Origin of the sequence: Ereboglobus sp. PH5-5 (genome assembly GCF_029504805.1) — a bacterium.
GTDB lineage: Bacteria > Verrucomicrobiota > Verrucomicrobiia > Opitutales > Opitutaceae > Ereboglobus.
This window is the reverse complement of sequence record NZ_JAQFIT010000002.1, coordinates 57,672-274,405: the sequence shown is the minus strand read 5'-3', so window position 1 is coordinate 274,405 and position 216,734 is coordinate 57,672. Positions and strand designations below refer to the sequence as shown.

At 59.6% G+C, this 216,734-nt stretch carries 156 protein-coding genes and 2 tRNA genes; 89 read left to right on the top strand and 69 right to left on the bottom strand.

The window, feature by feature from the left end; genetic code table 11:
* The first annotated feature begins 407 nt into the window (after nucleotides 1-407).
* Both M2103_RS02230 and scpA read left to right on the top strand, forming a co-directional pair.
* Complete coding sequence (locus M2103_RS02230; protein WP_277508470.1) at nucleotides 408-2,492, top strand: methylmalonyl-CoA mutase family protein; 2,085 nt, start codon at nucleotides 408-410, stop codon at nucleotides 2,490-2,492.
* Between the two features lie 90 nt (nucleotides 2,493-2,582).
* Entirely contained in the window at nucleotides 2,583-4,724 is a 2,142-nt protein-coding gene (scpA, locus tag M2103_RS02225; RefSeq protein WP_277508467.1) for a methylmalonyl-CoA mutase, read from the top strand.
* A 187-nt stretch (nucleotides 4,725-4,911) separates the two neighbouring features.
* Here scpA and M2103_RS02220 read toward each other — a convergent pair whose 3' ends face one another.
* From M2103_RS02220 to M2103_RS02200, 5 genes are all read right to left on the bottom strand, one after another.
* Nucleotides 4,912-5,733, bottom strand: coding sequence for an HNH endonuclease (locus tag M2103_RS02220; protein ID WP_277508466.1), 822 nt, complete (start codon nucleotides 5,731-5,733; stop codon nucleotides 4,912-4,914).
* Entirely contained in the window at nucleotides 5,720-7,489 is a 1,770-nt protein-coding gene (locus tag M2103_RS02215) for an AAA family ATPase (RefSeq protein WP_277508464.1), read from the bottom strand. The genes M2103_RS02220 and M2103_RS02215 overlap by 14 nt, the downstream gene beginning before the upstream one ends.
* A 5-nt stretch (nucleotides 7,490-7,494) precedes the next feature.
* Nucleotides 7,495-8,670: a DNA adenine methylase gene (locus M2103_RS02210; protein WP_277508463.1), complete on the bottom strand. Its 1,176-nt coding sequence runs from the start codon at nucleotides 8,668-8,670 to the stop codon at nucleotides 7,495-7,497.
* 245 nt (nucleotides 8,671-8,915) lie between these two features.
* Entirely contained in the window at nucleotides 8,916-9,587 is a 672-nt protein-coding gene (locus M2103_RS02205) for an ORF6N domain-containing protein (RefSeq protein WP_277508461.1), read from the bottom strand.
* Nucleotides 9,588-10,347: 760 nt separating this feature from the next.
* Nucleotides 10,348-14,106 (bottom strand): TonB-dependent receptor plug domain-containing protein, encoded by a 3,759-nt coding sequence (locus M2103_RS02200; protein WP_277508458.1) that lies wholly within the window; start codon nucleotides 14,104-14,106, stop codon nucleotides 10,348-10,350.
* A gap of 534 nt (nucleotides 14,107-14,640) precedes the next feature.
* On the opposite strand from M2103_RS02200, the gene M2103_RS02195 reads away from it, so the two are divergent.
* Entirely contained in the window at nucleotides 14,641-15,120 is a 480-nt protein-coding gene (locus M2103_RS02195) for an META domain-containing protein (protein WP_277508457.1), read from the top strand.
* Between the two features lie 162 nt (nucleotides 15,121-15,282).
* Here M2103_RS02195 and ribA read toward each other — a convergent pair whose 3' ends face one another.
* Nucleotides 15,283-16,818, bottom strand: coding sequence for a GTP cyclohydrolase II RibA (ribA, locus tag M2103_RS02190; RefSeq protein WP_277508455.1), 1,536 nt, complete (start codon nucleotides 16,816-16,818; stop codon nucleotides 15,283-15,285).
* Between the two features lie 13 nt (nucleotides 16,819-16,831).
* Nucleotides 16,832-18,211, bottom strand: coding sequence for an NCS2 family permease (locus tag M2103_RS02185; RefSeq protein ID WP_277508453.1), 1,380 nt, complete (start codon nucleotides 18,209-18,211; stop codon nucleotides 16,832-16,834).
* 112 nt (nucleotides 18,212-18,323) lie between these two features.
* On the opposite strand from M2103_RS02185, the gene gcvP reads away from it, so the two are divergent.
* Both gcvP and M2103_RS02175 read left to right on the top strand, forming a co-directional pair.
* The gene (gene gcvP, locus M2103_RS02180; RefSeq protein WP_277508452.1) at nucleotides 18,324-21,164 is read left to right on the top strand and encodes an aminomethyl-transferring glycine dehydrogenase; all 2,841 of its coding nucleotides are present in this window, start codon (nucleotides 18,324-18,326) and stop codon (nucleotides 21,162-21,164) included.
* Nucleotides 21,165-21,213: 49 nt separating this feature from the next.
* Entirely contained in the window at nucleotides 21,214-23,250 is a 2,037-nt protein-coding gene (locus tag M2103_RS02175; protein ID WP_277508451.1) for a beta-L-arabinofuranosidase domain-containing protein, read from the top strand.
* Between the two features lie 99 nt (nucleotides 23,251-23,349).
* Here M2103_RS02175 and M2103_RS02170 read toward each other — a convergent pair whose 3' ends face one another.
* From M2103_RS02170 to M2103_RS02125, 10 genes are all read right to left on the bottom strand, one after another.
* Nucleotides 23,350-23,820, bottom strand: a complete 471-nt coding sequence (locus tag M2103_RS02170; RefSeq protein WP_277508450.1) for a GNAT family N-acetyltransferase — start codon at nucleotides 23,818-23,820, stop codon at nucleotides 23,350-23,352.
* 29 nt (nucleotides 23,821-23,849) lie between these two features.
* Complete coding sequence (gene atpC, locus M2103_RS02165) at nucleotides 23,850-24,254, bottom strand: ATP synthase F1 subunit epsilon (protein ID WP_277508449.1); 405 nt, start codon at nucleotides 24,252-24,254, stop codon at nucleotides 23,850-23,852.
* A gap of 125 nt (nucleotides 24,255-24,379) precedes the next feature.
* On the bottom strand, nucleotides 24,380-25,795 hold the full coding sequence (atpD, locus tag M2103_RS02160) for a F0F1 ATP synthase subunit beta (RefSeq protein ID WP_277508448.1): 1,416 nt from the start codon (nucleotides 25,793-25,795) through the stop codon (nucleotides 24,380-24,382).
* An 88-nt stretch (nucleotides 25,796-25,883) separates the two neighbouring features.
* Nucleotides 25,884-26,774: an ATP synthase F1 subunit gamma gene (gene atpG, locus M2103_RS02155; RefSeq protein WP_277508447.1), complete on the bottom strand. Its 891-nt coding sequence runs from the start codon at nucleotides 26,772-26,774 to the stop codon at nucleotides 25,884-25,886.
* Nucleotides 26,775-26,964: 190 nt separating this feature from the next.
* Nucleotides 26,965-28,488: a F0F1 ATP synthase subunit alpha gene (gene atpA / locus M2103_RS02150; RefSeq protein ID WP_277508446.1), complete on the bottom strand. Its 1,524-nt coding sequence runs from the start codon at nucleotides 28,486-28,488 to the stop codon at nucleotides 26,965-26,967.
* A 62-nt stretch (nucleotides 28,489-28,550) separates the two neighbouring features.
* Entirely contained in the window at nucleotides 28,551-28,952 is a 402-nt protein-coding gene (locus M2103_RS02145; RefSeq protein WP_277508445.1) for a F0F1 ATP synthase subunit delta, read from the bottom strand.
* Nucleotides 28,953-28,976: 24 nt separating this feature from the next.
* Entirely contained in the window at nucleotides 28,977-29,537 is a 561-nt protein-coding gene (gene atpF, locus M2103_RS02140) for a F0F1 ATP synthase subunit B (protein ID WP_277508443.1), read from the bottom strand.
* A 95-nt stretch (nucleotides 29,538-29,632) separates the two neighbouring features.
* Nucleotides 29,633-29,854, bottom strand: coding sequence for an ATP synthase F0 subunit C (locus M2103_RS02135; RefSeq protein WP_277508442.1), 222 nt, complete (start codon nucleotides 29,852-29,854; stop codon nucleotides 29,633-29,635).
* A 73-nt stretch (nucleotides 29,855-29,927) separates the two neighbouring features.
* Complete coding sequence (locus M2103_RS02130) at nucleotides 29,928-30,833, bottom strand: F0F1 ATP synthase subunit A (RefSeq protein WP_277508441.1); 906 nt, start codon at nucleotides 30,831-30,833, stop codon at nucleotides 29,928-29,930.
* Nucleotides 30,834-31,080: 247 nt separating this feature from the next.
* The gene (locus M2103_RS02125) at nucleotides 31,081-31,695 is read right to left on the bottom strand and encodes an SAM-dependent methyltransferase (protein WP_277508440.1); all 615 of its coding nucleotides are present in this window, start codon (nucleotides 31,693-31,695) and stop codon (nucleotides 31,081-31,083) included.
* Nucleotides 31,696-31,806: 111 nt separating this feature from the next.
* Here M2103_RS02125 and M2103_RS02120 point away from each other — a divergent pair, with 111 nt between their 5' ends.
* Nucleotides 31,807-33,081: a hypothetical protein gene (locus M2103_RS02120; RefSeq protein WP_277508439.1), complete on the top strand. Its 1,275-nt coding sequence runs from the start codon at nucleotides 31,807-31,809 to the stop codon at nucleotides 33,079-33,081.
* A 129-nt stretch (nucleotides 33,082-33,210) separates the two neighbouring features.
* Here M2103_RS02120 and M2103_RS02115 read toward each other — a convergent pair whose 3' ends face one another.
* The 3 genes from M2103_RS02115 to M2103_RS02105 all read right to left on the bottom strand — a co-directional run bounded on the left by M2103_RS02115 (nucleotide 33,211) and on the right by M2103_RS02105 (nucleotide 36,067).
* Nucleotides 33,211-33,498 (bottom strand): acylphosphatase, encoded by a 288-nt coding sequence (locus M2103_RS02115; protein ID WP_277508438.1) that lies wholly within the window; start codon nucleotides 33,496-33,498, stop codon nucleotides 33,211-33,213.
* A 15-nt stretch (nucleotides 33,499-33,513) separates the two neighbouring features.
* Nucleotides 33,514-35,064, bottom strand: a complete 1,551-nt coding sequence (locus M2103_RS02110) for a YifB family Mg chelatase-like AAA ATPase (RefSeq protein ID WP_277508436.1) — start codon at nucleotides 35,062-35,064, stop codon at nucleotides 33,514-33,516.
* A gap of 157 nt (nucleotides 35,065-35,221) precedes the next feature.
* On the bottom strand, nucleotides 35,222-36,067 hold the full coding sequence (locus tag M2103_RS02105; protein WP_277508433.1) for a hypothetical protein: 846 nt from the start codon (nucleotides 36,065-36,067) through the stop codon (nucleotides 35,222-35,224).
* A gap of 120 nt (nucleotides 36,068-36,187) precedes the next feature.
* On the opposite strand from M2103_RS02105, the gene coaE reads away from it, so the two are divergent.
* The 6 genes from coaE (at nucleotide 36,188) to rnc (ending at nucleotide 42,464) form a co-directional block, all read left to right on the top strand.
* Nucleotides 36,188-36,775 (top strand): dephospho-CoA kinase, encoded by a 588-nt coding sequence (gene coaE / locus M2103_RS02100; RefSeq protein WP_277508432.1) that lies wholly within the window; start codon nucleotides 36,188-36,190, stop codon nucleotides 36,773-36,775.
* Between the two features lie 108 nt (nucleotides 36,776-36,883).
* Nucleotides 36,884-38,941: a transcription termination factor Rho gene (rho, locus tag M2103_RS02095; protein ID WP_277508431.1), complete on the top strand. Its 2,058-nt coding sequence runs from the start codon at nucleotides 36,884-36,886 to the stop codon at nucleotides 38,939-38,941.
* Between the two features lie 73 nt (nucleotides 38,942-39,014).
* A complete protein-coding gene (locus M2103_RS02090; protein WP_277508430.1) occupies nucleotides 39,015-39,827 on the top strand; it encodes a ParA family protein in 813 nt (270 codons plus the stop codon).
* Between the two features lie 106 nt (nucleotides 39,828-39,933).
* Complete coding sequence (locus tag M2103_RS02085; RefSeq protein ID WP_277508429.1) at nucleotides 39,934-40,755, top strand: ABC-2 family transporter protein; 822 nt, start codon at nucleotides 39,934-39,936, stop codon at nucleotides 40,753-40,755.
* Nucleotides 40,756-40,792: 37 nt separating this feature from the next.
* Entirely contained in the window at nucleotides 40,793-41,701 is a 909-nt protein-coding gene (locus tag M2103_RS02080) for an ABC-2 family transporter protein (RefSeq protein ID WP_277508428.1), read from the top strand.
* A 40-nt stretch (nucleotides 41,702-41,741) separates the two neighbouring features.
* On the top strand, nucleotides 41,742-42,464 hold the full coding sequence (gene rnc, locus M2103_RS02075) for a ribonuclease III (RefSeq protein ID WP_277508427.1): 723 nt from the start codon (nucleotides 41,742-41,744) through the stop codon (nucleotides 42,462-42,464).
* A gap of 33 nt (nucleotides 42,465-42,497) precedes the next feature.
* Here the strand turns inward: rnc and M2103_RS02070 are convergent, their stop codons facing one another.
* Nucleotides 42,498-43,556: an A/G-specific adenine glycosylase gene (locus tag M2103_RS02070; protein ID WP_277508426.1), complete on the bottom strand. Its 1,059-nt coding sequence runs from the start codon at nucleotides 43,554-43,556 to the stop codon at nucleotides 42,498-42,500.
* Between the two features lie 3 nt (nucleotides 43,557-43,559).
* Nucleotides 43,560-44,303 carry a hypothetical protein gene (locus M2103_RS02065; protein WP_277508425.1) on the bottom strand — a complete coding sequence of 248 codons (744 nt, stop codon included), beginning with the start codon at nucleotides 44,301-44,303 and terminating at the stop codon, nucleotides 43,560-43,562.
* Between the two features lie 168 nt (nucleotides 44,304-44,471).
* Here M2103_RS02065 and proB point away from each other — a divergent pair, with 168 nt between their 5' ends.
* A complete protein-coding gene (gene proB / locus M2103_RS02060) occupies nucleotides 44,472-45,575 on the top strand; it encodes a glutamate 5-kinase (RefSeq protein WP_277508424.1) in 1,104 nt (367 codons plus the stop codon).
* 74 nt (nucleotides 45,576-45,649) lie between these two features.
* Here proB and M2103_RS02055 read toward each other — a convergent pair.
* Nucleotides 45,650-45,726 (bottom strand) — tRNA-His (locus M2103_RS02055).
* 258 nt (nucleotides 45,727-45,984) lie between these two features.
* A complete protein-coding gene (locus M2103_RS02050) occupies nucleotides 45,985-46,080 on the bottom strand; it encodes an AURKAIP1/COX24 domain-containing protein (RefSeq protein WP_013044013.1) in 96 nt (31 codons plus the stop codon).
* Nucleotides 46,081-46,245: 165 nt separating this feature from the next.
* Between M2103_RS02050 and M2103_RS02045 the strand changes: the two genes are divergently transcribed.
* The 10 genes from M2103_RS02045 to M2103_RS02000 all read left to right on the top strand — a co-directional run bounded on the left by M2103_RS02045 (nucleotide 46,246) and on the right by M2103_RS02000 (nucleotide 57,347).
* Nucleotides 46,246-47,937 (top strand): peptidyl-prolyl cis-trans isomerase, encoded by a 1,692-nt coding sequence (locus tag M2103_RS02045; RefSeq protein ID WP_277508421.1) that lies wholly within the window; start codon nucleotides 46,246-46,248, stop codon nucleotides 47,935-47,937.
* Nucleotides 47,938-48,196: 259 nt separating this feature from the next.
* Nucleotides 48,197-49,702, top strand: a complete 1,506-nt coding sequence (locus M2103_RS02040) for a TolC family protein (protein ID WP_277508420.1) — start codon at nucleotides 48,197-48,199, stop codon at nucleotides 49,700-49,702.
* Between the two features lie 172 nt (nucleotides 49,703-49,874).
* Nucleotides 49,875-50,144 carry an exodeoxyribonuclease VII small subunit gene (gene xseB, locus M2103_RS02035; protein WP_236919106.1) on the top strand — a complete coding sequence of 90 codons (270 nt, stop codon included), beginning with the start codon at nucleotides 49,875-49,877 and terminating at the stop codon, nucleotides 50,142-50,144.
* Between the two features lie 3 nt (nucleotides 50,145-50,147).
* Nucleotides 50,148-52,121 carry a 1-deoxy-D-xylulose-5-phosphate synthase gene (dxs, locus tag M2103_RS02030; RefSeq protein ID WP_277508418.1) on the top strand — a complete coding sequence of 658 codons (1,974 nt, stop codon included), beginning with the start codon at nucleotides 50,148-50,150 and terminating at the stop codon, nucleotides 52,119-52,121.
* Nucleotides 52,122-52,133: 12 nt separating this feature from the next.
* The gene (locus M2103_RS02025; RefSeq protein ID WP_277508417.1) at nucleotides 52,134-53,369 is read left to right on the top strand and encodes a hypothetical protein; all 1,236 of its coding nucleotides are present in this window, start codon (nucleotides 52,134-52,136) and stop codon (nucleotides 53,367-53,369) included.
* A complete protein-coding gene (locus tag M2103_RS02020) occupies nucleotides 53,366-54,172 on the top strand; it encodes a class I SAM-dependent methyltransferase (protein ID WP_277508416.1) in 807 nt (268 codons plus the stop codon). The genes M2103_RS02025 and M2103_RS02020 overlap by 4 nt, the downstream gene beginning before the upstream one ends.
* A gap of 91 nt (nucleotides 54,173-54,263) precedes the next feature.
* Nucleotides 54,264-54,776, top strand: a complete 513-nt coding sequence (locus M2103_RS02015) for a tetratricopeptide repeat protein (protein ID WP_108824040.1) — start codon at nucleotides 54,264-54,266, stop codon at nucleotides 54,774-54,776.
* Nucleotides 54,776-55,204: a thioesterase family protein gene (locus M2103_RS02010; protein WP_277508415.1), complete on the top strand. Its 429-nt coding sequence runs from the start codon at nucleotides 54,776-54,778 to the stop codon at nucleotides 55,202-55,204. Before M2103_RS02015 ends, M2103_RS02010 begins: the two co-directional genes overlap by 1 nt.
* 23 nt (nucleotides 55,205-55,227) lie before the next feature.
* Nucleotides 55,228-55,893: a thiaminase II gene (gene tenA, locus M2103_RS02005; RefSeq protein ID WP_277508413.1), complete on the top strand. Its 666-nt coding sequence runs from the start codon at nucleotides 55,228-55,230 to the stop codon at nucleotides 55,891-55,893.
* 29 nt (nucleotides 55,894-55,922) lie between these two features.
* Entirely contained in the window at nucleotides 55,923-57,347 is a 1,425-nt protein-coding gene (locus M2103_RS02000) for a hypothetical protein (RefSeq protein WP_277508412.1), read from the top strand.
* 72 nt (nucleotides 57,348-57,419) lie between these two features.
* On the opposite strand, the gene M2103_RS01995 is transcribed toward M2103_RS02000, so the two are convergent.
* The 3 genes from M2103_RS01995 to M2103_RS01985 form a co-directional block, all read right to left on the bottom strand.
* Nucleotides 57,420-57,505 (bottom strand) — tRNA-Tyr (locus M2103_RS01995).
* Between the two features lie 75 nt (nucleotides 57,506-57,580).
* Nucleotides 57,581-58,174, bottom strand: coding sequence for a ribosome biogenesis GTP-binding protein YihA/YsxC (yihA, locus tag M2103_RS01990; protein WP_277508411.1), 594 nt, complete (start codon nucleotides 58,172-58,174; stop codon nucleotides 57,581-57,583).
* 82 nt (nucleotides 58,175-58,256) lie between these two features.
* Nucleotides 58,257-59,306 (bottom strand): TonB family protein, encoded by a 1,050-nt coding sequence (locus M2103_RS01985; RefSeq protein ID WP_277508410.1) that lies wholly within the window; start codon nucleotides 59,304-59,306, stop codon nucleotides 58,257-58,259.
* Between the two features lie 168 nt (nucleotides 59,307-59,474).
* On the opposite strand from M2103_RS01985, the gene M2103_RS01980 reads away from it, so the two are divergent.
* The gene (locus M2103_RS01980) at nucleotides 59,475-61,502 is read left to right on the top strand and encodes a M13 family metallopeptidase (protein ID WP_277508409.1); all 2,028 of its coding nucleotides are present in this window, start codon (nucleotides 59,475-59,477) and stop codon (nucleotides 61,500-61,502) included.
* 395 nt (nucleotides 61,503-61,897) lie between these two features.
* Here M2103_RS01980 and rpsA read toward each other — a convergent pair whose 3' ends face one another.
* From rpsA to M2103_RS01960, 4 genes are all read right to left on the bottom strand, one after another.
* Nucleotides 61,898-63,571, bottom strand: coding sequence for a 30S ribosomal protein S1 (gene rpsA / locus M2103_RS01975; protein ID WP_277508407.1), 1,674 nt, complete (start codon nucleotides 63,569-63,571; stop codon nucleotides 61,898-61,900).
* A gap of 306 nt (nucleotides 63,572-63,877) precedes the next feature.
* Nucleotides 63,878-64,495: an HNH endonuclease gene (locus M2103_RS01970; RefSeq protein WP_108824032.1), complete on the bottom strand. Its 618-nt coding sequence runs from the start codon at nucleotides 64,493-64,495 to the stop codon at nucleotides 63,878-63,880.
* 123 nt (nucleotides 64,496-64,618) lie between these two features.
* Nucleotides 64,619-65,911, bottom strand: a complete 1,293-nt coding sequence (locus M2103_RS01965; protein ID WP_277508405.1) for a Gfo/Idh/MocA family oxidoreductase — start codon at nucleotides 65,909-65,911, stop codon at nucleotides 64,619-64,621.
* 77 nt (nucleotides 65,912-65,988) lie between these two features.
* Nucleotides 65,989-66,711, bottom strand: coding sequence for a DUF1080 domain-containing protein (locus M2103_RS01960; protein WP_277508404.1), 723 nt, complete (start codon nucleotides 66,709-66,711; stop codon nucleotides 65,989-65,991).
* A 64-nt stretch (nucleotides 66,712-66,775) separates the two neighbouring features.
* On the opposite strand from M2103_RS01960, the gene ispE reads away from it, so the two are divergent.
* The 13 genes from ispE (at nucleotide 66,776) to lnt (ending at nucleotide 87,550) form a co-directional block, all read left to right on the top strand.
* Entirely contained in the window at nucleotides 66,776-67,786 is a 1,011-nt protein-coding gene (gene ispE / locus M2103_RS01955; protein WP_345783531.1) for a 4-(cytidine 5'-diphospho)-2-C-methyl-D-erythritol kinase, read from the top strand.
* Nucleotides 67,787-67,893: 107 nt separating this feature from the next.
* Nucleotides 67,894-71,265, top strand: a complete 3,372-nt coding sequence (carB, locus tag M2103_RS01950; RefSeq protein WP_277508402.1) for a carbamoyl-phosphate synthase large subunit — start codon at nucleotides 67,894-67,896, stop codon at nucleotides 71,263-71,265.
* Between the two features lie 431 nt (nucleotides 71,266-71,696).
* Nucleotides 71,697-72,722 (top strand): zinc-binding alcohol dehydrogenase, encoded by a 1,026-nt coding sequence (locus M2103_RS01945; protein WP_277508400.1) that lies wholly within the window; start codon nucleotides 71,697-71,699, stop codon nucleotides 72,720-72,722.
* Complete coding sequence (locus tag M2103_RS01940; RefSeq protein WP_277508399.1) at nucleotides 72,719-73,786, top strand: Gfo/Idh/MocA family oxidoreductase; 1,068 nt, start codon at nucleotides 72,719-72,721, stop codon at nucleotides 73,784-73,786. Before M2103_RS01945 ends, M2103_RS01940 begins: the two co-directional genes overlap by 4 nt.
* Nucleotides 73,783-74,871 carry a Gfo/Idh/MocA family oxidoreductase gene (locus M2103_RS01935; protein ID WP_277508397.1) on the top strand — a complete coding sequence of 363 codons (1,089 nt, stop codon included), beginning with the start codon at nucleotides 73,783-73,785 and terminating at the stop codon, nucleotides 74,869-74,871. Before M2103_RS01940 ends, M2103_RS01935 begins: the two co-directional genes overlap by 4 nt.
* A gap of 17 nt (nucleotides 74,872-74,888) precedes the next feature.
* Nucleotides 74,889-75,863 (top strand): NAD(P)H-quinone oxidoreductase, encoded by a 975-nt coding sequence (locus M2103_RS01930; protein WP_108826196.1) that lies wholly within the window; start codon nucleotides 74,889-74,891, stop codon nucleotides 75,861-75,863.
* A 54-nt stretch (nucleotides 75,864-75,917) separates the two neighbouring features.
* Nucleotides 75,918-78,185: a glycoside hydrolase family 76 protein gene (locus M2103_RS01925; RefSeq protein WP_277508394.1), complete on the top strand. Its 2,268-nt coding sequence runs from the start codon at nucleotides 75,918-75,920 to the stop codon at nucleotides 78,183-78,185.
* A 48-nt stretch (nucleotides 78,186-78,233) separates the two neighbouring features.
* Nucleotides 78,234-79,490, top strand: coding sequence for an MFS transporter (locus M2103_RS01920; RefSeq protein WP_277508393.1), 1,257 nt, complete (start codon nucleotides 78,234-78,236; stop codon nucleotides 79,488-79,490).
* A 10-nt stretch (nucleotides 79,491-79,500) separates the two neighbouring features.
* The gene (locus M2103_RS01915) at nucleotides 79,501-79,953 is read left to right on the top strand and encodes a hypothetical protein (protein ID WP_277508392.1); all 453 of its coding nucleotides are present in this window, start codon (nucleotides 79,501-79,503) and stop codon (nucleotides 79,951-79,953) included.
* 104 nt (nucleotides 79,954-80,057) lie between these two features.
* A complete protein-coding gene (locus tag M2103_RS01910; RefSeq protein ID WP_277508391.1) occupies nucleotides 80,058-82,100 on the top strand; it encodes a family 43 glycosylhydrolase in 2,043 nt (680 codons plus the stop codon).
* 114 nt (nucleotides 82,101-82,214) lie between these two features.
* On the top strand, nucleotides 82,215-84,368 hold the full coding sequence (locus tag M2103_RS01905) for a VIT domain-containing protein (RefSeq protein WP_277508389.1): 2,154 nt from the start codon (nucleotides 82,215-82,217) through the stop codon (nucleotides 84,366-84,368).
* On the top strand, nucleotides 84,365-85,756 hold the full coding sequence (locus M2103_RS01900; protein WP_277508388.1) for an archaeosortase/exosortase family protein: 1,392 nt from the start codon (nucleotides 84,365-84,367) through the stop codon (nucleotides 85,754-85,756). The genes M2103_RS01905 and M2103_RS01900 overlap by 4 nt, the downstream gene beginning before the upstream one ends.
* A 102-nt stretch (nucleotides 85,757-85,858) precedes the next feature.
* Nucleotides 85,859-87,550 carry an apolipoprotein N-acyltransferase gene (gene lnt, locus M2103_RS01895; protein ID WP_277508387.1) on the top strand — a complete coding sequence of 564 codons (1,692 nt, stop codon included), beginning with the start codon at nucleotides 85,859-85,861 and terminating at the stop codon, nucleotides 87,548-87,550.
* 9 nt (nucleotides 87,551-87,559) lie between these two features.
* Here the strand turns inward: lnt and rlmN are convergent, their stop codons facing one another.
* The 7 genes from rlmN to M2103_RS01860 all read right to left on the bottom strand — a co-directional run bounded on the left by rlmN (nucleotide 87,560) and on the right by M2103_RS01860 (nucleotide 94,867).
* Entirely contained in the window at nucleotides 87,560-88,609 is a 1,050-nt protein-coding gene (rlmN, locus tag M2103_RS01890; protein ID WP_277508386.1) for a 23S rRNA (adenine(2503)-C(2))-methyltransferase RlmN, read from the bottom strand.
* A gap of 42 nt (nucleotides 88,610-88,651) precedes the next feature.
* Nucleotides 88,652-90,628: a sugar-binding domain-containing protein gene (locus M2103_RS01885; protein ID WP_277508385.1), complete on the bottom strand. Its 1,977-nt coding sequence runs from the start codon at nucleotides 90,626-90,628 to the stop codon at nucleotides 88,652-88,654.
* Nucleotides 90,629-90,705: 77 nt separating this feature from the next.
* Nucleotides 90,706-91,461: an RsmE family RNA methyltransferase gene (locus tag M2103_RS01880; protein WP_277508384.1), complete on the bottom strand. Its 756-nt coding sequence runs from the start codon at nucleotides 91,459-91,461 to the stop codon at nucleotides 90,706-90,708.
* A 44-nt stretch (nucleotides 91,462-91,505) separates the two neighbouring features.
* Nucleotides 91,506-92,417 (bottom strand): serine O-acetyltransferase, encoded by a 912-nt coding sequence (locus M2103_RS01875; protein WP_277508383.1) that lies wholly within the window; start codon nucleotides 92,415-92,417, stop codon nucleotides 91,506-91,508.
* A gap of 147 nt (nucleotides 92,418-92,564) precedes the next feature.
* Complete coding sequence (gene truA / locus M2103_RS01870) at nucleotides 92,565-93,320, bottom strand: tRNA pseudouridine(38-40) synthase TruA (protein ID WP_277508382.1); 756 nt, start codon at nucleotides 93,318-93,320, stop codon at nucleotides 92,565-92,567.
* On the bottom strand, nucleotides 93,317-93,772 hold the full coding sequence (gene ruvX / locus M2103_RS01865; RefSeq protein WP_108825179.1) for a Holliday junction resolvase RuvX: 456 nt from the start codon (nucleotides 93,770-93,772) through the stop codon (nucleotides 93,317-93,319). The genes truA and ruvX overlap by 4 nt, the downstream gene beginning before the upstream one ends.
* Nucleotides 93,773-93,916: 144 nt before the next feature.
* Nucleotides 93,917-94,867, bottom strand: a complete 951-nt coding sequence (locus tag M2103_RS01860) for a sugar-binding domain-containing protein (RefSeq protein ID WP_108825180.1) — start codon at nucleotides 94,865-94,867, stop codon at nucleotides 93,917-93,919.
* Nucleotides 94,868-95,048: 181 nt separating this feature from the next.
* Here M2103_RS01860 and M2103_RS01855 point away from each other — a divergent pair, with 181 nt between their 5' ends.
* The 8 genes from M2103_RS01855 (at nucleotide 95,049) to M2103_RS01820 (ending at nucleotide 113,926) form a co-directional block, all read left to right on the top strand.
* A complete protein-coding gene (locus M2103_RS01855) occupies nucleotides 95,049-95,915 on the top strand; it encodes a glycerophosphodiester phosphodiesterase (RefSeq protein WP_277508380.1) in 867 nt (288 codons plus the stop codon).
* A gap of 61 nt (nucleotides 95,916-95,976) precedes the next feature.
* Entirely contained in the window at nucleotides 95,977-97,365 is a 1,389-nt protein-coding gene (locus M2103_RS01850) for an MFS transporter (protein ID WP_277508379.1), read from the top strand.
* A 60-nt stretch (nucleotides 97,366-97,425) separates the two neighbouring features.
* Nucleotides 97,426-98,202, top strand: coding sequence for a S1/P1 nuclease (locus tag M2103_RS01845; protein ID WP_277508378.1), 777 nt, complete (start codon nucleotides 97,426-97,428; stop codon nucleotides 98,200-98,202).
* Nucleotides 98,203-98,369: 167 nt separating this feature from the next.
* On the top strand, nucleotides 98,370-99,722 hold the full coding sequence (gene pgtP / locus M2103_RS01840; protein ID WP_277508377.1) for a phosphoglycerate transporter protein PgtP: 1,353 nt from the start codon (nucleotides 98,370-98,372) through the stop codon (nucleotides 99,720-99,722).
* Between the two features lie 556 nt (nucleotides 99,723-100,278).
* The gene (locus M2103_RS01835) at nucleotides 100,279-103,101 is read left to right on the top strand and encodes an autotransporter domain-containing protein (RefSeq protein WP_277508376.1); all 2,823 of its coding nucleotides are present in this window, start codon (nucleotides 100,279-100,281) and stop codon (nucleotides 103,099-103,101) included.
* 56 nt (nucleotides 103,102-103,157) lie between these two features.
* Nucleotides 103,158-106,511, top strand: a complete 3,354-nt coding sequence (locus tag M2103_RS01830; protein WP_277508375.1) for a TonB-dependent receptor — start codon at nucleotides 103,158-103,160, stop codon at nucleotides 106,509-106,511.
* Nucleotides 106,512-106,562: 51 nt separating this feature from the next.
* Nucleotides 106,563-110,096: an autotransporter outer membrane beta-barrel domain-containing protein gene (locus tag M2103_RS01825; RefSeq protein WP_277508374.1), complete on the top strand. Its 3,534-nt coding sequence runs from the start codon at nucleotides 106,563-106,565 to the stop codon at nucleotides 110,094-110,096.
* 38 nt (nucleotides 110,097-110,134) lie between these two features.
* Nucleotides 110,135-113,926 carry an autotransporter outer membrane beta-barrel domain-containing protein gene (locus M2103_RS01820; RefSeq protein WP_277508373.1) on the top strand — a complete coding sequence of 1,264 codons (3,792 nt, stop codon included), beginning with the start codon at nucleotides 110,135-110,137 and terminating at the stop codon, nucleotides 113,924-113,926.
* A 75-nt stretch (nucleotides 113,927-114,001) separates the two neighbouring features.
* Here M2103_RS01820 and M2103_RS01815 read toward each other — a convergent pair whose 3' ends face one another.
* Nucleotides 114,002-114,277 carry a hypothetical protein gene (locus tag M2103_RS01815; protein WP_277508372.1) on the bottom strand — a complete coding sequence of 92 codons (276 nt, stop codon included), beginning with the start codon at nucleotides 114,275-114,277 and terminating at the stop codon, nucleotides 114,002-114,004.
* A 91-nt stretch (nucleotides 114,278-114,368) separates the two neighbouring features.
* On the opposite strand from M2103_RS01815, the gene M2103_RS01810 reads away from it, so the two are divergent.
* The 27 genes from M2103_RS01810 to M2103_RS01680 all read left to right on the top strand — a co-directional run bounded on the left by M2103_RS01810 (nucleotide 114,369) and on the right by M2103_RS01680 (nucleotide 158,525).
* Nucleotides 114,369-116,528 (top strand): metallophosphoesterase, encoded by a 2,160-nt coding sequence (locus tag M2103_RS01810; RefSeq protein ID WP_277508370.1) that lies wholly within the window; start codon nucleotides 114,369-114,371, stop codon nucleotides 116,526-116,528.
* Nucleotides 116,529-116,631: 103 nt separating this feature from the next.
* Nucleotides 116,632-125,343, top strand: coding sequence for an autotransporter outer membrane beta-barrel domain-containing protein (locus M2103_RS01805; RefSeq protein WP_277508369.1), 8,712 nt, complete (start codon nucleotides 116,632-116,634; stop codon nucleotides 125,341-125,343).
* A gap of 108 nt (nucleotides 125,344-125,451) precedes the next feature.
* Entirely contained in the window at nucleotides 125,452-128,808 is a 3,357-nt protein-coding gene (locus M2103_RS01800; protein ID WP_277508368.1) for a glycoside hydrolase family 2 TIM barrel-domain containing protein, read from the top strand.
* A gap of 174 nt (nucleotides 128,809-128,982) precedes the next feature.
* The gene (locus tag M2103_RS01795; RefSeq protein WP_277508366.1) at nucleotides 128,983-130,107 is read left to right on the top strand and encodes a hypothetical protein; all 1,125 of its coding nucleotides are present in this window, start codon (nucleotides 128,983-128,985) and stop codon (nucleotides 130,105-130,107) included.
* Nucleotides 130,108-130,272: 165 nt separating this feature from the next.
* Nucleotides 130,273-132,123, top strand: a complete 1,851-nt coding sequence (locus M2103_RS01790; RefSeq protein WP_277508365.1) for a DNRLRE domain-containing protein — start codon at nucleotides 130,273-130,275, stop codon at nucleotides 132,121-132,123.
* Between the two features lie 206 nt (nucleotides 132,124-132,329).
* Complete coding sequence (locus tag M2103_RS01785; RefSeq protein ID WP_277508364.1) at nucleotides 132,330-134,357, top strand: metallophosphoesterase; 2,028 nt, start codon at nucleotides 132,330-132,332, stop codon at nucleotides 134,355-134,357.
* A gap of 77 nt (nucleotides 134,358-134,434) precedes the next feature.
* Nucleotides 134,435-134,788 carry a hypothetical protein gene (locus M2103_RS01780; RefSeq protein WP_277508363.1) on the top strand — a complete coding sequence of 118 codons (354 nt, stop codon included), beginning with the start codon at nucleotides 134,435-134,437 and terminating at the stop codon, nucleotides 134,786-134,788.
* 33 nt (nucleotides 134,789-134,821) lie between these two features.
* The gene (locus M2103_RS01775) at nucleotides 134,822-135,736 is read left to right on the top strand and encodes a hypothetical protein (RefSeq protein ID WP_277508362.1); all 915 of its coding nucleotides are present in this window, start codon (nucleotides 134,822-134,824) and stop codon (nucleotides 135,734-135,736) included.
* A 338-nt stretch (nucleotides 135,737-136,074) separates the two neighbouring features.
* Entirely contained in the window at nucleotides 136,075-136,968 is an 894-nt protein-coding gene (locus M2103_RS01770; protein WP_277508360.1) for a hypothetical protein, read from the top strand.
* 428 nt (nucleotides 136,969-137,396) lie between these two features.
* Complete coding sequence (locus tag M2103_RS01765) at nucleotides 137,397-138,488, top strand: MBL fold metallo-hydrolase (RefSeq protein ID WP_277508358.1); 1,092 nt, start codon at nucleotides 137,397-137,399, stop codon at nucleotides 138,486-138,488.
* A 64-nt stretch (nucleotides 138,489-138,552) separates the two neighbouring features.
* Complete coding sequence (locus M2103_RS01760) at nucleotides 138,553-139,485, top strand: glycerophosphodiester phosphodiesterase family protein (protein WP_277508357.1); 933 nt, start codon at nucleotides 138,553-138,555, stop codon at nucleotides 139,483-139,485.
* 212 nt (nucleotides 139,486-139,697) lie between these two features.
* Complete coding sequence (locus M2103_RS01755) at nucleotides 139,698-141,536, top strand: arylsulfatase (protein ID WP_277508355.1); 1,839 nt, start codon at nucleotides 139,698-139,700, stop codon at nucleotides 141,534-141,536.
* Between the two features lie 68 nt (nucleotides 141,537-141,604).
* Entirely contained in the window at nucleotides 141,605-143,224 is a 1,620-nt protein-coding gene (locus M2103_RS01750; RefSeq protein WP_277508354.1) for a hypothetical protein, read from the top strand.
* A gap of 185 nt (nucleotides 143,225-143,409) precedes the next feature.
* Nucleotides 143,410-145,215 carry an arylsulfatase gene (locus tag M2103_RS01745; RefSeq protein ID WP_277508353.1) on the top strand — a complete coding sequence of 602 codons (1,806 nt, stop codon included), beginning with the start codon at nucleotides 143,410-143,412 and terminating at the stop codon, nucleotides 145,213-145,215.
* An 89-nt stretch (nucleotides 145,216-145,304) separates the two neighbouring features.
* A complete protein-coding gene (locus tag M2103_RS01740; protein ID WP_277508352.1) occupies nucleotides 145,305-146,603 on the top strand; it encodes a Gfo/Idh/MocA family oxidoreductase in 1,299 nt (432 codons plus the stop codon).
* Between the two features lie 152 nt (nucleotides 146,604-146,755).
* A complete protein-coding gene (locus M2103_RS01735; protein WP_277508351.1) occupies nucleotides 146,756-147,679 on the top strand; it encodes a TIM barrel protein in 924 nt (307 codons plus the stop codon).
* An 88-nt stretch (nucleotides 147,680-147,767) separates the two neighbouring features.
* A complete protein-coding gene (locus tag M2103_RS01730; protein WP_277508349.1) occupies nucleotides 147,768-148,874 on the top strand; it encodes a hypothetical protein in 1,107 nt (368 codons plus the stop codon).
* A 118-nt stretch (nucleotides 148,875-148,992) separates the two neighbouring features.
* Nucleotides 148,993-149,886, top strand: a complete 894-nt coding sequence (locus M2103_RS01725; RefSeq protein ID WP_277508348.1) for an endonuclease/exonuclease/phosphatase family protein — start codon at nucleotides 148,993-148,995, stop codon at nucleotides 149,884-149,886.
* A gap of 360 nt (nucleotides 149,887-150,246) precedes the next feature.
* Nucleotides 150,247-150,732: a type II secretion system major pseudopilin GspG gene (gene gspG / locus M2103_RS01720; protein WP_277508347.1), complete on the top strand. Its 486-nt coding sequence runs from the start codon at nucleotides 150,247-150,249 to the stop codon at nucleotides 150,730-150,732.
* Between the two features lie 157 nt (nucleotides 150,733-150,889).
* Nucleotides 150,890-151,384, top strand: coding sequence for a hypothetical protein (locus tag M2103_RS01715; protein WP_277508345.1), 495 nt, complete (start codon nucleotides 150,890-150,892; stop codon nucleotides 151,382-151,384).
* Nucleotides 151,381-152,004 carry a prepilin-type N-terminal cleavage/methylation domain-containing protein gene (locus M2103_RS01710; RefSeq protein ID WP_277508344.1) on the top strand — a complete coding sequence of 208 codons (624 nt, stop codon included), beginning with the start codon at nucleotides 151,381-151,383 and terminating at the stop codon, nucleotides 152,002-152,004. The genes M2103_RS01715 and M2103_RS01710 overlap by 4 nt, the downstream gene beginning before the upstream one ends.
* Nucleotides 152,005-152,081: 77 nt before the next feature.
* Entirely contained in the window at nucleotides 152,082-152,783 is a 702-nt protein-coding gene (locus M2103_RS01705; RefSeq protein WP_277508343.1) for a prepilin-type N-terminal cleavage/methylation domain-containing protein, read from the top strand.
* 198 nt (nucleotides 152,784-152,981) lie between these two features.
* Nucleotides 152,982-154,187 carry a type II secretion system protein GspK gene (locus M2103_RS01700; RefSeq protein ID WP_277508342.1) on the top strand — a complete coding sequence of 402 codons (1,206 nt, stop codon included), beginning with the start codon at nucleotides 152,982-152,984 and terminating at the stop codon, nucleotides 154,185-154,187.
* Between the two features lie 100 nt (nucleotides 154,188-154,287).
* Nucleotides 154,288-155,880, top strand: coding sequence for a LysM peptidoglycan-binding domain-containing protein (locus M2103_RS01695; protein ID WP_277508341.1), 1,593 nt, complete (start codon nucleotides 154,288-154,290; stop codon nucleotides 155,878-155,880).
* Nucleotides 155,877-156,404, top strand: a complete 528-nt coding sequence (locus M2103_RS01690; RefSeq protein WP_277508340.1) for a hypothetical protein — start codon at nucleotides 155,877-155,879, stop codon at nucleotides 156,402-156,404. The genes M2103_RS01695 and M2103_RS01690 overlap by 4 nt, the downstream gene beginning before the upstream one ends.
* A gap of 90 nt (nucleotides 156,405-156,494) precedes the next feature.
* On the top strand, nucleotides 156,495-157,535 hold the full coding sequence (locus M2103_RS01685; RefSeq protein ID WP_277508338.1) for a DUF1080 domain-containing protein: 1,041 nt from the start codon (nucleotides 156,495-156,497) through the stop codon (nucleotides 157,533-157,535).
* 231 nt (nucleotides 157,536-157,766) lie between these two features.
* Nucleotides 157,767-158,525, top strand: coding sequence for a phosphatase PAP2 family protein (locus M2103_RS01680; protein ID WP_277508337.1), 759 nt, complete (start codon nucleotides 157,767-157,769; stop codon nucleotides 158,523-158,525).
* A gap of 45 nt (nucleotides 158,526-158,570) precedes the next feature.
* Here M2103_RS01680 and def read toward each other — a convergent pair whose 3' ends face one another.
* Entirely contained in the window at nucleotides 158,571-159,128 is a 558-nt protein-coding gene (gene def, locus M2103_RS01675; protein ID WP_277508335.1) for a peptide deformylase, read from the bottom strand.
* A gap of 72 nt (nucleotides 159,129-159,200) precedes the next feature.
* On the opposite strand from def, the gene M2103_RS01670 reads away from it, so the two are divergent.
* From M2103_RS01670 to ppdK, 4 genes are all read left to right on the top strand, one after another.
* Nucleotides 159,201-160,907 carry a hypothetical protein gene (locus M2103_RS01670; protein WP_277508334.1) on the top strand — a complete coding sequence of 569 codons (1,707 nt, stop codon included), beginning with the start codon at nucleotides 159,201-159,203 and terminating at the stop codon, nucleotides 160,905-160,907.
* A gap of 125 nt (nucleotides 160,908-161,032) precedes the next feature.
* A complete protein-coding gene (locus M2103_RS01665; protein WP_277508332.1) occupies nucleotides 161,033-162,457 on the top strand; it encodes a hypothetical protein in 1,425 nt (474 codons plus the stop codon).
* Nucleotides 162,458-162,739: 282 nt separating this feature from the next.
* Nucleotides 162,740-163,342, top strand: coding sequence for an OmpH family outer membrane protein (locus M2103_RS01660; protein ID WP_277508331.1), 603 nt, complete (start codon nucleotides 162,740-162,742; stop codon nucleotides 163,340-163,342).
* A 214-nt stretch (nucleotides 163,343-163,556) separates the two neighbouring features.
* Nucleotides 163,557-166,406 carry a pyruvate, phosphate dikinase gene (ppdK, locus tag M2103_RS01655; RefSeq protein ID WP_277508330.1) on the top strand — a complete coding sequence of 950 codons (2,850 nt, stop codon included), beginning with the start codon at nucleotides 163,557-163,559 and terminating at the stop codon, nucleotides 166,404-166,406.
* A 180-nt stretch (nucleotides 166,407-166,586) separates the two neighbouring features.
* On the opposite strand, the gene M2103_RS01650 is transcribed toward ppdK, so the two are convergent.
* From M2103_RS01650 to M2103_RS01620, 7 genes are all read right to left on the bottom strand, one after another.
* Nucleotides 166,587-168,005, bottom strand: coding sequence for a hypothetical protein (locus tag M2103_RS01650; RefSeq protein ID WP_277508329.1), 1,419 nt, complete (start codon nucleotides 168,003-168,005; stop codon nucleotides 166,587-166,589).
* A complete protein-coding gene (locus tag M2103_RS01645; protein ID WP_277508328.1) occupies nucleotides 168,002-168,721 on the bottom strand; it encodes an N-acetylmannosamine-6-phosphate 2-epimerase in 720 nt (239 codons plus the stop codon). The genes M2103_RS01650 and M2103_RS01645 overlap by 4 nt, the downstream gene beginning before the upstream one ends.
* The gene (locus M2103_RS01640) at nucleotides 168,721-169,578 is read right to left on the bottom strand and encodes an endonuclease/exonuclease/phosphatase family protein (RefSeq protein WP_277508327.1); all 858 of its coding nucleotides are present in this window, start codon (nucleotides 169,576-169,578) and stop codon (nucleotides 168,721-168,723) included. Before M2103_RS01640 ends, M2103_RS01645 begins: the two co-directional genes overlap by 1 nt.
* Before the next feature lie 335 nt (nucleotides 169,579-169,913).
* Nucleotides 169,914-171,185 carry an MFS transporter gene (locus M2103_RS01635; RefSeq protein WP_277508325.1) on the bottom strand — a complete coding sequence of 424 codons (1,272 nt, stop codon included), beginning with the start codon at nucleotides 171,183-171,185 and terminating at the stop codon, nucleotides 169,914-169,916.
* A gap of 25 nt (nucleotides 171,186-171,210) precedes the next feature.
* The gene (locus M2103_RS01630) at nucleotides 171,211-172,239 is read right to left on the bottom strand and encodes a hypothetical protein (RefSeq protein ID WP_277508324.1); all 1,029 of its coding nucleotides are present in this window, start codon (nucleotides 172,237-172,239) and stop codon (nucleotides 171,211-171,213) included.
* A 277-nt stretch (nucleotides 172,240-172,516) separates the two neighbouring features.
* A complete protein-coding gene (locus M2103_RS01625; protein ID WP_277508323.1) occupies nucleotides 172,517-174,712 on the bottom strand; it encodes an alpha-galactosidase in 2,196 nt (731 codons plus the stop codon).
* Nucleotides 174,713-174,854: 142 nt separating this feature from the next.
* Nucleotides 174,855-175,781: a UDP-glucuronic acid decarboxylase family protein gene (locus tag M2103_RS01620; protein ID WP_277508322.1), complete on the bottom strand. Its 927-nt coding sequence runs from the start codon at nucleotides 175,779-175,781 to the stop codon at nucleotides 174,855-174,857.
* Nucleotides 175,782-176,030: 249 nt separating this feature from the next.
* Here M2103_RS01620 and M2103_RS01615 point away from each other — a divergent pair, with 249 nt between their 5' ends.
* Both M2103_RS01615 and M2103_RS01610 read left to right on the top strand, forming a co-directional pair.
* On the top strand, nucleotides 176,031-176,495 hold the full coding sequence (locus tag M2103_RS01615; RefSeq protein WP_277508321.1) for a biopolymer transporter ExbD: 465 nt from the start codon (nucleotides 176,031-176,033) through the stop codon (nucleotides 176,493-176,495).
* A gap of 66 nt (nucleotides 176,496-176,561) precedes the next feature.
* Nucleotides 176,562-177,575, top strand: a complete 1,014-nt coding sequence (locus M2103_RS01610; protein ID WP_277508320.1) for a glycoside hydrolase family 43 protein — start codon at nucleotides 176,562-176,564, stop codon at nucleotides 177,573-177,575.
* A gap of 31 nt (nucleotides 177,576-177,606) precedes the next feature.
* Here M2103_RS01610 and M2103_RS01605 read toward each other — a convergent pair whose 3' ends face one another.
* From M2103_RS01605 to M2103_RS01590, 4 genes are all read right to left on the bottom strand, one after another.
* The gene (locus M2103_RS01605) at nucleotides 177,607-178,881 is read right to left on the bottom strand and encodes a hypothetical protein (protein WP_277508319.1); all 1,275 of its coding nucleotides are present in this window, start codon (nucleotides 178,879-178,881) and stop codon (nucleotides 177,607-177,609) included.
* A gap of 86 nt (nucleotides 178,882-178,967) precedes the next feature.
* Nucleotides 178,968-180,095, bottom strand: coding sequence for a uroporphyrinogen decarboxylase family protein (locus M2103_RS01600; protein ID WP_277508317.1), 1,128 nt, complete (start codon nucleotides 180,093-180,095; stop codon nucleotides 178,968-178,970).
* A gap of 506 nt (nucleotides 180,096-180,601) precedes the next feature.
* Nucleotides 180,602-181,789 carry a hypothetical protein gene (locus M2103_RS01595; protein ID WP_277508316.1) on the bottom strand — a complete coding sequence of 396 codons (1,188 nt, stop codon included), beginning with the start codon at nucleotides 181,787-181,789 and terminating at the stop codon, nucleotides 180,602-180,604.
* 38 nt (nucleotides 181,790-181,827) lie between these two features.
* Complete coding sequence (locus M2103_RS01590) at nucleotides 181,828-182,418, bottom strand: CbrC family protein (RefSeq protein WP_277508315.1); 591 nt, start codon at nucleotides 182,416-182,418, stop codon at nucleotides 181,828-181,830.
* Between M2103_RS01590 and M2103_RS01585 the strand changes: the two genes are divergently transcribed.
* Entirely contained in the window at nucleotides 182,395-182,703 is a 309-nt protein-coding gene (locus M2103_RS01585; protein WP_277508313.1) for a hypothetical protein, read from the top strand. The genes M2103_RS01590 and M2103_RS01585 overlap by 24 nt on opposite strands.
* A 110-nt stretch (nucleotides 182,704-182,813) precedes the next feature.
* Here the strand turns inward: M2103_RS01585 and M2103_RS01580 are convergent, their stop codons facing one another.
* The 13 genes from M2103_RS01580 to M2103_RS01520 all read right to left on the bottom strand — a co-directional run bounded on the left by M2103_RS01580 (nucleotide 182,814) and on the right by M2103_RS01520 (nucleotide 196,031).
* Nucleotides 182,814-183,245 carry a hypothetical protein gene (locus M2103_RS01580; RefSeq protein ID WP_277508312.1) on the bottom strand — a complete coding sequence of 144 codons (432 nt, stop codon included), beginning with the start codon at nucleotides 183,243-183,245 and terminating at the stop codon, nucleotides 182,814-182,816.
* Nucleotides 183,246-183,304: 59 nt separating this feature from the next.
* Nucleotides 183,305-183,931 carry a hypothetical protein gene (locus tag M2103_RS01575; RefSeq protein ID WP_277508309.1) on the bottom strand — a complete coding sequence of 209 codons (627 nt, stop codon included), beginning with the start codon at nucleotides 183,929-183,931 and terminating at the stop codon, nucleotides 183,305-183,307.
* Nucleotides 183,932-184,027: 96 nt separating this feature from the next.
* Entirely contained in the window at nucleotides 184,028-184,702 is a 675-nt protein-coding gene (locus tag M2103_RS01570) for a hypothetical protein (protein ID WP_277508308.1), read from the bottom strand.
* Nucleotides 184,703-184,711: 9 nt separating this feature from the next.
* A complete protein-coding gene (locus tag M2103_RS01565) occupies nucleotides 184,712-185,116 on the bottom strand; it encodes a hypothetical protein (protein ID WP_277508306.1) in 405 nt (134 codons plus the stop codon).
* Nucleotides 185,117-185,148: 32 nt separating this feature from the next.
* Entirely contained in the window at nucleotides 185,149-186,564 is a 1,416-nt protein-coding gene (locus tag M2103_RS01560) for a hypothetical protein (RefSeq protein ID WP_277508305.1), read from the bottom strand.
* 250 nt (nucleotides 186,565-186,814) lie between these two features.
* Nucleotides 186,815-188,854: a hypothetical protein gene (locus M2103_RS01555; protein ID WP_277508304.1), complete on the bottom strand. Its 2,040-nt coding sequence runs from the start codon at nucleotides 188,852-188,854 to the stop codon at nucleotides 186,815-186,817.
* 26 nt (nucleotides 188,855-188,880) lie between these two features.
* Complete coding sequence (locus M2103_RS01550; RefSeq protein WP_277508303.1) at nucleotides 188,881-189,870, bottom strand: hypothetical protein; 990 nt, start codon at nucleotides 189,868-189,870, stop codon at nucleotides 188,881-188,883.
* Nucleotides 189,871-189,924: 54 nt separating this feature from the next.
* Nucleotides 189,925-190,374 (bottom strand): hypothetical protein, encoded by a 450-nt coding sequence (locus M2103_RS01545; RefSeq protein WP_277508300.1) that lies wholly within the window; start codon nucleotides 190,372-190,374, stop codon nucleotides 189,925-189,927.
* Nucleotides 190,375-190,407: 33 nt separating this feature from the next.
* On the bottom strand, nucleotides 190,408-191,259 hold the full coding sequence (locus M2103_RS01540) for a DUF4304 domain-containing protein (protein WP_277508299.1): 852 nt from the start codon (nucleotides 191,257-191,259) through the stop codon (nucleotides 190,408-190,410).
* Between the two features lie 29 nt (nucleotides 191,260-191,288).
* On the bottom strand, nucleotides 191,289-192,869 hold the full coding sequence (locus M2103_RS01535) for a hypothetical protein (RefSeq protein ID WP_277508298.1): 1,581 nt from the start codon (nucleotides 192,867-192,869) through the stop codon (nucleotides 191,289-191,291).
* Between the two features lie 63 nt (nucleotides 192,870-192,932).
* Nucleotides 192,933-193,745, bottom strand: a complete 813-nt coding sequence (locus M2103_RS01530) for an ankyrin repeat domain-containing protein (RefSeq protein ID WP_277508297.1) — start codon at nucleotides 193,743-193,745, stop codon at nucleotides 192,933-192,935.
* Nucleotides 193,746-193,844: 99 nt separating this feature from the next.
* Nucleotides 193,845-195,065 (bottom strand): hypothetical protein, encoded by a 1,221-nt coding sequence (locus M2103_RS01525; protein WP_277508295.1) that lies wholly within the window; start codon nucleotides 195,063-195,065, stop codon nucleotides 193,845-193,847.
* A 96-nt stretch (nucleotides 195,066-195,161) separates the two neighbouring features.
* Nucleotides 195,162-196,031 carry an SEL1-like repeat protein gene (locus M2103_RS01520; protein WP_277508294.1) on the bottom strand — a complete coding sequence of 290 codons (870 nt, stop codon included), beginning with the start codon at nucleotides 196,029-196,031 and terminating at the stop codon, nucleotides 195,162-195,164.
* A gap of 421 nt (nucleotides 196,032-196,452) precedes the next feature.
* Between M2103_RS01520 and M2103_RS01515 the strand changes: the two genes are divergently transcribed.
* From M2103_RS01515 to mdoH, 9 genes are all read left to right on the top strand, one after another.
* Nucleotides 196,453-196,794 (top strand): hypothetical protein, encoded by a 342-nt coding sequence (locus M2103_RS01515; protein ID WP_277508293.1) that lies wholly within the window; start codon nucleotides 196,453-196,455, stop codon nucleotides 196,792-196,794.
* Nucleotides 196,727-198,712 carry an FAD-dependent oxidoreductase gene (locus M2103_RS01510; RefSeq protein ID WP_277508292.1) on the top strand — a complete coding sequence of 662 codons (1,986 nt, stop codon included), beginning with the start codon at nucleotides 196,727-196,729 and terminating at the stop codon, nucleotides 198,710-198,712. Before M2103_RS01515 ends, M2103_RS01510 begins: the two co-directional genes overlap by 68 nt.
* A gap of 424 nt (nucleotides 198,713-199,136) precedes the next feature.
* Entirely contained in the window at nucleotides 199,137-200,012 is an 876-nt protein-coding gene (locus M2103_RS01505) for a glycerophosphodiester phosphodiesterase family protein (protein WP_277508291.1), read from the top strand.
* 238 nt (nucleotides 200,013-200,250) lie between these two features.
* A complete protein-coding gene (locus M2103_RS01500) occupies nucleotides 200,251-201,699 on the top strand; it encodes an FAD-dependent oxidoreductase (RefSeq protein ID WP_277508290.1) in 1,449 nt (482 codons plus the stop codon).
* Nucleotides 201,700-201,952: 253 nt separating this feature from the next.
* Nucleotides 201,953-202,564, top strand: coding sequence for a riboflavin synthase (locus M2103_RS01495; RefSeq protein WP_108826518.1), 612 nt, complete (start codon nucleotides 201,953-201,955; stop codon nucleotides 202,562-202,564).
* 25 nt (nucleotides 202,565-202,589) lie between these two features.
* A complete protein-coding gene (locus M2103_RS01490; RefSeq protein ID WP_277508288.1) occupies nucleotides 202,590-203,495 on the top strand; it encodes a uracil-DNA glycosylase in 906 nt (301 codons plus the stop codon).
* Nucleotides 203,496-203,812: 317 nt separating this feature from the next.
* A complete protein-coding gene (locus M2103_RS01485) occupies nucleotides 203,813-205,327 on the top strand; it encodes a glucan biosynthesis protein (RefSeq protein ID WP_277508287.1) in 1,515 nt (504 codons plus the stop codon).
* Nucleotides 205,294-205,905 carry a hypothetical protein gene (locus M2103_RS01480; protein WP_277508286.1) on the top strand — a complete coding sequence of 204 codons (612 nt, stop codon included), beginning with the start codon at nucleotides 205,294-205,296 and terminating at the stop codon, nucleotides 205,903-205,905. Before M2103_RS01485 ends, M2103_RS01480 begins: the two co-directional genes overlap by 34 nt.
* Before the next feature lie 16 nt (nucleotides 205,906-205,921).
* Nucleotides 205,922-208,096, top strand: a complete 2,175-nt coding sequence (mdoH, locus tag M2103_RS01475) for a glucans biosynthesis glucosyltransferase MdoH (protein ID WP_277508285.1) — start codon at nucleotides 205,922-205,924, stop codon at nucleotides 208,094-208,096.
* Nucleotides 208,097-208,129: 33 nt separating this feature from the next.
* Here the strand turns inward: mdoH and aroC are convergent, their stop codons facing one another.
* Nucleotides 208,130-209,230 carry a chorismate synthase gene (gene aroC, locus M2103_RS01470; protein WP_277508283.1) on the bottom strand — a complete coding sequence of 367 codons (1,101 nt, stop codon included), beginning with the start codon at nucleotides 209,228-209,230 and terminating at the stop codon, nucleotides 208,130-208,132.
* Nucleotides 209,231-209,533: 303 nt separating this feature from the next.
* On the opposite strand from aroC, the gene M2103_RS01465 reads away from it, so the two are divergent.
* The gene (locus tag M2103_RS01465) at nucleotides 209,534-211,714 is read left to right on the top strand and encodes a glutamine synthetase III (RefSeq protein ID WP_277508282.1); all 2,181 of its coding nucleotides are present in this window, start codon (nucleotides 209,534-209,536) and stop codon (nucleotides 211,712-211,714) included.
* A 131-nt stretch (nucleotides 211,715-211,845) separates the two neighbouring features.
* Here M2103_RS01465 and M2103_RS01460 read toward each other — a convergent pair whose 3' ends face one another.
* The 4 genes from M2103_RS01460 to M2103_RS01445 all read right to left on the bottom strand — a co-directional run bounded on the left by M2103_RS01460 (nucleotide 211,846) and on the right by M2103_RS01445 (nucleotide 216,632).
* The gene (locus M2103_RS01460) at nucleotides 211,846-213,384 is read right to left on the bottom strand and encodes a family 16 glycoside hydrolase (RefSeq protein ID WP_277508280.1); all 1,539 of its coding nucleotides are present in this window, start codon (nucleotides 213,382-213,384) and stop codon (nucleotides 211,846-211,848) included.
* A 92-nt stretch (nucleotides 213,385-213,476) separates the two neighbouring features.
* Nucleotides 213,477-214,913, bottom strand: a complete 1,437-nt coding sequence (locus tag M2103_RS01455; RefSeq protein ID WP_277508279.1) for a Gfo/Idh/MocA family oxidoreductase — start codon at nucleotides 214,911-214,913, stop codon at nucleotides 213,477-213,479.
* Between the two features lie 24 nt (nucleotides 214,914-214,937).
* Complete coding sequence (locus M2103_RS01450; RefSeq protein WP_277508278.1) at nucleotides 214,938-215,780, bottom strand: DUF1080 domain-containing protein; 843 nt, start codon at nucleotides 215,778-215,780, stop codon at nucleotides 214,938-214,940.
* 75 nt (nucleotides 215,781-215,855) lie between these two features.
* On the bottom strand, nucleotides 215,856-216,632 hold the full coding sequence (locus tag M2103_RS01445; protein WP_277508277.1) for an RsmE family RNA methyltransferase: 777 nt from the start codon (nucleotides 216,630-216,632) through the stop codon (nucleotides 215,856-215,858).
* Nucleotides 216,633-216,734: the final 102 nt, after the last annotated feature.

Genomic DNA, 216,734 nt, shown 5'->3' with positions numbered 1-216,734 from the left:
ATCCGTCCCCTCAAATCCTGGCTGTATGATTTCATGCACCATCACTTCTCTTATTTTCACTCCATTTGCGACTAATTAATTAGGAATTGCTCTAGATAGTCGATGCGCCTATAGGCGCGCGGGCGATATCCCTTCGGGTGACGCCCCTTTGCGCCTTTTTGTGGCTAAATTTCATGCAAAAATCACACCTTGTGGCGTGTCGTGTTTTGGGAGGCGACCAGCCGCGTGCTCAACATCGGCTTCGGCCGCGCATCCGATGCCATTTTCCGGCGACTTTTCAGCGGCACAGGGCATTTATTTTTAGCTGTTATTTATCTGATTTTTTAATAACTTCCTCCCTTTTCTTCCGGCCATTGCAACTCTCAACATCTGTAACGGCCGCCCATTCACCCGTCACTTTTCCACACATGAGCAGCACAACCAACGAAACCAATACTCCCGAATCCCTCGACGGCCTGCGCGCCGCCTACGCCGAATGGCGCAAGACCGTCGAAACCGAACTCAAGGGCGTGCCCTTCGAGAAAAAACTCGTCACCAAGACGCCCGAAGGCATTGCGCTCCAGCCGCTTTACACGCGCCTCGACACCGCGGTGCTCCCCGCGCAGGACGCCTCCGCCGCGCGCGGCTCGCTCGACAAGGGCTACTTCAAGACGCCTTGGGAATTCGCCCAGGAAATCGCCCTCGCCGCCCCCGCCGATTTTAACGCCGCACTCCTCGCCGACCTGAACCGCGGCCAGAACGCCGTCTCCATCTCGCTCGACTGCGCCACCCGCGCCGCCAAGGACGCCGACGCCGCGCCCGCCGCCGAAGTCGGTTGCTGCGGCCTCTCCGTGAGCGACCTCTCCGACCTCGCCGCCGCGCTCAACAACGTCGAGCTCACCGCCGTCCCCGTGCACATCAACGCCGGCGCGACCGCGCTCCCCGTCGCCTCGCTCCTCCTCGCCCTCGCGAAACAGCGCGGCATCGACGCCTCCAAAATCAACGGCTCCGTCACCGCCGATCCCCTCGCCGAACTCGCCTCGCGCGGCGCGCTTCCCGACACCCTCGACTCGCTCCAAAACGACCTCGCCCAATGGACGCTCTGGGCCTCGAAAAACGCCCCCGGCCTCTCGACCGTCGGCGTGGACGCATCCCTCTGGCTCAACGCCGGCGGCAACGCCGTGCAGGACCTCGCCCACACCATCGCCGCCACGGTTGAATACATCCGCGAGCTCGGCAAACGCGGCCTCACCGCCGAACAAATCGCCGCGCACCTCCGCGTCAACTTCGCCATCGGCCCGCAATTCTTCATGGAAATCGCGAAGTTCCGCGCCTTCCGCCTCCTCTGGGCGCGCGTCGCCGCCGCCTATGCGATCAAAGCCTCGCCGAAAATCCACGCCCGCACCGGCCGCTGGAACAAGACCAAGCTCGACATCAACGTGAACATGCTTCGCGTCACCACCGAGGCGCTCTCCGCGGTGCTCGGCGGCGTCGATTCGCTCCACATCGCCCCCTACGACGAAGTCATGGGCTCGCCCGACGATTTCTCGCGCCGTATCTCGCGCAACATCCACACGCTCCTCGCCGAGGAGTTCCACGTCACCGCCCCCAACGACCCCTCCGGCGGCTCCTTCTACATCGAAAAACTCACCGACGAACTCGCCCGCAAAGCTTGGGCCGCGTTCCAGGACATCGAGAAACAAGGAGGCTTCACCGCCGCCCTCCGCGCCGGCTCGCTCCAAACCGCCGTCGCCGCCACCGCGAAGGCAAAATCCGACTCCCTCGACAAGCGCCGCATGGGCCTCGTCGGCACCAACCTCTTCCCCAATCTCAAGGAAAAGGACCCCGTCGCCCGTCCGCTCGCCACGCCCGAGTTCGTCGCCGCCCGCGCCGCCGACGTCAAGAAACGCCGCCCGGCCGCCGCTCCCGCGATTTCCAAGGACGACCTCGCCACAAGCATTCAGGCCGCCGCCCAAGGCGCGACCATCGGCCAGCTCTTCGCCGCCACCCACCCGGATGCGAAACCCGAAACCGGCGTCATACCCGTCGCGATCGTTCGCGGCTCCGAAGGTTACGAATCCCTCCGTGCCGCCGCCGACGCCTACGCTAAGAAAAACGGCGCCCGCCCGAAAATCTTCGTCGCGAAAATGGGCCCCGTTCTCCAGCACAAGGCCCGCGCCGACTTCACCGCCGGCTTCTTCAGCACGGGCGGCTTCGAAATGATCGCCAAGGACGCCTACGAAACCGCCGAGGACGCCGCCAAGGCCGCGGTCGCCTCCGGCGCTCCCGTCGCGGTCCTCTGCTCGACCGACGCCACCTATCCCGAGCTCGCCCCCGCCTTTGCCAAGGCGCTCAAGGCCGCCAAGCCGGAAATCCAAGTCATCCTCGCCGGACGCCCCGCCGATGAAACCCTCTCCGCCGCCTACAAAACCGCCGGCTTCGACGATTTCATCTACATGGGCGCCAACGTCCGCGGCCTGCTCGCCAACATCCAAAAAACAATCGGCGCGTAATTACACAAAAGCATCGGGCCTATCGGTCATATCCGGCCAATGGGTCTTATTGTTTCACACTTCACCTTTCACATTTCACCTTTTCATAAAATGAGCACCACTCCCGACTTCACCAAACTCGCTTACGACGACATCAAGCTCGACACGGCGAACGGCGCGCCCGCCACCGAAACCGTCGAACTCACCGACGAGCAAATCCCCGTCAAGGCCAACTACACCGCCGCCGACCTCGCCGGCTGCTCCACCCTCGACACCATGCCCGGCCACGCGCCCTTCACGCGCGGGCCCTACTCGACCATGTATGTCGCGCGCCCCTGGACCGTGCGCCAATACGCCGGCTTCTCCACCGCCGAGGAATCCAACGCCTTCTACCGCCGCAACATCGCCGCCGGCCAGCAAGGCCTCTCCGTCGCCTTCGACCTCGCCACCCACCGCGGCTACGACTCCGATCACCCCCGCGTTGTCGGTGACGTCGGCAAGGCCGGCGTCGCCATCGATTCCGTCCTCGACATGCAGACCCTCTTTGGCGGCATCCCGCTCGACAAAGTCTCCGTCTCCATGACCATGAACGGCGCCGTCCTCCCCGTGATGGCCTTCTACATCTGCGCCGCCCTCGAGCAAGGCGTCAAACTTGAGCAACTCTCCGGCACCATCCAGAACGACATCCTCAAGGAATTCATGGTGCGCAACACCTACATCTACCCGCCCACGCCCTCGATGAAGATCATTGCGGACATCTTCGAATACACCTCGAGGAACATGCCCAAGTTCAACTCCATCTCCATCTCCGGCTACCACATGCAGGAGGCCGGCGCCACCAACGACCTCGAGCTCGCCTACACCCTCGCCGACGGACTCGAATACATCCGCACCGGCGTCAAGGCAGGCATCCCCGTGGACGCCTTCGCGCCCCGCCTTTCCTTCTTCTGGGCCATTGGCAAAAACTTCTTCATGGAAATCGCCAAAATGCGCGCCGCCCGCACCCTCTGGGATCGCATCACCTCGCAATTTGGCCCCAAGAACAACAAGTCCCGCGCCCTGCGCACCCACTCGCAAACCTCCGGCTGGTCGCTCACCGAGCAGGACCCCTTCAACAACGTCGCCCGCACCTGCCTGGAAGCCCTCGCCTCCACGCTCGGCCACACGCAATCCCTCCACACCAACGCGCTCGACGAGGCCATCGCTCTCCCGACCGACTTCTCCGCGCGCATCGCCCGCAACACCCAGCTCTTCCTCCAAAACGAGTCCGGCATCTGCAACGTCGTTGATCCCTTCGCCGGCTCCTACTACGTCGAGGCGCTCACCCGCGAAATCACCGAAAAAGCCTGGAAGCACATCGAGGAAGTCGAGTCCATGGGCGGCATGACCAAGGCCATCGAAGCAGGCCTGCCCAAGCTCCGCATCGAGGAAGCCGCCGCCCGCCGCCAGGCCAAGATCGACTCCGGCAAGGAAACCATCGTCGGCCTCAACAAATACCGCATGGAAAAAGAGGACGCCCTCGAAATCCTCGAAGTGGACAACACCGCAGTCCGCGAGTCGCAAATCAAGCGCCTCAACGAACTCAAGGCCGCCCGCGACAACGCCAAGACCCAAGCCACCCTCGACGCCCTCACCGAGTGCGCCGCCACCGGCAAAGGCAACCTCCTCGAACTCGCGGTCGAGGCCGCCAAGGCCCGCGCCACACTTGGAGAAATCAGTTCCGCGCTCGAATCGAAATTCGGACGCTACCAAGCCACAATCCGCAGCATATCAGGAGTTTATCGCATGGCCTACGGAGACGAACCCATCATCAACGAAGTCCGCACACTCGTCAAAAAATTCGAGGAAAAGGAAGGCCGCCGCCCCCGCATCCTCGTCGCCAAACTCGGCCAGGACGGTCACGACCGCGGCGCCAAGGTTGTCGCCACCGCAATGGCCGACCTCGGCTTCGACGTCGACATCGGCGCGCTCTTCCAAACCCCGGCGGAGACCGCCCAGCAAGCCGTCGAAAACGACGTCCACGTCGTTGCGATGAGCAGCTTGGCCGCAGGCCACAAAACCCTCCTCCCGCAACTCGTAGCCGAGCTCAAAAAACGAGGCCGCGAAGACATCCTGGTCATCTGCGGCGGTGTTATTCCAGCGCAAGACTACGACTTCCTCCTGAAAAACGGCGCCAGCGCCATCTTCGGCCCCGGCACAGTCATCCCGAAGAGCACGAAGAAGATACTGGAGTTGCTCTTGGAGCGTTTGTAAGCAGGTTCGACCTGCACCTTTCCTCAAACACTTAAAAACACGGCTCTCAAGTCCGTGTTTTTTTAGAACATCAACTATCAGTTTATCGCTCTGTAGATCGCATCATACCGCAGTTTATATTTGTATAGAGAAAAGCTACACTGTTAATATATACATAACCAAGAGAACGAGTTGTAGTGCCTTATTTTTATGGAGTTATATTATTAGAAATAAGCTCATTCACAATGGCATTTAACCACTTTTTTTCAATAGAATATCGACGAAAGGCAATATACTCATTTTCCAAATTTTGAGCCTCACGTGCAAAATCTCGAACCAAAACACCAATAGCATTGCGCTGCGCTTGTTCATCTTTAGCATAAATCAACTCTGAACGGATTTTATTTCTAAATGAATTTAAAAGCTTACGCCTATTATCCATTAAATATTTCCTGTTCAATTTACATGTTTTAATTGTGTAATCAAAGCATTCATCTGTTGAACTAATTTCGCCGTTTTCTGAAAAATCAATATTGCCACGAGGATCTTGAGTCTCTGGGTTAACCATTTTCGGTAATTCTATAGAATCATGTAAAGCTGACAACGCGTTTATCTTTGCAATATGATATTTATTCACCTTAAAGACATACGGTGTCCCCCTTAATTCGAATTGTCGCCCTTTGTGCTCATTACACTTAGGGCAAGCAAGGACAAGATTGTCCCAGCTATAGGCTAACCAATAGTATGTCTGTTTGGGGCGAAAATGCTCCGCATGCAGTTGCTCTACTTTTTGCTCACAGAACGCACATTTTTTATGATAAATGAGTTTTAATTTTTCAATAATATCAGAATATTTATATCTACTATTGTATTTATCGTCGTCTATATATTTTCCGCCTCTTATTAGCTCGATTCTCCGGGAATGTGTTGTTTTGCATGGTCGTGGAAAAGAAGCAGTTGGGAAGTAGATTCTATAGGGCGGAGTCAGGGAAGTTGGCACAGCCCAGATATCTTTATCAATCTTTATCATTAGATAATTCCTCGTTAATTATACTATTTATGGCATCATCGATTTCTTGATTATTTATAAAAGTTTTCCCATGCAGTTTCTGCTCTTTCAGGCGCGACTTCAGCTGTTCGTTGATTCTATACAAAAGAAAACTATCATCCGTGACTGAATCATCATTATCTTCATCCAAACGGGAATCTTCCAGTCCAAATAGTGGTGATGTTATCAGTGTATTGACCATCAGATGATTTAAATCACTTCTTAAGTAAGGGTCGCTAGCCTTTGTTTCACCTTTATCTCGGTATATTTTATAAATTATCGCATCATTAGAGGCACCTTGAATAATAGCTGGACTATGAGTTGTGAAAAAAAACTGTATATTTGGAAAAAGAGAGCGAAGTCTCTTTATAATTATTCGTTGCCACTTAGGGTGCAAATGCAGATCTATCTCATCGACTAGGACTACACCCTTCATTAATCTTATATCCTGTTCCCTTTTATTACTGAGACTAAATCTGTATAGCAAATCGCAAACAAAAATTATAATACTCCGATAACCCTCAGACAGTTGTTCAAGTGTCAACGGATATTCTTTTTCAATGAATTTTACATCAGTCCCTTGAATTTCTACTTTGACATTTCGTTCTAGTAATTCAAAAAATATCTTCTCAAGCTCATCGACTGCCATTAGATATTTTTTATTAACAGCATCAACTCCACTATTTATACTTTCTAGCTCCAATAATCTTTGATTTTTCAGCCATGCTACTGGATCATTCAAGGTTACATTAAAATCAAAAAGAGACATAAATCCATATTTTTCAGGAGTGTCTGAAGAATACCGCCCCCGGTGAGTTCCATACGCATATATATTTTCTAGGTAGTTTGCTTGCTGGAGAGTATACGTTTCATCGAGCTCATCAAATCCATCGAGCAGAATATTCTGCGATCTTAAAATATCGACAGCTTGTGCTGTTTCTTTATATTCCGTCTTTGTTGCGATATAGTTTCCTTTAAATGCCAAATATAAGGCCATTAATAGCAACGATTTTCCGTCCCCGTTTTCTCCAACAAAATAAACTTCCTTCGATTTTTTGAAATTCAAATTTAATTTCTTAATAGAAAAAAACTTTTCTATTAAGATGCCATTTATGTAATGAGTATCAAATGTTCCACCCTCTAGCCAATTTTTAAATTGTGTTTTGTTTACACCAAGCGCTTTATGAAAATTATTTAAGAAGCATTCTTCGTAAAACTCATCATTAGATAATTCGTTTTGGATCAGTCGAAAAAAACGTTCTTTTAAAACATTTTTGAATAATTTTCCGACTTCTGGATTATAGAAAACAATGGACATATCATATGGCACCTCTTTTTTGCGTCGGTAACTAGGATCGGCAGATCCAGATTCTACTAGTGCACTTCTAATATTTGTATACTGTTTTCCATCTTCTAGGTGAAACACTCCTTTCATGTTCCCTGTAGAATATTTCAGTGCGAATTCTTCCACAATACCTCCATGTGTGAAAATAAGAGCAAGTAATGAGAAGATAGATTTCTCGGCTGGATATTTTTGAATTTCAAACCAATATTGGGGGATTGCGTCATTCAGAGTATTCATTCCCAAAAAAGAGCGTAAGATAGGCTCATCAATGGCAGCCTCCTTGCGAACAAATTTTTGAATTGTATCAATACTGTGAATAACATCAAAAGTTTGAACAATATCATATTTCGTCCAAGATGTTTTTAGTTTCTTGAAATCTATATGTGTTTTCATATAAATTAGTTTCTTTTAAAAGATATCAACAGTTCATTTACTTCCATGTTGTGTTCATCTGATCTTCCCATTTTACTATGTTTGTGTCCTTTTTTAAAAATCTTACTTGAGTAGGATCGACCAAGGGTGTCTTTCCCTATTCTTAATATGTCCTTTGGGGGAATCATTCCATTGTCGCTGTAACTTAATATGATGTGGGATTTTCTTAATTTGATATTTTCAAATAGAAGCTTAAAGGCGCTAGCAACCTCGGTTTTCTTGCTGAATGGAGATTGGTGTCTATCCTCTCGATATCTCCCTTTATATTTTACATGTGGATAGTCGTATCTTACTAAAGTTTCTATTGCATGATAAAATCTTGAATAATGCACTGAGCTATATGGCGGGTCGGCATATACGATACTATTTTCTTCAATAATTCTTAAGCAATCAAGATAATCTAAAGATGTTATTCTAAATTTCCTGCGCACTTTTATGGTTAAGACGTTAATAAGTTCATTGAATTTTTTTTCGAATAAAGGCCAGATATCCCTGCATCTATAGATCAGGATATCTGACATATTTTCCTTATTTACATCTCTAAATTGAGCAAAATGGCCTGTTCCTTGAGAAGTGTAGGACATAGCATAAATTAACGAAGAAAGTATAATATAAAATTCAGGAGTTCCATGGCATTCTTCAGCTATTGCTCTAATTGAATCAATCCAAACGCATTGATCAAAAGACCAATATGTCCCAGAATAATATTTAGTAAAAAGATGGAATCCTACATCAAATTCCTTATTTATCAAATTTTGTTGCTTCTTTTCAATTTTAGAAAGTTTGTCGAAACTGATTTTAGTGAAATATGGGAATTTCAGTTCTGGATATTTCGAATAAAATTCAGCAACTAATGATTTTGCATGGGCTTCAATTTCATTAATTCTTTCAGCGGTGAAGCCTTTCCCCAGATTCATCAGGTAGGTATTGGCAAAAACTGATGAATATGTCTGAATGTCATTAATCTGGAGATTATATTTATCTCTTAGTGAACATCCTACGACGGCCGTCCCAGCAAATAAATCACAAAACCATTCTGATTTGATATTTAAATCTTTAACGGAGCTTAGTATAAACTCTAAGATCTCGCGTTTGGATCCCATATACTTCATCAAGTGTGGTATTTTTTGAGGATCGATCATTATAAAATAGCGTGGAATTAACGAGTTGTGAGAAACTAATTGAATGACGGTTTGATCAGGTTGATGTTTGTTACGGCCTAGATCAAGCCTGACGGATGCAATGGACGCCAGAAAAAACCTCTGGTCTTAATGGTAGGGGACGGAAAACCGGAAAAACATTTAGAAAGTGATGTAAGGTGGAAGGGGCAATCCGAGACTTGTTAACAAAATTTTGAGCGAGTAGATCAATGTTTGTTGATTTTGTTTCAACCGTCAGTGCGGACAAACCCAATTTTCCGCTTATGCAAAGGGCCATCCGGCATTGTGAGATTACGAATGGCTTCAACCAGCGAGGCGATTTGCTCGTCATGTTCGCCCAAGCGGGCATCCAGTTCGGCCAGTTTTGCCGTGAGAGCCTTGTGATTCACCATCATTTGCCGGAGTTGTATGAACGCCCGGACAACCATCACGCCCATTTCCTCGGCGGTGGCAGAGTTTATCACATTGGCCGTCTGAATCGCCCCATGCTCGGTGAAGGCATAAGGCAATGTATTGCTAAATCGCAAGTTGCCAAGGTGGTCGCATTTCGCGACCACCTCTGAGCATTCCTCTCGCGCAAGTTGAAAACGAAAATCCGCGGGAAACCGCCGTTGATAGCGATTCACCCGTTGATTCCCACGCGCGAACAAATTGACACCAATGTAGGGGCGTCGCTTGCGACGCCCGTGGTTGGTCTGACAATCGAACCGGGCTTCGCAAGCGAAGCCCCTACGTGAGTGCTGGTTGCGTCGTTTTGAACGAGCGTTAGAATGATTCAGCCGCTTGGTGGTCACGCCGTAAAGCCGGGCCGAATCCCTGTCGATTATGACCCGTTGACCGCGCAGCACGAGGATTCGCGATTGGACATGCTCCACGGGAATGAGGTCGAGAGGGGACATGGTAACATCTTGTCAGGCTTACTGTTCTTGGGATTGCCTCAGAACAATGCGCCTCCTTGTTTTGAACACAAGAATTTTGCTTCACCGAAAAATACATAATCGCGGAAACGCGGAAGAGCGGAAGTTCGGAAAGCTGAGTCAAATTTCCATGATTACAAACCGGCAGACTTGGCTGTCCGCGCTACGAAAGCTATTCGATTGAGACAGCGCTTCCTCAATCAATTCTTTTGCGCCTCTTGTGCCTTTTGGTGGCTATTCCATTCGACTAATCGCGGAAACGCGAAAAGGCGGAAGCGCGGAAAAGCTGAGTCAAATTTCCATGATTCCAATCCGGCAGACTTGGCCGTCCGCGTTGCGAAGACTATTCGGCTCTATTCGATTGAGACAGAGCTTCTTAACTGATTCCGACTTTCTGCCCTTCCGCGCTTCCGCGATCAATTCTTTTTGTGTCTCTTGTGCCTTTTTGTGGCTATTCCATTTGGCTAATCGCGAAAACGCGGAAGGGCGAAAGTGCGGAAAAGCTGAGTCAAATTTTCATGATTCCAATCCGGCGGACTTTGCGGTCCGCGCTGCGAAGACTATTCGGCTCTATTCGATTGAGACATAGCTTCTTAATTGATTCCGACTTTCCGTCCTTCCGCGCTTCCGCGATCAAATCTTTTTGCGCCTTTCTATTTTCGAAAATGCCTCGATAAAAAAGGCATCCCCTTTTTGGGGGATGCCTTTGTCCGGACCGGCCGGTCAAAACCCATGAACCGGCTTAGAAATCGAAGGTGGCTGTCAGGATGAACTTGCGCGGGTCCATGATGCGATACGAGACGGGGGAGCCGTCGTAGTTTCTCGCGACCACTTGCAACTCTCCGTCTTGGAAGACATCGGTCACATTGAGTTGGATTTTCATGCGCGCCTTGTTGTTGAAGACCTTGCATGTGTAGGCGACCCAGAGGTCGGTATACCACTTGGCGCTGTCATACATCGGGCGCGAGGTGTCCGCCAGGTCGATTTTCTCGGGCGTGAGGGGGTTGCTGGCTTTGCCGTAATAACCGATGATGGCCTTGTCCTCCCAGCGCTGGGCGCCGCCAACGGAGAAACCTTTCAGGGGACCATGGGTGAAGACATAATTGGTAACAAAGGAGGCGCGATACTTCCGTTGTCCCGGCGCAACTTGTCCTTGCAGAATCTTGGCCAATAGTTCCTCGGGCGTCACCACGCCTTCGTAATAGTCGCGGGCGACTCTGTAACCATAGGCATTGTTGGGGCCGTATTCGGCTATGTAACCCGAACTCTGCCAGAACTCATCCAAAATGACCGGCGTGGTCGAATTGAACGGTGTGTAGGTGGCGTATTGCTGCTTGTCCGCGTTGAGGAAGTCGGCGGCGCGCGCATTTTCCATGAATTGGTTTCGGTGATTATACCACGCGTCGAATTCCTTCAGCACGTTGTTATAAACAGTTCTTTGTTTTCCCGCGGTGAGCCGCATGGTCCAGTTGGGGGTGGGATTGTAGTTCATCATGACTTCGACACCCTTGGCCTCAAGGGTCTGTGTGCCGTAGGGGGTTCCGGGCAGGTTCGCGTAGTAGTCATAATCCTGTCCCCATATCCTTGATATTTCGGTCTTGAGCGCGTCCTCGTTGACCGACGCCCGTGCGAGGTTCACCCAGTCGGCGGTGTCGGTGGGCGATCCCACGACGTTCATGTTGGTGAGGTTGAGCAGGGCGATTCGTTCCGCCCAGCCGCGAAATGAGTTGGTGTCGATGAGCGTGGTCAGGCGCGAGCCGGCGGAGCTGGGGTTGATATAGTTGTTCTCGCTGGTCGCCTTGAACCAGGAGATGCGTGTGAAGAGTTTGTTTTGGAACAGCGAGAATTGCACGCCGTAGTCCTTGCCGTTTCCGACCGGCTTGGGCAGGGCGTTGCCGAAGTAATCGACGTAGGATGCGGGAGGGGCGTCGAAATTGTCGGATTTGTTGTAGCTGATGCCAAAGTCGCGCACGAATTCCCAAAACAGGTTGCCGTCCGCGGCCCGTTTTTCAATCGCCTCCCAGTTCAGGAAGGGTTTCAGGACGAAGCCAACGGTCTTTGTGGTGCCGTTGAGCTCGTTCCATTTGGTCCTGAATGAATTCACGTATTCAGTCTGGTAATATCCGTCCACGAATTTTTGCGCGTTGGTTGTGGCGCCCTTGTCGGTGGTGCGGGTTTTGTTTTCATCGCGGCGGATGCCGAATGTCGTGATGAGCCTGTCTTTCCACAGGTAGCTGGTGATGGCCGTGCTGTAGGAGAGGAGCTTGCGTTCCTGCCTGTCGGTGCCGGCGCTGTGGGTGGAAAGCCCCATGGTCATGTTGTAGGGTTCCCATTGGTTGGTGTTGTAATTGTATCCCAGAATATCGCCGGTGTAGGAGGTCGCGCCGGACCATGCGCCGGAGGCGTGCGTGACCACGCCGCCGGGGTCGCCGGGAGAGGAGAGGTAATACATGCGATAGGCGGCCCGTCCGTCCTCGCTGCGGCCAACCCGGGAGCCGTGCCCGTATGTGTATGACCATGTGCTGCCCCGCGTCGGATCGGGCAGGTATCGCAAGGCGCTCGCCTCGCTGCCCGCGCCCACGAACATGAGGCGTTTCCGATAGGTCTTGGTCTCCGTTTCATGATGGGAGACGAGGCCGAGAATGTTGTGGCGCCCCAGCCAGCGGGTCCATCCCTTGTTTTTGGTGAAGTCCGGGGTAAAGGCCAGCATGGCGCGGTATTGGTCGGTGTTGATGCTGGTTTCCCATGTGTCCGCGTCCGTGTCCTCCAGATAAACCTGCCCGAAGTATTTGTTTTCCGTCCCGTCCGGGAGATACAGGTTGGTGTCCACATACAGGGTCGCGGCGTCGAGTTGGGCGACGGTGTAGTTTTGCACCGCCCTGTAGTCCTGCCTGAACCAGCCGGCGCTGAAGTGCAGCAAGCCGGGGAGTATTTCCTGCTCGAACTCAACATTGTAGTTGGTGTTGCGGGCCTCGGCGAAATTCATCTGGTTGGTGTTGATGTCGGTCCAATCATAAATCGCCGAGTTGGAAACGCCCGGGTCCTTGTAGCTGGGCATGGTCGCGGCGTATTTCGCGGCGTTCCCGTAGGAGCGCGTATAGGATGCGTTATAGGCGTTATACCAGGTGGGGTTTGCCCAGATGTCCGCCTCGGCTGGCGTGACGGTGGTGGTTCCCCAGGCTGCGAGCACCCGGTCGGCGGCGGTCTCATAAAATCCGACGCTGTTTCCGCTGTCGAGCATCTGGAAGGGTCTCGACGCGTGGATTGCGATGCCGGGAATGCGCATGGGGGATTTTATGTTGGTGATGATGTCCGCCGTGAAAACATTCACGCCGTCGTAGGTGGCGCCCGTGAGCCGTCCGTCGGTTCTTTTTTCGGTATATTTGGCGGTTACAAAGTTGGGCAGTCCCTTGAGGTAGTTCACCATGTTTTCAGCAAGCGGGGAGTTCGCGTTTGTGACATAGGGCACCACGGATCCGTCCTCGAGGACAAACGTGCCGCTTCGCGGATCGTAGCCGGGTTTGCCCGCGTTGACCCAGCTGGTCACATAATCCTTTGGCGTCATAAAGTTGGGGCGGCGGCCGTCGTTTTTGTAGCCTTCGATGCTGGCGGTGATCTTGGTTCTCTTGAACGGCTGGTAGGTGACGGTGGCATACTGCCTGCGAGTGATGTCGTAGGAGGGCTTCCGTTCGAATTGCTCGTCATTATACAAAAGCGCGCCATAGACGGCCAGTTTGTCCTTGATGAGCGTTTTGTTAAAATTGAACGAGGCGCGGTTTGAGCCGCGGTCATCGATGCGCACCATCACTTGCGCCGTGTTTTTGTTTATCAACGCTTGCGCCATGCTCATGTTGACGATGCCGGCGGGATTGCCCATGCCGAAGAGCAGCGAGTTCGGGCCGCGGTTGATTTCGACGGAGGCGGCGTTGTAGGAATCGAACGGAATCTGGGAGAGCGCCGAATAGTAATTCAACGCCATGCTGGGCGCGCCCATGCCGCGCAGCCGGTTGGCGCCCGAGTTGGTTCTGATTTCACCGCCGCCCGTGCTGTTGCCGCTGATGTTGTCCGCATATCCCGTCGCGGCGCGTCCGGGGGCGCTGATTGGCGTATAGGTTGATGAACCCTCGGCGTTGATTTCATACCTGAACACGTCGTTGATATCCAACGATGCGGTGTCCTCCATCTGCTGTTTTGTGACCACCGAGATCGCCGCGCCCAAGTCGGAGATATTTGTTCGCATGCGGCTGCCGGCGAGGGTGTTCTCGGCATAATAACCTTTGTCCCTTGTCGCATCCACTTGGAAGGGTGACAGCATGATGATCTCGTCATCAATCGGAGCCGGGGTGGCGGCCCGTGTGGTGACGGGGATCGGCGGGGTGTCGGAGGTCGGGGTGGTGTCGGGCCTGACAGCCTGCGCCATTGCCAGCGTGCCGGACAAAACAAGTCCGCCGACGGCCATGGACGCAAAGCGCAAACGTGATATCTGTATATTGGTGTTCATGGGTTCTTCAGTTTCTGGGTTCTCTGTGCGCGTTCCTCGGGTCTCGCACGGGGAGCAAGGCGAAAAATGACAGTGGGTGGGTCATCGTTCTTTTGCGGAGGGTGAGGGGATCCGAGGGTTAAGCTTTGCCCGCAGATTGCGCGGGGCGGGTTGCGCGCGCCAGCTTGCCCAAAAATTACAGTAAGACTCTGAGCTCTCGTGAAAAACACGAATGGCGGGCGTTCAGGAATTGCAACTCACCGCGTGGATGGGCGCTTTTATACTTCCGTGAAAATGGTGAAAATCGCGGAAACGCGGAAACGCGGAAGGGCGGAGGGGCGGAAAAACTGAGTCGGATTTCCATGGTTCCAAACCGGCATGACGGTCCGCGCCACGAAGGCCATTCGGTTGCGGCGGAGCTTCTAGCATGGCTCCGCTTTTCCGCCCTTCCGCGCTTCCGCGATTCAAGTGTAAGTTTATTTTGAAAACAACGGACGGGGTTGCATTGTTGCGGTTTTCGGAACCATTTATGGGCGAACTGTTCAATTCAACATCATGACTAAACATACACGGACAATCGTTTCTCTCACTTTCATTGCGGCGCTGTCGCTTTTCGTATCGGCGTGCGCGGACAAATCGGCGAAGCCGGCGGTGGCCGCCGCGGCCACGATCACGCAAACCGACCCGGCGGTGCTGGTGTCGAAATCCTGGAGGCTGGAAAGCCTCGGCGGGGTTGTGCTGAACGCGTCCGACTACAGGGGGCTGCCCACCTTGCAGTTCGACGCGACGAACACCCGCGCGGCAGGCAAGTCGCCGGTCAACAATTACAGCGGCCTGTATAAACTGGATGGCGCGAATCTTTCGTTTGGCATGATGGTTTCGACGCGCATGGCGGGACCGCAGCCCGACATGGAGCTTGAGCACAAATACAACCGAATCTTCCCCTCGGTGACGGGCTGGCGCATTGTTAACGGAAAGCTCGATCTTCTTGGCGGCGAAACCGTGCTGGCGACATTCATCGAAAAAGTGGAGTGATTCCGGTTGCGAGCGCGTTTTAGACCTTAACGGGTGGGGCGCGCTCGCCGAGAATTACGAGCGGCAAACGCGACGGTTGTAATACTGTCGCTGCCGCTCGGAACATCGAAACCGCCCTGCCTAAAAACGCGGCATAACAAGGCGCGCATGCGTCAACGCCGCTCACTCATACACCGGATGCTCGTCCAAGAATATCCAGCGGTCCACGTCGATGGCGTGCGCTTTTAATGCGGCGATGTATTCGTTTTTCTTCACGAGGCTGTCGGGGTTGTTCATCACCATCTGGATTTTTTCATTTGGGATGTGCTGCCTCAAAAGGAGCATCGCGGCGTCGTAGTCGCGGCTGTCGTAACTGATGCCGAGCTTGCGGTAGGACTCGTCGGTGGTGCGGGCCTGGCCGGTTTGCGTCATCATGAGGTCGGTGGCGTAGGCCCCGAAGCCGGCGCCTCGTCCGTCGTTGTAGATGAGCAGGAGCGCGCCGCAGCCGTAGGTGATGATGTGCTTCACGGACTGCTTCATTTTGTCGCGGTTGGCGGCGGTGCGGAGCGGGAAGCGGTTGAAGAGCGCCTCGCTGTGAAGGCGCACCACGGGGATGTCGCCGGCGCGCGGCTGGCCGTGCGTGAGGACGACGTGTTCCTGGCAGGTGACGATGTCGTAATAAACGTGCGTGCGGAACCAGTAGGGCGCGGCGAGAAGGTCGGTGACGGTGTCGCCGGGGTTGGCCTTGCGGTGCGCGGCGAGGGCGGCGGGGGAGATTTTTACGAGGTGGCGGTTGTCGCGAAGCGGCGTGTGCTCGAGGATGAGCGCGCGGTGGGCGTCGGTTATTTTTTGGTATTGTTCGCCGGTTAGCAGCGCGCAGTCGTCGACTTGTTTTATGGGGAGAAAATAGCTGGCGGCGTAGATGAAGCGGCGTGCGTTGGCGAGGGCGTGCGGGCGAAAGGCGTCGACGGGCTCGGGCGGCGCGGCGCGGCGGACCTTGCTGACGGTGGGGCGCTTGAGGTTGTGGCCGCCGCAGGTGGCCTTCGAGGTGAGGTAGGCGAGGTTGAAGGGCGAGGGCTCGACTTCGAGCGGCTCGGTGGCGGCGATGGGGATGCCTTGCGCGCGGAGGGCGGCGACTTTGTCGGGGTTGTTCGTGAGGACGTTGAAAGGCGCGCGGATGCCGAGGAGGTGGCAGATTTGCGAGATGTTGTCGTAGTGGCGGTGGTCTTTTTTGAGCCCCATCGCGGCGTAGGCGTCGAAGGTGGTGAGGCGGTCGCCGGAGGCTTGCACGATCATGCGGTCGCGCGCCTTGGCGGCGTAGCCGACTCCGCGGCCCTCCTGCATGAGGTAGAAGAGGATGCCGCGGCGCTTTTTGGCGATGAGCTCGAGCGCGCTTTCGAGTTGCTCGACGCAATCGCAATCGCAGCCGCGCAGGGTTTCGCTCGTCACGCACGAGGAGTGCATGCGGATGTGGAGCGGTTCGGCGCTGGTGATGTCGCCGTGCGCGAGCGCGATGAGGTAGTGCTTGTCGATGATGTCCTGAAAAATGTGCGCGCGGAAATTGCCGAAGCGCATTTCGAGTTCGCAACTGGCGAGGTAGAGCGTCTGGCCGTGCAGCGGGCGGTCCTCGGGCGAGAGCGGCGCGAGGGCGCTTCCCTCGGCGTGGTGAAACTGGCGGATGAGCGCTTCGAAGTCGGGAGTGTTTTTAAGCGTGGTCAAGGCGGCGGTGTGTTTAGCCCGCGTGGTTGAACGGGAAGAGTTGGAAAAATTTCAGGAAAAAGATGACGGCGATTATGTAACCGATGACTGTGATGGATCGCGCCCTGCCGGTAAAGAGCGCAAGCATCACCGACGCGAGAATCCCGATGCCGATGCCGTTTGCGATGCTAAAGGTGAGCGGGATCGCCATGATCGTGAGCACGGCGGGCGCGGCGGTGGTGAAGTCGTCCATTTTGATCTCAACGACGGACTGCATCATAAAAACGCCGACGATGATGAGCGCGGGCGCGATGGCGGCGTTGGGGATGCACAGGATGACGGGGGTCAAAAACAGCGCGAGCAGCATGAGCACCGCGACGGTGACGCCGGTCAATCCGGTGCGCCCGCCCGCCTCGACGCCCGACGCGGACTCGGCGTAACTGACGACGGTCGATGTGCCGAACAGCGCGCTGCACGCGGCGGCGACCGAGTCGGCTACGAAGACGCGCCCGATGCGCGGCAGCGAGCCGTCGTCGCGCAGCAGCCCGGCGCGCTTGGCGACGCCGATGAGCGTGCCGATGCTGTCGAACATCGAGATCAGCAACAGCACGAGGATGACGGGGACCGCCTTGATAAACGCGTCCCAACTGGAGAGAAAACCGAAGGTGAGCTTGAAAAAATGCGGCTCCGGCGAGGCGGGCAGCCAGCGCGCGGTGGCGAGGTCGAGGTGCGTGATCGCGCGGCCGTTTGCGCCGGTGATGAACGCGCCCGCGATTGTCGTTGCGATGATGCCGATGATGATCGCGCCGGGCACGCGGCGCGTGACCAGAATCATCGTGAAAATGATTCCGCCGAGGCAGAGCGCGACCTCGGGGGTGGCGAAGTTGCTCGCCGCGAGAAGCGTGTCGCGGTCGGCGACGACAATGCCGCCCTTTTGCAACCCGAGAAACGCGATGAAAAGCCCGATGCCGCAAGTGATGGCGATCTTGAGCGAGTAGGGCAGCGAATCGACGATGCGCGCGCGCACGTTGGTCACGGACAGGATGAAAAACAGGATGCCGTTGATGAAAACCATGCCGAGCGCGTCGGACCAGCCCGTGCCCATGTCGCGACAGATTGTGTAGGTGAAGATCGCGTTGATGCCCATGCTCGGCGCCATCGCGAGCGGATAGTTTGCGAGCAGCGCCATGAGGATGGTGGCGACCGCGCCGCTGAGCGCGGTGATGGTGACGAGCGCGGCCTTGTCCATGCCCGCGTCGGCCAGGATGCCGGGATTGACGGTGAGCGCGTAGGCCATCGCGGCAAACGTCGTCAGCCCGGCCAGGATTTCGCGCGAAACCGTGGTGCGATTTTCCTCAAGCTTGAAGATTCTCTGGAGCGTGCCTTTCACCTTTTTGATTGATGTGGGAAGCATGTCGAAGCGGACGGCGGGCGGGCGAGCTTGTTTTGCGGCGCGTCCAATCCAAATGCGCTTTTTGGGGTTAAATCTGTTGCCAGCGGCGCGGCGCGATTCCTAGCGTTACGGCATGACAAATCCCACGCCCGCGGAGACCGTCTCCGATGTTTTTGCCCCGCGTCATAACTCGCCGACCGAGGCCGATGTTGCGAAGATGCTCGAAACGCTCGGGCAGCCGTCGCTCGACGCGCTCATCGACGCAACCGTGCCCGCGGGCATCCGGCTCGGGCGCGAGCTGAAACTTCCCGCCGCCGCGGGCGAGAGCGACGCGCTGGCGGAATTGCTGGCGGTCGCGCGCCAAAACGAAATGCGCCGCTCGTTCATCGGCCGCGGTTACTACGGCACGCGCACGCCGTCGGTCATTCGCCGCGCCATTCTCGAAAACCCCGGCTGGTATACGGCCTACACGCCCTACCAGGCGGAGATTTCGCAGGGCCGCCTCGAGGCGCTTCTCAACTTCCAAACGCTCGTCACCGACCTCACCGCGCTCGACATCGCCAACGCCTCGCTGCTCGACGAGGCCACCGCCGCGGCGGAGGCCATGACGCTTTGCCATCGCGTCGCGAACAACACCACGCGAAACACGTTCTTCGTTTCCGACGCGTGCCATCCGCAAACCATCGACCTCATCCGCACGCGCGCCGAGCCGCTCGGCATCAACGTCGTCACGGGCGATTACACGAAGGCCGCGCCCGACGCCACCTGGTGCGGCGTGCTCGTGCAGTATCCCGACACGCGCGGAAACATTTGCGACTACGCCGACTTCTTCGCCCGCGCGCACGAGGCGGGCGCGCTCTGCGTGGTGGCGGCGGATTTGCTCGCGCTCACGCTGTTGCGCGCGCCGGGCGAGTTCGGCGCCGATGTCGCCGTGGGCAGCGCGCAACGCCTCGGCGTGCCGATGGGTTTTGGCGGGCCGCACGCCGGCTACATGGCGACCAGGGACGCCTGCAAACGCCAGATGCCCGGACGGCTCGTCGGCGTGTCGAGGGACGCGCAGGGCGACCCCGCGCTCCGCCTCGCGCTCGGCACGCGCGAGCAGCACATCCGCCGCGACAAGGCCACGTCGAACATTTGCACCGCGCAAGTGCTCCTCGCCGTGATGGCGTCGATGTATGCCGTGTATCACGGGCCGGAGGGATTGCGCAAAATCGCCCGCCGCGCGCACGCGCACACGCTGCGCCTCCAGTCCGCGCTTCAGGCCGCGGGCATCGCCACGAACGATGCGCCGGTTTTCGACACGCTCTGTATCCAAAATGTGGATGCGTCCGTCATTCACGCCCGCGCCTCCGCGAAGCAAATCAACCTCCGCGCAATCGACGCGAGCACCGTCGGCGTGTCGCTCGACGAGACGACAACCGACGCCGATGTCGGGGATCTCATTCAAATCATCGCCGGGAGCGCGCCCGCGGCGCGAATTTCAGATTTCAAATCTCAGATTCCAGAAAAGCTGGCCCGCACCAGCGCGTTTCTTACGCATCCGGTTTTCAACAGCTATCACACCGAGCACGAAATGCTGCGCTACATCAAGCGGCTCGAGGCGCGCGACCTGTCGCTCTGCCACTCGATGATCTCGCTCGGCTCGTGCACGATGAAACTCAACGCCGCCAGCGAAATGCTTCCGATCACCTGGCCGGAGTTTGCGGCGCCGCATCCGTTTGCGCCGGCGGAGCAGGCGCGCGGTTACGCGAAGTTGTTTTCCGACCTCGAAACCTGGCTCGCGGAAATCACCGGCTTCGCCGCGGTTTCGCTCCAGCCGAACTCCGGCGCGAACGGCGAATACGCGGGCATCCTCACGATCCGCCGCTACCTCATCGCGCAAGGGCAGGGGCACCGCAACATCTGCCTCATCCCGGTCAGCGCACACGGCACGAATCCCGCGACGGCGGTGATGGCGGGCATGAAAGTGGTCGTCGTGGCATGCGACGCGGCGGGCAACATCGACGTCGCCGACCTCCGCGCCAAGGCCGCCGAGCACGCGGACAACCTCGCCGCGATCATGGTCACCTATCCCTCGACGCACGGTGTGTTCGAGGCGCCGATTCGCGAGATTTGCGACATCGTGCACTCGCACGGCGGGCAGGTCTACATGGACGGCGCGAACATGAACGCGCAAGTCGGCCTCACCTCGCCGGGCCACATCGGCGCGGACGTCTGCCACCTCAACCTGCACAAAACCTTCGCAATTCCGCACGGCGGCGGCGGCCCCGGCGTCGGCCCGATCGGCGTGGCAAAACACCTCGCGCCGTTCCTGCCCGGGCACTCGCAATACAACACGCCCGGCGCGGTCAGCGCGGCGCCGCACGGCAGCGCGAGCGTGCAGCCGATCACCTGGATGTATATTCGCATGATGGGCGCGGCGGGGCTCACGCAGGCGACGAAGCTCGCGATCCTCAACGCCAACTACATCGCGCGCCAGCTCGACGCGCACTACCCGGTTCTCTACAAGGGCGCGACGGGCCATGTCGCGCACGAGTGCATCATCGACTGCCGCCAGTTCAAGAAGCACGGCATCGAGGTGGACGACATCGCGAAGCGCCTGCAGGATTACAACTACCACGCGCCGACGATGAGTTTCCCCGTGCCCGGCACGCTCATGATCGAGCCGACGGAAAGCGAATCGCTCGTCGAGCTTGACCGTTTCTGCGACGCGCTCATCGCCATCGCGAAGGAAATCGCGGACGTGGTCGAGGGCCGTGCGGACAAGGTGAACAACGTCCTGAAAAACGCGCCGCACACGGCGAAGGTCGTCTGCGCGGACACATGGGACCGTCCCTATTCGCGCGAGCAGGCGGCGTTCCCGACCGCGTGGGTGCGCGAGCACAAGTTCTGGCCGTCGGTTGGCCGCGTGGACAATGTTTACGGCGACCGAAATCTCGTTTGCAGCTGCCCGCCGCTCCCGGCTGACGCCTGAGGGGCGAGGAATATTTTTTCAGAATCCCAACAATTCACAAATCATCCCCATGAAAACAGCCCAAGCCCCGTTGTTGCTGGTGCTCGCGCTCGCCCTGTGCCTGGGCGGCGCGCGCGCGTCGGCGGAATACAATTATCCGAACAATCGTTTTCCGCTGGCGCGGAAACCCTACGTCGAGCTTCCGCTCGGGAGCATCAAGGCGAAGGGCTGGTTGCACGAGATGCTGAAACGCCAGAAAACCGGCGCGACGGGACAAATGGACACGCTGTATCCGCAGGTGATGGGCTCGCGCAACGGCTGGCTCGGCGGCGACGGCGATCAATGGGAGCGCGGCCCCTACTGGATCGACGGTTTGCTGCCGCTCGCGCACATTTTGGACGACGGGGCGCTGAAGGAAAAGGCGCGCCCCTGGGTTGAGTGGGCGCTTGCGAGCCAGCGCGAGGACGGTTTTTTCGGCCCCGCCAAAAACTACGGACGCGAGCCGGGGTTGCAGCGCACGAACGCCGAGGATTGGTGGCCGCGCATGGTGGTCCTGAAAATCCTGCAACAGCACCACTCGGCGACGGGCGACGAGCGCGTGATCGGTTTCATGACGCGGTATTTTCAATACCAACTAAAAACGCTTCCCGCGAAACCGTTGGGCAATTGGACATTTTGGGCGCGGTTCCGCGTGTGCGACAATATTCAAGTTGTGTATTGGTTGTATAATATAACGGGCGACGGATTTTTGCTGGAGCTTGCCGACCTGCTCCACAAGCAGGGGCATGACTTCACGGGGATGTTTCTTAAGGGCGAGGATCTTGCGCGCTTCGCGAGCATTCACTGCGTCAACCTCGCGCAAGGCATCAAGGAGCCCGCGGTGTATTATCAGCAGCATCCCGAGAAAAAATACCTCGACGCCGTGCGCAAGGGATTCGCCGACCTGCGCAAGTTCAACGGGCACGCGCAGGGCATGTATGGCGGCGACGAGGCGCTGCACGGCAGCAATCCCACGCAAGGCTCCGAGCTGTGCTCGGCGGTGGAGCTGATGTATTCGCTCGAGACAATACTCGGCATCACCGGGGACACGGCCTTCGCCGACCACTTGGAGCGGGTGGCGTTCAACGCGCTGCCCACGCAGATCACGGACGACTTCATGTATAAGCAATATTTTCAGCAGGCGAACCAAGTGATGGTGACGCGCCACATCCGCAACTTCGATGTTCTCCAGCACGGCACCAATCTCGTTTACGGACTGCTCTCGGGTTACCCCTGTTGTGCCTCGAACATGCACCAGGGCTGGCCCAAGTTCACACAAAACCTCTGGCATGCGACGCCCGACAACGGGCTCGCCGCGCTGGTTTATTCACCGTCGGAAGTCACCGCCAAGGTGGCCGACGGACGTCGCGTGAAAATCACCGAGGACACGTATTATCCGATGGACGACCGCATCCGCTTTACCGTGCAAATCGAGGACAAGGGTGTTTCCGAAATCAACTTTCCGCTGCATCTTCGCATTCCAGGCTGGTGCAAAAAAGCGGAGGTCAGCGTGAACGGAAAACCGGAGCGTAGCGCCGCCGCCGGCGAAATTGCCGTGATCCGTCGCGCGTGGAAAAGCGGGGATGTTCTCGAACTGAGCCTGCCGATGCAGGTAAGCACGAGCACATGGTATGAAAACTCAATCGCGGTGGAACGCGGCCCGCTGGTGTATGCGCTGCGGATGGAGGAGCAATGGACGAAAAAGAAGTTCCCTGACGAGGACGTGACGCGCTACGGCGAGCATTATTACGAAGTCACCTCGTCCGACAACTGGAACTACGGCATAGTCAACTTCAACAGGAAGAAAACGGCGGAGCACTTCAAGGTCACGGTCGATCCGTCGAGGCAGAAGGCGAAGTATTTTTGGAATTTGGAAAACGCGCCCGTGCAAATAAAGGTGAAGGCGAAGCGGATTCCCCATTGGAAATTATACAATGAAATGACCGGCCCGATTCCCTTCACACGGCTCAAACCGGGCGACGATTACGGGCAGCCCGAGGAGGAAATCACCCTGATTCCCTACGGCTGCACCACGCTGCGAATATCGCAATTCCCCGTCGTGAAGTGATCGCCTCGCAACGGCGCCGGGGCAGGGCGGTTTCGCCGTTCCGGGCGTCCGCGAGATTCCGACCGCCGCCGCGTTTATCCTTGGATGACTCCCCGCGCGTTACGTTGATTTACCATAATCGAAAGTCAGGCGAAGCATGTCCCTGAGTTGTATTCCATTTTCGAAAATCGGGACTTGGTAGTTTTTGATGAAAAAATCCCGGTCGATGGATGAAACACGAAAACCCTGTCGTTGATAAAAACTCAGTTGGTAGCCAAAGCTGCCGGTGCCGACGGTCAGTTGGTTCGCGCCCAGCTTTCCGATTGCCGCGATGACGTGCCGGAGCAACTGCGCGCCGACGCCTTTTTGCCGGTGGGCCGGCGCAACGGAAATGCACATCAGTTCGTAAATTTCTTCGTCGGTGGGAATGACCGCGCAGGCGCCAACCAGCACGCCGTCGGACCACGCGGCAAAGCAGGTTGAGAGGGGCAGGTAGCCCTTGAGTTTTTCCTCGGATGGGTCCGCCTGCAAAAGCAGTTCCATCGGGATTTCCTTGGGCGAGACCCCGGTGATTTCGACTGTCGCGGACATCGAGCCGTTACGGGAAGCGAAGCCCCGTGTTATTTCTTCATGAGCTTGTGCGCGAGTTGCGCCATCGAGAAGCGCATGGCGGCTTCGACACGATCGAGCTCCTCGGGCGTCATGCTGTCGCGGTTTTTCAGCGCGGCCTCGGCCCGCTTGACCGCGGCCTCGGCGGCGTTGGTGTCGATCTCCTCGTCGTTGATCGCGTTTTCGGCGAGGATGGAAACGCGGTCGCACTCGATCTCCGCAAAGCCGTCGCCAATGATGATGTAATCCTCCACGCCGTCTTTCGTCACGCGCAACTCGCCGGCGCGCACTTGCGTGAGCAGCGGCAGGTGGCCGGGCAGAATCCCGATCTCACCGGTCGTCGTGGGAACGACCACCGTTTCTATCGTTTCTGAATAAACGCAGGCTGCGGGTGTGACGATTTCGAGTGTTAACATGGGAGGAAGGTTCTGAAGACCTGTTTCGAGCGAAGCGACAGTCTGCCAAGCCTGAAGGCTGAAGGCCGGAGCTTCTGTGGTGTGAAATTTGAGTGAGTGAATGTATTTTTTCAGCCTTCAGGCTTTTATTTTTTGGCGAGAGCCAAAATCTCGTCGATGCTGCCCTTCATGAAGAAGTCGGCCTCGGCGGCCTCGTCGAGTTCGCCGTTGAGAATCATCTTGAAGCCGCGGATTGTCTCGGCGACGGGCACGTATTTGCCGGGGAAGCCGTTGAAGACCTCGGCCACCGAGAAGGGTTGCGAGAGGAAGCGTTGCAGTTTGCGCGCGCGATACACGGTCAGCTTGTCCTCGTCGGAAAGCTCGTCCATGCCGAGGATGGCGATGATGTCCTGAAGGTCCTTGTAGCGCTGGAGCACGCGCTGGACTTCGCGGGCGGTGTTGTAGTGTTCCTCGCCGACGATGGCGGGATCAAGCGCCTTGGAGGTGGAGGCGAGGGGGTCGACGGCGGGATAGATGCCGAGCTCGGCGACGGAGCGCTCCAAAACGATGGTGGAGTCGAGGTGGGCAAAGGTGTTCGCGGGCGCCGGGTCGGTGGGATCGTCGGCGGGCACGTAAACGGCCTGCACCGAGGTGATGGAACCGTTTTTGGTCGAGGTGATGCGCTCCTGCAGGATGCCCATTTCATTGGCGAGCGTGGGCTGGTAACCGACGGCGGAGGGCGAGCGGCCGAGCAGCGCGGAGACCTCGGAGCCGGCTTGCGAAAAGCGGAAGATGTTGTCGATGAAGAGCAGCACGTCCTGGTGCTTTTCGTCGCGGAAATACTCGGTCATCGAGAGGGCGGAGAGGGCGACGCGCATGCGGGCGCCGGGCGGTTCGTTCATCTGGCCGTAAACGAGCGCGACTTTTGACTTGGAAAGGTCGTCCTGGTTGATGACCCCGGCCTCGGACATTTCGTGATAGAGGTCGTTGCCCTCGCGGGAGCGTTCGCCAACGCCCGCAAAGACCGAGTAGCCGCCGTGCGCCTTGGCGATGTTGTTGATGAGCTCGAGAATGACGACGGTTTTGCCGACGCCCGCGCCGCCGAAGATGCCCGCCTTGCCGCCTTTGAGGAACGGGCAAATGAGGTCGAAGACCTTGATGCCGGTCTCGAGGATTTCGGCCTTGGTGTCCTGCTCGACGAGGGCGGGCGGATCGCGGTGGATGGGATAGCGTTTTTCTGCGGTGACGGGGCCGCGGTCGTCAACGGTGTCGCCGGTGACGTTGAAGATGCGTCCGAGCACGCCTTCGCCGACGGGCACGGTGATCGGGGCGCCGGTGTCGATGACATCCATGCCGCGCACGAGCCCCTCGGAGGAGGACATGGCGATGGTGCGCGCTACGCCGTCGCCGAGGTGCTGCTGGACTTCGAGCGTGAGTTTCTCGGCCTTGCCCGCGGCGGTGAACTCGACCGTGAGCGCCTGGTTGATGGGAGGGATTGCGTTTTCGGCGAATTGCACGTCAACGACAGCGCCGAGGACTTGGGTGATTTTTCCGGTATTCATGAAAAGTGTGAGCGGTGGCTGGTGTTTTTCGGATTCGGCTTAAACCGGCGCGAGTCGTCGCAAATCGATTTAAGCAGAGGTGTTATTTTTATGATTGCTGGGCGAAGCTGGCCGCGGCGATTTCGATGATTTCGTTGGTGATCGCGGTCTGGCGGGCCTTGTTGAATTTGAGCGTGAGGTTGTCGAGGAGCTTGGAGGCGTTGTCCTTCGCGGTCTTCATGGCGACCATGCGAGCGCTGTGCTCGGAGGCTTTCGCGCCGAGGAAATACTGGTGGATGACGCGGTTCACGTAGAATGGGAGCAGCGCGTCGAGCACGGCCTTCGGACCGGGTTCGTAAATGAACTCGCGCGTGTCGCATTTATGCTCGGCGCCACTTTGCTTGCGAAGGTCCTCAACCGCCTGGGCGAGGTTAGCCAGCGGGAGCACGGGGCGGAGCTGGGGCACTTGCACGAGCGTGTTTTTGAAGGTGGCGTAGAGGACTTCGATGGTGTCGATCTCGCCTTCGAGATATTTTTTCACCATGAACTGAACGACGTTGCGGGTTTCCGCAAATGTCACGCGGTCGCTGACGGGGAAGTCGGCGATCATGTCGCGTTTCATGCGGGCGAGGTATTGGGTGCCCTTGCGTCCGATGGAGACAAACTTCACGGGCGTGGTGCGCGGGAGGTTGTCGGAAATGAGCTTGAAGAGGTTGGTGTTGAGGGGGCCGCAGAGGCCCTTGTCTGTCGTGATGAGAAGGATGCCGCGTGTCTTGATTTCGCGCTTGTCGATGAAGGAGTGAATGCTCTCGCTCTCGTCGAAATGCGGGGCGATGTTGGCGATCATCGACACGAGGAGGCTGGCGTAGGGCCGGCCCGAGATCGCGGCTTGCTGCGCCTTCTTCATTTTCGAGGAGGCGACAAGCTCCATCGCCCGCGTGATCTGGCGGGTGTTTTTGACGGATTTAATCCGCCTGCGTATGTCTCTGGTTGATGGCATCGGGTTGGTGTCGGCGGATTAAATCCTAATGAATAATGGATAATGTGGAATGGATAATGGGGCGCGACTGCGTCGCGTCCGGCGGCGGGATGCCGCCGCTCCTTGCACAGGCATGTTTTCGCGCGCGGGCGTGGTCGTGTGTGCCTTTGGTTTCATTATACATTTTACATTCTTCATTAGCAAAAAGCCGTCAGGCTTTTTGCGTGAGCTGCCACTCGTCGGTCGCCGCCTTGATCTTGGCTTCGAGGTCCTTGTCGAGCGCGGCCTTGGTGCGGATTTCGGTGAGGAGCTCCGCCTTGCGCGTGGCGAAGAATTCGCGGAGCGATTTGGCGGTGGCGATGATGTCCTTGATTTCGAGCGCGTCGTAGTAGCCGTTTTGCATGGCCCAGAGGGTCACGACTTGCTGCTCGATCGGAATGGGCGCGCCGGCGGGTTGCTTGAAGAGTTCGACGATGCGACTGCCGCGGTCGAGCTGCTTCTTGGTGCGTTCGTCGAGGTCGGAGCCGAATTGCGCGAAGGCGGCAAGTTCGCGGAACTGGGCGAGCTCGCCCTTGAGTTTTCCGCCGACTTGTTTCGTCGCCTTGATTTGCGCCGAGGAGCCGACGCGGGAAACCGAGAGGCCCACGGAAACCGCCGGGCGCGTGCCTTGGTTGAAGAGGTCGGTTTCGAGGAAGATTTGTCCGTCGGTGATGGAGATGATGTTTGTCGGAATGTATGCGGAGATGTCGCCCGCGAGTGTTTCGACGATGGGGAGCGCGGTGAGCGAGCCCTTGCCGTCGAGGCGGGCGGCGCGTTCGAGGAGGCGCGAGTGGAGATAGAAGACGTCGCCGGGATACGCTTCGCGTCCGGAGGGGCGCTTGAGGATGAGCGAGATCTGGCGGTAGGCGACGGCGTGCTTGGAGAGGTCGTCGTAGATGATGAGCGCGTCCATGTCGTTTTCCATGAACCATTCGCCGATGGCGGCCCCGGCGAAGGGCGCGATGTATTGGTTGGCGACGTTGTCGGCGGCGGGCGCGGCGACGATGACAGTGTATTCGAGCGCGCCGGCGGCCTCGAGGGTCGCGATGGTGCGGACGATGTTGGAATTCTTCTGTCCGACGGCGACGTAGATCGAGTAGATGGGGCGGAAGTTCGAGTCGCCCGAGGCGAGGCCGATTTTGTTGATCTTGGCCTGGTTGATGATGGTGTCGATGGCGATGGTGGTCTTGCCGGTGGCACGGTCGCCGATGATGAGTTCGCGCTGGCCGCGACCGATGGGGATCATCGAGTCGATGGCGGTGATGCCGGTGAAGACGGGCTGCGAAACGGATTTGCGGGCGATGATGCCGGGCGCGATGCGTTCGACGGGATAGGTTTCCTTGGCGTCGATGGGGCCCTTGCCGTCCACGGGATTTCCGAGCGCGTCAACGACGCGGCCGAGCAGCGCCTTGCCGACGGGCACGGAGAGGAGTTTGCCGGTGGTCCGCACTTCGTCGCCTTCCTTGAGCGCGGCGATGTCGCCGAGGATGATGCAGCCGACTTCGTCCTGCCCGAGGTTGAGCGCGATGCCGATGGCATTCCCGGGGAACTGCACCATTTCGTTATACATGACGTCGGAAAGCCCGTCGATCTGCGCGACGCCGTCGGCGAGGGCGCGAATCGTCCCTGTGTTACGCTTGGTGGTGCGAGTGGTGAGTTGTGCTATTTGTGCTTCGACTTGTTCGAGGACGGTCATGGTGAATAAAAGAGTGAAGAGTGAAAGATGAAGTGTGAAAATGCAGGCGCGGCGCGGATGGTTCAGGAGGCGACGCTGGCGGAGAGTTGTTCGAGCGAACCGGCAACTGAAGCGTCATAGACGTCGTCGCCGACGCGGACGCGGAGGCCGGCGAGGAGTTCGGGCGCGGGTTTCGGCGCGGGCGCGACGGGGCGCGCGTAGTGTTTTGTCATGGCGGCGGCGATTTGCGCGATGATCGCGTCGCTGACCGGGCCGGCGTGCTCGATGAGCGCCTGCGTGCGCGCGACTTCGATTGCGAGAAAATGCCGGTAGGCTTTGAGGAGCGCGATCGCGCCGGAGGGTTTCATCTTTTCAACGCAAACGAGCACGGCGGCGACGCGTTCGGACGAGGGGCGTCCGTCGGCGCCGAGACTCAACTTCACAAGCTGGCGGGCGAACTGGGTTGTTTTTTTGCCGGGCTTCATCGGATGCGTGAAAAGTGGTCGGGCTTAGACGTTGGTGAGTTCCTGCGCCGCGGTTTCGTTGTAGGAGGCGCGGTCGGCGTCGGAGAGTTTTTTTGCGAGCACGCGCTCGGTGGTGGCGACGACGAGGCGGGCGATTTCGCCGCGGGCGTCGGCGAGCATTTTCTTGTGCTCGAGCTCGACGGCCTGCTGCGCCTTGGCGACGATGTCGGCGGCGCGCGCGACGGCTTCCTGCTGTTGTTTGTCGGCGTATTCCTTGGCGGATTTTTGCGTGTCGGCGATGATTTGTTGCGCCTTGGTTTGCGCCTCGCGGAGGATCGCCTCCTGCTTTTGCTGCGCGGCGGCGAGCTCGGCCTTCATTTGCCCGGCGTATTTGATGCCCTCGTCGATTTTTTTCTGGCGCGCACCCATCGTGGCGATGACGGGCTTGATGCCGAACCAATACAGCACTCCAAAAAGAATAAGGAAGCTGATGAGCTGGACGATGATGGCCTTGGGCTCGACACCGAGTCTTTCAACAATACCGGGCGAATGTGCTTCGGCTGTTTGTTGAGCGGTGGCTACTGCGAGATAAAGTGTGTTCAGCATGAGTTTTTGGAGGCGTGCTGTTTCCTAACGTGAACGAACCTGTGAGTCGGCTTCGGGCGCGCGATATGCGGCCCGAAACGTGTTTTCAAAATAGTTTACGCCAGAATCAGCGAAAGAATACCGAGGCCTTCTGCGAGGGCCATGGCGATAATGGCTTGGACCAGAATTTTGCCGGAAGCCCCCGGGTTGCGTCCGACGGCTTCGGCAGCCTTGTTGCCGATGAGTCCGACGCCGATGGCGGCACCGAGCAGACCGAGAGCGCTGGTGATGTTACCTGTGATGCCACTTGTCGTGACTTGAGCGATGATGTCGTGCATATGATTTTGTTTTTTTATGGTGGTTGGAGTTGCCGCCGTGCGCGCTCATGGCACGCTCCCGACGGAAAAGTGATTATTGTGTTGCGGGAGGAGGCGGCGTTACGACGGGGTGATGCTTTTCGCTGTCATCATTATGTTCACCGTCATCGTGGTTGCATATGAGGCCGATATATGTGGCGCTTAGGAGTGTGAACACGAGGGCCTGGATCAACCCCACAAGCAGTTCCAGAAAGTAAAATATGAAAAAATATCCCGTGCCATGAAGCAGGCTTTCGCCGCCAAAAATATTGCCAAAGAGACGCACGGAGAGAGTTATCGGACGTATTGCCACGGAAAAAACCTCGATGAATCCGACAAGCAGAAAAACAATCGAGAGCATGTAATAAAGCATGCGGGGAGTTTCCTTTTTGTCCGCCTTGTTGCCGAACCAATCGTAAAATACCGCCTTGGCTCCCGCGTATTTGAAAATGATGATGAGGAACGCCACGAACGAAACGATTGCAAGTGCGGCGGCACCGTTGAAATCGGCGGTAAATGGCCGGACAAGCGGTGTGGTCAGATGAAAGTGCCCGTCAACGTCATGTCCGAAACCCATCGTTCCGACGCCGGGCAAAAGCCCCATCCAGTTTTGCAGCAGGATAAAAACGAACAGAGTGATTAGCAGGGGAAAGACGGCAGGGAATGCTTTTTTGCCCACAATGGGTTCAAACAAACCACGCAACGACTCAATCAGGGTTTCAAAGACCGCCTGCATTTTTGACGGAAAAATTTGCGGACGGCGCAGGGCAAAAATAACCACGCAAATAATCGCAAGCGATACAAGCCAGCCCGTGGCCATGCTGTTGGAAATTGTCCAACCATTTCCAAAATCAATCAGAATAGCTGCCTTTGCGGAAACGTCTTCTGCTCCTGATGCAAAAGCCGCCGTCGCGAATGCGAAAACTGAAAGGGCCAGGGTTGTTATTTTGCCACGAGACATGATTGTTTTGGAATACCGAAGAGCTGTCAGGGTTATGGTTATTTGGACACTAAAGAATGTCGAATAATCGAAACGAACAGGTTGCGTCAACGGCGGAAAATTTTATTCCGAAGATGCCGGCGCGGCTTGCGATGCGCTAAGAAAAAGACGCAAACGGTCGATTTTGACATACGAGCGGGCTACTTTCGGCGGCAAGTGGATGCAACTCCGCCTCATGCACTTGATGTCATTGCGGGGCGTCGCATATTTATGCGCGCAATGTCACAAGCGATTGGTGCGCGTCGGCCTTTTGTTGAAACACGGTGGCGTGCTCAAACGGCCATGTCGCGGCGGGATCGTCCTTGTCCGGCAGCCGCCAGCGCGGGTGTTCTCCGACGACTTCACTCGCCGCGGCGAAATAGTCGCGGTCGTCCGTCCGGAAGCAAAGTCGCGCGCCCGGCTCCGCGCGTTCAGCGAGCCGGTCGAGGATTTCGGAGCGCATGATCCGGTGCTTGTGATGCCGGCGCTTCGGCCACGGATCGGGAAACAGGATGAAAATATCCGCCAGCGCGACATGCTCCGGGAGCACCGACAAAAACTCCACCGCCTCCGCCTGGACAAACGCCAGCCTGCCGCCAAGCGCGGCGCGCTCGCATTTGCGATTCGCGCGGCGGACGCGGTCGCCGATCAAGTCGAGCCCCGCGCAAAACGGCGCTTGCGGATGCGCCTCCGCGTAGGCCGTGAGGAAATGCCCGTGCCCGCAACCGATTTCCAGCGTGATGCGCGACTGCTCGCGCAAAAGCGCGCCGAGTGTTTCGCGAAGCGCGGCGATGCGCGCGTCGCGTTCGGCGAGGAAGTTGGCGGTGCGAACGGGATTTTCCACGAGCGCGACACGATGCGGGCAGCGCGCCGCGATGCAAGGATTGTGTGTTTGCGTAACCGCGCTTCGCGCGCCGCCGTCTCGAAAGGCTTGCGCCAATCCAATTTCGCAAAAATGAAAAAATACCTCCCCCTCCTGCTCGCGCTTTCGCTTGTTGCCAACGCCGCCCTCGTCATCACGCATTTCCGCGGCGCGCCCGCGAAAACTCCCGCCATTCGCATCTCCGCGGACAAAAAAGCGGGGCGCGACGCCGCCAACGCCGCGGCAGCCGCCGTGATGTCCGCCGCCCCGGACGAAACGGAGCTTGTCGCGCTCCATGAAAAGCTCGTCGCCTCCGGCATACCTCCCGAAGTCGCGCGCGACGTCACGAGGGCCTTGCTCTGGAAACCATTGCAAGACCGCCAGCGCGCGATGATCGAGGCCAAAAACGCGGGCAAACCCTACTGGCAGCAAACGCGCGCCGGCAAACAACAACTCACCGCCGCCGAGCGCGCCGAGCTCCGCGCGATTTCCGAGCAAATCGAGGCTCGCGCCGCCAGCCTGTTTCCGGGCGAATACAACAGCCGCGCCACGACGCGTTACGGTTTCCTGCCCGCCGACAAAGCCGCCGCGATTTACCAGCTTCAGCGCGATTACGCCAACATGACCGAAGGCGTTGCCGAGGAAACCTCGCTCTTCCGCGTCCCCTCCGACAACGCCAGCCGTAAACTCCTTCGCGAGGAGCAGCGCCGCGACCTCGAGGCCATCCTCTCGCCCGCCGAGCTCGCTGAATACGACCTGCGCCATTCGCCCGCCGCCGCCGAACTGCGCAAGCGTTTCGCCGCGCTCCCCGATTCCACCGAGGCCGAATACAAAACCGCCTACGCCATTGCGCAAAGCCTCAACGAATCCAAAAACGATCCCGCCGCCCAAAAACTCGCCGCGCAGCAGCTTCGCGATCTGTTCGGCCCGGAGCGCTACACCGAGTTCCTCCGAGCCAACGACAGCGACTACGCCGCGCTCCAGGGTGCCGCCGCCCGCTTCGACCTCCCCGCAGCCACCGTTGAGAAGGTTTACGGCCTGCGCGACCAGGCGGTTTCCCTCTCGCAACAAATCGCCGCCGACAAATCGCTCTCGCAGAGGGAAAAACAACAGGCGCTCAGAACCCTTGCCAGCCAGATGCGCGCCGACGTGCGCAACAACCTCGGAGATGAAATCGGCAACGCCTATCTCAACAAAAACATGACATGGCTGGAAAGCCTTTCCAAGGGCAACGTCCTGAATTCCAGCGCCACCGGAAAAATCTCAAGCAAACCCGTCCCCGCCGCAAAAAAAACCGGAAGTGGAAACAAGCAACAAAAGGGCGCCAACAAATCCGCCAAGGGCAAGACCGGAAAAACGAGGAAATAAACCGAACGCGACGGTTGTCGGAATGTCGCCGACGCCCGGAACGGAGAAACCGCCCTGCCCAAAAACGATTGTTTTTGGAGTTGCGACGGGGGTGTTTCAACTGGGCGCGACTTTGGCGCGTCGCGGTGTTCAGCGAATCGCGAATCCGCTGAACTCCGGCGGGCGACGGGACGGGGTGCGCTCGGTTTTGCGGATGTGGCCGTGCATGCGCTCCTCGAGCGCGGTGATGAAGCCCTTGACCTCGGCCTCGCGGCCCTCGGCCTCGATATGCACGCGTCCGTCGAGAAGATTGGTCACGTAACCGGCGACTTCGAATTCGCGGGCGACTTGCATCGTGGTGTAGCGAAACCCCACGCCTTGCACATGGCCGGCGAAATAAACGGTTTCGTGATAGGTGGTGTTGGCGGGCGCGGTCATGATTTGGAGGTTGTTTCAATAAAACACATTCCGGTCGAGACTGCGGTATTGGATGGCTTCGAGGAGGTGTGGCGACTCGATTTTTTCGGAGCCGGCGAGGTCGGCGATGGTGCGCGAGACTTTCAGGATGCGGTCGTAGGCGCGCGCGGAGAGCGAGAGTTGCTCCATGGCGTGCTGGAGGAGGTCGCCGAGCGTGCTGTCGATGGCGCAGTGTTTGCGGATTTGCGCGTGGGTCATGCGCGCGTTCGCGGTGGCGGCGGTGCCTTGGAATCGGGCGAGCTGGCGGTTGCGCGCGGCTTGCACGCGGTCGCGGATGGCGGAGGAGGATTCGCCGGGGGCTTCGTTGCGGAGTTCCGTAATGGAGAGCGCGGGGGCCTCGATGTGGATGTCGATGCGGTCGAGGAGCGGGCCGCTGATGCGCGAGCGGTAGCGCTGGATTTGCGCGGACGCGCAACGGCATTCGTGTTTCGGATCGCCGAGGTAACCGCAGGGGCATGGGTTCATCGCGGCGACGAGGACAAAGGCGCACGGGAGCGTGACTTTGCCGGCGCTGCGCGAGATGGTGACCGAGCCGTCCTCGAGGGGCTGGCGCATGACTTCGAGCGCGGAGCGTTTGAACTCGGGCAGTTCGTCGAGAAAGAGGATGCCGTGGTGCGCGAGCGAGATTTCGCCGGGGCCTGGGATTGCGCCGCCGCCGAGCAGGCCGACGTCGGAGATGGTGTGGTGCGGGGAGCGCACGGGGCGGCGGCCGAGTTGCACGGGGCCGGAGATGGTTTGCCCGGCGGCGGAGTGGATGCCGAGGATTTCGAGCGATTCGTCGAGCGTGGGCGCGGGCATGATCGTGGGGATGCGTTTTGCGATCATGGATTTGCCGGAGCCGGGCGGGCCGATCATCAGGAGATTGTGGCCGCCGGCGATGGCGACTTCGACGGCGCGGCGCAGGGCGTGCTGGCCCTTGATTTCGGAGAAGTCGCCGATGGCGTCGTCGTGTTGCGGGTTTCTGTCGGGCGGGGGCGCGGGCGGCAGGGAAATGTCGCCGTTAAGGAAGCGGAATGCGCGGTCGAGCGAATCGACGGCGTGGACATTGATGCCGTCAACAAGCGCGGCCTCGGGGGCGTTTTGGAGGGGCAGGAGCACGCCGCGTTTGCCGAGGCGTTTGGCGAGGCGGGCGATGGCGAGCGCGCCGCGAATGGGGCGCGTGGCGCCGGAGAGCGAGAGTTCGCCGGCGATAAGGTAGTCGTCGAGAGGCGCGTCGGGGCGGAGGGTTTTGGCGCTGCCGTCGGCGCGTGTTGCGGCGAGGATGCCGAGGGCGATGGGCAGGTCGTAGAGCGGGCCTTCCTTGCGCAGGTCGCCGGGTGCGAGGTTGATTGTGGTGCGCGAGAAGGGTTTTTTGAAGCCGCTGTTGCCGAGCGCGGAAAAGACGCGGTCGGTGGATTCCTTCACAGCGGTGTCGGGCAGGCCGACGACGATGAGCTTGAGTTCGCCGGCCTCGCCGGTGTTGACCTCAACGTGGACGAGCTCGGCGTCGATGCCTTGGAGCGTGGCGGAGTTGAGGGTGGCGAGCATGGGCGGGGAGGAAAGGGCTGAAGGACTGAAAAACTGAAAGACTGAAAGACTGAAAGAGTTGACGGACTGAATGACCGAACGGGCTGGTGCGCAAGGTTGTTTCAGCGATTCAGCCTTGGCGGACTGTCGCTTGCGCTCGAAACAGTCTTTCAGCCTTTCAGTCCTTCAGTCTTTTCTCTATCCGCTCGATGTTGGCGTTGGCGGCGTCGATGTAGGCGTTGGGGCCGTCGGGGTAGGGGCGGGCGAGGAAGCGATAGACGCCGAGAAGTTCTTTTTCGAGGCGCGGCTGGACATATTTGCACCAGAAGACGGGGGTGTCGGTTACAAGTTCGTCCAGTGTTTTGAAGCGGCGTTCGGCGGGGGGGGTGTTGGCGTAGTCGTCGGATTCCTTGAGTTCGGAAAAAAGCAGGGGGAGCGATTCGGGGTAATCGGGCGCGGCTATTTGCCCGAGGTAGTCGGCGGTGGCGACCGCGCAGCCCACGATGCCGTCGATTGGTTCCTGGAAGCGAAAATGGCGGGAGCCTTGCGTGAAGGCCGTGCAACCAATCATCGCGAGGATGCTATCGATCTCGGCGAGCGTGATGCCGTGCCGCGGAAGATAGGACGCGGCAAACGAGCAGCTTCGGAGGACATGCGTGAATGTGTATTTGGCGCCCGTGCCCTGCGTGTCGGCGCGCAGTTTCAGGTATCCGGTGTCGTGAAAGAGCACGGCGCAAGCGCCGAGTTCATATTGGCGCGGGGTGAGGCGCGGTTCGGTGCCGGACATGTGCCAGCCCTCCATGATGCCGTTGTAGCACAGAAGGACTTGCATGGTGTGTTGCAAATTGTGGTAGGGGGTGTCGCTGGCTTGGTAATCGGGATGGCGGCCTTCAAACATTGCCTGCACGTGGTCGAAAACTTCGGGCACAAGGTGGATCGTTGTGTCCGGAAACATCCGCCGGAAGCTGGTGGTCAGAATGGCCTCCAGTTGGTCAACGGTTATGAGATGCGAGCCGTTGTTCATGTTTTTTTAACAATGTTTGCAATAACGGTGTTATTAATTTTGATCATGAATGCAATTAAGTAATTGCAGTTGTGTTCATTTAGCTGATTTTTTTGTGCAGATAACGTATTGTTAATACCGATGATTTTAGGAATCACAGGCGGCATGGGTTGCGGCAAATCGACTGCAACACGCATTTTCGAGGAGATGGGCTTCCGGCGCATTGATTCGGATGCGCTCGTGCGCGACCGGATTCTCACCGCTCCCGAATGTGTGGCGGAAGCGGAACGGCGTTTTGGCGCGGGGGTGATCGTCACCGATGCGGCGGGCTGCGGGCAAATCGACCGCGCGGCGCTGGCGCGGGTGCTTTTTGCGGACGAGGCGAAGCTGCGCGCGTGGGAGGATTTTGTCTTGCCGCGGTTGTATGTGTTGTGGCGGGAGCAACTTGAGGGTGATCGGGCGGCCAATTGGGTGGTGGAGGCGCCGCTGCTTTACGAAAAAGGTTTGGAAAATTGGTTTGATTTCGTCGTTTGCGTGGCCTCTTCTGGCGCAACTCAGTTTGCGCGGTTGGCAGGGCGCGGTGTTTCCCACACGCTCGCCGCGCAACGAATTTCCAAGCAATTGCCCTTGGCCCAAAAAATTGAAAAAGCCGACTTCGTGTTGTCCAACGATGGCAGCACGGATTTTCTCCGAGACCAGATCAAACACTTGGCCGCCCGCCTTGTTTGAACTGCAAACGGAGGCGCGCCTGCTTTCCGCGCCCGTGCCCCGATTCCCCCGATTCTCACCTTAATCCGTAACATTAAACTAAAATTTTAACCTTAACCTATTTCCAACATGGCAAGATCCAAGAAAGTCACCGACGGCGAGGCGCCCGCGCCCAAACGCAAACCGGGCCGTCCGCCGCGCGCCAAAAAAGCCGCCGAAACCGCCGCCGCCGAGCCCGCAATCACTGAAATCGAAACCGCGCCCGCGCCCGAAACCGAACCCGCCCCGAAAAAGACGCGCGCCCCCCGCAAGCGCACGAAAAAAGCCGCCGCCACTGAAAACGTGGACGAGCTTCCCCTCGGCCAAACCGAAGACGAACCCGCGAACGATGCCGCTCCCAAGCCGGAAAAACAGGAGCGCGAAACCTTCAAGCCCAAACCCGCCGCGGAGACCGAATCGGCGTCCATGACCGACGCCGACATCTCCGACGCATCCGATGCGAACCGCGCGGTCGCGCACGACGCCGACGAATCCGTTTCGCGCACCGATTCCGTTTCCGACGTGGCAGCCGGCGACACAAGCGTCGCGCCTGCTGATTCGCAACAAACCTCCGACGCCCCCGCTCCCGCCGAGGGCTCCCAGCCCGCCCAGCAAAACCAGCAGCAAGGCGGCGACAACGGCGGCGGCCAGCAGCAGCCATACGAATCCTATTGGAAACGCATCAAGCGCGAGAAAAAGGAAAAGAAGGCGCGCAAGTGGGCCGAGCAGCAATCCAAGCACGGACAGCACGCCAGCAAGCATCCGCAGCAACCGCCCCCGCCGAGCCTCAACCCCGTCTTCGGCGACCTGCCCGCGCCCGACCGCTTCGCCGATGTCGCCGCGCTCGACACGCTTGCCGCCGAAATCGCGGACAGCGCCTCCGGGCACGAACCGATTTACCTCGAAAAACTCTACGCGCTCACGCTCGCCGAACTCACCGCCGAGGCGCGCAACCGCAACGCCGCCTTCGAGGGCGCGCCCAACCGCAAGCAACTCATCGCCGCCATCTTCAAGGTCGCCGCGGAACAAAAAATTCCCCTCCTCGACAACGGCTACATCGACCTCACCGACCGCGGCTACGGCTTCATCGTGCACGAATCGGTGAACTACCGCCTGTATCCGGAAAACGCCTACCTGCCCGAAAGCCTCGTCAAACGCTACGGCCTCAAGCGCGGCCACCGCGTGCAAGTGCTCGTGCAAGTTCCCCGCGAGGGCGAACGCTGCCCGTCGGTCGTCAAGGTCAACAGCGTCATGGACATGCCGCCCGAGGAAATCTCGAAAACCGTGCCCTTCGAGGAGCTCATCCCCTACTATCCGCTCAAGCGCATTCTCCTCGAGGCGCCCGGCGTGCACAAGGACGTCTCCATGCGCGCCGTCGATATCCTCACGCCAATCGGTTTCGGCCAGCGCGGCCTCATCGTCGCCCCGCCGCGCACCGGCAAGACGATCCTCCTGCAAAACATGGCCAACTCCATCTCGGAAAATTTTCCCGACGTGAAGTTGATCCTCCTGCTCGTTGACGAACGCCCCGAGGAAGTCACCGATTTCAAGCGCCACACAAAAGGCGAAGTCGTCGCGTCCACCTTTGACGAGGCTCCCGAAAGCCACGTGCACGCCGCCGAGATGGTCGGCGAAAAAGCGCGCCGCCTCGTCGAGCAAGGCCGGCACGTCGTGATCCTCCTCGACTCGATCACGCGCCTCGCCCGCGCCTACAACGCCCTCGCGTCCAATTCCGGCAAAATCATGTCCGGCGGCATGGAGGCCACCGCGCTCCAAAAACCGAAACGCTTCTTCGGCGCCGCGCGCAACATCGAGGGCGGCGGCTCGCTCACCATCATGGGCACCGCGCTCGTCGACACCGGCAGCCGCATGGACGAAGTCATCTTCGAGGAGTTCAAGGGCACCGGCAACATGGAGCTGCACCTCGACCGCGGCCTCGTTGACAAGCGCATCTTCCCCGCGATCAACATGGACCGCTCCGGCACGCGCAAGGAGGAGCTCATCTACCATCCCGACGAAATGCTGCGCATCTACGGCCTGCGCCGCGCCATGCAAGGCATCCCGCCCATCGACGCCATGGAGATGTTCCTCCAGCGCCTCAAGAAAACCAAAACCAACGCCGAATTCCTCATGGCGCTGAACCAATAAAAAAATCGACTTAAATCGACTTGAGTCGACTCAAGTCGATTTAAGTCGAACTTCCCCAGCACAACCACACCACATGCGCACCACCGTATTCACCATCGCGAACCAAAAAGGAGGCGTCGGCAAAACCACGACGGCCGTCAACCTCGCCGCCGCGCTTGCCGCGAGAAAAATCCCGACGCTCCTCGTCGACCTCGACCCGCAGGCCAACGCCACCAGCGCCATCGGCGTCGAGAAACAGCAGGGCAAAAGCCTCTACGACCCGCTCCTCGGCGAAGGCGCCGCCACCGACATGATCGTCGAAACGCCGGTGAAAAACCTCTGGCTCATCCCGAGCGAGGAGGACATGGCCGCCGCGGAAATCGAACTCGCGCAAACCGAAAACTACCTCGCGCGCCTGCGCGGCGTGCTCCAGCCGCTCAAGGACACCGGCCGCTTCCGCGTCATCATCCTCGACTGCCCCCCCGCGCTCGGCATGCTCTCGATGAACGGCCTCGGCGCCGCCGACCACCTCCTCATCGCGCTCCAATGCGAATACATGGCGCTCGAAGGCCTCGGCCAAATCCTGCGCAACGTCAATCGCATCAAGGACGCCGGCATCAACGACGCACTCGACCTCGGCGGCATCGTGATGACCATGTATGACGTGCGCACAAACCTCTCCCGCCAGGTCGTCGAGGAAGTGCGCAAGCATCTTCCCGAAAAAGTGTTCGACACCGTGATCCCGCGCACCGTGCGCCTGAGCGAGGCGCCGAGCTTCGGCAAAACGATCTTCGACTACGACCCGCTCTCCCCCGGCGCCACCGCCTACAAAAATCTCGCGAAGGAATTGATCGCCCGCTTCGAACTGATCGAGCCGAAGGAGCCAAAGGAAATGCCTGCCCCGTAGGGGCGCACCTTGCGTGCGCCCTCGTCCACGCACGCCCTGTGGCGACGCACGCAAACACCCGCTCGATAATCAGGGCGCACGCAAGGTGCGCCCCCACGACGAACCGATGATTCGCTCCCTCAACAAATACCGCCACGTCTTTCTCGTCGGGCTGCAAAGCAACCTGATCTACCGGTGGAATTTTCTCATCCGCGCGAGCTTTTCGGCGTTTCACCTCGTCGTCGTCTTCATGCTCTGGAGCGCGGCCTACGAGGGCAAAACCGAGATCGGCGGCTTCAACGTCGCGCAAACCATGACCTACTTCATCGCGCTCATGGTGATCCGCTTTTTCATCAGCGCGTTCAACGAGGACTATCAAATCTCCGAGGAAATCCGCAACGGTCTCATCAACCAGTTTCTGCTGAAACCGATCGACTACTTCATCTATCGCCTGAGCATATTTGGCGCGGCGCGATTTGTGTCGGGGCTGCTGGCGATCGTGCCGCTGCTCGTCGCGCTGCCCTTCGTGCGCGACTACGTGGAGCTGCCCTTCGGCGAAGGCGAGGCGTGGCGCTTATACTTCGGATTGCCCGCGCTGGCCATGTCCGCGGTGATCCAGTTCACAATCGCGTTTTGCTTCGGAATGCTGACGTTTTGGTTTCTCGAAATCCAGTCGTTTGTCGTCCTCTCGTATGCGATCGAGTCGCTCCTCGCCGGACAAATCTTCCCGCTCGATCTGCTCCCGCGCCCGCTCTTCATCTTCTCGCAATACCTGCCCTATTATTACCAAATGTATTTCCCCGTGGCGATCCTCACGGGCCGCCTGAACGACCCCGCCGGAGCCGCGCAAGGCCTGATGCTGCAATTCGCCTGGATGATTATCTTGCTGACCATCGCCCGCCTCCTCTGGACGCGAGGCCTCAGACGCCACACGGCAGTCGGCGGCTGACGCCGCCGCGCGGCTAATGCGGAATGAAAAATGTATAATGAAGAATGACCCAGACAACACGCAGGCACCCGAAGGCCGGACGACTCGTCCCGCCGCCGGTTCGTCGCATTCTTCATTCTCCATTTTACATTCCACATTAGGCCGTGTCGCGGCGGGGCCGCGATATGGCCGCATCTGGCTCGCGTGCGTGCGCTACTCCGTTGTGCGCGCGATGATGTTTCGGTTCGACTTCATCATGTGGTCGATTGTCGAGCTGCTTTGGATGGGCGTGAATGTCGCGCTCATCGCCGTGATCTACGAGCACACCGACTCCATCGCCGGCTGGAACAAATACCAGATGATGCTCCTCATCGGCACGTCGATGATTATCCAGCGGCTCATGATGGGATTTTTCTGGAGCAACATCTTCGAACTCGGGCGCAATGTGCGCAGCGGCAACTTCGACTTCTTCCTCGCGCAACCGGGCAACGTGCTCTTCATGGTCTCCACGCGAAAGCTCGACCTCGACAGCCTCATGAACGTGTTCGCCGCCATCGCGCTCGTGGTCTATTCGCTCTGGCAGCTCGGCGTCGCGCCGACCGCCTGGCAGGTTGTCACCTATGTGCTGTTGCTCGTGTGCAGCCTCGCGATCAGTTACAGCTTCATCCTGCTCGCCGTGTCGCTCACGTTCTGGATTATCAAAACCGAGGGCATCGAAGGCAGTTATTTTTCGCTGACGGAATTTTCGCGACTGCCGCGCGAAGCCGTGAAAAGCGTCATCATCAACGTGGCCTTTGTGTATGTGATTCCCGTCGTGGTGGTGTCGAACATCCCCGCGAACACCCTGTTGCGCGGAATATCGCCGGCGCATGTTCTTTGGCTCGCCGGCGCGGCGGCGGTGTGGTTTTCTCTGGCCGTGTTTGTCTTCAACCGCGGCCTGCGCCGCTACGCGAGCGCGAGCTCGTAGCGAGGGCTGACGCCCTCTAATGCAGAATGAATAATGTAGAATGAAACAGGACGAAAACACCGACGCCATCGCACAACTTCAGCAACGCATCGCCTACACATTTCGCGAACCGGCGCTGCTTGAGCGCGCGCTGACGCATCCGTCGTATTTGCACGACCACGCCGATGTCGCGGAGAGCAACCAGCGGCTCGAATTTCTCGGCGACGCCGTCCTTCAACTCGCGCTGACCGAGGTGCTCTTCGACATGTTTCCCGGCGACCGCGAGGGCTCGCTGAGCAAATATCGCTCAATGCTTTCCAAGGGAAAATTTCTCAGCGACCTCGCGCGCGAGATCGGCCTGTCCGAAGCCATGCTCGTGAGCGCGAGCGAGGAGGCTGCCGGCGGACGCAACCGCGACTCGGCGCTGGAGGACGCGTTTGAGGCGCTCGTCGGCGCGATCTACATCGACAGCGATCTGGCTGTCACTCGACGCGTTGTGCTCGGATTGCTGGGATCGCTGCCGGAACGCCTTGCGTCGATGAAACCCGCCGAAAATCCGAAGGGCCGTTTGCAGGAACTCGTGCAACCCGCGCACGGCAACAACGCGGTGCGCTACGTTGTCGAGCACGCCGCGGGCAGCGATCACGCCAAGGAATACGAGGCGGTGGTTTTCATCAACGACAAGCCGATGGGGCGCGGGCGAGGCACGTCGAAAAAAGCCGCCGAGGAAGGTGCCGCGCTTGAGGCGCTGGAGTCCTTCAATGTCGAAACGGACGGCGCGTGACACCGCGTGTGCGTGGGCGCGCCTTGCGCGGAATCAGGCAAAATGTTTTTGCACGATTCGCCGGTGGGGGCCGGAAAGGGTTATCTTGGCGAGATCGCCCAGGGCGATCCATTGGAGCGTGCCCGCGGAGGTTTTTATGCGCGCGTCGATGCGGCGGCGCAATGGCGCGTCGGGTGTCAGTGCGAAAAACTTTTCCGTGATGCGATAGCGCGTGATGCTGCGTTTTTGCCCGGCAACCAGTTTTGCGTTTTTCGTGGTTAGGTCTTTTTCGCCCAATTCGATGTCCGCCGGCGAGGGCAGCTCGAATATCCCGGCCAGCCTGCGCGCGGAAGGCGAGGCGCGGTGAAGCAGCACGGCGTCGCGTTTTGTGTTCAAAAACCAAATGCGGCAGACGCGTTGCTCCTCCGTTTTTTTTGCGGCGAGCCTTGGGAATTGTTCGGGTGAAAGCGTGCGCGTCGCGGCGCAGTTGGAGCGGACGGGGCAGATCGCGCACGATGGATTTTGTCTCGTGCAAATGGTCGCGCCGAGCTCCATCATGGCCTGGTTGTGATCGCCGGGGGAGGCTTTGTTTACAAGCGTGTTGGCGATTGGCGTGAAATATTTTGCGGCGCTGGATGAATCGCGAAACACAGTGCCGTCCGCCGTCAGCCGCGCGAGGATGCGCACGACGTTTCCGTCCACGCACGCGATCGGTTCGCCGAACGAGATGCTTGTGATCGCCGCGGCCGTGTAGGGGCCGACGCCGGGCAGTTCGATCCACGCGGCGGGCGCGCGCGGCGGCTCGGGCATGGCGGTGATGGCGCGCGCGAGTTTGTGGAGGTTGCGGGCGCGCGAGTAATAACCGAGGCCCTCCCAGAGTTTGAGCACGCGCGTTTCGGGCGCGTCGGCGAGCGCGTCGAAACCGGGCAGCTCGCGAATCCAGCGTTCAAAATAGGGCAGGGCGGTTTTTACCTGCGTTTGCTGGAGCATGAACTCGGAGACAACGGTTTTGTAGAGCGACGGTTTGGCGCGCCAGAGAAGCGCGCGAGCACTGGCGCGATACCACGCGAGCAGATCGCGCCGGAAAGTCCTTTGGTCGAGGGGCGCGTTCACGTTTTAGTGCGCGTGCGCATGGGCGCTTTCGATGACGATGAACAGCGCGCCGAGTGTGCAAAACAGGATGCCGAGCAGGCCCGCCTCCCAGCGTTCGACGCGCTTTAGGTTGACTCGCTCCAGGCCCACCAGCGTGAGAAATGTGAACAGGAGCATGCCGGCCAGCGCGCCCGCGGCGAGAATCACGCTCAGTGTGAAGAACCCGCGCCAGCCGAACTGCACCCCGGAAAGATACACGGGCAAAAACGCCTCGCAGGGTGACAGCGTGAGCATCACGAACAGGCCCGAGATCACGGTCCAGTCGCTTTTGCGCTTGGTGGCGAGCGCGCTTTGCGTCAGCTCCTCCTCCCAGTGGCTCGGGTCATGCTCGCCCTCGTGGCCGCAGTGCTCGCTGGGCGTGTGGTTGGATTCGGGCACATGATGATGGCAGACGCCCTTGCCGCGAAATTGCCGCCAGAGATAAAAACACCCCACGAGGATCAACGCGCCGCCGATGATCCACGTGAAGGCGTGTCCGAGATGTTCATCGAGTTCGAAGCCGAGCCACGCGATCGCGAGCCCGAGCAGGCTTGTCACCAGCACGTGCCCCAGTCCGGCGAAGAGCGCGACGAGGAGTGTTTTGCCCCGCGACCAGCCGCGCACTCGCGACACGAGCACGAACGGCAGCCAGTGCGTGGGGATGGCCGCGTGAAAAAACGCGACGGTGAATCCCGTGGCGGCGATGGTGGTGAGGACGGTTGAGTGCATGTGGGAGCGCGGTAAAACTGGCACATTAACAAAGTCGTCAAGCGGCCTGACGAACAAAATCGCCGCGCCGCGCCGCATTTTTGCCGCGATGGTGTTCACTTGGGACTGGCGGGGCGGCAAAATAATCGCGTAAGGTCGTGCCCCAATCATTCGCAGTTTCCATTTCGCATGAAACCCATCGTCCAGCCCAAGCGCATTGTCATCAAACTCGGCACCGGTGTGCTCACGACCGGAATCGGGAAACTGGACGCCGCGCGCATCGCCGCGCTTTGCTCCGAGATCGCCGCGTTTCGCGCAAGCGGTGTCGAGGTGATCGTCGTGTCGTCCGCGGCGGGCGGCCTGGGCATGGGCCGGCTCGGCTTGGAAAAAAGGCCGAGGGATATTTCCAAAAAGCAGGCGTGCGCCGCCATCGGGCAGTCGCTGCTCATGCAATACTGGCAGGACGGCTTCGATCCTCACGGGCTGACCGCCGCGCAGGTGTTGCTCACTCACGAGGATATGCGCGGGCGCGAGCGTTACCTCGGCGTGAAAAAATGCCTGGAGACGTTGATCGACTACGGCACGATTCCCGTGATCAACGAAAACGACGCCGTGAGCGCCGCCGAGATCAAGTTCGGCGACAACGACACGCTTTCGGCCATGGTCGCGAGCCTGGTTGGCGCGCAATATTTGTTCATCCTTTCAACCGCGCCGGGACTGGTCGACATGAAGGGCACGGGAAAAATCGTGCCTGTGGTGAACAAGATCACAGCCGAGATCGAGGAGATGGCGGGCGGCACGACAAGCATCACGGCGACCGGCGGCATGATCAGCAAAATCGCCGCCGCGAAACTCGCCATGAAATCCGGCTGCGGTGTGTTTATCGCCAGCGGCGCGGAGCCGGAAATCATGCACAGGCTGCTCGCGGGCACGGGACCGGGCACGTTTTTTGTGCCGAGCGGAATTCCCATGGAATCGAAAAAACGCTGGCTCGCTTATTTTCAGCGCCCCGTGTGCGCGATCAGCGTGAAGGACGACGCGGTGCCGGCGCTGCGGGAGCGCGGGCGGAGTTTGCTCGCCGTGGGTGTGACGGGTGCGACGGGCGTTTTTGCGGCGGGTGAAATCGTGAATGTCACCACGTCGGCGGGTGTCGTGATCGCGCGGGGAAAAATTTCATATGGCAGCGAGGACATCGCAAAAATCGCGGGCAAGCACGGCGATGAAATGCGCGCGTTGTATCCGGCGCGCAAACATCTCGAGGTCATGCATCGCGACGAGATGGTGGTTTTGTGAGCCTCAAGCGTCACGGAGGCGCGCAAGGAGCGCTTTTATGCGCTTGGGTAAAACATCTTGCGACACTCGCAAAATGGGGCGACCAACGGGACTCGAACCCGCGACCCCAAGATTCACAATCTTGTGCTCTAACCAACTGAGCTATGATCGCCGTAAGAAAAGGGCGGCGAATCTCACGACCTCTCGCAAAACTGTCAATCTCTAGTTCTGAAAAACGCATTTGCCGGGTGGATGCCGGAATTTTATGACGTGCGCGGTGACACATGCGCGCCGCGCACCCTCCGCATTTTGCGCTAAAAAACCCGCTCCTTGCGAGAGCGGGTGAAATGGTTTTGCGGGCGTGATGTCGTTTTTGCGTGCAACGACGGCGGCAAAAGGCGCGTTGCGAATTGCTCGCAACCGCTCGCCCTTACCACGTGCGCTTTTTGTGACGATTTGATTTCAAACGCTTGCGGCGTTTGTGCTTCGACATTTTCAGACGACGTTTCTTCTTCAGATTGCCCATGGTGTTTTATGTGGTGGAAAAGTTGGAAAAGGGCGAAACGTGCATGGCTTTCCAGCCACTGTAAAGCGTTTTAATTCTCCGTGGCGGTTTTTTCTTTTTCCAAATCTCCCACGTTGACACACCCGTCTCCCGGTCTAGCGTTTTCCCTTTTTCTACCTACATCCCATGATTACTTGGATTCAGAAAACCTTCCAACAACACTTCCGCATCATCTTCTTCGTGCTGCTGGCGGGTGTCATAATCTCCTTTGTTTTTATCACAAACACGGCCGGCGGTTTCGGACGCAGCGAATACAAGGCCCCCAAGCGTCCGTTTTTTGACCTCGATCTGAGCAACGAGCAGGATTACTCGCGCATCATGCGCGACGGCTCCCTGAGCGCCACGCTTCTCTACGCCAGGCGCGGCATCGACGTCACTCAATATTCGTTTGAGCGTTACGCGATGCTTCACACCGCCAACCAGCTCAATGTGCCCCAGGCGACGGACGCCGAGCTCAAGGCATACATTCAAAGCATCCCCATCTTCATGGCGCAGCGGAGCGAGGGCGACGCCCCTCGGTTCGACGCCGACACCTACAACATTATCCGCAAGGATCCCCGTCGCCTTGGCGTGAGCGCCACGCCCGCCGACTTCGCTCGCGTCCTCGCCGAGGATGCCCGCATCGCCGCAGCCTCCAGGCTCATCGCCGGCCCGGGTTACGTTCTCCCCTCCGAGGTGCGGCAAGTGCTCAAGCAGTTCGACAGCACGTGGACGCTCCAGACCGCGACCATTGCGCGCGATAGTTTCAAGGCAAACATCGCGCCCTCCGATCTCGAGCTCACCACTTACTTCGAGGCCAATCGCGCCCGCTACACCATTTCCCCGCGCGTTCGCGTTAGCTACGCGGAAATCGCCGCCACGCACTTCATGGCCGGAATCTCGCCGACCGAGGCCGAGGTTCGCGCTCATTATGATGCGAATCCCGCCCGCTTCCCCAAGCCCGCGGCCGCCCCGGAGAGCATGGCGATTCCCGCCGAATCGACGCCCGACAACGACTACGCGCAGGTGAAACCGCAGGTCGAGCTTTCGCTCCGCCAGCAACTCGCCATCGACGCCGCCTACAAGGCCGCCAGCAACCTCGCCGACAAACTTTACGCCGACAAGATCACCTCCGACTCGCCCGACTTCGCCCGCATCCTCATCCAGAACAACGCCACGATCAACAGCGTGCCCGATTTTTCCGAGGAGGAACCTCCCGCCCGCTTCGGCAACAGCCGCTACGCGATTGCGCGCGAGGCGTTCAGCCTGGGTGCCGAGAACCGCGTTTCCCACGCCATCAACACCAACAACGGCGCGGTGATCCTTTTCTGGCAGGCCACGGTCCCCGCGCGCGAGCCCGGGTTCGAGGAAGTGCGCGTCAAGGTTTCCGAGGATTACACCGCGCAGGAAAATCAAAGACTCTTCGTCGCCCTTGGCCAGAAACTCAAGGGCCGGATTCAGGACGCGATCGCCGCGGGCTCCACCTTTGAGGATGCCGCCACAAAGGCCGCGACCGCCGAGGGCGTGACCGTGAGCACCAAGTCCATTCCCGCCTTCACGCTCCGCACCGCGACCTACGAGACCATTGATGGCAACATTATCGCCGCGCTCGAGCACCTCAAGCAGGGCGAGGTTTCCGACATGTCCATCGTTTCCAGGGACGGGCGCTTCGTTTATGCGCAAAGCTGCGAGCTTCCCGATCTCACGGAGGGCAATCCCAACTACGCGCTCTTTGCCAGCCAGATCGCAAGCCGCAAGGCGATGGAATACGCCAGCCAGTATCGCCGCAACCTCGCCAATGCCGAGCGCGCAAAAACCGACCCGACGACGAACCGTTAACGCGCGGGGCATGTTTCGATAAAACAAAAGCAGAAAAGCCCGCAGCTTTTCTGCTTTTGTGCAAAAAAACGCATCGCATATCCCAAAAAAACGCAACCACCGCCCGCGAGATGCGTCAGGCGCGAGTCGTCCTAGAGCACCAGAGAAATTTCGCCACCAAGCGCAACCCGCCCAACCAACCTGTAACTTTTTGATCAACGCGCGTGTTCATAAAGCACCCGCACCACGCATTCCCCCGGTTTTCAAAACAGAAACATCCATGCTTAAACGATTCGCCCTCGCGCCCGTCGCCGCCCTCCTCCTCGCCGCATTCGCCAACGCCCAGCCAACACCTCCGGCGTCAGAAACCCGGCCCGCTGAAAACACCCCGCCCCTGCTCACCATCGAGCAATGCGTCGCCATGGCGCTCGACAAAAATTTCGACCTTCGCATCCAACGCATCGACACTGAATCGGCGGTGAACACCCTCGAAATCGCCAGGGCTGAATACGATCCCAGCTTTTCCGCAAACGCCAACCGCTCCTATAGCCGCTCCGATCTTTACGGCACGGGAAACGCATCCGGCACACATGAAACCGACGCCAGCGTCTCCGTCTCGCAAAAAATAATCACCGGTGCCACGCTCCAGCTTGGTTACGCCGCCAGCCGCAGGGATTATTCCGGCCCCTCATCCTCCACTCCTGTTTTTGATCCCGCCTGGGGCAGCGGCCTCACGCTCAGGGTCACGCAACCCCTTCTCAAAAACTTCGGTTCCACCGTCAACAAGGCCGCCATCGAACGCGCGCGACTCAGCATCGACCGCTCCAACTACGACCTCAAAAGCACCGTCCTCTCCACCATCCGCTCCGTTGAGGACGCCTACTACAATCTCGACTTCGTCCGCGCGCGCCTTGAAGTTCGCAAGTTCTCGCTCGAGGTCGCGCAAAAGCTCCTCGAGGAAAACAAAATGCGCCGGCAGGTCGGCACCGCCACCAACCTCGACGTGCTTCAGGCCGAGGTCGGCGTGGCCACCGCGCAACGCGATATCATTGTTGCGCAAAAAGCCGTCAATGACGCCGAGGACGCGCTCCTCTCGCTCATCAACCCCTTCCAATTCGAGGCCGCCATCGGCCCGCTTGCCGTGAGCAAAATCGACGACGTTTCGGTTTCCTTCGCCCGCTCCTACAAGCTCGCCCGCGACAACTCGCCGTCGCTCGCTTCGACCCGCCTTGCGATCAAGCAATCCGAAATCGACCTCGCCGTCGCCAAAAGGAACCGTCTCCCCCAACTCGATCTCGTGGGCGCGGCCGGCTACGACGCCACGCGCGGCACCTTCGGGCGCGCCTTCAACCAAACACTCAGCCAGGACGACCACGATTGGAGCGTCGGCGCCACGCTCACTTATCCGTGGGGCCGGCGTCGCGAGCGCGCCAACCTCGCCAACGCCAAGGCCTCTCTCGATTCCCTGCAAGTTGGCTACGAGCAGCTCGACCAAAACGTCCTCGTGCAAGTGCGCACCGCAGTCCGCAGCGTGCAAACAAGCGACGAGGGCGTGCGAATCACCACGCTCGCCACAAAGCTCAGCGAGCAGCAATACGAACTTGAAAAGGCCCGTTACGACCAGGGCTTGAGCACCTTCCGTCGCGTGCAGGAAGCCAAGGAGGATTACGACACCGCCCGCCTTGCCGAGATTGACGCCCGCGTGAACCTCCGGCTTGCGCTCGCGGAGCTCGCCCGTCTCGAAACCACATCGCTGAACCGTTACAACGTGCAGCTTGGCGAATAAGCCGGCGGCGGGACGGTCTCCGGCAATCGCCGGAAAAACTTTTGACTCAAATGGCGGGGGCTTCGCCATGCCGTCATGGTTGCGGGCGCTTGCTCGTTTTTTTTGAACTGCACGCTCATTTTACTCCCTTGAAAACGGGCGCGCCACACTTCATTAATTGCGTCCTTTCAACGTGGACGCAAAAAAACAGACATCAGCCAGGGCGCGACAAACCCCGCTTTCCTTCGAGCAGGCGCTCGAACAACTCGAGTCAATTATTGAGTCGATGGAATCCGGGGACACCCCGCTGGCCGAGTTGCTCGTTAAATTTGAGGAAGGCGGCAAATTGCTCAAAATCTGCGAGGCGCGCCTCAAGGACGCAGAGATGAAAATCGAGCTGCTCAAGAAACAGAAAAACGGCGATGCGGAACTCGCCGATTTTCCCGTTGCCGACCGCGAATAACGGATGAGTCCGCCCACCAACCCTTCCGCATTTTCCCAGCCGGACCGTCCCGTGGCCGACGGCGAAGCGCGCGTGCTCGACGCGATCAACTCGCCCGCGGACCTCAAGAAACTGCCGCCGGATGAGCTGCCGCGCCTGGCGCAGGAAATCCGCGACGAGATTATCGCCGTCACCTCGCGCAACGGCGGGCACGTGGGGCCGAACCTCGGTGTTGTCGAGCTCACCATCGCGCTGCATCGCGTTTTCGACACTCCAAAGGACCAAATTGTTTTCGACGTCTCGCACCAGGCCTACGTGCACAAGCTGCTCACGGGGCGGCGCGGCGAGTTTTTCAAAAAACTCCGGCATACCGGCGGAGTGTCGGGCTTCTGCAATCGCGCCGAGTCTCCGCACGATAGCTTCGGCGCGGGCCACGCCGGCACCGCGCTCAGCGCCGCGCTTGGCATGGCCGCCGCGCGCGACCTTAACGGCACCGACGAGCACATCGTCGCGGTTTGCGGCGACGGGGCGTTCACCTGCGGCGTCACCATGGAGGCGCTCAACAACATCATCACATCCACGAAGCGCCTCATCGTCATCCTCAACGACAACGAGTGGTCGATCGCGCGCAACGTCGGCGCCATCTCGCGCTACCTCACGCGCCTGAGCACCAGCCCCACTTACAACAAAATCCACAACGATCTCGAAAAATTCTTCACCTCGCTGCCGCGCGGGCAGGAAATGCACCGCACCTGGATGAAGTGGAAGCGCGAAACGAAGGATTTTTTTGTCGAGTCATCCCTTTTCGAAAAATACGGCCTCCGCTACATCGGCCCCGTCAACGGCCACGATATTGACGAGCTTGCCGCCCGGCTCGAGTTCGCGAAGCAGTCCGACTCGCCAATCCTCGTCCACGTCCTCACAAAAAAAGGGCTCGGCCTGCCCGCCGCGATCAACTCGCCCGAAAAATTCCACGGCGCGAGCCCCTACGATCCGGCGACCGGCGAGACGGTAAAGACGGACGCGCCGCCCGCGTGGCAGGAGGTGTTTGGACGCACGCTCACAAAGTTTGCCAAGGCCGATCCGCGCATTGTCGGCATCACGGCGGCGATGCCTTCCGGCACCGGGCTCAACCACCTCGCGGCCGAGCTGCCCCGCCAGTTTTTTGATGTCGGCATCGCCGAGGAACACGCCGTTGTTTTTGCGGCGGGGCTTGCCACGAAAAACATCCGCCCCGTTGTCGCGATTTACTCGACGTTTCTCCAGCGCAGCCTCGACCCGATTTTGCACGACGTTTGCCTGCAAAACCTGCCCGTCACTTTCTGCATGGACCGCGCCGGGCTTTCGCCGAACGACGGGGCCACGCACCACGGACTCTTCGACATCGCATATCTGCGCCTCGTGCCAAACGCCGTCATCATGCAACCGAAGGACGAGGACGAGTTGGTTGACATGATGCACACGGCGCTCACGGCAAACGCCCCCATGTTCATCCGCTACCCGCGCGGCGCGGCGCAAGGTGTTCCGGTCAAGGCGGAGCCTTCCGCGCTTCCCGTCGGAAAAGCCGAGGTGTTGCGCGAAGGCGCGCACGCGATGATCTGGGCGCTTGGCACGATGGTGCGCGACGCGCTCGCGCTTTCCGACCGCCTCGCGCTTGAAAACAATCTCAGCGTCGGCGTGGTCAACGCCCGCTTCGCCAAGCCGCTCGACAGCGAACTCCTGCTCGCGCACGCCGCGAAAGCGCCGCTGCTCGTGACGATGGAGGACCATGTGCTCACCGGCGGATTCGGCAGCGCGGTGCTTGAAACGTTGCAACATGCCGGCGTCACGACGCCTGTCGAGTGCATTGGCTGGCCGGATGCGTTTGTCGGGCACGGCACCGATGCCGCCACGCTGCGCGCCGCGCACGGCCTTTCGCCGGATGCGATTTATGCGCGGGTATTCGATGCCATTGGTGCTCGCTCACCTCATTCGGTTTCCCTATCAAACGTATCCTAATAATAAAACCCCATGATCAAACCCTCAATACATGCGTCACTCTGCGTGACGATGCTGTTACTCTCACCCATCTGCGCCTTCGCCGCGAAAGCTTCATTGGCGACATATAAAGAAAAAGCGCCGCACGTATATCTGGCATACGATGAACCGGATGTTTTGCCACAATCACAAGTGACGACCCTCATGATCGAGCTCGGACTGGATGTGCGGATTGACGATCGGCCGCTTGGTTTCAATCCACCGGCCATATTCGACAAAAAAACGACATGGGCATTTGTCGATCTCAAACCTGGCGTCCATGTAATATCAGCCAAACCTTGGGGGGCGCCCGATGAATACCGGCCAGAACCAGGTTTGGTTAAGGATGTCATAGGCCTTTTTGATAGCAAAGAAACTAGGGCGGCCAAGAGGGCTCCCGTGCCAAATGTTTTCAAGCGAACCATAGTGGGAATGCCCGGTCAAATCCACGCTCTTACTTATTTTTCCCATACATCCAGATCCTATAAAAAAACGAGCATCTCATATCTGGTGCGCATTGACGAAAACAAGGACGCCGAATTGGCCGGCATAATCGACACATACCGCCAACAATACAGAAACCAGTTTGCCACCATGACACCAATGTCCCTGTCGCATAACGAAGCCGACTGGGGCAAAAAGCGTGTCTCGATCCCGATCACCAATAGCGCGTTACAGGCGGACTTGGTTATCAAATGCGTGGAGAATGTGCTCGCTCATCGTGCTTGGAAGAAAGAGCACGCAGGCGAGGGGGTGTTCATCGCAAGTAAATTAGTGAAGCCGTTGCACCGCGGAGGATTTTATGCGAAATACGCGAATTCAACATTGAATATTTATGGCGATGAACTGGATGAGGACTGGATAAAGGAAATAAAAAAGAAACTTACCAGTGAGCTGAAGCATGTAAACCCTGACGATCTTATCCGCTTCAGCTTGGATTGTCCTCAGGACCGATGGGGAGAGAAACTCGCCGACGCCCCATTGCCTGCCGGAACATCGCTGGAAAAAGCCAAAGCGGCTGTTCTCCGCGGATTTGACGCATATCAATGGAAAACCGAGAACATGAATGATTCGCTCATTATTGGAAGCTATCAGCGCGGCAACACCAAGCACGCGTTATATGTTAAATATGATTCCAATCTCATCGAAATATACGGAGACAAAAAAATTGAAAAATGGGGGAAAAACGTAAGGAAAGGCGCGGTGAATTTCATCAACGCACATCGATGAAATCCTCGAAATTGGACAATTCGGTATTCGCCACCAAAATCACCTCCGCCACGGTTCGGAACGATTTCAACGATCCTAACACCGTCATCCACTATGCGCGCGCGGCGCATTTTCTCGGGCTTTGGAAATCCGAGAGCATTCTCATCCAGCGTTTTTTCACCAATCCCGACGCGCCGCTCATCGAGGCGGGTTGCGGCGCGGGCCGCGTGACGATGGGGCTGCACGATCTCGGCTACCGCAACATCACCGCGTTCGATTTTGCGGAGGAACTTGTCGACCAGGCGCGCAGCCTTGTCGATGAGCGCGCGCCCGGCGCGAACATCCGCGTGCATCTCGCCGACGCCACGCGATTGCGCAAAGCCGGCGGCTTTGGAGGCGAGCCGCGGTTCGAGGGCGCGCTTTTTATGTTCAACGGCCTGATGCAAATCCCCGGACGCAAAAACCGCATCGCCGCGCTCCTTGAGCTGCGCGCCGTTTGCAAGCCCGGCGCGCCGTTGCTCTTCACCACGCACGATCGCGAGTGCGGCGGCGCGGGCGAGCACATCCTCTGGCGCATGGAGGCGGATCGCTGGGCCGAGGGGCGGCAGGACCCGTGCCTTGTCGAGTTTGGCGACCGTTATTTTGAGGACGAAACGGGGCGCACCTTCATGCACCTGCCCACGCGCGCCGAGATTCTCGCCGACCTCGCGGTGACGGGCTGGCGGCACACGTTCGATTCGTTGCGCAGCAAAGTGAGCGCCGAGTCGCGCGCCGTGCGCGAGTTCTCCGACGAATGCCGCTTCTGGAGCGCGGTTGCCGCGTAATCATGCGCAAGCGGAGCCATCGAGGGCGCGAGTTTTTTTGAAGAATCATTTGCCAGCCGCGCCGCTCTTCGTTTCACGTTACCCCCAGTTTATGCAAAAAATCACAAGCACCCTCACCGCGTTGCTCGTTCTTGTTCTGATCGCCGGTTGCGGCGGCGGCAAAAAGGAAGTTTCCAAACTTCACCAGGACCAGGCGGCAAAGCACGCCAGCGATGCCAACATGGAAAACTTTCTGCGCAACTACACGGCCGCGGAAAAATCGCTCACGCAGGCGACCACGCTCAATCCCACGATCGATGACTACTGGATAGAGCTCGGCAAGGTGCGCGTCCGCCTCGGCGACAAATCCGGCGCGATCAAGGCCTACAAGGGCGCGCTCGCCGCGTGCGACGCGCAGTTGAAGGAAGTCGCGGAAAATCCCGTTTTCATCGAACGCAAACTGCGCGCGCTTGTGATGCTCGGCCGCGATGACGATGCGCGCAAGGTTCTCGCCAAGGCCGTCAAAAATTATCCTCAAAACACGCACCTCAAAACACTCGACCAGGTCAAGGCGGTGGATCTGTTCAAAAACGACGCCCGGCTCAAGGACTTCATCGTAAAGTAATGCCGTTCGTCCATCAGCGCACGATCCATTTTGCGGACACCGATGCCGCGGGCGTGGTGTATTTCGCAAACTATCTCTCGTTTTGCCACGAGGCCTACGAGGAGTCGCTTGCGGCGGCGGGCATCGAGCTGAGCTCGTTTTTTTCCGACAACGGCATCGTCATTCCCATCTCAAAAAGCAGCGCCGACTATTTGCGTCCGCTTGCTTGCGGGGATAAAATTTCGATCGCGGTCAAACCGGCGGCGCTTTCGGACGACGCCTATCGCATTGACTATGAAATCACCCGGCTCGCCGTCGAGGGCGCGCCCGCCAAGCGCGCGGCGATTGTGAGGACGGAGCATGTTTGCATCCGCTCGGATGATCGCGCGCGCGTCGCGCTTCCCCCAGCGCTGGCTGCGTGGGTTGCCCGGCACGGAGCGGCAGCGTGAGGAGCGCATCTATTTTTGCAACGATGTCCACATTCACTGATTCCCTCTGGCAGGCGGCTTTGCCGGTTTATGAGAAAATTCTGGCGCATCCATTTTTGCGCGGGCTAACCGACGGCACATTGCCGGCGGAGGCGTTCAGGCATTACGTGCTTCAGGACGCGCACTATCTGCGCGATTACGGGCGCGGCCTCGCGCTCATCGGCGCAAGGGCTGCCAGCGACGACGAGTTCATGATGTTCGCGCAACATGGCACCAACGCCATCGTCGTGGAGCGCGCGTTACACGAGGGCTTTTTTTCGGCGTGGAAACTTGATCGCGAGGCGGTTGCCGCCGCGCCCGTCGCGCCCGCGTGCCATCACTACACATCGTATCTTTTGCGTGTGGCGCAGGAGCGTCCGTATCACGAGGCGCTCGGGGCGTTTCTGCCGTGCTACTGGGTTTACTGGGAAGTGGGCAAGGCGCTCACCGCCGCGGGTTCGCCCAACGCGCTTTATCAAAAATGGATCGACACGTATGGCGGCGATGAATTCGGCGCGACGGTTCGCCAGGTGCTCGATGTGGTCAACCGCGTGGGCGAGCGCCTCACGGACGAGCAGCGCGCCGGCGTGGCGCGGCATTTTGTGACCGGCACGCGGCTCGAATGGATGTTCTGGGACGGCGCCTGGAAAATGGAAACGTGGCCGGAGTGACCTCGCATCTGTCACAGTTTTTTCTTTGGTTGTTAAAGCGCGCGATCACGGCCTGCGTGATTGCGGCGCTCGGGCTGGCGGGGTGGGCATGGTGGTTGTATGCGCACGACGACGGCGATTTTTCGCAACGCCGCGCCCGCGAGCTGGCTTTGTTTTCCGCGGAGCGCGCAAGAATCGCGACATTGTGCGAGGAAACCGACGCGCGCATCGAGGCGTTGCGCGCCGAGCTGGACGCGCAGCAGCAAAAGGTCGTCGAGGCCGAGCGCGCGATCGAGCTGCACAAATCACTCGAGAGCGAATGGAAGCGCTGGACGGGTTCCCGCGAGGAGCAGGAGCTGAACGATCGCAAGCGGGTTGAGCAGGAAAAAATCAAAACGGGGGCGTCCGAGCGCATCGTCGCATTGCGGCAGGAGCTGGTGGACGCGGCGCAGGCGCAGCAGCGCGCCGAGATTGCGCTGGCGCGTGTCGGGCGGCTCATCACGGCAACGGAGGCGGAAACCTCCGAACTCAAATTTTACGCGCTCTTGGTTTGGGAGGGAAAGCACGGGCGCCGGTTCGCGTTTTGGTTTTTCGGTGTTTGGATGGCGTGGCCGTTTGCCGGCAGGTTTGCGCTGTATTATCTTGCCCCGCCGTTTGTGATTCGCCGGAAACCGCTGCGCCTGTCGAAACGCGCGGATGTGGCGCTGGCGATTGACGAGGAGGGCAGGGCGGTGACGGTCGAGTTGATGCCGGGCGAGTTGTTGTGCGTGCGACCCGGGCTGGTGGAGTCGGCCGATGAGGAACTGGCGCGGCGCAATCGTTTTTGGCTGAAAGCGCGATTCCCCCTCATGAACATTGCGTGCCGCCTGACGCGTCTGGCGGAGTTGCGCAACGAAGCCGCGGACAAAACGCGGCGCGTGACTTTGCGTGGCGCGGGCAAGTGGAAGGGCGAGGGCGCGGATTTGCGCGGACGGCGCGCCGAGCTGGCCGTCGTGCGGGTGCCGAAGGGCGGCTCGCTGGTGCTGCGTCCGCGTTATCTTGCGGGTGTCGTGCGCGCGGCGGATGCGCCGCTGGTGATTCGCAGCCACTGGCGTTTTTTCAGTGTGCACGCGTGGGTGACGGGTCAGTTTCGATTTTTTGAATTTGCGGGGCCGTGCCGCTTGATTGTGGCGGGGCAGCGCGGCGTGCAGGCGGAGTTTCCCGAACCGCGCGAGGACGGGCGACGTCCCGTGCAGCGCGCCGAGGCGTGGGCGACGATGGGGTTTTCGGCGGCGGTGCGTTACCGTCCCACTCGGGTAAAATCACTTTGGCGTTACTGCCGCGGACTGAGCCCGCTTTACGACGATTTGTTTGTCGGCGAGGGAATGTTTCTTGTGCAAAAAACCGCGATGGGGCAGGGGCGTTATGACAAGGGCCGGCTGCGCCAATTCGGCGCCGGAGTCTGGCGGCGGTTGCAGAAGATTTTCGGAATGTAGCGGAGTGGGGGCGCGACTGCGGCGCGTAATTTTGCCCAAACAAAAAGCCTCCGATTTCTCGGAGGCGGAAAGTGGTGGTAGGACCTGGATTCGAACCAGGGAAGGCGTAAGCCAGCAGATTTACAGTCTGCCCTCGTTGGCCACTTGAGTATCCTACCAGAAACAGGGAGGCGGAAAATCTTCTGTCACGGGACGAAGTTCAAGGTTTTTTTTCACAAACCGGCCAATATGTCTCATGCGGCCATCGTTTGCTCAATAAAACGCAGGATTTCGCCGCGTCCGGCCTTGGTTTGGGACGAACTGAGAAATGTCGGCGGCAGTTCGGCGCGCCATGCGGAGAGCGCCTGGTTGAAACGGTCGATGTTGGCGCGGGTGGCGGTGGGCGATTGTTTGTCGGTCTTGGTGAAAATGAGCGCGTGGGGCATGTCGCGCTCGCCGAGCCATTGTATGAAATCGATGTCGATGCGCTGGGGCTCGATGCGCGAGTCGATGAGCACGAAAACGCAGCGCAGTGTTTCGCGTCCCTCGATATAGCCGGCGACGGCCTCGTTGAAATCGGCGCGTTTTTCCTGCGCGACCTTGGCGTAGCCGTAACCGGGCAGATCAACGAGCAGCCATCGGTTGTTGATGGTGAAGAAATTCAGGAGGCGCGTCTTGCCGGGCGTGGCGGAAACCTTGGCGAGGTTGCGCCGCTCGGTGAGCATATTGATGAGCGAGGACTTGCCGACGTTGGATCGCCCGATCATGGCGAACTCGGGCCAGTCGGCGCGCGGACAGTTGCGAAGCGTCGTCGCACTGGTGAGGAATTCGGCGGATTTGATTTTCATGATGCCAGCGAGAAAGCGCGAGTTTGCGCGCCGCGTCGAGCGGAGAAGCGCGGTCTTATTCGGTTTGCGTTTGCCCCCGGGCTTATTTGGCGCGCGTTTTTTTGACCTTGGGGACAAAATTGATTGGCACGCGTGCGCGCGTGATGACTGGTTTTCCTTCCGAGCGGGGCGGTTCAAAACGCCAGTTCGCGATGGTTTGCACGGCGATGTATCCAAAGGATGGATGCGTGTTGGAGACGATGCGCGGGAGGCGAACCATGCCCTTGCTGTCGATATAAAACTCCACCACGGCCTCGCCCGAGGTCAGGTTCTCACGCAACGCCGCCAGAGGAAACGGTGCCTGCCGCGAGGCAATCATCTTGGGCATGGCGTCGAGTTTGCCGGCGGGGATGATTTTTTCGGGCGATTTTTTCTCAATGCGAAGCATGTCGCGGTCTTCGCCGGTTATGAACTTGGAGCCTTTGTTAAATTCAAGCGACACGGTTATGATCGCATGGGTCGGCTGGCCTTGCAGGGTGGCGGGCTCGAACTCGAAATACTCGCACGCCGCAAGCGCCGCGAGGCCGAACTCCGGCGCGCTTTGCTTGATGATCTCCATTTTCCTGACTTTCCCGCGCGCGTCGACCAACACCGCAACGCTGGCCTTGCCCTTGGTGTTGTTTTTCAACTGTTCGTAGGGATAAACCGGATAGATTACGCTGCGCGGCTTCGGCGCGACATCGTAGCGGTAGCCTTCCGGCATTTTGGAGATGTCTTTTTTGGAGGGGCCGGGTGTGGTGTAGGAGTAGGCGTTCCTTCCTTCTTCGCCATCCAAATGGAAAACCAGTGGTATTTGCATGCGCGTCTTGACCGCCTTGCCGTCTTTTATCCCTGGTTTGAATTTCCATTTCAAAACGGCGTCGATTGCCGCCTGCTCAAAGCCGGAGTGGTTTGAGCGTATGATTACTGGATCAACGACATCGCCGGATTCATCCACAAAAAACCGAATGGTCACTTCGCCGGTCATGCCGCTTTCTTTCATGCTCCACGGATAAATCGGTTGCGTTTGTTTGATGACTTCCGGACGGCGATCCTTGGCGAAAACGGCGGGTGCGAAAAAAACCGCGCCCATCATTGCGACGGTCAAAATCATGGCAATGCGAAGGCGCGGTGATTTGAGGGAAAATAATTTGGGGTGCTTCATAAAAGAATTGGGAGCCCGGCAGTGTCTGGACTATGTCACGCGTGTGCAATTCCAGAATGCTTGCGCAATCCGCGCGCCGGGCGTATTCATCCGGCATCAACGAAAAATCGCATCCCTATGAGAAACCACATCATTCGCGCATTACCTCTTCTGGCCGCATCGCTCATTTTCACTCTCGCCCTGCGCGCCGAGCTCGACCTCGGCGCCATCGATTCCTCGGTTCGCCCGCAGGACGATTTTTTTGAATACGCCAATGGTTCCTGGCTGAAAACGGTCGAGATTCCCGGCGACCAGCTTGGCTGGGGAAGCTTCTACGAGCTTATCAACCGCACGCAGAAAAACCTGCACGAGATTTGTGAGAATGCCGCCGCAGCCGCTTCCGCGAAGGCCGGCTCGCCCGCGCGCATGGTCGGGGATTTTTATGCGAGCGGCATGAATGAAGGCGCGATTAATGCCGCGGGCGTCAAACCCATCCAGCCGCAACTCGACTTGATCGCGGGCATCAAATCACGCGCCGATGTGATCAAGGTCATCGCCGCGCTCAAGCAGATCGGCGTGCGCAACAGTTTTGGTTTCTACGTCGACGCTGACGAGAAGGACAGCGAGTCCTACCTCGCGCAAGTCACGCAGGGCGGGCTCGGCCTGCCCGACCGCGATTATTATTTTACCGACAGCGAGAAGATGAAAAAATTGCGCGCCGAATACGTCGAGCACATCGCAAAGATGCTTGTGTTCGCGGGAGACCCGCCCGAGACCGCGCGCGTGGCGGCGCAGGCCGTGATGAATCTCGAAACCAAGCTCGCCGCCGCCTCGCGCACGCGCGTGCAGCTTCGCGATCCCGAGGCCAATTACAACAAAACCGCCGTCGCCGACCTCGCCAAAATCACCGGCGATTTCGACTGGGCCGCGTTTTTCAAGGCGATTGGCGCGCGCAATGTTCGCAGCGTCAACGTCGGCCAGCCCGACTTCATGCGGTCGTTTGCCGCGCAGCTCAACGAAACCCCGCTCGCCGACTGGCGCGCCTACCTGCGCTGGAATCTTGTCCGCGGCGCGGCACCCTGCCTGGGCGACGATTTCGTCAATGAAAACTTCGCCTTTTACGGCCGGGCGCTCAATGGACAAAAGGAAATCAAAGTGCGCTGGAAGCGTGTCACGGAAAGCATCGACGACGGCATTGGCGACGCGCTCGGGCAGCTTTATGTGGCGAAATATTTCCCGCCCGCATCAAAGGCCCGCGTGCTCAAGCTCGTCGAGGACCTTCGCTCCGCGTTTCGCGCGCGCATCGAAACGCTTGAGTGGATGGACGCGCCAACCCGCGCGCGCGCACTCGAAAAGCTCAACTCATTTAGCGTGAAAATGGGTTATCCCGACAAGTGGCGCGATTATTCCACGCTCACGATCAGCCGCGACGCATCGTATGTGGAAAATGTTTTTGCGGCCAATGCCTACGAAATGCGCCGCAACCTCGCGAAGATCGGCCAGCCCGTCGATCGCACGGAGTGGTTCATGACCGCGTCCACGATCAACGCCTACTACAACCCGGTTGAGAACTGCATTGTTTTCCCCGCCGGCATTTTACAGCCGCCATTTTTCGACGCCAACGCCGACGACGCCGTCAACTACGGCGGCATCGGTTCCGTGATCGGACACGAAATGACGCACGGTTTCGACGACCAGGGCCGCCAATACGACGCCCGGGGCAACCTGAAGGATTGGTGGACGCCCCAAAGCACCGAGGCTTTCAACAAGCGCGCCGCGGTCATAATTGACCAGTTCAACAACTACACCGTGCTCGACGGCGCGCTCCATGTGAACGGCACGCTCACGCAGGGCGAAAACATCGCCGACCTCGGCGGCGTGAAAATTGCCTACGCCGCGCTCCAACGCGCGCTTGCCGGGCAATCTCGCGCAAAAATCGGCGGCTACACGCCCGAGCAGCGCTTCTTCCTCAGCTACGCGAGCATCTGGCGCGAAGTGCGCCGCCCCGAGTATCGTCGCAACCTCATCGTCATCGACCCGCATTCACCCGCCGAGTGGCGCGTGCGCGGACCGCTCTCAAACCTTGAGGAATTTTGGAAGGCTTTCGACGTGAAGGAAGGCGACAAAATGCGGCGCGGCGGCAGCGACATCGTGACGATCTGGTAAGGCCCAACGATCCGGCGCCGAACAGGGCTGTGCGAAACACGATTCGGCAGGGCGAAGCCTCCCGGCTGATCCGTGCGCACCATGATTTCGGCTCCGCCTGATGCTTCGCCCTGCCGCGGTGCCGTTGCCATTTGCGGATGGGATTTATTCTTTGGTGCCGTCAACGCTTGGGCGGTTTCGCCGTTCCGGGCGTTAGCGACATTCTGCCAACCGCCGTGTTGTTTTCCTCTCGTGATTTTCGGTGCGTCCGGCAAGCACGCCCCCTCCTCCTCAGGTCTAAATCTCACTCGCAAATGGCATTGCAAGCTGGCGCTTGCGCGCAAAAAAGCGCCCGGCGATTTGGGCCGGGCGCTTGATGTTGTTGAGTGTTTTTTGCTGATGAATGAAGCGTCCGCTTACTCGGCGGATTTTTCCTTGTCGCCGGAGGCGGCGTCGAGGATGTCACCGAGGTTCATCATGTCGCCGCTGCTGTCGCGGGTGAGCGCCTCGAGCGTCGCGGTTTCGGACGCGAGCTGCTCCGCGGAGTAGTTGGCGGCCTTGATCGAGAGACCGAGACGGCGCTCGGCGGTGTCGATCTTGATGACGCGGGCGGTGACTTCCTGGCCGGGCTTGAGCACGTCCTTGACCTTCTCGATGCGGTCCTCGCTGATTTGCGAGATGTGCACGAGGCCGTCGATGCCGTCCTTGAGCTCCACGAAGGCGCCGAAGCTGGTGATCTTCGTGACAACGCCGGTGACAACGTCGCCGATTTTGAAGTGGGCGTCGATGTCGGCCCAGGGATCGGTGGAGAGTTGCTTCATGCCGAGGCTGATGCGCTGCTGCGAGGGATCGACGTCGAGGACGATGGCGTCCACTTCGTCGCCCTTCTTGAGCATTTCGGACGGGTGGTTGACCTTGCGGGTCCAGCTCATGTCGGAGACGTGAACCATGCCGTCGATGCCTTCCTCGAGCTCGATGAACGCGCCGTAGGTGGTCATGTTGCGAACCTTGCCGTGGACGCGTGCGCCGATCGGGTAGTTGTGGCGGACCATTTCCCACGGGTTGGCTTCGAGCTGGCGGAGGCCGAGGGATATCTTTTGCTCGTCCTTCTGGATGCCGAGGACAACCGCGTCGAGTTCCTGTCCGACTTTGAGCAGTTCGGAGGGTTTCGTGATGCGCTTGGTCCAGGACATTTCGGTGATGTGCACGAGGCCTTCGACGCCGGGTTCGATTTCGATGAACGCGCCGTAGGGGACGAGGTTGACAACCTTGCCGTGCACCTTGGCGCCGACGGGGAACTTTTGCTCGATGTCGTCCCAAGGATTCTTGGTGGTTTGCTTGAGGCCGAGCGAAACGCGCTCTTTGTCGCGGTTCACTTCGATGATCATGACCTGGATTTCCTCGCCTTGCTTGAGCATTTCGGAGGGGTGCGTGATGCGGCCCCAGCTCATGTCGGTGATGTGGAGGAGGCCGTCCATGCCGTCGAGGTCGATGAACGCGCCGAAGTCGGTGATGTTCTTGACGACACCCTTGCGGACCTGGCCGGGCTCGATGGATTCGAGGAGGGCGCGGCGTTTGCTGGTGCGCTGTTCCTCGATGAGCTCGCGGCGGGAGAGAACGATGTTTTTGCGGTCGAGGTTGATTTTGAGAACCTTGAAATCGTAGGTCTGGCCGACGTATTGGTCGAGGTTCTTGGGGGGCTGCACGTCGATGTGCGAGGCGGGCAGGAAGGAGTCAACGCCGATGGAGACGATGAGGCCGCCCTTGACCTTGGCGCGGACGCGGCCGGAGGCGATGGAGCCCTCGGGGAAGCGTGTGAGGATGTTGTCCCAGTTTTTCTTTTGCTCGGCCTTGTCGTAGGAGAGCGTGGGCATTCCGTTTTTGTCCTCCAGTTTCTCAACGTAAACGTCGATCTGGGAGCCGATCTGGAGTTCGCCGATGTCGATGAATTCGCTGGCGGGAATGAGGCCTTCGGATTTGCCGCCGATATCGACGACAACTTCGTTTTGGCGAATTTCGGTGATGGTGCCGGGGACGATCTGGCCTTCCTTGAGCTTGTCGAAGCTGGATTCGGCGAGCAGATCTTTCATTATTTGACTCATGTGTGTCTTTCAGTGCGTCCGTGGGACGCGTCGCGCGGAACCTTCGCCTCGCTTCGGGACGCCGGCCCTTCGCGGGAGGCTTCGTGTGAAGCCGTTTGGTTGAAGGTTAACGGTTACTGAGGCCGGCGGAAGCGATGCGGCGCGCCGGCTTGACATGAGTGAGTGCCGCAAGAGGTCAAAAAGATGGGGAAAGATTGGGGCGGGGCAAGCGGGAATTTTTTAGGAATTTTCGGCCTGTGATGCCGAATTGGGAGTCGCAAGCAACGCCCCTGTGAAAAACGGCAACGCGCCGGCTCACTCCTCCAATTCCACGTTCCAGTATGCGAGGTCGAGGTAGTCCTTCCACATTTCGCGGTCGTGGCGGCTCAGCATGAGGCTGATCACGGGGCGCCATTTGGGTTTTTGCGGTTTGCGGATGAGGCGCATTCCAGCCTCGTGGGGGAGGCGGTTGGCTTTTCTCGTGTTGCAGCGGATGCAGGAGCAGACGATGTTTTCCCATGTGGTGCGTCCGTTGTAGTGGCGCGGAATCACGTGGTCGAGGTTGAGTTCCTCCCGCGGAAAAATCTTTGCGCAATACTGGCACTGGTTCTTGTCGCGCTCGAAGACGTTGTTGCGCGTGAGCTTGAGTTCCTTGCAGGGGAGCTTGTCGAAAAAGGTGAGCAGGATGACGCGGGGCAGGCGGATGCGGCGGGTGGGGGTGTGGACGATTTCGTTGTCGGTCAGGGGCGGGTTGTGGTGCGAGAAGTCGATCCAGTCCATCATCGAGAAGGTATGGAAGTCCTCTTCGTGATGATGGACGACTTGGGCGTGTCCCCGCGCAAGCAACGCAAAGGCGCGTTTGGCGCCGATCACATTAATCGCCTGCCAAAGGCGATTTAAGACCAGCACTGGTTGTTCGAGGACAGCCTCCATACGGGAAACGTGAACTAAGCAAGTGAGCGCGCGCTGTCAAGAGGGCTGGTTGGGGCGAAGGCGGGTCGTGCAAACAAAGGGGCGGCTAAGCGCCGCCCCTTGTTGCGATTGGCGAAGTCAAAATCACACGAGCGGCGTCACGCCAGGGATGGGAACCACGACTTCGGGCGCGGCGCCGAGTTCGTAACGCGACGGCGTGAGGTCTTGTTTCGAGGCGTTGAGTATCCAGTTGTAATTGATTTCCTTGCCCGTGTAGGCGGAGGTGCGCCCGAGGATCGCGGTGAGCGTGCTCTCGGCAATGCGCTTGGCTTCGTTGAGCGGGTTGCCGTCGCGGATACTCCTGATGAGGTCAACGTGCTCGTCCTTGAAGGCGTCGGGTGTGTCGCCGTCGTATTTCCATTTGTTTGCGCCGAAGATTTTGCCGTCGGCCATGGCGTAGCCCTTGGTGCCGACGATGCGCTCGTTGACGCGACCCGCGGCGTTGGGCGTCTGGCGGCAGAGGCTTTGCACGCGCACGCCGTTGGCGTATTCAAATTCGACGGAGAAGTGATCGTAGGCGTCGCCGTATTTCGGATCGGTGCGCGCCTGGCGTCCGCCCATGCCGAGGGCTTTCACGGGGGGGCCGCCGAAGGCCCAGTTCATGACGTCGATGTTGTGGACGTGTTGCTCGACGATGTGGTCGCCGCTCAGCCAGGTGAAATAGAGCCAGTTGCGCAGTTGGTATTCCATCTCGGTCCACTCGGGTTTGCGCCCGCGGTGCCAGAGTTCTTTTTGGAGCCAGTAGCACTGGCCGCCGACGAGCTCGCCGATGGCGCCGTCGTGGATGCGGCGCATGGTTTCGAGGTAGTTGGCGGCGTGGCGGCGTTGCGTGCCCGCGACGATGGCGAGTCTCTTTTGCTTGGCGAGTTCGCCGACGGAGATGACTTTGCGCACGCCTGCGGCGTCAACCGCGACGGGTTTTTCGGCGAAGACGTGCTTGCCTGCGTTGATGGCGGCCTCGAGGTGCAGCGGGCGGAAGCCCGGAGGGGCGGCGAGGATGACGAGGTCAACACCGGAGGCGATGACTTGTTTGTAGGCGTCGAATCCGGAGAAGCAGCGCTCGGGTGTGGCAAAAAAACGGTCGGACGGAACCGGGGCGGAGGGCTTGCGGCTTTTCGGGCTGCCCTTGATCAGTTTTTCGCGGGCTTCATCAACGCGGTCCTTGAAAACATCGCCGAGCGCCCAGACGACCACGGAGGGATCGGCGGCGAGGCAGTTGCGCATGGCGCCGACGCCGCGTCCGCCGGTGCCGATGACGCCGACCTTGATGCGATCCGAGCCGGCTGCAAACGCGGCTGCGGGGAGTTTTGTGAGGAGCGGCACGGCGGAGATCGCGGCGGCGGTTCCGAGGAATTTACGACGGGTGAGTTGTGTCATGAGTTTTGGTTTTAGTGGTTAATGATGAGTTTGCGGTTAACAGTTTTCAGTTGAGCGCTGGCGCGCCGAAAGTGGGTTTATTTGAGGGGTGTGAGGGTGATGTTGCGGAATTCCATCGGCGCGCCTTCGGATTGGAGGCAGATGTGGCCTTCGCTTACGGTGACGCCGGTGGCGCGGTTTTGCTCAACGCCGTTGACGATGAGCGTGATGGTGTCGCCGGCGCAGACGATTTCGCAGGTGTTCCACTCGCCGGCGGGTTTTTCGGATGACGGGGATTTTTTTGCGAGGAGGCGATTGTTGATCGCGTTTTTTATTTGAACACCATCGTTGGTTGCCTCGGCTTTCATACGCAGATCTAAAAGTTCTTTGGTTACGACTCCGCCGAACACATAAAAGTCGCCCGCGTTGCCTTCCATGAGTTGGGCCTCAATGGATTTCGGCCAGACTTCGTCTTCGCCTTGCATGTGGAGGAGCACGCCGCTGTTGCGCCGCCTGGGTTTGCCGTCCGCATCGACGGGCGCCCCGAGCCAGCGCCATTCGACGGTGAGGCGGTAGTTGGAGTGGCGTTGCGCGGTGCGGAGATATCCGGCGGGGGTGCCGGTGTCGGTGATTACGCCGTTGCTCACGCCCCAAGTTTTGGCGGCGCTGGGGTTGCCATCCTTGGCGCAGACGATCCATCCCTCGAGGTCCTTGCCGTTGAAGAGCGGGATGCTTGCGGGCGTCTTTTTCGCGCAGCCGATGACGCCCAGCGCGAGGGCCGCGGCGATGCCGACGGATACAACGAGACGTAATGTGCGCATGGTGTTGTTTTGATGAGGACTTGGGAGGGAAGGGCGAAAAACTAAAACACCGACGCTGTGCAAAATGCGGACGTGTGTCCAGCGGATGATTGTCTGTTTTGCAAAAATAAATATGCACGAAGGTCAGCAGTGTTGCAAGGTGCGGGGAGTTCTGTGTTTGAATGGGCGCGACGTGCACACGGTGTCCATTTTTTCCCCGGCAAAAATAAACCTGTTCCTCGCCATCACGGGGCGGAGGGCGGACGGGTTTCACGATTTGCTGTCGGTCGTGGCGCCGGTGTCGTTTGGCGACGAAATACGGATCGAGTTTATGGGCGAGGGCGCGCCGTTTGAACTGACATGCGCGGACGCCGCGGTGCCGGTGGATGCGACGAACTTGGTTTTGCGGGCGGCGGAGGCGTTTCGCAACGCGAGCGGGTGGGGGAGGGGCGCGCAGTTTTCCCTGCACAAACGGATTCCGACGGGCGCGGGGCTTGGCGGGGGAAGCAGCAACGCGGCGATGGTTTTGCGCGCGTTGAACGATGCGGCCGGGCGGCCGCTGGGGCGTGCGCAACTGGCTGAGCTTGCGGGCGGGATCGGGTCGGATTGCGCGTTGTTTTTGCACGGCGGCCCGGTCGTGATGCGCGGACGGGGCGAACGCGCGGAGCCGCTCTCCGGGGGCGCGGCGCGAAGGCTGGCCGGGCGACGGGTTCTGATTTTCAAACCGGATGTGAGCATCAACACCGCATGGTCTTATCGCCGGATGGCCGCGCGCGCGCCGGAGAGCTATCTGGCTGAAAAAAATGCGGAAGCCCGGCTTGCGGCGTGGCTCGAAAATACGACGGCGGGCGCGGAGGGTTTATTGTTCAACAACATGGAGCCGGTGGCGTTTGAAAAATTCGTGGCGCTGCCGGTGCTGCTGGCACGACTGCGCGGACGCTTCGGCGTGGCGGCGGGAATGAGCGGAAGCGGAAGCGCGTGTTTTGCGTTGCTGCGCGATGACGCGACGGCGGACGCCGTGCGCGAGATGATGGAATGCGCGCGCGACGCACTCGGGCGCGGTGCGTTTGTCGCGGAGGCGCGCATAGCCTGCTGAGCGGGGAATTTTGCGCCTCCAAATTTTATTACAAAAATTTCCATCGACTACGCGTTACGAAATATTTACCACTCGCGCCCCGAACCTACACAAATCCTTCCACACACATGGCGAAACGCGACGACATCCACAAAGTCCTCATCATTGGCTCCGGGCCGATCGTAATCGGGCAGGCCTGCGAGTTTGACTACTCGGGCACCCAGGCTTGCAAGGCGCTTCGCGCCTGCGGCTACAAGATCGTCCTCGTCAACTCCAACCCGGCCACGATCATGACCGACCCCGTCATGGCCGACGCGACCTACATCGAACCGCTCAACGTCGAGCGCCTCGAGCAAATCATCGCCAAGGAAAAACCCGACGCCCTCCTCCCCAATCTCGGCGGCCAGACCGGCCTCAACCTCTCCATCGCCCTCTCCAAGGCCGGCATCCTCGCCAAATACAACGTCCGCGTCATCGGCGTGAACCTCGACGCCATCGAGCGCGGCGAGGATCGCGAAGTGTTCAAGGAAACCATGCGCTCGCTCGGCATCGGCCTGCCCGACAGCCGCATCATCCACACCGTCGAGCAAGCCGAGCAAGCCGCATCCGAGCTTAACTACCCCGTCGTCGTGCGGCCCGCATACACCATGGGCGGCGCGGGTGGCGGCCTCGTTTACAACATCGACGAACTTCGCGCCATCGTCACGCGCGGCCTCGATCTCTCGCTCACGCGCCAGTGCCTCATCGAGCAATCCATCCTCGGCTGGGAGGAGCTCGAGGTCGAGGTCGTCCGCGACGCCACGGGCAAAATGGTCACCGTCTGCTTCATCGAAAACGTGGACGCCGTCGGCGTGCACACCGGCGACTCGTTCTGCACCGCGCCCATGCTCACCATCCCCGTCGAGGTGCAGCAGGAGTGCCAGCGCATCGCGTTCAAGGTCGTCGAGTCCATCGGCGTCATCGGCGGCACCAACGTCCAGCTCGCCCGCGACCCGAAGACCGGACGCATCGTCATCATCGAAATCAACCCCCGCACATCGCGCTCCTCCGCGCTCGCCTCGAAGGCGACCGGCTTCCCCATCGCGCTCGTCTCCGCGCAACTCGCCGCCGGGCACAACCTCGCCGACCTGCCCTACTGGCGCGACGGCACGCTCGACAAATACACGCCCTCCGGCGACTACGTCGTCGTGAAGTTCGCCCGCTGGGCCTTCGAAAAATTCAAGAGTGTGCAGGACAAGCTCGGCACGCAAATGAAGGCCGTCGGCGAAGTCATGAGCATCGGCAAAACCTACAAGGAGGCCTTCCAAAAAGCCATCCGCTCGCTCGAAAACGGACGCTCCGGCCTCGGCTTTGCGAAAAACTTCAACGACCTCTCCAAGGACGAACTCCTCGCGCACCTGCGCACCCCCACCAGCGAGCGCCACTACGTCATGTATGAGGCGCTCCGCAAAGGCGCCACCGTCGATGAGGTCCACGCCATCACGCATGTGAAGGCATGGTTCATCGAGCAGATGCTCGAACTCGTGCAACTCGAGGAAAAAATCCTCGCCCACGCAACGCGCGACTCCCTTCCGGGGAGCGCACGCGTCCCGCGTGCCGATTCGGGCGTCACGCCCGAATCTTCCTCGTCCGAATCCTCATCCGCGCACGCGTCCCCGAACAATGGCGCAACCGGGACGATTGCGTCCGCACGCGAGACGCGCGCGCTCCCCTCCTCCCCCGAATTCGACGCCCTCCTCAAGCAGGCCAAGCTCGACGGCTTCGCCGACAAATACCTCGCGAAACTTCTCGGTGTATCCGAAAAACAAATACGCGAACGCCGCGTCGCGCTCGGCCTCGTCGAAAGCTGGGAGGCCGTTCCCGTCTCCGGCGTGGAAAACGCCGCCTACTACTTCTCCACCTACGGCGCGCCCGACGCCGCGCGCCCCTGCGTCTCGACCGCCAATCCGAAAAAAGTCATGATCCTCGGCGGCGGCCCCAACCGCATCGGCCAGGGCATCGAGTTCGACTACTGCTGCGTCCACGCCGCCTTCGCCCTGCGCGACGCCGGCTACGAAACCATCATGGTCAACTGCAACCCCGAGACCGTTTCGACCGACTACGACACCTCCGACAAACTCTACTTCGAGCCGCTCACCGTCGAGGACGTCCTCCAAATCTACAACAAGGAAAAGCCCTTCGGCGTCGTCGTGCAGTTCGGCGGGCAAACCCCGCTCAACATCGCCCGCGAACTCGCCGCCAACGGCGTCAACATCCTCGGCACCAGCATCGACTCCATCGACGACGCCGAGGACCGCGACCTCTTCCGCCACAAAATGGAGCGCCTCGAAATCCCCATGCCCGAGTCCGGCATGGCCTCCACCTTCGACGAGGCGAAAGCCATCGCCGACAAGATCGGCTACCCGATCATGATCCGCCCCTCGTTCATCCTCGGCGGACGCGGCATGGAAGTCATCTACGACGAGGACATGCTCCGCGAATACGTTGCCAAGGCAATCGACGTCTCGCCCGAGCGCCCCCTCCTCCTCGACCGTTTCCTCCAGTCGGCGCTTGAATGCGAGGCCGACGCGCTCGCCGACGGCAAGGATGTGTTCATCCCCGCCGTCATGCAGCACATCGAACTCGCCGGCGTGCACTCCGGCGACAGCGCCTGCGTAATCCCGCCCGTTTCGATCGACCCCAAGCACCTCGAAACCATCAACACCTACACACGCAAGATTGCGCAGGAGTTGAAAGTCGTCGGCCTGATGAACATGCAATACGCCATCGAGAACGACAAAGTTTACGTGCTCGAGGCCAACCCGCGCGCCAGCCGCACCGTCCCGCTCGTCTCGAAAGTGTGCAACGTGCAAATGGCCCGCATCGCCACGCAACTCATGCTCGGCGCCACGATCCCGTCGATGAACCTCGCGCACAAAACCATCCCGCACTACGGCGTGAAGGAGTCCGTGCTCCCCTTCGACAAGTTCCCCGAAGTCGATCCGATCCTCGGGCCCGAAATGCGCTCGACCGGCGAAGTGCTCGGCCTCTCCGCCGACTTCGGCCTCGCCTTCTGCAAGGCGCAGGAGGCGGCGCAAAATCCGCTCCCCTCGGCCGGCACCGTGCTCATGAGCGTGTGGGAACGCACGCCGCAAGTCATCGACATTGCGCGCACGCTCATCGCGAGCGGCTTCAAGCTCCGCGCCACCGTGGGCACGCGCGCCTTCCTCGCCGAGCACGACATCGCCGCCGACCTCGCCATCAAAATCGGCGAAGGCCGCCCGGACATCCCCGACGACATCAAGAACGGCCTCGTGCAGTTCATCGTCAACTCGCCGATCAGCAAACGCGCGAGCAAGAAGGACGACTCGTATATCCGCAAAGCCGCGATCAAGCACCGCGTCCCCTACATGACGACCCTCGCCGCCGCCCACGCCGCGGCGAAAGGCATAGCCGTGAAAATAAAAAACCCCACGCGCCCGATCTACTCGCTCCAGGAATACCACGCGAACATCAAGTAAGCGCGTGGGGGCGCGCCTCGCGCGCGCCCTCGACACCGCTCGCCAAAAAAATTCAAAGCGGCACGGACATCCTCCGTGCCGCTTTTTTGCACCCCAAATCCGTGCGCGTTGATATTCAAAACCACGCTTGCCCCGGGAGCGCGGGCATCCTGCCCGCAAGACGGCGCGGCGTGTCGCGCCGCACAAGCCTCCAAACATGCGGGCGGGACGCCCGCGCTCCCGGGATGACGTTGTTTTCTCGTTTTGTGAAAATAAAACGGGATTTTTGAAATATTTTTCAAAAACTCGAAAAACAAAAATCATTTTCAATGACGGTGGTGAAAACATTTCTGCTAAGATGTCCGGCGTTGAAGAATTCGCGCCCGTCGCAATTCGCGCAAAACCTCTCCTACCCACTTCGTCCCTAAACTTACACCCAAAGGCAAAATCTCATGAAACGAAAAATCATCCAGTTTGTTTCCGCAGGAAAGGCGGAGCTGACCGACGAGCCGCTGCGCGGCGTCGCCGATGACGAGGCGCTCGTGGAAAACGAAATCTCCGCCATCAGCGCGGGCACGGAACGCGCCAACTTGATGGACTTGCCAAACCTCGGCGGTCCCGGCGCGGCGCCCGGACAATTCCCAAAACGCCTCGGCTACAGCGGGGTGGGGCGCGTCGCCGAGGTCGGGAAAAATGTTCGCGGCGTGAAGGCCGGCGACCGCGTGCTGACGCATTGGGGGAGCTGCCATTCGAGTTTTAATTACATTTCCGAAAACAACCTCGTGAAAATCGACGACGACGCGCTGCCCTCCGAGCACGCGGTGTTCGGCGTGATCGGCGGGTTTTCGCTCGGCGGCTTGCGCAAGACGCGGCTCGAAATCGGCGAGAGCGCCGCGGTCGTCGGCTTGGGAATACTCGGCGTGTTCGCGGTCGCGCTGTGCCGCATCGCCGGGGCCGCGCCGTGCATCGCGTCGGATTTGAGCGAGGCTCGCCGGAAGCTCGCGCTGTCGCTTGGCGCGCATCATGTGTTCAACCCCGCGGACGCGGATTATATTGAAAAAGTCCGCGCGGCGGCGCGCGGCGGCGTGAACGCGATCATCGAGGTGACGGGGCAATCCGTCGCGCTGAAGCAGTCGCTCGGATTTGCCGCGAGATTCGGTCGCGTCGCGTTGCTCGGCTGCACGCGCGTTTCGGACGCGGCGATTGATTTTTACCAGGAGGTGCACCGCCCCGGCGTGGAGCTCATCGGCGCGCACACGCAAGCGCGTCCCGAACAGGAGTCGCGCCCGCACGCGTGGACTTGGCGCGACGACGCCCGCGCCGTCCACAACTTCATGTCCGACGGACGGATTGACATGGCGAAAATCCTCTCCGCCGTCCATTCGCCGCTCGACGCGCCCGCCGTTTACACGTCGCTCGCGCAAACCCCGCAAGACTTCCCCATCGGCGCGGTCTTCGACTGGAGGTTGCTCAAATGAAACCGATCAAGATCGCGCAGCTCGGCGTGAGCCATGAGCACGCCGCGGGCAAGATGCGCTCGTTGCGCCTGCGGCCGGACGCATTTGAAATCGTCGGCGTCGTTGACGACCGCGCCACGACGCGCGCGGCGAACTACATCCATTGGGACAAGGAGGAATCCGCCTACGAGGGCCTGCCGCGCCTGACCGAGGATGAGCTTTTTGCGATGCCCGGCTTGGACGCCGTGGCCGTCGAGGTTCCCAACTCCGAACTGGTGCCGGCAGCGAATCGCTGCCTTGCGCACAATCTCCCGATTCACATGGACAAGCCCGGCGGCGACGAGCTGGCCCCCTTCGCGCGGCTGCGTCGCGATTACGAGGCGCGCGGCCTCGCGTTCCAGATGGGCTACATGTTTCGCGGCAACCCCGCGATGCGTTGGATTCTCGACGTGACAAAACGCGGCTGGCTCGGCGAAATTTTTGAGGTTCAGGCAAGCATGAGCCACAACTACGGCAACGAGTCCTACGAGGATTACATCGGGAAGTTCCAGGGCGGCCTCATGTTCAATCTCGGCTGCCACTTGGTGGACTTCGTTGTCTCGCTGCTCGGACGCCCGTCGGGTGTTTTCCCCCTCATGAAAACCGCGCCCGGCGACAAGCCCGGCATTCACAACAACTGCGTCTCGATTTTGGATTACCCGAACGCCACCGTGACGCTCCGCGCCTGCAGCCGCGAGGTGGGCGGCCTTGAGCGACGCCGCTTGAAAATCTGCGGCACCAAGGGCTCCGTCGAGCTCTGCCCGCTGGAACGATTCGACGGGCAGCCGCTGCAAATGAGCCTCGTCCTGCTCGATGGCAACGAGGAGCGCGAGGCCGGCGCGCACACGCTCGACTTCGGCCCCGTCCGCGACCGCTACGAGGATCAGTTGCTCGAATTCGCGCAAACCATCCGCGGCGAAACAAAGGCCCCGGCCTCACCCGACATCCTCCTCAACGGCAACCACGACTGCCTCGTGCAGGAAGTCCTGCTCGCCGCCTCCGGTTACGCCGTTGGCAAACCTCAAACCACGCCAGTCGCGCAATGAAGACATCGTCGGCACCCATCAAGTTTGGTGTCTGCGGCCTTGGCCGCATCGGCGCGCAACACTGCCGGTTTTTCTCCGACAATCGGGAACGGTATCAACCCGTCGCGTTTTGCGACATCGACGAAAATCGCGCGCGCGAAACCGCCGCGAAGTATCACGGAAAACCTTACACGGATTTCACGGACTTCATCGCCGATCCGGACATGGAGCTGGCGATCATCGCCACGCTTTCGCTCGACCACGCGCGCCATGCCGAGCAGGCGCTCGCCGCCGGCAAAATGGTTTTGCTGGAAAAACCGATTGGCGTCACCGCGCGGGACTACGCGATTTTGCAACGGCTCGTCCGCGAGTATCCCGGCAAACTTTATTGCGGACACAACCACCGCTTTGAGCCGGCGTTTCAAAACGCGCTCGAAATCGTCCGCGATGGAATCTTGGGAAATGTTTACGCGGTGAAACTCGCCAAGCACCACACCTTCATGCGTCGCACCGACTGGCAAATGCGGCTCGATTGCGGCGGCGGACAGCTCAGTGTTTGGGGGCCGCATTTGCTCGATCACGCGTTGCAATTTCTCGCCGGCTCGCCGGTGCGCAATGTGTGGAGTTATTTGCGGCGCGTGCTCACGCCGGGCGATGCCGACGACCATGCGCGCATCATGCTCGAGTCGGAAAATGGCGTTGTTGTCGAAATCGAAATCAGCAATTCCGTCGCGCTGCCCGCGCCGTGCTGCGCGATTTACGGCGACAGGGGCACGCTGGTTTGCGGACAAGAGCAAAAGGAGATTCGGCTTCGCTACCTCGCGCCGGATTTCCGCTGGGACGATGCAACCGCGAGCACGGGCAACCTTCCCGTGGACGCCCCCTGGCACGCAGGCGCCGAAAAGCTCCCGTGGATTGAGGAAACCCGCGCCGTCACGCCGGACGTGAACATGTGGGATCATGTTGAAATCGAACTCGCCCGCCACCTCCATGCGGCCATTCGCGACGGCGTTCCGTTTCCCATAAAAAATTCCGACGCGCTGGAGGTCGCCCGTCTTGCCGAAGTTATCAAAAAACAAAATCCCCGGTTCGACTGGATCGGATGAGAAAGAAAATTTTTTCCATGAAAGCTATCATCATCAAAGATAAAAAGCTGTTGTGGTCGGATGTTGCCGACCCGATCTTAAAAGAGGGCGAAGTGCTCGTCAAAGTGCGCGCCGCCGCGGTCAATCGCGCCGACCTCATGCAGGTTGAGGGCAACTACCCGCCGCCTCCCGGCGCGCCCGACTGGCCCGGCCTCGAGATCGCCGGCGAAATCACCGAAGTCCCCGCCGGCACACCCGGCGGCTGGAAAGTCGGCGACCAGGTTTGCGCGCTTCTCGGCGGCGGCGGCTACGCCCAGTTCGCCGCGGTGCACCACTCCATGCTCATGCCCGTTCCGAAGGGGCTTTCGCTGGCGGAAGCCTCCGCGCTTCCCGAGGCCTACGCCACCGCCTACCTCAATCTCGTCATCGAGGGCGGCTGCAAACCCGGTTATAATTTCCTCATGCACGCCGGCGCGAGCGGCCTGGCGAGCGTCATCATCCCGATGGCGCGCGCCTTCGGACTGCGCGTTATCACGACCGTCATCGACGCGGAAAAGGCAGCCCAAATCACCCACCTGAAAGCCGACGTCGTTGTCGATACCTCCAAGGAAAACATCGCCGACGTTTTGAAGCGCGAGGCGGACGCCGGACGTCCGCTCAACCTCGCGATCGACTGCCTCGGCGGTGAAAAAGTCGGCGAGTGCTTCCCGCACGTCGCCTACGCCTGCCGCTGGATCATGATCGCCACGCTCGCGGGCGACATCAGCCCGGTGAACCTGCGCACGATGTTCATGAAAAACATCCGCCTCATCGGCAGCACGCTTCGCAGCAAAACGCCGGAGGTGAAGGCGCAAATCCTCGCGAATCTCGTGAAGGACGTCTGGCCGAAAATCGAGACGGGCGAGGTGCGCCCGACGATTTACAAAATCATGCCGATCACCGAGGCGAACGCCGCGCACGCCCTGCTGCGCGACGGTGTCAGCGCCGGCAAGGTTGTCCTGACGCTGGACTGACGCGCGCAACCCATCACCGCAACAATCGCAACAACACGAACGCCCAATCCCAAAATGAAACCCGCATCCATAATCCTCACCGTTTTCTGTTTTCTGTCGGCGCTTTCCGCGACCGCGGCGGAGAACGTCAAGGTTTCCGTCATCAAAAACAAGGACGGCTCCTTCGGCCTCACGGCCGCCTCCGGCAAGGCCGTCCTCACACAAAACGGACCGATGCGTGTTTCATTCTGGAACGGCGCGTCCAAGAAAGGCCTCGCGCCCGCGCGCGCCGGTTACGCGCAGTTGCGCGAGACCGGTCGCGGCGAGTGGCTGGGCACGGGAACACTGCGCGCGGACGCCGCCGACACCGGCAAACTGACGCCGCACAACGCCGTCGAGTTTGACTTCACCGACCGCTGGACCGTTTCCGGCGACACGGTTCGCCTGCGCCGCGAGGTGCGCGTGCGCGGCAACGCGCCCGGCGGCTTCAACAGCGTCATCGGCATGCGCGTCGGCGGCGCGCGTCCGTGGCCGGAGATGGAGTGGTTCGTCCCCGGCGCGATTTACGGCAACTCCGACCACCTGCGCGACAACTCCTTCGGCGCCGCCAACTATTACAAGAAGGGCAAATACACCGTTTGGATTCGCGAGGACCGCCTGCCCGCGCCCCTGCTCGCCACGCGCCTGCCCAACGGCGCGAGCGTCGCCGTCCTCGACTCCGCGCCCGACGGCGCCACCAATTGCGCCGACGGCCTCAGTTTCACGCACAAGCCGATGGCCAGCGAAGATTTTCGCTTCGGCGCCATCATCGCCGAGGAAGGCTCCAACGCCACCGTCATCGGCTACGCCTATCCCGGCTCCGAGGGCTCGCTCACTTACGGCCCGAAAGGCCAGGCGCACAAAACCTCCGCCGTCCAGCTCTGGCGCTACCGCTTCAGCCCGTTGAAGGACGGCTTCACGCAACGCTACGAAGTCACCTTCCGCCTCTCGACAGCCAAAGACACCAACGACCTCATCGCCGCCAACTGGCGCTGGGCCTGGCAAACACTCAAACCCCAACTCAACCCCCAACCCGTCGAAACACTGCGCGCCAACTTCGTCGATATGCTGATGGAAAACTACGTCGAGAAGGACGACCGCGCCGGCGTGCGCTTCCTCGCCGCGTCCGAGGCCAATCCCAAGCCGCCGTCGAATCCCGAGACGAAGTTGATCATCGGCTTCCTCGGCTACGCCATCGGCTCCGCGGAAATGATGCTCGTCGAGGCCGACCGCGACCCCGCGTCCGAGCGCTCGAAAACGCTGCGCCAGGCCGCCGAAAAAATCATCGCCACCAGCCTTCGCCTGCCCGTTGACCCGCCTGTCGCCGAGGGTTTTGTCCTCTCGACCGGGGAATACGCCGTCTCCGAGGTCGCCGCGCACAAGCCGATCGACCCTGAAAAAAATTCGATTTATCTCCGCAGCTTTTGCGACGACATGAAATCGCTCATGCGCGCCTACGAACGCGAACAACGCGCAGGCAGGCAGCATCCCGAATGGCTCGCGTGGACGCGCAAATTCGCCGACTGGCTTCTCAAGCAGGAGCAGGCCGGCGGCGGTTACCCGCGCTCCTGGAAGCCGCTCAGCGGCGCGCTTAAGGACGGCTCCCCGACCAGCACCTACAACGTCGTTCCCTTCTACGCGCAACTGTATCGCATCACCAAGCACAAGCCCTACCTCGACGCCGCGTTGAGGGCCGGCGACTTCGCGTGGCAGTCCGGCCACGATCGCGGACGCTTCGCGGGCGGCACCAGCGACAATCCCGACGTCATCGACAAGGAGGCCGCGACGATTTCCCTCGAAGGCTACCTCGCACTGCACGCGCTCACAAAGGAGCCGAAGTGGCTCGACCGCGCCCGCGTCGCCGCCGACATCGCCGAAACCTGGATGTATATCTGGAACGTGCCCATGCCCTCCGACGCCAAGCAAAGCCAGATCCACTGGCCCATCGGCCAGTCCACCGTCGGCATGCAACTCGTCGCCACCGGCCACACCGGGGCGGACGCCTACATGACATGGGACGTTGAAAGCTACGCCCGCCTTTCCCGCGAAAGCAATGACCGGCACTACATGGACGTCGCCGCCATCCTCCTGCACAACACCAAGGTCATGGCCGGACGCCCCGGCGACCTGCGCGGCACGCGCGGCCCCGGCTGGCAGCAGGAACACTGCTGGCTCGACCTTCCGCGCGGCAAGGGCCGTCATCGCGCCTGGCTCCCCTGGGTGACCGTCAGCCACTTGCGCGGCATCAACGACCTCATCGATTACGACGCGGAACTCTACAAAAAACTCGCCGCGGAAAAATAAAACCCCGCCCCGCGCGCGGCCGGAAAAAATTAACCGAACCCAAAAAACATGACCAAAAGAAAAATCCCCTTCGCATGGGAGATCGTTGTCTGGCTCTGGCTCGCCTACTTCATGAACCAGGCCGACCGCCAGCTTTACAGCGTCGTCCAAAAACAAGTGCAGGACGCGCTGGGCTTGAGCGACATCCAGACGGGCTTGGTGAACACCGTGCTCATCGCCTCAATGGCGGTGATGATGCCCATCGCCGGCTTCGTCGGCGACCGTTTTTCCCGACGCCGCATCATCCTGTGGAGCCTGCTGGCATGGAGCGTCGCGACGATGCTCACCGGCTTCACCAACGGCCTTGTTTCGCTCATCGTCGTGCGCAGCCTGGCGACCGCCGTGGGCGAGGCGTTTTTCCTCCCCGCCGCCACCGCGCTCATCGGCCAGTATCACGTCAAGACGCGCGGGCAGGCGCTCGCGATTTACCAGACCGCGCAGTATTTCGGCGCGGTGTCGTGCGGCTGGGTGGGCGGCTGGATTGCGGGAAATTACGGATGGAAGCACTCCTTTTGGATATTCGGCGGCGCGGGTGTTGTCCTCGTCGCGTTGATGTGGTCCCGCTTGAAAGACGCGCCCAAAACGGCCGTCGCCGTTGCGCGCGAGCCAATCAGCGCCGTCCTCGGCGCCTTGTTCCGCACGCCGACCGCGCTGGTGCTGACGCTCGCGCTCGGCTGCTCGACCTTTGTCAACATGGGCTGCCTCGCGTGGATGCCCACGTATTTGCAGTTGGAGCCGTTCAGCCTCACGCCCGCGAAAGCCGGTTTGTTCAGCATGCTTTATTACCAGATTTTCTCCTTTGTCGGCGTGCTCCTCGGCGGACGTGTCTCGGACAAGATTGTCGGCAACCGCCCCTCCTTCCGCATTGAGCTGTCCGGTCTGGCGCTGTTGCTGTGCGTGCCGACGCTCTACCTCATGGGCGCGACGCACAGCCTCTGGCTCGTTTACGCGACGCTCGGCGCGTTCGGTTTCTTCCGCGGTCTCTACGACTCCAATATTTACGCGTCGCTCTTCGACGTCACTTCGCCGCGCCACCACTCCTCGGCAACCGGAATGATGGCCGGATTTTCCTTCGGCGTCGGTTCGCTCGCCCCGCTCATCTTGGGCGTGATCAAGCAATCCTACGCGCTCAACATCGGCATCTCGATGCTCGGAATCGTTTATGTTTTCGGCAGTCTCGCGCTGCTCGTCACCGCGCGCGCGTTTTTCCCCTCGGACTACGCCCGCAACCGCCAGCCCCTTCCTTCCGCAGACAACAACAAATAAAAAAATCACGATGAAAAAAATACTCCTCGCCGCAATCGTCGCCATCTTTGCCGCGCTCCCGGCGCCGGCCCAAAGCAACGCCCCCTACACCGAGGGCCCCGTCTGGGATATCATCCTCGTGCGCCTCAAGCACGGCATGCACGACGCCTACTTCAAAAGCATCTCCAAGACCTTCAAGGCCGTCTTCGACGAGGCGAAGAAGGAGGGCATCATCATGGATTATAAAATCCTCTACGGCCAGGCCTCGTCGCCGGACGATTTTAACGTGATGTCCATGGTGCAGCTCAAAAACTACGCCGCCCTCGACACCTATCGCGAAAAAATAGATCCCATCGCCCGTCGCATCGAGGGCGACGCAAAAAAACAAACCGAAACCTTCACCGGGCGCGTCGAAATCCGCGACATCCTCGGCTACAAATTAATGCGGGAAGTCACCCTGATCGACAAAGACAAGAAAAAGTGAGCGCCCGCCCGCCCGACGCGACTCGACACAAATCGACATAAGTCGATTTAATTCGAGTCGCGTCGAATGACATCGCAAACACACCGCACCGCACCGCCCGTCCCATGAAACTCCCCGCGCGCCTGATTCTGTTTTTCGGCATTCAGCTTTCAGTTTTCGCGGCGGCGCAAACGGAGCGTGTCGCCTTTGTCGGCGGTCCGGACGCGACCGCAGGCGACGCCGAGTTTTCCGCGGCCTTCGAACAACTCTCCGGCGGCGGCACAATCGTCGTGCGCGGTCCGGCGAGGCTCGGTGAAAAATTCCTCGCGCCCACGCACGACGCGCGCATCACCATCACCAGCGTTCACGGCGGAAGGGATTACCGGAAGGAAAACGGCGCCAGGCTGGTCATCGGCGGCAGCTATTCCGTCAACGGTCCGACGACATTTGCCGGTCTCGTCATCGCGCCGGATGCCAAAACAAGCCGCATCTATTGCAACGCCCGCAAGGTTGTGTTCGGCGGCGATGTTTCCTGCGAGCCGACGGAAGGCGGCGGCTTTCCAAGCATCGTCGGCGCGTTAGGCGGCGCGGGCGGATCGGATGTCACCATCGACAGCGGACGCTGGGACATCGTGGCCGGCGGCACATTTCAAAATGCCGAACCCACAACCGGCACGCTCCGTGTGACGATCAACGGCGGGCAATTTCACGGCGCGGTGTGCGCCGCCGGCTCGGGCCGGCACACCGGCGACGCGGAGATGACGATCAACGGCGGCGTGTTTTACGGTGGCGTCGCCGTGCTCGGCGGCTTTGCGAAAGCGTCGATTCGGGGCGACGCCCGCGTCACAATTAACAACGGCGTTTTTCACGCCGGCCTCGCGGCCGCGCGTCACAACGGCGCGGAGTTTGCCGGCGACTACGCGCTCACAATCAACGGCGGCGATTTCACCAGCGCCATCGCCGTCACCGGCGCGAGCGAACTGCGCGGCAACAAAACCTCCACGCTGACGGCCTCGCCGGGCCTGCTCGACAAACGCAACGCCGGCGCGCTCACCTTCACCAACCCGCTCATTCGCGGAGCCGATCCGTGGATATTTTTTCACGACGGTTTTTATTACAGCACCGCCACCGGCGGCTCGCAGCTCAACATGAGGCAAGTCGCCAACCTCCCCGACCTGACGCATGCCAAATCGGTTGTCATCTACAAACCCTCCGCCGGCAAGCCGTGGTCTCGCAACCTCTGGTCCCCAAAAATCTATCACTTTTCCGAAAGCGAAGTCGGCGCGGAAAATGCCGGCTGGTATCTTTACCTCTCCGCCAACGACGGCAGCGGACGCCCCTCGCAAGGCCAGCGCATGTTTGTGCTCCGCTCGCTCTCCGGCACCCCGCTCGGCCCCTACGGCGAGGCGACCGGCGCCCGCAAACCGCACACCGCCACGCGGGTGACAGCCGCCGCAAAGGACAGCGCCTTCAACAAAACCTGGTGCGGCGGCGCGAAAATCCTCAAGCACAACGGCAACCTCTACGCCATCTGGGTGAGCGAAGTCGGGGACGCCCAATCCAAAAACACCGGCGACCGCTACCAAATCATCTGCATCGACCGCCTGCTCAATCCCTGGACCATCGCGGGAAACCCCTCCATCATTTGCCGACCGACGCTCGCGTGGGAAAAACGCGGCGCCGGCCCGGGGAAGGCGGGGATGTATCCCGAAGTGGTCGAGGGCGGCACGCCGGTTTATGGCGACGACGGCGCGCTCTATCTCTTTTACGCGGGCAGTGGTTACTGGACGCCGCATTACGCGATTGGGCTGATGAAATTGACCGGCGACGATCCGATGAATCCCGCCCACTGGCGAAAGGCGGACAAGCCCATTTTCAAGGCCTCGGATGAAGTCGTCGGCACGGGCAACGCCTGTTATGTGCCCTCGCCAACCGGCGAGTCGAAATGGGCGATTTATCACGCCTATGTTGGCAAAAAGACACGCGGCGTTCCGCGCCAGTTATTTGCCGAGCCCTATCTCGCCAACGAAAAAGGCGTGGCGATTGGCATCGGTCGCCCGTTCCCGATCGGCACGCAATTAAGAATCGAGGCCAACCCCATGCCCCTGCGCAAAAAAATAAGCGCTTTCACTACAACCCTTCCGGCATCCGGCTCAGTTGTCCGCTAAGGAAACCAAAAATCCCGGATTTGAAACAACACCTTGCGTGGAACCGCGGCGATTTCATCGCGACTTCACGCGGGCTTCATACTGAGTTCACGCAGCGCGCGCATGCTCGCGCGCATGGAAAAATCTTCGCATCACTTCGCGCCAAAAAACTCCAACCAAAAACTCAGCGCCCTGATTTTCGTCGCGGCGCTTTTGCTCGGCTTCATCGCGCTTGGCATCACGGTCGTCGCCGCGCCGGACGGCCCGACCGATTTGGATGATCCCGATGTTTCGCTTTCGCCCTATTTCCAAGTGAGGGGCGCGGAGGACGGCGTTGACGCGCTCCCGCTCAAAAGCACGCAGGTCGATGCCGTGCTCGCGGGCGTGATCGCCGGGGTGCGCGTCGTGCAAACCTACCAGAACGAGGGCGCGACGCCGCTCGAGGCGCGCTACATTTTTCCCGCCTCCACGCGCGCCGCCGTCCACGGCATGACAATGACCGTCGGCGAACGGCGCATCGAGGCGCAGATCAAGGAAAAGGCCGAGGCGCGCAAAACCTATGAAAAGGCAAGGCGCGAGGGCAAAACCGCGTCGCTTCTCGAATCGCACCGAAGCAATGTTTTCGAGATGAATGTCGCCAACATCCTGCCCGGCGACACGGTGACCGTGGAGCTTCGCTACAACGAACTCATCACGCCCGAGGAGGGCGAATACGAATGGGTTTTCCCGACGGTCGTCGGGCCGCGTTACACAAGGAAAGCGCCCAAGCCCGTCCGGGAAAAACAGGAGACGCTTCCGCTCGACCCGCTCGCCGGTTCCAAGCGCCTCGGTGGCGAAGGCCTGGCATACTTGGGCGAAAACGAGGACGGCGAAAACGAGCCCGTCTTCACGCTCACCGCCGAAATCCTCGCGGGCACCCGCGTGCAAAAGATGAAATGCGTTTCGCACCGCATCGACACGGAGGAGGTCGGCGGAGGCGTGCGCGTGTCGCTGCCGCCGCGCGCGGGCATCGCTATGAACCGCGATTTTATCTTGCGCTACCGGCTCGCGGGCGGCGCGCTCGCCACGGGGCTCATGGTCGATTCGTTCAAGGGCGAAAATTATTTTCTTCTCACCGTGCAGCCGCCCGCGCGCGTCGAACCCGCGCAAATGCCCGCGCGCGACTATGTGTTTGTCATGGATGTGTCCGGCTCGATGTGGGGTTTTCCGCTGGAGGTCTCGCAACGCCTTCTCAAGGAAATGCTGGTTAACTTGCGCGACATCGACACGTTCAACGTGCTGCTTTTTTCCGGCTCCAGTCGCACTCTTTTTGAAACCTCCGTCGCCGCCACGACTGAAAACATCGCCGCCGCCATCGCCCTTTTCGAGAGCGGGCGCAAATACAACGATTACGGCGGCGGCACCGAGTTGCTGCCCGCGCTCAAGCGCGCGTTTGCGCTGCCGCGGACGCGCGCGGGCGTGTCGCGCAACATCGTCGTGATCACCGACGGCTATGTCGATCTGGAGGCCGAGGCCTACGCGCTCGTGCATGAAAGCCTGGGCGACGCCAACCTGTTCGCGTTCGGCATCGGCAGCTCGGTGAATCGCGAGTTGATCGAGCGCCTCGCGCGCGCCGGGCGCACTGAGCCGACCGTGATCGAAAATGAAAAACGCGCGCAAAACGCCGCCGGGAAATTTCGCAACATGATCGAGTCACCCGTGCTTACCAACGTGCGCGTCGAGTTCGCCGGCGGCTCGCTCAGCGCGCCCGACGTGCTCTCGCAGCGCCCCATCGTGATGTGCGGCAAATGGCCCGACCACATTGACCCCTCAACCCAGACAATCCGGCTGGGCGGCCAAACCGGAGGCGGCGAATGGAGCACGGAAATCTCCGTGGCCGACGCCGTTGACCTGAACGCGAACGGCACGCTCGCGCTGCTCTGGGCGCGCGAACGCTTGTGGGAGTTGAAGGACTTGCACGCGTTGCGCGCGGACGCGCCGAAACAAAAGGCGGCGATCATCGAGTTGGGTTTGAAATACAACTTGCTGACGCCCTTCACCTCGTTTGTCGCGGTTGATTTGACGCCGCGTTTGTCCGCCGATGCCGCGTCGCAGGCGAAAAAAGTAACGCAGGCTTTGCCGCTGCCCAAGGGCGTGAGCGAGCTCGCGGTCGGAGTCACCGAGGACGCCGCCGACAGCGTGCCCACATCGCCGGAACCGGAAACGGTCGCGCTTCTGATCGTCGCCGCGATGGTCGCCGCGGTGATGTGGCGCAAGCGCGAACAAAAAATGCGGAGAGGCGCGGCGTGAACGACAGCGTGCGCGAATTGCGCGGGCAAGCCGCTCCATGCGCCGGCGTGCTTCTTGCGGGCTGGCCGGTGTTGCGCTGGTTTGTGGCGCGGCTTGGCGACGGCGGCGACGAACGCTTCGGCTTGGTCGCGCTGGCGCTCGCGCTCATATTGACGCCGCGCGCGGTGTGGCGCGAACGCATTGCGGCGTGGCGGTTGATTGTCGCGGGCGTGTTCGCGCTGGCCGTCGCGTTTCCGGTTTCGGGGACGCCCATGCTGTTGCGCGCGCTGTTGCTGGTATGCGCGCTGTCGGTTTTGTTTTGCCGGGGCGGGGGTGCGTTGGGCCGCGCGGGATTGCTCGCGTTGTCGTTGCCGGTGACGGCCACGCTGCAATTCTTCGCGGGGTATCCGCTGCGCGTGCTGACCGCGGAGCTGGGGCGGCCGTTGATCGCGTTGTTTGGTGTCGCAACGGAACGATCCGGCGTGGCGCTGGAGTGGGCCGGCGGCGTGGTGGTGGTCGATGCGCCGTGCAGCGGCGTGCACATGCTTTGGACGGGCGGGGTGCTGGTGTGCGCGGTTGCGGCGTGGCTGCGCCTTGGCGCGGGGCGCGCGTTTTTTTTCGGCGTCGCGGGATTGTGCGCGATCCTGCTCGGCAACACGGTGCGCGCTGCGGTTTTGTTTTTTATCGAATCGGGATTGTGGCGCGCGCCGGTCTGGGCGCACGAAGGCGTGGGGCTGGCAATCTTCGCCGCGCTCGCCACGGGTTTGTTGTGGCTGGGATTCGGGCTGAAAGGGGCGAATCGCGAGGGTGGGGCGAAACCTCCGGCCGAGCCGAAATTGGATGCGCCATTTGAGCGGGTTCGGCTCAACCGGAGGCTTCGCCCTACCGTGGTTTTTGTGTTTGCGGTGATGTGTTCCGGCGCGGCGGTGATGCCGTTGATCGGCCAGCAAGGAACGGTAACCTCGGCGCCGGACGCGGACTTTCCCGGCTGGCCGGAGTTGTTCGAGGGCAAACCGTGGATACGTTTGCGGAATCCCCGGGACGCCGCCGCGTTCGCCTCCGGATTCGCGGGGGAAACGGGCGTGTTCAAGCAAACCGGCGCCGATGGTGCCGGGCGCATTGTGGTGCTGCGCTGGATACGCGAGGCGTCGCGAGGGGTGCATCCGGCGGCGGATTGTTTTCGGGCGAGCGGATTTGCGATCAAGCCGGGCGGACTCGTCCGCGATGCCAGCGGCGTGATGTGGTCGGAGTTTCTTGCGACGAAGGACGGTGAAACCTGGCGCGTGCGCGAACGCTGGCGTGATGACGCGGGGGGGGCGTGGACGGATGTGTCGGCTTGGTATTGGGCCGCGGTGCGCGGACGCGGTCCGTGGTGGGCGGTGACGGTGGCGGTGGCGTGCGGCGATTGAGCAGGACGCGCGTGCCGGGGGCCGATTAGTTTTTCCGCCCCCCAGCTTCTTTCTTGTCGCGGGGGCCCTGGCCGGTGATCTTTTCGGGTTTCACAACCTTCCATGCAGCGAAAACACACAGCTCGCGATTTTGATTTTGAAAAATACGAACCCTCATTCTGGGCGTTGAACGCCCGGTGGATGGCGCCGCTTGCCGTGTTCGTGCTGACGGTGGTGCTGACCGTGCTTTCGTTTCCGCCGTTCAGGGCGATGGCGTTTGCGTATGTGTTTGCCGCGCCGCTGTGTTTTTGGGCGCTCACCAAGCCGCGCTTTAAAACTTACGCGCTTGTCATGCTCGGCAGCCAGGCCGTGGCGTGGACGATTATTCTGTGGTGGCTGCATCATGTGACGTGGGCCGGCGTTTTCCTGCTCGGGCCGTTCGTGGGCGCGTGGATCGGCGTCTGGTATCTCGCGGTGTGGTGGGTCGCGCGCAATTTCGCGGGGCGTCCGTTCCTGGTGCGCGCCGCGGTCATGCTCGGGCTGGCGGGATTGTGGGTCGTCATCGAGTGGACGCGCGCGTGGTTTCTGGGCGGTTTTCCGTGGCTGCCGCTCGGCGCGAGCCAGTGGTATGTGCTCTCGTTGTGGCAGGTCGCCTCCTACACGGGGCAGGGCGGAATTGCGTTTGTGCTGATCGTGTTTAATTTTGCGGTCGCCTCCTATACGCACCGAATTTTCAAGGAAAAACACTCGGGGCTTCGCAAGCGCAGTCCCGAGTTCAGCATGGCGTTGATCATGCTCCTGCTTGTGGTGACGCCGTCCCTGACCGATGTCTTGATGACCAGGCGGACCGAGTCGGTTGCCGTTTTTAAGCTCGTGCAACCCGATATTCCCGCGGCCATCAAGTGGTCCAAGGAGAACGAGGAGTTGAGCTACCGGGAGCTTCGCAGGCTCAGCCTGGAGACGAAGCCAAAGACGCCTCACCCGGAGGTCATTGTCTGGCCCGAGGCGGCGCCGCCTTATGCCGTGTTTGGCTGGCCCTCAAGCGCGGAGCTTCGCGAATGGCTGGTCGATGTGTCGGAAAAAGCCAGGGCGCCGCTGCTCACGGGGGCGATTACCGCCGACGATCCCGCGCGACCCGACGAAACCTTTTACAACGCGGCCTTCGTGGTCGATGCCGGGCGCGGGGGCGTGCAACCCGAGGGCTACAAAAAGCGGCATCTTGTTCCGTTTGGGGAATACGTGCCGCTGCGTCCCTTGCTCGGCTGGCTGGAAAAAGTAACCGACGCAAGCTCGGGCGACACTCAGGCCGGAGCCTCGGCCAAACCGCTCTACATTCACACGCCGCGCCGGATCATCGCCGCGGGCATGCTGGTTTGCTACGAGGATATATTTCCGAGTCTCGCCGTGAATAACGTGATTTCGGGCGCGGATGTGCATGTGGTCATCACCAACAACGGCTGGTTCGGGCAGGGCGGGGCGGCCTACCAGCACGCGGCGCACTCGATGCTGCGCGCCGTGGAGACGCGCCGCCCCGTCATTCGTTGCGGCAACAGCGGCTGGAGCGGCTGGATCGACGAATACGGCGGGATGCGCGGGATGATGAAAAACAAGGATGACTCGATTTATTTTCGCGGCACCGGGACGTTCGTTGTTGAACGCGACACGCGCTGGGTCGGGAAGGAAAGTTTTTATGTGCGATACGGCGACTGGTTTGTCGCGGTGAGCGGCGCGCTGGCGTTTTTCGGTTACATGATGACGCGGTTTTTCCATCCGCGCGACAAGGCGCCGATCGCATACACCGAAGCGGGGCGCTGAGGAACGTCCTCAGCGCGCGTCGCCCGCGCGTTTTCGCAACTGGCCGCATGCCGCGTCGATGTCGCGTCCGCGCGGTCTGCGAAAATGCGCCACCGCGCCGCTTTCGCGCAGCACTTTTAAAAACGTCATCGCCGTTTCCTCGTCGGTGCCCTCATACGCCGCGCCGCTCAGGCTGGTTCCAGTCGGATTGTAGCGGAGCAGGTTCACGTGCATCCGCCGTCCTTTTAACAACGCCGCCAGTTGGTGCGCCTGCGCGGGCGAATCGTTCACGCCCTTCAACAGGCAATACTGAATCGTCACAATGCGTTTTGTTTTCGCCTGGTAGCGATCCGCCGCGGCCAAAATATCCTCCACGCGAAAACGCTTCCCCGCCGGCAACAGCCGCGCGCGCGTGGCGTCGTCCGGCGCATGAAGCGACACCGCCAGGTGGATGTTCAGGTCCGCCGTCGCCATCGCGTCGATTCCCGGCACGATGCCGACGGTGGAAACGGTGATCTGCCGCCAGCCGAGATTTCCCATGCCGTTTGGCGCAATCCGGCGCACCGCCTCAAGCACGGCGTCGAGATTCAACATCGGCTCGCCCATGCCCATGAAAACAAGCGTCTGCAACCGCCGTCCCGCCATTGCCGCCTCGCGACGGACCGCCAGGAACTGGCCGACCATTTCTCCGGCGGTCAGGTTGCGTTCAAAGCCCGTTTTTGTTGTCGCGCAAAAATCGCACCCCATCGCGCAGCCCACTTGCGACGACACGCACCCCGCCGCGCTATCCGGCGCAAAGTTCGTCATCATGACGGCCTCGACCGTGCGCCCGTCGGCAAGCTTCAGCAGCACTTTCACCGTGCCGTCCCCCGCTTGCTGGCGCGTCGCGATTTCGCAGCCGTTTGCAAATCCGCGCAAATGCTCCGCCAGTCCCGAGGGCAGTTTCAGCGCGTCAAAATCCACCGAGCCGTCTCCCTCGTAAAACGCCTTCAACACCCGCGCGGCGTGCACGGGCTTGTATCCGCGCGCCTCAATGTGGCGCGCGAATTCCTCCACGGAAAAATCAGCCAGTGATGTCATGAACGAACAAGGACGCGCATCGCGCGCGCCCTTGCGAGGGTGTTAATAGAGTTTTGTTGCCTGATGGATTTCCTTGAGGCGGGCGGCGGGGATTTTTTCGATTTTGCGGTCGTAGGTCAGCAGGCCGTTGACCTCGCCCTCGACGTCGGTCGTTTGCGTGTAAACGCCGGCGCACATGCCTTGGTTTTCCGCAAACTCACGGAGTTGCGAGAGGCGGTCGATGTAGTGTTTTTCGAGGTCGGCGGCGTTGTGGTAGGTCTGGTAGCCCCAGTTGCGCTTGTTCGTCCACCAGAGGTGCCCCTCGATGGGATAACCGAGTCCGCCAAACTCGCCGAGCACGAGCGCGCGGTGCGCGTCCTTGCGCTCCATGACGGGCATTTTCTCGCTGTAATTGTGGTAGTCGAGCATGTCGCCGGCGCCGGTGTCGAGCCAGCCGCTGACGTTGTTGACGAGGCGGCTGGGGTCGCAGGCTTTCACGGCGGCGCCGAGGCGCACGCTGTCGTATTGGCCCCAGCCTTCGTTCATGGGCACCCAGACGACGATGCTCGGATGCGAATAGAGCGCGTCGATCATGGCGCGGAGCTCGGTCTCGAATTGCCGCGCGGACCCGGGGCTGCGCACCGCTTCTTTTTGCCCTCCGCGCCTGACAAACTGGCTGTCCTCGCCGGGCGTGCGCGAGGCGCCCTCGGCCATGCCACTGGGCATGTCCTGCCACACGAGCAGGCCGATCTTGTCGCAGTGCGCGTAGTAGAGCGCGGGTTCGACCTTGATGTGTTTGCGGAGCATGTTGAAGCCGGCTTTTTTCAGATAGTCCAAGTCGAAGCGCATCGCCGCCTCGGTCGGGGGCGTGAGCAGGCCGTCCGGCCAGTAGCCCTGGTCGAGCGGGCCGTAGTGGAAGAGCGGTTTGTTGTTGAGCATCATGACGACGCCCTTCGGCCCCTGGCCGAGCGAGATTTTGCGCATGCCGAAATAACTTTTCACGGAGTCGAGCTGAACGGCGCCGTCGGGCAGTTTTGCGTAAAAGGCCTGTTCCTCGGGGCCGAAATAACGCACGGATTGCCAGGTTTTCGGGTTGATTTTTTCGCCCTTGAACGGGTTTTCGACGCGGAACAAATCGATCTGCAAATCGTAGAGGTGCGGTGAGTCGGGGCTCCAGGTTTTTGCGTCGGGGATAGGGATGTTGAGCTCGCGGTTCAGGCGTCCGCCGGCCTCGGCGACGAGCTTGCCGCCGTCGAGCACGCGCGCGCGGATGGCGTAGTGTGTTTTGCCAACGGCGACACGGTTGCCGAGCGTGGTAAGCTTGAGCAGGCCGGCGTCGAGGTTGGGCTCGCATTTCACGACGGTGATGCTCATTTCGGCGGGCACGGGTTCGAGCCAGACGGTCTGCCAGATGCCGGAGGCGGGCGTATACCAGATGCCCTGTTGGTCGAGTTTTTGCTTGCCGCGCGGCTGGTCGCCCTCGCTCGTGGGATCGGTGACGGCGACGACGAGTTCCTGTCCGCCGTCCGCCTTGATGTAGGGTGTGATGTCGAAGCTGAACGGATCAAAGCCGCCGCGATGCGAGCCGACGGGCGCGCCGTTCACATAAACGTGCGCCTCCCAGTCAACCGCGCCGAAATGCAGGAGCACGCGCTGTCCGTCCCACGCCTTTGGAATCGTGAAGGCGCGGTGATACCAGAGGCGCTGGCCGGGCTTGAGTTCGCGCGCGACGCCGGAAAGGGCGGACTCGACCGGATAGGGCACGCGGATTTTGCCGTCGTATTTGGCGGGCGCGGGCGCGGCGAGTGGCGTGATGGCGTAGTCCCACTGGCCGTTGAGATTTTGCCAGGTGGCGCGCGTCATTTGCGGGCGCGGGTATTCCCGCCAGCCGCGTCCGGCCTGCGCGTCGGCGGCCCATGGGGTGAGCATGGGCGCGTCGGTTTTGGTTTCGTTTTGCGCGGAGGCGATTGCCGGGAGCGAAAGCGCGAGCGCGCCAAGGCCCAGCGCTTTTATCAATGATGCGATGTTTGGGTTTTTCATGGGAAAGAGGGCGTAGTTAATGGCCGTGGATTACGTCCGGCGGGGAAACAGGGCGAGAAAAATGCGGCGGCGGCCTGTCACATGCGCCCCATGTGCGCGAGCGCGAGCGTGACGGCGGAGACGACCGCGGTTTCGAGGCGCAACACACGAGGGCCGAGATGCGCGAAGGCGAAATGCGCGGCGCGGAGCCGGTCGCGTTCGTCCGCCGTCCAGCCGCGTTCGGAGCCGAGCGCGAGGATGGCCGGCGATTTCGGCGGGGCGGCGAGGCATTCGCCCAGCGACGCGGGGGACTCGTAGTTGTCGAGCGCGACGCGTCGCGCCGAAGGCCGGTCACGAGCCAGGCTCGCGAGGGTTTCGTCGAGTGTGTTCGAAAACTCAATACGCGGGATGCGCGTGCAAAACGCCTGCGCGGCGCCGGCCTCCAGATGGCGGCGGTATTCGCCGGTTGTCCAGAGCGTGCTTTGCGCGTAGGAGGGCTCTCCGCGCGCGGTCGCGACGAAGTGCATTTCCGAAACACCCAGCGCGGTGGCCTCGTTAAGGATTTTGCGCGCGGTTTGCGGACGCGGAAGCCCGATGACAAGCGTGACGGGCGGGAGCGGCGGCGGCTCGGTTTTGTCCCACGCAAAGGCGAGCGAAACCGCGCCGTCGGAGGCGATGCCGGAGAGCGTGCCTTTGCCGCGCGGGCCGTTGACGAGGCCGGCGTCGAAGGTGTCGCCCGGCTTTCGACGAAGCACGCCGATGATGTGCGCGGCGCGCGCGTCGTTTTTTGCGAGCGTGGCGGCGTCCCGCGAGGCCGTCGAAAAATCGTCAGGCGTGAAAAGGATGAGGTTCAAACGGAAAGCGGTGGATGAATTTTTTTACGGCGCGAAGAAACCGCTCAATCGCCCGTTTCCCCGAGAAGCTGCTCCTTGGTCGAGCGCGGGCGGATCACCGAGGCGGCGTCGCCTTGGTAATAGGCGATGCTGTTGGCGGGCATCGATTGCATCAGCCACACGTTCGAGCCGACGATTGAGTTTTCGCCAATCACCGTGTCGCCGCCGAGAATCGTCGCGCCGGGATACACGATCACGTTGTCGCGCAGCTCCGGATGGCGCTTCACGCCTTTTACGGGATGGCCCTTTTCGTCCAGCTCGAACGACTTCGCGCCGAGCGTCACGCCTTGGTAAATCTTCACGTGGTTTCCGATGCGCGCCGTCTCGCCGATCACGACGCCCGTGCAATGATCGATAAAGAAATGCGTGCCGATTGTCGCGCCCGGATGGATGTCCGTGCCCGTGCGTTCGTGGCCGTATTCGGTCAACATGCGCGGCAGCAGCGGCACGTTCAGCAGGTAAAGTTCGTGCGCGATGCGTTGCAGCGAGATCACCAGCACGCACGGATACGCAAGGATGATTTCCTCCACGCTGCGCGCCGCCGGGTCGCCCTCATACGCCGCCACCACGTCGGTCTGGATCACGCGGCGCAACTCCGGCAGGCGTTCGAGCAGCGCCATTGTTTTTTCCTTCGCGCGCGTTTCGGCGTCCTCGACACCCGCGAAGACAAGGCTTTTGCGGATGTCGTTTGTGAGGCGCGTTTCGATGCTTTCCAGCATCCGGTCGACGAATGCCGGCACGTTTTTTTTCTCAAGCGCGTCCTCGCCGAAGAATCCCGGGAAGAGGACATACATAAAATCGCGCGCGAGCTGGTTGATCGATTCCTCGGCGGGCAGGTTGCTGCCTTCAAGATGGTTGATGCCGCCTTCGTTTTGGTAGGAGGCGAGCAGGGCGCGTTTGATGTTTTCGAGGTTCATGATTGGAAGTGCCGTCGGTGTTTCCGATAGTGAGGGTAGGGCGAAGCCTCCGGCTGAGCCGAAATCGTTTGAATGTTGCGCGATGCTCGCGGCTCAGCCGGAGGCTTCGCCCTACAGTAGAAAATCCAACCGCGATGCGAGGATGCCTCAATAAAATACTTTTTCCAGAAAAAGTCCCCGCGGCGGCGCGGTCTGCACGCGCGTCGTGCGTTTTCCGCTTTTTAACAACTCGCGCAAATCATCGGGCGCGAGCTTGCCTTCGCCGACCGCCACGAGCGCGCCGACGAGGCTGCGCACCATTTTATACATGAACCCGTCGGCCTCGGCGGCGATGCGCACATGACGTCCGCGTTTCGCGATTTCGAGTCGCCGCAGGTCGCGCACCGTGTCTTCCTTTGGCGGGCCGTTCAGCGCGGAAAACGCGCGGAAGTCGTGTTTTCCTCGCAAAATCGCCGCGCCTTTTTTCATTGCCTCGATATCGAGCGGACGCGGGCGGTCGATTGCCCACGCGTAAGGCCGAGTGAACGGGTCGGCGTCGCCGAGATACAAATGATACAGGTAAAGTTTTCCCGTCGCCGAAAAGCGCGAGTGGAAATCCTCGGGCACCGCGCGCACGGACTTGATTTGGATTTGCTGCGGCAGCCCGCCGCGCAACGCCGCGCGCAGTTTTTCCGGCCCGTGTTTCCATGCCGCGTCGAAATGAAAAACCTGGCCGCGCGCATGCACGCCCGCATCGGTGCGTCCGCTCGCGTGCACGCGAATCAGTTCGCCGAAAATCTCGCGCAGGCGCGACTCGATCACGTCCTGAATCGCGCGCCCGCCGCGTTGCGATTGCCAGCCTTCGAACGGGGCGCCGTCGTAGGCGCAGCCGCATTTCCAGCGGATTATTTTGCCGTCGCTCACAAATCATCCTCCGTTTCGGCTTGAAAGCCTTCGGGCGCGGGCAAGCGCAGATTCTGCTCCAGAAAATCTTGCAGGATAATCGTCGCCGCGCGCGAGTCGATCAGCCCGCTTGCGCGCACGTCGCGCCGCTGGGCTTTGGGAATCGACGACTCGGCCTCATAGGACGTGAGCCGTTCATCCACCAAATGCACCGGCAGCTGAAACTCGCTTTCCAGCCGCCTCGCGAACTTTTCGACTTCCTTCGCCTTGAATCCCTCGGAGTCGTCCATGTTGAGCGGCCAGCCGAGGACGATGTCGGTGATGCGCCTTTGCCTTATGACGGATCCGAGCGCGGCCCAGCGTTTTTCGGCGTCGGCATCCGTGAGGGCGGGCAGGGGAGTGGCCACGCCGATCTCGTCGCCGTAGCTCAGGCCGATGCGGCGTTCACCGTAATCTATGCCGATTGCTCGCATGAAAATTTTACGAAGAAAAAAAGCAGCGCGCATGCGATGCGGCAAGACGGGAGTAATCGCGGCTGTGCGCAGGCGAAAGGCGGAGCACTCACATTCTTTGTCATGCGGGCTGATCGTTTTTATATCGTTGATTGACAAGCGTTTTTACATTGCAAGCAATGCTTCGGCGGCACTTTCGTCGGTCAGGAGGGTTTTAAGCATGCCTCCTTTTAGCGCACCGGCGATGGCGGGGGCGCGCACGGCTCCCGATGAGATCCCGATTACTTGCGGGATTTTGCGCAAGTCGTCCAAGTCGATGCTGATCACCCGGTCGCGCCAGTAAGAGGCGCATTCGCGGCCGTTTTTGTCGAAGAAACGTCCGCAGATTTCCCCGACTGCGCCGATTTTTCTGAGTTGAATGAAATCGTTTTCATCCAACACGTTGCGTTCAACATAAACCGAAAGATCGAGCGGCCCAACACCCACGATCGCGGCGTCCGCTTTTTTCAGGCGTTCGCTCACGGATCGGATTTGCTCGGAGGCTAGGAAAAAATCGCGCGTTTTCTTGTCCTCCACGAAGGCGGGCGTGCTCAGTGTCAGGAATTCGCCGCCCCAGAGCTTCACAAGGGAGCGTCCGAGTTCGAGCGAGTCAACGGAGGAGACGTTGGAATCGATACTGCCCATTGCCTGCACGATTGTGAGGCGCCGGGCGTCGTTGCGCCGGAAGCGGTGCACCAATTCGGAGACGCTGCGCCCGCCGCCCATCGCGAGCGTGCCGGAGTTTGGGAGCTGTTCGGATACAAACGGCGCCCCGAAGTGGCCGACTGTCTGGCGCGCGGTCTCGGGATTCGCGTTCGGCGCGGTTTTCACGACGGCGACTTCCGTCAGGCCAAACCGGGCGCATAACTCGTGTTCCAGCTTGGGGTTACGCGCATTGTATTGGTCGACCGAGATGCGGACGATTCCGCGCTCCAAGGCCACGGCCAGCATGCGCGAGATTTTGGTCTGCGAAACGCGGACAAGGTTTGTGATTTCGGCCTGCCCCAAGCCGTCCACGTAGTAGAGTGTGGCTACCAGGCGGAGTTCATCATCGGAATAGTCGGCTTTTCTGGGCATGGGATATTGAAGTAATAAATAAAGTGGTTGAAATAAAAGATTAAATATTTATTCATATAAACTTTCCAATCGACAAGTCTTTTTTTTCCCTTCTCTTTTGAACGTTGCCCGCGTTATTTAAATCCCCAGTAAATTTGCCTACTTATTTGATAAAACGCCCAATATTCCAACACCCAAGAAAATGAAAACCCGCACAGCATCCGCTCTAGTCATCGCCGCGCTTGTGGCGTTCCCTTTCCTTTCCGGCTGCGCCAGCAAGGATAAAGCGCAGTCCGCCGCTTCCGCGCCCGGCGCGCCCGTCGGCATCGTCGCCCACCGCGGCGCCTCCTATGACGCGCCCGAAAACACCCTTGCCGCCCAAAAACTCGCGTGGGAACAGGGAGCCGACGCCGTTGAGACCGACATCTACCTGACTAAGGACGGCAAAATCATCGCCCTGCACGACAAAACCACCAATCGCACCACGGGGAAGAAGCTCACGCCCTCGAAATCCACGCTCGCCGAATTGCGCGCGCTCGACGCCGGCTCATGGAAATCCTCGAAATACGCCGGTGAAAAAATCCCCACGCTCGACGAGCAGCTCGCGCTGATCCCCAGCGGCAAGCGCATGTTCATTGAAATCAAGGTCGGCCCCGAAATCGTTCCCGAACTCGTCCGCTGCCTCGCCAAGGCCGGCGCCGGCAAGCACAACATCACTTTCATCAGCTTCAACTACGACGCCCTCAAGGCCGCCCATGAGGCGCTCCCTGAAATCCCCGCCCATTATCTCAAGGGCTACCGCGATCCCGCCAAGCGCAAGCCCGGCTATGTGCAGCCCACGATCGACGAAGTCATCAAGGAGGCCAAGACCGCCAATTTCAACGGACTCGACTTGCAGGCAACCTGGCCCCTCAGCAAGGCCGATGTGAAGCGGATCAAGGATGCCGGGCTCGAATTGCATGTGTGGACGGTTGACGACCCCACCCTGGGCAGGCATTGGGTTGAGCTCGGCACGATGAGCATCACCACCAATCGCCCCGCCTACCTTCGCAAAGAGCTCAAACTCTGAGGTTTCAGTGTTTTTTGTTAAAAAACGCACCCCGCACGCTTTTATTGGGATACCTACATAAATGAGCACATCCGCGCAAATAGCAGACCCCTCCTCCGCCGAAACTGCGAAACGCTTTCGGTATTGGCAATGGCGCACGATCATCGCGACGATGGTCGGCTACGCACTGTTTTATTTTGTGCGGAAAAACTTCAGCATGGCCATGCCCGGCATGGAGGCGGACTTGGGTATTTCAAAAACAAGCCTTGGCATCTTCCTCACACTCAACGGCTTGGTCTACGGCGGGTCGCGTTTTCTGAACGGCATGCTGGCCGACGTGCTCAACGCCCGCTTTTACATGGCGACGGGGCTCGCCTTGTGCGCGCTGGCGAACTTCGCGTTCGGTTTCGGCGTGGACATTGCCGCGTGGATATCCGGCGAACCCTCGGGACCGGGCTTTTCCAACGCGCTGATTTTGTTTCTGGGCATCACTTGGGTGGTTAACGGATTCCTGCAAGGCTCGGGGTTTCCGCCCTGCGCGCGGTTGCTCACGCACTGGGTGCCGCCGAGGGAGCTCGCCACAAAAATGTCGGTTTGGAACACCTCGCATTCCATCGGCGCGGGCTTGGTGGTCATCCTCTGCGGCTACATCATGGCGCACATGGGCACCGGCGAAAACCACGCGGGCGCGTGGCGCTGGTGTTTCTGGATACCGGCAAGCATCGCCCTGCTCGGCTCGATCGGGCTGTTTGCGTTTTTGCGCGACACACCCTCCGACGTCGGCCTGCCGGAACTGGAGGGCACCACGGTAAAATTGAAAAAAACGAGCGGAAAAACCAAATCGGCGGAGCACTTGGCGCTTCTGCGCGAAAAGGTGTTTTTTAACCCGCTGATCTGGATTCTCGGATTCTCCAACTTCTTTGTCTATGTCGTCCGCTTTTCCGTGCTCGATTGGGGGCCGACGCTGCTCCAGCAATCCAAGGGCGTGAGCGTGGCGAAGTCGGGCTGGCTGGTGGCCCTGTTTGAGATCGCCGGCATCGTCGGAATGCTCGTGGCGGGGTGGGCGACCGACCGCTGGCTCAAGGGCCGCGCGCACCGCACCTGCGTGTTTTGCATGCTCGGCGCCGCGATTTGCGCCATCGCCCTCTGGCAAATCCCCGCGTCCGCCCCCATGTGGATGCTGCTGGCCGTCCTTTGCTCCACGGGCTTTTTCATTTACGGCCCGCAGGCGCTCGTCGGCATCGCGGCGGCCAACCAGGCCACCAAAAAAGCCGCCGCCAGCGCCAACGGAATCACGGGCATATTCGCCTACGCGAGCACCGCCGTCTCGGGCGTGGGCTTCGGCTACGTCGCCCAGCACTACGGCTGGAACTTCGCCTACATCGCCATCATCATCATGGCGTTCATCGGCATGGGCGGCTTTTTGCTGATGTGGGGCGCCAAGGCCGACGGCTACGACGAGCAGGCGTGAGCCCCTCCTGTTATATTTTCCAATAAACCATCGCTTCTTATTCTAATATATAAACCCAAAATGAAAAAAATAATACTTCCTCTCGTAATATTGGCGCTCTGCTCCGCGCAAACGATGTTCGCCTGGGGCAAGAGGGGCCACGACGCCATCGCCTACATCGCCGAGTGCAACCTTACCCCGAAGGCGAAGGCCACCATCGAGAAATACCTGGGGAACCGGTCGATTGTATATTATTCCACATGGATGGATGAATATAGGCGGACACCGGAATATAAATACACGCACCCCTGGCACACCGGCGGGGTTGACAAGAACTTGAAAAGCACGCCCGAGGGACGCAAGCCGGACGGCGACGCGGTCGCCGAGCTCGAAAAAGCCATCGCCACCCTGAAGAATTATAAAAAACTCGACGCCGCCACGGTCAACCTGAACCTGAAGTTTGTAATACACCTCGCCGGCGACATGCACTGCCCCGTGCATATAAAGTATCCCGACATCAAAATGAATTTTAAGGTGAAGCTGAAGGGCAGGGAAATGACATATCACGCCGTCTGGGATTCCGGCCTGATCGAGGCCTCTCACGCCTGGGGCTACATGGAATACCGCCACCAGCTCGACCGTTATTCGAACGCCGAGCGGATCGCCATGAGCAAGGGCACGCCCGCCGATTGGTTTCACGAAAGCGCGAAGGACTGCGTTAAAATCTACGACTGGGCCAAGCCGGGCGCCGATCTCGGTCAGGATTATATAAACCAGGCGCACGAGCTCGCGGAAATGCAAATTGTAAAAGCCGGCTACCGCCTCGCCCGCACGCTGAACGAATTATTCGACAATTAATATAAAGTGTTTTTCGAAAACCGCTTCAATACAGGCCAGAAAAAACGCGGATAAACGCAATTCAACGCAGATACCAAACCTCCTGATTCTTGTATCTACTCCGCGTTCATCCGTGACCATCCGCGGTTAAAAGAATTTCTGATTTTTTTAATATAAACAAAGCACCCATGTTCTCATTTCTCAAACCCGCTCCCGCCGCGACTCCCCTGCCGTCCGAACGCGTTGACGCCGAATACAAGCGCCTGCGCATCCAAGTGTTTATTGGAATTTTTATCGGCTACGCCGCCTTTTATCTGGTGCGGAAAAATATGGCGCTGGTGATTCCGGACATCCTGGCGGATTATCCCCAATATACAAAGGCGCAGCTCGGCTGGGCGATCACGGGGCTTTCGGCCGCCTACGGACTTTCCAAGTTTGTGATGGGCTCGGTGTCGGATCGCAGCAATCCGCGCTATTTTCTTCCGCTCGGCCTGCTTCTCTCCTGCGCGATCATGATGGTGTGCGGTTTTGTGAAAGCCGTTTATTCGTCGCTGATATTGATCATCCTTTTGCAAACTCTGAACGGCTGGGTGAACGGCATGGGCTGGCCTCCCTGCGGAAAAACGATGGTGCACTGGTTCAGCTCGCGCGAGCGCGGCACCGTGGTTGCCGGCTGGAATGTCGCGCACAATGTCGGCGGCGGCTTGGTAGCGACCTTTGCGTTGTGGGGCGTCATGCTTTTTGGCGACTGGGGGGCGAAGTTTTATTTCAACGCAATCATCGCGGGCGTCATCGCAATCATCGCGTTTGTGCTGATGCGGGACACGCCCCAAAGTTGCGGACTGCCGCCCATCGAGAAGCATAAAAACGACTATCCCGAAAAATACTCCGCGGACAACGAACGCATCCTCAGCTTCAAGGAAATCTTTTTCAAAAACGTCCTCAACAACCGCTATCTGTGGGCAATCGCCATCGCCAACGCCTTTGTGTATTTTGTGCGCTACGGAGTGGTTGACTGGATCCCCACCTACCTGCAAACCGCGAAAGGATTTTCCTTCAAGGAATCGAGCATCGCCTGGTCGCTCTATGAATATGCGGCGATCCCCGGCACGCTGCTCTGCGGATGGATGTCCGACAAAGTTTTCAAAAGCCGGCGCGCCCCGGCCACGATCCTGTTCATGGCGATGACCCTGCTTGGCGTGCTCGTTTACTGGTTCAACGCGAACGGCCCGCTGTGGATCGACTACGCCGCGCTGATATCGATTGGCTTTTTCGTTTACGGCCCCGTGATGATGATCGGGCTTCACGCCCTGGAACTCGTCCCCAAGAACGCCGCCGGAACGGCCGCCGGGTTCACGGGATTTTTCGGTTATGTGTTCGGCTCGGCGATCGCGGGAACCGGTGTGGGTTGGCTCGCGGACCACTGGGGCTGGAACGGCGTGTTCATAGTCATGGTCATCTGCTGCGCGCTCACGATGGTGTTTAGCGCGCTCACGCTGAAACATCGCAATACACCCAACGATAAGCTTGCATCAAAATAAAAGATCACTAAAACCGCCTTCGCTATCCTTGATAAGCCCTGATTCGCCCGCAAATAGAACAACCCAACATAAGTAAATCGTCGCACGCTGATTTGAAATTCCTCCCCGTTTTGAATATATATTCAAATTCTTCATCCCCATTCACCGCCGATCGTTGTGGCCGCGTCGCCGGAGGTGCGGGTGTCACTGGGGGCGGAGCCGAAAAACGCCGCAAGCCATGGCAAAAGTCCTGATGCAACGCATGCTCACGCCGCACGAACACCTTTTTTAAAGAAATAAACAACGAAAACTTAATGAGTTTGCAGAAGTGAATAATTATTCGTTTTAAAAAACATTGACTCATGATTTTTCCTTACCAGCTTTTCCACACACCAAATCACCGGACCCCGTCACTGTAGTCATTAGCACCAGTGTTCCTCGGTCTCATTGCTCCTACACAGCCCCCTTTTTTAGTCCCCTCAACCAGCATGTTTAATTGAGAAACACGCCCATCGTTTTTTCGTAAAAAACCATAACATCCAACCGCATCACCATCCCATCTTCCAAATATCCCGTCATGCACACCACACTCCCCTCGAACACGCTGAACAAACTGACTCCCCGCAAAGCAATGCGCGCCGCGTTGACGGGCCTTTTGGTCATCTTCGCCTGCGCCGCTGCGCACGACGTCTCTGCCCAAGGGCGCACCGACAACCGCCGTATTTTCTGGACGGGATCCAACGGCATGGTGTGGGACAACAATACCACCTCATCTTGGATGACCACCGGCACATATCTTACCTATGTTAGCGCGACTTATACCAGTCCCACTTGGGCCGAAACCGATGCACTCCCCGACACTCCTTTCATAAGCGGCGACACAGTCATATTTGATAGCACGTCCGACCTCGTGTCCTTTGTCGATCCCGACACCGGCGAGGTTTCCACTCCCAGCTCCGCGATCACTCGCACCATTAACATCGCCGATGCCGGGGTTACGGCCTCGGATCTTGTGATATCCGGCCCCGGCAGCTATGTCTTCACAGGAGGTGCCATCACCACGGACGCCTCCTCCGTGGTTGCCGGTTCGCCACATTTTACCGGCACCGGCGTCGGCCCTGCCGGAGATGCTGTTCTCCCGTCCGGTCGCCTCGTTAAAATCGGTCTGGGCGAGCTTACACTCTCCAATACGGTCGCGAACGTCTTTACCGGCGGCATTCACCTCGGTCAGGGCACACTTACCATTGCCGATCCCCGCGCCCTCGGCGACAACGATATTTATGTGCTTACTGTTACTGCGACCACCCTCGCGGCGGGCGACATCTACGGCCAGAACATTTCAAACAAAGCCCTCCTTTCCGTCCCGGGCACCGTGCTCGATGCTTCCGGCAACATCTTGCGTGCCGGCAGTCAGTCATTGAATTCCGCCGGTTCAAACAGCGCTATCGTTTCGGCTGCCACCGTCCGCGTTCCCGCCTCCGCCGACGGGCTGGACATTACCGGCGACGTTTACTTGGCCTCCCACATACTCACCTTTGATATTGAGGGGGACACCACCATTTCCGGACGCCTCTATGGAACGAACAATAATTATGGAGCAAACGGAGGCACATTTATCAAAGAGGGAACCGGCACCCTGACCATCACTGGCACGCAAAACTGGTTCTACGGAAATTACAAAAAATACAATGAAATCAATGCGGGGCGTGTTGTTATCACAAGCCCCCATGCCATTGGCACAGGAGCGACGAGTATTTCCAGTGACGCCGTATTGGAGTTTCGCGGCGTCGTCGGCACCATGCGGCAGGCCTTTGTGGGCAACGGTAACATCGAGATAACCCAAGGCAGTGATGTCACCTTCAACTGGCGCAACGGCACACTTGATGATTTTGACGGTATGTCGGGCAACGGAAGCTGGCACCCCGCCATGAACGAAATCGGACGTATTCAGATTTCCGGACAATCCCGCTTGTCGGCCATAGCCAGCGGCACGTATTCCACAGTGCTGGGCGGTGCCAATGCTTACGTCTCCGTTACCGAGGGATCAACCCTTCTTATTGGCCGCGAAGGACTGTCCGCGCGCGGCTCTGGAGCCACCGCGATTCCCATGACCTATGCGGTTCTCGCCAATCGTATCGAGCTTTCCGAGGGATCCACCCTTGTGCTTACCCCCAACGCCTACCTCAACACCGGTGCGCTCCTTGTCGATGACAGTCCTTGCAATATCGCTTTCACTGCTTCCGGGGTCGCCCGTCTTCGCTGGAAGGATGGCGTGGATCCGGACACCATTACCACGGATATTACCGTCAGCAGCACGCTCCGCTACATCGTTCCCGAGGGCATGGAGCTCATTATCAATGAAATTCCTGTGCCGATAGCTTCAACGGAGAGCATTCCGGCTGACACCAGCGCCGCCGGCTGGGCTCGCGAATACGTTCTCGTCAATCAGGGGGCCAACCCCCTCAAGGACGTTGCCATGACATTGATCGCCGTCGACGCTGTTCATGACACCGTTAACGCGCGTATAGCGGATGAACTTGTCGATCCAGTCACCCTTCACGTTCCCGCCAAGGGGCGCAAATGGGTTAATGAGGCGTGGGTTCGCTACATGCGCAGTGAAATTGAATTCGACAACGAGTCCATTAGCTCGCCCGGCATGGACGCCACCATCACCGGTGTCGTGGCGGGTCTTGAAGGTCTTCTCCCTGGGCGCGTCCTGCTCGGTGTTCACGCGGGCATTGCGGAGAACAATATTGAAACCGACAATAACACCTCACTCTCATCCAAACAAAAATTTCTGGGTATTCACGCAGCCCAACGATTCGGCAAATTCTATCTCTCATTCGCGGCCGCCACCGGAAAAGTGTCCACCGATTCATTCCGCTACGAAACAGGCAGCCTCGTCCGCGGCAAGTGGGACACCTCCTATTACACCGGCTCTCTGCAACTTGGCGCCGTGTTCAAACCTTGGACAAACGGCGTGATCAAGCCCTATGCCGGTCTGCGCTATGCCAAGACTAAAATCTCGGGGCATTACGAACGTGGATTGTCTCCACTCGTTATCGCCGATTTTGACGATACCTCAGCCCAGTCGCAATATGGCATAACCGTCGGTCATAAGTTTGTTGTCTTCAAGCGCGACCTCGCCGTAGATCTATCCGTCGGGCGCAAACACAATATCCGTGCTCCGCGGGACACCCTCGCCACCCACTATTTCGACTCGCCCACTACTCCCGTCACTCTGAAACGCGGGGACTACTACGGAGATTCCACCGCTTTCAGTCTAGCCGCCCGCACTGCTCTCACCAGCCACGCTCTCGTCGGTGCCTCCGTTGACTACGAAACCGCATCCGCCCACGAGCGAACCACCATGTCCATCCTTGTCGGTTACACATGGTGACGAGTCTCACAAAAAATCATCCCACTTTTTACAAAAATCAAACACCTCAAATCACCATGACACCCAACAAAGCGTTTGCCCTGCCTGCCTTGATAATGGCACTCCTCGCGCCACTGACGATTGTCCACGCGCAAACAGCCGCCACGCCCAAGTCGACTTCCACTCCCGCAGCCTCCGCAAGCAGCCCTTCAGCTCGGCAATACGCGGTCATTACCGGACGCGTTTTCAACATCGCCAGCGGTGCTTACGTTGGGAACGCTGAAATTCGCCAGGAAGGCACCAGCAATCTTGTCTATACTGAGGATGACGGCAGTTACTCCATCACTGTCCCTCCCGGCAAGGTCAGCCTTGTCGTCAGCTACATGGGGCTGCACCCAATCACACGCTCCGTTGATGCGGTTGCCGGCGGCACCAACACGGCCGATTTCGACATGCGCGCCATTTCGTTGGACACCGGCCTCCCGACCACGGGGCCCTCTCCGAAGGACGCCGAGGTCGTCATGCTTGACCGTTTTACCGTGACCTCCGAGCGTGATGGTCAGGCTAGGGCCTTCATGACACAGAAGAAGGCCGACAATGCAGTCACTGCCATCACCGTTGACCAGTTCGGCGAGCTTACCCAGGGCTCTGTGGGCGAGTTCATGAAATACATGCCTGGCGTCACACTGGATCTTGATGACGAAGGTGAGGCCGCCTATGTGCGAGTTGGCGGTCTCGATCCCAAATACGCAGGCTTCTCGTTGGACGGCATGTCCCTCGCCTCCGCAACCGAGGGCAGCACCCGTGCCAATCACTTCCAGCAGATGTCCATCACCGCCATCGAGTCCATTGAGTTCAATCAGACCTTGCTCGCACGCATGCCCGCCAACAAACCGGCTGGATCGTTCGAGATGAAAACCCGCTACGCGTTCAATCGCAAAAAGCCTGTCATCTACTTCGACTTGGGCCTCGACGGCACTGGAAAGACTGTCGAACTGGGGCGCGCCTATTTGCCCGACAACAAGAAGCACACGCGCACTTACCTTGGCGGACGCGTCGGTTTCGGTGGCGCTTTTCTTAAACGACGCCTCGGCATTGAGGCTAGCGTCAGCCGTTACGCCAACTATCGCAATGACCAGCGGCATACCGTTCAATACACCTATCGAACCCCTCCCCATAACAATGTCGCCACTGGTGAATATACCAACCCGAACCCCGGCACCACCTTCGTCACGCGCAACGGCCACCTTGAGGCGCTCGAAGGTCCCACCATCCGCCAGATTGAATGGCTCGACGGCCCGCGCATCATAACCACAGAGTCGGTCAATCTTTCCGTCGATTTTAAGATTACGCCCCACCTTACTTTCGCTTTCCGCAGCAACTATAACTACCGCGAAAACGAGTATTATAACGTCTATTACCAATTGTCCGCCAGAAATCGCGATGACGACATGGACGTTAATGTCAACCAAGCGTCTCCCGGTGCGCACCCTTCCTCCACGCTCACACACTGGGTTGTGGCAAATACCGGTCCTGGCGGCACTCAGGCGCTGGAATCCTTCCTCATGGAGTCACCCTCTTTCCGTGTCGACAAAAAGACCAACTATGCCCTCTCTCCCCGCCTCGAATACAAAAAAGGTCCGCTCGAAGTCAGTCTGCGCACGGGCTATTCTTATTCTGATACCGAGCTAAGTGATAAGGACGAAGGCCGCTTTCGAGCCGTTCGCAACCGTCTCGGTGGTCTCAGTTGGACCGCTTCGCGTCCTTCCAGTGATTCCCCTGAATGGACCATTGAGCAAACCGGCGGATCCCTTTGGACTGAACCCCAAAACATGGGACGCGCCGCCACCTACTTGTGGGATACTTGGTATGATGACCCCCATTTTGTCAGAAATACCCAACTTTCCGGATCTCTCGACGTTACCTACGCCTCGCGTGTTTTTGACCACCCTGTCACTTTCCGCGCTGGCGGCATGATGCTTGAAAGCGACTACAGGCGTCGCTACAGTCGCACTCGATTTGACTACATCGGCCCCGAGGGCATGCAGATGGCATCACTCTTCCCCTATGCTGAAAACTATGTTTTCAACATGGATCTCGGCGGCAAATCCGGCAACATCAATGACCAAAACTGGCCGGTCGTTGATCAGGACGCACTTTATTCCTCGTATGAAAGTCACCCCGAGTGGTTTATTTTAAACGATGTGGACAACGTTCTTCAGTCTCTGATGGGTCGCCGCGACCTGACGGAACGCATCACCGCCGCCTATACGGAAGCCACCACGCGTTTTGGCAAATTCTCCCTCAATCTCGGCGTTCGCGTAGAGCGCACCGAAGTCGAAACCCTCATTACCCGGATGCTCACCAATCAGGAAATTGCGGCCTTCGAGCTCTATGCAACACCGGAGGAAGTTGCCACTGGCAAGTTTAACACCAATACTATTGAGGGTGTTCGGTTCCAGTATAACTACGGCAACCGCGACAAGCGCACGGATGACTACGACAATCTATTCCTTTCAGGAGGTATCAAATACGATCTCACAAAAAACCTCCGTTTCCAGCTCTCCGCATCCCAAGCCATTCTTCGTCCTGATTACGGCAATCTTTCCGGCACGGTGAATTATCCCACCTATTTTCCCACAGATTTGTGGATTCCCAATCCCAAGCTCAAGCCCGAGAAAACCACCAAATTCTACGCAGGCTTCCAATGGTATCTTAAACCTTCAGGCATCTTTGAAATTTCCGCCTATCGGCTAGATATCAAGGACTTGCAGATCAATAATATGCAAATCACTGCAGAGCAAGCGGAATATCAGCTTGGATACTCCCTTGAGGAAGCGCTGAAGGGCATGGTTACTGATTCCGGAATTGTGATCGATGAAGAATCGGAAGAGGAGCAGACGGTCTTCAAGAATATTCGCGATATCGGATACCGTTCCACTATCAACGCCAAGGGCACTCGTATCGTTTATGGTATCACTGTTAGATACGACCAACAACTCACCTTTCTCCCCGGTCCGCTCAAGGGCATCGGCATCTTCGGTTCCTTCACTACCGCCAAGATTAAAAACGCTGAAATCGAGGAGGAAAAGATCGGACGCGCCAGCAAATCAGCCAACGGCGGCATCAAATATCGTTATGGTCGTTTTAACATCCAGCTTCGCGGCTCTTGGACGGACGACGCCCTCAAATCCATCAGCCGCCCCTATCCCGGGCAGGAATGGACCCTCAATGATAACCAATATCAAAAGGCTAGGTTTGTTGTGGATCTCTCCGGTGGCTGGCGCCTCAACAAGAACCTCGAGTTGAGTTTCTCCATCCGCAATCTTACACAGGAGCCGATCGAACGGTATTCCAACGTCTCCGGACGTCTTAGCTGGTATAGCGTCCCCGACACCATCTGGAATCTCAGCTTGAAGGGCAGCTACTGAGCGATTTCCACCCCGGTTTTAATCATATAATAAAGCACAAAAACCATTCCCATGAATACCCGCATTCTCTTTATCCTCTGCGCCATTCTTCCCTCCGTGCTCGCCACGAAAGCTTGGACTCAGACGCCTCTTCTCCCATCCGAAAACGGCACCTACTACTACATGGGTTACGATGCCGGAAACGACCGCTATGTCTACAGCACCAGGGTCGCCACCACCGACGAGGACACCGGACAGGTTACCTTCTCAGGCACCTATTATTACGTGGACAGCACCGGTGTGACCACGGTTGGCGAGGCAAACGACGTCGTGCCCGGTCCCTACCGCGCAGTCGTCAACAACGGCGAGAACACATTCCAGTTTTACAATGCCCACGCGGGTCTCGCCACCCTCAATCCCAGCGGCACCTCGCAGGACTACGCCGTGAGATCCGGCACTTGGAGTGTCAGCGACATCACCTATACGCTCACCGGTGACGCCGATGGCTCAGGCATCTGGCTTGTCGGCTACACCGGCACCACGCTCCACCCCGTTGCTTACACCGGTAGCAACGTCAACGTCTTTGTTACCAGCACCGCCAACGGCAGCCGTCAGGCAATATCTATTCGTAGCGGCGCATCCCTGTCCCTTTCCGGTGGCACAATTTCAAAGGTGGGCACCGCCAACGCCGATTACTCCGAAACCTTCTACATCGTTGGCAATCAGGAGGGGTTGGGGAGCACCGCGCACTTCCGCGGCGAGGATCTCACCATTATTTCCTCAGGCCGTGCGCTCGAGACCTTCAATCAGGGAAATGGCAACACCTTTGTCGAGCTCTACCGCTCCACCATCAGTAGCACCATCAGTGGCGCAAATCCCAACACCCAGGTATTCAATCTTAACGACCAGCAAGGCCAGGGAGGCGCGCACTTCTACGGTGAAAACCTTACCATAGACGTCGTCAACACCAGCACCTTCTCCATTCGCACTTTTGGCATTGGCTACGGTGCCAACACCATCACGCTCAAGGACTCCACCATCACGACTGCCGGCAATCCGGGCCCCATTTTCCGCTGGAAAACCTCCGAGGGCACCGGTGGATACGCCGGCGGCAACGAGGCCATGGCTGACGGACTCACCAGTGTCGTCACCCTCGAAAACACCACCGTCACCTCCAACGGTGTCTATGCTCCCATCTTCCACCAAACAGGGCGACTTGGGAAAGCCATTGTCACAAACGGCACACTCACCACCACCGAGGCCAATTCCCCCATCATTCGCCTTGTCGGTGCCAATGATGCCAAGGATGAAAGCAAGTTCGCCGGCCTCTTTACCAATGTTGTTTTGGACGCCCAAAAATCCTCTGTCATCGACATCGATATGAAGATCAAGGATGCCCTCAACTCCGGCGAAGACGGTGGCGGTGTCGGCAAGGAAGTCACCACCCTTATCTCAACCACTTGGGATTTCTTCATCAACAGCTCCACTCTCCAGGGCACCACCGCCTTGCGCATGGCCACCGCCGGTGCCCATCACAGCCCTTACAGCAACTGGACCAATCTTTATGTTAAGGACTCCACCGTCAAAGGTGCCATCGAGATGCATGCAGGCCTGCAGGCCTCTGGCACAATTAACGTGGGGCATCAGGAAACTAGTGGCGCCAATCTTCTCGTCCAGTCGCACAATTCTCATTTTAGCGGTGGTTTCTACATCACCGGCACCGAGGATGCCCGCAAAACCCACCAAGCGAGGATCGAATTCTTCAATTCTACTTGGGAGGGTGACATTGTTGCCACCAATCGCGGCGAAACAGTGCTCTATTTTACAAACAGTCCGCTCGAAAACACCAATTTCGCGCTTTCCGGCTCCACCAACACTTTCATCGATCTTATCAACTCTCCCATTACGGGCGGCATCTCCCTTGATGGCACCGCGACACTCATCAACAGCCCTGGTCGCGATGTCAACGGCCGCTTTGCCACTGTCCACAACTCCTCCATTACCGGTGGATTCTCCCTCGCGGGTTTATCCAAGGTTGACCTCACGTTTACCGGGGACACCGTCGTTTCCAACGGCATCCAAGCTTCGGGCAGCGCCACCGGCACCTTCCGCTTTGAGGAAGGCACCTCGATCAATGGTGGCGTTGAGCTTTCTGGCACCGCCTCCATCACCATTAAATTTGCCAGTGAGAGCCAGTTTACCGGGGACCTCGTCGTCAATGACCGGGCCAAGCTCGCGCTTTCCACCTTTGCCGGCACTCCCATTTACCTCAATCGCAGCTTCACACTTGGCGGCATCTGGAGCGTTCCGGTAAAAACCACATTGGAAGGCTCCCTTGATCTCACAAATCAGTTTGCCACCATCCACTTGCCTAAAGCCACCGAGGATACGCTGGTTCTTGCATCCGGACTTACGGGCAATGGGCGCCTCGCCATTGACGCCATCGACGGCACCGCCTTCAACATGGATAGGATTCGGGTCATCGAAGACAAGACCAACTCTCTCGCTCCCGACGCCCTTATTCTTGCGCACCCCGTCGAATACGGCCTCGCGCGCTACACCCTTGAAAACCAATCCGATGGTGCCTACCTCGTTGGTGGCCTCAACAACGGCTCCTTCGGAGACGGTGGCGGTGCTGTCATCAACACTCAGGCCATGGCGGTCGAGGACTGGTTCGCCTCTCTCGCGTCCGTCAACCACCGACTCTCCCAAATCCGCCAAAATAATGCAGACGTTTTCTCCGGCGTCTCCGGTGCCTCCCAAGCGCAAGGCGATGCGGGCGGTTTCTGGTTCGAGGCTCGCGCCGACTCCTCCAGGGTTGACTTCGATAGCTCCTTCCGCGATTTCGAATCGCGCACCATCGGCCTGACCGCCGGTGTGGACGCCCGTTGGGACTTCGACACAGCTACCTTCACCGCCGGCATCTTCGCCGACACTTCCCGCACAGATCGCGACTTCGCCGGCACCGCCGATGGACGCACCACCTCCGCTGGCGGCGGCGTTTACATTTCCTATCATCATCGCAAGGGGCTTTTCCTCTCAGCCATCGGCCGCTACGATATCCATGAAAACACTCTCGATAGCAATAACCACAACAACGCCCTTGGTGCCGATTTTCATTCGCAGGCTGGCGGTGCCGCCTTTGAGGCAGGCTGGCACTTCGACTATGGCACCGGCTGGTGGTTTGAGCCCTCCTATCAGATAGCCCTCGCCACGTTCCCCAGTGTTTCCTACACCACGGACTCCACCCGCACCGCCAACAACGGTTATAATATCGAAACCGAGGATGGTCGGGCCACCCAGCACGCCTTCCGTTTTGCGGTGGGCAAGAGCTTCGCCGAGAAATGGCATTTTCGCGCGCATCTCCTCCTCGCCTCCACCGACGCCAGTGGTAGCGAATTAAAGATCAAGGACAATAATATGACCAATCCCATGTATACAAACTTCGGCAGCTTCACTATTGCCAACGACCGCGTCGAGGTTTCCGTGGGCATCGCGCGCAATATCGGCGCCAACGGCCGCCTTGGACTCGACATCGCCTACAGTGAGGCCGACGATTATACCCGACCCTACTCTGTCTTCCTCGGTTACAGCCACCGCTGGTAACCGCCAAAAAAAGACCAAACCCGCCTTTTAAAAACACCATGAAAATGCCTGACGCCATCCCCATGAAACTCACCCGTTCTCCCCGCCAGGGTTCCCTAAGATTTAAATTTGCGACCCTCTGCGCGGTGCTTCTTACTGTCGCCGTGCCGGTCAGCCAGGCGGATGCGGATCCCACCACGATTATCGACGTTGCTGATGTCACCGTTTCCGGCAGCCATTGGGAGATTGTCGGCGACACTCTCTACACCACCACCTATTCCAACACGGCCTCAGGCAACATTTATGACACCACATGGACGGCCACCAACGCCCTCATTGTTGCAGATGTCGGCGACGCCAGGCTTACCATTGCGGGCGACGGCACAATCGCCACCACTGGGCGCGTCAGCGTGGGAGAGCGGGCCGGCGTGGCGGGCACTCTTGTCATTGAAAGCGGCGGCGTGTGGAATTTCACCGGAGATACTTCGCAAGCCATCAACACTGTCACCAAGATTGAGAATTCCTCCATCACTACCGGTAGCGCCACCAACTACATGGCCTTTGAGATCGGTTCTCGTGGTGAAGGCGTGATGCATATAGCCGCTGGCGGCACTGTCAGCGGCAGCGGTCAGATATCGCTCGGCGTTCATGTTGGCGCCACCGGAACGATCCTTGTTGACGGCTACCTGAAGACCACCAACGACCTCCAGCTCGGCGGTTATTACCCCACGGGTGGCCCCGCGGGTGGCAACGGCACGGTCATTGTCAATTCATCGGGCACTTTGATCGCGGGAAACATCCGTGTTGCCTACGGCAATTCCCTCGCATCTACAGGAACACTGATTGTCAATAGCGGCGGCTACGGGCAGGGCGCCTATCTTATTGTCGGCCACTGGGGTAACGGGTATTTTCATCTCGACCGTTCCGGCACGTTTAGATCCAACAGCTATTTTGCCTTCGGACAGGGTGACGATAGTGCCAATCGTCTCGGCGGCGTGGGATACGGCCTCATTGAGGGCCATGCCATTGCGGGCTCCTACTTTAATGTTGGTGGTAACGGATTGGGCCTGGTTCACATTGCCCGCACAGCCACCGTTGACATAGGCACCTATTCCAACGTTGGCAATGGGGCCACCAGTTCCGGCAGTCTTGTCATTGACGGCAACTACAATGTGGGCACCACGATGTATGTTGGCAGCACCGGCACCGGTTACCTTCATGTGACTAACAGCGGCACTCTCAAGGTGGGAGATCGGTTCGCGTCCGGTAACGGACTTGGCTCGCAAGGCACTGTCATCATTGACGGCTACGTCAGCACGGGCATCTTTAGTATTGGCTACACTCGGCAGACAGCCGCCAATACCGTTGCCGCCACTGGTGTGCTCTATCTGAATTCAACCGGCACCATTATCTCCAAAGAGGTGGGTATCGGCTATCTCGGTGCTGGCTCCGGTGCATCGATCGCCAACACCACCGGCACCGCGTGGGTGGACGGCTACTGGCATGCGACCGGTAACTTCGGAGTGGGGCGCAGCGGCGACGGCGTCCTCCATCTCAGTTCAAGCGGCACTATCATCAACACCGGCAACGGTAACATAGGTGCCTATTACAGTTCTGGCCACGCCAATGGTATCGCCTATGTGGACGGTTACTGGCAGACCGGTGCATTGTTTCAAATCGGTGCCGCCGGCAACGGCCAGCTTCAGCTCAGCACGAGCGGCACCATAATCGCCGGCACCGACATCAACATCGCCTCCGGAGCGAATAGCACCTCAAGCGCCGTGATTGAAGGATACCTGAGCGGCGGGGGCAAATTTGTTGTCGGCACTAGCGGCCGCGCTTATGTCGATCTCAAAAGCTCCAGCGACGTCACGGCGAACGGTGACTACATGCAAAACAACAAATCCACGCTTGCTGTGGAACTCCTCAATACCCGGAAACGGGACACAATTGATCCGAGCCTCGCGGCTCCCATTATTTCAGTGGGGGGGGCAGCCACACTCTCAGGCACGCTGTATGCATACGGTGCCGCCCTTCTTGATGTCCCCGAGTTTGAATTTAACGCGGATGGCTATGCCAAGGCCAGCACGCTCACCGGCATCCCCATTCTTCGTGCCAGCGGCGGGCTCACCGGTGACTTCGATCGTGTCGAAATGCCCGATCTGCCCATTCCTTCCACACTTCCCGACTTTATTCGTGGCGGCGGCCTGAAGGTTAATGAAGGCGGGGCGCTCGACACCCGCTACGACGTGGGCTACGGCGTCGCCTGGCGAAGCGGCGTCGACTCTGCCCATGGCACCTTCACCATTGATGATGGATACACCTTCGAGGTGGACATCCAGCTCGCCGACCGTCCCAACATTCCCTTCAGCACTGGCTGGGACGGCCACTCGCTCATCAAGCGCGGCGACGGCTCCCTTATCCTTTCGGTCGAAAACACATACACCGGAACGACCACCGTTGATGGAGGCCGCCTTATTTATGATGGCCCCCAAACGCACTCCATGGGTGCTCTCGTCAACAACAGCATCGTCGACTTTGGCGGCACGGGCGACCGCTCCCTCGTCGCCACGTCCCTTGCTGGCAGCGGCACCTACCTCATGAAATTCAACCTCAACGCCGGCACCAGCGATTACCTTAACATCACAGGCGACGCATCCGGTTCCCACCACCTTGATATTGTCGCCGTTACCACGGGGGAGCGCCCCACCGGCGACGAGGGGAATATCACACTCCTCAGTATTGGAGGCGTTGACCGGACTTCCTTCACCGCAGACATCACTCTTAATGGGCAGCGCGTCCACGGTGGTTTTGACTATGGCGTTTTTCAATATTCCATAGAGATGCAAGGCCATGAGCTTCTGATCAAAAACGTGGGGCTCCAGGCCGACGTTCGCGATACCATCAAGGGCATCCCTGGTGCCCAAAGCCTTATGTGGTTCGACCAAATCGACAATGTCACTCGTCGATTCGGCGAGCTTCGCGTTCCCCTTGAAGGCGAATTGGGTCTCGATTTCTGGGCACGCGGGCACGCCTCATCCTCCGAAATCGGCGGCGGCACCACTGAGGCACGTCTTTCCGATGTTGATCTGTGGGGAGCTGAAATCGGTGCCGATTACACTTGGCTCCTTGATGGCGAGCGCGCCACGGTCGGTGCTTATGTGGGCGTCGGCGGCGCATCCCAAGATTTCGCCGGAGGTTCTTCCGAAGGTGACAGCGACCTCCTTGGCCTCGGCATTTACGGTGCATGGATCACCGATTCCGGCTGGTTCCTTAATGCCACTCTTTCGATGGCTCAATACGACAACCAATTTGAGGCCAACCGCGCCGGCCCCGCCGGCTACACCATTTCCGGCGATTACAAGGATCGCGCATTCGGGGTCACCGTCGAGCTTGGCCACCGCTTCAACATCAAAAACGACTGGTTCATCGAACCCGCCGTTCAGGGCGCCCTTGTCCGCCAAACCCGCGGTAGCTGTCACACCGACACCTTTATCCGGGACGGCGAGTTCGAGGCCCTTCGTCTCCACGGCGCGGACGCCACCATCAATCGCTTCCGCGGCGCCATCCGTTTCGGTCGCGCCTGGCAGCTTTCCAACGGCAGCTGGCTCGAAATCGCCGCTCGCGGCGCGGCTATCCGCGAACGCAGCACCGGTGGTGAAATTAACATAGGCTCCGCTGACGAAGATCGCTGGCGCCCCAATCTGGACGGCGAGCGCTTTGAAGCCGGTGTCGGTGTTTACTGGCAGCCCTGCAAAAAAGGCCAGCTCTATTTCGATTATGAATACGCGACTGGCGACAACTTCAATAAACCTTGGGCCATTAGCCTTGGCTTTCGCTTTTCTCTCTAACTAACCGTTCTTTTTTTCCTCATATGCACAGTCAGGCCCACGCTCTCTTTTTCAAGCGGGTCGCGGGCCTGCCCCTTAAATATGGGTTTCCCATCCGTTCGCGTCCAGACGCGTCCGGATGCTGAAACACTTGATGCCACGCGGCGAAAAATCATCTTTTTCCCAATTGCCGCCAGCCTTACTGTTTTCCTCAATGACATCCCTCTCAAAAAAAATTCCTCTATTTATCCTCGCCTCGTTTTTGCTGGCCGCGCCCGCCGCTTTTGCGAAAAAGGTGATCGACAATGATTTTGAAAAAGGTGTTCCGAGGGAATACAGTCCCGATAAAAACTTCAAAATCGCCACGGACACCGTTTATGCACGTTCAGGAAAATATTCCTTGCATCTTGCCAAAAACGCAGGGTCTGCATCAAACGCCGTTTATTATGACCTTGATGGACGGATGAATTTTGTCGATGCCTGCGAATTTTCCGTTTGGGTCTATACCAAGTCCAAGACAAGGGTCGCCATTTACATTTCGACGGACGATGGTGGCGGACGTTATAATGTTGCCGAGGCACATGGCACGCTCACGCCTGGCAAATGGTGCCAGATGAAAGGGGTTGTTCACGCGGGTGACTGGCGTAAGCAGGATCAGCAAACGCGCTTTGTCATTCGCAGCTATGGCGAGTGCTGGGTCGACGACGTTTTGCTTGAAACCAGCACGACAGTGACACCCGCGCAAGCTTGGCCCCGCCTCAAGGCAATGATCCAGTCGAGGACTGCCAAGCGCATCTCAACCGTCAAACTTGGCGACACCCTCACTCTCGACGCACGCAACGCCGTCCTCGCTCCCGACACTGCCCGCGTGGAAGTTTCCCTGCCCGACACTGCCTCGACCATCATCCCGGAAGAGGGACTGCTGGTGTTTGCCATTAACGCCACGGAAGATATTGCGCTCACCGGCTCGCTCCAACTCGAACCCGATGCCGACCTGCGCCCCGGATTGCGCGTCACCGTGCTTGCCGACGACACTGTTATTGCCGCTCCCGCCGTAAAGGCCAAGGCGTGGAAGGGGACTCAATCCGGCAATCGTCCCGGCCCCGCACCGAACATCAAGGGCGAGCGCCCATCCTCCACCGTCCCCCTTGCGCCCTTCCGCTTAAGCAAGGGGCGCCATTATATCACTGTCGCGGGGCCCCACATTCGCTCCGGGGGCACCTTTGCGAAACTCGAACTGCAGGCCGCCGCGCAGCCTGCCGAGAAGCCCCTCTACACCTTCGGACTTCTTTCCGACACGCATCTTGGCAGCGGCCGTCCCGAATGGATGAATCTGAAACTCAACGCCCAGGCTGGCGCCGAGTTGGAGGCTGCGCTCCGCCAGCTCAAGCGCGAAGGCGCTGGCTTTGCAATCATTGCGGGTGATATGACCGATGCTGGGCGCCGCAGCCAATACGATGAGCTTTCCCGTATCGTCAAGCGCGCCAACCTGCCCGTTTACGGCTGCCTCGGCAACCATGACACTTTCCGCGATTCGCGCAAAAAAGACATCGCGGAAACAATACCAAAACTCTTTCCAAACGGTCCCGCGAACACCGACTATGCCTTTTCCAAAGCCCCCCTGCGCTTCATCGTGCTCGATGGATCCCACTGGTATGGCAAGGATACCCCCGTTCAGGGTTTCAGGGGCGGCAAGGCCGACAAAACCACCTATCTTGAGAGCATGAGCGATTGGTTGCGCGCCACTCTCGCCGCTGACACCACCACGCCCACCATCGTTATTTCCCACTATGAGTTCTTCCTCAATCGCGGTGTGTCCCCCGTGAGCGGTTATGATCTCGGTAAAGGTTCCGTGATGGACAAAAAACTCATGGTTACTCTTGCCGCCGCTCCCAATGTTGTCGCCACGATGAACGGGCACTATCATTATAATGCCGTCGGCAGCTATCACGGCATCACCAGCATTCAGAACCCGGCTTTCGTTGAATGGCCCAACGCCTATCGCGTTTGCCGCGTCTATGCCGACCGCATGGAATGGGAAGTTCGTCAAATGTCCAATCGCGGGCTCCTTCGCGAGGGAGTCGTGCCGAAAAAGAATCTCCTCTGGATGCTCTCCACCACCAATGATGACCTTGCGGGCACTGTAAAACTGGCGCCGCGCACGCCCGTGACGACTGTGATCGACGAGGATTTTGAGGGAAGCACCCCGCCGCGCAGCATCTTCGGTTATCGCGTGAGCCGCGACATTGACACGACCCGCGCGCACTCCGGCAAATCCTCACTTCGCGTCAAAACAACGGGCAAGGACTGGGGCACCGTCGGCTATGATCTCGACAAACTGATGGATTTCAGCGCCGCGGGGGAGATATCCCTCTGGGTTTATGCCGAGTCCGCCGCGCGTGTGTCGGCGTATGTTTCCGCGCAGGCAATCGGCAACAAGGATCGCCACACGGTCGCCCGTCTTGCCGGCAAAATCGAACCCGGCAAATGGTGCCAGTTGAAGGCGCAAATCCCCGCCGGCTACTGGCGCATGGACGAGAAGGACGTCCGCCTTGTGGTTCGCACTCATGGCGAGTGCTGGATCGACGGCGTCAAGATGAGCGCCAAGCGTCCAGATCGGTAAGCCAATGACTATCTCAACCTAAAAAATGTCCCCTCCCATTCTAAAACCCTTATGAACGCCCATCCCGTCGGTGCACAACATCAAAGCTGAAACTCGATAATTTATGAAACCCTGCCTACACAAAAACTCAAAACTGAAACACAAACTCGCGGGTGCCGCGGCGGCGCTTTCGCTCTTTGTTAATTTCCTGTCTCCCGTTGCCATGACACCGGTGTTTGGAGCCGATGTTTACTGGGGCGGCGGCACAGGTGCCATAACCGACAATAAGTGGTTTTCCGACACAGGCCTCATCTCCCCTGGCACGCTCGCCCCCAGCGGCGACACCATCAACATCGCCAGCGGCACCCTCTACATTGATAACACCTCATTGGTTAGAGACTCCAACATCGGCCTCGCCGCAGGCGACTATGCCGCCGTCATCGTCACTGGCACATGGAACAACACTGCCGGAGAACTCTCCATCGGCGGCGTCAGCGGCACCAGCGCGGATTTCCCCGCCCCGACCGGTGGAGATGGCTCTCTCTCCATCCTCGGCTCCGGCTCTGTCCGAGCCAGCACCCTTTACGTTGGCAGTTACGGCTCCGGCTCTCTCTATGTCGGCAAGGATGCCATGCTCTACAACAGCGCCAACGCTTGGTTTGGCCGCAACATCGGGGGAGCGGGCACGGCCACCGTCGACGGCATCTGGAGGGTCGGCGGCTACACGGTGGTTGGTAACAAAGGGGCAACCGGCGATATCAGCTACAATACCATTACCATTAATGAAAGCGGTTCCCTTATTTCCACCGGATACCTCCGCCTTGGCAGTGATATTAACGCTTCCGGCACCGTTATTGTTAACGGCTTCCTCCAAGTCACCAGCACCAATGTCATCAATTCCATAGGCTATCGTGGGAATAATGCGACCGCGGATGATGTAGCCGGCACCGGTGTCCTCATCATCGGTCAGACCGGCACGGCCATCTTTAGCGGTAGTGAGACCACACTCGGCCATCTTGGCATGAACTCCGGCGCCACCTATCGCACCAACGGTTCCGGCACCGCCATCGTCGATGGTGTCTGGCTGCTGAACAATAGCAACCTCAAGGTTGGACGCTCCGGCGCGGGCTACCTCCACGTTGGCCAGACCGGCACTCTCAAGGTCGGCACTTTTGCCTACATCGGCGACGGCAACAGCGTCAACAATACTTCACACACGGCCACCGGTCCGATCGGTGGCACCGCCATCATCGACGGTTACATGAGCACAAACAATCATCTCTACATAGGAAGTGGCGCCAACTCCCTTGGCTCGGCCTTGGTTTCGGGCATTCTTACCGTGGGCACCAACATTCGCGTCGGCGGCTCCGGCACCGGCACCCTCGAAATCCTCTCAGGGGGCACCGTCATTCAACGTGGAGCCGACAACTATGTTGCCTCCGCCGTCAGCGCCGGCGGCAGCGGCGATATCATTATCCGCAGCGGCGGTTATCTCAATGCCGGCAAGCGCAACGATACCGGCAACGCCAACTTCGGCATTGGCTGGACTGGAACAGGCTCCATGCTTATTGAGGCCGGCGGCACCGCAGTCTCTTCCGGCAACGGAGGCGAAACCGTCGCATTTTCTCTCGGTAACAACGCCACCGGCCAAGGCACCGCCACCATAGCCGGCCATCTTATTGCCAAACACGGTTACGCCGCCATCGGCCTCGCCGGCACTGGCACGCTTGAGATTGTCTCCGGCGGTCTCGTTGCCGCGGACCGCGTCCGCATTGCCAGTGCTGCAACCAGTAAAGGCACCCTTATTCTCAATGGAGGCATGCTCGAAACCCGCCAAATAGCGCTTGGTGCTGGTGATGCCGCCTACATCTTCAATGGAGGCACGATTCGCGCCGCGGCGGATACGGACGATTTCTTCTCCAACTTCCCCAACCTCGATCTTGGCGGCAATACGCTCACGCTCGACACCCAAACCTTCGCCGTCACCGCTACCACTACACTTGTTGGCACAGCAGGCGCCACCTTGGATAAAACTGGCATCGGTTCGCTCATTCTTACCGCTAACAGCTCCGCTTACGCTGGCACTCTCAATGTCCGCACGGGATTCCTCGCCAGCGGCAACCCCGCCACGAAGCTTGGTGGTAACGTTAACATTCTCTCCGGCGCCGGTCTGGACCTCCGCAATGCAGCCCTCGAAACCACGGGTAATCTCACCTTGGCCGACGGCGCGATCTGGGCCTACTCGCTGGAGAACCAACAAGAGCTCCTCGCCAACAATCTCACTGTTCAGGGGGACGGCACGATCTTCCTCGACCTCGGCAGTCTGGGTATCGGCGATCTCTCCATGCCCGTCGCCTACACCCTCGGCACCTATGCAAACGGCACGGGTATTGGCAACCTTGACACTTGGGCAGTCTCCGGTGGCACCATTGCGTTCGGAGCTGCGATTGATACCACCTCTGTTGCCAACACAATCACGCTCAACGTCAACAACGCGGGCGTGGACTTCCTCTACTGGCAGGGGGGCAACGGCAATTGGGACAATGCCTCTGCTACATGGAAAATTTCCGGAAGCCCGGTCAAGTGGGGCTACGGCGGTCTTGGTATTTTTGATTCCGGGGCCGGCACCGTGAACGTCTCTGGTGTTCAATACTTCGACGGGCTCCAGTTTAACGTGGACGGCTACACCCTCGCTGGCTCGGGCACTTTGGCCGGCAATGTTCTCAGTGGTGATGGTTCCGTCAAATTTAACGTCATCAACACCAATGCCACGGCCACGATCAACACCGCTATCGTCGGCTCCAAATTCAGCAAACACGGCTCCGGCGCCCTCACCCTCGGCGGCCCGGTCAATGTCGCTCTCCACGGCTACGTCGGCCAGGGGCTGCTCACTATTGGCGAGCAAGGTTATTTCACCCTCGGAGGCAGTCTGCTCGTAGGCCCCACCGCTGGCACATCCGGAACCCTTGTCGTTAAAGGGCTCCTGCAGTCTGAAAACCTCTTCCAAGTCGGCCATGAGAGCGAGGGTGTTGTCAACGTCGCATCCACAGGCACCGTGCTGGTAGGCACAGATTTCAGCATCGGTGAGGGCGCGACGTCCTCCGGCACTGTTTTCGTTTCTGGATACATGAGAAACGACAGTCGCAACAACGGATGGTCTCGTGTCGGCAACGAAGGCAAGGGCTCACTCATCATCAAGGAAGGCGGATATTTTGATACCGGCTATGGTATTACTGTCGGCACCAAAGGTAATGCAACGGGTTACTTGGAGGTCGAAAAAAATGCCACATTGCTTTTCAAAAATAATAAAAACCTCATCCTTGGGGATGCCGATGCCGCCAGCGGAACCGTCGTCATAAGCGGCAGTGTTCTGAATGTAAATACTCTTTACATTGGCAATAAGAGCACTGGTGACAACACTCTAACTATTAATGAAGGAGGCTATTTGGGCGTCACCGCCAATAGTTGGTATGCGCGCGGCGATACGAGCACCGGTCTCAATAGTGCCTACATCGCCGGCACGTGGGACACCGGTGGCTACTTGGTCATCGGCAACAACACAGGCCATAACATACTCGACATTGCCTCCACCGGCACCGTCATCGCCCGCTCCACCGGCATTCGCATCACCTATACACACCCCGACTCCACCGCCTACGTCAACGTTGACGGTTACATGGAAGCTGCGGGCACCGGCTATATTATAGTCGCCCATTACGGCGACAGCTATATGCGCATCGGTAACACCGGCACCGCCATAGCCGGTGGCTACATCAGCATCGGCCAGGGCGACACCGCTAGCGGCGGGGTCACAAATCCTCTTACCGCCAGCGGCACCGTGGATGTTTACGGCTACGCGCGGGCCGGTTCATATCTTCAGGTCGGCAACCGCCTAAATGCCGTGCTTAATGTGTTTTCCGATGGGATTGTGAAATCCGGCAGCTATCTGCGCATGGGGGGTAACGCTTCCGGCACCGGCACCATCAATCTCGAGGGCACTCTCGACATCGGCACCTACGCCGACATCGGCTACGCCGGCAATGGCACTATTAATGTTCTTGATGGCGGGCAACTTACCGTTGGCAGCTATCTGAATGTCGGACCCAGTGGCACAGGCGTCCTCAATATCGCACCCTCCGGCACTGTCAATGTAGGCACCAACTCCGCCATTGGCGGCACCGCCAATGGCGTCGGCATAGCCACCGTCGAAGGTCTTTGGATTACCCAAAACAACCTCTATCTTGGACGCGATCCCGCCAATAATCCCTCCTTGGGTAATATCAGCTCCGGCGTTCTCGATATTCTCGCCGGTGGCACGGTCACTGTCGGGGGCGACTTCATCGCCGCCGCTTCGGGCACCCTCAACAACCCCGGCGTCTATTCTACCGGCACAGCCCGGATACTCGGCACGCTCGATGTTGGAAACAACCTCTCGCTTGGCGAGCTCGGACACGCCTATCTCGCCATTCAGGATGGCGGATTCGTCCGCGTCTCCGGCACCACTATCCTCGGTCTCGAAACCACAGGCACTGGTTCGCTCCTTCTCAACGGCGGCGTTCTTGAAACCGGCCAGATCGCTTTCGGCGCGGGAGAGGCCAACATCCTCTTCAACAGCGGCACCATTCGCGCCAATGCCTCGGTTGACTCGTTCATCCTCAACGCTCCGGTCCTTGACCTCGACGCTGGTGATGTGACCATCGATACCAACGGCTACGATATCACCGTCCAAAGTGCCCTCGCCGGCACATCCGACGCGGTTCTCGTCAAAACCGGCTCCGGCGCTCTCGGACTCACCGCCAACAGTGCCGCCTTCACGGGCACACTCACTGTCAACGCTGGCTCCCTCGACATCGCCAGCGCCAACGCCAATATCGGCGGCCTCATTCATGTGGCCAATGGTGGCGCACTCCGCTCAACCCACGCCGATGCTACCGTCTCCAATGTCACCATCGCGGCGGGTGGCGCGCTTGACATGCGTGTTGCCGACATGGCCGTCGATAACAGCATCACCCTCGCCGACGGCGCCCTCTGGCACTACTCCCTTACCGGAACCCACACGCTTAACATCGCTAGCTCGGGCACGCTCATTATTGACGGGTCCGGTTCCTTCCTGCTCGACCGCGCTGGCAAGGATTTGGACGATATTATTGGTTCCTACACTCTCGCCACCTACACCAATCTTGTTGGCGGGAGCAATCTTACCGATCCTGGAAAGTGGAGCATCATCGGCAGTGACTTCGATCTGACGGCCTTGGCCGAGCTTGATATTCTTATCGATCCGCATGCCATCAAAATCGTCATTAGCACGGCCGAAGTTGCCGTGCTTCACTGGCAGGGTGGCTCCGGCGTGTGGGATACGGTCACCTCCAATTGGGATCGTGCCGGCACGCCCTCGATTTGGACGGAAGGAGCCCTCACGGTCTTTGATTCTGGAACAGGTAACGTAGACGTTGCCGGCCGCTACACCATCTATGGTATGCAGTTTGGCGACCTCGGCGATCCCAACGTAGTCGTCAACTACACTCTCGATGGCACCGGCACGCTCACCGCTGTTGCAGCCCCCAATGTCAGGGTCTTGAACGCCAGCAGCACTGTAACCATCAACGCTTCCCTCAATACACCCGGTCTCAATAAACTCGACGTCGGCACACTCGTCCTCGGCGGAAAGTCCGACTTCGCGGGCACTGTGGACGTCAAGGAAGGCATCCTTGGCATTTCCACCACTGGTGACGTCAGCACCGCCGAAATCAAAATCGAAGGTTCTGCGAATCCCCAGCTTACCGTCGCGGGTCTCCTCGACAACACCGGCACCCTAACGATTGGCGGCACCCTCAACGGCTCTCTGACCGTTCAGGACGGCGGCCTCGTCAGCCAGGGCGCGGAAACTCGCGTGGCCGGTGCGGCTGGCTCAGGCCTCCTCCGTGTCGAAAACGGCGGCACATTCGAGCAAACCGCGAGCGACCTCCACATCGGATATGAAGCCACCGCCAGCGGCACCCTTGAGGTCGCGTCTGGCGGCACACTCGAAGTCGCCAACTCCCTCAACGTGGGCGTTTATGGATCCGGCACCGCCCTCATCAACGGCTCAGCCACCGCCGCCTCCGCTTACGTCGGCGTGAACGAAGACAACACGGGTGTAGTCACCGTAGTCAGCGGCGGCACCTTGGCCACCACCAACCAGCTCAGCATCGGACACAACACCGCCGCCAGCGGCACTCTCTTCGTTGATGGTCTCGTCAACAACTCGGGAGCCTTGTATCTCGGCAACGCCGGCACAGGCGTCCTCGAAGTCGGTGTCACCGGCACCTTCGCTAACACCACCGACTCCACTACACACATTGGCTCCTCCGTCGGTTCCAGCGGCACTGCAATCATTCGAGGCCTCTGGGATAGCGCCGCCGCGATCCATGTCGGCAACGCAGGCACTGGCTCGCTTCTTGTCGAAATCGGTGGCACCCTTCGCACCGTCGGTTCCTCATACATTGGACTTGAAAGCACTGGCGTGGGCGACGCTGTTATCAGCGGTTATTGGAACAACGATGGCTCTATCATCGTCGGCGGCACCGGCTCGGGACACCTCAAGATCGCTTCCACCGGCACACTCATCAACAGCAACTTCTCTGGTGGTGCCGCTGACGGTTCCAGTTCGATAGTCGATGTGGACGGCTACTGGCAGTCTGCCAATATCGTCCTTGGCGAGCTATCCTCCGCCGTCATCAACATCACCGCGAATGGCTCCGTTCTTGCTACGGGTAATACCACCCTCGGCAACGCTGGAGGCGTCGGCACCCTCAATGTTGACGGACTCTATACCTCTAACGGTGCCATAACCCTTGGCGCGAACGGCTCCGGAGCCCTCAACATCGGCGAAGCGGCTCTCGTCACTGCCAATAGCTTCGTAGTCGGTAGCAGTGCCAGCGGCACGGGCGTCATTAGCATCGCCGCCAGCGGTTCCGCTGTTACCGCGGGCCAATATCGCCAGGGCGTCAACGGCATCCTCGACATTATCGCCGATACCTCCCGCTCCACTGCCTACATCACCGCTGACAGCGCGTCGTTGTCGGGCACCCTCCAGATCGCCGGTGCTTCCTTTGCCTACACCCCGGTCGCCAAGGCCAGCGAAATCTCCGACGTCGGCATTCGCATTCTCGACGCCACATCCGGCACCATTGCAGGCAACTTCACCAACATCACTGGGATCGGTGGCAGCGGACTCCCCGATTACATTGCCATTGGTGGCCAGGCACGGGACAACGGCGACGGCACCGCTTCCTACTACGCCGGCTACCGCCTCGCATGGAACACCCTCTCCGGGGCTCACGGCACCTTCACCATTGAGGAGGGCGAAACCTTTGAGGTGGACACCAAGCTTGGTGACCGCTTCGGCCCCGGCCCTGCTGACTGGGATGGCAAATCCCTCACCAAGCTTGGCACGGGCACCCTTATCCTCAGCGGTTCGAACAGCTTCACCGGCACGCTCAACATCGCCGAGGGCACGGTTCAACTCGGCGGCCCCGTCGAGCATCGCTACGGTCAACTCGCCAACCACGGCGTGCTGAACATTGGCAACATTGCCTCCGACGACTACCGCTCCGTCGAGGTCAAGGGGCTCTCCGGTAACGGCTCCGTTCTCATGAACGTCAACCCCGGCACCGGTGAGAGCGACCGACTCATCGTCAACGGCGACGCAGAGGGAACCCACAATCTGGTTCTCGGCGCAGCCGCCAGCTCGATCGCGCCGACCAGCGACAGCCCGGCGCCCGTCCTTGCCACGATTTCCGGCGAAAACAACGCCACCTTCACCGGCGGCCTTGACTTCGAGGGCACCAACTACGCCGTTGTCCAAAGCGCGCCCGGCACCATCATTCTCGCCACCAACGGCCAGTCCGATGCGTTCAGCGCGATCAGCAGCGTCCACGGCGCGCAAAGCGTCATGTGGTTCGCCTCGCAGGACAACCTCTACCGTCGCATCGGCGAATTGCGCTCCATCAGCGAGGAGCCCTCGGGCAAATACTCGGTCTGGCTGCGCGCCCGCGCCGAAAACTCCAGCTTCAGCTCCAGCACCAACATGCGCCCGTTTGACATGGATCTTTACGGCTTCGAGATCGGCGCCGACAAGACCATTGCCGCCCTGTCCGGGCGCATGGCTCTCGGCGTCTACCTCGGATACGGACACGCCTCGCAAGACTTCGACGCGCGCAACGGCTCGGCCGACGGCGACAGCGACCAGCTCAGCCTCGGCGCTTATGCCGCGTGGATGAACGCCGAAGGCTGGTTCGCCAACGCGACCCTTACCGGCGCGCTTTACGACAACGAATTTACCTCGACCGCCCAAAACGGGTCCACTCCCACCAAGGGCAGCTACGACGACACCGCCATCGGCCTTTCTCTTGAAGTCGGCAAGCGCATCGCGCTCGACCAAAAGATCGGCGCGGGTTGGTTCGCCGAGCCTTCGACGCAGCTTTCGCTCGTGTATCTCATGCGCGACGATTACACCACCAAGGGTGACAATCTCGCCGTGGACAGCGACGACGCGACCATCGCCCGCCTGCGCGCCACACTGCGCGCCGGACGCGCCTGGAAGCTCGCCAACAGCCATATCGAAATCGCCGGACGCATTGGCGCGGCCTACGAGGATAGCTCCGGCGGCAAAATCCGCGTGAACGACGGCACCCCGTGGCGTCCCAACGTGGACGGCGCTCGTGGCGAGGCCGGTGTGGGCTTGATCTGGCGTCCGACCGCCGCCGGCCAGCTCTACTTCGACTACGAGTTCGCCACTGGCGAAGGCTATCAGAAGCCTTGGTCCATCAGCCTTGGCTACCGTCACGCGTTCTAATCAAAATACAATCTTCGTATTAATCACTTGGGAGCCGTCACACACAGACGGCTCCCATTTTCGATACGCATATCAACACACTCCGCGCACATTCGACATCACTTTCCAATGAAACACCCGTCCGCTATATTACTCCAATCGATAATGCTAATGGCGTTTGCCATGACGCCCTCGCTTCGCGCAGCCGATGTCTGGGCCGATCCGACACGGCAGCACGAGGGACTCGAACCTGCCTCGGCGTCGATGACCGTGTTTGCGGACACCGCTTCCGCCCGTTCGCTCGACCGCGCAAAATCGCCGTTTTATCAATCGCTCAATGGCTCGTGGAAATTTCACTGGGTTTCGAATCCCGAAAAACGTCCGCTCGATTTTTGGCGTGCCGATTTCGACGACCGCGCGTGGAAAACCATTCCCGTGCCTTCGTGCGTTGAAATCGAGGGCTACGGCATCCCCATCTACACCAACACCACCTACCCGTGGCGCGACGTGACGCCGCCCGACATTCCCGGCGACTACAATCCCGTTTCCAGCTACCGCCGCACTTTCACCGCACCCGCCGAATGGCGGCGCGACGGACGCGAGGTTTTTATCACGTTCGAGGGAGTCAGCTCGCTGTTCACCGTCTGGCTCAATGGAAAAAAACTCGGCTTCAACAAGGACAGCCGCACCGCCGCGACCTTCCGCCTCACGCCGCACCTGCGCACCGATGGCGGCGAAAACATTCTCGCCGTCGAGGTGTTCCGCTGGAACGACGGCTCGTATCTTGAGGACCAGGATTTCTGGCGGCTGAGCGGCATCTTCCGCGACGTCTGGCTGTGGAGCGCGCCCGGCGTGCATCTGCGCGATTTCAAAATCACCACCACGCTCGACGCCACGCTTCGCAACGCCACGCTCGCGCTCACCGGCGAGTTGAAAAACTACACCACCGCCGCCAGCGGCGCGTCCGTTTCCGCCGTGCTGCTCGCGCCCGGTGGCAAGCAACTCGCCTCGTTCGAGATCCCCGCGGCAAACCTCGCAGCGTCCGCCTCCGCGCGTTTCGAAAAATCCATTCCCGTCGCCTCGCCCGCGCTTTGGTCCGCCGAGTCGCCCGCGCTCCACACTTTGCTCCTCACCGTGAAGGACGCCTCGGGCCGCGCGCTCGAAGTCATACCGTGGCGCGTCGGTTTCCGTTTCTCCGAAATGCGCGACGGCCGGTTCCTCGTCAACGGCATGCCCGTCCTTTTCCGCGGCGTGAACCGGCACGAATGGGACGCCGACCACGGCTACACCGTCACGCGCGAGGGCATGATCGCGGATATCCTGTTGATGAAACAAAACAATCTCAACGCCGTGCGCACCTGCCACTATCCGAACACGCCCGAGTGGTATGCGCTTTGCGACGAATACGGTCTCTACGTGATCGACGAGGCCAACATCGAATCGCACGGCCAGATGAGCGAGACCTACGCGGGCCGCGCCATCGCGCTCGCCAACCTGCCCGAGTGGCACGAGGCGCACCTCGACCGCATCCGCCGCATGTATGAGCGCGACAAGAACCACGCCTGCGTCGTCGGCTGGTCGCTCGGCAACGAATCCGCGCACGGCAAGGCGTTCATCGATGGCTACAACTGGCTCAAGGCGCACGATGCCCGCCCCGTTCAATACGAGGCCGACAACAGCGGCGAGTTCACCGACGTGATTTGCCCCATGTATCCCACGCCCGAGTCGGTTGTCCACTATTCCGATCTCCCGCGCGCCAAGCCCTTCATCATGTGCGAATATTCCCACGCCATGGGCAACAGCAACGGCGGCATCTGGGCCTACTGGCGTCCCATCTACGACGGCGCGCGCCACCTCCAGGGCGGTTTCATTTGGGACTGGGTTGACCAGGGCCTGCGCACGCCCGTGCCCGCGTCGCGCAAAGTCGAATACGTCGAGAATCCGAAATCGCTCCCGCTCGATCCGAAGCTCGGCTCTTTCTACGCCTACGGCGGCAGCTTCGGCGAACCCGGACGTTTCCCGCACGACGGCAATTTCTGCGCCAACGGCCTCATCGACGCCGACCGCACGCCGCATCCCGGACTCGCCGAGGTGAAAAAAGTTTACCAGCCAATCCAGATGCGCGCGATCAACCTCGGCACATCCAAACCCGAAATTGAAATTAAAAATTGGGCCGATTTTCAAAACACCGCCGACTGGCTCAACGCAAGCTGGCGTCTCGTCGCCGATGGCAAAACGCTCCAGCAAGGCAAACTCTCAAAACTCTCCGTCGCCCCGCGCGAGGCCAAGCGCATCGCGATTCCATTGCGTCTTAACGGGGTCATTTCTGGCGTCGAGTATTTCCTCGAAATCAGCTTTACCTTGAAACACGACACTGCGTGGGCCAAGGCCGGCCACGAAGTCGCATGGGAGCAATTCAGACTGCACTACGAGCCTTCTCCCATCGCTTGGGAAAATAATCCTGACTACAACACCTTTTTCCCTTTGGCATTGGACGAAACCGACTCACGCATTACCATCACCAACGCCAACTTCTCCGCCGCCTTCGATCGCGCCACCGGTTTCCTCGTTTCGCTCAAGACCGGCGGCGTCGAGCTCCTCGAAAAACCGCTCGCGCCGCATTACTGGCGCGCCCCCGTTGACAATGACCGCGGCAACAAAATGACCGATCCCGGCAACCCCGCCAAGGGCGACCCGATGCGTTCCAGCGGACAGCCCGACGCCAGGACAACCATCATCTGGCCCTCCGCCTACGGCCCCGGCGCGTGGCGCACCGCTCCCGACTCTTGGAAGCTCGCCAACCTTGATGTGGCGAAAAACGCCGAAACCGGTGCGGTCACCCTCACCGCCGCCGGCAAGCTGGAGGCGGTCAACCGCGCGCAAGTCCTCACATGGACGGTTTGCCCGAGCGGTGACATTTTTGTTTCCCTCAAACTCTACGGCGACCCCGACCGTCGCTCCGCCGCCGAGTTGCCGCGCTTCGGAATGCAAACCACGCTCCGCGCCGGATTCGACAACCTCGCGTGGTTCGGCAAAGGCCCGCAAGAAACCTATTGGGATCGCCAGGACGCGCGCGTCGGTCTCTACAAAAGCAAAGTCCGCGACCAGTTTTTCCCCTACATAAAACCACAGGAGACCGGCAACCATGTCGGCGTGCGCTGGATCGCCCTCACCGACGACAAGGGCCGCGGCCTGCTCGCCGCGAAGACCCGCAACGGCCCGCTCCTCAGCGCCAACGCGCTCCACCAGACCACTGACGACCTCTTCTTCCCGACGCACAAGAAGGGGCAGTTTTATCCCTACCAGCTCCCCGAGCGCGACACGGTTACGTTCAACATCGACCTGCACCAGCGCGGCCTCGGCGGCGACAACTCATGGGGACGCCTCCCGCACGAGCAATACCGCCTCAACCGCTGGGCGCTCGAATACACCTACCGCCTCCGCCCGCTCGCCGGCGGCGAGGACCTCTGGAAACTCGCGCGTTAAAACGCTGATTGAGACAGAGTGATTCATAGATGACGCGGATGCGCGCAGATACAAACCACTGACCTTGGTATTTATCCGCGTCACTGTAGATGATATAAAAATATATTTATTGTTAAAATATTTTTAACGGATAATCTTAAATTCCATAACAGCTCATGCTCATGAAATATCAATATGAAAAAAATTGATTACACCAAATGTGCCGTTTTTATGGGCGTTTACGCAGCACTTGTTTTTTTCGCCCGGGCACAGGATTTCAGTGCATCCGCAACTTCCACGACAGCCATTGATCATAAATCATTAAATTATTTTTTGAATGATTTTCATGAAAGAAAAAAAAGAGGAATAGGGGGGTATGTTCTGGTCGAACAAGTTGAAGCACTTCGTGATGTTGTCAGAGTAGTTAAGCATTCCGAGCAGTGGCTAGCTGAGGTTCGGTCTTTTGCTGAAAAGACCGGAAATAAAAGAATCATCCAGAAGGCAGATAATCTGCTGGATCGTCTAAAAAAGATGAATGTCGCAGAGGTCGAGCAGGAAATGAATACCAATGTGAATATTGGAAAGCCGTATCTTCGACTTGTTACCTCAAAGGAAATGGACAAAGTAACATGGGTTGCCGACCGACCGAGTGACGTTGCCAGTAGACGTTTTCAAAAAATTGGCAGTTTGAAAAAAGAACTGATGAAGTTTAATGAAGAATATCAAGCGGTGCTGAACAGCTCATCCGAAGGAAAAGTGATTGCCGGCCTTTTCCCGCTGAGAAGACATAAAAATACAAAAACGGAGGAGATCATCTTCACTCCCACAAGTTCGGTTGAGGAAATTGCATATAGGATTGAAATGATAATTTATACTATATTGAAGCAAAATAATATTTTAATTATGTATAATTTGCAAATTTATTATGTGATTCATGTTTCCACTTTGACGGATTCTTTGAAGGAAAGCGGATCCGAGGCTTTAAAGATTTTAAAAGAAATGCACGATGATTATAAAACAACACAAATTCCAATTTATGAAAATATGCTCGATTTGTTGAATAAGATGAACGAAAATACAAACACCCAGACCGTCGGGAATATGAAGGCGTTCATGGATGAGCATTTTCCCAAAATATACAGTTTTTTTTGGGAGAAATATTTAAAAACCGCTTATTTATATAGGCACCACATTCAAGCTATTATGGCGGCTGAAAAAAATATAGCAACGGATGCGGGAGATGCCCTGCGTCATCTTCTGTTTGACTTGAACGACAATCGCCCGCCCTTTCCTTTCCCGAAACAAAGTTCTAACGAATAAGGGGGAATTTATTTAAGTCGACGAAAATAATCAATCCCAGCCTTCTTGTCTTTACTAAAACAAATAAATCCGAACTTCACATTTGTGCTCTCTGTGTCTTAAAAGATGATTCCCCCAAAACACGTTCTTCTCCGCCATCTTGTCGCACTCTTGCTCGCGTTCGCCGTGAATACACACGCATTCGCATCCGCCGAGATCGCCGCTGACACCACCGGCCCCGATTTCAAAACCATCACTTTTCAAAATGGTTCGAGCGGTTACACCGGCACGGTCGATGTCCGCGTCGCAAAAAAAATCCCCGATGCGCACGACCCGAAATCCGCCGTCTTCTGGATTCAATACGAGCGCGATCCCGAAACCAATAAATTCAAAAACAACAGCGTCGCCCTGCTTCGTTTCGACAATCTTTTCGGCAGCGCCCCCGGCCAGATTCCCCTCGGTTCGCCCATCGTCAAGGCCACCCTCCGTCTCCACTCCGGACACTCCAAAAACGCCGACAGCCGCAATCGTCTCAACCTAAACCGCATGCTGGTTCCGTGGGACGCCTCCGCCGCCTGGAATTATCCCGCGTGGGGTCGCAACGGCATCCAGGCCGACGATCGCGAGGCGGCCGCCGAGCCCGACGACCTTGCCATTTTTAACGAAAGAGACGTCGCCCGCGACTTCGACGTCACCCGGACGCTGCGCGCCTGGTCCGGCGGCGCGCCCAACCACGGCTGGTTCCTGCATCACGTTTTCCGCAAGACCTCCAACGCGCTCGGCATCGTCTCCTCGTATTCAAAAACCGCCCAAAAACGCCCGCAACTCACCATCACCTACGACGCCAATCCCGCCAACCGCGCGCCCGTCGCCGCAAACCTTGCCGCCGCCCGCGCCGCGCCCGGCTCCGCCACGCTCTCCCTGCGCGCCGACGATCCCGACGGCGGCCCGCTCACCGTCACCTTCCTCGCCCGACGCCGCCCCGCCGCGGCCCGCGACTTCAATCTCGTCCTGCTCCCCGACACCCAATATTACGTCCGCGAGCGCCACAACGGCACGCCCGCAATGTTCATTGCGCAAACCGACTGGGTCATTCGCCACGCCCGCCCCCTCAACATCGCCGCCGTGCTTCACCTCGGCGACATCACCGACCGCGGCGACGTCGAGCGCAACGAATGGGTCAACGCCGTCAACGCCATGTATCGGCTCGGCGACCCCGCCGCCACCGGACGCCCCGATGGCATCCCCTACATCCTCGCCGTCGGCAACCACGACCAGCGTTACGAAAACGGCACGTGGGAAGGCCCCGCCACGCTCTTCAACGAATATTTCGGCGTGAAACATTTCTCGCAAAAAAGCTACTACGGTGGCCACTACGGAAAGAACAATAACAACTACTATATATTCTTCGACTCGGGCCCCGAGAAATTCGTCGTCGTCTCCCTCGAATACGACGCGCCCGCGAAGCGCCCCGAAGTCCTCCAGTGGGCCGACGGCATTTTGAAAAAGCACGCCGACCGCCGCGCCATCATCATCACCCATTCCACGCTCACCCCCGGCATCCAGTCCGCGCACACCAAGGACGGCGCCGCCGCCTACGCCGCGCTCAAGGGCAACAAAAACCTCATGCTCATCATCGGCGGACACATCACCGGCGAGGGTCGTCGCACCGACACCTTCAACGGCTCCACCGTCCACTCCATCCTCATGGATTTTCAGTCCGACAAAAACGGCGGCGACGGCATGCTCGGCATCCTCACGCTCTCCCCGCGCACCAACAAAATCCATGCCGCCGTCTTTTCCCCGCACACCAACCGCGGACGGCTCGACGGCAACGCGACCTACACGCTCGACTACGACTTCGGCGCGAAAATCGAACCCTTCGCCAAAGTCGCCACCGTCGAGATTTCCGCCGGCGCGACCGCGACCGCGACATTGGACAACATGGACGCCAACGCCACCTACGAATGGGTCGCCGAAATCAGCGACAAAGGCAAAACCACGCGCACCCCCGCCCGCGCGATTTCGAACAAATAAATCATCTCTGAAACGAATCAAGAAACCGCAGATGAACGCAGATTAACACAGATAAAAACTATCTTATTTTTGTATTTATCTGCGTTAATCTGCGTCCATCTGCGGTTAAAAAACAAACTCCAACACACCTCAAAACTCCACAGCCAACCAGCCGCCCGCTCTCCGCGTCCTCAGTGTCCTCCGTGGTTAAAAACAATTCCCAAAAAATGAATATTCAAAAACACCGCTCCCGTTTCCTCGTCTCAATCCTCTCCGCCGCATTTCTTCTTGCCGCGCCCGTTGCGTTTTCCGCCGTCGCGCCGGTTCACACCGACTTTGAGCGCGGCGCGCCGTCGGACATCGACGAAAACAAACTCACCACCGCCATCGATTCCAACCGCGCGCACTCCGGCAAAAATTCGCTACGCATCACCTCCGCGCCGAAGGCCGCGTGGGGATACTACTCGCTCGAACTCGACGGCAAGCTGGACTTCTCCGAAAACTACGATTTCTCCGTCTGGGTTTACACCGAGAAAGCCACGAAAATCTCGGTCTACATATCCGCCGAGGACAGCACCGGCGAACGCTACACGCTGATCAACGGCGCCGGCGCCATCAAACCCGGCCAATGGTCGCGCCTGAGCGGACGGGTGTTTGCAGGCGACTGGCGCAAACAGGATCGCACTTACCGCTTCATCGTCCGCGCCAACGGCACCTACTGGATCGACGACCTCTCGCTGCGCCCCAACCCTGAAAAAACGCCCGCGCAAGTCTGGCCCCAACTCAAAACCTCCCTCAACTCCGCGGCGGGCAAACGCGCCTCGACCCTCGCCCCCGGCGGCACCCTCGCGCTCGACGCCCGCAACGCCGCCCTCGCCCCCGACATCAAGCGCATCGAAGTTTCCCTCCCCGGCACCACCTCCGGCGCGGTAGCGCCTCCAATCGAAAATCGAGAATCGAAAATCGAAAATTCCATCGTCGTCCCCGACGATGGTCTGCTCGTCTTCGCCATCGACGCCAAGGACGACCTCAGCCTCACCGGTTCGCTCCAACTCGAACCCGACGCCGACCTGCAACCCGGACTGCGCGTTACCGTGCTCGCGAACGACACCGTCATCGCGGCCCCCGCCGTGAAAGCCGACGCGTGGAAAGCCGTCCGCCGCCCGCGTGGCGCGCGCACCATCCACGGCGTTCCCGAGGGACTCCGCGGCGACCGCCCGCCCGCCACCATCGCGCTCACGCCGTTCCGCCTCGCGAAAGGCCGCAACTACATCACCGTCGCCAGCCCGCATTTCCGCAGCGCGGGCAACTTCGCAAAACTCGAACTCCGCGCCGACGCCAAGCCCGCCGAGAAACCGCTCTACGCCTTCGGACTCCTCTCCGACACGCACCTCAGCTACAACCGGCGCGAATGGCGCAACACCATGGCCGGCGCGCCCTCCGGCCCGCAACTCGAGGCCGTGCTCCGCCAGCTCAAACGCGAGGACGCCGCCTTCGCCATCATCGCGGGCGACATGACCGACGACGCCCGCCGCGACCAATTCTCCGACCTCGCCCGCGTCATCAAGCGAGCAGGCCTCCCCGTTTACGGCTGCATCGGCAATCACGACACCTCGCGCAACTCCCGCAAGGACATCGCCGCCACCATCCCGATGCTTTTCCCCGACGGCCCGAAAAACACCGATTACGCCTTCGCCCGCCCGCCGCTGCGCTTCATCGTGCTCGACGGTTCCCACTGGCGCGATTCGTCCGGCAAACTCCACGATCACCGCACCAACAAAAACGACAAAACCACCCCCCGAGACGGCGCGCTCGACTGGCTGCGCGACACGCTCGCGAAGGACACCACCACGCCCACCATTGTCGTTTCGCACTATACGTTTTATTCGCACGGCGGCGTTTCGCCCGTGAGCGGCTACGACCGCGGCAACTCGCATTTGAACAAGAACCTGATGGCCGTCCTTGATGCCGCGCCCAACGTGGTCGCCGCGATGAACGGCCACATGCACTACAACGAAGTTGCCACGCACAAAGGCATCACCTGCATCCAGAACCCGGCCTTCGCCGAGTGGCCCAACGCCTACCGCGTGTGCCGCGTTTATTCCGACCGCCTGGAGTGGGAAGTGCGCCAGCTCCCCAACCGCGGCCTCATCCGCGAAGAGTTCATCCCCGAGCTCGCCCTCGCATGGCAGCTTTCCACCGACGAAGGCGACCTCGCCGGCAGCGTCAACCTGGCCCCCCGCGCCAAAAAATAATCCCGTAGGGGCGTCGCTTGCGACGCCCTTCCGTCACCTAAATAAAAGTCGTTTAATTTTCAGTTTAATTTTCAGTTATGAATAAAAAATTACAAACATTAATAGGTGATTGGACTGTAGTAGATGATGATACTCGCCTTATGCTGAGCATTACAGTGAAAGGAGATAAACCTATTGTAAGAGCAATAGATACTTATGACGGTGAACAATATAATATTAAAAAAGTCAGATGGGATGGGAAAGAGCTCAGCTTTGTTTTAAAGGTGCCCTCTACCGGATATGAGACTCACAGTGTAATCAAACCAATATCATTAAGACGTTTTGAACAAACACTAACGATTAAGGAAATGTGGCACAAGGTGTCTCGTTCGAAGGTTTCAAAAACATTAAAAAACAAACCATCCAAAACGCCGAAGTTCGCATCCGCGTAATCTGTGGTAAAAAATAGCTTAGTATCCCCCCAAATGAATTTCAAAATAACACGCCACCCCCCCGGGGTCTCCCGGACTTCCGCGTGCGTCTTCGCTTTCGCGTTTTGCGTCATTTTTTCCCCCGCCCTCACCCTCCCCGCGCAAACCAAAACGGTCCAGACCGCCGTCCTCGAATACAATTTCCCCGGCAGATACGAAAGGCAGGCCGCGCAGGGCATGGCGATCTACGGTGAAATCGCCCTCCTCTTCAACAACGGCGGGCACTGCCGGATATACAATCTGAAAACAAAAAAGAAACTCACCGAGTTCGACCTCGCCTGCGCCGCCGAGACGACTCACGCCAACAGCGCCAGCTTTGGAATCGAACAGCCCAAGGGCGCGTTTTTCCCGGCGCTCTACGTCTCCGAGTGCTTTGGCGAGGGCAACCGGCGCTGTTTTGTCGAAAGCATCTCACCCAAGGGCCCGCGCATCATCCAAACCCTGGAGATCAAGACCGGCGGCATCGAGGAGCGCAGCAACAACTGGATGACGGACCCCGCGAACAAGGTCATCTATTCGATCGCCACATTCCGGAAGGACTCGAAAAAACATGTCATGATAACCAAGTGGCCGCTGCCGCCGCTCGGCAAAAAGAAAATCATTTTCCGAAAGTCCGACATGCTCGACCAGTTCGCCGTCCCCATTGGGGAAAGCGGCGTGCAGGATACCTGCATTCGCGGCGACTACCTCTACCACGCCTTCGGCTTCCGCGCCGACGGCGAAGGCTCGCAGGAGAGCAAGAACCGCGAGATCCTTGTCATCAACCTGAAAACCAAAAAAATAGAAAAGATTATAGACATCAACGACAGTTGCCCGCTCGAACCGGAGGGCCTCGATTTTTACGGCGACGTCCTGTATTTATATTGCAACGGTGACGGCGGCCTCTGGCGCATCCCCGGCGTTTTATAAAAACTGAAAAATACATTTAGACACAGAGATCACGGAGACCTGAAAGACACCACTCATCCACATCAAAGCGAACATCCAAAAATGACCACGGATTACACGGATTAACACGGATAATTCCTGTAGGGGCGTCGCTTGCGACGCCCGGATCGCCATCCGTGTATATCCGTGTAATCCGTGGTCAAAAATAACTTAATTTTTCATCTTAATTTTTTAATCCAAACCCAAGAAACCGCAGATGAACGCAGATTAACACAGATTCAAACCACCTATTCCTGTATTTATCTGCGTCCATCTGTGTTCATCTGCGGTTAAAAACAAATTTCAATATGTCAAAAATCATGAACCCGAAAACACCGCATCCCCGCTCTCCATTCCTCCCGATTTTCGCTTGCGCCTTCGCGCTCGCCGCCATGTTTCCCGCGCTCGTCACGGCGCAGCCGAAAATCGTTCAGAAGGCCACGCTTGAATATGATTTTCCCGGCAGATACGAAAAGCAGGCCGCGCAGGGCATGGCGATTTACGAGGAAGTCGCCCTGCTCTTTAACAACGAGGGGCATTGCCGTGTTTATAATCTGATAACCAAGAAAAAACTCACCGAGTTCGACCTCGCCAGCCACGGCGGCTCCAATCACGTCAACTGCGTTTCCTTCGGCGTCGAGCAGCCCAAGGGCGCGTATTTTCCGGTGATCTACGTCTCCGAGTGCTACGGCAACCGCCAGTGTTTTGTCGAAAGCATCTCGCCCAAGGGGCCGCGCCTCGTCCAGACCCTCACAATAAAAACCGGCGGCACCGAGGAGCGCAGTTTCGACTGGGTGGTGGATCGCGAGAATAAATTCATCTACTCGCTTGCCGGCTCCTCGCAGGATGGAAAAAAGGGCGTTCAAGTCACCAAGTGGAATCTACCTCCCCTCGGGAAAAAGAAAATCACCTTCCAGAAAACCGATATCGTCGATCAGTTTTTCATCGCGTTTCCCAACCTCACCCAAGGCGCGTGCATCCGAAAAAATTATCTCTACCTGCCCGTCGGGCTCCATGACGCGCCCGAGGGCGCGCCGGATTTCAAGAGCCGCGAAATCATCGTCGTCAACCTGAAGACAAAGAAGATCGAGAAGAGCATAGACATCAACGCGAGCTGTCCCTACGAGCCGGAGGACTGCGATTTCTATGGCGACACCCTGCTTTTATATTGCGGCCAGCAAGGCGGCCTCTGGCGCATCCCCGGCGTTTTATAAAAACTGAAAAATACATTTAAACACAGAGACCACGGAGATCCGACACAGAGACCACGGAGACCTGAAAGACACCACTCATCCACATCAAAGCGAATATCCAAAATGACCACGGATTACACGGATTAACACGGATAATTCCTGTAGGGGCGTCGCTTGCGACGCCCGGATCGCCATCCGTGTATATCCGTGTAATCCGTGGTCAAAAATAACTTAATTTTTCATCTTAATTTTTTAATCCAAACCCAAGAAGCCGCAGATGAACGCAGATTAACACAGATTCAAACCACCTATTCCTGTATTTATCTGCGTTCATCTGTGTCCATCTGCGGTTAAAAAAACAAAAACTCCAACACGCCTTAAAATCATCCAAACAGCCAGCCGTCCTCCGCGCCCTCCGTGGCTCTCCGTCTCCTCTGTGTTCCAAAAAAATGAACTTCAAAATTCCACACCACCTTGCCGCTCTCGCCCTGACTTTTATTTTCGCCGCCCCCATTCCCGTCGTCGCGCAAACTCCCGCAAAGCAGCCCGCCGACACGCAAAGGGCGTTTAGCTTTATAAAAAAATCCGATGCCATGCTTCAGGAGCAGGCGCGGGTCATCTTCAACCAAGCCCGCAAGGTTTTCGCCGCGCACCCGCCCTCCGCCACGCCTTCCGACGAACGCCTGCTCGCCTTCTACGCGCTCGACTCGCTCTTCCACGACACCCGACTCGACAAGGGCGAGGCGTTCACAGAGTTCATGGAGGACACCGCCAAGCGCGTCGCCGCCACCCTCGCCGGCCCCAAGCCCGCCTCCGGGCTGCGCATCATCCGTTTTTATAATCACGGTTTTATTTTGCAAACGCCCACGGTCACGATCGCCATCGACATCGTGCGCGGCGGCAAGCGCGTCATCACCGGCATCGAGGAGGAACCCTATCTCGACCTGGAACTCATGCGCCCGATCATCGAGCGTTGCGACGCGCTTTTTGTTTCGCATCCGCACAACGACCATGCCGACCTCCGCGTCGCCAAACTTTTCATCGAGGCCGGCAAACCCGTCGTCGCGCCGCCCGGACTTTGGACGGATGTTTCGCCGCTCATCACCCATCCGCGCGCCGCCGACGCCACCGAGCCGATCGATTTCACCGTCGCGCTCCGCTCTCTCAAGACCCCGCTCGCCGTGCGCGTTTATCCCGGCCACCAAGGCAAGGTGCCCAACAACCTCTACGCGATCACCACGCCCGAGGGAAAGACCATCCTGCACTCCGGCGACCAGACCGGCGGCGGCGCGGACCTCCCCAAGCTTCTCAAAATCCGCGAGCAAATCCGCGTGGATGTTTTCCTCCCGCAATGCTGGATGGCGCGCCTCCCGCTCGTCGTGGAAGGCGTCGCGCCCGCGCTTGTGCTCACCGGCCACGAAAACGAAATGGGCCACACCATTGACCACCGCGAATCCTACTGGCAATGTGTGCGCCGTGTGCAAAAACTCTCCGCCCCCGTCATCCTCACCGCCTGGGGTGAGCATGTGGACATTCCCTGACCAACCCGCCCCGACTTCCATCCGACTTTTTTCCCGATAACTCTGAAATAAAAACACACAACCCATGAAAAAAACACCGCATATCATCCTCACCCTCGCGCTGGCCCTGATGCTCGGCGCCGCATTGAACGCCGCCGACCGCGTTGACCAACTGCGCGCGAAACTCTTCTCGCGCGACATCCCCGACGTGCTCGTCGTCGCGCATCGCGGCGACTGGCGTTACGCGCCCGAAAACTCCATGCAAGGCATCGAGCGCTCGATCTCGCTGGGCGTGGATGTCGTCGAGGTTGACTTGCAGCGCACCAAGGACGGCGTGCTCATCCTCATGCACGACAGCACGCTTGAACGCACCACTTACGACCTGAAGACCAGAAAAGCGGGCAAGGGCAAAGTCTCCGAGGCCACCATCGACTACATTCGCAGCCTGCGCCTCAGAAACGGCTGCGGAATCAGGACCAAGCACAAAGTCCCCACGCTTGAGGAACTGCTCGTCGCCACCAAGGGCCGCGTGCTCATCAACCTCGACAAGGCCGACCGCTATTTCGACGAAGTCTTCGCGCTCCTCAAAAAAACCGGCACCACCCGACAAATCATCATGAAAGGCGGCAAGCCCAACGACGAGGTCAAGCGACTCTACGGCGCGTATCTCGACGAGGTCATCTACATGCCCATCGTCAACCTCGACAAACCGAACGCCGAGCAAATCATCCGCGATTTCCGCGCCGGCATCAACCCCGTCGCCTACGAGCTGCTCTACAAGCACGACACCAACCCGCTCCCCAAAAAACTCGCGCGCGAACTGAAGGGCAACGCGCTCATCTGGTATAACACGCTTTGGGAAAATATGGCCGGCGGCCACGAGGACGAGTGCGCGATCACGCAAGGCCCCGACGCCGCCTACGGCTACCTGATCGACAACCTCGGCACGCGCATCATCCAGACCGACCGCTCCGAGCTCCTGCTCGACTACCTGAAAAAACGCCGCCAGCACGACTGATTTCACTTCGATAATATCAGGTAGGGCGAACCGTCTCGGTGAGCCGAAATATTCTCGGCTCACCCGGAGGGTTCGCCCTACCAAAAAACCGCAGCTAAACACAGATTCAAACCACACTGTTATTGTATTTAATCTGCGCCCATCCGCGTTCATCTGCGGTTAAAAAAACATTCCCCGAAAATCCCATGCGAAACCCCGCAGTTACATCCCTTATGAAACCCGCCACCCTCACCGCCGCGGCCTTCGCCGCCGTCACGCTTCCGCTTGCCGCCGCCGACAAGGCGCCCGCGCCCGGAAAACAACCGAACATTATCGTCATCCTTTCGGACGACATGGGCTACTCGGACATTGGTTGTTACGGCAGCGAAATTCGCACCCCCGCGCTCGACGCCCTTGCCGCCCGCGGCCTCCGGTTCACCCAATTTTACAACGGCGCCCGCTGCTGCCCCACGCGCGCGGCGCTGCTCACCGGACTCTACGCGCACCAAGCCGGCATGGGCGCCATGACCCGCAATCACAAACTCCCCGGCTACACCGGCTCCATTCGCGAAAACTGCATGACCATCGCCGAAATGCTCCGCCCCGCCGGCTACGCCACTTACGCCGTTGGCAAATGGCATGTTTCCCGCAACGCCAAAGAGACGCAAAACCTCCCCCTCCAGCGCGGCTTCGACCACTACTATGGAATGCTAATCGGCTCCGCCAGCTATTACGACCCCTCCTCGCTCGCCCGCGACAACACCATCATCACCCCCTACAACGACCCCGAGGGCTACCGCCCCGCCAATAATCAATTTTATCTCACCGACGCCATTGGCGACAACGCCGTCCGCTACCTCGAGCAGCACGCGCGCAAAAATTCCGCCTCCGCCGACGCGTCCAAACCCTTCTTCATGTATGTCGCGTTCACCGCGGCGCACTGGCCCCTGCAAGCCTTCCCCGAGGACATTGCCAAATACAAGGGCGCCTACGATGCCGGTTACGACGCCATCCGCCAGGCCCGTCACAAACGCCTGGCCGAACTCGGACTACTCCCGCCCGGCACCAAGCTCTCCCCGCCCGACAACACCGCGTGGAAAGACATTCAGGACAAGGAATGGGAAATCCGGTGCATGGAGGTTTACGCCGCCATGATTGACCGCATGGACCAAAACATAGCCCGCATCGTCGCCCACCTCAAAACCACCGGCCAACTCGACAACACCGTCATCTTTTTCATGCAGGACAACGGCGCCTGCGCCGAAATCTTCACCCAGCGGGAAGACCTCACCTTCCGCTGGCACAACGGCCCCCCCTACAGCCACGCCGAGCGCCGCGTCCTCATGCGCGAGCGTCCCAACGCCGCCACCGCCACCTACGCGCCCCTCGGCCCCGACGACCTCCAGACAAGAAACTATCCCGTGCAAACCCGCGACGGACGCCCCATGCGCACAGGCCCCGCGGTCATGCCCGGCCCCGACGACACCTACATCGGCTACGGACAGGACTGGGCCAACGTTTCCAACACCCCATTCCGTGAATACAAACACTGGGTTCACGAAGGCGGCATCAGCACGCCGCTCATCGTCCACTGGCCCGCAGGCATTCCCGCCGCGCTCAACAACACCCTTGTCCGCACGCCCGCGCACATCATCGACATCGCTTCCACCTGCGTTGACCTGGCCGGCGCAAAATATCCCGCCAAACGCGGCGACACCGCGCTCACGCCGCTCGCCGGCATCAGTCTGCGCCCGCTCTTCACCGGCGCCCAAGTCCGCCGTCCCTCGCCGCTATTCTGGGAGCACGAGGGCAACCGCGCCGTGCGCGACGGCGACTGGAAACTCGTCGCCAAGGATCGCAATGGCCCTTGGGAACTCTACAACATGGCCACCGACCGCACCGAGCTCAACAACCTCGCCGCGCAACACAAGGACATCGCCAACCGCCTCGCCGCCGCATGGGAAAACTGGGCCGTTGAGGCCAAGGCCAAACCCTGGCCGTGGGACAAGGCTCCCCCCGCCCAAGGCGGCGCGGCCAAGTCAAAATTAAAAAACAAGTCCGCCGGCAAATAATGGCGGGAGAAAATATAATGCTAAAAATGAAACCCTTTTTTTTACCAGCAAGCATGTGCTTGTTGGCGGTGTTCTTGTTCACAGCCGGGGCAGTCCGCGTGCAGGGCGTGCCGTTAAAAACCGATGCGGGCGGGCGCAGTTTTGCCGACATTGCGCTTGAGGAATCGGTTGTGCCAGTGAGAGCCGGCGTGCCGGGAGAAAAACCGTTCTGGAATCAATATGCAAAACGCTTCATCTATGCCCCTGCCTTTGACTACAAGCCGGTGCGGGACGCGGCGCAGTATCGCTATGATGTGGTTTCCGAAAATTCCGGGGGCACGCTTTCGTTCACTGCGAAAAATCCCTGGCAGCCACTTTCGCCTATATGGGCAAAGGTTCCCGTCGGCTATTTTACGATCACCGTGACGGGTGTCTCCGCGGACGGGAAAGACGCGGGCACGGCGGGCACGGGGCGTTACTACCGGGCGGCCACATTTGCAGGCGAATACCACGCGCCCGTGCTCGAATATGATGTCAGTGCAAAAACTGCGTTGAGTATTTTGATGCACAAACCGTTTGTCGAACACTGGTTGGAAAACGGAAAGCCCGACCCCGCGTATTCGCTTTACCGTTATCCGAGCAAAATTTTCAGCGCCCTCATCATAGGCGCGCTTACACACGCAAAACTTGCCAGCGGCACGCCGGATCAGGCGCGCTCCGAAAAAATCGCGGTGATCACGGCCGATTATTTGATGAGCCTTCGCTTCAAACCGGGCACGCCCTGGGAATACCATACGCCCACTTATCACGGATATACCACCGGCAAGGCCAAGGGCAGCAACAAGGAATTGATGCAGGAGTATAATCACATGACGATCATGGGCGTCGACACAGGCAACGCCTATCTCGACCTTTACGATTACACGGGAAACCGGAAGTATTTCGATGAAGCCGTGCGCATTGCCGAAACATATAAAAAGCGCCAGCTGCCCGGGGGGAGTTGGGTTCTTTATGTAAACCACCACACAAACAAACCCTTTGTGGAACGTATCGCGATTCCCACGCAAATCATCAATTATTATGACCGACTGCGGACCGATTACGGCGTGAAGGGGCTGGAAGAATCCACAGCCAGGGCGCTAAAATGGATAATGGATGTCCCGGTCAAAACCTTCGACTGGGTGGGACAGTTTGAAGATATCAAGCCGCGCAAAGAATACGGAAACCTGAGTCGCGAGCAGGCCTGCGATTTGGCCATGTATCTGCTCAAAAACAGCCCGGCAAGCCGCACGCGCAAAGCCGACGTGGCGCTTGCCGAGGAATTGATTCGTTTTTCGGAGGACCAGTTTGTGGTCTGGGAAAAACCGATGCCGCGGAAGGGCAAGGGGCCGAACGACGGGGCCAATTCGGCCAATTGGATCACTCCTTGCGTGCAGGAGCAGGCTGTTTACTGGCTGCCGGTGGGGCGTTCGGCGGCGATCATGATAGAAACATACAAGGCCGCGTATGCATGCACCGGCAGGGAGATTTATCTGGCAAAGGCAAAGTCCATGGCGAACTCCTTCACTCTCATGCAAGAGGCGCAGGACGGGAATTATACAACGATGTTTGTCCGCGGAAAGTGGCCCACTTTCTGGCTCAACAGCGTGGTCTATCCGGCTAAAACAATGATGCGCCTCCAGGAAAGTATAAATGCGAATTTCAAATAACAAGGGGCGTCCACTGCCCGGGCATCCATCCCGGCTTTTGCCTTGCCAGGCGACGTCGTTTCTCGACGGACATGGCTCAAGAAAAACAACCTCAATAACCACCCATAACCCTCCCTATGCAGAGTAAAAAGCAAAGACATCCGGGGCATTTGGCCCGATAAAATAAACCCATAATCACACTTTCCATGAAACCCGCCACCCTCACCGCCGCGGCCCTTGCCGCCGCCACACTCCCGCTTGCCGCCACCGCCGCCGACAAGACGCCCGCATCCGTGAAACAGCCGAACATTATAATCATCCTCAGCGACGACATGGGCTATACCGACATCGGCTGCTACGGCGGGGAAATTCGCACGCCCGCAATCGACAAGCTCGCGCAGCGCGGCCTGCGCTTCACGCAGTTCTACAACAACGCCCGCTGCTGCCCCACGCGCGCCTCGTTGCTCACCGGCCTCTACGCGCACCAAGCCGGCATGGGCGGCATGAACCGCAACCAAAAACACCCCGGCTACACCGGCTCGCTGCGCGACAACTGCGTGACCATTGCCGAAATGCTTCGCCCCGGAGGTTATTCCACCTACGCCGTCGGCAAATGGCACGTCTCGCTCGAATCAGGCGAACCGGCAAACTGGCCCTTGCGGCGCGGCTTCGACAAGTTCTACGGCACCATTCTCGGCTACGGCAGTTTTTATGACCCCGCCACGCTCTGCCGTGACAACACCCTCATCACCCCCCTCAACGACCCCGGCTACAAACCGCCATCGGGAAAATATTATTACACCGACGCCATCGCCGACAACGCCGTGCTCTATATCAAGCAGCACCAGCGCGACAACGCCGCCGCAGACGGCTCCGCGTCCAAACCCTTCTTCATGTATGTCGCCTTCACCGCCGCGCACTGGCCCATGCACGCGCTGCCCGAGGACATCGCAAAATACAAGGGCGTTTATGACAAAGGCTACGACCCCGTCCGCGTTGCGCGCCACAAACGCGCAATCGAACTCGGAGTCCTCCCGCCCGGCACGAAACTCACCCCGTCCGACAATGCCGGCTGGGACAACGTGAAGGACAAGGCGTGGGAAGCCCGCTGCATGGAAGTTTACGCTGCCATGATTGACCGCATGGACCAGGGCATCGCGCGCATTGTCGCCCAACTCGACGCATCCGGCCAGCTCGACAACACCATCATCATGTTCATGCACGATAACGGCGGTTGCGCCGAGCCGCAAGGCCGCCAGCCCGAGCCCGCCGCCAACGTGCCCGCGCCCGGCGAGACATTCCGTCCCCTCGGCCCCGACGAGCCCCAGCCCAAGGCCCGCCCTCCTCACATGCAAGCGCGCGACGGACGCCCCATCCGCACCGGCGTCGGCACGATGCCCGGCCCCGAGGACACCTACATCGGCTACGGACACGACTGGGCCAACGTCTCCAACACCCCCTTCCGCGAATACAAACACTGGGTGCACGAGGGCGGCATCAGCACGCCGCTCATCGTCCACTGGCCCGCCGGCATCCCCGCCGCGCTCAACGGCACATTTGTGCGCCCGCCCGCGCACATCATCGACGTGGCCGCCACCTGCGTTGATTTGGCCGGCGCAAAATATCCCGCCAAACGGGGCGACACCGCGCTCACACCGCTTGCCGGTGTCAGCCTGCGTCCGCTTTTCACCGGCGCGCAAACCTTGCAACGCCCCGCGCCAATATTCTGGGAGCACGAGGGCAACCGCGCCGTGCGCGATGGAGACTGGAAGCTCGTCGCCAAGGGCTCCGACGGCCCTTGGGAACTCTACAACATTGCAGCCGACCGTGCCGAGCTCAACAACCTCGCCGCGCAGCACAAGGACATCGCCAACCGCCTCGCCGCCGCATGGGAAAACTGGGCCATTGAAGCCAAGGCCAAACCCTGGCCCTGGGACAAAATCAAGCCCGGAAACGCCAACGCCAAAAAACCAAAAACCAAAAACAAAAGAAACAAAGGCGCGAAAAGCTAGCCGCGTTGCCGTCCATGTCCGCCTTCCAATCTTCAATGCAATATTCTCACCACTAAACAAACACTAAATCCCAAGCCCAAATAAAACCCATGTCCTCATTCACCCGTCGCCAATTCCTCGGCACCGCCGCCGCGCTCTCCGCCGCCCCGCTCCTTTCAAAACTTCCCGCCGCCGCGTTTGCGTCCGGCTCGGACCGCCTCAAAGTCGGACTCATCGGCTCCGGCGGGCGCGGTGTCAGCGCCATGCGCAACTGCCTCGACGCCGACCCTTCCGTGATCGTCTGGGCCATCGGCGATGCCTTCGCCGACCGCCTCGAAAGCGCCCGCGACAACCTGGTCAACGGCACCCCGAAAAGCCGCCGCCCGCGCCCGCCCGTCGCGCCCGAGCGCCTCGCCATTCCGCCCGAGCGCCAGTTCGTCGGCCTCGACGCCTACAAAAAAGTCATCAACTCCGGCGTCGATCTCGTCATCCTCGCCACGCCGCCGCAATTCCGCCCGGAACACATGGAGGCCGCCATCAACGCCGGCGTGCACGTCTTCGCCGAAAAACCCGTCGCCGTGGATGTCGCCGGCGTGCGTCGCGTCATCTCCGTCGGCGAGTTGGCGAAACAGAAGCGCCTCGCGATCGTCGCCGGCACGCAATTCCGCTACAGCGACCACTACATCGAGACCATGCGTCGCGTTCACGACGGCGATATCGGCGAGCTTGTCGGCGGGCAGTTTTATTATCTGACAAACGGGCTCTGGCATCACGCGCGCAAACCCGGCTGGACGGATATGGAATACCAAATTCGCAACTGGCTTTATTACACCTGGTTGAGCGGCGACCACATCGTCGAGCAGCACATCCACAACCTCGACGTCATGAACTGGGCCTTCGGCGGCCCGCCCATCAAGGCCCTCGGCATGGGCGGACGCCAGAGCCGCACCGACCCGAAGTATGGCAACATTTTTGACCACTTCGCCGTCGAGTATGAATACGCAAACGGCGTGCGCGTGCAAAGCATGTGCCGCCAGGCGCCCGGCGCGTCCACCCGCTCCAACACCGAGCGGCTCGTCGGCACCAAGGGCACCGCCCGGCTCCCCGCCGCCATTACCGGCCCGAAAGCGTGGAAGTTCACCGACGACACGCCCAACGGCCTCGTCGCCGAGCACGTCGCGCTGATCAAAGGCATTCGCAACGGCGCCCCGCTCAACGACGCCAGGCGCGTCGCCGAAAGCACCCTGACCGCGATCCTCGGGCGCAACTCCGCCTACACCGGACGCGAAATCAACTACGCGTGGTTGCTCAACGCCTCCAAGGAAAACCTCACGCCCGAAACCTGCCGCCTCGACATGGCTCCGCCGAAAAGCGAAATCGCCATCCCCGGCGTCACGCCGCTCGTGTGACCTCCTGGGAGCGCGGGCGTCCCGCCCGCACAAACCTCCAAACCTGCGGGCAAGATGCCCGCGCTCCCGGGATAATCCCGCCTCCCAATATCCCTGCCACTTCGGAAAACCATCACCAACAACCGCCAGCCATCCGCCACACCGTTCCAGCCATGAACCTGAACCGCCGCACCTTCCTAAAATCCGCCGCCGTCCTGTCCGCCGCCTCGCTCCCATTGGGCGGCGGAGGGATTTTTGCCCAGGCCGCGCCCGCCCCGTCGTCCCCGCGCCCCGCGGGTAAGTTCAAAAAATCCATCATGTGGGGCACCGTCAAAATGAACGGCTCCGTTCTGGAAAAATGCACAGCGATCAAGGCCGCCGGATACGAGGGCATCGAGCCCAACAGCCACATGGATCGCCGCGAGGTAATCGACGCCGCCAAGGCGACCGGCCTGGCAATCAGCAGCGTCTGCTGTCACACGCATTGGAAAAAACCGCTCTCGCATCCCGACACCGCCGTGCGCCGCGAGGGAATCGAGGGCATGATCACCGCGCTCGAGGACGCCGCCGCCTACGGCACCGACGCCGTGCTGCTGGTGCCCGGAGTCGTCAACGCCGAGGTTTCCTACGACGATTGCTGGACGCGCTCCGTCGAGGGCATCAAGCGGCTGCTCCCCGTCGCCGAAAAACTGAAAGTCCAAATCTGCATCGAAAACGTCTGGAATAAATTTCTCCTCAGCCCGCTGGAGGCGCGTCGTTATGTTGACCAGTTCGACAGCCCCCTCGTGAAGTTCTATTTCGATGTCGGCAACATCCTGGACTACGGATGGCCGGAGCAATGGATAAAAATCCTCGGCGAGCGCATCGCCCGCGTTCACTTCAAGGAGTTCAGTAAAAAAATCGCCGGCGAGCAGGGCGCCCGGAAAGGCTTCAAGGTTCCCCTTGGCGAGGGCGACGTCAACTGGCCCGAAGTGATGCGCGCCCTGCGCGGTTCGTATAAAAACGGATGGATCGCCACCGAACAGGGAAGCAACAAAACACCCGCCGAATTAAACGACCTGCACGCGCGCTTCGAAAAAATACTCAGGCTAAGGTGATGAGGGTATTTTACTTTCTCCAAAAGAGACAGAGTGCTTTCTTCATTTTATTAATATTTCATATAGTCAAAATATATAGGATTTCCCCATGAAAAAGATATTCTTAGTATATGTATTTACACTCGGTTTCGGCTGTATTGCCATTCATGCTAAAAATGTTCGACCAGATCAAAATCTGTCGGAATCAACTAGGCAGATTGCAGTTGAGGCAATAAATGATCCCGCTGGGACGTTGATAGAAAATCCATACATTAGTTCTTTATCGCTGTTGTTGCCCACGAAAAAATATGAGATTAACAATGCTCCAAGAGATGCCATGCGCAGAAATAGTGGATATTTTACTGGTATGGACAAAGACGCGGGATTGATCATCTCCGGATGGTTTGAGTCTTCACAAAAATTCAAGCATAAAAATATTGAGAACATGTGGCGCAGCCAAATATCGAAAAAAGCCCAAAATGTTGAATATTTAAAAATCAATGAATGGGATGTGGTTCTTTACGAGACCGAGACGCAAATGAGCATAAATGGCAGGGCTCTTGAAATGACAACATTGAGGGCGAATTTATTGAGGGACGGAACTTGGTTGAGGTTGCGTTTGTCCGACACAGCATCAACTCCAGAAGGAACCATAGCCTTGCGTAAAAAACTAGCCGCTTACACTAAGGCGATACGGGTAACTGCCAGCACGCCCCGGGCATTCCAATTGGAGCACACTAGCGAAAGCATCTCTATAATACCGACTAAGAAAGGTTCTGGACGACTGTCCATCGTTTCAAAAGACATACATCTGCTGCAATATGATACTGAGGATGTGCCTGGTCTTTTCGTGTTTAAAGACGACAAAGAGAAAATTAGAATAACGGCATGGGTTCGTCCTTCATTCGATTATCATTACAAGACATCCGAATCGCTGTGGGATGAGATCAAGGCAGCCTTGGCGAAAAACAAAACGCCTGTCATCGGAGAATTCAGTTGCGAAAAAATAAGAGACTGGGATGTGATGTTTTATGATGTGAAAACAAGTATTGGGAAAAAATACGAAATAAACATGCGCGCAAGCCGTGTCACTGATGGAATATGGTTTGATATACGACTTACGTTATCCGAACGGCGTGTGAGCGCTTCCTTGCGCAAAAAGCTCCGAGCGTATATGAAACACATCATTGTCACGAGCGAACATGATGGTTATTAGATTTTACAATCTGCAAAATTTCATTTGAAAAACACTTGTTGTAATGTCTTAAATTTTAAGAAATAGTAATCGATGGTTGCCAGAAATGCACGGCATAAAAAATCACAAAATATTAATCATGAAAAACAATACAATCGCACTGTTCGCCCTCGCTGCGTCATGCATTTTCGCCGTCAATAATCTTCCCGCCGCAGCATCCTCCGCGAAATGTGACAGCGGTGTCAGGCTGCGCGTGTCGAGCTACAATATACGATACGACTCCGCAAAGGACGGGGAGTCGGGCAATAGCTGGGATGCGCGCAAGGCCGCCGTCGCCGACCTGATTAAGCAAAGCCAAATCGACGTCGGCGGCACGCAGGAGGGCGACGAAAGACAAATGGCCGACTTGAAAAAACTGCTGCCCGAATACGATTACGTGGCCCATCCCTACGGTGGAAAACAGGGCAATATACACACGGCCGCCATTGTGTATAGAAGTGATAAATACAAGGTGCTGGACAAGGGCGTGTTTTGGTTTAGCGAGACGCCCAATGAAAAAAGCATCGGCTGGGACGCCACCGACACGCGCATCTGCACCTGGGCCAAAATGAAGGACAACGCCTCCGGGCAGGAATTCTATTTCTTCACCGCCCACTTCTACTGGCGCTACGTCACAGCGAGGCAGAACTCGGGCCCGTTGATGGTTCGCATGGTCAAGGAAATCACCAAGGACAGCCTCCCCGTCATCTGCACGGGCGACTTCAACTCGCCCGACACGACTCCTCAATACAAGGCGATCACGGAATATTTGAAAGACGCCTATCATGCGACGGCCACCCCGCCGCTCGGCCCGAAGGACACCAACATGGGCGCCGGAAATTTTCGCGGCGAACCCAGGGGGCGGATAGACTTTGTATTCATCAACGACCGGACAAAAGTGCTGAGTTACACCGTGCTTACCAGCACCTACGACAAAGGCCGCCACCCCTCCGACCACCTGCCGATCGTGTGCGACGTGCTGCTGAAAAAGTAGAACGCAGGGACATTGCTTTGCATGCTGCCACGGGATTGTGATGGTTATGCCAAGGGTTTGATGTGAACCGGCAAGGTCCGGCAATTTTGCTTATCGCCAATTCGCGCAATGAAGGGGCGGGGCGCAAGGCTGGGGGAGGGCTGTTTTCAGTCACTTTCGCCTGTTGCCGGCGCGATTTTATCTGCCTGTTTGCACCCGGGCAGTCTCCAGATGCGCAATGGCGGACGTTGAGCCGTCGCGCGCCCGCTCTCGACAAGCGTTCGCCAACATAACAACATGCACGCCTCATTTTTTGAAACGCCTCCCGCCGGGCGTTCGTCTTCATTCCCAACCAAACACGCTCACCAAAACACACACATCATGCAAAAGCCCCTCATCCGCCACACCGCCCGCCGCCTGTTCCGCACGACTGCGCGCGCGTTCACGCTTCTCGAAATTCTCGTTGTGCTCGCCATCGCCGGCATGATCATCGGCCTCGCGGTCGCCAATTTCGACAACATCTTTGGCGGAGCCAAGGAGGACGTGGCCAAGATGTTTGTTTCCAGCAGCCTCAAGGTTCCCCTCCAATCCTACCGCATGCACATGGGCGATTTCCCCTCAACCGCCGAGGGACTTCAGGCGCTCATCACCGCTCCCGCCGACAAGGCCGAGCGCTGGCGCGGTCCTTATCTCGACGGCGACAAATCCACCCTTCTCGACCCCTGGGGCGTCGCCTACCAATACAATTATCCCGGCACTCGCAACAAAACCGGCTACGACGTCTGGTCAAACGGCCCCGACAAACAAAGCGGCACCGCCGACGACATTGGCAACTGGGCCACAGGCTCCGCTTCCACGGGCCAGTAACGCCCCCCCTCTCGCAACCGCGCCTCGCACACGCTCAATCTTGGTGAGGTCGTCCACGCACAACCGTCCACTCCGCGCCCGCTCACCTTGGAAATTGGGAGTTGGAATCTGGAATTCTCCGCGCCGAAGGCGCGGGCGGCATGAGGCGTTTACGCTTTTGGAAATCCTGCTCGCGCTCGCGCTCATCGGAATGATGACGGCCGTGCTCATCGTCGGCGGCTCGCATCTCACCAACGACAAACCCGCGACGCCCGACGAGGTGTTTTGGGTCGCCGTCACCGCCGCGCGCAAGCAGGCGCTCATGAGCGGCAGGGAAGTCCGCCTCGCCTACGTCCCCGCCGTCACGGGCGAGGGCTCCGACACCCCCGCCGGGCTTTCCGTCACATGGGATGACGGCGGCGCTGAGTTTTTTCCGTTCGAGGACATGGGCGAGGTGACGTGTGATTTTCTCACCACGCAAAAAGGCGCCAGCTCGATCCTCGTTGGCGGCGAACTCATCGAAACGCAGACCATCGCGCATGTGACATTTTACGGCGACGGCACCTGCACGCCCTTTCGCGCGCAATTCCGCATCGGCACCACCGCGCACACGCTCGCCATCGACCCATGGACATGCGCGCAAATGCTCGAGCAAAAGGAGGACGGCCAATGAACCGCCGCATGCCGCGCCACCGCCGCCGCGCGTTCACGATTGTCGAGGTGCTCGTCGCGCTCGCGATTTGCGCGATGATGGGCGTCATGCTTGTCGGCGCCTACATGAACGTGCTCTACGCCTACGAAGCCGCCGCCGCGAATCCCAAGCGCAACCTAGACCTCCGTTTCGCGCGCAACATGCTCCTCGCCGAGGCCGATTTTGAAACCGCGCAAAAAGGCGACTCGTTCGAGGGCGCGACCGGACGCCAGGTGAAATGGTCCGCCGTCATCGAGGCCACGAACACCGCGAACCTTTTCCACGTCACCTTCACATGCGAGCTGGGCGCCGGAAACACACCCGACGAAAAAGAGGAGACCATCACCGAGGTGTTTCGTTTGCTCCGGCCCACCTGGTCGACGACCTCCGGGTTTTCGCCCGACGCCGCCACGCTCCGAGCCGAGGCGCGCGACCGCATTGTCCAAGACCAGCAGCCCTCGCCCCTTTCCGGATTCGGCTCCTCCAGCTCCTCAAGTGGCGGCAGTGGCGGCGGCTCCAAGTCCGGCAGTGGCGGCGGTGGCAACAAACAAGGAAGCCGCGCCGGCGGAAACACCAGCGGAGGAGGCGCGCCCAGACGATGAACATGCCGACAAACAATCCCCGTAGTGGCGCGCGCAAGGCGCGCCCCTGCGAATCGCGCGCGCATACGCCTTGGAATTTGGAATCTGGAATTTGGAATTTCCCTCGTCGCAGACGCGGGTTCACACTGATCGAAGTCCTCATCGCGGTGGCGATTGTGTCGATGGTGATTGTCGCCTCCACCACGCTTATCTTTTCGATGGGCGAACTCTGGGGGCGCAACTCCGATGTGCGCCTGTTCGACCTGCACTCGCGCAACGTCACCCGTTTTCTCGAAAGCGAGCTCGCTTCCGCCGCGCTTCCTCCCACCGGCGGCACCGCGGGCGCGCAATCCAGCACCTCAAGCACCGCCGCCGCACCCGTGACGATTCAGGAGGTGCGCGACCAGACCGGCAACTCCGACCTCTACCTCACCTACGAGCTTCCCAACGGCAGCCGCCTCTGCGTGTGGCCCGACCGCGCGCTTCCCGGCGTTGTGTGCTCGCTCGCCTGCCGCGAGGGCGAGGGGCTTATCCTCCTCTGGCATTCGCGTCTCGAAACCAACTTCGACATCGACGCGCCACGCGAAACCGTCATCACGCCGCTCGTCACCGGCATGACCTACGACTATTACGACATTGATCTCAAGACGTGGAAAAACGAAACCGTGCTTCGCAAGGACAACTCCAATCAGGGCGTCCTCCCGCAGCGCATTCGCCTCACCTTCACCTACTCGGGTCGCACCCTCGAAACCGTAATCGACATCCCCGGCACGCCTCCGCAAGGACTCCCGATGCTGTAAAAATTCCAATATTCAAATTCCAACGAACAACCCAAACCCAATGGCCAAATTCCAAAGCACACCCTCCGGCTCTCAAGCGTCGTCCACAGTCGATGTGTCGCTTGCGAACGGAGCGGCGGTCTCCAGGCCGCCGGACGAGGCGCGGGCTCGTCTTTTGGATTTTGGGATTTCGGAATTTGGAATTTATCGAAGCACGCCATGAAATTTCACCCGCGCAAACTCCGCTCCCGCCGCGCTTCGATCATCATTGTTGTTCTTGTGATGATGGCCTTCGCCTCGATCGCGCTCGCCCTCTTCATGGAGAAGGCGTTCAACGACCTTGCCGTCGAGGTTCGCGCAAACGACGCGGCGAACATGCGTGTCGAGGCGTATTCCGCGATGGAGACCACGCTCGCCGTCCTTGAGGATTTTCGCGCCGCGCTCGGCTCGCTCCACAGCCCCGCCGAGGGCTGGGCCGATCCGCTCGGCTTTGCCGGCTACGAACCCATCAACCCCGACTATACCGTCGAGGTCGCATTCGAGGATGAGAGCGGCAAACTTTCCCTGCCCAACGTCAACGCCACCACGCTCACCTCGCTCTTCACCTACTGGGGGCTCGATGAAACCACCGCGGCCAAGCTCACCGACGCGCTCCTCGGCTGGATGCGCGCCGATTACATCCCCGCCACGGCGGGCGCGCCCCTGCCCGAGGACTACGACACCGGCGACCTTCCGTTCACGCCGCCCGCGCGCACGCTCCGCTCGTTCGACGAACTCGCCTCCATCGAATTCGCGCGCGATATTTTTTACGACGAAACCGGCCGCCCCAACGAACTCTGGCACCGCTTCGTCCAAACCTTTTCCCTCTACGATTTCCAAACTCCCAACATCAACGCCGCCCCGCCCGACATCCTCGGCGCGCTTGGCAACCTCGACACCTCGCTCGACGAAAAACTCTCCAACTTCCTCCAGGGCGAGGATGGCCGCACCCTCGCCGGCGCCGGTGGTTATTTTGCCAGCAAGGACGAAGTCGACACCCTCCTCGGCGCCGGCACTCCCGCCAGCCAGCTCGGCGTCACGATTAGCGCGCTTCGCGTCATCATCACCATCCGCCAAGGCCCGGCCAACTACCGCCTCAACGCCCTCGTCGCCATGCCCGGCACGGGCGGCGCCAAACTCCCCGCCGCGTGGGCGCGGCAAAACACCGCCTCCACCTCCACCAGCGGCACAAACTCAAACAATAACACCACGCCCGGCAACCAAGGCACCTCGCGCACGTCTAACAACGCCAACACCACCCGGGCCAACGCCTCCGCCGGCACCACGCAAAAAAATCTGAACTACCCATACACCTTTCTCGAAATCCGCGAAAACGACCTCGTCCCCCCGCCCGCGCCCGTCATCGGCGAAACCGAAACCGAATGAATTTTCTATTAGCCAACACGGCAAAACACTTTCACAACTAACATCGCGCGCTGAGGATTGCGCCATTCCGCATTCCAAAATCCACATTCCGCACCCTTACATGGCCCTCAAGTTTCTAAAAGCTCCCCCGCCCAATGTCGTGCTCCTGCCCGACACGCAGTTTTTTGTGCGCGCCATTCCCGTGTCCGAGGACCAAACGCCGGAGGAGCTTTCCACCCAGGTCGAACTCGCCCTCGAAACCCTCGCGCCCTTTCCCATCGCGCAGATGTATTACGGCTACCATTGGCGCCCCGGCGCCCGGCACGCCCTCATCTACGCCGCCTACCGCAAGCGCTTCAGCCAGGCCAGTGTCGAAACCTGGCCCGCCGCCGATGCCGTGCTCCCCGCCTTCGCCACTCTTCTGAACCCCGCCGCCGGCTCCGGCACCACCGCGCTCCTCTCCACTCCCGACAGCCTTACCGCAATCCACTGGGCCGACAGCAGCGGCGTGCCCGCCCTCGTCATTTCCCGCGCACTCCCCGAGCCCGACGACGACAAGCCGCCCCTCTCCGAATCGGACAGGGACGCCGCGCGCGCCGCCCTCCGCAACGAGCTTCTGCGCGCCACGCCCGGCACAATCCATCTCCACGAATACGAATACCCCGCGCTCGACACCGTCCCGGCGCCCGCCCGCGCCGACAACGCCCTCGTCTTCGCCACCCCGTCCGCCAAAAACACCCGCACCACGCCAAGCTCCACCACCTTCACCACCGCGCAACTCGACATGCTCGACGTTCGCGACAAGGCCGAGCTCGTCGCCCGCCGCGCCTCCCGCCGCCGCGACCTCCTTCTCTGGCGCGCCTTTCTGGGCTGCCTCAGCCTCCTCGCCCTTTGCGCCCTCATCGACATCGCGCTCAAAGGCGGAAAATTTTTGCAGGAAAAACGAATCTACCAAGTAAAGGAGCAAGCTCCCTACGTCGCCGAAATCGACCGCGCCAACACCCTCGCCACTCGCATCGAGGATCTCTCCAACAAGCGCCTGCTTCCCTTTGAGATGATCGACCTGCTCCGCCCCGCGCTCCCCGACACGATCGTTTTCACCCGCGTCATCACACGCAGCCTCAACAGCATTGAAATTCAGGCCCGCACCAACCGCGCCGCCGACTTCAACTCTTTCCGCACATCCCTCGTTTCCCTGCCCGCCATCGAAAAACTCGACATCAACAACCCCGCCACTCGCGACGGCTCCACTACCTTCACGATGCTCATCACCTTCAAGCCCGGCACCGTGATCGCCGCCGAGGACATTCCCCCGCCGCAACCAAAGAACATCGCAACCCCAAAAACTGACGCCGCCAGCGAAAACGCCGCCGAGAATGCCGCGCCCCAGTCCGGCGCTCCGCAACCCGCTGCACCCAGCATCCACGACCAAATCCAGCAACAGCTTACTCCCGGCCAATCCGAAACGCCTCCCCCCGACGCCGCCCCGTCCGCCAACGGACAATCCGCGCCGCTAACCACCGAGCACACCATTGTCACAGGCGACACCATCGCGCGCATCGCCAGGCAAGCCGGCGTTTCCCCGCGCGACATCATTGCCGCCAACCCCGGCCTCGCCGACCCGCGCCGACTCCACGTTGGCCAAAAAATCAACATCCCCCAACCCGCGCCGCAACCCGCCAATGAAACCGCGGAGGAGGAACCCAACCAATGAAAGCCTTTTTCCTGAGCCGCCAAACACGCGAAAAAGTCCTCCTCGTCGGACTCGTCCTCGTCGCCGCGCTCTGGTGGCTGACCGCTGCCATCGGACGCACCACGACCTTCGTCCGCGATTTCAAAAGCACGAGCCTCACGCTCAAAGTGCAGCAAATGACACTCGACGCGCGCGAATCGATCCAGGCCCGCGCCAACGCCGCCATTCGCCAGCTCGACCCTTCGCGCACCTACGACACCGTGCGCCTGCAAGCCGAGCTCGACACCATCGCCACCGCCGTCGGCATCACCAACAAAACCATTAGTGATGCGCGCACGGAAAAAACCGCCCAGTTCTCGGTGAACAGCGCCCAGATAACGGCTCGCAACACGGACTACGCCACAGTGGTGAAGTTTTACGAGGAGCTGAAAAAACGCTCCCCTTACATTGGCCTCGACCAGCTCACAATGCAGCCCTCCAACGTGGCCAATCCCTCCCAGCTCACCCTCATGCTAAAAGTCTCCTCGGTGGAAATCCTCCGCTGAGTCCAAACCACGCTTGTGTTGGAATGGGCGCCCTTCTTTTGCGCGTCACGCTTGCGCGGCCTCCTTTTTCTTTTTAATAACCAATCCATCATGAAAAAAACGACCCTCCTCCTAGCATCCCTCGTGTTTTCGCTCGCCGGCTTCTCCGCGCCCGCAGCCCGCGCCGCCGGTGAAACCACGCTGAAAGCGCCCGCCCTGGCCGCTTCACTGGAAAACTCCCGCTGGGCCTTCACGCTCCCCAACGGCCGCGCCGGCTGGCTCGGCTTCTCAACGGAAAACGAAAAACTCTCCGCCCTTCTCCTCTGGGGCAGCGGACACCCGCGGTCTGTCGCCGTCGCCCTCAAAAACGACTCCGTCGAACTCCGCCGCGCCTACAAGCACACGGGGAAAAACGGCGCCAGGCTCGCCCGCACCGACCTGCTCACCGCCCGGCAGACCGCCTCCGGCACCCTCGCCATTGACCTCCAAACGCTCGACGAAAACGGCAAGCCCGTCGGACGCCCCGCCGCCTTCACCGCCACCCGCATTCCCGACCTCCCGCCCGCGCCCGACCTCTCCAAGCTCAAATACGGAGCCCCGGTCAAACTCATCCGCGACGATCTCTCCAACTGGGAATCCATGAACCCCAAGGCCTACAATGGCTGGACCCTCAAAAACGGTGTCCTCACCAACACCGTCGTTTTCCCCGACGGCACGAAAAAACGCGGCGCCAATCTCCGCACCACCGACAAATCCTTCAAGGACTTCCGCCTCGCCTTCGAGGTCAGCCTCCCGCCCGACAGCAACAGCGGCGTCTATCTTCGCGGCATCTACGAAATCCAGATGAGCAACAGCCGGCAGGAAAACGCGCACCAAACCATGGGTTCGCTCTATGGCCGGCTCGCCCCCTCGACCAATGCCGAAAAACCCGCGAACGAGTGGCAGACCGTGGACATCATCCTCGCCGACCGCCACGTCACGGTCGTCCTCAACGGCGTCACAATCATCGACAACCAGCCCGTCCTCGGAGTCACCGGCGGAGCCATCACCGCCGACGAGTTTGTTCCGGGCCCAATCTACCTCCAAGGCGACCACACCAACGCCAGCTACCGCAACATGACGCTCACCCCCATCATCAAGGAGCTCCGCTAAGCCTTTTTTGACAACCAACCAACAACAACTGGCGGCGTCGGACATACCGGACGCGCCGCCCCTGTTGATTGATTCGCGGGATAAGCACGCGTTCCCGGCATCCGCCATTTTCGCCTTGGCGTTGGGAATTTGGCCTGTTGTTTTTTCCGATTGCAGACTGTGCCGGGCATCCGCGCGCCTTTCATTTCCGATCTCATTTGTCATTACCTCAACCTCTTATTCGACCAAACTATGAAACCATCACATCGTCCCGCCCGGTTCGCCGTTGCGTTCCTGTCCATTTTCTTTCTCGCAGCCGTCGCATCGGCGCAGCCGAAGTCATTCGAGTATCGTTATTTTAAGAGCAACATTCAGGATATCATCGCGCAGATACCGTCGCCGCCCGCGGATGACTCGGTTGCGGGAATGGCCGATCTTGAAACGCTTCTCCAGCTGCAAAAAGACCGCACGCCGGAGCAAGTCGAGCGGGCGAAACGCGTCAATACGCATACCGCGCGCAACGTCATGGGCATGGGCGCGCAGGCATTCGGCCCCTGGTTTTCGGAGAAAAACCTGCCCCGCACCGCGCAAATTTTACGGGAGATCAACATGGAGCGCCACTACATCGGCATTACGGTCAAGAACCACTGGAACCGCCCCCGCCCGTTCGTTCGCGACCCGCGCATCCAGCCGTGCCTGCGCCGCCCCGGCGAATCCTCCTATCCCAGCGGACACACCGCCGCCAGCGCGGCCTGGGCTGGCGTGCTCGCGGCGGCAATGCCCGAATACAAGGAGCCGCTCTTTGAGGAAGTGCGCGAAACCATGTGGGGCCGCGTCCTCGCGGGCGTGCACTTCCCGACCGACACGATTGCCGGCAGGAAACTCGGTTTTCTCATCGCGGATGAAATGCTGAAAACCCAGGTCACGCAGGACGCGGTCAGGGAAATGCGCGCGGAAATCCTCGCGTTCATAAAGGCGAATCCGGATGCCATAACGCCGCCCAAGCACTGAGGCGGGCATTCGGTTGCTCGAGCCGTTCGCGCTCCGAGGGCTGATTTACGCCCCGCCTGTTTTTGCCGCCAGCGCCTTGAGTTTTTTGTCGATCAAGCCGCGTGTTTTTTTCGACATGCGGTCGATGAAGAGCACGCCGTTAAGATGGTCGACCTCGTGCTGGATGCAGCGGGCGAACATGCCGTTGCACACGAGCAGATGAGGCACGCCCTCGGCATCCTGGTATTTCACCGTGATCTCGTCGCGTCGCTCGACGTCGCCGCGAATGTCGGGAAATGACAGGCAGCCTTCCTCCACGATTTCCTTTTCAACCCGGTGCACTTTCACCTCCGGATTCACGATCACCATCGGCATGATCAACTCCAGCGGCGGGTGGTTGCCGTCGAGTTCCCAGTCGAAGTCGTCGTCCACTTGAGATACGTCCACGACGCAAAGCTGCAATGCCTTCCCGATTTGTTGCGCGGCCAGCCCGATGCCGGGCGCGGCGTGCATTGTCTCGACCATGTCGCGCGCGAGCGTGGCGAGGGGCGCGTCGAAGACGTCGATCTTGACACCCTTTTTTCTTAAAACCGGATCATTGTATTGAACTATTGGAAGCAGCATGGGTCGATGTTCGCTTGCATCGTGGGTTTGCAATTGCCGACTCGCAACCAATATTCTCCATTGCTTCACAGGATGACTCCACAGCGCGAAAAAAACAGCAAGCTGCCCGCGGCCGCGGCCTGGTTCACGGCCGGGATCGCGCTGCTCGCGCTCGCGTGGATGGTGCCCGTCAACCTGAAATCCGTCACGCCCGCGCTCCTGCGCGCCGCCGGAGAGAACACGCCGCGCGTCGCCGCGTTCGGCCAGCAGCGGCTCGACTCGGAAAAGCTCGGCGCGGCCAGCCTCATCCTCGAGGCGGCGCGGCTCGTCGGCGACCCCGGCGCGCCCGAGCTCGAACGCGGCATCCGGAACATCGAGGCGCGCCGCCCCGAGTGGGTGCCGTGGGGCGGCTGGGACCCGTTTCTCGACCCGCTCTTCTCGCTCAAGGAAAACACCGGACGCACCGAAAGCACGCCCGTGCTCACGTTTTTCATAACGGAAAAGGCGCGCCGCTCGCTCCGGGGTTTTCTCGCCAACTCGCGCAGCATCGGCGTGCAGACCATTTTGCAAACGCGCGAGAACCAGGGCACGACGCGCTTCGTCCCCGCCAATCGCGCCGGCGGCGAGGCGCTCGACGCGGTCATACTGCTCACCGCGCTTCTCTACCAGTCCGACAACCTCTCGCCCGCGCTCCAGCGCGAACTCCGCGTGCTCGCCGAAACCGCCGCCGCCGAAAAACAGCTCGACCGGCTCGAAACCTTTTACCTCGACCTCCTCTCGCTCGGCAAACGCCTCAACTGGATGCAGCTCGGCGAGCTTCTCCGCGTCAGCGGGAGCGCGCTCACCGTCGGCGAGTTCGCGCAACTCGCCCGCGTGGCCTCCGACAACCTCCCGCTCATCTACACCGCCGCGCTCTACTCCGGCTCCGCCGACAACGTCGCCGACTACCTCATGGAATACGGCAAGCAAGGCCTCGCCGACCTGCGCCTCGCGCTTGGGGAAGGGCAGGGCGCCGTGCGTCTCCTCCTGCGCAACCGCGCGCCCGTCAACCACAGCGCGGCCCTCAACATTTCCGCCGTCGCCGAGTTCGCGCTGCTCAACCCGCGCGTCGCGCTCATCGCCAAATACGCCGCGTTTTTTGTCGGCGCGTTTTTGCTTTTTCACGCGCTCGAAGTTTTCCTCAGCGGCGCGATGCGCGAGCCCGCGGGCGATTCGCGCTCCTCGCCCCTGCGCTTGCGCAGCTTCCTGCTCGCCGGAATGATCGCCCTGTTTCTCGTTTTTGCCAGCGAACCGTTTCTCATAAAAACACCGCCGCCCTCGGAATTTAAATTCAAACTCGTCGTGCCCGTGCTGGCCGCCGACAAACCCGATTCTCCAATAACAGAAGTTCCCGTCACCACCGCCATGGACACAACAACCATCCTCTCCATCCTCCTCTTCGCCGCGCTGCAAATCGCCGTCTATGTGATCTGCCTGCTCAAGATCCGCTATATCTCGCGCCAGCCGATTTCGCCCCAGCTCAAGCTGCGCCTCATGGACAACGAGGAAAACCTCTTCGACGCCGGCCTCTACGTGGGCATCGCGGGCACGGCCACCGCGCTCGTCCTCCAAGTGCTCGGCTACATCCAGGCCAACCTCCTCGCCGCGTATTCGTCGAACCTCTTCGGCATCCTCTGCGTCGCGATCGTGAAAATCCGCCACGTCCGCCACTTCAAGCGCCAGCTCATACTTGAGGTGCACGGAGACGCGACGCCGCAACCCGGGGACACGAACGCCAGCTCAGCCGCAACAAAACTCTAGGAAATTTTCGATTTTCGATTCTCGATTTTCGATTGCGCGCTACCGCGCGGCCTCGAAATTGAAAACGGAGCGGTAGCTCCCAATCGAAAATCGAGAATCGAAAATCGAAAATCCCTTCATCTCCGATGAACAAAACGCTTCTCCTCATCATTTGCGATTTTCTCCTGCTCAACCTCCTTGCGCTCACGCGCTGGGACGCGCCCGTCGCCGCGTCCTCAATCCAGCAGGCCCCCTCGCTGTCAACCGACCGCGATTCGCCGCCCGCCGCGACCAAGGACCAGGACCTCGTCGAGCTGATGAAACTTTCGCTCGAGGACGAGCAGGCGCGCCGCGACGAGCTCGCCCGCCAGTTGCGGGACACCGCGCAAAATCTCCAGACGCGCGAACAAATCCTCGCCCAACTCGAGGCCGAGAAAAACAAACTCGTTGAAAATCTGGGCGCGACGCGCACGCAACTCGACCAGCAAATAACCGTCGCCAAGCGCAACGCCGAGATTCTCGCGCGGGAAGTCGAGGCCGCCAAGCGCGACGCCGGCATGTCCAAGGAGCGCGTCGCCGCGCTCCAGCGCGACCTCGAGCACCGCGAAGCCGAGCTCGAGCGCGAGCGCGGCAACATCGCCAAGCTCGAGCAGGAGCAGCGCGCCGCGCGCGAAAAAATCGAAAATCTCAACGTCGCCGTGAAAGTTGCCGAGCACGAGAAAACCGTCCTTCGCGAAACCGCCGAGACCTACAAAACGCAAGTCGAGGCCGAGCGGCAGGAACGCCTCCGCGTGCAGGAAACCACCGTGCAGCTTGCGCAAGGCGTCGGCACCCTCGCCGTGAAATCGGACGACCTTCAAAAGGAAATCCGCGACAACCGTCCCATCAACGCCAACACGCTTTTCAGCGAATACCTCGCCAACAATGTGCGAACCCGCGTCGAAACCACGCGCCCCGGACTCTTCGGCCCGGCCGCGCGCGTTGCCGACCTGCGCACAATCCTCGTGAGCGACGGACGCGACACCTACGCGATCTTCCACGCCAGCGACACGCCCTTCGCGCTCACCTATCCCGGCGCCGACATCTCGCGCATTGCGATCACATTCACAAACGGCGACTACAGCACCACCGCAGGCGAGCTCCATTATCTATCCATTGACCCTCGCATCCTCGTCGTGCCGCTCACGCCCGCGCAAGCCGCCGGCCTTGGCGTGAAAGTTTACATGACCTCGCTCGAACCCTTCAAATTTTCCGACGCGATCCTGGTCAGCACCAACAGCGAGCCGACAAAAACGAAGTATGAGGAAACGCCGTTCAAGCTCGACGCCACGCAACCCGGCTACGTGCAAATGCGCGTGAGCTTTTTTGCCAGCAAGCGCGGCGACCTCGTGATCAGCAAATCCGGCGAACTACTTGGCATCATGGTGAACAAGGATTATTGCGCGCTGGTGGACAATTTCCTGCCCACCCGCACAATCACCACCGGCGAGAACACCGGCAAGCAAGGCATCGGCGCCCTCATAAACCACCTCAACACCCGAGTCCAAAGCATGCCGTTGAAGTTGCAGTGAACGGACGAACAGCGGCGGGGAAATCGAGTTGCGGTGCGATTAACGCGGCATGTCAAGGTTACGACGCATGGTTTCAAAACAGGGAATATGTGATCTAGGAGATCAATTCGACGAAATTCGGTCCAAATTAATGGATGCTATCTTATTAATTATAATATGTTTACAAAAAACAACTGCTCTACTTGCACTAATTTTGCAATTGTAATCATTAAATAAATATTTTTGTATTTTCGTTCTCGGGTTTTTGCCTCTGGCTATTGCCCATCTTCCTACACCAAACACATGAAAACATCCATCAAAGCATTCATCGCATTAATTGCCTTCGGCTCTTCCGCACTTTTTGTCCAGGCTCAAGCGCTCAAGATCGGCACGGTTGATCGCGCCAAGGCCATGGCTGGCTATTACAAGACGCAGGAGGAGGAGGCCAAAATTCAAGCCTACGGCCAAACTGCCCAGCAGGATTATGAAAAACGTCTCAATGAAGGCAAAGTCATGGTGACTCAATTTCAAAACCTTCAGGAGTCCCTGAAGAATCCCGTCCTGAGCGACACTGCCAAGGAAGCTGCTAAGGCTGACTCCCAGCGACTTCTCGGCGACCTCCAAAAGAAAGAGCAGGAAATTGCCGAATTCCGTCAGCAAGCTGATCGTTTCATCCAGCAAGGTATTGCCACCACTCGTCAGGCTCTCCTCGTAGAAATCAACGAAGTTGCGACCAACATCGCCAAAAAGAAAGGCATTACCCTTCTCGTTGATCGTGGCGTTTTGGTTTATACTGACGAAGCCTACGACATCACCGAGGAAGTGCTCACCGAGCTTAACAAGAACAAGCCCGCCACCGCAGCCGCTCCCGCCGCGGGCGTCCCGAGCGTGGGTCTTCCCAAATAATTAAACATCCGTTTTTTTACGAAACCCGTCTGATTCAACAGGCGGGTTTTTTTCGTTTTATAAAAAACATTGCGCTTGCGCATGCCTTGCGCTCTGCGCCGTTGACAGTGGGCTCTTTGCCTGTTTTGCCTACCCGTCCGCTTTGACGCGCATGACTGCCCCGGTTTTTTGCGCGACGCAGCATCTCTTTTAACATCACCAAACAACACCAGCAATGGCTACCAAAACCAAAAAGTCCGCGACCAAGCCCGCCAAAAAGGCCGTCGCTAAAAAATCAACCGCCCCAAAAGGCTCCAAATCCTCCAAGGGCAAAATCGCGAAATCCGCGAAATACGTTTACCTCTTCGGCAAGGGCAAGGCCGATGGCGACGGCACCATGAAACCGCTCCTCGGCGGCAAGGGCGCCAATCTCGCCGAGATGACCCGCATCGGCCTCCCGGTGCCTCCCGGCTTCACCGTCACCACCGACGTCTGCACCTATTATTACGCCAACAAGCGCACCTATCCCGCCGCCCTCCAGGCGCAGATGGAAGCCGGCGTTGCCAACATGGAACGCATCATGGGCACCAAGTTCGGCGACGCCAACGGCATGCCGCTCCTCGTTTCCGTGCGCTCCGGCGCGCGCGACTCCATGCCCGGCATGATGGACACCATCCTCAACCTCGGCCTCAACGACACCACCGTCCTCTCCCTCGCCAAGGCCACCAACAATGAGCGCTTCGCCTGGGACTGCTACCGCCGCTTCGTCCAAATGTATGGCGACGTCGTCCTCGGCGTCCAGAAGCGCGAAAACGAAGACCACGAACCCTTCGAGTCCGTCATCCACGAATACAAGCACGAAACCTACCACACCGACATCGAGGACTCCGCTCTCACCGCCGCCGACCAGCAAAACCTCGTCGCCCTCTTCAAAAACCTCATCAAGGAACGCACCGGAAAAACCTTCCCCAACGACCCCTGGGCGCAACTCCGCGGCGCCGCCGGCGCCGTCTTCGGCTCGTGGATGAACGACCGCGCCATCGTTTACCGCCGCAAATACAACATCCCCACCGAATGGGGCACCGCCGTCAACGTGCAGGCCATGGTCTACGGCAACACCGGTGAAAAATCCGGCTCCGGCGTCGCCTTCACCCGCAACCCGGCCAACGGCGCCAACGAATTCTACGGCGAGTTCCTCATCAACGCGCAAGGCGAGGACGTCGTCGCGGGCGTTCGCACACCCGAGCCCGTCATCAACCTCAAAAAGAAGATGCCCGCCTCCTACGCCGAGCTCCTCAAGGTTCGCGCCATCCTCGAAAAACATTTCAAGGACGTCCAGGACATCGAGTTCACCATCCAGGAAGGCAAACTCTTCATGCTCCAGACGCGCAACGGCAAGCGCACCGCCGCCGCCGCGCTCAAGTTCTCCATGGACATGGTCAAGGAGAAGCTCATCGACTGGCAGACCGCCATCATGCGCAACCCGGCCGACCAGCTCGACCAGCTCCTCGCGCCCATCTTCGATCCCGCTGAAATCAAAAAAGCCGCCGTCATCGCCACCGGCCTCCCCGCCGGCCCCGGCGCCGCCACCGGACAGATTTATTTCAACGCCGATCGCGCCGTCCTTGCGCACGAACGCGGCGAGAAAGTTCTCCTCGTCCGCCTCGAAACCTCGCCCGAGGATCTCCGCGGCATGATCGCCGCCGAAGGCATCATCACCGCGCGCGGCGGCGTCTCCTCGCACGCCGCCCTCGTCGCCCGCCAGATGGGCAAAGTCTGCGTCTGCGGCGCGTCCGCCATCCAGATCGACTACGAGAAGAAAACCGCCACCATCGAGGACAAGGTTTACAACGAAGGCGATTACCTCTCGATCGACGGCACCGCCGGCAACGTCTACGCCGGCCAGGTCAAGACCGCGCCCTCCGAAATCATCACCGGCACCATCCAGGGCAACAAGGCCGCGCAAAAGACCGAGAAGTTCAAGCACTACACGCAACTCATCGCATGGTGCAAAAAGGCGTCCCGCCTCCAAGTGCGCACCAACGCCGACACGCCCGAGCAGGCCGCCAACGCCATCGCGTTCGGCGCCGTCGGCATCGGCCTCACGCGCACCGAGCACATGTTCTTCGAAGGCGACCGCATCGACTCCATGCGCGAGATGATCCTCGCCAACAACACCGCCGACCGCGAAGCCGCCCTCGCCAAGCTGCTCCCCTTCCAGCGCGACGACTTCATCGGCATCTTCAAGGCGCTCAAAGGCTTCCCCGCCACCATCCGCTTTCTCGATCCCCCGCTGCACGAATTCCTCCCCCACACCAAGGAGCAGCAGATGGATCTCGCGCGCAAACTCCGCATCCCCGTTGAAAAAATCATGGCCCGCGTCAGCGAGCTCCATGAGTTCAACCCGATGCTCGGCTTCCGCGGCTGCCGCCTCGGCATCAAGTATCCGGAAATCACCCGCATGCAGGCGCGCGCCGTCTTCGAGGCCGCCGCCGCCGTGCGCAAAACCGGCATCAAAGTGAGCCCGGAAATCATGATCCCGCTTGTCGGCTTCACCAATGAAATCGACATCCAGTCCGCCATCGTGCACGAAGTCGCCAAGGCCGTGCAATCCGAGCAAAAGGTGCGCTTCACCTACAAAGTCGGCACCATGATCGAGATTCCGCGCGCCGCGATCGTCGCTGAGAAAATCGCGCAAAGCGCCGAGTTCTTCAGCTTCGGCACCAACGACCTCACGCAAACCGTGCTCGGCATGTCGCGCGACGACGCCGGCGGCTTCCTCGGCGCGTATCAGGAGGCCGAGATCGTCAAGAAGAACCCCTTCGCCTCGATCGACCAGAATGGCGTGGGCGAGTTCATGAAGCTCGCCGTCGCGAAAGGCCGCTCCACGCGCCCCGACATCAAGCTCGGCATCTGCGGCGAGCACGGCGGCGATCCCGACTCGGTGAAGTTCTGCCACGCGCTCGGCCTCAACTACGTGAGCTGCTCGCCTTATCGCGTGCCCGTCGCAATCCTCGCCGCCGCCCAGGCCGCGGTCGAGGAAGCCCGCGCCGCGAAACCCGCGAAGAAGGCGAAGAAAAAGTAACCGCCGGAAAAACTCCGCCTAAAAACCAAGCCGCGTATTCAAAACCCGAATACGCGGTTTTTTTGCGGGCGCGCTTGCAACCCTGGGAACGCGGGCATCTTGCCCGCAAGACGGCGCGGCGCGCCGCACAAACCTGCGGGCAAGATGCCCGCGTTCCCAGGGTTGGAAAGACCCCTTGATCTACAAGCCGTAACCAATCGCTTCCTTCAGTCCTCCGTCCAGCAGCGCCTTCACTTCCTCGTTCGAGCATCCCTCGGCATACAGGCGAATGATATCCTCCGTTTCCGAGCTTCGTATCAGCAGCCAGCGGCACGAGCCCTGGCAGATGAACTTCAATCCGTTGACGATGCCCCTGCTGCTTTGAAACGCCTGCACTTGCCCGACAGGAAAACCGGCCACGTTTGCGCAGCCTCGTTTATACAGGTTGGGAAGCAGCTGGTTTTTGTCCGGCTTGTCATAATGCACGTCGATTCTGTCGTAATAGATTTCGCCCAGGCGCGCGGTTGCATCCGCCGCATAGTCGGACAGACGCCGGAATCCCGATTTCGATAGCATTTCGATCAGCATCAAGGCGGAGAAAATGCCGTCCCGCTCGGGGAGGTGCATGCCATAGCCGAAGCCGCCGCTTTCCTCGCCGCCAAAGGCGATTTGTTCCTGGAGCATCACATCGGCAATATATTTGAAGCCCACCTGCACTTCATGAATCGGTGTGTCGGGCGAGGCGAAACAGACGCGTATTTTATCCGACACGGAGCTTGTTTTTATAATTCCGCCGGGGACTTTTCTCACTCGTTTTAAATAATCAACCAGCAGCAAAATCGTTTTTTGCGCCGAGAGCCATCCGCCGTTGTCGAGACAAGCCCCGACGCGGTCGGCATCGCCGTCGGTTGCGACTCCAAGGGCGTAATCTCCGTTCGCTAGCGCCTCCATGAGCGGGGCGAGATTTTTTTCTATCGGCTCGGCGAGCCGTCCGTGAAAGTTTTCCGACGGGGTGCCGTCAATGGTTCGCACTTCGCAACCCAGCGGACGCAGTATTGTTTCGAGGAGCGTCGTGCCCGCGCCGCCCATGCTGTCAACCAGCACCGGCAGGGCCGCGCCGCGGATGGCGTCAAAATCTATTAACTCGCCCAAGCGGGCTGTATACGCGGGCAGGAAATCCGCCTGCTTTACTCTTTCGTCCGAATGCTTGCGCGGCGAGTCATATAATAATGACTCCACCTTCTTGGTTTCCCCGGTGGAAAACGGGCCGCCGTGGGCGGATTTAAATTTGATGCCATTGTATTCGGGCGGATTGTGCGACGCCGTGATCATAACGCCCGCCGCGCAATGATAATGTTTCACCGCGTGCGAAAGCACGGGCGTGGGCGTTATTTTGTCCGCCAACAACACATTGATGCCATTGCCGGACAGTGTTTCCGCAAAACGGCGGGCGAAGAGTGATGACGCCAGCCTTGTGTCATAACCAATGGCAACGGGCGACTGCGCGCCCCGGCTGTTTATATAATCAGCAAAGGCCTGCGCCACCACAGTGACGCTTTCCTCGTTCATCACCGTGCCGAGGCGGCCCCGCCATCCGTCTGTTCCGAAAAATATATTCATTTCCCGTTATCCTTTCCCTTTTCGTTAATGGCGTCCACAAACCACTGTGTAATCAGGTGCGGACGGGTGATTGCCGAGCCGACAATCACAGCCCATGCGCCGAGTTCGACGGCTTTTTGCGCGTCGGCGGGCGTGTTAAAACGTCCCTCGGCAAAAACAGGATAATCCCTTGGCAAAATTTGCAGGCACTTTTCCAGCATGTCGAACGCCGGGCGGTTTCCCCTGGCAAATGCGAGAGTGTCGGGAGTGTAGCCGCAGAGCGTCGTGGAAACGCAATCCGCGCCCGCCTCATGGCAGGCAAGCGCCTCGTCGGGCGTGGCAATGTCGGCCATGATTATAATATTATGCCGCTGCTTGATGGCGCGAATATAGTCCGCGCCGCCCAGTCCGCCCGCCCTTGGGCGATTGGTGCCGTCAACCGCCACGATTGAGGCGCCGGCTTTGACAAGCTGCTCCACGTCCTCGAAGGCGCCCGTTATGCACACTGTGCCGTCGGGAAAATACGCCTTGGTTAGCCCGATGACCGGAACGGAGACATTTTTCACAATGCAGGCCGTTTTCTCAATGCCGCATGTGCGAATCCCGGCGGCGCCGCCCCGGACGGCCGATTGCGCGAAGGCGCTCACTCCCTCGGGCGTGTTGAATGGCGAACCTTCCTCGGCCTGGCAGGAAACGACCAGTTTTCCCCGCAGGGAATCAAACAATTTATTATTCATCACGGTTTCTTTTTTCCAATGGTCGCGTTTATATACACGGGATAATGGTCCGACGGATACAGGTTTTCGCCGCGCTTGTCGTCGATCACATGATAGTCGGTCACGTTCACCTCGTTGTTCACAAAAATATAATCGATTCGGTGAATGGGTTCTATTCTGCCCCAGCTGTGCGCGGTGTTCATCGGGCCGGTTTTAACGGGCGCGGTGACGAAGGTGTCATTAAAGACGGCAGCCAGTAATTTGTAGGCTTCCGTTGTGTCGCGCCTGTTCAAATCGCCGCAAAAGAACACCGGTTCGCCCTCCCTGGCGATGCGTTTGATTTGCGCGATCATCAACTCCGCCGACTTGGTCCGGGCGTTCACTCCGCGATGGTCAAAATGCGTGTTGAACACCAGAAACACATTGCCCGATTTGCGCTCCTTAAATCTCGCCCAGGTGCAATAGCGGTCGTATTTTCCGTCCCATCCCACCGAGCCGGGCGCCATCGTCTCGGATAGCCAGAATGTGTCGGTCTGCAACAGTTCGAATCGCTCGGTTTTATATATAATGGGATTATACAATCCGCGTATTCCCACGAAGCCGTGGGGCACTCGCTCCAGTATGTCCTCGAACTGGCTCAGCACGGCCTCCTGGAAGCCCACGATGTCAAAATCGTTATTGCGGATGATTTCGCAAAGCCAGTCCTTGCGGTGAACCCATTGATTCGGTCCGTCCGAGGGCTTGTCGCCGCGAATGTTGAATGTGCACAACCTGAGTTTTGTTTCTTTTTCAGAGGTCGCCGGAGCGCCGGCCGGGCAAAGGTTCGCCGCCTGTAATATTATGGCCGCGGCGACGAATAGTTGGATTATTTTTTTCATGGGTTTGTCTGGTTGCTAGTTGTTCGAAATAGGAGAGGCGCTGAATGAAGCCCAACGGGCTTCTGTCATCTAGCCCAGGGTTGCGAGCGCAGCGAGCTACCCTGGGAATAATAAATAAAATACACAACCCCAACGGGGTTGCGGCCCGTATGCCCGGCGTGCGTTTTCGTGGACGCAACCCTTTCAGGGTTGTGTTCCCTTTTTTCAAGACACCCAGGGTAGGCGCTCGCAACTCGCGCCAACCCTGGGCTAGGGGACTCATCCCCGTTGGGGATGCGAGCAGGGTCATTTCGTGTTTTCATATCGGTATTATTTTGCGCCGCTTAATAATACAATTAGCCGTTTGCCTGCTTGTGTTGTGACGTCTTTTTCCAGATGACCGAAATCAAGCTCAGTGATACGAGCGCCGCGGCCACCCAAAAGATGCGGATGTGCGAGAAGTCGTAAACCGTCTGGCCATCAACGATTGTTTTGTTCGATTCAATCAGGTAGCCGCTGAGTATTTCCTGCATTCCCGCGCCGATATAATTTCCCAGCCCGATAATGCCCACCGCGGCGCCGACAGCGCCCTTCGGCGCCAGGTCCATGGCGATCAATCCGCCCATGAAACTGATCAGCACGCCAATCGACACGCCGAACAAAACCATGCTCACGATGTCGATCACCGTGCTGTGCGGGGCGAACATAAACAGGGCGATTGCAATCAGATTGGCGAGGCTCGCCATCCATGCGAGGGGCAGGCGTTTGGCGTTGAAAAAGCGGTCGGAAATCCAACCCGAAAATATGGTTCCGACCGTTCCGCAGACCGCGCTGACCGATACCAGCGAGCCCGCCTCGACCAGCGTGTATGATTTTTCCGCGGCAAAATAATAAATGCCCCAGCTGTTCACCGCGTAGCGGCAAATATACATCACCCCGCTTGCCAGGGCCAGCAGCCAGATGATGGGATTTTTGATTACCTCTATTTGCAGCTTCTTGACGGAGCCTTTCTCCGCTTTTGGCGCTTCTGCTTGTCCGGGCGAAACCGACTCTTTTTCAGGCGGGGACGGTTTTAGGAATATAAATATAAAAACCACGCCGAACGCGCCCATGCAGGCCGCGCTCCAAAATCCGTATTGCCATCCCAATGCGCCGACCACGACGGCCGCCAGTATATAAGTCGCCGCCTCGCCTATATTGTGGCTCGCGCTCCAAAACCCATACACGGTTCCGCGTTGTTTGCTCGAAAACCAGTTGTTCAGCGCAATGACACTGCACGGGCCGCCCGCCGACTGAAACCAGCCGTTCAGCCCCCAAAGAATGACAAGCGCCCAGAAGGGAATGGCAAAACCCAGAAGAAAATTGACCCCCACGGCGACGAGCAGGCTGCCCGCCATAAAATAGCGCACGTTGACGCGGTCGGCGAGAAACCCGTTTATAAATTTCCCCGCCGCATAGGAGAAAAACAACGCCGACCCGATAATGCCCAACTGCGTTTCCGTCAGGTAGCCGTCATCCACCATCGGCTTCTTTACAACATTGAGGCTCAACCGGCAGACATAGTATAATCCGTAGCCGATTGTGGCCGCCGTAAAGACTCCCCATTTTTGAAAATTATATTTGTTCATTGATATACGGGGTGCGCGGACGGGTTCACTGCAATTTGCCGTTCTTCCAAATCATTTTCTCGCCCCAAAACGGCATGATTGTTCGCGGGCAGTGCATCTTGGGAATATTATCCATCGCAAAGTTGAGGGTTCGGCGGCGCGGGGATTTTTCAATGTCGTGGCGCAGCTCGATCATGTGGGAGAAGATGGTGCAGGCGGGATCGATCCGGCCCTTGCCGGGCTTTGCGTCCAGCAAGTTGTTTTCCTCCGGCGCGCCCCAGCGGGTGATAAACAGGCCAACCGGCCCCTGTGTGCGCTCAAACTGCTCCGGTTTGAAGTTGGAATCCCCGCCGTGCAAAATGGAAAGGCCGCCCGAGTCCTTGCCGCAATCAAGCCTATACACCGTGACAAATTTTAGCAGCTTGGCATTGTGATCGGTGATGTCCGTGCGGATGGAGAAGGCGCCGATTTTATACTCCGCCGGTTCCTTTGAATAATATTGGGCGTCATTTTTGTAAAAATTGGACAGCACGGGTTTGCCGCGCGCGCGCATCGCATTCATCAATTCCACGCTTTTGTGGTCGCCGTGATTATGTGTTACGCAGAGAAAATCCAGCAGGGGCTCAAACTTTTCCGCATACTTGTGGTTGATGTCCACGCCGAAGCAACCGGAGGGCGTTTTCACCACGATTCCCATGTTGTAGAGCATCCAGATCACGGCCGTGCCCTGCTCGACCTTTGTGTTGGCGACCTCGTCGAGGACGCGGTCAAAGGCCAGCCGATACCAGCCCAGAATCGGGTTGTCGCGTTCCATCGCGGCGGCCTCGTCCACGCCGGCTTTCAGGTATTGTCTGAAAACAGGGTGGGGTAATTTTTCGGAATACTCCTGGACTGTTTTCAACAGGCCGGCTCTTTCGCCATCCAGCAGAAGCGGGGAGGTTTTTAAGAGGCGCGCCATGGTGCGCGCGGCGTCGCGATTGATCGCGGATTTTTGCGGCGCGTCCGCCGCCGGAAGTCCGGACGCGGAAAACGCGAAAAACAGGAGCAGCGAGAGGAGTGAGCGGGTGCGTTTCATGGGGTTTGGTGGTGACGGCGGCATGCCATAATGCGGGTTTGCCCCAAAAAGTTACCCGAAGGGGAGGGCGGTAGCCAATTGCATTTTCGATTAAGTTTTTGGCAAATTTGATTTTGGCGGTGTTTGCGGGCACACCAAGCCATTGTCGTCTATTAGATGACAATGCGGGCTTTGCAAAACACGTGTGCGTTTGCAATTCCTGTGCGCGCCGCCCGAGGGACGGCGCCTTTGCTTAAAGCCCGGCAGCCCTTGTGCCGGGCGGTTTTCTGCGCCGCGATTATTTTACCTCTTCCAGAAGGAGAACCATGCTTTGGAGGTTTTTCATCAGGCGGGGGTTGAGACCGCCGTTGATGAGGAACTCGCCGGTGAAGGTTTTGCCGTTCGCCCAGAACTTTGACTTTTTCTCGTTCAACTCGGTCACCTTGTAGCGTTTTGCCGGATCAAGGCCGGTGAGTTTGAAGGTGGGCATGATGTTGCGGTAGTCGATGCAGAAGGCGGACATGACGGCGCGGGTTTTGTCCTTGCTCACATACATGAGCGAATAGAGGCCGGAGTTGTCGTAGGGGCTGTTGATGCGGTAGAGGTCGCCTTGCATGACGATGTCGCGGATGTTTTTGTAGTTGGCGATCGCCATTTTCGCGAACTCCTTGTCCGCCTCGTTCATGTCCTTGGGCTGGAGTTCCATTCCGAAGCGGCCCGTCATGGCGAGGTCGAAGCGGAATTTTAAAGGGGTGACGTTGTTCGTCTGGTGGTTGGGAACTTGCGAGACGTGCGAGCCGGTCACGAGCGAGGGGTAGATGAGGTTCGTGCCATACTGGATGCGCACGCGGGTGATGGCGTCGGTGTTGTCGCTGGTCCAGACTTCCTGGTGGTATTTCAACGCGCCGTAGTCAACGCGGCCGCCGCCGGAGGCGCAGGCTTGCACGATGACGTTGGGGTATTTCGCGCGCACGCGTTCATAGACTTTGTAGAGGCCGCGGGTGTATTCGACCCAGAAGTGCGATTGTTTGTCGTCGTCGAGGTAGGCGGAGCCGGCGTTCTCAACGTGGCGGTTGGCGTCCCACTTGATGTAGCTGATGTTGGGGGAGAGTTTCATGGTTTCGTCGAAGACGCTGAAGACGAAGTCCTGCACCTCGGGGTTGGTGAGGTCGAGGAGCCATTGGTAGCGCATCGTGGGGATTTCGCGGCCCTTGCCCTTGACGATCCATTCGGGGTGTTTTTCGGCGAGTTCGCTCTTGGGGCTCACCATTTCGGGTTCGATCCAGATGCCGAATTTCAGGCCCTTGGAAACGGCGTAGTCGGCGAGGTAGCCGATGCCGCGGGGGAGTTTTTTCTTGTTCACCTGCCAGTCGCCGAGGGCGGTCTTGTTGTTGTCGCGGGGGTATTTGTTGCCGAACCAGCCGTCGTCGAGCACGAACATTTCGAGTCCCATGCCGGCGGCGTCGTCGATCATGTCGGTGAGCGTTTTTTCGTCGAAGGTGAAGTAGGCGCCCTCCCAGCTGTTGAGGAGCGTGGGGCGGATGGTTTGCGCGTCGTAGACGCGGTGGTTGCGCGCCCAGTCGTGGAGGTTGCGGGAGACGCCGCCGGCGCCGGCGGTCGAGTAGGTGAAGATCATCTCGGGCGTCTCGAAGGTGGCGCCGGCGGGCAGCGTGTAGTCGCTGGCGAAGGGGCTGATGCCCGCGCTGATGTTGAGGATGGCGAATTCGTCGATTTCGAAATTCAGCTTCCAGTTGCCGCTCCACGCGAGCGCGCCGCCGATGACGTTGCCGCTGTTTTCGGCGAGCGGGGTGTCGAGGGCGAGCAGGAAGGACGGGTTTTCGCAGCGGGTGGCGCGCGCGCCGCGCTTGCTTTCCACGGTCTTGATTCCGGCGGTGAGCTGGGTTTCGGCGAGCATCATCTCGCGCGCCCAGGCGCCGTAGAAATGGTTGAGGTAATACTTGTTCGCCTTGAGGGGCATGTAGGCGGAGTAGTAGTTGTGCAGCGTCACGGGCTTGTCGCCGGCGTTGCGGATGACGACGTGCTCGCTGATGACGTTTTCCTTTTGCCAGGCCTTGACGATGAGCGTGACTTCGAGCGGGTTGACTTTGTCGCGGAGCAGGATTTCGAGCGTGCGCGCGCCGTCGGCGCCGGCGGCGGTTTCCTTGTGGCTCACGTAAACGAGCTCGGTGTTGATGTCGCCGTTGGCGTGCGTGACGCGCAGCGCGGGTTCGCGGATGTTGCGTCCGCCGGAGGAGAGGTAGGCCATCTCGTAGGTCGGCTCGCGGCGGTATTCGCCTTTTTTGAGGAAGGGTGTCGCGTCCTCGATCTTCGGTCCGAAGTGGTGGAAGAGCAGGTAGCCATCCTTGTTCACGCCCATGACGAGGGAAAGGCTCTCGGTGTCGATTTTCACGATCCGGGGCGTTGCGGTTTTTTGCGCCATTGCGACTCCGGAGAGGAGCAGGCAGCTGATGAGTCCAAGGGTGATTTTCTTCATGGTGGTTTTTGTTTCCGGGCGGTGAACTGATTGAAAGTGAAAGACTCTTTGGATTTTTTGGGAAAACTCCAAGTCAAAGTGTGGCGGCTCGGCGGATGCGCGAGCGAAACATCTGTTCCTCGCTTCCGTTTTGCCGCGCTGCTCAAGCCTGTGTGCGGAAATACGCGATCGTGCGCCGCAAGCCTTCCTCGAGCGGAATCTGCGGCTCCCATTTCAACGCGCGGCGCGCGAGCGAGATGTCCGGCTTGCGCTGCTTCGGGTCATCCGCCGGGAGCGGCTTGTGCACGATTTTTGATTTTCCGCCGACTTCGCGCAGCACCGCCTCGGCGAGCTGCAACATCGTGAACTCGCCCGGATTTCCGCAATTCATCGGGCCGACGATTTCCGTCTGGTCCATGAATCGCACAAAGCCCTCGATCAGGTCGTCCACATAGCAAAACGAACGCGTTTGCGAACCGTCGCCGTAGATTGTGATGTCCTCGCCCCCGAGCGCTTGCACGATGAAATTGGACACGACGCGACCGTCGTTCGAAAGCATGTGCGGCCCGTAGGTGTTGAAGATGCGAATGACGCGGATATCGACCTTGTTTTCGCGGTGGTAATCAAAAAACAGCGTCTCGGCGCAACGCTTGCCCTCGTCATAACACGAGCGTTTTCCGATCGGGTTGACGTTGCCCCAATACTCCTCGGGCTGCGGATGCACCTGCGGGTCGCCGTAAACCTCGGATGTGCTCGCCTGAAACACCCGCGCCTTCACGCGTTTGGCCAGGCCGAGGCAGTTGATCGCGCCCATCACCGACGTCTTTGTGGTCTTGATCGGATTGTATTGGTAGTGCGGCGGCGACGCCGGGCATGCGAGGTTGTAGATTTGGTCGACCTCGAACTTGAACGGGTCGGTCACGTCGTGCCGCACGAGCTCGAAGCGCGGATTGTCGAGCAGATGGGCGATGTTGGCCTTTCGTCCCGTGAAAAAATTATCGAGGCAGATCACCTCATGTCCGTCGTTGATTAGGCGGGTGCAAAGATTTGAGCCGAGAAAACCGGCTCCTCCTGTAACAAGAATGCGCATATTGCCGGAAACCGAAACAAACTCCGCGCGCCCAAGCCAGCGAAAATGTAACGGCGCGCCGCGCCGGTGGTGTTCCCGCTGGTGTATTTTGGGAGCCGCTTTCATGCGGTTGTTTTTCCGGCGAGGGTGCGATTTTTGCCACGCGTGCTTTCACGCGTAATGCCCCGGCTCACTTGACTTTGCTTGTCGTTGGGTATGATCTGGGCGCGTCAATTTTCGCCGCGCATCAACCCCGAATATCAAATAACCATGAATCCCGACGATTTTGGTGATGTGAACAGAATTAACGCCCCGATTGAGGAAAGACGGGGCGGTGCGCGTTTTGATCTGACAGCGATGATAAGCGTGCTGATGTTTCTGCTCGTGACGTTTGTAATGTTTTCGCTGGCGTTGACGAACGTGGGGAAAATGGATGTCAACATTGCAGGTGGATGCGGCGGATGCGGGCACGGGAGCCATGAGCCGCTGGTTGTTCAGGTTTCTGAAAACACAACAGTTTATATAAATAAGGAGCCTTACGATATCAGCGATCTCCCCCTGAAGATTGCTTCATACAAAGAGGAGTGCGCGCGCACGGGGCATGTTCCGCGTGTGCTGGTGAGCGGTGATGATCGCGCCCGATATGCCTTGTTGGCGAGGGCGATTGATCATGTGAAAACTGCCGGGATAGAACACATGGTGCTGGAAAGCACCTACCGCATGACGGGGCGCTGATTGTTTCGAACCGTAAGATGCCTTGCGGGATTGCGGCAGTCGGGTGCGCGGGGTGCGATTCGGGGCATGAAACTGTTTTCCGTTTTTTGTATTTTGGCGGCGGGGTTTTTCGCATCGTCGATTTCCGAGTGTCATGCCGCCGGGGAGCGGAGCGTGAGGCTGGCCGACGTGCGGTTGCGGGATTGTTGCGTATATGCGGATGCGGAAACGCGGACGTATTATCTCGTCAGCTCCACGGGGCGGCGCGGGCCGAACGGGCGTCCGGCGGTCGTGCAATACACGAGCAAAAATCTTGTCGATTGGACGGGGCCGCGCGTGGTGTTTGAAATTCCCGAGGGTTTTTGGGCTCAGAAGGGGATATGGGCGCCGGAGTTGCACGCGCATCGGGGAAAATATTATTTGTTTCTCACGTTCGACACGGACGACCGGCTGCCCGAGCAATGGCGCGATTGGCTGCCTCGCGTGAAGCGCGGTTCGCAGGTGCTCGTGGCGGATTCGCCGAAGGGGCCGTTTCGTGCGTTCGGCGAAAAGCCAAATCAGTCCACGCTGCCGCCCGACATGATGACGCTCGACGGCACGCTTTGGGTCGAGGATGGCGCGCCTTACATGGTGTTTTGTCACGAGTGGGTGCAGATCAAGGATGGCACGGTGGAGTATGTGCGCCTGACGGATGATCTTTCCGCGACGGTCGGCGAGCCGAGGCGTTTGTTCAACGGCAGCGACGCGGTGTGGAGCAAAAAGTCCGCCCAATATGGCTGCCATGTGACCGACGGCTCGTGGTTGCATCGCACGAAGTCGGGCAAGCTGCTCATGCTTTGGTCAACGGGCGGCGAGGGCGGTTACACGACGGGATACGCGGTTTCGGATTCAGGGAAACTCGCCGGGCCGTGGCGTCAGGAGCAGACACCGCTTTTCACGGACGATGGCGGGCATCCGATGCTGTTCCGCAGATTCGACGATGGAAAATTGATGATGATTTTGCACACGCCGAACAAGGCGCGGACGCTCAGCGAACGCGCGGTGATTTTTGAAATCGAGGAGGAGGGCGACGCGTTGCGCGTGGGGAGGCGGATCGAATAGCGGGGGCGGCATTCGGCCGCTATCGCTTTGCTCAGCGCAACCACTTGTCGGCGTAGTCGAGCCAGGCGCGCCAGTCCTCGTGCGTCATGTCGTGCTTGCCCTCGCGGATGAAAAACCCGAGGCGCGAGTCGATCAGTTTTCCCGTGGCGGGCATTTCGGTGACACCGGCGCGCAGGCCTTCCTTTGCGACGAGTTGGTAAACGGGATCGGCGGCGCGGAGCATGGCGAGCTGGCCGGGCGGGTTTGCCCACACGTCCTCGACCGCGCAAGAAATGAGCACGGGGCGCGGCGCGCAGAGCGCGATGAGTGCGTGCTGGTCGAAGGGCAGTTTTTCGGGCGCCCCGGCGAACGCGGAAAAGTTTTGGCAGAACCAGTGCGGGAAACGCGAGGTGATCGCGGCGACGGTTTCCACGCGGGGGCGTCCCTTGGGGCCGGGCTTGGCGTCGTCGGCGGACACGCGGCTGGGCGCGGTGCCGCCGCAACCGGCCTGGTTGGGGATGACGAGCGCGAAGCGTTCGTCGAACGCGGCGGCGAGGAGCGCGGCCTTGCCGTTGCGCGAATGGCCCACGATGGCGACGCGGCGCGTGTCGATTTCGGGAATGTCTTTCAGGCAGTCAAACATGCGCGAGTAACCCCACGCCCACGCCATGATTGTGCCGGGGGCGTTGGGCGCATCGGGGTTGACACCGGCGGCCTTGGCGAAGCGCTTAAGCGCTTCTTTCGCGGGCGCGGGGGAGTCGACCATGATGTCGCCGTTGAAGAAGCAGGCGAGGGCGTAGCCGCGGTCGATGATCTGTTCGACGGGCCATCTGGAGGCTCGCGAGCCGCGTTTTTCCTCCGAGCCGTCGGCCGGCATTTTGATGAGCGGATCGGCGAGGAGTGTGTGGACGGGGCGGAAGCTCATGCCGAGAAAACACGGCGCGGGGCGCGTTTGTTTGTTGGGCACGATGACGAGCAGGTGGACGGGTTTGGCGGCGAGCGTGGTGTCAACCGAGATTTCGCGGAGCGTGGCCTTGCCGCCGAGCGCGTTTTTGTCCTCGCGGATAATGGTGGCGACGGGCGCGATTTCCCCGGGGCGCAGGCCGTATTCGTAGTTTTGAAACAGGGCGCGCAGGCCGGGCGCGCGCTTGGCGTGCCAGTCCTTCGCGGTCGTGATGCGCGGGCCGCCGGTTATGACAAGCGGGTCGGGCGGCGTTGGCGAGGCGGGGAGTTTTTCGGGAGGGGGAAGCGCGAGGGCGCGCGCGGCGAGGAGCGCGAGGGTGGCAATCGCGCAAAGGCGCGCGATGCGTCGGGCAACAGTGTTCATGCTGCGGGATGATGTTTGGGAAACGGATTGCGTAAAGCGCAAGGTTCCGGCTCGCGAAGATCCCGGCTCGCCGGGGACGGTTCGTGCTACCGGCGGAATGTCGCGCGCATGCGGTCGGCGTAGTAGCGGACGTTGTCCCATGTGGCCTCCGGCGAGATGCGGTGGTCGGGGCAGGGGATGTAGCCGCCGAGATCGACGAGCGGTTTGATGCGCTCGATTTCGGCGTCGATGGCGGCGCGGTCCTCGCCGAGCACACTTTTGCGGACGCCGCCGACGCCGCGCAGTTCGCGTCCGTATTTTTCGCGCCACGGGGCGATGCTCGCGCCCCAGGTGCCGACTTCGATGGGGAACATGATGTTCACGCCGTTCGCGAACCAGGCGGGGATGAGTTTGTCGATGAGGCCGTCACTATCGACCGAGAAGAGGCGCACGCCGTGCGTCCGCGCCATGCCGGTTATTTTTTTATAATGCGGGGCGACGTATTTTTCAAAGGTGGCGGGGTTGATGAGCGGGCCGTTTTTGAAGCAGATGTCCTCCCAAAAATGCAGGAAGTCCACGCGCAGTCCGGCTTCGAGCACGGCCTTCACCGTTTCGAAGGAGAGGTTTGCGACGGTGTCGATGATTTCGATGAAGAGGTCCTCGTCATCGACTTGAAGATAACTGAGCGCCTCGACGCCGATCATGTCGCGCGCGTAGCCGAACATGCTGCCGGCATAAACGCCGAAGGGCGCGTCGGTGGTTTCCTCGCTGAGCTGTTTCCAGCGCGCGAGTTCTTCGGGTGTGCCGTGGCGCGCGGGGTCGGATTGGAGGCGCGGTTTGTAGAGTTCCTCCCACGCCTCGCGCCCGGTCATGAGCGTGCCGACGGTGGCGGGGATGGTGGTCGTGCCGGGATCGGTTTCCTCGATGAGGCCGTCGGGATTTATATAACGAATGACGCCGTCGGGGTGTGTTTCGAGAATCTTCTTTTCAAAGAAAGGATGCACTTTGTGCTTGGGCGTGAGCTGGTGTCCCCAGCAGAAATCGAAGCCGAGTTTGTCGCAGATGATTTTGTCGTATTCGTTTTTGTCGAAATAGAATTCGGCCTCGTCGGCGGTGAGGTGTCCCTCCTTGTGCCATTTGGCGAGAAGCTCGGTCCAGTAGCCGAAATGCACAACGGGCATTTGGTCGTAGTTTTGATAATTAAAAACAGCGAGGGTGTGTTCGCGGGTGTTCATGCAATGGCGGCGCACTGTGCATCCCGCGGCGATTCGCTCAATCGCGGCTGGATGTTTACAGTCCCACGTTTGCGCAATGGGGGTTGTTGCGGCGTGCGGGCGCGGTTTGCGTGCCACTCATAGGCGCTACTTGTTTGTCATTTGCCGCACGCCAAAGGCGTGCCATTCGTCAGCCCGGGGTCGAGCGTGCGAGACCCCGGGTAAACGATGGAAAACAATGCGCCCTGACAGGGCGCCACAATCAGTTTCATCATATCACAATCCCTTGCCCGCGTTTCTCGCAAAGCATGACATCGTTTGCGATGAACGCTACGTGTGGGATTGATGCGCATGTGCCGCCCCTTCAGGGCGCGTGTCTTCTATTTTGAAGTCCCGGGGTCTCGAAAGCTCGACCCCGGGCTGACGAATGAGGCGCCTTTGGCACCGGCAAACAAGTTCGTGCGCATTCACAAAGCGGGCTGGCGCGAGGGCGCACGCAAGGTGCGCCCCTACAGTTTCGGCGCGGGTTATTTGATCCATCCGTCCTTTTTGTGTTCGGCGAGGGTGGCGGCGATGTGGCGCTTGTATTCGGGCGCGAGCGGGCAGTTTGCCCCGGCGCCGGATGCCGCGATCATGACGGTGTCGGCGGACATGGAGATCATGACGGTTTGCGAGGGCGCGCGATTCGGGCCGAGACACACAATTTGCAAAACGCCGCCGCGAATCAGCATGCAGTAGAAATCGGATTGCGCGGCGATGTTGCGGATGTAGCCGCGCGCAACGTCGAGCTCCCTGCCTACGAGATTGTTTTTTTCGACAAGGCCGCGGAGGAGTGTGTTGAGCGCCGCGGTGTTGTGCCAGAGTTCAAATTGCGCGGTCTTTTTGTCGTTTTTTGTGTCGGAAAAGCTCTTCTCGTCGGGATATGGCAGGTCGTCGCCGGTCGTTGTCGGGTCGTCCGTGGTTTTGCCTTCGAGCACCTGATGGAGTTCTGTGAAAAACTCGGGCGCGGGATGGATGTTCAGGTGAAGACTGCCCTCGGGTTTCACGCCGTGGCGGCTGATGATGACGCGTCGCGCGGCAAGCGAGATTTCGCACTGCAACGAGGGGGTGTCGTAGTAGAGTTTGCCGGAGGGCGCGTCGCACGCGACGAGGTGGAGGTCGTTGCCGGGGAGCTCGTGCGTGTGCTTGTATTTGTCCCAGCCGTCGCGGTGACGCAGCAGGCGGGCGCGTTCAATGGTGTCGAGGTGCGGCTCGGCGAGTTCCACGAGTTGCGCAAAAGTGATGCGCGGCGCCACGGCGTCGTCGAGGTCGATGTATTGGGTTTCGTCGAGCACGATTTCCGGCCCCTCGCCCGCCTCGTTTCCGGTGAGGCCGGCGCGCAGTTCGCGAAGAAATTCCACGCAGGATTCGTCCATCGTAAGCGCGATTTCCGCGCCGCCGGGCGATTTCAAAACCGCCTGCCGCGTGTCCGGCGTGAGCGTGCAAGTGTATTCGTGCGGACCGGCGGCGTCACTGTAACCGCGCACAATGACGGTCGCCTTGCCGCCGACGAGAAGGTGCTCGCGGTCGCAACGCTCGCGGCACTCGTCCGCAAACGCGCCGGCCGCCTCGATGTCGCCCGCGCAGTTGGCGATGACAAAGCCCAGTATTTCGTCGAGCGTGATGTCGTCGAGGTCGTCGTTTGTATATTTGTTGGTGTTATTGTGTTCGGACATGGGTGAATGACGAAACAGCGGGTAATTGTTTTACAAAATCAATCCATGTCGGCGAGGATGACATGAGTCTTGCATTTCAAACATTGAAATAGATATCCCTGCAAAGAACCGTTGTTGCGCATGTCCTTGAGCGCGTCGAAGCCCAGCTCGCTGATATTTTCAACCGAATCGGCGATGCCTCTTTCCTCCAGTTCCGGCCAGCCCACATAGCTGGAAAAGGCGCAGTAGTCGTCACAATGCGCGGGCCATGCGTTGCCTTGAAAGCTTACATATCCGGGAGTGCGATGCAGGATTTCGTCGGTCGCGCCCTCATCCTTGATCGTCTCGTCGTTGACGAGGTTTTGTTGAAAGGAGGCATCATATTTTTTTGCGGCCTTTCCACTGTGAATACATTCGGGACAGAGGTATCTTACATTGTCGGCAGCGGTATAAAAAGGACCGTCGTAATAAACAGGGGTTTCCCTGCCGCAGCAATTGCATTCAATAATGCGGTCATCGCGGAAAATTCCTTTTTCCATAGGGCAGGGGCAGTATTTAAAATTGGGAAGCTTGTAATTGTGCGGTGTTTCGTCCTTCAAGACTGGCTTGATGGCAAAAGTGTCCGCATGAGAGGCGGCAAGCTCCTTCATTTTGAACAGGCGCGCCGCATCTTTGCGGTCGGCCTGATTGGCGATTTCCGCGAAAATCTCATGCGCGGTTTTATGATATCCGAGAAGCGAATAGATGTCTGCAAGAATGAGTTTGATTTTTGGGGATGGCGGGAGTTTCGAAAGCTGGGCTGCGAATTCGTGCAGGGGCTCGGCAGTCTTTTGCGTGCGTTCTTTGGCGCGAAACTGGCGCGAGATTTCGATATATTTTTTCAAGTATTCATTGAGATTCATGATGTGGATAATAAGTGTTTGTTAGGATCGTGAGTGGCGTTTCACGTGGGCTGCTATATTATAGTGAGCGAGGGGGCCGCCGGCGAGGTCGTTGTTTGTATATTTGTTGGTGTTATTGTGTTCGGGCATGGGTGAATGACTGATTAATCCCAGCATACGGTGAAAACTTGAAATCCCGGCTTTGGTTTTGGCGCGGAGGGATGTTCGCCGTAGGGCCAGCCTTCAATGACACCGTCGGCTTCAAGTCCGTCGATCCATGCGGCGACAGCATCCTGAGTCGCATTTGCGAGGATGTGTATGTTTTCCGCGGCAGGCCACGTGGCGGAATCTTCGAGCGCCATGTCCCATTCGGAATGCATGCCGACAAAAACGCCCTGCACTTCGGGGCGTTGTTCGATTGTTTGAAAACGCTTGTATAAATCGGCAAGCGAGGGGCGTCCGTAACCGACTTGATTCGGGGCAATGCACCCCTCCTCGGTGTTGCCCGAGAAGTATTCATCGAGCGTGACAACCGGAAGTTTGTCGGGTGCCTGCGCGTGGAGTTGTTGCAGTTTGGCGAGTAGTTTTTCTCTCATGTCAAAAGTGATGCGGGCGTTTTGCGGGATGTTGAATCGTGGCGGCGGCGGTCTTGCGATTATAATTGCGCGAGGGATTTCGCGTGAGTGGCGATATTATAAACACCGAGGTTGCCGCCGTTTTTCCACTCGGCGAGCGCGCCGGGGAGGACGGGGCGCGAGCCGAGCTTGGCGACGGCGCGCTTGCGGATTTCGCGATTCAGGCGCGAGGAGAATGAGGTGATTTTTTTGTAATCCCACGCGCCGGGATTGCCCAGGTTGTTGCTCACCGCGGCCCATGTCTCGGCGCGTTTTTGGCTGTTGTGGTTGGTGTGCGAATTGTCGAGGAAGCGTTTGTTGTGTCGCGGGACGGAGAGGTAGAGCTGCACGAGGCCCCAGCCTTCCATTGCGTAACGATAACGGAAACCGCAGCGTGCTTGCGCGTCGGGGTTGATGTCGATGCGGCGCGGTTTGGGCATCGGGCCGGAACCGTTGACGTGGAGTTGGAGATACACGCTGTGCCACGGAACGCCGTTTGTGTAGGCGCGCTTGAACTCGTCCATGATTTCGGCGGCGGAGGTGAAGCGGCGGAGCGGGTTTTCGCCGATGGAGGAGAGCTCGTAAATGGAGCAGGTGTTTTCCGCGAGGAGCCATTCGAGGAGCGGCGCGTGGTCGGCGGCGGTGGCGTAGAAATCGCAGTTGGGCATGGTTTGGCGGCGTGAGAATTTTTGAGGCGGGATGGGCGGGGTTTGCAGGATGCTTTTACACTGCGCGCACACGCGGCGTTTTGATTGTGTGTGTTTTTATAAACGGAAAAATTTGCGGGCTTCAGCGCGGCGCGCGTCATCCTGGCCGCCGGCTATGTCGATGTAGGTGGCGTATTCGGGGGGCAGCGGATGGTCAAAAAGTATGCTTTTGTCAGGATCCACGTTTTTGCCGGCAAGATAACATTGATAGAGGCGTTCGTTGGTCGCGGGAAAAACGGCGAGCGAATCACACTCATATTTCTCAATGGTCTCCGTATCGGTTGGCGATATGCGATTCCTTATAATGGCGTCGTAAACGCCGGACGGGTGTTTGTAAGGTCCGCCCTTGTGGTTATAGGCATCCTTCTCAACGAGCATGCCGCCTGCGCCAAGGGTGAGGAAGTGACGTTCGCCGGGTGTGTTTTCCCATGCGACGAGCCGGCGGGTTTCGTGAACGGCCGAATGTATCCACAGGGTGGGAAGTGTCGCGGGGCGCAGCGGGGTGATGCGCGTTTGTTTACCCGTGGCGCTGCGTGCGAGGAATTGCCGCGTGACGGCTTTGCAAAAGAGCACCGGCACGGTGGCGAGGTCGATGCCATCCCATGTGTCCCCTGTTTGAAATATATTAAAAAATATCAGGAACGGGTTGCGTGACATTTGCGCGAGCGTAAAGACGCCGCGTCGCGTTTCCAGGCTGATGACGTTGTATTCTTTCCAGACGATGCGTGCCATTGTATTATTTTATAATTCCTTGAAATTCCAGCTTGCGAGGGTGCGGAGTTCGGGGGCTCCGGCGAAGGGGATTTGGCCGGGCTCGGGTTTTGTGTGCGGCGGGGGAGGAATGTTTTGCGCGACGCGGCGCACGCCGGATTCGGCGTCGAGGCGGGCGACCCATGCCTGCCAGCGCTTGCCGTCAAGGCGGTCGCGAAAGCGGAGTTTTGTTGTTGCGAGGGTTTTGGCAACGGGCGGCTCGGGCGCAAGGATGTCGAGATATTCGAGGCGCCCGCGCACGGGGCCTTTATTGTCGGCGCGGACCTCGTGACAGTAGGCGGCGCCCCTACGGTGTTTATCCGTGTTTTCCGCGAGGAGCCATTCGAGGAGCGGCGCGTGGCCGGCGGCGGTGGCGTAGAAATCGCAGTTGGGCATGGTTTGGCGCGGGGAGATTTGCGGTGGCTGCGTCATTCGAGCCACGCGGATTTTTTGCAGGCTTTGAGCACGTCGATGAGGTGGGTTTTGAAGGCGGGCGTCAGGGGGATGGTGACGCCGGAACCGGAACCCGTGATAGTGGCCGTGCCGGCGGGAATCGAGATGATGACGCATTGCGTGATGTTGCTTTTCGCACCGAGACAGACGATTTGCAGAGTGCCGCCGCGGATAAACATGCAGTAGAGGTCGGACTGGTTTGGGATTTCGCGGACAAAGCGTTTCGCGGCGTCCAATTCTTTCGCGAGCAAGCCGCCTTTTTCAATCAGGCCGCGGAGGATGGCGTTGATTGTTTTTGTGTCATGCCAGAGTTCGAATTGCGGCTGTTTCCTGTCGTTTCGTTTTTTGTTCTTGAAGAGGTTTTCGTCGGGGTAGGCGAGGTCGTCGGTTGCGGCGGCGGGCGCGGTTTCGCCGGTGACGAGCCGGTCGATGGTTTCGAAGAACGCGGGGGCGGGGTGGAGTTCGTGGTGCGTGCCGGATTCGTTGTCGTAGTCGTGGCGGCTGATTGAGACGGTGCGCGTGGCGGGGGAAACGCGGCAGTGCAGCGAGGGCGCCTTGAGATAGAGTCTGCCGGCGGTGATGTCGCAGGCGACGAGCATGACGCCACCGGTGTCGGGGAGGGCGTGCTCGTGCGCGAATCGTTTCCAGTCGTCGGCGTGTTTTTGCAGAATCGTTTGCTCGCCGGGCGGAAGCGCGGGTGCGAGGTGTCCGGCGATTTGGGCGAAGGTGACGCGTGGCGGCGCGGCAAGGCCGAGATCGATATGCGGGTTTTCGGCGAGGACGATTTCGGGGCCCGCGTCGGGTTCGTCATCAACGAGTCCTTTGCGCAGGGCGCTGATGAAGTCGGCGAAGTCCTTGCTTATTGTGAGCGTGACTTCGGCGCCGTCGGGGGATTTGAGGACGGCTTTGCGCGCGGCGGGGGTGATGACGCAGTGGTATTCGCGGGTGTCGCCGGGGCGCGTGCTGCCCCGGACGATGGTCGTGGTGTTTGGCCCCGTGATGATGCGCGAGTGGCCGGCGTGTTTGCGGCAGGCGGTTTCGATTGCGAGGGCGGCGTCCATGTCGCCGGTGGCCCCGGCGAGGAGCATGTCAACCATGCCGTTGGTGGAAAAATCGGAGTCGTCCTCGTGGTGCTTGTTTTTGTTTTCGTTCATGGACGCGGGCCGGCCGGGTGTTTGGGCTGAGAGGGGGGTGGATTCGAAAATGAAAAACAGGGCGGTCATGAGCGCGATGTGCAGGAGGAACATCGCGAGCGTAAAGATTTTGCCCGATGCGATGCGGTGCATTTCCGCCTGCCGGTGGCGGCGGAACAGCGTTTTTCGCCCCAATAGATACAACGGGATTGTCACGATGAGCGGGGTCAGAAAATACAGGAATTCTTTTGTGAGCATGGTTCGGACGATTTGCGTTTCACGCGGTGGAGTGGCCGCAACCGGATGGAATAGCCGCTCTACGAGTCTGCGAGTGGCCTGACAAGAGGCGCATGAGGCGCGAAGATAGATGGCGAATTTTTGACCGCAAAAAATTCAGTCCGGCAAATGAATATTGCGGTGCGCCCATGGGCGCGCGGGAGATGTGAGTTTGGGCTAAGGTCATTTTGTCAGGCCGCTCGGCTTCACTTCGTAGGGTGGCTAAGCGTATTCATGCGCCGGGGAGCGGCGGGGGTTGGGGCGGGCAGAGGGTTGTGATTTGGGCGAGGGCGTCGTGGACCGGCTTGGCGGCGGGCGAGGTCCAGCGGGCAGCGAGGTGGCGGATGTCGGCGAGGAGCGCGGGGATGCGGTGCGCGGCGTTTTTGTTTTTCAGGTCGATGGCGTAGTTGCGCGCGGCGTTGGATTGGCGGAGCGCGATTTCGAGTCCGATGGGGTTGCCGTTTTCGAGGGCGGGATTGCCTTCGTGAATGCGCGAGAGGACGACGAGGTCGCGGTATTTGGTTTCGGCGCGGGGGAAATCGCCGGTGTCGGAGTGGTCGTAGTGGAGGTTGTAGGCGGCTTTCGCGAGGCGCAATGCGGCGGTGGTGTGCGGCGGGTTTTTCTGCACGAGCTGGCGGAGCACGGCGTAGAGGCGCTCGGCAGCGGTGATGTCCTTCGCGTCGGAGGCGATGACGATGAGGTTGTAGAGTGTTTTGGAATAGGCCGGGTTGCTCGCGAGTGTTTCGGGAACGTGTTGCGAGAGAAATTTCTCGGCCGCGTCGATGCCGCTGTTTTTGGCGAGGTTGGTTGCGATCTGGTCGGTGGCGTCGGCGAGGTTTTCGGCGGCGGCCGCGGTGTCGGGGTGTTGCGCGGCGAGGGCGGCGAGACCGGCGTGGCGGACGGCGGCGGTTGCGGTGTCGCCGGTGTTGACGTAATCAACGATGAGGTTGTGGAGCGTCAGGGCGTGAAGGGCGGCGAGGTTCGCGAGGGTGGATGCGCCGGTGTCGGGATTGCGTTTCGCAGTGTCGAGGAGGTCGGCGATTTTGCGCGCGTGGCGTTCCGCGTCGGGCATGCGGGTGGCGCCGCCGTAGGCGTTGGCAAGGGCGGCGGAGGCTTGCGCAAGGTTTTCGACGGGTTCGGTGTCGTCGTGTTTTTCGGGCGCGCCGTCATCACGTTTCGCGATCGCGTGACGCTCGAACGCGGCGTGGTGTTTTTCGGCGTCGTCGAAACGGCGCTCGCGGATGGCGGAGGTGATTTGCGCGTAGAGCGCGCGGGAAAACTGGGGCGCGCAGTGTTGCGGATAACGGTCGGCGAGGCGTTCGAGGTCGCGGTATTTTTCGGCGGCGGCCGCGGGTTCGTCTGAAAGATTGTAGTGGTTGCAGAGCGCGATGGCGGCGTCGGCAAAATGGCGGGCGATGCGGGGCTCGGCGTCGGCGAGAGGCGCGCAGAGTTCGCGCATGGCGGCGTAGTGGGTTTCGGACGCGGTGATTTCGGCGGGATCGCTCGGCGCGGGATTTTCGCCGGTGTTGCTCGGGGACGCGCTTGTCTCGACAAGGTGCGCGAGCGCGCGGATTTGCATGTGTCGGAGGTTGTGTTGCGCTGGTGGCGGGAGCGCGTCGATGTGCTTTTGGATAAACGCCTCGAGCGTGTGATACGCGGCGCGGGCTGAATCGAGTTCGTCGGTGTCGGCGCAAGAATAAATCCGGGTCAGGTGCGCCTGGGCGAGCCGCTGGGTGATGTGCGCGCTGGCGGGGTGGCGGTCATGGTGCGCGGCAAGCTGGCCGTGGATGGTGTCGGCCGCGCGGTGTTCCCCGCGGGTGATGTAGTGGTGGATTTGGTTAAAATAGGCGTCGGCGATTTCCTCGGAGAGATCGTGCTCGGGATTTTTTTCGGCGAGGGCGAGGAGCGCCTGGTAGGGGGTGGCGGCGCGCGCGGGGTCGGCGTCCTCGGCGGTGAGCCAGGCGTCGTGGTGATGCGCGAGTGCGTTGGCGTAGTCCTCGATGATGCGCGGATTTGCGGGATGGCGTTCGTGGAGGCGGCGGAGCGCGTCGAGGTGCGGCGCGGCGTCGAATGGCGCGTTGTAGTCGTCGAAGGCTTCGAGGAGCCGGCGGTGCGCGGCGGCGAGGAACTCGTCGTTTTGCACGGAGGGCTCGGCGGCGCATTGTTGCTCAAAGTCGGCGAGCGTTTGGCGGGCCTCGGCGAACTCGGTGTCGTCGCAGATTTCAATTTGTTCGGCGATGATGCCGGGGAGTGAGAGCGGGTTGATGGACATGAGGCGGGCGGTGGGTTTCAGACGTTTCAGGCGAGCCGGACAATGCGGCAGTTTTGGCAGAGCGGGTGCGTGTCGAGGAACGGTTTTGCCTTTGCCTGCATCGCATCGGCTCCGCCCTCGCCGTAAAAATACAGCGCGACTTCCTTCGGACCGTTCCAATGACTGAACACGAGCGTGCCGTTGTTTCCGAGGAGGCGGTGCAATTCGTCGGCGACCTCGTTGACGTTGTGTTTTTGCCACACTTCGGGCGGCTGGTTCGCGTGGTTTATATAAACCGCGAATCCCTCCAGTTTTCCGATTGGGTATTCCACTTCGGTGCCGCCGGCGAGGGCGCGGTATTTGAGTTTGGAGCCTTTCGCGATATCGAGTTTTTTGGCGATGCTCAGGATTGTTTCGATGATCTCAGGCGAGTCCTCGGCGAGTTTTATTTCGATGTCGCAGGATGTGATTTCCCCCTCGGGCGAGAGTTGCGAGCCGCCGCCGTTCACGTAGCCGAGGCCCTTGTCGCGGAGCATGAGGTCGAGCCCGTCCTCCAGTCGCATGGTGCGGGCGTTCGGTTGCAGGCGCATGTTGAGCTCGAGTGTCGCAATGGCCTTGGCGACAAATGCCGTCCGCGCTTCGCCGTCCGTGTTTTTGCCTTCGGGTTTCGCGTCCAGGTGCTGCTTCGCGGCCTTCTTTGCCCAGAGCAGCATTTGATACGTGTCAGGATGGTCGTCGCCGAGCGCGATTGCGCGTTCGAAATGCGGAATGGAATCCGCCTCGCGGTCCAAATAATATAATGAATAGGCGACGCGGTAGTGCCACAGCGCGTCGTCGCGCCCCTGATCGCGCACGGACTCCAGAATTTCAAGCGCATCCCCGTAGCGGCTGAGGTTGTTGAGCGCGCGTGCGAGCATGCAGGACAGGTCGAAGTCGCGCCCGACTTCAGGCAGCGCGCGCACGGCGTCCTCGATCTCCTGATGGTTTCCGTCGGCGTGCCATTGTTCGATTTGTTTTAATAATGTTTCGCGATTCATATTGGGAAAAATATGGAGGTTGAGAATATGCTTATGCGATGGAGGGATTTGTTTTCACTGTTTATTTTTGCTAAACAAATCCATCCATTTATATAAATCGTCGTGCAGCTCATAATCGCGTCCCGGGTTGGCGCGGGCGGTCATGTCCTTGGTTCGGAATTGGAGTTTCCATTTTCCGGCGGGAGTTTGGTCGAATGTCAGGAGCGTGCTAAAAAGGATGCCTTCAAGTGATTCGCGAAGCAGTTCTTTTATTGTTCGTTTGGTGTCGCTGTCGAGTTTGGCGAAGGCGGTCCGGTAGGTGGCGTCTTTTTTGGCGGCTTCGCTTGAGGGTCTGGCGAAGGGCGTCGGCGGCTGCGGATTGTCCGTATAATCAAATCCGCGTGCGAGCCAGTAATCGAATTTCTCGATTAACAATGCGCCGAGGTAGAGATTGGCGGCCTCGTCCGGGTCGTCGGGGATTTTTATATTATGCGCGCGCAGACGCGCGTGGATTTCGGCTTTCATGATTTTGAATATGTGTGCGGCGCGGCGCGCGTTTTATTCTTTTGGAAATTCGATGCCTTCGGCGAGGAGGTAACGGATGTGGCAGCCGGAGAAGCCGCTGTAATTTATTTCGAGCGGCGACTCGGCGCGCGCCGCGGCGAGGTCTTTGTGAAGATTGGCGCGGGCCTTGGGATGCAGTGTTTTTATATAAGAAGCGAGCGCACGCGCGGTTTGTTCCCTGCTTGCGAAGCAGAGGAGGAGCTCGGCGGGGAAATTCTCGACGTGACAATCGGGAAAAACGCCGGTTTCGACAACGCGCCCGACGAGGCGCGGGATGTCCTCGCATTGGGCGAACCACGGGAGCGCGTGGTAGGTGATGCGGTCGGTGACCTCGGCAATGGCGGCGGCGCGAGTGTGCTCGTGCGCGAGTTCCCATGCGACCCAGGCGCGTTTGCCTGGCTCGGCGAGGTAGCCGAGTTGAGTGCCGGCGATGCTGCCGTTGCCCTGGTATGTCCGGCCGTGACGCGCCCAGAGCGCGGTTTCCCATTTCTTGACGACGGGCGAGGAGATGGAGGTGTGGACGAGGAGCCTGATGTGCTGTCCGGGGATGTTGTTGTGGCTCGACTGAAATGAAATGCGGTAGGTGAATTGTTTGTCGCGACTCTTGGCTGTGAAGTGCGGGCCGGATTTTGAGAACTTGTAGCCGCGCGGCTCGAAGGCGGCGGCGATGGCGGCGCAGGTTTCCAAATAAACGGCGCGGGTGTCTTGCGCGTCGGGCGGGCGTCCGGCGAAGCGTGCGCGGGCGGCGGCGGATTTGGCGGAGCCGATGTCGCGGATGAGGCTGTTGATATCGCCGGAGGCGTAGGATTTGGATGCGGGTGGCGGCGCGGAAGTGTTGTCGGGCATGATGTGTGGAATTTGCGGGTGGCAATTTTTCAAAAATCGCGGAGTTCGTCGAAGAGGGTGGAGAGTTTGGCGGTGTCGATGTTTGCGGCGGGGTGGCGGCGGGCGGCTTCGGCGAGGAGATTGTCAACGACCTCGCAGATGGTTTCGCGTTCCTCGGTTTCGATCCAGTTGGTTCGTTTGTCCCATGTGTTGAAGGCGGCGGCCCATTCGCGGACGAGTTGCTCCAGGTATTCGGGGAGCGCGGTGGCGGCGTCGGGAGAGTCGAGGCGGGCGCGGAGTTCGGCGCGGGTTTTTTTGTAGAGGGTGGCGGCGCGGCGGGCGTTGGCGGGGCTGACAAACTCGTCGCCGTCCCACGCGCGGAAGGGGTTGTCGAGATTGTCGGCGAGCCATTCGGGGGCGCGGGGTTTGCGGACTTGCAGGTCGAGGCGCGCGGTTTTTTTGAGCGGGGCGTAGGTTGTTTTGACGTGCGCGGCGACGTCGGCGGGGATGCTTTCGAGCCAGAGTTCGGCGAGGCGCGGATGAGTGCCGGGCTGCGGGATGTCAGCGGGCTCGTAGCCGAAGAGGTCGTCAATGTAGAGGCTGCGCAGTTTGGGGAGGCGGGAGATTGCGGAGACGTTTTGAAGCGTTCCGGGTTTGCCTGCGATGCTCAGGGTTTCGAGCGCGGGGTGCCGCGCGACGATGGGGGCGAGGTCGAGTTTGTCGATGCCTTCGATGCGGATGGTGGAAAGGTTTGGCAGTCCGGGGTCGGCGCGGTTGGTGGCGGCGATGGAGGGCGGCGCGTTGAGGCGGATGCGCGCGCCGTCGTCGTGCGCGTGGATGCGGAGGCGCGGGTGGAGCGCGCCGGTGAGCTTGAGGGAGCAGAGGTTGTCGTGAAGGTGGAGCGTTTCGAGGCCGGTGGCGTCGAGTTCGAGGTCGTGAACGTGGGGCACGCCGCGAAAGTCGAGCGTGCGCGCGCCGTGCGCGTTCCAGATGACGCGGTGGAGAAGATCGTGCGTGCGGAGATAGGCGATGAGGTCGGGGCGCGGGCCGCGGGCTTCGAGTTCGAGAAGGCGCGGGAGCTTGTCGAGCTCGGCGAGGTTGGCGAGGCCGTCGAGCAGCCCGGGGCCGGCATGGGTGAAAGTGTCGCGGACAGTTTGACCGGCGAGAGTGAATTCACGTCCGCTGCCGCGGGCGGCTTCGAAGCGGCGGAGGCGTTCGGGATCGCGGGCGCGCCAGTCGGCCTCCTGCTCGGCGGCCTGGCTGGAGGGCGGCGGCCAGCCTCCGAACGAGGTCGTTTGTTTCGTAACGAAGGAAGGGCGGTTGGCGATGAATTGAAATGTCGCGGGAACGACGGGCGGGGTTACGATGCGGTAATCCAAGCCGTGGCCCCAGTAGTAGCGCGTGTTATTAAGCGGCCGCATGGCGGCGAGATCGGCCTCGGTCGGGAGCGCGTCGCCGACCCAGTCGAGCGAGAGGAGCGCGAGGGTCTTGCCGCCCCGCGCGTGAGGACTGGCGTTTTCGGTGAGGGTGATTTGGTAGGCGCAATAGCGGCCGGTGTCGGCGCTGCGTTGCACAAAGATGTCGCCGGGGCGGGGTGTGTGCGGTGTCGAAGGGTTGGTTTTGGCGGGCATGGGAAAACTTGAGATTCAATGCGTCGGGCGGTGTGGTTTATTATGAATGCCAATGGGGCGTGATTATTTCATGTGTTGTCTTAGAAAGGCGGCGACCGCCCCATGATTGTTTCTGGAGGCAAAATCGCTTGCGGTAAGGCCGCCTTTTTCAGCGATGTTTGCATCGGCTCCAGCGGCGATGAGGAGCTTTATTATGCCAAGGTCGCCTTTGATGGCGGCGGACATGAGCGGCGTGATTCCTTTTTTGCTTTTAATATTCACGTCGGCTTTGCCCTCAATGAGGGCGCGCACGCTTTCCCTTGCTCCGTTTTGCGCGGCCCAGGTCAACGCCGTCAGCCCGCCTTTATCCTTGATGTTTGGGTCAATGCCGGCGCGCAGGAGCAGTGATGCAAATTCGGCGCGATTATTATATGACGGAAGAAAGAGCGCGCTTTGCCTGTCCTCGTCCAGCGCACCCAGGTCGGGACGTGCGTCGAGTATGAGTTTTAATATTTTTATGTCGGGTTGGGCGCAGGAGTAATGCAGGGCTGTTTTTCCGTGCATGTCTTTTATATTAACATTGGCGCGCGCGGCGATGAGGCTTTGCGCTATTTCCACATGGCCGCCGCGCAAGGCGCCCTTGAGCGCGGTGAAGCCTTCGCTGTTGGCGAGGTTTGTTTCAGCGCCCGCGCGAATGAGCGCGATGACAATGCCGGTGTGTCCGAAATTGGCGGCAAGCATAAGCGCGGTGGTGCCGGCTTCGAATGGCTCATGCGATTGTGCGTCGGCCCCGGTGATGGTTGCATTGACGCCAGAGGCGAGCAGCCGCCTTATTTCAGCAATGCCGGGGGCGGTTGGCGGGTATTTTTTCAGCAGCTTGTCGTAATCGAATTTCATTGTTGGGCGAGGTGCGCGGGACTTGCGAGTGGCGGCGGTGGTGCGCGGGTGGATTATAGTAAATATTATGTATGGTGCGCGAAGGGTGGTCGCTGTTTGTTATGATGATTCCGCCAAGTATTCGCGGTGGCGGTTATCTATAATAATTTTGACGCGGGCGTAGGAGGCTTCGTCGTTTGGGAGGCAGTAGGAGGGGATGCCAAGCCGGGCGGCGAGGTTGTCGTGGTCGCCGAGATAGGTTCCGTGTTTTTTGGCGAATCGGGTGCGGTCGGTGTGATAATAGGCGCGGGCAAAGGCGCGTCCGGCGGCGTTAAGGGCGGCGCTGTCGAGAACGCCGTCCAACTCGCGGAGGAGGAAATCGCGGGCGTCGAGCGTGCCGTTGAGTATGGAGGCAATGTCACGGGGATATGATTGGCGGAGTTCGTCGGAGATGAGGTTGTTTTCAACGCACCAGCGCAGGTAGTGGGCGATGTGCGTGGCCCCGGCTTCGGGCGGGAGGGGCGGTTTGATGGCGCGAAAGTTATCGGCGTCTCCATGCCATTTGGCTTTGTCGTGGACCATGATTTTGGCGGGCGCGGAGGCGCGGGCGGGTTTGGTGTTCGTGCGCGGATTTGTCGCCGACGCGGAAGGCTTGGGACGCGGGGCGCCCGAGGGAATTTGTCCCGTGGCGCCGAGATTTTTGCGCAATGTGCGCATGGCGGTTTTAATTATGGTTTCCCAAGGCGATTCGAGGGGCGGATGCGTGGAGAGGAGACTGAGCGTGGTGTGGTCGCCGACTATGCCGAGCACGCAAATGATATTGGCGCGTTGCACGTCTTTTTTGCAGAGGGGGAGCAGGCGGTGGAACGCGACGCGGATTGTGGCCGCTTCGGCGGGCGAAATCGGGACGGGGGGCGTGATGCCGATAAGAAACCAAAGGGTGCGCGCGAGATAATCGGCCCGTTCGATGTCGGCGCTGGTGAAGGCGCCGGGCGAGAGGAGGCGCGCGTCAATTCGCAGGATCGCGTCGAGCGCGCCGGGGTCGCGTATTTTTTCGAGCAGTGAAAGGGCAAAGCGGTGAAACCCGGCGTCGCCGGCGACGAGGCGGACAAGGCCGTCGCAGCCGCCGCGCGCGTATGCAATGGCGGTGCGCGCCCAGAGGCGCCAGGGGATCCTGCGCACGCCGGGGCTGATTTCGCCGCCGTCGGTCCACTGGCATTCGGCGACGAGGCGTTCGAGTTCGTCGGCGAGGCCCTCGGGGCGTTCGGCGGCGACGCCGAGAAGGTGCTCGACTTCGAGCGTGTGATTGCGGGCGCGTCGGCGGAATGTTGCGAGGTTCATGGCGTGCGCTGGGTTGGTTGCGTTTATACAGTTATGCCGGGGCTTGCTGGATGCGTTATATAAGTATTGCGCGGGTTCGGAGGCCCGCGCTCCTGATTATGGTTCGTTTCGGCGGAGCCAGTTTTGCGCGTGTTTATAGCCGAGGGCGGCGGCTTTGGTTATGATTTCGCGGCCCCTGTTTTTGTCCGGAAGTATTATTTTTCCCTCCCAATACAGGAGGCCGAGATTGTATAATGCGTGCGGATTCGCTTCCGTGGCGGACGGGTTTTGATACTCTACCCCGCCGTCGATGTCTATTATCCAGCGGTGGCGGTGGTTTGTTTCCGCATTGAGTCCGCTCCTGTCAACAAGGACGTGATATATTAAAATTTGCCGGTTGTTTATCCACTCAACGGGGCCGATGCTTTTGCAAAGGACGGACGATCCGCCCGGAGTGAAGGCAACGCGTTTGAGCAGCGTCCCGCGCTTGTCGGTAAAATCAACATGGGTGCCGCTGCCGAGGTAATCGTGCTCGAAATAGATTTGCGCGCGATGGAGTTTGTCGGGGGCGGCGACGGATTTTTTATAATGTTCGCGGAACAGAAAATTATTTCGCGTGATTGCCGCGCAGGCTGTCTCGAAGGGGGCGGCGGGCCAGTTGTTCGCCCGGGCCGCCGCGAGCAGGGATTGTTGGATTATGGCGAGAAGCCGGGCGTGTTTCTCGGGCGTTGGGAGATTGCGGAACGCGCTCCAGTCGGCCGTTGCGCAAACGTCCAGGTCGCCGCTGACGGGCGCGAGTGTTGGGGGTTCGGCGGGGGTGTTACTCGAAATAGTCACAAGCGCGCGCGTGCGCGCTCCAGTTTTGGTTTTCGGAAAATGATATTCATACATGAGCGAAAGGAACATGCAGCAGCGGTCGCACTCGGCGACGATTTCGGCATCGGGCGAGGTTTTGTTCCATTCACATGTGAATCGAAAACACTTCATGGGATCAACCGGTGGCGCAGAGTATGGTTTTTGCTGGGTTTGCAGCGGTGGAGGGACGTTTGGACGCGGACATGACAGGCATCGGAAATGACGCGCGTGGACAAAGGGCGCAATACGCGGTGTGCGTTTTGGGAATTTTCCGAGAATTTCCACGAGGCATGACGGGCAAATATTCAACAACTGTCCCGTTCGGCGTCGCATGGTGTTTTCAATGACATGGCATCAGTCCGCGCTTCTCCCTTGAAGATTCAATGCCTGTTCCATTGATCACTTTCACATAGATATGGGCGGGGCGTGAACCGGGCAGCGCGCCACGCCTGATCACCCGTGGAGCAACGGCCAACTGGAGCGGATGAATCGCATGTTTCGAGGAGCCGACTGGGTGCCTGTTTGCCGTCGCCAAGCGCACATTCCCAAACAGATGCATGAAATTTTCGCCCCCAAAACCCGTCCCGTCAAAACGATCAAAAGCCATTCGATTATATGCGCAAACGCTCATTTTATCTGGAAAATGATACTCTGCGCGGGGTTGAATGGCCTGAAAGTGCTTGAAACGTCATTTTCGCGCAAAGAGAGTAATCAGGTTCCTGACTGTCGCCACGCGCCATTTTTCGGCGCTGCCGCGGCGCTCAATATCCCCGGTCAGAATCCCATTAAAAAAGAATCCCAGCAATCGAAGTTTTCGAAAGGTTATCATGAAACCCGCATCCAAACCCACGCGCAAAGCTCCCCTCCTTCCCACCTCCCGACGCAGCTTTTTTAAGGAAGCCGCCGCCGCCGCCGGCGTCCTCATGCTGCCGGGCTCCACCGTCCTGCACGGCCAAAACCTCTCCTCGTATGAAACGGGCGGATTCATATCCAAGGACGGAAAACTCGACACGCACGAGCACCAAGTCGACCTCTGCGTTGTCGGCGCCGGCCTCGCCGGCATGTGCGCCGCCATCGCTGCCGCCCGCCGCGGCGCGAAAGTCGCCCTCATGCACGACCGCCCCGTCCTCGGCGGCAACGCCTCCTCCGAAATCCGCCAGTGGATTGTCGGCGCCGGAACCCGCGTCCGCGACCTGCAGGAAACCGGCATCATGGAGGAAATCCTCGTTGAAAACATGTATCGCAACCCGAAGCGCAACTTCGCCATCTGGGATAGCATCCTCTACGAAAAAGTCCGCTTCGAGCCCAACATTGACCTCATGCTCAACTGCTCCTGCTGCCAGGCTGAAATGGACGGCAAGACCATCAAAAGCATCACCGGCTACCAAACCACCACGCAACGCTGGCACAAAGTCAGCGCGCCGATCTTCATCGACTGCTCGGGCGACAGCATCCTCGCCCCGCTCACCGGCGCCGATTACCGCTTCGGACGCGAAGCCGCCGAGGAATTCGGCGAGGAGTTCGCCGTGGCCAAGGCCGACAAAAAAACAATGGGCATGAGCATCTTGTTTCAAGTGCGCGAAACCGAGCACCCCGTCAGCTTCACACCCCCAAAATGGGCCCACGTTTTCAAGACCGACGCGGAAATGAAAAACAAGCCCCACAACATCTACGCCATCAACACCAACCTCTACTGGGTCGAGCTCGGCGGCGAGCAGGACGGCATCGGCGACACCGAGGAAATCCGCGACGAACTTCTCAAAATCGCCTTCGGCGTCTGGGACCACATTAAAAACTGGTGCCCGCAGAAAAACGCCGCGAACTGGGAGCTCGAATGGATGGGCTTCCTTCCCGGCAAACGCGAAAGCCGCCGCTACATCGGCGACTACATGCTCAAGCAGCAGGACGTTGAGAAACACCCCGTCTTCCCCGACACCATCGCCTACGGCGGATGGCAGATCGACGACCACCTCCCGGGCGGCTTCGCGATGGACTCCGTTGACGGCGAAAAGCATCTCCGTAAACGCCGTCTCTCCGAGCCCTACACGATCCCCTACCGCTCGATCTATTCGAAGAACATCAAGAACCTCATGTTTGCCGGGCGCAACATCAGCGCCACGCACGTCGGCATCGCGACCACCCGCGTCATGGGCACCTGCGGCATCCTCGGACAAGCCGCCGGCACCGCCGCCTGGATTGCCGTGCAAAACAAACTCACCCCGCGCGAGGTCGGAAAAACCAAAATCCGCGAAATCCAAGCCGCGCTCATGGAGGACGACTGCTTCCTCCCCGGCTTCAAGCGCGAAATCTCCCCGCTCTCCAAGCAAGCCGAGCTGAGCTGCGACTACGGCGATTGCTCGCAACTGCACAACGGCATCGACCGCCGCATCTGGGGCCGCGACAACGGCTACTACGGCAAAACCAAAAAAGCGATCACCTACACCTTCAAGAAACCGACCAAAATCTCGCAAGTGCGCCTCGTTTTCGACAGCGACCTGAACCGCGAACACACGGGCGGCAATCCCGACGGCGTCATGACCTCGTGGGTGATGTTCCACCCGCTTTCGCACGACAAGACGACCTTCGGCTTCCCCGGCTGCATGATAAAATCCTACCGCATCGAGGCGCGTGTCGGCGGCGAGTGGAAAACCGTTTTCGAGACCGACGAAAACTACCACCGCTTCGTCCGGCTCGACGTCAACGTCACCGCCGACGCCGTGCGCTTCATACCGTTCGCCACGCACATGAGCGCGAAAAAAATCAACGACTACGGCAGCTCCACCGCCCACCTGTTTGCGTTTGAGGTGAGGTGAAACCCTCGGGGAATCTCCAATGCGCGCGAATGAAAAGGTAGCACAGACATTCCTGTCTGTGCCGTGCGCATTTAAACCCCCAACGGGGTTTCATTCCATAGCCCGGGGTTGGCGACAAAGGAGCCTACCCTGGGTATTCAATTTTAGAATACACAACCCTGAAAGGGTTGCGCAAAGCATCCCAATTCCCCGATTATGCAACCCCTTCAGGGTTGAATGTATTATTTCTCCAATACCCAGGGTGGCCTTTGCTTCGCCACGGCAACCCTGGGCTGTCTTATGGAAGCCTTTCAGGCTTCGAAACCGCCCGCGCCACTCATTCATTTCGATTTGCATCGCCTTGCATCGACTTAATTCGATTTAAGTCGATGCTTCGCGGTTCAGCCGGAGGCTTCGCCCTGCCCAAAGTCCCGAAAACCCAGCCATGAACACCCGCCCAAACTCCGACCATCCCACCCGCCGCGACTTCATCACCAGCGCCGCCGCGCTCGCCGGCCTGTTCCTGCTACCCCCCGCGCTTCGCGCCACACGCACCCCGCCCAAGCCCGTCTTCGTCGCCGGCAAAAACGGCGGCATCTTCAGCGGTCCCAACACGCCGCAAAACCCGCGCTTCATCGCGCATCGCGGCAGCCATTCGCTCGCGCCGGAAAACTCGCTGCCCGCGCTGGAGGAAGCCGCCAAGCGCGGCTTCTGGGCCGTCGAAAGCGACGTGCGCCGCACCAAGGACGGCATCCTCGTCTGCCACCACGACGCCACGCTCAAAAAAATGTTCGGCGTCAACGAACGCGTCGCAAACCTGACATGGGGCGAAATCAAAAAACTCACCTACACCCGCGGAAATGGACGCGAGAATTATCCCGCCGCGCGCCTCCGCATGCCGCTCTTCGCCGAGTATATTGAAATCTGTCGCGACCACGGAAGCGTCCCTTTCATCGAGATAAAAGACGACGTGACTGCCGAGGCCGTCCGCATGGTGCGCGACATGAAAATGGAGGAGCGCTCGGTCATATCGAGCAGCAAGTTTCCGCACATTGAGGCGGCGCGCGCGGCGAGCAAAAAAGTGTTCCTGCATCACATATTCAGCGACGAGGAGCACATGCAAAAACTCGTCCGCCTCGGACACGCCGGCGTCTCGCACAAGCGCACCGAACTCGACGACATCTCCGCCGCGCTGGTCGAAAAAACGCACGCCCTCGGCCTCCGCGTTTGCCTCCGCGCCGGCGACACAAAGGAAACCGTCCTCAAAATGTTGGAACTCGGCCTCGACTACATTCCCACCAACAAAATATTGGAAATGTGACCCGTAGGGGCGTCGCTTGCGACGCTCGGTTCGCATCCGTGAAATTCGCGCAATGCCGAGCCACTCGCGAACTCGTAGGCGAGGTCAAAAAACAAACTGCAAAAATCATTTTAGAAACAGAAACCGCAGATAAACGCAGATGAACACAGATATTAAAACCATCGGACTCCGAAATCCGTATCCGCGTCCATCTGTGTTCATCTGCGGTTAAAAAACGAATAACAACACGCGCATCCCTATGAAGTCGCCCTCCCGCAAAACCAACCCATCAAACACCCCGCCCCGCAACGACGGCACACACTCGCGCCGCGCCTTTTTGTCCGATTGCGCCAAGGGCATCGGCGGAGTCGCCGTCGCGGGACTCGCCGCGCCCTCGCTCCTCGCGTCTCCCGCCGGAGCACCGCGACAAGCCGCCGCCCCAGTCGCCGGCGAATACGACGTGGTCGTTTGCGGCGGCGGTCCCGCCGGCTTCATCGCCGCCGTCGCCGCCGCGCGGGGCGGCGCGCGCACCGCCCTTGTCGAGCGCTACGGCTTTCTCGGCGGCATGGCCACCGCCGGCCTCGTCTCCCCCGTCAGCGTCTTCAACCTCAACGGACGCCGTGTCATCGGCGGCATGCCTTGGGAATTTGTCGAAAAACTCTCCGCCATCGGTGGCGCCGGCGTGGACCTCCCCCGGGGCAATGTCACCTTCTGCCCGGAAAAATACAAACTCGCCGCCCAGCGCATGGTCGTTGACGCCGGCGTCACCCTCTACCTTCACAGCTACCTGACAAGCTGTCGTCAAAACAACGGCACATTGTCCCACGCCGTCATCGAAAACAAAAACGGCGCGCAAACCCTCGCCGCCAAATATTTCATCGACTGCACCGGCGACGCCGACCTCGCCCTCCGCGCCGGCGTCCCCATGCAGCCCGCCCCGGAAAACCTTCAGCCCGCCTCCCTTATTTTCATGCTCGGCAACGTGGACACCGACGCCATTCCGCCAAACCGTCTCCGTCACGGACTCCCCGGATCGCAGGACACCGACTTCCGAGCCATTCTTCAAAAACTCTCCAAAACTCAAAAAATCCCCCTCTTCGGCGGCCCCTGGTATAACAGCACCCTGTCCAAGGGCGTTGTCGTTGTGAACATAACCCGCACCGCCGCCAACATGGCCGACAACCGCGAGGCCACCGAAGCCGAGTGCCGCCTGCGCGAGGATGTGCACACCTTCGTTGACCTGCTCCGCAAACACGCCCCGGCCTTCCGCGACGCCACGCTTCTCACCACCGCCACGCAAACCGGCATCCGTGAAACCCGCCGCATCCTCGGCGCGCACACGCTCACCGGCGCCGAATACCTCGCCGCAACCAAGTTCCCCGACACCATCGCCCGCGGTTGCCACCCCGTTGACATCCACTCAAGCAACAGCGCCCGCCAGCGCGCCGAATACCTCAAGCAACCCGGCAACGTCCCCTATCGCTGCCTGCACTCCCCCGGTTTCCCGAATCTTCTCGTCGCCGGACGCCCCTTCTCCGGCGATGAAGTCGCCTCCGCCTCCGTCCGTGTCCAGGCCTCCGCCATGTGTCTCGGCCAAGCGGCCGGTGCCGCCGCCGCCCTCTGCCTTGCCGATAATCGCGATGTTTCGCAGGTAAACATCACCCGCCTTCGCGAAACGCTCATCCAGTCTGGCGCCATTTTGGACTAAACTTCGGACATGCTCTAAAAACTAAGCCAAACCAACCGCGGTTAAAAAACGAATGGCAGAAAGCGAATGCCGGCACGCGCACCGATATAAGCTGAAACCCCGCAACGCCAAACCGGCAAGCACTCGTGGCGCGCCTTTTTGTTCGCTTGCGCCAAGGGCATCGACGGAGTCGCCACCATTCCCTCGCTTTTCGCCATAACCAGCGCAATTTGGGGCTTTGCGCGCGCGCGGTTTGGTGTTCAATTCGCGTGCTATGTTTACCGGTATCGTTGAAGAAAAAGGTCGTGTCGTTTCGTTTGTCCAGGGCAGTGCCTCCTGGCGCTTAAAACTGTCCGCAAAAACCGTCATCGAGGGCGTCGCGCACGGCGACAGCATTGCGGTCAACGGTTGCTGCCTCACGGTCACCGATTTCGACGCTGCGGCGGGAACGGTGGAGTTCGACGTGCTCGAGGAGACGCGCCGCCTCACGAGTTTTTCGGCGCTCAACGCGGGTTCCGCGGTGAACCTTGAGCGCAGCCTGCGTTTTGACGGAAAAGTCGGCGGGCATTTTGTCACCGGCCACATCGACGGGCTTGGCGTGATTGAGATTTTTGAGAAGCGCGGCAACGACTACTACATGCGCGTTCGCGCCCCGAAGGGCAATGGCCGCTACCTCGTGAGCAAGGGCAGCATCGCGATCGACGGTATTTCGCTGACGGTCGCCGAAGTTGAGGATGACTCGTTTGCGGTGTGGCTCATCCCGACGACGATCAACGTGACCAATCTTTCGGAAAAACACTCCGGCGATCCGGTGAACCTGGAGTTCGACCTGCTCGGCAAATACGTCGAGAAGCTGACCGCGTTTCACTCTGGACGCGCCGGTTGATCGGACGCACAAACGACACCGACCCATGCGCGCCACACTCAACGCGATCGCCGACGAACTCCGCCGCCTCAAGGCAGGCGGCGTGAAGGATGTCGTCGTGTCGGGCGAGACGATGGTGGCGTTGCGCAACGCGGTCGAGGCGCGCACGCCGAAAACGCAGCCGGAACAGCCCCAAGTCGCGCCCGCGCCGGTTGTTTACTCGCAACTGCGCCAGCCCGCGGCGCGGCACACCGCGCCCAAAAAAGCCGAGCCGAAACTGCCGCCCCCGCCGGCGGTCACGCTGCCCGAGGGCGACAAGAAAACGCGCTGGGACGCGCTGCTCAACATGGTGACGACCAACCCCGTCTGCCTCGAACGCGTGCGCCCCGGAAAAAAAGTCGTGCTTGGCGTGGGCAATCTCGACGCGAAAATATTTTTCTGCGGCGAGGCTCCGGGAGCGGAGGAGGAAACCAAGGGCGAGCCGTTTGTCGGGCCCGCGGGGCAGCTGCTCACGAAAATGATCCAGGCGATGGGCGTGAAGCGCGAGGATGTTTACATCGGCAACATCATGAACTGGCGTCCGGATTTGCCAACGCCGCCCGGCCGCGAGCAAATCGGCAACCGCCCGCCGACCGAGGAGGAGATGCTTTACTGCATGCCGTATCTGCGCGCGCAACTGGAGGTCGTGAATCCCGAATTGATCGTCGCGCTCGGGGCGACGGCGGCGAAGGCGCTGCTCGGGTTTGACAGCTTTACGACGCTCGGTTCGATACGCGGTCAGTGGAAGGAATTCGAGGGCAAGCCGCTCATGGTCACATATCATCCGTCGTTCATTTTGCGCACCCCGACCAACCGCACCAAACGCACGGTGTGGGAGGATTTCCTGAAGGTCATGGAAAAGGCGAACATGCCGATCACGGACAAGCAGCGCGGGTATTTTTTGGGAAAGTAAGCGCCGTTTCGAACGCGACTCGTTGGAGGCCGCGTAGGGTTTTTCAATAACCGCACTTTGGCAATTTGCCCGGTCGATGATATCGTATGGCAAATCAAACGGGGCTTTGTTTCACAAGGCGTGAAATAATAAGTAAGTCGTAAAAACGCTATGTGAGAGCGGTTTGGGCATGGCGTTTTTCATGGATTGTCCCGGTGCGTAACCTTTTTGCCGAATCGCGGTCTGTTTCGTTTTTGATTTTCCACACAACCATGTTGTCTCGATTCAGATGTCAGGTGCTTTTGCGCGCAATAAGCGCGGTTTTGTGCGGCGTTGTCATGACGGCCGCCGCATCGTCGGCCTTTGCACAGGATGCGTTTGATTTTGAAAAATTGCAGGAGCGTGCCGCCGCGATGGCTGCCAAGCTTTACATCGCTCCGCCATCGCGCGTGCCGGAGGCCTTGAGGCGGCTGAATTACGACGAATACCGGCAGATCGCCTACAGGGCGGATCATGCGTTGTGGGCGCGCGATGAGGTCCCGTTTCGCATGCAGTTTTTTCATCCGGGGTTCATCCAGTTGCACACGGTGCGAATCAACGAGGTCGTTGACGGCAGGGCGGCGCGGATTCCGTTTTCGGCGGAGGCGTTTGACTATCGCGGCGCGGCGCGGGCCGCCGGTTCCGGGCTTCCGGCGGACATGGGGTTCAGCGGATTGCGCGTGCACAACCAGCTCAACAAGCCCGGCGTGTGGGACGACTTGGTTGTGTTTCAGGGCGCGAGTTATTTTCGCGCGCTGGCTAAGGGCTCGCATTACGGGCTTTCCGCGCGAGGGCTGGCAATCGACACCGCCGGGCCGGGCGGCGAGGAGTTTCCGGTGTTCGAGGAATTCTGGGTCGAGCGTCCCGTGGCGAATGCGAAGGGGCTGCGCGTGTGGGCGCTCATGGACAGCCCGAGCGTGACGGGCGCGTATCAGTTTTTGATCACGCCGGGCGGCGTCACCCTGATTGAGGTTAACGCGGTGGTTTACCGGCGCGCGGCGAAGGCGGAGGGAGCGCAAGTTTTCGGAATCGCGCCGCTCACGAGCATGTTTTGGTTCGGCAAATCGAGCGCGTCGCATCCGGATGATTTGCGTCCGGAGGTGCACGACTCGGACGGGCTTTCGCTGCACACGGGAACGGGCGAGTGGCTGTGGCGTCCGCTCGACAATCCGCGCGCGGTGAGTGTTTCCAGTTTCTCGGACGAGAATCCGCGAGGCTTCGGGTTGATGCAACGCGAGCGCGATTTTGAAAATTACCAGGACATCGAGGCGGCGTATCATTTGCGGCCGAGCGTGTGGGTGGAGCCGGTTGGCGACTGGGGCCGGGGCGAGGTGCGCCTCGTTGAGTTGCCCACGCCGGACGAGACCAACGACAACATCGTCGCCTTTTGGTCGCCCGCCACGCTACCGCCCGCGGGCGAGCCGTTGCGCGTGTCGTATCGGATGCACTGGTTCAACGAGGCCGGCGGAAACACACCCGCGCCCGGGACGGGAATTGTCGTTTCCACGCGGCAGGGAAGATCGTTCACGCACGAAACAAATCTGCGGCGGTTCTGGGTTGATTACGGCGGCGGCGCGCTGGCGAAGCTGTCCGCCGGGGAGAAGGTGGAGGCGGTTGTGACCGCGGGCGACGGTGCGAGGGTCGCGCATGCGAGCGCGGAAAAAAATCCCCACACCAACACGTGGCGCGCCGCGTTTGCCATCGAGCCCGACGGTTCTGGAAAGCCCGTGGAACTGCGGTGCTTCCTGCGCAACAACCGCGGCGGGGCGCTCACCGAAACATGGAGTTACCTGTGGAATCCGGAGACGCGATGAACGACCTGCTGCCGGAGGGATTTCGCCCGCGCACCGGCTCAATCGAGGCCTGGAACGCCGCCTATGCGCGCGTGGAGGATTATCTGCGCGCGCACCGGATTCACTCGCGCCTGCACCAGAGCCGGTTGATCCAGGCGATTCTCGAGCGCGCCGCGAAGCGCCATGAGCGGAATCCCTCGCTTGATCCCACCACGCTTGCCGCCGTGGAAACCGAGGCATGGATGGATCGCTGGTTCGGCGCGGTGTTCGCGGGCTGCGACGTTCCCGGGGAGCGGCTGGCGGCGACGGGCCGCGTGGCGCTGCTGCTCACGAACGGCGCGACCAAGTGGCCGTATTCATTTTTGGACACAGGTGAAATTCCGGAGGAGTTCGCAACGGCCATGCGCGAGAGCTCGATCACGGCGGGGCCGGACATGGCGGTGTCGAGCATGGTGCCGAGGCCGATTGACCTGGGCGTGATCACCGGGGCGGCGGGCGGGACATTGGAGCGCATGGAGCGCTGGCCGGTTTTGAAAACATGCGCGCTCTGGATTTTCTTCGCGGCGGTTCTCGCGGGCATCTTTTTGTTCACCCGGTAAGGCGGGTTTTTATCATATGACAACAACCTCCCACGAACTGAACGATCCCCGAAAAATCGCGCGCCGCAGGCGGGTGTTTTTCACGCTCGTCTTCATGATCACGGGCGCCGCGACGTGGCTCATGGCCGATCTGCTCTGGCGTTTCGACGGGCGGCTCGCCCCGCTGGAGTGCGCGATGCTCGTGTTGTTTGTGATTTTATTTGCGCAGATCGCGCTGGGGTTTGTGACGGCGCTGACCGGTTTTTTCATTTCGATACGGGGCGGGGATCGCCGGCAGATTGCCAATACAATCGCGCCCGGAGAACCTCCGCAACTGGCGGGCACGGCGATCGTGATGCCGGTGTTCAACGAGGATGTGAGCCGCGTATTCGAGGGATTGCGCGTCGTGTTTCGCTCGTTGCAGGAGACGGGGCGGCTGGAGCATTTCGATTTTTTCATCCTCAGCGACTCCAACCAGCCGAACCAGTTGGTTCAGGAGGAGGTGGCGTGGGTGGAGCTTTGCAAGCAAGTCGGGGGCTTTGGGAAAATTTTCTACCGCAAACGCCGCCAGCAAATTAACAAGAAGGCGGGCAACGTGGCCGATTTTCTGCGCCGCTGGGGAAGGAAATACCGCTACATGGTCGTGCTCGACGCGGACAGCATCATGTCGGGCGACGCGCTGGTGAAACTGGTCGCGATGATGGGAAAAAATCCCGGAGCCGGCATCATCCAGACCGCGCCGCGCCTCGTGAACGGCGAGACGCTTTATGCGCGCCTGCAACAATTCGCGAACCGGCTTTACAGTCCGTTGTTTCTCGCGGGGCTGAATTTTTGGCAGCAGGACACGGGCAACTACTGGGGGCACAACGCGGTCATTCGCGTGCAGCCGTTCATCGAGCATTGCGGGTTGCCGGAGTTGCCGGGGCGCGAACCGTTTGGCGGACGCATCCTGTCGCACGATTTTGTCGAGGCCGCGCTCATGCGCAAGGCGGGCTGGCAGGTGTGGCTCGCGGGCGACATCGAGGGCACCTACGAGGAGGGGCCGCCGACGCTGATCGACAGCGCCAAGCGCGACCGGCGCTGGTGCCAGGGCAACATGCAGCACAGCTGGCTGCTGCTGGCGAAAGGGTTCAGGCCGGTCAACCGCCTGCATCTGCTCATGGGCGTGATGGCGTATGTGTCGTCGCCATTGTGGCTGTTGTTCATGATGCTCGGCACCGTTTATGCCTTTGGCGTCGCAAACTCGCACGGGCGGTCGATGGGGGAGTCGTTCGCGGGCGCGCTTGCAGCACACGGCGACGCGTCGGTTTTTGGCATGCCGATGCAGGCGGCGGAGGCGTTCGCGCTCTTTTTGCTAACGATGGTGATGCTGTTTGCGTCGAAGTTCATGAGCGTTTTCCTGACGCTGAAAAATCGCGATGCGGCGGAGTCGTTTGGCGGGAGAAAAAACCTCGTCGCGAGCACGCTGCTGGAGGTTGCGCTCTCGGTGTTTTTGGCGCCGGTCAACATGCTTTTCCACAGCAAGTTTGTCGTTTGCACGCTGCTGGGGAAGGGCGTGTCGTGGGTCACGCAGAAACGCGGCGGCGATGACGGCACCGACTGGCGCGAGGCGATCATCACGCACGCGCCGCACATTGCCTTTGGTTTGGCGTGGGGCGCGCTGGCGTTTTACATCCGGCCGGTGTTCTTCTGGTGGCTTTCGCCGGTGCTGGCCGGGATGGTGTTTTCGATTCCGATTTCGATCGGCCTGGGAAAACTGCGCTTCGGGCGCGCCGCGGCGGAGGCGGGATTGTTTCTCACGCCCGAGGAAACGCGCCCGCCGTATGAACTGCGCCGGTTGCGTTTGAACTTGGAGGAATGTTACAAACAGATGCGTCCGCTGGATGTGTTGCGCGCCGACCACGGTTTGCTTCAGGCCGTGCTCGATCCGTATGTGAACGCCGTGCATGTTTCGATGTTGCGGCAAAAGGAGACGAGCAGCGAGGAGGCGCGCGAATACTTTGCGCGTTTGCGCGAACGACTTCTTTTTGAGGGGCCCGGGGGGCTTGCGCAGAAGGAAAAAGTCGGCCTGCTTTACGATGCGGAATCCATGATCTGGCTGCACCGCGAACTCTGGCGGCGCCCGGCGCGCGACCTTGCCGAATGGTGGCGGCTCGCCGTGCGCCAATACAACGTGCTCACAACCACTCCCGTGACGGCGTTGTATCGCTGATGGCGCGCTTAGAGCGAAAACAGCGCGGTTTGATCACAATTGAAACGTCCCGCACTGCGCGTTTTGGCGCATCCAGTGATCGACGAGCACCAGCGCGGCCATTGACTCGACAATCGGCACCGCGCGCGGCAGCACGCACGGGTCGTGACGTCCGCGACCGGTCAGCTCGGTTTGCGCGCCGCGCGCATCGACGGTTTTTTGCGGCAGCATGATCGTGGCGGTCGGCTTGAATGCCACGTTGAAAAAAATCTCCTCGCCGTTGCTGATGCCGCCTTGCACGCCGCCGGAGCGGTTTGTCGCCGTGCGCGGTTTTCCGTCCTGCGATATCCATGCGTCATTGTGCGCGGAGCCTTTTAACAGCGTTCCCGCAAAACCGCTTCCGATTTCAAAGCCTTTCGACGCGGGCAGCGAGAGCATCGCCTTCGCCAGGTCCGCCTCCAGCCGGTCAAACACGGGCTCGCCCAATCCGGCGGGAACGCCGTGCACGCGGCACCGAATCACGCCTCCCACGGAATCGCCCGCGGCGCGCACTTCCTTGATGCGCTCGATCATCGCCTCCGCCGTCGCCGCGTGCGGGCAGCGCACCGCGCTGGCCTCGATTTGCGCGGGCGATGGAAACGGCATTTCCGAAAGCACGGTTTCCGGTATTGCGAGATCCTGCACACGCGCAACGAACGCGCGGATTTCGACGCCTTTGGCTGACAGCAGTTTTTTTGCGATCGCGCCGGCCGCCACGCGGCCGATTGTTTCGCGCGCGGAGCTGCGTCCGCCGCCGCGGTGATCGCGCGCGCCATATTTCGCCTGGTAAGCAAAATCGGCGTGCGACGGGCGGAATTTTTCGCGCATCTCGTCGTATGCGCCGGGGCGCTGGTCGGCGTTGCGCACCAGCATGGCGATTGGCGCGCCGGTTGTTTTTCCCTCGAACACGCCGGATAGGATTTCCACCGCGTCGGCCTCGTTGCGCGGAGTCACGATGTCGCTTTGCCCCGGACGCCGCCGGTCGAGTTCGGCCTGGATTTCCTCCGCTGTGATTGGCAGAAGCGGCGGGCATCCGTCTACCACCACGCCCACGCCCGCGCCGTGGCTTTCTCCCCAGGTCGTAATCGTGAACATCTTTCCGAAACTGTTTGGCATCGTGTCGATAAACACACCCGCCGCGGCCCCGCTTCGCAAGATTCAAATGGCAATCGCGGGCGCGACGGGGGGCTCTTGAAACAATGCAAATTTGGCCGGCCTCGTTTTTGAAATGCGACGGGAAAGTGTGATTGCGAATCGTGGCTTGGTCCGCGCGGACACTGGCCCGGTTCTTGCTTCAATGCATGGATGAAGTCCGTAATCCGCCAAAGCTCGTGCTTGAGTTCCCGTCCAAAAAACCTCATCAGAAACCCTTTCGCATATCCTCGTTCCGCATTCCGATCTCCGCACCACACTTCCCACATGAGCGTAAGCCCAGCACGATTAAGCGCGATCTCAGCCGCCAACAACTACCGCGTCACCGCAACCGTGGCCTTCAATGAAAGCCACACCGCCGAGTTGTTTGGCCGCAACGTCTTCACCGACGAGCTCATGCAGGCGCGCCTTCCCAAGGCCATTTACAAATCGCTCCGCAAAACCATCGAGACCGTCTCGAAGCTCGAACCCGCCGACGCCGACGCCGTCGCCACCGCCATCAAGGATTGGGCGCTCGAACGCGGCGCGACGCACTACGCGCACGTCTTTCAACCGCTCACCGGACTCACCGCTGAAAAACACGACAGCTTCCTCGAACCCGACGGCAAGGGCGGCGCCGTCGCCGAGTTCTCCGGCAAGCAGCTCATCCTCGGCGAATCCGACGCGTCCTCGCTGCCCTCCGGCGGCATTCGCGCCACCTTCGAGGCGCGCGGTTACACGGCGTGGGATGTCACCAGCCCGTGCTATCTTCTCGAAAATCCCAACGGCGCCACGCTTTGCATCCCGACGGTTTTTGTCTCGTGGACCGGCGAGTCGCTCGACCTGAAAACGCCGATCCTGCGCTCCGCCGAGGCGCTCGACGAACAGGCGCGCCGCATCCTGAAACTTTTCGGTCACACCGATGTGCCCCTCGTCACGCCGACCGCCGGCCCCGAACAGGAATATTTTCTCATCGACCGCAATTTCTTCCTCGCCCGTCCCGACCTCATGACCGCCGGGCGCACGCTCTTCGGCGCCCGCCCGCCCAAGGGGCAGGAGTTTGCCGACCAATACTACGGGGTCATCCCCGAGCGCGTGCTCGCCTACATGCACGAGTGCGAGGCCGAGCTCTACAAACTCGGCGTGCCGATAAAAACGCGCCACAACGAGGTCGCGCCCTCGCAATACGAAATCGCGCCCGTTTACGAAAACGCCAACGTCGCCGCCGATCACCAGCAGCTCACGATGATCGTCCTCAAGCGCGTCGCCCGCAAATACGGCTTCGAGTGCATCCTCCACGAAAAGCCCTTCTCCGGCGTCAACGGCTCCGGCAAGCACCTCAACTGGTCGCTCGGCAACAGCGTGCAGGGCAACCTCCTCGATCCCGGCGCCACGCCGCACGAGAACATGCAGTTCCTCGTTTTCTGCGCGGCGATCATTCGCGCCGTCCACCGGCACAGCGGCCTGCTGCGCGCGCTTGTCGGCTCGGCCAGCAACGACCAGCGCCTCGGAGCCAACGAAGCCCCGCCCGCGATCATGTCGATCTTTCTCGGCGCTCAACTCTCCGACGTTTTTGAGCAGCTCAAAAAAGGCCGCGCCTGCTCCTCCCAAAAGGCGGACACCATCCAGCTCGGCGTTGATTCGCTCCCCGTTCTCCAGCGCGACACCGGAGACCGCAACCGCACCTCGCCCTTTGCCTTCACCGGAAACAAATTCGAGTTCCGCGCCGTCGGCTCCAACCAGTCCATCGGCGCGCCGCTCGCCGCGCTCAACACCATCGTCGCCGGCTCGCTCAACCGCATCGCCGACCATCTCGAAAAAAGCGTCGCCGGCGGCAAAAAACTCGAGGACGCCGTCTCCGAGGTCCTGACCCAAATCGCCAGGGAAAATGGCGCGGTCATTTTCAACGGCAACGGCTACTCGCCCGACTGGCACCGCGAAGCCGAGAGCCTCGGCCTGCTCAACTTAAAAACCACGCCCGACGCCGCCGTGTGGATGGTCGCGCCCGACACCGTCGAGTGTTTCGAGCGCATGAAGGTGCTCACCAGGCGCGAGCTCGAATCGCGCCGTGAAATCGCGCTCGAGCAATATTGCAAGGCGATCAATGTCGAGACGCGCATCGTCATCGAAATGGCGAGCACAAAATACATCCCCACCGCGCTGCGCTACCAAACCGAGCTCGCCCGGAACATCAACGAACTCAAGGCAGCCGGCGCCGCGCCCGACACCCGTCTCTTCGAGCGCGTCAGCATGCTTATCGCCGACCTTCAAGACGAACTCGGCAAGCTTACCGCCATGCGCGGCAAGCAGGCGACACTGCCCGACCTGCTCGCCGAGGCGCAGCACTATTGCAACGAAGTCCTCCCTCAACTCAACACGATCCGCCAGGCGGTTGACGCCCTCGAAACCGTGTGCCCCGACGACACCTGGCCCGTGCCCACCTACGAGGAAATGCTGTTCATCAAATAAGGCCCCGGCCTTTTGGCGAACATGTGTTGGGCGCTCTTTTTCCGAAGGCGATCAACATCATGGCGCAAAAAAAACGCGCCGGGCATTTCATCCGGCGCGTTTTGTTTTGAATGGCTTTTGGGCGGGGCTGCCTACTCCGTCTTGGCGGGGATGCGCTCAATAACCAAGTTGCGGAAGGTGACGGCTCTGTTGGCGTAATACTGGAGGCCGATGCGGCCTTCGCCGACCATTTCGGCATACGCCTTTTGGAATTTGTTCTTGCTGCCGTCCGGGTTCTTGCCGGCTTCCTTCCACTTGGAGAGGTCGATGTTGATCACACGTTCGCCGTCGATCGAGACTTGGAGCTTCGGCCCCTGGGCGATGACGGTGGCGTGATACCAGCGGCCGGGTTCGATTTCGAGCTGGCGGCTCGGCGCGGCTATGTCAACCACGGCGCCCATGGCGTATTTCGGGTTTTTGTTCTCCCCTTGCTGGATCTGCACCTCCATGGCGTTTTGCACCCATTTGGATATGTCGGTGCAGCGCAGGATGATGCCGCTGTCGCCTTTTTCCGCGCAGCGGAAGTCGAGGTTCAGGGCGAAGTCGCCGTAGTTTTCCTTTGTCCAGATGGTGCCGTTGGCCTTGCCGGTGAGCACGCCGTCAACGAATTCCCATGAGCCGGCCTTGAACTGGGCGTTGGAGAGGTTCTTGTCGAAGAGGGGCTGGGCATTGGGCCAGCGCTCGGTGTTGGCGGGGCGTTTCTTGGCCCAGGTCTTGGAGATGTTTTTCTCGTTGACGTAGCCGGCGGGGAGCACGCGGCCGTTGCGCAGGTCGTCGTCGCTGGCGGCGAGGGCGCGGTGGAACCAATCGGCGCAGAGCGCGGTTTCGGCGTCGAGTTGCGCGACCGGCACTTTGTTTTCGTATTCCATGTAGGCGATGCCCTTGAAGCCCTGGCGGCGCAGTTCGAGGATTTGCAGGGCGGCGTCGCCCGCGCCGGTGCCCCAGGGCATGTCCTTCGCGGCTTTCACGCCGCGCTCGGTGAGGTCCTTGAAGTGCAGCGAGACAAGGCGGCCCTCGGCTTTGCGGAGCGTGGCGACGGGGTCGTAACCGCTGCGCATCCAGTGGCCGGTGTCGGCGCACAGTCCCATGCTTTTTGCATGGGGCGCGGCGGTGGCGAGGGCGAATTCGGGGTCGGCGTAAACGGTTGGTTTCGCATGGTTGTGGACCGCCGCCTTGACGCCGTATTCCTCGGCGAGTTTGGCGATGAGCGGTATGACGCCGGTGTCCTTCGGCTCGACGGCGACGTCGCGCAGGCCCATTTCCTTGGCGAAGGCGAAGATTTTGCGCCACTCGGCCTCGGTCTTGCCGTTGACGACGCCGTAGCTGGTGAGGTTGAGCTTGCGCTTCTTGAAGAGGCTGCGGACCTCGGCCTTGGCGGCGTCGCTCATGTTGTGCCCGAACTTTTCATCGACCTTGGCGGAGATTTTGTGCCCGGGATAGGCTTGGATGTTTTTGATTTTCATCGCGACCGCCCGATCAAGCGCGTCCTCGAGGGTGAGGTTGAATTGTTTCGTGCGGAAGGTGTAGGACTGGAGGCCGAGTTCGATGTCGCCGGAGGCGGCATTGAGCGAGGCGTGAAGGGTGAGGAGTGAAAGCAGAAGCGCGGAGAGCGCGAAGAGTTGTTTTTTCATGATGAAGTTTGATGTTGCGTTGTGTTTGTCGTGGTGAGGACCGGAGGGCCGGGCTGGATTTCAGCTCTTCAGCCTTTCAGTCCTTCAGCCTTTTAATACACGCGGTAGTTTTTGTTGATGAGGATTTGGGCTTCGGGCATTCCGGTGCACACGGCGCGGGTGGCGTCCCATTGGATGGGTTTGCCGGTGCGCAGGGCGAGGTTGCCGAGCGAGACGAATTCGGTGAGGCCGGCGGCGTGGTCAACGATGTTGGAGCCGGGGGCGTGCGCGCCGCCTTGGATGGCGTCGAGCCACTCGCGGTATTGGTTGGCCTTGGGGATGCGGCGGATGGTCCTGGCCGGGCGCTTGGTGAACTCCTTCATTTTCGACTCGGGCAGGAGTTTGACGGATTCCGAGTAATCGCTGGGCGAATACATGATGCCCTTGTCGCCGTAGTAGAGCGTGCCGCCGGTGCTGAGTTTGCCGTCGTCGCCGAGTTCCTTGGGGGCGGCGGGTTTGCGGCCGCCGTCATACCAGACGTATTTGACGGGCGCGCGGGAGCCGCGCGCGGGGAATTCGTAGGTGATTGTGGAGGCCTTGGGGCCGCAGACGACGGAGCCGCCCTCGGCGTCGGCGGTGACTTTGCAGTCGCCGCTCAGGTCGAGCGCCCAGTAGGCGGCGTCCATGATGTGGCAGCCCATGTCGCCGAGCGCGCCGCAGCCGTAGTCCCAGAAACCGCGCCAGTCGAAGGGGGCGAGGTTGTGCGTGTAGGGGCGCACGGGGGCGACGCCGAGCCAGAGGTTCCAGTCGAGCGTGTCGGGGCTGAGCGCATAGCGCGTTTTTTCGGTGTCCTTGGTGGGCCAGGGAACGTCCTGCGGCCAGATGGGACGGCGTCCGGGAACGCCGGGGCGGTTTGTCCAGCTGTGGATTTCGCGCACGGTGCCGATGACGCCGGCATCAATCCATTCCTTGGTGAGGCGCGTGCCTTCCTTGGCGTGGCCTTGGTTGCCCATTTGGGAGACAATGCCGTGTTTTTGGGCGGCGGCTTTCAGGATGCGGGCCTCGCCGATGGTGTGCGTGAGGGGTTTTTCAACGTAAACGTGCTTGCCGCGTTCGATCGCCATGAGCGTCGCGGGGAAGTGCATGTGGTCGGGCGTGGAGACGGAGACGGCGTCGATTTTGCCGTCCATTTCCTCGAGCATTTGGCGGAAGTCGCGGTAGCGGGGGACGTTCGGGTGTCCGTAGAACGCGCGCGAGCCGCGCTCGAAGTGCACGTCGCAAAGCGCGGCGATTTCGCCGCCGGCGTCGATAATGCCGGAGAGGTTGCTGTAGCCGCGGCCGCCGATGCCGATGCAGGCGACGCGGACTTTGCGGTTGGCGGAGACGAGGTTTTTATACGGGGACTTCGCGCCGGCGGCGGCCCAGGCGCGCGAGATGAACGGAGCGCCGAAGGCGACCGCCGCGGTGGCCGTGGCTGCGGTTTGGAGGAAGCGGCGGCGCGAGAGCGCGCTGGGAGCCGCGTGTGTGTTTTGTGTGTTGGAGCGTTTCATTGTAGTGATGTGTTTTGCGGAAAGTTATTTCTTTTTTGGAGGCGGCGCGTAGGGCGGCGGGGGAAGATCGGGAATCGGCGGCGGCGGCGGGAAGGAGAGTTCGCGCACCCAGATGTTGCGGAAGGAGACAAGGTCGCCGCCGTGGTTTTGGAGCGTGAAGGGCAGCTTGTCGGCGTGGGCCTTGTAGGCGGGCAGGCCGCGATACTCGGTGGGGCCGCGCAGCTCGGTGGCATGCTGGACGACCACGCCGTTGTGGATCGCGGTCATGCGCGCGGGCGAGGCGAGCGAGCCGTCGGCATTAAAGCGCGGCGCGATGAACACGATGTCGTAGGTTTGCCATTCGCCGGGTTTGCGGGATGCGTTCACCAGGGGCGGAAATTGTTTGTAGATCGAGCCGGCCTGTCCGTTGGGGTAGGTCGGGTTTTCGTGGGAGTCGAGCACTTGCAGTTCGTAGAGCCCCATGATGAGCACGCCGCTGTTGCCGCGGCCCTGGCCGGACTTCTTTACCACGGCGGGCGAGCGCCATTCGAGGTGGATCTGGACGTCGCCAAACGCGGCCTTGGTGCGCAGGCTGCCGGTCTTGGGCACGACGGTCATGGAGCGTTCCGCGGGGTCGAGTTTCCAGCGCGGCGCGGCGTTTTTCTTGTCGGTCGATTCCCACGCGTCGAGGTTGGTGCCGTCGAAAAGCACAATGGCGTCGGACGGAATGCCGGTCGGCGCGGGCACGCTGATGACGGGCGGAACCGGCTCCCATTGTTCGGTGAGTTCGGGCTTTGGAAGCGGCGGAAGCTCGGTTGCGTTTTGTTGCGCATGCGCGACAAGCGCGCACGCGAACAAGCTCATGAGGGCAGGGATGCGTATTTGCATAAGAAGCGAAAAATTAGCGCGAAAAATAACTATCCACGGCGAATAAGGGCGAGGTGAAAAAGCGCGAATATTTAGTCACATGTTTTGCAGCTCGTAACTCAAAATGCTCAGGGCGTAAACCGCCGCGGTTTCGCAGCGCAGCACGAGCGGACCGAGCGTCACCGGCGCGATGCCGGCGCCGCGCGCCGCGTCCATTTCCGCCGGGGAAAAATCGCCCTCGGGGCCGATGAGCCAGAGCACGTTTCGGGGCGCGTTGTTTTCGTGCGCGGCGCGGAAGTCGGCGAGGATGGTTTTGAGCGGGCGCGCGCCGTCGTGAAGGCTGGCGATGAGGCGCAGGTCGAAGCCGGCCCCGGGGGTCGCGCTTGCGCGCATGAACGAGGTGGCGTTTTGCACGGGCTGGATTTCGGGCAGCCAGGGATTGCCGCATTGCTTGGCGGCTTCGAGCGCGGCGACGCGCCACTTGTCCGTTTTTTTGTCCTCGCGCTTGGTGTCGAAGTGGACCTGGGTGCGCTCGCTTTCGAGCGGCACGATGCGCGCGGCTCCGATCTCGGTGGCCTTGCGCACGATGGCGTCCATCGACGGCCCCTTGGGCAGCGCTTGCGCGAGTGTGACGCGAAAGGGAAACGCGGCGGCCTGGCGCGAGGAGAGGACTTTGAGCACGGCGGCGTTTTTGGAATCGCGCGCGAGTTCGCAGATCCATTCGCGTCCGTGGCCGTCGAAGGCGACCACGGGATCGCCGCGGCGGGCGCGATTGACCGCGACGAGATGATGCGATTCCTCGGCGGAGAGCAAAAGCTCCGTCGCGTTCGCGGCGTCAGCCGGGCTTGGGCAATAGGAACGGAAATCGGGCACGGGAAAAAGTAGTAAGTGGAAATTAGGAATAAAGAAGCCAGAAAATTTCGGGCGCCTGTAAATATTGGTTCCATCGCGCATGCGTCGTTGCCATCGGATTGG

What these genes read in the sequence shown, in the direction of transcription:
- M2103_RS02230 (WP_277508470.1), top strand. Translation starts at nt 408, where the DNA reads ATGAGCAGCACAACCAACGAAACCAATACTCCCGAATCCCTCGACGGC.
- scpA (WP_277508467.1), top strand. Translation starts at nt 2,583, where the DNA reads ATGAGCACCACTCCCGACTTCACCAAACTCGCTTACGACGACATCAAG.
- M2103_RS02220 (WP_277508466.1), bottom strand. Translation starts at nt 5,733, where the DNA reads ATGATAAAGATTGATAAAGATATCTGGGCTGTGCCAACTTCCCTGACT.
- M2103_RS02215 (WP_277508464.1), bottom strand. Translation starts at nt 7,489, where the DNA reads ATGAAAACACATATAGATTTCAAGAAACTAAAAACATCTTGGACGAAA.
- M2103_RS02210 (WP_277508463.1), bottom strand. Translation starts at nt 8,670, where the DNA reads ATGATCGATCCTCAAAAAATACCACACTTGATGAAGTATATGGGATCC.
- M2103_RS02205 (WP_277508461.1), bottom strand. Translation starts at nt 9,587, where the DNA reads ATGTCCCCTCTCGACCTCATTCCCGTGGAGCATGTCCAATCGCGAATC.
- M2103_RS02200 (WP_277508458.1), bottom strand. Translation starts at nt 14,106, where the DNA reads ATGAACACCAATATACAGATATCACGTTTGCGCTTTGCGTCCATGGCC.
- M2103_RS02195 (WP_277508457.1), top strand. Translation starts at nt 14,641, where the DNA reads ATGACTAAACATACACGGACAATCGTTTCTCTCACTTTCATTGCGGCG.
- M2103_RS02185 (WP_277508453.1), bottom strand. Translation starts at nt 18,211, where the DNA reads ATGCTTCCCACATCAATCAAAAAGGTGAAAGGCACGCTCCAGAGAATC.
- gcvP (WP_277508452.1), top strand. Translation starts at nt 18,324, where the DNA reads ATGACAAATCCCACGCCCGCGGAGACCGTCTCCGATGTTTTTGCCCCG.
- M2103_RS02175 (WP_277508451.1), top strand. Translation starts at nt 21,214, where the DNA reads ATGAAAACAGCCCAAGCCCCGTTGTTGCTGGTGCTCGCGCTCGCCCTG.
- M2103_RS02170 (WP_277508450.1), bottom strand. Translation starts at nt 23,820, where the DNA reads ATGTCCGCGACAGTCGAAATCACCGGGGTCTCGCCCAAGGAAATCCCG.
- atpC (WP_277508449.1), bottom strand. Translation starts at nt 24,254, where the DNA reads ATGTTAACACTCGAAATCGTCACACCCGCAGCCTGCGTTTATTCAGAA.
- atpD (WP_277508448.1), bottom strand. Translation starts at nt 25,795, where the DNA reads ATGAATACCGGAAAAATCACCCAAGTCCTCGGCGCTGTCGTTGACGTG.
- atpG (WP_277508447.1), bottom strand. Translation starts at nt 26,774, where the DNA reads ATGCCATCAACCAGAGACATACGCAGGCGGATTAAATCCGTCAAAAAC.
- atpA (WP_277508446.1), bottom strand. Translation starts at nt 28,488, where the DNA reads ATGACCGTCCTCGAACAAGTCGAAGCACAAATAGCACAACTCACCACT.
- M2103_RS02145 (WP_277508445.1), bottom strand. Translation starts at nt 28,952, where the DNA reads ATGAAGCCCGGCAAAAAAACAACCCAGTTCGCCCGCCAGCTTGTGAAG.
- atpF (WP_277508443.1), bottom strand. Translation starts at nt 29,537, where the DNA reads ATGCTGAACACACTTTATCTCGCAGTAGCCACCGCTCAACAAACAGCC.
- M2103_RS02135 (WP_277508442.1), bottom strand. Translation starts at nt 29,854, where the DNA reads ATGCACGACATCATCGCTCAAGTCACGACAAGTGGCATCACAGGTAAC.
- M2103_RS02130 (WP_277508441.1), bottom strand. Translation starts at nt 30,833, where the DNA reads ATGTCTCGTGGCAAAATAACAACCCTGGCCCTTTCAGTTTTCGCATTC.
- M2103_RS02120 (WP_277508439.1), top strand. Translation starts at nt 31,807, where the DNA reads ATGAAAAAATACCTCCCCCTCCTGCTCGCGCTTTCGCTTGTTGCCAAC.
- M2103_RS02115 (WP_277508438.1), bottom strand. Translation starts at nt 33,498, where the DNA reads ATGACCGCGCCCGCCAACACCACCTATCACGAAACCGTTTATTTCGCC.
- M2103_RS02110 (WP_277508436.1), bottom strand. Translation starts at nt 35,064, where the DNA reads ATGCTCGCCACCCTCAACTCCGCCACGCTCCAAGGCATCGACGCCGAG.
- M2103_RS02105 (WP_277508433.1), bottom strand. Translation starts at nt 36,067, where the DNA reads ATGAACAACGGCTCGCATCTCATAACCGTTGACCAACTGGAGGCCATT.
- coaE (WP_277508432.1), top strand. Translation starts at nt 36,188, where the DNA reads ATGATTTTAGGAATCACAGGCGGCATGGGTTGCGGCAAATCGACTGCA.
- rho (WP_277508431.1), top strand. Translation starts at nt 36,884, where the DNA reads ATGGCAAGATCCAAGAAAGTCACCGACGGCGAGGCGCCCGCGCCCAAA.
- M2103_RS02090 (WP_277508430.1), top strand. Translation starts at nt 39,015, where the DNA reads ATGCGCACCACCGTATTCACCATCGCGAACCAAAAAGGAGGCGTCGGC.
- M2103_RS02085 (WP_277508429.1), top strand. Translation starts at nt 39,934, where the DNA reads ATGATTCGCTCCCTCAACAAATACCGCCACGTCTTTCTCGTCGGGCTG.
- M2103_RS02080 (WP_277508428.1), top strand. Translation starts at nt 40,793, where the DNA reads ATGAAGAATGACCCAGACAACACGCAGGCACCCGAAGGCCGGACGACT.
- rnc (WP_277508427.1), top strand. Translation starts at nt 41,742, where the DNA reads ATGAAACAGGACGAAAACACCGACGCCATCGCACAACTTCAGCAACGC.
- M2103_RS02065 (WP_277508425.1), bottom strand. Translation starts at nt 44,303, where the DNA reads ATGCACTCAACCGTCCTCACCACCATCGCCGCCACGGGATTCACCGTC.
- proB (WP_277508424.1), top strand. Translation starts at nt 44,472, where the DNA reads ATGAAACCCATCGTCCAGCCCAAGCGCATTGTCATCAAACTCGGCACC.
- M2103_RS02050 (WP_013044013.1), bottom strand. Translation starts at nt 46,080, where the DNA reads ATGGGCAATCTGAAGAAGAAACGTCGTCTGAAAATGTCGAAGCACAAA.
- M2103_RS02045 (WP_277508421.1), top strand. Translation starts at nt 46,246, where the DNA reads ATGATTACTTGGATTCAGAAAACCTTCCAACAACACTTCCGCATCATC.
- M2103_RS02040 (WP_277508420.1), top strand. Translation starts at nt 48,197, where the DNA reads ATGCTTAAACGATTCGCCCTCGCGCCCGTCGCCGCCCTCCTCCTCGCC.
- dxs (WP_277508418.1), top strand. Translation starts at nt 50,148, where the DNA reads ATGAGTCCGCCCACCAACCCTTCCGCATTTTCCCAGCCGGACCGTCCC.
- M2103_RS02025 (WP_277508417.1), top strand. Translation starts at nt 52,134, where the DNA reads ATGATCAAACCCTCAATACATGCGTCACTCTGCGTGACGATGCTGTTA.
- M2103_RS02020 (WP_277508416.1), top strand. Translation starts at nt 53,366, where the DNA reads ATGAAATCCTCGAAATTGGACAATTCGGTATTCGCCACCAAAATCACC.
- M2103_RS02015 (WP_108824040.1), top strand. Translation starts at nt 54,264, where the DNA reads ATGCAAAAAATCACAAGCACCCTCACCGCGTTGCTCGTTCTTGTTCTG.
- M2103_RS02010 (WP_277508415.1), top strand. Translation starts at nt 54,776, where the DNA reads ATGCCGTTCGTCCATCAGCGCACGATCCATTTTGCGGACACCGATGCC.
- tenA (WP_277508413.1), top strand. Translation starts at nt 55,228, where the DNA reads ATGTCCACATTCACTGATTCCCTCTGGCAGGCGGCTTTGCCGGTTTAT.
- yihA (WP_277508411.1), bottom strand. Translation starts at nt 58,174, where the DNA reads ATGAAAATCAAATCCGCCGAATTCCTCACCAGTGCGACGACGCTTCGC.
- M2103_RS01985 (WP_277508410.1), bottom strand. Translation starts at nt 59,306, where the DNA reads ATGATTTTGACCGTCGCAATGATGGGCGCGGTTTTTTTCGCACCCGCC.
- M2103_RS01980 (WP_277508409.1), top strand. Translation starts at nt 59,475, where the DNA reads ATGAGAAACCACATCATTCGCGCATTACCTCTTCTGGCCGCATCGCTC.
- rpsA (WP_277508407.1), bottom strand. Translation starts at nt 63,571, where the DNA reads ATGAAAGATCTGCTCGCCGAATCCAGCTTCGACAAGCTCAAGGAAGGC.
- M2103_RS01970 (WP_108824032.1), bottom strand. Translation starts at nt 64,495, where the DNA reads ATGGAGGCTGTCCTCGAACAACCAGTGCTGGTCTTAAATCGCCTTTGG.
- M2103_RS01965 (WP_277508405.1), bottom strand. Translation starts at nt 65,911, where the DNA reads ATGACACAACTCACCCGTCGTAAATTCCTCGGAACCGCCGCCGCGATC.
- M2103_RS01960 (WP_277508404.1), bottom strand. Translation starts at nt 66,711, where the DNA reads ATGCGCACATTACGTCTCGTTGTATCCGTCGGCATCGCCGCGGCCCTC.
- ispE (WP_345783531.1), top strand. Translation starts at nt 66,776, where the DNA reads ATGCGGACGTGTGTCCAGCGGATGATTGTCTGTTTTGCAAAAATAAAT.
- carB (WP_277508402.1), top strand. Translation starts at nt 67,894, where the DNA reads ATGGCGAAACGCGACGACATCCACAAAGTCCTCATCATTGGCTCCGGG.
- M2103_RS01945 (WP_277508400.1), top strand. Translation starts at nt 71,697, where the DNA reads ATGAAACGAAAAATCATCCAGTTTGTTTCCGCAGGAAAGGCGGAGCTG.
- M2103_RS01940 (WP_277508399.1), top strand. Translation starts at nt 72,719, where the DNA reads ATGAAACCGATCAAGATCGCGCAGCTCGGCGTGAGCCATGAGCACGCC.
- M2103_RS01935 (WP_277508397.1), top strand. Translation starts at nt 73,783, where the DNA reads ATGAAGACATCGTCGGCACCCATCAAGTTTGGTGTCTGCGGCCTTGGC.
- M2103_RS01930 (WP_108826196.1), top strand. Translation starts at nt 74,889, where the DNA reads ATGAAAGCTATCATCATCAAAGATAAAAAGCTGTTGTGGTCGGATGTT.
- M2103_RS01925 (WP_277508394.1), top strand. Translation starts at nt 75,918, where the DNA reads ATGAAACCCGCATCCATAATCCTCACCGTTTTCTGTTTTCTGTCGGCG.
- M2103_RS01920 (WP_277508393.1), top strand. Translation starts at nt 78,234, where the DNA reads ATGACCAAAAGAAAAATCCCCTTCGCATGGGAGATCGTTGTCTGGCTC.
- M2103_RS01915 (WP_277508392.1), top strand. Translation starts at nt 79,501, where the DNA reads ATGAAAAAAATACTCCTCGCCGCAATCGTCGCCATCTTTGCCGCGCTC.
- M2103_RS01910 (WP_277508391.1), top strand. Translation starts at nt 80,058, where the DNA reads ATGAAACTCCCCGCGCGCCTGATTCTGTTTTTCGGCATTCAGCTTTCA.
- M2103_RS01905 (WP_277508389.1), top strand. Translation starts at nt 82,215, where the DNA reads ATGGAAAAATCTTCGCATCACTTCGCGCCAAAAAACTCCAACCAAAAA.
- lnt (WP_277508387.1), top strand. Translation starts at nt 85,859, where the DNA reads ATGCAGCGAAAACACACAGCTCGCGATTTTGATTTTGAAAAATACGAA.
- rlmN (WP_277508386.1), bottom strand. Translation starts at nt 88,609, where the DNA reads ATGACATCACTGGCTGATTTTTCCGTGGAGGAATTCGCGCGCCACATT.
- M2103_RS01885 (WP_277508385.1), bottom strand. Translation starts at nt 90,628, where the DNA reads ATGAAAAACCCAAACATCGCATCATTGATAAAAGCGCTGGGCCTTGGC.
- M2103_RS01875 (WP_277508383.1), bottom strand. Translation starts at nt 92,417, where the DNA reads ATGAACCTCGAAAACATCAAACGCGCCCTGCTCGCCTCCTACCAAAAC.
- ruvX (WP_108825179.1), bottom strand. Translation starts at nt 93,772, where the DNA reads ATGCGAGCAATCGGCATAGATTACGGTGAACGCCGCATCGGCCTGAGC.
- M2103_RS01860 (WP_108825180.1), bottom strand. Translation starts at nt 94,867, where the DNA reads ATGCCCAGAAAAGCCGACTATTCCGATGATGAACTCCGCCTGGTAGCC.
- M2103_RS01855 (WP_277508380.1), top strand. Translation starts at nt 95,049, where the DNA reads ATGAAAACCCGCACAGCATCCGCTCTAGTCATCGCCGCGCTTGTGGCG.
- M2103_RS01850 (WP_277508379.1), top strand. Translation starts at nt 95,977, where the DNA reads ATGAGCACATCCGCGCAAATAGCAGACCCCTCCTCCGCCGAAACTGCG.
- M2103_RS01845 (WP_277508378.1), top strand. Translation starts at nt 97,426, where the DNA reads ATGAAAAAAATAATACTTCCTCTCGTAATATTGGCGCTCTGCTCCGCG.
- pgtP (WP_277508377.1), top strand. Translation starts at nt 98,370, where the DNA reads ATGTTCTCATTTCTCAAACCCGCTCCCGCCGCGACTCCCCTGCCGTCC.
- M2103_RS01835 (WP_277508376.1), top strand. Translation starts at nt 100,279, where the DNA reads ATGCACACCACACTCCCCTCGAACACGCTGAACAAACTGACTCCCCGC.
- M2103_RS01830 (WP_277508375.1), top strand. Translation starts at nt 103,158, where the DNA reads ATGACACCCAACAAAGCGTTTGCCCTGCCTGCCTTGATAATGGCACTC.
- M2103_RS01825 (WP_277508374.1), top strand. Translation starts at nt 106,563, where the DNA reads ATGAATACCCGCATTCTCTTTATCCTCTGCGCCATTCTTCCCTCCGTG.
- M2103_RS01820 (WP_277508373.1), top strand. Translation starts at nt 110,135, where the DNA reads ATGAAAATGCCTGACGCCATCCCCATGAAACTCACCCGTTCTCCCCGC.
- M2103_RS01810 (WP_277508370.1), top strand. Translation starts at nt 114,369, where the DNA reads ATGAATTTTGTCGATGCCTGCGAATTTTCCGTTTGGGTCTATACCAAG.
- M2103_RS01805 (WP_277508369.1), top strand. Translation starts at nt 116,632, where the DNA reads ATGAAACCCTGCCTACACAAAAACTCAAAACTGAAACACAAACTCGCG.
- M2103_RS01800 (WP_277508368.1), top strand. Translation starts at nt 125,452, where the DNA reads ATGAAACACCCGTCCGCTATATTACTCCAATCGATAATGCTAATGGCG.
- M2103_RS01795 (WP_277508366.1), top strand. Translation starts at nt 128,983, where the DNA reads ATGAAAAAAATTGATTACACCAAATGTGCCGTTTTTATGGGCGTTTAC.
- M2103_RS01785 (WP_277508364.1), top strand. Translation starts at nt 132,330, where the DNA reads ATGAATATTCAAAAACACCGCTCCCGTTTCCTCGTCTCAATCCTCTCC.
- M2103_RS01780 (WP_277508363.1), top strand. Translation starts at nt 134,435, where the DNA reads ATGAATAAAAAATTACAAACATTAATAGGTGATTGGACTGTAGTAGAT.
- M2103_RS01775 (WP_277508362.1), top strand. Translation starts at nt 134,822, where the DNA reads ATGAATTTCAAAATAACACGCCACCCCCCCGGGGTCTCCCGGACTTCC.
- M2103_RS01770 (WP_277508360.1), top strand. Translation starts at nt 136,075, where the DNA reads ATGAACCCGAAAACACCGCATCCCCGCTCTCCATTCCTCCCGATTTTC.
- M2103_RS01765 (WP_277508358.1), top strand. Translation starts at nt 137,397, where the DNA reads ATGAACTTCAAAATTCCACACCACCTTGCCGCTCTCGCCCTGACTTTT.
- M2103_RS01760 (WP_277508357.1), top strand. Translation starts at nt 138,553, where the DNA reads ATGAAAAAAACACCGCATATCATCCTCACCCTCGCGCTGGCCCTGATG.
- M2103_RS01755 (WP_277508355.1), top strand. Translation starts at nt 139,698, where the DNA reads ATGAAACCCGCCACCCTCACCGCCGCGGCCTTCGCCGCCGTCACGCTT.
- M2103_RS01745 (WP_277508353.1), top strand. Translation starts at nt 143,410, where the DNA reads ATGAAACCCGCCACCCTCACCGCCGCGGCCCTTGCCGCCGCCACACTC.
- M2103_RS01740 (WP_277508352.1), top strand. Translation starts at nt 145,305, where the DNA reads ATGTCCTCATTCACCCGTCGCCAATTCCTCGGCACCGCCGCCGCGCTC.
- M2103_RS01735 (WP_277508351.1), top strand. Translation starts at nt 146,756, where the DNA reads ATGAACCTGAACCGCCGCACCTTCCTAAAATCCGCCGCCGTCCTGTCC.
- M2103_RS01730 (WP_277508349.1), top strand. Translation starts at nt 147,768, where the DNA reads ATGAAAAAGATATTCTTAGTATATGTATTTACACTCGGTTTCGGCTGT.
- M2103_RS01725 (WP_277508348.1), top strand. Translation starts at nt 148,993, where the DNA reads ATGAAAAACAATACAATCGCACTGTTCGCCCTCGCTGCGTCATGCATT.
- gspG (WP_277508347.1), top strand. Translation starts at nt 150,247, where the DNA reads ATGCAAAAGCCCCTCATCCGCCACACCGCCCGCCGCCTGTTCCGCACG.
- M2103_RS01710 (WP_277508344.1), top strand. Translation starts at nt 151,381, where the DNA reads ATGAACCGCCGCATGCCGCGCCACCGCCGCCGCGCGTTCACGATTGTC.
- M2103_RS01700 (WP_277508342.1), top strand. Translation starts at nt 152,982, where the DNA reads ATGAAATTTCACCCGCGCAAACTCCGCTCCCGCCGCGCTTCGATCATC.
- M2103_RS01695 (WP_277508341.1), top strand. Translation starts at nt 154,288, where the DNA reads ATGGCCCTCAAGTTTCTAAAAGCTCCCCCGCCCAATGTCGTGCTCCTG.
- M2103_RS01690 (WP_277508340.1), top strand. Translation starts at nt 155,877, where the DNA reads ATGAAAGCCTTTTTCCTGAGCCGCCAAACACGCGAAAAAGTCCTCCTC.
- M2103_RS01685 (WP_277508338.1), top strand. Translation starts at nt 156,495, where the DNA reads ATGAAAAAAACGACCCTCCTCCTAGCATCCCTCGTGTTTTCGCTCGCC.
- M2103_RS01680 (WP_277508337.1), top strand. Translation starts at nt 157,767, where the DNA reads ATGAAACCATCACATCGTCCCGCCCGGTTCGCCGTTGCGTTCCTGTCC.
- def (WP_277508335.1), bottom strand. Translation starts at nt 159,128, where the DNA reads ATGCTGCTTCCAATAGTTCAATACAATGATCCGGTTTTAAGAAAAAAG.
- M2103_RS01670 (WP_277508334.1), top strand. Translation starts at nt 159,201, where the DNA reads ATGACTCCACAGCGCGAAAAAAACAGCAAGCTGCCCGCGGCCGCGGCC.
- M2103_RS01665 (WP_277508332.1), top strand. Translation starts at nt 161,033, where the DNA reads ATGAACAAAACGCTTCTCCTCATCATTTGCGATTTTCTCCTGCTCAAC.
- M2103_RS01660 (WP_277508331.1), top strand. Translation starts at nt 162,740, where the DNA reads ATGAAAACATCCATCAAAGCATTCATCGCATTAATTGCCTTCGGCTCT.
- ppdK (WP_277508330.1), top strand. Translation starts at nt 163,557, where the DNA reads ATGGCTACCAAAACCAAAAAGTCCGCGACCAAGCCCGCCAAAAAGGCC.
- M2103_RS01650 (WP_277508329.1), bottom strand. Translation starts at nt 168,005, where the DNA reads ATGAATATATTTTTCGGAACAGACGGATGGCGGGGCCGCCTCGGCACG.
- M2103_RS01645 (WP_277508328.1), bottom strand. Translation starts at nt 168,721, where the DNA reads ATGAATAATAAATTGTTTGATTCCCTGCGGGGAAAACTGGTCGTTTCC.
- M2103_RS01640 (WP_277508327.1), bottom strand. Translation starts at nt 169,578, where the DNA reads ATGAAAAAAATAATCCAACTATTCGTCGCCGCGGCCATAATATTACAG.
- M2103_RS01635 (WP_277508325.1), bottom strand. Translation starts at nt 171,185, where the DNA reads ATGAACAAATATAATTTTCAAAAATGGGGAGTCTTTACGGCGGCCACA.
- M2103_RS01630 (WP_277508324.1), bottom strand. Translation starts at nt 172,239, where the DNA reads ATGAAACGCACCCGCTCACTCCTCTCGCTGCTCCTGTTTTTCGCGTTT.
- M2103_RS01625 (WP_277508323.1), bottom strand. Translation starts at nt 174,712, where the DNA reads ATGAAGAAAATCACCCTTGGACTCATCAGCTGCCTGCTCCTCTCCGGA.
- M2103_RS01620 (WP_277508322.1), bottom strand. Translation starts at nt 175,781, where the DNA reads ATGCGCATTCTTGTTACAGGAGGAGCCGGTTTTCTCGGCTCAAATCTT.
- M2103_RS01615 (WP_277508321.1), top strand. Translation starts at nt 176,031, where the DNA reads ATGAATCCCGACGATTTTGGTGATGTGAACAGAATTAACGCCCCGATT.
- M2103_RS01610 (WP_277508320.1), top strand. Translation starts at nt 176,562, where the DNA reads ATGAAACTGTTTTCCGTTTTTTGTATTTTGGCGGCGGGGTTTTTCGCA.
- M2103_RS01605 (WP_277508319.1), bottom strand. Translation starts at nt 178,881, where the DNA reads ATGAACACTGTTGCCCGACGCATCGCGCGCCTTTGCGCGATTGCCACC.
- M2103_RS01600 (WP_277508317.1), bottom strand. Translation starts at nt 180,095, where the DNA reads ATGAACACCCGCGAACACACCCTCGCTGTTTTTAATTATCAAAACTAC.
- M2103_RS01595 (WP_277508316.1), bottom strand. Translation starts at nt 181,789, where the DNA reads ATGTCCGAACACAATAACACCAACAAATATACAAACGACGACCTCGAC.
- M2103_RS01585 (WP_277508313.1), top strand. Translation starts at nt 182,395, where the DNA reads ATGAGAGGCGGCAAGCTCCTTCATTTTGAACAGGCGCGCCGCATCTTT.
- M2103_RS01590 (WP_277508315.1), bottom strand. Translation starts at nt 182,418, where the DNA reads ATGAAGGAGCTTGCCGCCTCTCATGCGGACACTTTTGCCATCAAGCCA.
- M2103_RS01580 (WP_277508312.1), bottom strand. Translation starts at nt 183,245, where the DNA reads ATGAGAGAAAAACTACTCGCCAAACTGCAACAACTCCACGCGCAGGCA.
- M2103_RS01575 (WP_277508309.1), bottom strand. Translation starts at nt 183,931, where the DNA reads ATGCCCAACTGCGATTTCTACGCCACCGCCGCCGACCACGCGCCGCTC.
- M2103_RS01570 (WP_277508308.1), bottom strand. Translation starts at nt 184,702, where the DNA reads ATGGCACGCATCGTCTGGAAAGAATACAACGTCATCAGCCTGGAAACG.
- M2103_RS01565 (WP_277508306.1), bottom strand. Translation starts at nt 185,116, where the DNA reads ATGCCCAACTGCGATTTCTACGCCACCGCCGCCGGCCACGCGCCGCTC.
- M2103_RS01560 (WP_277508305.1), bottom strand. Translation starts at nt 186,564, where the DNA reads ATGCTCACAAAAGAATTCCTGTATTTTCTGACCCCGCTCATCGTGACA.
- M2103_RS01555 (WP_277508304.1), bottom strand. Translation starts at nt 188,854, where the DNA reads ATGTCCATCAACCCGCTCTCACTCCCCGGCATCATCGCCGAACAAATT.
- M2103_RS01550 (WP_277508303.1), bottom strand. Translation starts at nt 189,870, where the DNA reads ATGAATCGCGAAACATTATTAAAACAAATCGAACAATGGCACGCCGAC.
- M2103_RS01545 (WP_277508300.1), bottom strand. Translation starts at nt 190,374, where the DNA reads ATGAAAGCCGAAATCCACGCGCGTCTGCGCGCGCATAATATAAAAATC.
- M2103_RS01540 (WP_277508299.1), bottom strand. Translation starts at nt 191,259, where the DNA reads ATGCCCGACAACACTTCCGCGCCGCCACCCGCATCCAAATCCTACGCC.
- M2103_RS01535 (WP_277508298.1), bottom strand. Translation starts at nt 192,869, where the DNA reads ATGCCCGCCAAAACCAACCCTTCGACACCGCACACACCCCGCCCCGGC.
- M2103_RS01530 (WP_277508297.1), bottom strand. Translation starts at nt 193,745, where the DNA reads ATGAAATTCGATTACGACAAGCTGCTGAAAAAATACCCGCCAACCGCC.
- M2103_RS01525 (WP_277508295.1), bottom strand. Translation starts at nt 195,065, where the DNA reads ATGAACCTCGCAACATTCCGCCGACGCGCCCGCAATCACACGCTCGAA.
- M2103_RS01520 (WP_277508294.1), bottom strand. Translation starts at nt 196,031, where the DNA reads ATGAAGTGTTTTCGATTCACATGTGAATGGAACAAAACCTCGCCCGAT.
- M2103_RS01515 (WP_277508293.1), top strand. Translation starts at nt 196,453, where the DNA reads ATGCATGAAATTTTCGCCCCCAAAACCCGTCCCGTCAAAACGATCAAA.
- M2103_RS01510 (WP_277508292.1), top strand. Translation starts at nt 196,727, where the DNA reads ATGAAACCCGCATCCAAACCCACGCGCAAAGCTCCCCTCCTTCCCACC.
- M2103_RS01505 (WP_277508291.1), top strand. Translation starts at nt 199,137, where the DNA reads ATGAACACCCGCCCAAACTCCGACCATCCCACCCGCCGCGACTTCATC.
- M2103_RS01500 (WP_277508290.1), top strand. Translation starts at nt 200,251, where the DNA reads ATGAAGTCGCCCTCCCGCAAAACCAACCCATCAAACACCCCGCCCCGC.
- M2103_RS01495 (WP_108826518.1), top strand. Translation starts at nt 201,953, where the DNA reads ATGTTTACCGGTATCGTTGAAGAAAAAGGTCGTGTCGTTTCGTTTGTC.
- M2103_RS01490 (WP_277508288.1), top strand. Translation starts at nt 202,590, where the DNA reads ATGCGCGCCACACTCAACGCGATCGCCGACGAACTCCGCCGCCTCAAG.
- M2103_RS01485 (WP_277508287.1), top strand. Translation starts at nt 203,813, where the DNA reads ATGACGGCCGCCGCATCGTCGGCCTTTGCACAGGATGCGTTTGATTTT.
- M2103_RS01480 (WP_277508286.1), top strand. Translation starts at nt 205,294, where the DNA reads ATGGAGTTACCTGTGGAATCCGGAGACGCGATGAACGACCTGCTGCCG.
- mdoH (WP_277508285.1), top strand. Translation starts at nt 205,922, where the DNA reads ATGACAACAACCTCCCACGAACTGAACGATCCCCGAAAAATCGCGCGC.
- aroC (WP_277508283.1), bottom strand. Translation starts at nt 209,230, where the DNA reads ATGCCAAACAGTTTCGGAAAGATGTTCACGATTACGACCTGGGGAGAA.
- M2103_RS01465 (WP_277508282.1), top strand. Translation starts at nt 209,534, where the DNA reads ATGAGCGTAAGCCCAGCACGATTAAGCGCGATCTCAGCCGCCAACAAC.
- M2103_RS01460 (WP_277508280.1), bottom strand. Translation starts at nt 213,384, where the DNA reads ATGAAAAAACAACTCTTCGCGCTCTCCGCGCTTCTGCTTTCACTCCTC.
- M2103_RS01455 (WP_277508279.1), bottom strand. Translation starts at nt 214,913, where the DNA reads ATGAAACGCTCCAACACACAAAACACACACGCGGCTCCCAGCGCGCTC.
- M2103_RS01450 (WP_277508278.1), bottom strand. Translation starts at nt 215,780, where the DNA reads ATGCAAATACGCATCCCTGCCCTCATGAGCTTGTTCGCGTGCGCGCTT.